This window comes from Gordonia sp. CPCC 205515 (genome assembly GCF_048537925.1).
GTDB lineage: Bacteria > Actinomycetota > Actinomycetes > Mycobacteriales > Mycobacteriaceae > Gordonia.
The window spans coordinates 230,686-461,371 of the sequence record NZ_JBCLVJ010000008.1; the positions used below are offsets into that span (position 1 = coordinate 230,686).

Annotated in this window: 209 protein-coding genes, 1 tRNA gene and 1 pseudogene (2 of these 211 running past the window's edge); 131 read left to right on the top strand and 80 right to left on the bottom strand. The window is 66.7% G+C overall.

Annotated elements, in window-relative coordinates; genetic code table 11:
• Both AAFP30_RS13020 and AAFP30_RS13025 read right to left on the bottom strand, forming a co-directional pair.
• Positions 1–605: the 5' portion of a DEAD/DEAH box helicase gene (locus tag AAFP30_RS13020; RefSeq protein ID WP_419230339.1), read on the bottom strand. It extends 2,296 nt beyond the left edge of the window; only the first 605 of its 2,901 coding nucleotides appear in the window; it begins with the start codon at positions 603–605; the stop codon falls past the left edge of the window.
• Between the two features lie 68 nt (positions 606–673).
• Positions 674–759, bottom strand: a tRNA-Leu gene (locus AAFP30_RS13025).
• Between the two features lie 65 nt (positions 760–824).
• On the opposite strand from AAFP30_RS13025, the gene AAFP30_RS13030 reads away from it, so the two are divergent.
• Together AAFP30_RS13030 and AAFP30_RS13035 are read left to right on the top strand one after the other, a co-directional pair.
• Positions 825–2,171, top strand: coding sequence for a M20/M25/M40 family metallo-hydrolase (locus AAFP30_RS13030; protein ID WP_419230340.1), 1,347 nt, complete (start codon positions 825–827; stop codon positions 2,169–2,171).
• 48 nt (positions 2,172–2,219) lie between these two features.
• Complete coding sequence (locus AAFP30_RS13035) at positions 2,220–2,768, top strand: YbhB/YbcL family Raf kinase inhibitor-like protein (protein WP_419230341.1); 549 nt, start codon at positions 2,220–2,222, stop codon at positions 2,766–2,768.
• Between the two features lie 6 nt (positions 2,769–2,774).
• Here the strand turns inward: AAFP30_RS13035 and AAFP30_RS13040 are convergent, their stop codons facing one another.
• The 3 genes from AAFP30_RS13040 to AAFP30_RS13050 are packed head-to-tail and all read right to left on the bottom strand — an operon-like array spanning position 2,775 to position 5,238.
• The gene (locus tag AAFP30_RS13040; RefSeq protein WP_419230342.1) at positions 2,775–3,884 is read right to left on the bottom strand and encodes a quinone-dependent dihydroorotate dehydrogenase; all 1,110 of its coding nucleotides are present in this window, start codon (positions 3,882–3,884) and stop codon (positions 2,775–2,777) included.
• Positions 3,878–4,150, bottom strand: a complete 273-nt coding sequence (locus AAFP30_RS13045) for a DUF5703 family protein (RefSeq protein ID WP_419230343.1) — start codon at positions 4,148–4,150, stop codon at positions 3,878–3,880. Before AAFP30_RS13045 ends, AAFP30_RS13040 begins: the two co-directional genes overlap by 7 nt.
• 44 nt (positions 4,151–4,194) lie before the next feature.
• Positions 4,195–5,238 carry a YncE family protein gene (locus AAFP30_RS13050; protein WP_419230344.1) on the bottom strand — a complete coding sequence of 348 codons (1,044 nt, stop codon included), beginning with the start codon at positions 5,236–5,238 and terminating at the stop codon, positions 4,195–4,197.
• Between the two features lie 81 nt (positions 5,239–5,319).
• On the opposite strand from AAFP30_RS13050, the gene AAFP30_RS13055 reads away from it, so the two are divergent.
• From AAFP30_RS13055 to AAFP30_RS13070, 4 genes are read left to right on the top strand one after another with little or no spacing between them, the layout of a single operon-like run.
• Positions 5,320–6,162 carry an undecaprenyl-diphosphate phosphatase gene (locus AAFP30_RS13055; RefSeq protein WP_419230345.1) on the top strand — a complete coding sequence of 281 codons (843 nt, stop codon included), beginning with the start codon at positions 5,320–5,322 and terminating at the stop codon, positions 6,160–6,162.
• 40 nt (positions 6,163–6,202) lie between these two features.
• A complete protein-coding gene (locus AAFP30_RS13060; protein ID WP_419230346.1) occupies positions 6,203–6,964 on the top strand; it encodes an MSMEG_4193 family putative phosphomutase in 762 nt (253 codons plus the stop codon).
• A gap of 25 nt (positions 6,965–6,989) precedes the next feature.
• Positions 6,990–7,706: a DUF3090 domain-containing protein gene (locus tag AAFP30_RS13065; protein WP_419230347.1), complete on the top strand. Its 717-nt coding sequence runs from the start codon at positions 6,990–6,992 to the stop codon at positions 7,704–7,706.
• 9 nt (positions 7,707–7,715) lie between these two features.
• On the top strand, positions 7,716–8,576 hold the full coding sequence (locus AAFP30_RS13070; RefSeq protein ID WP_419230724.1) for an SCO1664 family protein: 861 nt from the start codon (positions 7,716–7,718) through the stop codon (positions 8,574–8,576).
• Positions 8,577–8,602: 26 nt separating this feature from the next.
• On the opposite strand, the gene AAFP30_RS13075 is transcribed toward AAFP30_RS13070, so the two are convergent.
• Positions 8,603–9,463 (bottom strand): SMP-30/gluconolactonase/LRE family protein, encoded by an 861-nt coding sequence (locus AAFP30_RS13075; protein ID WP_419230348.1) that lies wholly within the window; start codon positions 9,461–9,463, stop codon positions 8,603–8,605.
• An 85-nt stretch (positions 9,464–9,548) separates the two neighbouring features.
• On the opposite strand from AAFP30_RS13075, the gene mshC reads away from it, so the two are divergent.
• Positions 9,549–10,790, top strand: a complete 1,242-nt coding sequence (mshC, locus tag AAFP30_RS13080) for a cysteine--1-D-myo-inosityl 2-amino-2-deoxy-alpha-D-glucopyranoside ligase (RefSeq protein WP_419230349.1) — start codon at positions 9,549–9,551, stop codon at positions 10,788–10,790.
• 26 nt (positions 10,791–10,816) lie between these two features.
• Complete coding sequence (locus tag AAFP30_RS13085) at positions 10,817–11,125, top strand: hypothetical protein (RefSeq protein ID WP_419230350.1); 309 nt, start codon at positions 10,817–10,819, stop codon at positions 11,123–11,125.
• A gap of 4 nt (positions 11,126–11,129) precedes the next feature.
• Here the strand turns inward: AAFP30_RS13085 and AAFP30_RS13090 are convergent, their stop codons facing one another.
• Positions 11,130–12,050: a PAC2 family protein gene (locus tag AAFP30_RS13090; protein WP_419230351.1), complete on the bottom strand. Its 921-nt coding sequence runs from the start codon at positions 12,048–12,050 to the stop codon at positions 11,130–11,132.
• Between the two features lie 51 nt (positions 12,051–12,101).
• On the opposite strand from AAFP30_RS13090, the gene metH reads away from it, so the two are divergent.
• Both metH and AAFP30_RS13100 read left to right on the top strand, forming a co-directional pair.
• Positions 12,102–15,686, top strand: coding sequence for a methionine synthase (gene metH, locus AAFP30_RS13095; RefSeq protein WP_419230352.1), 3,585 nt, complete (start codon positions 12,102–12,104; stop codon positions 15,684–15,686).
• Positions 15,687–15,724: 38 nt separating this feature from the next.
• The gene (locus AAFP30_RS13100) at positions 15,725–17,140 is read left to right on the top strand and encodes an MFS transporter (RefSeq protein WP_419230725.1); all 1,416 of its coding nucleotides are present in this window, start codon (positions 15,725–15,727) and stop codon (positions 17,138–17,140) included.
• 5 nt (positions 17,141–17,145) lie between these two features.
• On the opposite strand, the gene AAFP30_RS13105 is transcribed toward AAFP30_RS13100, so the two are convergent.
• Positions 17,146–18,075, bottom strand: coding sequence for a manganese-dependent inorganic pyrophosphatase (locus tag AAFP30_RS13105; RefSeq protein ID WP_419230353.1), 930 nt, complete (start codon positions 18,073–18,075; stop codon positions 17,146–17,148).
• 531 nt (positions 18,076–18,606) lie between these two features.
• On the bottom strand, positions 18,607–19,224 hold the full coding sequence (locus tag AAFP30_RS13110) for a class I SAM-dependent methyltransferase (protein WP_419230354.1): 618 nt from the start codon (positions 19,222–19,224) through the stop codon (positions 18,607–18,609).
• A gap of 491 nt (positions 19,225–19,715) precedes the next feature.
• On the opposite strand from AAFP30_RS13110, the gene AAFP30_RS13115 reads away from it, so the two are divergent.
• From AAFP30_RS13115 to AAFP30_RS13130, 4 genes are all read left to right on the top strand, one after another.
• Positions 19,716–20,171, top strand: coding sequence for a MarR family winged helix-turn-helix transcriptional regulator (locus AAFP30_RS13115; protein WP_419230355.1), 456 nt, complete (start codon positions 19,716–19,718; stop codon positions 20,169–20,171).
• The gene (locus AAFP30_RS13120) at positions 20,168–21,631 is read left to right on the top strand and encodes an MFS transporter (protein WP_419230356.1); all 1,464 of its coding nucleotides are present in this window, start codon (positions 20,168–20,170) and stop codon (positions 21,629–21,631) included. The genes AAFP30_RS13115 and AAFP30_RS13120 overlap by 4 nt, the downstream gene beginning before the upstream one ends.
• A 79-nt stretch (positions 21,632–21,710) precedes the next feature.
• Positions 21,711–23,141 (top strand): hypothetical protein, encoded by a 1,431-nt coding sequence (locus tag AAFP30_RS13125; RefSeq protein WP_419230357.1) that lies wholly within the window; start codon positions 21,711–21,713, stop codon positions 23,139–23,141.
• Entirely contained in the window at positions 23,095–23,850 is a 756-nt protein-coding gene (locus AAFP30_RS13130) for an HAD family hydrolase (protein WP_419230358.1), read from the top strand. Before AAFP30_RS13125 ends, AAFP30_RS13130 begins: the two co-directional genes overlap by 47 nt.
• A gap of 20 nt (positions 23,851–23,870) precedes the next feature.
• Here AAFP30_RS13130 and AAFP30_RS13135 read toward each other — a convergent pair whose 3' ends face one another.
• The 5 genes from AAFP30_RS13135 to AAFP30_RS13155 form a co-directional block, all read right to left on the bottom strand.
• Positions 23,871–25,307 (bottom strand): sodium:solute symporter family protein, encoded by a 1,437-nt coding sequence (locus AAFP30_RS13135; protein ID WP_419230359.1) that lies wholly within the window; start codon positions 25,305–25,307, stop codon positions 23,871–23,873.
• Complete coding sequence (locus tag AAFP30_RS13140; protein WP_419230360.1) at positions 25,304–25,549, bottom strand: hypothetical protein; 246 nt, start codon at positions 25,547–25,549, stop codon at positions 25,304–25,306. Before AAFP30_RS13140 ends, AAFP30_RS13135 begins: the two co-directional genes overlap by 4 nt.
• Positions 25,550–25,640: 91 nt before the next feature.
• On the bottom strand, positions 25,641–27,059 hold the full coding sequence (locus AAFP30_RS13145; RefSeq protein WP_419230361.1) for an amidase: 1,419 nt from the start codon (positions 27,057–27,059) through the stop codon (positions 25,641–25,643).
• Between the two features lie 172 nt (positions 27,060–27,231).
• A complete protein-coding gene (locus tag AAFP30_RS13150; RefSeq protein WP_419230362.1) occupies positions 27,232–28,179 on the bottom strand; it encodes an Lrp/AsnC family transcriptional regulator in 948 nt (315 codons plus the stop codon).
• A 79-nt stretch (positions 28,180–28,258) separates the two neighbouring features.
• A complete protein-coding gene (locus tag AAFP30_RS13155) occupies positions 28,259–29,173 on the bottom strand; it encodes a LysR family transcriptional regulator (RefSeq protein WP_419230363.1) in 915 nt (304 codons plus the stop codon).
• A gap of 64 nt (positions 29,174–29,237) precedes the next feature.
• On the opposite strand from AAFP30_RS13155, the gene mdcA reads away from it, so the two are divergent.
• The 10 genes from mdcA (at position 29,238) to hisG (ending at position 38,224) form a co-directional block, all read left to right on the top strand.
• Positions 29,238–30,929 (top strand): malonate decarboxylase subunit alpha, encoded by a 1,692-nt coding sequence (gene mdcA / locus AAFP30_RS13160; protein WP_419230364.1) that lies wholly within the window; start codon positions 29,238–29,240, stop codon positions 30,927–30,929.
• Positions 30,929–31,834, top strand: coding sequence for a triphosphoribosyl-dephospho-CoA synthase (locus tag AAFP30_RS13165; RefSeq protein WP_419230365.1), 906 nt, complete (start codon positions 30,929–30,931; stop codon positions 31,832–31,834). Before mdcA ends, AAFP30_RS13165 begins: the two co-directional genes overlap by 1 nt.
• Before the next feature lie 235 nt (positions 31,835–32,069).
• Positions 32,070–33,308: an IS110 family transposase gene (locus AAFP30_RS13170; RefSeq protein ID WP_419230366.1), complete on the top strand. Its 1,239-nt coding sequence runs from the start codon at positions 32,070–32,072 to the stop codon at positions 33,306–33,308.
• 167 nt (positions 33,309–33,475) lie between these two features.
• Positions 33,476–33,796: a malonate decarboxylase acyl carrier protein gene (gene mdcC, locus AAFP30_RS13175; protein WP_419230367.1), complete on the top strand. Its 321-nt coding sequence runs from the start codon at positions 33,476–33,478 to the stop codon at positions 33,794–33,796.
• Positions 33,793–34,629, top strand: a complete 837-nt coding sequence (locus AAFP30_RS13180) for a biotin-independent malonate decarboxylase subunit beta (protein WP_419230368.1) — start codon at positions 33,793–33,795, stop codon at positions 34,627–34,629. The genes mdcC and AAFP30_RS13180 overlap by 4 nt, the downstream gene beginning before the upstream one ends.
• Positions 34,626–35,456 (top strand): biotin-independent malonate decarboxylase subunit gamma, encoded by an 831-nt coding sequence (mdcE, locus tag AAFP30_RS13185; protein WP_419230369.1) that lies wholly within the window; start codon positions 34,626–34,628, stop codon positions 35,454–35,456. Before AAFP30_RS13180 ends, mdcE begins: the two co-directional genes overlap by 4 nt.
• The gene (locus tag AAFP30_RS13190; RefSeq protein ID WP_419230370.1) at positions 35,453–36,121 is read left to right on the top strand and encodes a malonate decarboxylase holo-ACP synthase; all 669 of its coding nucleotides are present in this window, start codon (positions 35,453–35,455) and stop codon (positions 36,119–36,121) included. Before mdcE ends, AAFP30_RS13190 begins: the two co-directional genes overlap by 4 nt.
• Complete coding sequence (locus AAFP30_RS13195) at positions 36,106–37,017, top strand: ACP S-malonyltransferase (RefSeq protein WP_419230371.1); 912 nt, start codon at positions 36,106–36,108, stop codon at positions 37,015–37,017. The genes AAFP30_RS13190 and AAFP30_RS13195 overlap by 16 nt, the downstream gene beginning before the upstream one ends.
• 23 nt (positions 37,018–37,040) lie before the next feature.
• Positions 37,041–37,304 carry a phosphoribosyl-ATP diphosphatase gene (locus AAFP30_RS13200; RefSeq protein WP_419230372.1) on the top strand — a complete coding sequence of 88 codons (264 nt, stop codon included), beginning with the start codon at positions 37,041–37,043 and terminating at the stop codon, positions 37,302–37,304.
• A 68-nt stretch (positions 37,305–37,372) separates the two neighbouring features.
• Complete coding sequence (hisG, locus tag AAFP30_RS13205; protein ID WP_419230373.1) at positions 37,373–38,224, top strand: ATP phosphoribosyltransferase; 852 nt, start codon at positions 37,373–37,375, stop codon at positions 38,222–38,224.
• Between the two features lie 16 nt (positions 38,225–38,240).
• Here hisG and AAFP30_RS13210 read toward each other — a convergent pair whose 3' ends face one another.
• Together AAFP30_RS13210 and AAFP30_RS13215 are read right to left on the bottom strand one after the other, a co-directional pair.
• Complete coding sequence (locus tag AAFP30_RS13210) at positions 38,241–38,897, bottom strand: response regulator (RefSeq protein WP_419230374.1); 657 nt, start codon at positions 38,895–38,897, stop codon at positions 38,241–38,243.
• On the bottom strand, positions 38,894–40,090 hold the full coding sequence (locus AAFP30_RS13215; protein ID WP_419230375.1) for a sensor histidine kinase: 1,197 nt from the start codon (positions 40,088–40,090) through the stop codon (positions 38,894–38,896). The genes AAFP30_RS13210 and AAFP30_RS13215 overlap by 4 nt, the downstream gene beginning before the upstream one ends.
• Positions 40,091–40,240: 150 nt before the next feature.
• On the opposite strand from AAFP30_RS13215, the gene AAFP30_RS13220 reads away from it, so the two are divergent.
• The gene (locus AAFP30_RS13220) at positions 40,241–40,813 is read left to right on the top strand and encodes a hypothetical protein (RefSeq protein ID WP_419230376.1); all 573 of its coding nucleotides are present in this window, start codon (positions 40,241–40,243) and stop codon (positions 40,811–40,813) included.
• Here the strand turns inward: AAFP30_RS13220 and AAFP30_RS13225 are convergent.
• Together AAFP30_RS13225 and AAFP30_RS13230 are read right to left on the bottom strand one after the other, a co-directional pair.
• Positions 40,753–41,589 carry a thioesterase family protein gene (locus AAFP30_RS13225; protein ID WP_419230377.1) on the bottom strand — a complete coding sequence of 279 codons (837 nt, stop codon included), beginning with the start codon at positions 41,587–41,589 and terminating at the stop codon, positions 40,753–40,755. The genes AAFP30_RS13220 and AAFP30_RS13225 overlap by 61 nt on opposite strands.
• A 21-nt stretch (positions 41,590–41,610) precedes the next feature.
• Positions 41,611–42,486, bottom strand: a complete 876-nt coding sequence (locus AAFP30_RS13230) for a RecB family exonuclease (RefSeq protein WP_419230378.1) — start codon at positions 42,484–42,486, stop codon at positions 41,611–41,613.
• Between the two features lie 118 nt (positions 42,487–42,604).
• Here AAFP30_RS13230 and AAFP30_RS13235 point away from each other — a divergent pair, with 118 nt between their 5' ends.
• The 3 genes from AAFP30_RS13235 (at position 42,605) to AAFP30_RS13245 (ending at position 47,874) form a co-directional block, all read left to right on the top strand.
• Complete coding sequence (locus tag AAFP30_RS13235) at positions 42,605–43,450, top strand: tRNA (adenine-N1)-methyltransferase (RefSeq protein WP_419230379.1); 846 nt, start codon at positions 42,605–42,607, stop codon at positions 43,448–43,450.
• 213 nt (positions 43,451–43,663) lie between these two features.
• On the top strand, positions 43,664–45,460 hold the full coding sequence (gene arc / locus AAFP30_RS13240; RefSeq protein ID WP_419230380.1) for a proteasome ATPase: 1,797 nt from the start codon (positions 43,664–43,666) through the stop codon (positions 45,458–45,460).
• Positions 45,461–45,531: 71 nt separating this feature from the next.
• Positions 45,532–47,874 carry an FHA domain-containing protein gene (locus AAFP30_RS13245; protein WP_419230381.1) on the top strand — a complete coding sequence of 781 codons (2,343 nt, stop codon included), beginning with the start codon at positions 45,532–45,534 and terminating at the stop codon, positions 47,872–47,874.
• Here the strand turns inward: AAFP30_RS13245 and glgP are convergent.
• The gene (gene glgP, locus AAFP30_RS13250) at positions 47,837–50,488 is read right to left on the bottom strand and encodes an alpha-glucan family phosphorylase (protein WP_419230382.1); all 2,652 of its coding nucleotides are present in this window, start codon (positions 50,486–50,488) and stop codon (positions 47,837–47,839) included. The two genes, AAFP30_RS13245 and glgP, sit on opposite strands and share 38 nt — an antisense overlap.
• A 66-nt stretch (positions 50,489–50,554) precedes the next feature.
• Between glgP and dop the strand changes: the two genes are divergently transcribed.
• From dop to AAFP30_RS13305, 11 genes are all read left to right on the top strand, one after another.
• On the top strand, positions 50,555–52,054 hold the full coding sequence (gene dop / locus AAFP30_RS13255) for a depupylase/deamidase Dop (protein WP_419230383.1): 1,500 nt from the start codon (positions 50,555–50,557) through the stop codon (positions 52,052–52,054).
• A 127-nt stretch (positions 52,055–52,181) separates the two neighbouring features.
• The gene (locus tag AAFP30_RS13260) at positions 52,182–52,373 is read left to right on the top strand and encodes a ubiquitin-like protein Pup (RefSeq protein ID WP_419230384.1); all 192 of its coding nucleotides are present in this window, start codon (positions 52,182–52,184) and stop codon (positions 52,371–52,373) included.
• Positions 52,370–53,224, top strand: coding sequence for a proteasome subunit beta (prcB, locus tag AAFP30_RS13265; RefSeq protein WP_419230385.1), 855 nt, complete (start codon positions 52,370–52,372; stop codon positions 53,222–53,224). The genes AAFP30_RS13260 and prcB overlap by 4 nt, the downstream gene beginning before the upstream one ends.
• Positions 53,221–54,027: a proteasome subunit alpha gene (gene prcA / locus AAFP30_RS13270; RefSeq protein WP_419230386.1), complete on the top strand. Its 807-nt coding sequence runs from the start codon at positions 53,221–53,223 to the stop codon at positions 54,025–54,027. Before prcB ends, prcA begins: the two co-directional genes overlap by 4 nt.
• Before the next feature lie 48 nt (positions 54,028–54,075).
• The gene (pafA, locus tag AAFP30_RS13275; RefSeq protein ID WP_419230387.1) at positions 54,076–55,434 is read left to right on the top strand and encodes a Pup--protein ligase; all 1,359 of its coding nucleotides are present in this window, start codon (positions 54,076–54,078) and stop codon (positions 55,432–55,434) included.
• 16 nt (positions 55,435–55,450) lie between these two features.
• On the top strand, positions 55,451–56,452 hold the full coding sequence (locus AAFP30_RS13280) for a helix-turn-helix transcriptional regulator (protein WP_419230388.1): 1,002 nt from the start codon (positions 55,451–55,453) through the stop codon (positions 56,450–56,452).
• A complete protein-coding gene (locus AAFP30_RS13285) occupies positions 56,449–57,411 on the top strand; it encodes a helix-turn-helix transcriptional regulator (RefSeq protein WP_419230389.1) in 963 nt (320 codons plus the stop codon). Before AAFP30_RS13280 ends, AAFP30_RS13285 begins: the two co-directional genes overlap by 4 nt.
• Before the next feature lie 61 nt (positions 57,412–57,472).
• Positions 57,473–57,736 carry a Sec-independent protein translocase subunit TatA gene (tatA, locus tag AAFP30_RS13290; protein ID WP_419230390.1) on the top strand — a complete coding sequence of 88 codons (264 nt, stop codon included), beginning with the start codon at positions 57,473–57,475 and terminating at the stop codon, positions 57,734–57,736.
• Positions 57,737–57,748: 12 nt separating this feature from the next.
• Positions 57,749–58,726, top strand: a complete 978-nt coding sequence (gene tatC / locus AAFP30_RS13295; RefSeq protein WP_419230391.1) for a twin-arginine translocase subunit TatC — start codon at positions 57,749–57,751, stop codon at positions 58,724–58,726.
• Positions 58,723–61,602, top strand: coding sequence for a DEAD/DEAH box helicase (locus AAFP30_RS13300; protein ID WP_419230392.1), 2,880 nt, complete (start codon positions 58,723–58,725; stop codon positions 61,600–61,602). Before tatC ends, AAFP30_RS13300 begins: the two co-directional genes overlap by 4 nt.
• Before the next feature lie 60 nt (positions 61,603–61,662).
• Positions 61,663–62,619, top strand: a complete 957-nt coding sequence (locus tag AAFP30_RS13305; RefSeq protein ID WP_419230393.1) for a DUF4333 domain-containing protein — start codon at positions 61,663–61,665, stop codon at positions 62,617–62,619.
• Between the two features lie 34 nt (positions 62,620–62,653).
• Here the strand turns inward: AAFP30_RS13305 and AAFP30_RS13310 are convergent, their stop codons facing one another.
• Entirely contained in the window at positions 62,654–63,607 is a 954-nt protein-coding gene (locus AAFP30_RS13310) for a 5'-3' exonuclease (RefSeq protein WP_419230726.1), read from the bottom strand.
• 65 nt (positions 63,608–63,672) lie between these two features.
• On the opposite strand from AAFP30_RS13310, the gene AAFP30_RS13315 reads away from it, so the two are divergent.
• Positions 63,673–64,785, top strand: a complete 1,113-nt coding sequence (locus AAFP30_RS13315; protein WP_419230394.1) for a M24 family metallopeptidase — start codon at positions 63,673–63,675, stop codon at positions 64,783–64,785.
• A 22-nt stretch (positions 64,786–64,807) separates the two neighbouring features.
• On the opposite strand, the gene AAFP30_RS13320 is transcribed toward AAFP30_RS13315, so the two are convergent.
• Positions 64,808–65,209, bottom strand: a complete 402-nt coding sequence (locus tag AAFP30_RS13320) for a pyridoxamine 5'-phosphate oxidase family protein (RefSeq protein ID WP_419230395.1) — start codon at positions 65,207–65,209, stop codon at positions 64,808–64,810.
• A gap of 38 nt (positions 65,210–65,247) precedes the next feature.
• Here AAFP30_RS13320 and AAFP30_RS13325 point away from each other — a divergent pair, with 38 nt between their 5' ends.
• Genes AAFP30_RS13325 through AAFP30_RS13340 form a run of 4 tightly spaced genes read left to right on the top strand, consistent with a single transcriptional unit; the run spans position 65,248 to position 68,759 of the window.
• Positions 65,248–66,030 (top strand): SDR family NAD(P)-dependent oxidoreductase, encoded by a 783-nt coding sequence (locus AAFP30_RS13325; RefSeq protein ID WP_419230396.1) that lies wholly within the window; start codon positions 65,248–65,250, stop codon positions 66,028–66,030.
• Positions 66,027–67,220 carry a precorrin-6y C5,15-methyltransferase (decarboxylating) subunit CbiE gene (gene cbiE, locus AAFP30_RS13330; RefSeq protein ID WP_419230397.1) on the top strand — a complete coding sequence of 398 codons (1,194 nt, stop codon included), beginning with the start codon at positions 66,027–66,029 and terminating at the stop codon, positions 67,218–67,220. Before AAFP30_RS13325 ends, cbiE begins: the two co-directional genes overlap by 4 nt.
• The gene (gene cobM / locus AAFP30_RS13335; RefSeq protein WP_419230398.1) at positions 67,217–68,005 is read left to right on the top strand and encodes a precorrin-4 C(11)-methyltransferase; all 789 of its coding nucleotides are present in this window, start codon (positions 67,217–67,219) and stop codon (positions 68,003–68,005) included. Before cbiE ends, cobM begins: the two co-directional genes overlap by 4 nt.
• Entirely contained in the window at positions 67,995–68,759 is a 765-nt protein-coding gene (locus AAFP30_RS13340; RefSeq protein WP_419230399.1) for a cobalt-precorrin-6A reductase, read from the top strand. The genes cobM and AAFP30_RS13340 overlap by 11 nt, the downstream gene beginning before the upstream one ends.
• Here AAFP30_RS13340 and AAFP30_RS13345 read toward each other — a convergent pair.
• Genes AAFP30_RS13345 through AAFP30_RS13355 form a run of 3 tightly spaced genes read right to left on the bottom strand, consistent with a single transcriptional unit; the run spans position 68,732 to position 72,036 of the window.
• On the bottom strand, positions 68,732–70,225 hold the full coding sequence (locus tag AAFP30_RS13345) for a precorrin-2 C(20)-methyltransferase (protein WP_419230400.1): 1,494 nt from the start codon (positions 70,223–70,225) through the stop codon (positions 68,732–68,734). The two genes, AAFP30_RS13340 and AAFP30_RS13345, sit on opposite strands and share 28 nt — an antisense overlap.
• A gap of 17 nt (positions 70,226–70,242) precedes the next feature.
• Positions 70,243–70,866 (bottom strand): precorrin-8X methylmutase, encoded by a 624-nt coding sequence (locus tag AAFP30_RS13350; protein WP_419230401.1) that lies wholly within the window; start codon positions 70,864–70,866, stop codon positions 70,243–70,245.
• 12 nt (positions 70,867–70,878) lie between these two features.
• The gene (locus tag AAFP30_RS13355; protein ID WP_419230402.1) at positions 70,879–72,036 is read right to left on the bottom strand and encodes a precorrin-3B synthase; all 1,158 of its coding nucleotides are present in this window, start codon (positions 72,034–72,036) and stop codon (positions 70,879–70,881) included.
• Positions 72,037–72,194: 158 nt separating this feature from the next.
• Here AAFP30_RS13355 and cobN point away from each other — a divergent pair, with 158 nt between their 5' ends.
• The 5 genes from cobN (at position 72,195) to AAFP30_RS13380 (ending at position 80,605) form a co-directional block, all read left to right on the top strand.
• Complete coding sequence (cobN, locus tag AAFP30_RS13360) at positions 72,195–75,833, top strand: cobaltochelatase subunit CobN (protein ID WP_419230403.1); 3,639 nt, start codon at positions 72,195–72,197, stop codon at positions 75,831–75,833.
• 185 nt (positions 75,834–76,018) lie between these two features.
• Positions 76,019–76,522: an FxsA family protein gene (locus tag AAFP30_RS13365; RefSeq protein ID WP_419230404.1), complete on the top strand. Its 504-nt coding sequence runs from the start codon at positions 76,019–76,021 to the stop codon at positions 76,520–76,522.
• Between the two features lie 36 nt (positions 76,523–76,558).
• A complete protein-coding gene (locus AAFP30_RS13370) occupies positions 76,559–78,187 on the top strand; it encodes an amidohydrolase (RefSeq protein ID WP_419230405.1) in 1,629 nt (542 codons plus the stop codon).
• A 68-nt stretch (positions 78,188–78,255) separates the two neighbouring features.
• Positions 78,256–79,848, top strand: coding sequence for an apolipoprotein N-acyltransferase (lnt, locus tag AAFP30_RS13375; protein ID WP_419230727.1), 1,593 nt, complete (start codon positions 78,256–78,258; stop codon positions 79,846–79,848).
• 10 nt (positions 79,849–79,858) lie between these two features.
• Positions 79,859–80,605 carry a polyprenol monophosphomannose synthase gene (locus AAFP30_RS13380; RefSeq protein WP_419230728.1) on the top strand — a complete coding sequence of 249 codons (747 nt, stop codon included), beginning with the start codon at positions 79,859–79,861 and terminating at the stop codon, positions 80,603–80,605.
• Between the two features lie 170 nt (positions 80,606–80,775).
• Here the strand turns inward: AAFP30_RS13380 and AAFP30_RS13385 are convergent, their stop codons facing one another.
• The gene (locus AAFP30_RS13385; protein WP_419230406.1) at positions 80,776–81,120 is read right to left on the bottom strand and encodes an RNA polymerase-binding protein RbpA; all 345 of its coding nucleotides are present in this window, start codon (positions 81,118–81,120) and stop codon (positions 80,776–80,778) included.
• A gap of 171 nt (positions 81,121–81,291) precedes the next feature.
• Between AAFP30_RS13385 and AAFP30_RS13390 the strand changes: the two genes are divergently transcribed.
• From AAFP30_RS13390 to AAFP30_RS13420, 7 genes are all read left to right on the top strand, one after another.
• Positions 81,292–81,573 carry a hypothetical protein gene (locus AAFP30_RS13390; protein ID WP_419230729.1) on the top strand — a complete coding sequence of 94 codons (282 nt, stop codon included), beginning with the start codon at positions 81,292–81,294 and terminating at the stop codon, positions 81,571–81,573.
• The gene (locus AAFP30_RS13395) at positions 81,570–82,682 is read left to right on the top strand and encodes a DUF475 domain-containing protein (RefSeq protein ID WP_419230407.1); all 1,113 of its coding nucleotides are present in this window, start codon (positions 81,570–81,572) and stop codon (positions 82,680–82,682) included. Before AAFP30_RS13390 ends, AAFP30_RS13395 begins: the two co-directional genes overlap by 4 nt.
• A complete protein-coding gene (locus AAFP30_RS13400) occupies positions 82,679–83,482 on the top strand; it encodes an adenylate/guanylate cyclase domain-containing protein (protein ID WP_419230408.1) in 804 nt (267 codons plus the stop codon). Before AAFP30_RS13395 ends, AAFP30_RS13400 begins: the two co-directional genes overlap by 4 nt.
• A gap of 242 nt (positions 83,483–83,724) precedes the next feature.
• Complete coding sequence (locus tag AAFP30_RS13405; protein ID WP_419230409.1) at positions 83,725–83,946, top strand: DUF3263 domain-containing protein; 222 nt, start codon at positions 83,725–83,727, stop codon at positions 83,944–83,946.
• A gap of 107 nt (positions 83,947–84,053) precedes the next feature.
• Positions 84,054–85,016 carry an oxygenase MpaB family protein gene (locus AAFP30_RS13410; RefSeq protein ID WP_419230410.1) on the top strand — a complete coding sequence of 321 codons (963 nt, stop codon included), beginning with the start codon at positions 84,054–84,056 and terminating at the stop codon, positions 85,014–85,016.
• A gap of 141 nt (positions 85,017–85,157) precedes the next feature.
• Positions 85,158–85,421, top strand: a complete 264-nt coding sequence (locus tag AAFP30_RS13415) for a hypothetical protein (protein ID WP_419230411.1) — start codon at positions 85,158–85,160, stop codon at positions 85,419–85,421.
• Complete coding sequence (locus AAFP30_RS13420; protein ID WP_419230412.1) at positions 85,418–86,101, top strand: VOC family protein; 684 nt, start codon at positions 85,418–85,420, stop codon at positions 86,099–86,101. Before AAFP30_RS13415 ends, AAFP30_RS13420 begins: the two co-directional genes overlap by 4 nt.
• Here the strand turns inward: AAFP30_RS13420 and AAFP30_RS13425 are convergent.
• The gene (locus tag AAFP30_RS13425; protein WP_419230413.1) at positions 86,089–86,889 is read right to left on the bottom strand and encodes a glycoside hydrolase family 16 protein; all 801 of its coding nucleotides are present in this window, start codon (positions 86,887–86,889) and stop codon (positions 86,089–86,091) included. The two genes, AAFP30_RS13420 and AAFP30_RS13425, sit on opposite strands and share 13 nt — an antisense overlap.
• 144 nt (positions 86,890–87,033) lie before the next feature.
• Here AAFP30_RS13425 and AAFP30_RS13430 point away from each other — a divergent pair, with 144 nt between their 5' ends.
• Positions 87,034–88,764 (top strand): FAD-dependent oxidoreductase, encoded by a 1,731-nt coding sequence (locus tag AAFP30_RS13430; RefSeq protein ID WP_419230414.1) that lies wholly within the window; start codon positions 87,034–87,036, stop codon positions 88,762–88,764.
• On the opposite strand, the gene AAFP30_RS13435 is transcribed toward AAFP30_RS13430, so the two are convergent.
• From AAFP30_RS13435 to AAFP30_RS13470, 8 genes are all read right to left on the bottom strand, one after another.
• A complete protein-coding gene (locus tag AAFP30_RS13435; protein WP_419230415.1) occupies positions 88,740–89,864 on the bottom strand; it encodes an FAD-dependent oxidoreductase in 1,125 nt (374 codons plus the stop codon). The two genes, AAFP30_RS13430 and AAFP30_RS13435, sit on opposite strands and share 25 nt — an antisense overlap.
• Complete coding sequence (locus tag AAFP30_RS13440) at positions 89,864–90,727, bottom strand: DUF1295 domain-containing protein (protein WP_419230416.1); 864 nt, start codon at positions 90,725–90,727, stop codon at positions 89,864–89,866. The genes AAFP30_RS13435 and AAFP30_RS13440 overlap by 1 nt, the downstream gene beginning before the upstream one ends.
• A 6-nt stretch (positions 90,728–90,733) precedes the next feature.
• Complete coding sequence (locus tag AAFP30_RS13445; protein WP_419230417.1) at positions 90,734–91,765, bottom strand: LLM class F420-dependent oxidoreductase; 1,032 nt, start codon at positions 91,763–91,765, stop codon at positions 90,734–90,736.
• A gap of 65 nt (positions 91,766–91,830) precedes the next feature.
• Positions 91,831–92,934: an NAD(P)/FAD-dependent oxidoreductase gene (locus tag AAFP30_RS13450; RefSeq protein ID WP_419230730.1), complete on the bottom strand. Its 1,104-nt coding sequence runs from the start codon at positions 92,932–92,934 to the stop codon at positions 91,831–91,833.
• Positions 92,935–92,941: 7 nt separating this feature from the next.
• Entirely contained in the window at positions 92,942–93,532 is a 591-nt protein-coding gene (locus tag AAFP30_RS13455) for a TetR/AcrR family transcriptional regulator (RefSeq protein WP_419230418.1), read from the bottom strand.
• A complete protein-coding gene (locus AAFP30_RS13460) occupies positions 93,529–96,729 on the bottom strand; it encodes a carboxyl transferase domain-containing protein (RefSeq protein ID WP_419230419.1) in 3,201 nt (1,066 codons plus the stop codon). The genes AAFP30_RS13455 and AAFP30_RS13460 overlap by 4 nt, the downstream gene beginning before the upstream one ends.
• On the bottom strand, positions 96,726–98,324 hold the full coding sequence (locus tag AAFP30_RS13465; RefSeq protein WP_419230420.1) for an AMP-binding protein: 1,599 nt from the start codon (positions 98,322–98,324) through the stop codon (positions 96,726–96,728). The genes AAFP30_RS13460 and AAFP30_RS13465 overlap by 4 nt, the downstream gene beginning before the upstream one ends.
• Positions 98,325–98,644: 320 nt before the next feature.
• On the bottom strand, positions 98,645–99,928 hold the full coding sequence (locus tag AAFP30_RS13470; RefSeq protein WP_419230421.1) for a DUF222 domain-containing protein: 1,284 nt from the start codon (positions 99,926–99,928) through the stop codon (positions 98,645–98,647).
• Between the two features lie 282 nt (positions 99,929–100,210).
• On the opposite strand from AAFP30_RS13470, the gene AAFP30_RS13475 reads away from it, so the two are divergent.
• The 3 genes from AAFP30_RS13475 to AAFP30_RS13485 are packed head-to-tail and all read left to right on the top strand — an operon-like array spanning position 100,211 to position 102,968.
• A complete protein-coding gene (locus AAFP30_RS13475; RefSeq protein WP_419230422.1) occupies positions 100,211–100,555 on the top strand; it encodes a nitroreductase/quinone reductase family protein in 345 nt (114 codons plus the stop codon).
• 9 nt (positions 100,556–100,564) lie between these two features.
• Positions 100,565–101,335, top strand: coding sequence for a cyclase family protein (locus tag AAFP30_RS13480; RefSeq protein WP_419230423.1), 771 nt, complete (start codon positions 100,565–100,567; stop codon positions 101,333–101,335).
• 1 nt (position 101,336) lies between these two features.
• The gene (locus tag AAFP30_RS13485; RefSeq protein WP_419230424.1) at positions 101,337–102,968 is read left to right on the top strand and encodes a thiamine pyrophosphate-binding protein; all 1,632 of its coding nucleotides are present in this window, start codon (positions 101,337–101,339) and stop codon (positions 102,966–102,968) included.
• 15 nt (positions 102,969–102,983) lie between these two features.
• Here the strand turns inward: AAFP30_RS13485 and AAFP30_RS13490 are convergent, their stop codons facing one another.
• The gene (locus tag AAFP30_RS13490) at positions 102,984–104,225 is read right to left on the bottom strand and encodes a lipase family alpha/beta hydrolase (protein WP_419230425.1); all 1,242 of its coding nucleotides are present in this window, start codon (positions 104,223–104,225) and stop codon (positions 102,984–102,986) included.
• An 86-nt stretch (positions 104,226–104,311) separates the two neighbouring features.
• Here AAFP30_RS13490 and AAFP30_RS13495 point away from each other — a divergent pair, with 86 nt between their 5' ends.
• From AAFP30_RS13495 to AAFP30_RS13565, 15 genes are all read left to right on the top strand, one after another.
• Positions 104,312–105,217 (top strand): LysR family transcriptional regulator, encoded by a 906-nt coding sequence (locus AAFP30_RS13495; RefSeq protein ID WP_419230426.1) that lies wholly within the window; start codon positions 104,312–104,314, stop codon positions 105,215–105,217.
• A gap of 428 nt (positions 105,218–105,645) precedes the next feature.
• Positions 105,646–107,211, top strand: coding sequence for a 4-hydroxyphenylacetate 3-hydroxylase N-terminal domain-containing protein (locus AAFP30_RS13500; RefSeq protein ID WP_419230427.1), 1,566 nt, complete (start codon positions 105,646–105,648; stop codon positions 107,209–107,211).
• A gap of 29 nt (positions 107,212–107,240) precedes the next feature.
• Entirely contained in the window at positions 107,241–108,176 is a 936-nt protein-coding gene (locus tag AAFP30_RS13505) for a VOC family protein (RefSeq protein ID WP_419230428.1), read from the top strand.
• The gene (locus tag AAFP30_RS13510; protein ID WP_419230429.1) at positions 108,173–108,922 is read left to right on the top strand and encodes a hypothetical protein; all 750 of its coding nucleotides are present in this window, start codon (positions 108,173–108,175) and stop codon (positions 108,920–108,922) included. Before AAFP30_RS13505 ends, AAFP30_RS13510 begins: the two co-directional genes overlap by 4 nt.
• Positions 108,923–108,924: 2 nt before the next feature.
• Positions 108,925–109,347, top strand: coding sequence for a cupin domain-containing protein (locus tag AAFP30_RS13515; RefSeq protein WP_419230430.1), 423 nt, complete (start codon positions 108,925–108,927; stop codon positions 109,345–109,347).
• Positions 109,348–109,393: 46 nt separating this feature from the next.
• Positions 109,394–110,944 (top strand): aldehyde dehydrogenase family protein, encoded by a 1,551-nt coding sequence (locus AAFP30_RS13520; RefSeq protein WP_419230431.1) that lies wholly within the window; start codon positions 109,394–109,396, stop codon positions 110,942–110,944.
• 29 nt (positions 110,945–110,973) lie between these two features.
• Positions 110,974–111,369, top strand: coding sequence for a RidA family protein (locus AAFP30_RS13525; protein ID WP_419230432.1), 396 nt, complete (start codon positions 110,974–110,976; stop codon positions 111,367–111,369).
• Positions 111,370–111,410: 41 nt separating this feature from the next.
• Positions 111,411–112,898: a purine-cytosine permease family protein gene (locus AAFP30_RS13530; RefSeq protein ID WP_419230433.1), complete on the top strand. Its 1,488-nt coding sequence runs from the start codon at positions 111,411–111,413 to the stop codon at positions 112,896–112,898.
• 39 nt (positions 112,899–112,937) lie between these two features.
• Complete coding sequence (locus AAFP30_RS13535; protein WP_419230434.1) at positions 112,938–113,504, top strand: flavin reductase family protein; 567 nt, start codon at positions 112,938–112,940, stop codon at positions 113,502–113,504.
• 22 nt (positions 113,505–113,526) lie between these two features.
• On the top strand, positions 113,527–114,738 hold the full coding sequence (locus tag AAFP30_RS13540) for an acyl-CoA dehydrogenase family protein (protein WP_419230435.1): 1,212 nt from the start codon (positions 113,527–113,529) through the stop codon (positions 114,736–114,738).
• A complete protein-coding gene (locus tag AAFP30_RS13545; RefSeq protein WP_419230436.1) occupies positions 114,735–115,625 on the top strand; it encodes a fumarylacetoacetate hydrolase family protein in 891 nt (296 codons plus the stop codon). The genes AAFP30_RS13540 and AAFP30_RS13545 overlap by 4 nt, the downstream gene beginning before the upstream one ends.
• Positions 115,626–115,634: 9 nt before the next feature.
• Positions 115,635–117,992, top strand: a complete 2,358-nt coding sequence (locus tag AAFP30_RS13550; protein ID WP_419230437.1) for an ATP-binding cassette domain-containing protein — start codon at positions 115,635–115,637, stop codon at positions 117,990–117,992.
• Between the two features lie 251 nt (positions 117,993–118,243).
• Positions 118,244–118,981, top strand: a complete 738-nt coding sequence (locus AAFP30_RS13555; RefSeq protein ID WP_419230438.1) for an alpha/beta hydrolase — start codon at positions 118,244–118,246, stop codon at positions 118,979–118,981.
• Positions 118,982–119,164: 183 nt separating this feature from the next.
• A complete protein-coding gene (locus AAFP30_RS13560) occupies positions 119,165–119,785 on the top strand; it encodes a TIGR03086 family metal-binding protein (RefSeq protein WP_419230439.1) in 621 nt (206 codons plus the stop codon).
• Between the two features lie 121 nt (positions 119,786–119,906).
• Positions 119,907–121,358: a cytochrome P450 gene (locus tag AAFP30_RS13565; RefSeq protein ID WP_419230440.1), complete on the top strand. Its 1,452-nt coding sequence runs from the start codon at positions 119,907–119,909 to the stop codon at positions 121,356–121,358.
• Here the strand turns inward: AAFP30_RS13565 and AAFP30_RS13570 are convergent.
• Positions 121,333–121,926 (bottom strand): FKBP-type peptidyl-prolyl cis-trans isomerase, encoded by a 594-nt coding sequence (locus AAFP30_RS13570; protein ID WP_419230441.1) that lies wholly within the window; start codon positions 121,924–121,926, stop codon positions 121,333–121,335. The two genes, AAFP30_RS13565 and AAFP30_RS13570, sit on opposite strands and share 26 nt — an antisense overlap.
• A gap of 191 nt (positions 121,927–122,117) precedes the next feature.
• Between AAFP30_RS13570 and AAFP30_RS13575 the strand changes: the two are divergent.
• From AAFP30_RS13575 to AAFP30_RS13590, 4 genes and pseudogenes are all read left to right on the top strand, one after another.
• Positions 122,118–122,893 (top strand): annotated as a pseudogene (locus AAFP30_RS13575) (NAD(P)H-dependent flavin oxidoreductase).
• An 85-nt stretch (positions 122,894–122,978) separates the two neighbouring features.
• Positions 122,979–123,749, top strand: a complete 771-nt coding sequence (locus tag AAFP30_RS13580) for an SDR family NAD(P)-dependent oxidoreductase (RefSeq protein WP_419230442.1) — start codon at positions 122,979–122,981, stop codon at positions 123,747–123,749.
• Positions 123,749–125,155, top strand: coding sequence for a glycoside hydrolase family 1 protein (locus AAFP30_RS13585; RefSeq protein WP_419230443.1), 1,407 nt, complete (start codon positions 123,749–123,751; stop codon positions 125,153–125,155). Before AAFP30_RS13580 ends, AAFP30_RS13585 begins: the two co-directional genes overlap by 1 nt.
• 9 nt (positions 125,156–125,164) lie before the next feature.
• Positions 125,165–125,692, top strand: a complete 528-nt coding sequence (locus AAFP30_RS13590) for an META domain-containing protein (protein ID WP_419230444.1) — start codon at positions 125,165–125,167, stop codon at positions 125,690–125,692.
• Positions 125,693–125,700: 8 nt separating this feature from the next.
• On the opposite strand, the gene AAFP30_RS13595 is transcribed toward AAFP30_RS13590, so the two are convergent.
• Complete coding sequence (locus AAFP30_RS13595) at positions 125,701–126,327, bottom strand: protealysin inhibitor emfourin (RefSeq protein WP_419230445.1); 627 nt, start codon at positions 126,325–126,327, stop codon at positions 125,701–125,703.
• Positions 126,328–126,460: 133 nt separating this feature from the next.
• Between AAFP30_RS13595 and AAFP30_RS13600 the strand changes: the two genes are divergently transcribed.
• The 3 genes from AAFP30_RS13600 to AAFP30_RS13610 all read left to right on the top strand — a co-directional run bounded on the left by AAFP30_RS13600 (position 126,461) and on the right by AAFP30_RS13610 (position 128,399).
• Positions 126,461–127,663: a DUF222 domain-containing protein gene (locus tag AAFP30_RS13600; RefSeq protein WP_419230446.1), complete on the top strand. Its 1,203-nt coding sequence runs from the start codon at positions 126,461–126,463 to the stop codon at positions 127,661–127,663.
• Positions 127,660–128,031, top strand: a complete 372-nt coding sequence (locus AAFP30_RS13605; protein WP_419230447.1) for a hypothetical protein — start codon at positions 127,660–127,662, stop codon at positions 128,029–128,031. Before AAFP30_RS13600 ends, AAFP30_RS13605 begins: the two co-directional genes overlap by 4 nt.
• A 152-nt stretch (positions 128,032–128,183) precedes the next feature.
• Positions 128,184–128,399 carry a TOBE domain-containing protein gene (locus AAFP30_RS13610; protein WP_419230448.1) on the top strand — a complete coding sequence of 72 codons (216 nt, stop codon included), beginning with the start codon at positions 128,184–128,186 and terminating at the stop codon, positions 128,397–128,399.
• A 47-nt stretch (positions 128,400–128,446) separates the two neighbouring features.
• Here the strand turns inward: AAFP30_RS13610 and AAFP30_RS13615 are convergent, their stop codons facing one another.
• On the bottom strand, positions 128,447–129,814 hold the full coding sequence (locus AAFP30_RS13615; protein WP_419230449.1) for an NAD(P)/FAD-dependent oxidoreductase: 1,368 nt from the start codon (positions 129,812–129,814) through the stop codon (positions 128,447–128,449).
• Positions 129,815–129,844: 30 nt separating this feature from the next.
• The gene (locus AAFP30_RS13620; protein WP_419230450.1) at positions 129,845–131,275 is read right to left on the bottom strand and encodes an APC family permease; all 1,431 of its coding nucleotides are present in this window, start codon (positions 131,273–131,275) and stop codon (positions 129,845–129,847) included.
• A gap of 190 nt (positions 131,276–131,465) precedes the next feature.
• Between AAFP30_RS13620 and AAFP30_RS13625 the strand changes: the two genes are divergently transcribed.
• A complete protein-coding gene (locus tag AAFP30_RS13625; RefSeq protein WP_419230451.1) occupies positions 131,466–132,044 on the top strand; it encodes a TetR/AcrR family transcriptional regulator in 579 nt (192 codons plus the stop codon).
• Between the two features lie 10 nt (positions 132,045–132,054).
• On the opposite strand, the gene AAFP30_RS13630 is transcribed toward AAFP30_RS13625, so the two are convergent.
• Together AAFP30_RS13630 and AAFP30_RS13635 are read right to left on the bottom strand one after the other, a co-directional pair.
• Complete coding sequence (locus tag AAFP30_RS13630) at positions 132,055–133,509, bottom strand: aldehyde dehydrogenase family protein (RefSeq protein ID WP_419230452.1); 1,455 nt, start codon at positions 133,507–133,509, stop codon at positions 132,055–132,057.
• A gap of 174 nt (positions 133,510–133,683) precedes the next feature.
• The gene (locus AAFP30_RS13635) at positions 133,684–135,174 is read right to left on the bottom strand and encodes a PAS domain S-box protein (protein ID WP_419230453.1); all 1,491 of its coding nucleotides are present in this window, start codon (positions 135,172–135,174) and stop codon (positions 133,684–133,686) included.
• A 165-nt stretch (positions 135,175–135,339) separates the two neighbouring features.
• Between AAFP30_RS13635 and AAFP30_RS13640 the strand changes: the two genes are divergently transcribed.
• Genes AAFP30_RS13640 through AAFP30_RS13665 form a run of 6 tightly spaced genes read left to right on the top strand, consistent with a single transcriptional unit; the run spans position 135,340 to position 140,447 of the window.
• Positions 135,340–136,512, top strand: a complete 1,173-nt coding sequence (locus tag AAFP30_RS13640; RefSeq protein WP_419230454.1) for an acyl-CoA dehydrogenase family protein — start codon at positions 135,340–135,342, stop codon at positions 136,510–136,512.
• Positions 136,513–136,541: 29 nt separating this feature from the next.
• The gene (locus tag AAFP30_RS13645) at positions 136,542–136,898 is read left to right on the top strand and encodes a hypothetical protein (protein ID WP_419230455.1); all 357 of its coding nucleotides are present in this window, start codon (positions 136,542–136,544) and stop codon (positions 136,896–136,898) included.
• Between the two features lie 21 nt (positions 136,899–136,919).
• Entirely contained in the window at positions 136,920–138,209 is a 1,290-nt protein-coding gene (locus AAFP30_RS13650; protein WP_419230456.1) for an aromatic ring-hydroxylating oxygenase subunit alpha, read from the top strand.
• Positions 138,202–138,696 carry an aromatic-ring-hydroxylating dioxygenase subunit beta gene (locus tag AAFP30_RS13655; RefSeq protein WP_419230457.1) on the top strand — a complete coding sequence of 165 codons (495 nt, stop codon included), beginning with the start codon at positions 138,202–138,204 and terminating at the stop codon, positions 138,694–138,696. The genes AAFP30_RS13650 and AAFP30_RS13655 overlap by 8 nt, the downstream gene beginning before the upstream one ends.
• A gap of 11 nt (positions 138,697–138,707) precedes the next feature.
• Positions 138,708–139,463: an SDR family NAD(P)-dependent oxidoreductase gene (locus AAFP30_RS13660; RefSeq protein WP_419230458.1), complete on the top strand. Its 756-nt coding sequence runs from the start codon at positions 138,708–138,710 to the stop codon at positions 139,461–139,463.
• A 33-nt stretch (positions 139,464–139,496) separates the two neighbouring features.
• Positions 139,497–140,447: a PDR/VanB family oxidoreductase gene (locus AAFP30_RS13665; protein WP_419230459.1), complete on the top strand. Its 951-nt coding sequence runs from the start codon at positions 139,497–139,499 to the stop codon at positions 140,445–140,447.
• A 167-nt stretch (positions 140,448–140,614) separates the two neighbouring features.
• Here the strand turns inward: AAFP30_RS13665 and AAFP30_RS13670 are convergent, their stop codons facing one another.
• From AAFP30_RS13670 to AAFP30_RS13680, 3 genes are read right to left on the bottom strand one after another with little or no spacing between them, the layout of a single operon-like run.
• Positions 140,615–141,271, bottom strand: a complete 657-nt coding sequence (locus tag AAFP30_RS13670) for a response regulator transcription factor (RefSeq protein WP_419230460.1) — start codon at positions 141,269–141,271, stop codon at positions 140,615–140,617.
• 11 nt (positions 141,272–141,282) lie between these two features.
• A complete protein-coding gene (locus tag AAFP30_RS13675) occupies positions 141,283–141,576 on the bottom strand; it encodes a hypothetical protein (RefSeq protein WP_419230461.1) in 294 nt (97 codons plus the stop codon).
• 14 nt (positions 141,577–141,590) lie between these two features.
• Complete coding sequence (locus AAFP30_RS13680) at positions 141,591–142,886, bottom strand: amidase (protein ID WP_419230462.1); 1,296 nt, start codon at positions 142,884–142,886, stop codon at positions 141,591–141,593.
• A gap of 146 nt (positions 142,887–143,032) precedes the next feature.
• Here AAFP30_RS13680 and AAFP30_RS13685 point away from each other — a divergent pair, with 146 nt between their 5' ends.
• The 3 genes from AAFP30_RS13685 to AAFP30_RS13695 are packed head-to-tail and all read left to right on the top strand — an operon-like array spanning position 143,033 to position 146,256.
• Entirely contained in the window at positions 143,033–144,463 is a 1,431-nt protein-coding gene (locus AAFP30_RS13685) for an MFS transporter (protein WP_419230463.1), read from the top strand.
• 9 nt (positions 144,464–144,472) lie between these two features.
• The gene (locus tag AAFP30_RS13690) at positions 144,473–145,684 is read left to right on the top strand and encodes a flavin reductase family protein (RefSeq protein WP_419230464.1); all 1,212 of its coding nucleotides are present in this window, start codon (positions 144,473–144,475) and stop codon (positions 145,682–145,684) included.
• Complete coding sequence (locus AAFP30_RS13695) at positions 145,681–146,256, top strand: nuclear transport factor 2 family protein (protein ID WP_419230465.1); 576 nt, start codon at positions 145,681–145,683, stop codon at positions 146,254–146,256. Before AAFP30_RS13690 ends, AAFP30_RS13695 begins: the two co-directional genes overlap by 4 nt.
• A 16-nt stretch (positions 146,257–146,272) precedes the next feature.
• Here AAFP30_RS13695 and solA read toward each other — a convergent pair whose 3' ends face one another.
• From solA to AAFP30_RS13720, 5 genes are read right to left on the bottom strand one after another with little or no spacing between them, the layout of a single operon-like run.
• Complete coding sequence (solA, locus tag AAFP30_RS13700) at positions 146,273–147,397, bottom strand: N-methyl-L-tryptophan oxidase (RefSeq protein WP_419230466.1); 1,125 nt, start codon at positions 147,395–147,397, stop codon at positions 146,273–146,275.
• A gap of 20 nt (positions 147,398–147,417) precedes the next feature.
• Positions 147,418–148,548 carry a tyramine oxidase subunit B gene (locus AAFP30_RS13705; RefSeq protein ID WP_419230467.1) on the bottom strand — a complete coding sequence of 377 codons (1,131 nt, stop codon included), beginning with the start codon at positions 148,546–148,548 and terminating at the stop codon, positions 147,418–147,420.
• Positions 148,545–148,979 carry a hypothetical protein gene (locus tag AAFP30_RS13710; RefSeq protein WP_419230468.1) on the bottom strand — a complete coding sequence of 145 codons (435 nt, stop codon included), beginning with the start codon at positions 148,977–148,979 and terminating at the stop codon, positions 148,545–148,547. Before AAFP30_RS13710 ends, AAFP30_RS13705 begins: the two co-directional genes overlap by 4 nt.
• Before the next feature lie 2 nt (positions 148,980–148,981).
• Positions 148,982–150,460, bottom strand: coding sequence for an APC family permease (locus tag AAFP30_RS13715; RefSeq protein ID WP_419230469.1), 1,479 nt, complete (start codon positions 150,458–150,460; stop codon positions 148,982–148,984).
• Between the two features lie 31 nt (positions 150,461–150,491).
• Entirely contained in the window at positions 150,492–152,414 is a 1,923-nt protein-coding gene (locus AAFP30_RS13720) for a primary-amine oxidase (RefSeq protein ID WP_419230470.1), read from the bottom strand.
• A 174-nt stretch (positions 152,415–152,588) separates the two neighbouring features.
• Here AAFP30_RS13720 and AAFP30_RS13725 point away from each other — a divergent pair, with 174 nt between their 5' ends.
• Entirely contained in the window at positions 152,589–153,194 is a 606-nt protein-coding gene (locus AAFP30_RS13725; RefSeq protein ID WP_419230471.1) for a TetR/AcrR family transcriptional regulator, read from the top strand.
• 155 nt (positions 153,195–153,349) lie between these two features.
• Here the strand turns inward: AAFP30_RS13725 and AAFP30_RS13730 are convergent, their stop codons facing one another.
• The 3 genes from AAFP30_RS13730 to AAFP30_RS13740 all read right to left on the bottom strand — a co-directional run bounded on the left by AAFP30_RS13730 (position 153,350) and on the right by AAFP30_RS13740 (position 155,144).
• Positions 153,350–153,670 carry a DMT family transporter gene (locus AAFP30_RS13730; protein WP_419230472.1) on the bottom strand — a complete coding sequence of 107 codons (321 nt, stop codon included), beginning with the start codon at positions 153,668–153,670 and terminating at the stop codon, positions 153,350–153,352.
• Positions 153,670–154,035, bottom strand: coding sequence for a DMT family transporter (locus AAFP30_RS13735; protein WP_419230473.1), 366 nt, complete (start codon positions 154,033–154,035; stop codon positions 153,670–153,672). The genes AAFP30_RS13730 and AAFP30_RS13735 overlap by 1 nt, the downstream gene beginning before the upstream one ends.
• Positions 154,036–154,178: 143 nt before the next feature.
• A complete protein-coding gene (locus AAFP30_RS13740) occupies positions 154,179–155,144 on the bottom strand; it encodes a LysR family transcriptional regulator (RefSeq protein WP_419230474.1) in 966 nt (321 codons plus the stop codon).
• A gap of 221 nt (positions 155,145–155,365) precedes the next feature.
• On the opposite strand from AAFP30_RS13740, the gene AAFP30_RS13745 reads away from it, so the two are divergent.
• From AAFP30_RS13745 to AAFP30_RS13770, 6 genes are all read left to right on the top strand, one after another.
• A complete protein-coding gene (locus AAFP30_RS13745) occupies positions 155,366–156,082 on the top strand; it encodes an SDR family NAD(P)-dependent oxidoreductase (RefSeq protein WP_419230475.1) in 717 nt (238 codons plus the stop codon).
• A gap of 78 nt (positions 156,083–156,160) precedes the next feature.
• Positions 156,161–157,444, top strand: a complete 1,284-nt coding sequence (locus AAFP30_RS13750; RefSeq protein ID WP_419230476.1) for a flavin-containing monooxygenase — start codon at positions 156,161–156,163, stop codon at positions 157,442–157,444.
• A gap of 72 nt (positions 157,445–157,516) precedes the next feature.
• On the top strand, positions 157,517–159,379 hold the full coding sequence (locus AAFP30_RS13755) for an APC family permease (RefSeq protein ID WP_419230477.1): 1,863 nt from the start codon (positions 157,517–157,519) through the stop codon (positions 159,377–159,379).
• Between the two features lie 49 nt (positions 159,380–159,428).
• Positions 159,429–160,322 (top strand): universal stress protein, encoded by an 894-nt coding sequence (locus AAFP30_RS13760; RefSeq protein WP_419230478.1) that lies wholly within the window; start codon positions 159,429–159,431, stop codon positions 160,320–160,322.
• A gap of 58 nt (positions 160,323–160,380) precedes the next feature.
• Positions 160,381–161,133: an SDR family NAD(P)-dependent oxidoreductase gene (locus AAFP30_RS13765; protein WP_419230479.1), complete on the top strand. Its 753-nt coding sequence runs from the start codon at positions 160,381–160,383 to the stop codon at positions 161,131–161,133.
• 59 nt (positions 161,134–161,192) lie between these two features.
• Complete coding sequence (locus AAFP30_RS13770) at positions 161,193–164,702, top strand: NAD-glutamate dehydrogenase domain-containing protein (protein WP_419230480.1); 3,510 nt, start codon at positions 161,193–161,195, stop codon at positions 164,700–164,702.
• 418 nt (positions 164,703–165,120) lie between these two features.
• Here the strand turns inward: AAFP30_RS13770 and AAFP30_RS13775 are convergent, their stop codons facing one another.
• Together AAFP30_RS13775 and AAFP30_RS13780 are read right to left on the bottom strand one after the other, a co-directional pair.
• Entirely contained in the window at positions 165,121–166,581 is a 1,461-nt protein-coding gene (locus AAFP30_RS13775) for an APC family permease (RefSeq protein WP_419230481.1), read from the bottom strand.
• 29 nt (positions 166,582–166,610) lie between these two features.
• Complete coding sequence (locus AAFP30_RS13780; protein ID WP_419230482.1) at positions 166,611–167,456, bottom strand: MoaF C-terminal domain-containing protein; 846 nt, start codon at positions 167,454–167,456, stop codon at positions 166,611–166,613.
• Positions 167,457–167,642: 186 nt separating this feature from the next.
• Here AAFP30_RS13780 and AAFP30_RS13785 point away from each other — a divergent pair, with 186 nt between their 5' ends.
• Both AAFP30_RS13785 and AAFP30_RS13790 read left to right on the top strand, forming a co-directional pair.
• Entirely contained in the window at positions 167,643–168,227 is a 585-nt protein-coding gene (locus AAFP30_RS13785) for a TetR/AcrR family transcriptional regulator (RefSeq protein WP_419230483.1), read from the top strand.
• An 83-nt stretch (positions 168,228–168,310) separates the two neighbouring features.
• On the top strand, positions 168,311–169,039 hold the full coding sequence (locus AAFP30_RS13790; RefSeq protein ID WP_419230484.1) for a hypothetical protein: 729 nt from the start codon (positions 168,311–168,313) through the stop codon (positions 169,037–169,039).
• Positions 169,040–169,134: 95 nt separating this feature from the next.
• Here AAFP30_RS13790 and AAFP30_RS13795 read toward each other — a convergent pair whose 3' ends face one another.
• Positions 169,135–171,057 carry an FAD-binding monooxygenase gene (locus tag AAFP30_RS13795; protein ID WP_419230485.1) on the bottom strand — a complete coding sequence of 641 codons (1,923 nt, stop codon included), beginning with the start codon at positions 171,055–171,057 and terminating at the stop codon, positions 169,135–169,137.
• A 3-nt stretch (positions 171,058–171,060) separates the two neighbouring features.
• Positions 171,061–172,440, bottom strand: coding sequence for an MFS transporter (locus AAFP30_RS13800; protein ID WP_419230486.1), 1,380 nt, complete (start codon positions 172,438–172,440; stop codon positions 171,061–171,063).
• 196 nt (positions 172,441–172,636) lie between these two features.
• Between AAFP30_RS13800 and AAFP30_RS13805 the strand changes: the two genes are divergently transcribed.
• From AAFP30_RS13805 to AAFP30_RS13835, 7 genes are all read left to right on the top strand, one after another.
• Positions 172,637–174,130 (top strand): fumarylacetoacetate hydrolase family protein, encoded by a 1,494-nt coding sequence (locus tag AAFP30_RS13805; RefSeq protein WP_419230487.1) that lies wholly within the window; start codon positions 172,637–172,639, stop codon positions 174,128–174,130.
• The gene (locus AAFP30_RS13810) at positions 174,112–174,825 is read left to right on the top strand and encodes a GntR family transcriptional regulator (RefSeq protein WP_419230488.1); all 714 of its coding nucleotides are present in this window, start codon (positions 174,112–174,114) and stop codon (positions 174,823–174,825) included. The genes AAFP30_RS13805 and AAFP30_RS13810 overlap by 19 nt, the downstream gene beginning before the upstream one ends.
• Positions 174,826–174,849: 24 nt before the next feature.
• The gene (hpaE, locus tag AAFP30_RS13815) at positions 174,850–176,367 is read left to right on the top strand and encodes a 5-carboxymethyl-2-hydroxymuconate semialdehyde dehydrogenase (protein ID WP_419230489.1); all 1,518 of its coding nucleotides are present in this window, start codon (positions 174,850–174,852) and stop codon (positions 176,365–176,367) included.
• 48 nt (positions 176,368–176,415) lie between these two features.
• Positions 176,416–177,579 carry a 3,4-dihydroxyphenylacetate 2,3-dioxygenase gene (gene hpaD, locus AAFP30_RS13820; RefSeq protein ID WP_419230490.1) on the top strand — a complete coding sequence of 388 codons (1,164 nt, stop codon included), beginning with the start codon at positions 176,416–176,418 and terminating at the stop codon, positions 177,577–177,579.
• Positions 177,580–177,696: 117 nt separating this feature from the next.
• Positions 177,697–178,482 (top strand): 2-oxo-hept-4-ene-1,7-dioate hydratase, encoded by a 786-nt coding sequence (gene hpaH / locus AAFP30_RS13825; RefSeq protein WP_419230491.1) that lies wholly within the window; start codon positions 177,697–177,699, stop codon positions 178,480–178,482.
• Positions 178,467–179,285 carry an HpcH/HpaI aldolase family protein gene (locus tag AAFP30_RS13830; RefSeq protein WP_419230492.1) on the top strand — a complete coding sequence of 273 codons (819 nt, stop codon included), beginning with the start codon at positions 178,467–178,469 and terminating at the stop codon, positions 179,283–179,285. Before hpaH ends, AAFP30_RS13830 begins: the two co-directional genes overlap by 16 nt.
• A 51-nt stretch (positions 179,286–179,336) precedes the next feature.
• Positions 179,337–180,743 carry an aldehyde dehydrogenase family protein gene (locus AAFP30_RS13835; protein WP_419230493.1) on the top strand — a complete coding sequence of 469 codons (1,407 nt, stop codon included), beginning with the start codon at positions 179,337–179,339 and terminating at the stop codon, positions 180,741–180,743.
• A 127-nt stretch (positions 180,744–180,870) separates the two neighbouring features.
• Here AAFP30_RS13835 and AAFP30_RS13840 read toward each other — a convergent pair whose 3' ends face one another.
• From AAFP30_RS13840 to AAFP30_RS13865, 6 genes are all read right to left on the bottom strand, one after another.
• Positions 180,871–181,008, bottom strand: coding sequence for a hypothetical protein (locus AAFP30_RS13840; RefSeq protein ID WP_419230494.1), 138 nt, complete (start codon positions 181,006–181,008; stop codon positions 180,871–180,873).
• Between the two features lie 85 nt (positions 181,009–181,093).
• Positions 181,094–182,485 (bottom strand): amino acid permease, encoded by a 1,392-nt coding sequence (locus AAFP30_RS13845; protein WP_419230495.1) that lies wholly within the window; start codon positions 182,483–182,485, stop codon positions 181,094–181,096.
• Between the two features lie 17 nt (positions 182,486–182,502).
• A complete protein-coding gene (locus AAFP30_RS13850) occupies positions 182,503–183,729 on the bottom strand; it encodes a Glu/Leu/Phe/Val dehydrogenase dimerization domain-containing protein (protein ID WP_419230496.1) in 1,227 nt (408 codons plus the stop codon).
• Between the two features lie 175 nt (positions 183,730–183,904).
• Entirely contained in the window at positions 183,905–184,411 is a 507-nt protein-coding gene (locus AAFP30_RS13855; RefSeq protein WP_419230497.1) for an Lrp/AsnC family transcriptional regulator, read from the bottom strand.
• 160 nt (positions 184,412–184,571) lie between these two features.
• A complete protein-coding gene (locus tag AAFP30_RS13860) occupies positions 184,572–186,242 on the bottom strand; it encodes a thiamine pyrophosphate-dependent enzyme (protein WP_419230498.1) in 1,671 nt (556 codons plus the stop codon).
• A 130-nt stretch (positions 186,243–186,372) separates the two neighbouring features.
• Positions 186,373–187,224 (bottom strand): LLM class flavin-dependent oxidoreductase, encoded by an 852-nt coding sequence (locus tag AAFP30_RS13865; protein WP_419230499.1) that lies wholly within the window; start codon positions 187,222–187,224, stop codon positions 186,373–186,375.
• A gap of 36 nt (positions 187,225–187,260) precedes the next feature.
• On the opposite strand from AAFP30_RS13865, the gene AAFP30_RS13870 reads away from it, so the two are divergent.
• Genes AAFP30_RS13870 through AAFP30_RS13880 form a run of 3 tightly spaced genes read left to right on the top strand, consistent with a single transcriptional unit; the run spans position 187,261 to position 188,216 of the window.
• Complete coding sequence (locus AAFP30_RS13870) at positions 187,261–187,470, top strand: hypothetical protein (RefSeq protein ID WP_419230500.1); 210 nt, start codon at positions 187,261–187,263, stop codon at positions 187,468–187,470.
• Complete coding sequence (locus tag AAFP30_RS13875) at positions 187,410–187,643, top strand: carboxymuconolactone decarboxylase family protein (RefSeq protein WP_419230501.1); 234 nt, start codon at positions 187,410–187,412, stop codon at positions 187,641–187,643. Before AAFP30_RS13870 ends, AAFP30_RS13875 begins: the two co-directional genes overlap by 61 nt.
• Positions 187,644–187,673: 30 nt before the next feature.
• Positions 187,674–188,216, top strand: a complete 543-nt coding sequence (locus tag AAFP30_RS13880) for a hypothetical protein (protein ID WP_419230502.1) — start codon at positions 187,674–187,676, stop codon at positions 188,214–188,216.
• On the opposite strand, the gene phoA is transcribed toward AAFP30_RS13880, so the two are convergent.
• The 4 genes from phoA to AAFP30_RS13900 form a co-directional block, all read right to left on the bottom strand.
• A complete protein-coding gene (phoA, locus tag AAFP30_RS13885; protein ID WP_419230503.1) occupies positions 188,197–189,690 on the bottom strand; it encodes an alkaline phosphatase in 1,494 nt (497 codons plus the stop codon). The genes AAFP30_RS13880 and phoA overlap by 20 nt on opposite strands.
• A gap of 124 nt (positions 189,691–189,814) precedes the next feature.
• The gene (locus AAFP30_RS13890) at positions 189,815–190,930 is read right to left on the bottom strand and encodes an alpha/beta hydrolase (RefSeq protein WP_419230504.1); all 1,116 of its coding nucleotides are present in this window, start codon (positions 190,928–190,930) and stop codon (positions 189,815–189,817) included.
• A gap of 28 nt (positions 190,931–190,958) precedes the next feature.
• Positions 190,959–192,443 carry a cryptochrome/photolyase family protein gene (locus tag AAFP30_RS13895; protein WP_419230505.1) on the bottom strand — a complete coding sequence of 495 codons (1,485 nt, stop codon included), beginning with the start codon at positions 192,441–192,443 and terminating at the stop codon, positions 190,959–190,961.
• Positions 192,444–192,559: 116 nt separating this feature from the next.
• Positions 192,560–193,153 (bottom strand): dihydrofolate reductase family protein, encoded by a 594-nt coding sequence (locus tag AAFP30_RS13900; RefSeq protein ID WP_419230506.1) that lies wholly within the window; start codon positions 193,151–193,153, stop codon positions 192,560–192,562.
• An 83-nt stretch (positions 193,154–193,236) separates the two neighbouring features.
• Here AAFP30_RS13900 and AAFP30_RS13905 point away from each other — a divergent pair, with 83 nt between their 5' ends.
• Positions 193,237–193,551, top strand: a complete 315-nt coding sequence (locus AAFP30_RS13905) for a hypothetical protein (RefSeq protein WP_419230507.1) — start codon at positions 193,237–193,239, stop codon at positions 193,549–193,551.
• Here the strand turns inward: AAFP30_RS13905 and AAFP30_RS13910 are convergent, their stop codons facing one another.
• Positions 193,552–194,088, bottom strand: a complete 537-nt coding sequence (locus tag AAFP30_RS13910) for a YbaK/EbsC family protein (RefSeq protein WP_419230508.1) — start codon at positions 194,086–194,088, stop codon at positions 193,552–193,554.
• A gap of 15 nt (positions 194,089–194,103) precedes the next feature.
• Positions 194,104–194,457, bottom strand: coding sequence for a VOC family protein (locus AAFP30_RS13915; RefSeq protein WP_419230509.1), 354 nt, complete (start codon positions 194,455–194,457; stop codon positions 194,104–194,106).
• 119 nt (positions 194,458–194,576) lie between these two features.
• On the opposite strand from AAFP30_RS13915, the gene AAFP30_RS13920 reads away from it, so the two are divergent.
• On the top strand, positions 194,577–196,268 hold the full coding sequence (locus AAFP30_RS13920) for an AMP-binding protein (protein WP_419230510.1): 1,692 nt from the start codon (positions 194,577–194,579) through the stop codon (positions 196,266–196,268).
• A 4-nt stretch (positions 196,269–196,272) separates the two neighbouring features.
• Here the strand turns inward: AAFP30_RS13920 and AAFP30_RS13925 are convergent, their stop codons facing one another.
• The 6 genes from AAFP30_RS13925 to AAFP30_RS13950 all read right to left on the bottom strand — a co-directional run bounded on the left by AAFP30_RS13925 (position 196,273) and on the right by AAFP30_RS13950 (position 203,411).
• Positions 196,273–197,202: a TAXI family TRAP transporter solute-binding subunit gene (locus tag AAFP30_RS13925; protein WP_419230511.1), complete on the bottom strand. Its 930-nt coding sequence runs from the start codon at positions 197,200–197,202 to the stop codon at positions 196,273–196,275.
• Positions 197,199–198,617, bottom strand: coding sequence for a sensor histidine kinase (locus AAFP30_RS13930; RefSeq protein ID WP_419230512.1), 1,419 nt, complete (start codon positions 198,615–198,617; stop codon positions 197,199–197,201). Before AAFP30_RS13930 ends, AAFP30_RS13925 begins: the two co-directional genes overlap by 4 nt.
• Positions 198,610–199,293 carry a response regulator transcription factor gene (locus tag AAFP30_RS13935; RefSeq protein WP_419230513.1) on the bottom strand — a complete coding sequence of 228 codons (684 nt, stop codon included), beginning with the start codon at positions 199,291–199,293 and terminating at the stop codon, positions 198,610–198,612. Before AAFP30_RS13935 ends, AAFP30_RS13930 begins: the two co-directional genes overlap by 8 nt.
• Before the next feature lie 81 nt (positions 199,294–199,374).
• A complete protein-coding gene (locus AAFP30_RS13940) occupies positions 199,375–200,760 on the bottom strand; it encodes an MFS transporter (protein ID WP_419230514.1) in 1,386 nt (461 codons plus the stop codon).
• A 254-nt stretch (positions 200,761–201,014) separates the two neighbouring features.
• On the bottom strand, positions 201,015–202,226 hold the full coding sequence (locus AAFP30_RS13945; RefSeq protein ID WP_419230515.1) for a CaiB/BaiF CoA transferase family protein: 1,212 nt from the start codon (positions 202,224–202,226) through the stop codon (positions 201,015–201,017).
• 33 nt (positions 202,227–202,259) lie between these two features.
• Positions 202,260–203,411 carry an acyl-CoA dehydrogenase family protein gene (locus AAFP30_RS13950; RefSeq protein WP_419230516.1) on the bottom strand — a complete coding sequence of 384 codons (1,152 nt, stop codon included), beginning with the start codon at positions 203,409–203,411 and terminating at the stop codon, positions 202,260–202,262.
• 257 nt (positions 203,412–203,668) lie between these two features.
• Here AAFP30_RS13950 and AAFP30_RS13955 point away from each other — a divergent pair, with 257 nt between their 5' ends.
• The 3 genes from AAFP30_RS13955 to AAFP30_RS13965 are packed head-to-tail and all read left to right on the top strand — an operon-like array spanning position 203,669 to position 209,297.
• Positions 203,669–205,144 carry a DUF3375 domain-containing protein gene (locus AAFP30_RS13955; RefSeq protein WP_419230517.1) on the top strand — a complete coding sequence of 492 codons (1,476 nt, stop codon included), beginning with the start codon at positions 203,669–203,671 and terminating at the stop codon, positions 205,142–205,144.
• An 11-nt stretch (positions 205,145–205,155) separates the two neighbouring features.
• A complete protein-coding gene (locus AAFP30_RS13960; RefSeq protein WP_419230731.1) occupies positions 205,156–205,953 on the top strand; it encodes a DUF4194 domain-containing protein in 798 nt (265 codons plus the stop codon).
• Entirely contained in the window at positions 205,950–209,297 is a 3,348-nt protein-coding gene (locus tag AAFP30_RS13965) for an ATP-binding protein (protein ID WP_419230518.1), read from the top strand. The genes AAFP30_RS13960 and AAFP30_RS13965 overlap by 4 nt, the downstream gene beginning before the upstream one ends.
• Before the next feature lie 139 nt (positions 209,298–209,436).
• Here the strand turns inward: AAFP30_RS13965 and AAFP30_RS13970 are convergent, their stop codons facing one another.
• Positions 209,437–210,153, bottom strand: coding sequence for a cutinase family protein (locus AAFP30_RS13970; protein ID WP_419230519.1), 717 nt, complete (start codon positions 210,151–210,153; stop codon positions 209,437–209,439).
• Between the two features lie 198 nt (positions 210,154–210,351).
• On the opposite strand from AAFP30_RS13970, the gene AAFP30_RS13975 reads away from it, so the two are divergent.
• From AAFP30_RS13975 to AAFP30_RS14000, 6 genes are all read left to right on the top strand, one after another.
• Complete coding sequence (locus AAFP30_RS13975; protein WP_419230520.1) at positions 210,352–211,335, top strand: phosphotriesterase; 984 nt, start codon at positions 210,352–210,354, stop codon at positions 211,333–211,335.
• A gap of 51 nt (positions 211,336–211,386) precedes the next feature.
• Complete coding sequence (locus AAFP30_RS13980; RefSeq protein WP_419230521.1) at positions 211,387–212,340, top strand: phosphotriesterase family protein; 954 nt, start codon at positions 211,387–211,389, stop codon at positions 212,338–212,340.
• A 216-nt stretch (positions 212,341–212,556) separates the two neighbouring features.
• Entirely contained in the window at positions 212,557–213,669 is a 1,113-nt protein-coding gene (locus AAFP30_RS13985; protein WP_419230522.1) for an FAD-dependent oxidoreductase, read from the top strand.
• 3 nt (positions 213,670–213,672) lie between these two features.
• A complete protein-coding gene (locus AAFP30_RS13990) occupies positions 213,673–214,605 on the top strand; it encodes an alpha/beta hydrolase (protein WP_419230523.1) in 933 nt (310 codons plus the stop codon).
• A complete protein-coding gene (locus AAFP30_RS13995; protein WP_419230524.1) occupies positions 214,602–215,558 on the top strand; it encodes an MBL fold metallo-hydrolase in 957 nt (318 codons plus the stop codon). Before AAFP30_RS13990 ends, AAFP30_RS13995 begins: the two co-directional genes overlap by 4 nt.
• Positions 215,555–217,282: a CocE/NonD family hydrolase gene (locus AAFP30_RS14000; RefSeq protein WP_419230525.1), complete on the top strand. Its 1,728-nt coding sequence runs from the start codon at positions 215,555–215,557 to the stop codon at positions 217,280–217,282. The genes AAFP30_RS13995 and AAFP30_RS14000 overlap by 4 nt, the downstream gene beginning before the upstream one ends.
• Here the strand turns inward: AAFP30_RS14000 and AAFP30_RS14005 are convergent.
• On the bottom strand, positions 217,279–218,115 hold the full coding sequence (locus AAFP30_RS14005) for a hypothetical protein (protein ID WP_419230526.1): 837 nt from the start codon (positions 218,113–218,115) through the stop codon (positions 217,279–217,281). The two genes, AAFP30_RS14000 and AAFP30_RS14005, sit on opposite strands and share 4 nt — an antisense overlap.
• 9 nt (positions 218,116–218,124) lie before the next feature.
• On the opposite strand from AAFP30_RS14005, the gene AAFP30_RS14010 reads away from it, so the two are divergent.
• Positions 218,125–218,301, top strand: a complete 177-nt coding sequence (locus tag AAFP30_RS14010) for a hypothetical protein (RefSeq protein ID WP_419230527.1) — start codon at positions 218,125–218,127, stop codon at positions 218,299–218,301.
• Positions 218,302–218,436: 135 nt separating this feature from the next.
• Here AAFP30_RS14010 and AAFP30_RS14015 read toward each other — a convergent pair whose 3' ends face one another.
• Both AAFP30_RS14015 and AAFP30_RS14020 read right to left on the bottom strand, forming a co-directional pair.
• Positions 218,437–219,171, bottom strand: coding sequence for an SDR family NAD(P)-dependent oxidoreductase (locus AAFP30_RS14015; RefSeq protein WP_419230528.1), 735 nt, complete (start codon positions 219,169–219,171; stop codon positions 218,437–218,439).
• Between the two features lie 98 nt (positions 219,172–219,269).
• On the bottom strand, positions 219,270–220,205 hold the full coding sequence (locus AAFP30_RS14020; RefSeq protein WP_419230529.1) for a LysR family transcriptional regulator: 936 nt from the start codon (positions 220,203–220,205) through the stop codon (positions 219,270–219,272).
• Between the two features lie 103 nt (positions 220,206–220,308).
• Between AAFP30_RS14020 and AAFP30_RS14025 the strand changes: the two genes are divergently transcribed.
• From AAFP30_RS14025 to AAFP30_RS14045, 5 genes are all read left to right on the top strand, one after another.
• Positions 220,309–221,430, top strand: a complete 1,122-nt coding sequence (locus AAFP30_RS14025) for an FAD-dependent oxidoreductase (RefSeq protein ID WP_419230530.1) — start codon at positions 220,309–220,311, stop codon at positions 221,428–221,430.
• A gap of 33 nt (positions 221,431–221,463) precedes the next feature.
• Positions 221,464–222,441 (top strand): VOC family protein, encoded by a 978-nt coding sequence (locus tag AAFP30_RS14030; protein ID WP_419230531.1) that lies wholly within the window; start codon positions 221,464–221,466, stop codon positions 222,439–222,441.
• Positions 222,442–222,488: 47 nt separating this feature from the next.
• Positions 222,489–223,514 carry a fumarylacetoacetate hydrolase family protein gene (locus AAFP30_RS14035; RefSeq protein ID WP_419230532.1) on the top strand — a complete coding sequence of 342 codons (1,026 nt, stop codon included), beginning with the start codon at positions 222,489–222,491 and terminating at the stop codon, positions 223,512–223,514.
• Positions 223,504–224,499 carry a cyclase family protein gene (locus AAFP30_RS14040; protein ID WP_419230533.1) on the top strand — a complete coding sequence of 332 codons (996 nt, stop codon included), beginning with the start codon at positions 223,504–223,506 and terminating at the stop codon, positions 224,497–224,499. Before AAFP30_RS14035 ends, AAFP30_RS14040 begins: the two co-directional genes overlap by 11 nt.
• Positions 224,500–224,563: 64 nt before the next feature.
• Positions 224,564–225,763, top strand: coding sequence for an alpha/beta hydrolase family protein (locus tag AAFP30_RS14045; protein ID WP_419230534.1), 1,200 nt, complete (start codon positions 224,564–224,566; stop codon positions 225,761–225,763).
• A gap of 167 nt (positions 225,764–225,930) precedes the next feature.
• Here AAFP30_RS14045 and AAFP30_RS14050 read toward each other — a convergent pair whose 3' ends face one another.
• Positions 225,931–228,171 carry an NADP-dependent isocitrate dehydrogenase gene (locus AAFP30_RS14050; protein ID WP_419230535.1) on the bottom strand — a complete coding sequence of 747 codons (2,241 nt, stop codon included), beginning with the start codon at positions 228,169–228,171 and terminating at the stop codon, positions 225,931–225,933.
• Positions 228,172–228,413: 242 nt separating this feature from the next.
• On the opposite strand from AAFP30_RS14050, the gene AAFP30_RS14055 reads away from it, so the two are divergent.
• From AAFP30_RS14055 to AAFP30_RS14065, 3 genes are read left to right on the top strand one after another with little or no spacing between them, the layout of a single operon-like run.
• Positions 228,414–228,821 carry a YciI family protein gene (locus AAFP30_RS14055; RefSeq protein WP_419230536.1) on the top strand — a complete coding sequence of 136 codons (408 nt, stop codon included), beginning with the start codon at positions 228,414–228,416 and terminating at the stop codon, positions 228,819–228,821.
• Positions 228,818–229,960, top strand: coding sequence for an RNA polymerase sigma factor (locus AAFP30_RS14060; protein ID WP_419230537.1), 1,143 nt, complete (start codon positions 228,818–228,820; stop codon positions 229,958–229,960). Before AAFP30_RS14055 ends, AAFP30_RS14060 begins: the two co-directional genes overlap by 4 nt.
• A gap of 10 nt (positions 229,961–229,970) precedes the next feature.
• Entirely contained in the window at positions 229,971–230,645 is a 675-nt protein-coding gene (locus AAFP30_RS14065; protein ID WP_419230538.1) for a TetR/AcrR family transcriptional regulator, read from the top strand.
• A gap of 6 nt (positions 230,646–230,651) precedes the next feature.
• Here the strand turns inward: AAFP30_RS14065 and AAFP30_RS14070 are convergent, their stop codons facing one another.
• A protein-coding gene (locus AAFP30_RS14070) for an AMP-binding protein (protein WP_419230539.1) crosses the window boundary here: on the bottom strand, positions 230,652–230,686 show its 3' end. Its footprint extends 1,462 nt past the window's final position; 35 of the gene's 1,497 nt are visible here — the last part of the coding sequence; the start codon falls outside the window, past its right edge; it ends in the stop codon at positions 230,652–230,654.

Below are 230,686 nucleotides of genomic sequence, written 5' to 3' on the forward strand. Positions count from 1 at the left end.
AGCTCGGCATTGAACCAGGCGGCCAGTTCGCCGGCGTTGGAGGCGGTCGCCGACAGTGCGACGATCCGGGTGCGCCGTTGGTCAGAGCGCAGGCGCGCGATCAGCGACTCGAGGGTCGCGCCGCGGTCGACGTCGCCGACCAGATGGACCTCGTCGACGATGAGGCAGCCGATGGTGTCGAGGTGTTCACGCAACGACGACCGCCGGTAGAGCGCCTCGAACTTCTCCGTCGTGGCGACCCACAGCTGGGCGCGTCGGATGTGCGCACTGGACATGTTGGTCTCGCCCGTCAGCTCCAGCGAGGTGATGCCATGCTGTCGCCAGCGGGCGGTCGTCGCGGCGATCTCACCGGCCAGCGCTCGCGCCGGCAACAGCCAGACTGCGGGTTTACGTTCGAGAAGGATCGACCGCAGGGCGGCGACCTCGCCGACGAGGGTCTTGCCGGAACTGGTGGGGGCCACGACCATCAGGTGCCGGTCGGAGCCGAGCACCGCGGGGACGGCCGCGGCCTGCAGCGGATTGAGGGCGTCGAAGCGGTTGAGATAGGGGCGGAGCTCGGCGGGGAGGAGTTGCTCCGCCTTGACCCACTCGCCCCCGTCACTCACTCGCGACAATCTACCGTCGGCCCCGAATGCGAAAGACCCCGACCAATTGGTCGGGGTCTTTCACTCGGTGTCCGAGGGGGGACTTGAACCCCCACGCCCGTTAATAGGGCACTAGCACCTCAAGCTAGCGCGTCTGCCATTCCGCCACTCGGACTCGCTGTAGCGCGCACAACCATAACCGAGGTTGCCCGCGTATCCCAAATCCCGTAGGAGTGGGGGGTGACTTCCCAGCCTCAGGGCCCGCGGGCCGTCGACGAAGTTGTCGATCTCGTCAGCCGATTGATCCAGTTCGACACGAGCAACACCGGCGAACCGGAGACCACCAAGGGCGAGGAGGAGTGCGCCAAATGGGTTGCTCAACTCCTCGAGGAAGTGGGCTACACCACCGCGTACGTCGAATCCGGTCGGGAGGGTCGCGGCAATGTGTTCGCGCGGCTACCCGGCCCACCGGACTCTGACCGCGGCGCACTGCTGCTGCACAGCCACCTCGACGTGGTGCCGGCCGAACCGGCCGACTGGAGTGTCCACCCGTTCTCCGGGTCGGTGGCCGATGGCTACATCTGGGGTCGCGGTGCCGTGGATATGAAGGACATGGTCGGGATGGCGCTGGCCCTGGCCCGGCAGTTCCAGCGCGACGGCACTGTCCCGCCGCGGGAGATCGTGTTCGCCTTCCTCGCCGACGAGGAGGCCGGCGGCACCTGGGGGTCGCACTGGCTGGTGGAGAACCGTCCCGACTTGTTCGAGGGCATCACCGATGCGGTCGGCGAGGTCGGCGGCTTCTCCCTGACCGTCGACCGGCCGGACGGCTCGCAAGGCCGCCTGTATCTCGTGGAGACGGCCGAGAAGGGGCTCTCCTGGATGCGGCTGACTGCCGACGCCACCGCGGGCCACGGCTCGTTCCTGCACAGCGACAACGCCGTCACCGAGGTGGCCGAAGCGGTCGCCCGCATCGGCCGGCACACCTTCCCGTTGGTGATGACCGACTCGGTCGCCGAGTTCCTCGCCGCGGTGTCCGCCGAAACCGGCCTGGACCTGCGGCCGGACGCACCGGACCTCGACACCACGCTGTTCAAACTCGGCAACCTCGCCCGCATCATCGGCGCCACCCTGCGCGACACCGCCAACCCGACGATGCTCAAGGCCGGCTACAAGGCGAACGTGATCCCGCAGAAGGCCGAGGCTGTCATCGACTGCCGGGTGCTGCCCGGGCGACAGGCCGCGTTCGAGAAGGAACTCGACGAACTGATCGGGCCGAACGTCACCCGCGAGTGGATCACCCATCTCGATTCCTACGAGACGACCTTCGACGGTCACCTCGTGGATGCGATGAACGACGCGATCCTCGCCCACGACCCCGACGGTAAGACCGTGCCCTACATGCTCTCCGGCGGCACCGATGCCAAGGCGTTCGCCAAACTGGGCATCCGCTGCTTCGGTTTCGCGCCGCTGCAGCTGCCGCCGGAACTGGACTTCGCGGCGCTGTTCCACGGCGTCGACGAACGTGTTCCGGTGGACGCGGTGTTGTTCGGAACCCGGGTTCTCGAACACTTTCTGTTGCACAGCTAGTTAGATGGTTCTCAAGTCCGCAATCAAGTAGTCGAGAAAGGTGATTCGATGACGTCGTCGTTCAACCCGTACGAACCCCTGCCGACCCTGCCGGGGTTCACCCTGACCTCCGAGAGCGTCAGCGACGGTGCGCCGCTGCGCAATCAGCAGGTCAGCGGCATCATGGGTGCGGGTGGATCCGATCTCTCGCCGCAGCTGAGCTGGTCCGGATTCCCCTCGGAGACCAAGAGTTTCGCGGTCACCGTCTACGACCCCGACGCCCCGACCGCATCCGGATTCTGGCACTGGGCGGTCGCCGACATCCCCGCGGCGACGACCTCACTGGCCGAGGGCGCCGGCGATGACGACGGCAGCGGCCTGCCCGCGGGTGCGGTCACCCTCGCCAACGATGCGTCGCAGAAGCGATTCATCGGTGCCGCCCCGCCGCCCGGACACGGCCCGCACCGGTACTACGTAGTGGTGCATGCCGTCGACGTCGAGTCGCTCGGGTTGCCCGACGGGGCCACCCCGGCCTACCTCGGGTTCAACCTGTTCTCCCACGCCATTGCGCGGGCAACGATCGTCGGTACCTACGAACAGCCGTCGGAGAACGTCTGAATCGACTCAGGGAGCAGAAGAGTTCGCGCTGCCGACTGCCTGGCTGATGCTGGTGTAGCCGGCGGCGCGGACCCGCGCCGCGAGGCCGTCGTGAATCTCCTTGATCCACACGGGTCCGCCGTAGATGAACGGCGTGTAGCCCTGAAGGAGGTTGGCGCCGGCGCAGATTCGTTCCCATGCCTGATCGACGGTCTCGATGCCGCCGACGCTGATCAGCGCGATCTGGCCGCCGACCCGAGAATGTAAGCGGCGCAACACCTCCAGCGACCGTGCGGCAACCGGTGCACCGGACAGGCCGCCGGCCCCCATGGCGGCCACCTCGTCGGCCGGGGTGCGCAGGCCATCCCGGCTGATGGTGGTATTCGTGGCGACGATGCCCGCCAACCCCAATTCCACGGCCAGATCGGCGACGGCGTCGACGTCGTCGTCGGCGAGGTCGGGCGCAATCTTCACCAGCACCGGCACCTTCACCTCGGCCTGCACGGCGGCGAGGATCGGGCGCAATGAGTCGACGGCTTGCAGATCGCGCAGTCCCGGGGTGTTGGGGGAACTGACGTTGACCACCATGAAGTCGCAGAACGGCCCCAAAACCCGTGCGCTGAACCGGTAATCGTCGACGGCGTCGTCGACCGGCACCACCTTGGTCTTGCCGATGTTCGCGCCGATCGGTACCCGGACCGGACCGGGTCGACCGGCGGCGAGATGTTCGGCGGCCACCGTGGCGCCCGGATTGTTGAACCCCATCCGGTTGATCAACGCTCGGTCGGCGGGCAGGCGGAAGAGGCGGGGAGTGGGATTGCCGGGCTGTGGTTGGCCGGTGATGGTGCCGATCTCGGCGTAGCCGAAACCGATTTGGCCCCAAGCGTTCACCGCGGAGGCGGATTTGTCGAAGCCGGCCGCGAGACCCAGGGGTGCCGGGAAGTCGACACCGAAGACGTTCTGCCGCAACACCGGATCGTGGGTCGTGAGCACCTTGGCCGCCAGTTGCCGTGCGCCCGGGGTGTTTCCGGTGAATCGCAGTGCCCCGGCGGCGATCGCGTGGATGCGCTCGGGGGAGAGCCGAAACATCAACTGCAACAGGATCGGATACAGCACGTGGTTGATCCGGCTCAGCATGCGGCAGCTCCTGGTTGTGTGCCCGATTGTAGTGGCGCACCACGGGGCGGTTTCTTGCGACGCAGCAACACTTTCCGGCTGCCGTCGGGGTACAGGCGAACCCGCTTGAGTTCCCACCCGCCGAACTCCGCTTCGATCGCCAGGCGCATCGATGCGGTCACGCGGGTGACGTCGGGTGGCAGGTTGAGCAGCAGGCACTCGTGGGTCTCGGTGCTGACCTCCCAGCCGCGGGGATAACGGGCGCCCAGACGTGAGCTAACGGACATGGTTGATCCGGTCGGCAGCGGCGGCCCGGTCGGTCGGTGGCATCTCAGTCGACCGCAGCGGCCGGCGCGATCTGCAGTCCACCCCGTGCGGAGAGGACGTAGACGGTGCCCGACGCGTCGTCGACGGCGATCCTGTCCGGTTGTGCGACCGCCGGGAACCGATGTCGGGCCACGGGTTCGCCGCCGGACAGGTCATAGGCCACCACCTCGTTGTTCGCGGTTGTCGACACCCACGCCAGGTTGCGGGTGTCGTCGTAGTCTACGGCGTACGGACCCGACGCCACCGGATAGCGGAACCGCATGACCAGCGGTGAGCCGAAGAAACCCAGCAGTTCGCCGTCACGGGTGTTGGCCACCAGCACCCGTCCGTAGCGGTCGACCGTCGAGTTGGTCGCGCCGTTGCCGGCCCGCAGTGCGGGACCGAGCGTGCCGTCGTCGAGGTTCACCGGCGTCACCGACGACTGCGCGCGGTCGAGCACCACCACCTGCTCCGACGGCAGATCGGCGCCCTTGGGGGACACGGTGATGTCGTCGACGCCGACGAAGCCGTCGATCTCGCGGCCCGGCTTGAGGTCGGAGCCGAACACGATCAGATGTCCCTGCGCGGTGCCGACGAGTACCTGTCCGGCCGCCGTGTTGGCGACCGCGGTGGGGTTGTCGATCGTCGTCGCGGTGGTGGTCACCGCACCGGTGCTGTCGATGCGCGCGATGACCTTGGGGCCGACGCCGACGAACGTGCCGTCACCGGCGCCGACAAGGTGCGTCAGGGGCGGTGTGGCCGAGCGCTGCGGCTCCTGATCGGGGGTGGCGGTGGGGTAGCGCAGAACCGTGGTCCCGGCCGGATCGAGGATTGCGATCGTGTCGCCGTCGACCGCCAGATCGCGGCTGTTCGCCGGTGTCGGCACGACGGTGCCGGCGGGTTGCGCGGCCGGGCCGGGTGGCGCGGCAACCGCGGAAGCCGGTGTGACAGTGGGCACATTCGGGGTCGACGACGAATCCGACGAACCGCACCCGGCGAGCAACCCGAGGGCGGTGAGGACACTGACCGCACACGCGGCGGACTTCGGCAGCGAACGCGGGACTGGCATGACCCCATAGTGCGGCACGCCGAGCAGCCGAGGAGATCGGGGTCGAACGGCCGGCCGCATTTCCACGTAGCATCACCCGCCGTGACTGACACCATGACGTGGACCCAAGCGATCGTGCTCGGCGCGCTGCAGGGGATCACCGAGTTCCTGCCCGTTTCGTCGTCCGGGCACCTGCGGATCGCCTCGGAGATCATGTTCGGCGGTGACGCCGGTGCGTCGTTCACCGCCGTCTCCCAGCTCGGGACCGAGGCCGCCGTGCTGGTCTACTTCGCCCGCGACATCGTGCGCATCGTGACTGCCTGGTTCCGTGGCCTGCGCAACCGCGACGAGCGCGGACTCGACTACCGGATCGGCTGGTACGTGATCTTCGCGACCATCCCGATCGGCATCATCGGCTATGTCCTCAAGGATCAGATCCGCACCACCGGCCGCAACCTGTGGCTGGTCGCGACGGTGCTGATCCTGTTCGCCGGGGTGTTCTGGCTGGCCGAGCGATACGGCCGCAAGAACCGTCCGCTCGAACAGCTCACCCTGCGCGACGGTCTGGTGATGGGCGCGGCGCAATGTCTCGCGCTGATCCCCGGCGTCTCCCGGTCCGGTGCCACGGCCAGCGCCGGCCTGTTCCTCGGGCTCGAACGCGAGGCCGCGTTCCGCTTCTCGTTCCTGCTCGCCATCCCGGCGGTCACCGCATCCGGGCTGTTCAGCCTGCCCGACGCCTTCCACCCCAGCGGCGACGGCATGGAGGCCACCGGCGCGCAGCTGTTCGTCGCGACCGCGATCGCCTTCGTCATCGGCTATGCCGCCATCGCCTGGCTGCTGCGCTTCGTCAGCAACCACTCGATGAACTGGTTCGGTGCCTACCGCGTCATCGTCGGCCTGATCCTCATCGGTCTGCTGGCCACCGGCACCATCAGCGCGACGTGACCCGCCCGGCCATGTCCTGGGTGACCACTAAGGTGGTGCCATGACCGTGATCCTGGTGCGCCACGGGCGCTCCGTGGCCAACACATCCGGGGTGCTCGCCGGCCGCACGCCGGGCGTCGCCCTCGACGACAAGGGCCGCGAACAGGCGACGGCGCTGCTCGACCGGCTCGGTTCCTGCTTCGGCGAGATCTCCGCGGTCGCTCGCTCCCCGCTGGAACGCTGCGCCCAGACCGTGGCCCCGCTGCTCGCCGCACTCGACGCCGACCCCGACCGAGAGGTCCCCGAGATCGTCGTCGACGCCCTCGCCGAGGTCGACTACGGCAGCTGGACCAACCGGCCCATCAAGGACCTGGTCAAAGAACCCCTCTGGAAGACCGTGCAGCAGCATCCGTCGGCCGCGGTGTTCCCCGACGGTGAAGGGCTGGCCGCAGTGCAGGCACGCGCCGTCGCCGCGGTCCGCGACCTCGACCGCACCTACGGCGGCCCCGACGGCAGCGGCGTCTGGCTGGCCTGCTCGCACGGTGACGTCATCAAGTCGGTGATCGCCGACGCGATGGGCATGCACCTCGACTCGTTCCAGCGGATCGTCGTCGAGCCGGCGTCGATCAGCGTGATCCGCTACAGCCCGACCCGGCCGTATGTGCACACCGTCAACAGCACCGCGGTGTTGTCGGTGCCGCCGCGTACGAAAGAGAAGGTGGCAGGGGAGACCGGCGACGACGCGGTGGTCGGCGGGTCGACCGGCATCGACGGCACCGAACCCGACCGCAACGCTGCGGCTACCTCGGGGGCGCGCGGATAATGGACAACACGAACAAGGAGGTGTGATGGCTCGCGCGATACATGTGTTCCGCAGCCCGGACCGGTTCATCGCCGGCACCGTCGGTCAGCCCGGCGACCGCACGTTCTACCTCCAGGCGGTGCATGAAACCCGGATCGTCAGCGTGCTGCTGGAAAAGCAGCAGGTGGCGATCCTCGCCGACCGGATCGGCGCGCTGCTCGAGGAGATCAACCGCCGGTTCGGCACGCCGATCCCGCCCGAGGACGATCGGGTCGGCGATCTGAGCCCACTGGTCATGCCCGTCGACGCGGAATTCCGGGTCGGCACCATGGGACTCGGGTGGGACGCCGAAGCACAGTCGGTCGTCGTGGAATTGCTCGCGATCACCGAAGGTGAGTTCGACGAGAGTGTCGTCCTCGACGACACCGACGAGGGACCCGACGCCGTGCGCGTCTTCCTGTCCACCGATGCCGCCCGCGAGTTCGCCGCCCGATCGACCCGGGTCATCTCGGCCGGACGGGCACCCTGCCCGCTGTGCCACGAGCCGCTCGATCCCGACGGCCACCTGTGCGTGCGGACCAACGGCTACAAGCGCGACGCCGAGCTGAGCAAGTCGCTGGATTTCGTCGACCCCGAGGTGTTCCGCAATCTGGCGCTGACCGACGACGCCGGCTATCTGGAGACCGACGAGACCGATGATCCCGCCTCCGACGAACCCGACACCGAGTCCGACGACGACCCGGGGTCGTCGCCGCAGGGCTGACCGGTCGGGATCGTGGTGAGCCAACTACCCGAACGGCCCGTGCCCGACGTCGACGACACCGACGCACTGCGCCTCGGCGAACTCGTCATCATCGGCCGGATCCCGGCGGCCAGCAACGCCACCCTCGTGTGCGATGCGGTCCTCGACGACACCGAGGTGCGGTGCGTCTACAAACCCGTCCGCGGTGAGGTGCCGCTGTGGGACTTCCCACACGGCACCCTTGCCGGGCGGGAAGTGGCGTCGTACCTGATCTCCGACGCGCTGGGCTGGTCGGTGATCCCGACGACCGTCCACCGCGACGGGCCGCTCGGACCGGGCATGGTGCAGCGCTGGGTGGACACCGCCGACAACACCGAATCCCCGGCGACCGAACTCCCGGTGCACCGGCTCGACCTGGTCGATCTGTGTCCCGCCGACACCGTGCCCGACGGCTACCGCGCGATCCTGCGCGCCCTCGACCCGGTCGGTTCGCCGGTGATCCTCGTCCACGCCGACGACCCCCGGCTGCAACGGATGGCCGTGCTCGACGTGGTGCTCAACAACGCCGACCGCAAGGGCGGTCACGTGCTCGAGGGCCTCGACGGCGGCGTATACGGCATCGACCACGGCATCTGCCTGCACTACGACGACAAGCTGCGGACCGTGCTGTGGGGTTGGGCGGGCGAGCAGATCCCGGGCAACCTGCTCGAGGATCTCGCCGACCTCGTCGAGCACCTCGCCGCCGCCGACCATCCGCTGACCACAGAACTCGCCGGGCACATCACCGACGACGAGATCCTCGCGCTCGCCGAACGGGCCGTTGACCTCGTGCAGCGGGAGACGATGCCGCATCCGCCGGGACACCGCCCGATTCCCTGGCCGCCGTTCTGAGACCGCCGTTGCGACACTGCGGCTGCTCAGTTGCCGGGCCAGCCCGACCCTGGACGATCCACCGGCACCGACCACACCGCGCCATCCCAGTCGGTGTCGTCGGACAGGCCCGACGCGCCCGGCCACTGCGCGCCGACGATGAACAGTTCGGGATCCCGAGGTGCGCCGCCGAGGATGCAGGCGAACGCGCCGCGGTCGACGGTGACCCGCTGCTGCACGTCGCCACCCTCGGCGACCCGGACGCACTGACCGTGCGGGACGTCGGCGTACCAGACCGCGCCGTCGGCGTCGACGGTGATGCCGTCGGGCGGATCCTCGCGCAGCTCGGCGAACACACGCCGCTCACCCAGCGTGCCGTCGTCGCGAATATCAAAGGCGCTCAGCCGCTGTCGGTATGATTCGGCGACGATGAGCGTCGCATTGTCGGCGGTGACCGCCATGCCGTTGGGGAAGTCGAGGTCGTCGGCGACGACGGTGACCGCGCCGTCCGGGGTGATCAGCGCGATGCGCCCGGGTGCTGGTTCGTCGGGCGGGCTGGTGGAGCCGAACGGGGCGTTCGGGCTGTTGACGTAGGCGTTGCCGCGGCCGTCGACGACGATGTCGTTGGCGCCCATCGTCGACAGCGGTGTCAGATCGGCGAACCGGATGAGCTGCTCGCCGTCGAAGCGCAGCAACGATTGGGTGGCGGCCGACACGACCAGCAGGGTGCCGTTCGGGGCGAAGTCGAAGCACAGTGGCAGCGACTCATGCTCGACGACCACGCGACTGCTGCGTCGGTCGTCGGCGAGCACGCGGATCTGTCCGGCGGTCCAGTCGGCGAACCACAGCCGGCCGTCGTGCCAGCGGGGCGATTCGAGGAGCCCGAGGCCTCCGATCAGTTTCTGCATGTCGATCCATTCTCTCGAACGAGCAGTGTTCTGCGGGGTAGACGCGATTTCTCCGCGGAAATCATCGGGCCATACAGTGGTGGGCATGCAGTCGTGGCCCGAACCCGCTATCCCGAACGTCCCCGGCACCGGTCCGGCACTTCGCCTCTACGACACCGCCGACGCCGCGGTCCGGCCCGTCTCCCCGGGTGCGACCGCCACCATGTACGTCTGCGGCATCACCCCTTACGACGCCACCCACCTGGGCCACGCCGCCACCTACCTGACCTTCGACCTGGTCAATCGAGTGCTGCGCGACCAGGGCCACGATGTGCACTACGTGCAGAACATCACCGACGTCGACGACCCGCTGTTCGAGCGGGCCGAACGCGATCACGTCGACTGGCGGGACCTCGGTTCCGAGCAGATCCAGTTATTCCGCGACGACATGACCGCCCTGCGGGTGCTGCCGCCGCGCGACTACATCGGCGCGATCGAGTCGGTGAACGAGGTCGTCGAGATGGTCGGCAAGCTGCTCGCCTCGGGGGCGGCCTACGTCGTGGACGACGACGAGTACCCCGACGTCTACTTCCGCGCGGATGCCACCGAACAGTTCGGCTACGAGTCGAACTACGACCGCGCGACCATGGAGAAGTTCTTCGCCGAGCGCGGCGGCGACCCCGATCGCCCGGGCAAGCGGGATCCCCTGGATGCGGTCCTGTGGCGTGCGGCGCGACCGGGCGAGCCGTCGTGGGATTCCCCGCAGGGACCCGGGCGCCCCGGCTGGCACATCGAATGCTCGGCCATCGCCATCAACCGCCTCGGCATCGAGTTCGACGTCCAGGGCGGCGGCAACGACCTGATCTTCCCGCACCACGAGTTCTCCGCCGCGCACGGTGAGGCGCTGTCGGACTCCCGACGCTTCGCCCGTCACTACGTGCACACCGGGATGGTCGGACTCGACGGCGAGAAGATGTCCAAGAGCCGCGGCAACCTCGTCTTCGTCTCCAAGCTCCGGCTCGCCGGCGTCGACCCGGCCGCCATCCGCCTGGCCCTGCTGGCCGATCACTACCGCGGCGACCGCATGTGGACCGACGCAGTCCTCGAGACCGCGCAGGCACGGCTGGCGCGGTGGCGTGCCGCCGCCGCGGCCACCGCAGCTCCGGACGCCGACCCGGTCATCGCCCGCGTCCGGCAGCACCTCGCCGACGACCTCGACAGCCCCAAGGCGCTCGCCGCGATCGACGGCTGGTGCGCGGATGTCGAAGCGGGTATCGGTCAGGACGCCGGCGCGCCGGCCGCGATCGTGCAGGCCGTGGACGCGCTCCTCGGTGTCGGACTCAAGTAGTCGGACCCGGCTAGTACAGTTTTCGCGTGGCACCCAAGCAGGAGATCCAGGCCGACACCACCACCGGTGTGTGGACCGTACAGACCCGAACGTCGACGTACCTCCTGGACTTCGACGAGATGACCCTGCTGCGGGCACCCGGCGTCGGCGGCGACGACAGCGAGGACTGGACGGTCAGCCGGCTGCGGCGTGATTCCGAGGACATTCCGCTGCTCGGGGTGAAGTCCTGTCGCGTCGGCGAATCCGCGCAGTTCTGGGTGCGCGCCGCCGACGATCCCGATGTCCGGACCTGGCGCATCACCACCCCGGTCGTCTCGATCGAACGGATCGGCTGAGCGGTCAGCCGCCGAAGGGCCCCGGTCCGCGGGCGGACCCGCCGGCAGTTCCCGGCCCACCGCCGGGACCGCGACGCTTGAGGTAGCGCTCGAACTCGGCGGCCAGCGCGTCGCCGTCGATCTTCGCCATCACCTCGTCGGTGTCGATCTCGGCGTCGCCGCGTTCCTCGAGCCCGCGGACGTACTCGGCGATCTCCTCGTCGTCCTCGGTCATCTCGGTGACCGCACGCTCCCACTCCTCGGCCTGCTCGGGCAGCGTCCCCAGCGGTACCTCCAGATCGAGGACGTCCTCGACCCGCTGCAGCAGCGACACCGTGGCCTTGGGGTTCGGCGGGGTCGAGACGTAATGCGGCACCGCCGCCCAGAACGACACCGCCGGAAAACCGGCCTGTACGAACAGGTCCTGCAGCACCCCGGTGATCCCGGTCGGCCCCTCGTACCGGCTCTCCGCGAGGTTGAACCGCGCCGCCGCCTCGCTGCTGTAGGCCGACCCGGTGACCGGGACCGGGCGTGTGTGCGGGGTATCGGCAAGCAGCGCGCCGAGCATCACCGAGGTCTCCACCTCGAGTGCCGTCGCCAGGTCCACGATCTCGGCGCAGAACGCCCGCCAGCGCATGTTCGGTTCGATACCGCGAACGAGTACGATGTCACGGTCCGCACCATGGGGGGTGCAGTACGAGATGGATGTGGTGGGCCAGTCGATCCGTCGGGTGACACCGTCGATCTGCTTGACCGTCGGCCGGTTGACCTGGAAGTCGTAGTACTCATCAGCGTCGATATCGACCAGCGGTACCGCGTCCCAGGCCAGCGCCAGATGTTCCACCGCGGCGCTGGCGGCGTCACCGGCATCGTTCCACCCCTCGAATGCGGCCAACAGAATAGGCCTGCGCAGCTGGGGAAGGTTCGACATCTGCTCAGCGTTCACCGAACAAGCCTACGACCGAACCCCGAGAGAGGGCGAACTACGCTGTCAAGCATGCCGACACCCGCCATCGAACCGACCGACTACGACACGACATTCCTGACGGCGATGTCGCGTCGGGTGCTGATCGGCGACGGGGCGATGGGCACCATGTTGCAGGCTGCCGACCTGACCCTCGATGATTTCAACAATCTCGAGGGCTGCAACGAGATCCTCAACGACACGCGCCCGGACGTCCTTGCGAGCATCCACCGCGCCTACTTCGAGGCCGGCGCCGACGCCGTCGAGACCAACACCTTCGGCTGCAACCTCTCCAACCTCGGTGACTACGACATCGCCGACCGGATCCGGGAACTGTCGTACAAAGGGACCGGCATCGCGCGTGGCGTCGCCGACGAGATGGGACCGTCGGCCGACGGTACCGCCCGATTCGTCCTCGGTTCCATCGGTCCCGGCACCAAACTGCCCAGCCTCGGGCACACCACCTTCGAGGTCATCCGCAACGCCTACTACGAGTGCGTCGCCGGCATGCTCGACGGCGGTGCCGACGCCATCCTGATCGAGACGTCGCAGGACCTGCTGCAGGTCAAGGCCGCCGTCGTCGCCGCACGCCGGGCGATGAGCGATCTGGGCCGCAACATCCCGATCATCAGTCACGTCACCGTCGAGACCACCGGCACCATGCTGCTCGGTTCGGAGATCGGTGCCGCACTGGCCGCGATCGAGCCGCTCGGCGTCGACCTCATCGGCCTCAACTGCGCGACCGGCCCGGCCGAGATGAGCGAACACCTGCGCTACCTCTCCCAGCACGCCCGCATCCCGGTATCGGTGATGCCGAACGCCGGTCTGCCGATGCTCGGCCCGAACGGTGCCGAGTACCCGCTGCAACCCGACGAACTGGCGACCGCACTCGGCGATTTCGTCACCGACTACGGCCTGTCGATGGTCGGTGGCTGCTGTGGCACCACCCCCGAGCACATCCGGCAGGTCGCGGAACGGGTTACCGAACTCACCCCGGCCGACCGTCGTCCCGAGCATGTGTCCGAGACGTCGTCGCTCTACACCGCGGTGCCGTTCGATCAGGACGCCAGCATCTTGATGATCGGCGAGCGGACGAACTCCAACGGCTCCAAGGCTTTCCGCGAGGCGATGCTCGCCGAGGACTATCAGAAGTGTCTCGACATCGCCAAGGACCAGACGCGCGACGGCGCGCACATGCTTGACCTCAACGTCGACTACGTCGGACGTGACGGGGCCGCCGACATGACCGCGCTGGCGAGTCGCTTCGCGACGTCGTCGACGCTGCCGATCATGCTGGACTCCACCGAACCCGAGGTGATCCAGGCCGGCCTGGAAGCCCTCGGCGGGCGGTGTGCGGTCAACTCGGTGAACTATGAGGACGGTGACGGTCCCGATTCGCGGTTCGCGCGGATCATGCGGCTGGTCGTCGAACATGGTGCGTCCGTGGTGGCGCTGACCATCGATGAAGAGGGGCAGGCGCGGACCGCCGACTGGAAGGTGCAGGTCGCCGAACGACTGATCGCCGACATCACCGGCAACTGGGGTCTCGCCGAAGAAGACATCATCATCGACACCCTGACCTTCCCGATCTCCACCGGGCAGGAAGAGGTGCGACGCGACGGCATCGAGACCATCGAGGCGATCCGCCGGCTCCACGAGACCCATCCGGACGTGCACTTCACCCTCGGCATCTCCAACATCTCGTTCGGCCTGAATGCGGCTGCGCGACAGGTGCTCAACTCGGTGTTCCTGCACGAATGTGTGCAGGCAGGCCTGGACACCGCGATCGTGCATGCGTCGAAGATCCTGCCGATGAACAAGATTCCCGACGAACAGCGGGAAGTCGCGCTCGACCTGGTCTACGACCGCCGAGCCGAAGGCTATGACCCGCTGCAGCGGCTGATGGAGCTGTTCGAGGGTGTGTCGGCGGCGTCGGCGCGCGAGTCCCGCGCCGCCGAACTGGCGAAACTGCCGCTGTTCGAACGACTCGAGCGGCGCATCGTCGACGGCGAACGCAACGGCCTCGAGGACGACCTCGACGAGGCCATGAAACAGGTTCCGCCACTGCAGATCATCAACGAGACCCTGCTGTCGGGCATGAAGACCGTCGGCGAACTGTTCGGCTCCGGCCAGATGCAGCTGCCATTCGTGCTGCAGTCCGCCGAGGTCATGAAAACCGCAGTGGCCCACCTCGAACCGCATATGGAGTCGACCGGTGAGGACGGGAAGGGTCGGATCGTGCTGGCCACCGTCAAGGGCGACGTCCACGACATCGGCAAGAACCTGGTCGACATCATCTTGTCCAACAACGGATATGAGGTCGTCAACCTCGGCATCAAGCAGCCGATCAACACGATCCTGGAAGTCGCCAACGACAAGAGGGCCGACGTGATCGGCATGTCGGGCCTGTTGGTGAAATCCACGGTGGTGATGAAGGAGAATCTCGAGGAGATCAATTCCCGTGGGGTGGCCGACGCCTACCCGGTGCTGCTCGGTGGTGCGGCGCTGACCCGTGCCTACGTGGAGAACGACCTGACCGAAACCTACGACGGCGACGTGCATTACGCGCGCGACGCCTTCGAGGGGCTGCGGTTGATGGACGAGATCATGGCCACCAAGCGTGGTGAGGGTCCGGCGCCGGACAGCCCGGAGGCGTTGGCGGCCAAGGAGAAAGCCGCCGAGCGCAAGGCCCGCCATGAGCGGTCGAAGCGGATCGCCGAGAAGCGCAAGGCCGCCGAGACCCCGATCGAGATCCCGGCGCGATCGGATGTGGTGAGTGACAACGACATTCCCACACCGCCGTTCTGGGGCACCCGCATCATCAAGGGTGTGCCGATCAACGACTACCTGCAGCTGCTCGACGAACGCGCCCTGTTCCTGGGGCAGTGGGGTCTGCGTGGTGTGCGGGGCGGCGACGGTCCGTCGTATGAGGATCTCGTCGAATCGGAAGGCCGTCCGCGTCTGCGGTATTGGATCGACCGGCTCGCCACCGAGGGCATCCTGCAGCACGCCGCCGTGGTGTACGGCTACTTCCCGGCGGTGAGCGACGGCGATACCGTGCATGTGCTGAGCGAACCGCGCCCGGACGCCGACGTGCGCTACAGCTTCGGCTTCCCGCGCCAGCAGCGACCGCGATTCCTGTGCATCGCCGACTTCATCCGGTCCCGCGAGGACGCGGAGAAGGCCGGCCAGGTCGACGTGTTGCCGTTCCAGCTGGTGACGATGGGGCAGCCGATCGCGGACTTCGCGAACACGCTGTTCGCCGAGGACGCCTACCGCGACTACCTGGAGGTGCACGGTATCGGTGTGCAGCTCACCGAGGCGCTGGCCGAGTACTGGCATCAGCGGGTGCGCAGCGAACTGACCGTTGCCGGCACGTCGTTTGCGGGTGAAGACCCCGAGAACACCCAGGGCTTCTTCGACCTGGAGTACCGCGGTGCGCGCTTCTCCTTCGGTTACGGCGCCTGCCCGGACCTGGACGATCGTGCCAAGATGATGGATCTGCTCGAGCCGGAGCGGATCGGTGTGGTGCTGTCGGAGGAGTTGCAGTTGCATCCGGAGCAGTCGACCGATGCGTTCGTGCTGCATCACCCGGAAGCGAAGTACTTCAACACGTGAGTGCGGGTGAGCGGACGCCGGTGGGGGCCGACGACCAGATGACCGATGCCAAGCGCATGATCATTCTGGCGACCTGCTGCCTGAGTCTGCTCATCGTCGGGATCGACTCGACGGGCCTCAATGTGGCGTTGCCGTCGATCGCGGCGGATCTCGGTGCGTCGACGTCGCAGCTGCAATGGGTGATCGATGCCTACACGTTGGTGCTGGCGAGTTTGCTGATGCTCGGTGGTTCGCTCGGCGACCGGCTCGGGCGCAAGCGCATCTTCCTCACCGGGCTGACCGTGTTCGCGCTGGCGTCGATCGGCGCTTCGCTGGCCACGTCACCGGAGATGCTCATCGGCGCCCGCATGGTGCAGGCCGTCGGCGGATCGATGCTCAATCCGGTCGCCATGGCCATCGTGACCAACACATTCACCGACCCGGCGGCCCGCGCCCGTGCCATCGGTATGTGGGGTGCCGCGTTCGGGCTGAGCATGGCGCTGGGGCCGGTCGTCGGCGGTGCGTTGGTGCACGGATTGGGATGGGAGTCCATCTTCTGGCTGAACGTCCCGATCTGTGCGATCGCGATCCTGCTGACCTTGCGGTACGTGCCGGAGTCCCGGGCGGAACGGCAACGACGACCCGATCCGGCCGCGCAAGTGTTGCTCTTCGTCTTTCTCGCGACCCTGACCTTCGGGATCATCGAGGGCAACGAGTTGGGCTGGGGTTCGGTCGTCACGCTCGGCTCCTTCGTGATCGGGGTGGTGGCCTTCGTCGCGTTCCTGCTCGTCGAGTCGCGCCGGGACGAGCCGCTCATCGATCTGCGGTTCTTCGGGAGCGCCCCGTTCAGCAGTTCGGTGATCGCGGCTCTCATCGCCTTCGCCGCGATGGGCGGGTTCCTGCTGCTCAACACCCTGTACCTGCAAGATGTCCGCGGCCTGAGTCCGTTGCAGGCCGGTCTGATGACCCTGCCGATGGCCGGGGCCATGGCGATCTGCGCACCGCTGTCGGGGCGCATCGTCGCGAGTCGCGGTGCGCGGCTCCCGATGATGATCGCGGGCGTGGCCACGACACTGTCCGGTCTGATGCTGGTCGCCATGTCGGACACCACCAGCTTCTGGTATCTCGGGTTCGCCTACGCCGTTCTCGGTGTCGGAGCCGGACTGGTGAATGCGCCGATCACCAACGCCGCCGTATCCGGGATGCCGAAGGAACAAGCCGGCGTCGCGTCGGGGGTTGCGTCGGTCAGCCGTCAGGTGGGCACGTCACTGGGTGTTGCGGTCTTCGGCGCCATCGCCTTTGCGCAGGTCGACGAATCTGCGACCGACGATCTGCGCACCGGACTCGCCGATGCCTCGCATCCCGCGTGGATGCTGATGGCGGTGCTGGGTGTCGCGCTGGTCGTCGTCGGCTACGCGTCGACCGGGGAGTGGGCGCAGCGCACCGTGGAACGCACCCGCGCGAAATTCCTCTAGCGGGACTACTGGGCCAGCGCCCGGGTCAACTGCGGCACAATCTGCTTCTTACGTGACACCAGACCTTTGGCGAAAGCGTGTCCGTCGCGGATCGTCACAGTGAGGGCGGCATCTACCGCGTCGAGGGGGTCGCCGACCACCAGGACGTCGGAGTCGGTGGTCAACACGTTGGTGATCAGCAGCAGGAACAGGTCGTAGCCCGCATGCTCGGCCTCGGCGCGCATCGCCGCGAGAAACTCGTCGCGGCGGTCGAGGATGTCCGTCGGGTCGACGGTATTCAGTTGCGCGAGGCGGACTTCGGTGCCACTCATGGTGTAGCTCTTGGCGTCTCGGCCGATCAGTGTTGCCGGCTGCGCATCGCCGAGGTCCGTGCCGGCGCGCAGGAGATCGGTGCCGTAGGCGTCGGGGGAGATGTCGGCGATCGACGCCAGATGGGCGAGGGCGTTGCGATCGGCGTCGGTGGTGGTCGGGGAGCGCAGCAGCAGGGTATCGGAGATGATCGCCGACGCCATGATGCCCGCGGTGTCGCCGGGGATGGGGATGTCGTTCTCGTCGTACATCCGGGTCAGGATGGTGCAGGTGCAGCCGACGGGTTCGGCGCGGAAGTACAGCGGCGCAGTCGTTTCGAAGTTGGCGATGCGGTGGTGGTCGATGACCTTGTGCACGGTGAGGTCGGCGATGTCGGCGACGCTCTGCTGGCGTTCGTTGTGGTCGACGAGCATCACGTCGGTGGTCTCCGGCGCCGCGCGTTCGATGACACGCGGCGCTTTTAGTCCGAAATGATCTAGGGCATAACGGGTTTCGGCGTTGGGCTTACCGAGCGCAACGGCCTGTGCGTCCTGCCCCAGGGCCTGCTCGAGGCGGGCGAGTCCGATGGCGGCGCCGATCGCGTCGGTGTCGGGGTTGCGGTGCCCGAACACCAGAATGGTGGACATGGTGTCGAGCCTACGTCGGCTGTTGACGTGGTGGCAGAAGAACCGTGCCGACCGGCGCGCCGAATGGTGGCGACGATTGAGCTGGGCGTTTGACCACGCTCTGAGCACCGATCCAGTCGAGTCCGGTTTCGGATGGGTGGTCGTCGAGCACGTCGCCGAGTCGGGATTGGCGACGGAGCCGGATTCGAGGCTGTTCAATGCGATCGCCGAAACGTGGCTTCACGGCGATAATGAACAAACAGGTCGGAGGAGGTCCTGATGACAACGGATGAGGTCCAGCACGTTCCGAGTGTCAGCGGGGGCCGACACCACGCTCCCAGTGGCCCGCGAAAGAGTCTGTCGTCGTTGTACACCGCTGCTCGGATCGCTGAGTCCACTGGTAAGCGGACGGGTCTCCCGCTGAGTCAGCGAGCGCAGGAGCTGCTCGAGGAGCAGCGGCGCGCCGCCGACGGCGAGAGTTGACACCGAACAGTTGTAGTTCATCAACAGTTGTATGAATCCAACTGTTGATGTGGATGCATGGTGTCAAACCTACGTCTGCTGTGTGAAGTGCGTGGGTTGCTCGTGCTTTCGCGCCACTATCGCCCCATGCGGTCGCGCGCCCGGATCGTGGCGGGACTGCGTGGCGGTGACGGCGAACCCGGCCCGCCTGAGTCGGTGCGAGAGATCGTGTATCGGCCAGAAGTAGGCGGTGGTGACGGCGTGGTCGAAGAGTGCCACGCGGGAGCTCTCGAAAAACCCGATCAGCACCGTGCCGCCCGGCCGCAGGGCTCGCGCGAACTCATCGAAAACGGCGTCAATGTCGTTGGGCGCGAGGTGGATCAGTGAGTACCAGGCGAGGATTCCGCCGACCTCGGCGTCGGATACGTCGAGGTCTTCGGCACTCCCCAGGCGATAGCTCGACCTGGGAAACGCCCGACGTGCGTGGTCCACGAACTCGACGACCGGGTCGATGCCGACGACATCACAGCCGTTGTCGGTGAGCCACGACGTCCAGTGACCGGGGCCGCACCCGACGTCGAGAATCGGTCCGTAAACACCGGCCGCCCAGCTGCCGATGAAATCCCGGTCGAGCGGTGACGTGGCGTTGATGGAGCCGAACAGGTCTATGTACTCGGACGCGCGCGACCCGTACGGTTTGCCGCCCATCTCGGTGTCCACAACCCACAGCCAACCGCATGTTGTGCACAGGTGCCGATCCGACACGAGTCTTGTCGGACGGCGGGATACAGTGTCGTCATCTTCAGCGGGAGTCTCCGAGGTCGGGCAGTCGATGTGCCGAGGCCGACTTCGGAGTCCTCATGCTTACCCATCTTGCACAGTCCCGGTTGGCCACCAGGCCCGACGACGAGTTGTTCCAGAAGGTGGTCGAGCTGTGGCTCGGCGACGATAATGGCACGGTAGAGCCGGGAAGGGGTGCGCCATGACGGCAGAACAGGGCAAGCACGGTCAGCGAGCCGACGGTCTGCAGTTGAGTCAGTCGTCTCAGTACGCCCTCGCTCGCATGGCCGAGCATGCCAGCAAACGGACGGGCCGCCCCTTGAGTAAGCGGGTGCAAGAGCTCCTCGCTGAGCAACGCGCATTGGAAGACGAACGCTAGTTGAGTTGACACAAACCAGTTGTAGTTCTACAACAGTTGTATGAATCCAACTGTTCCGGCGGATGCTGGGTCCTCGGTGCCGACGGCGACCGAAGTGTGGTTCGCGATGAACAGCCTGGTGCGCGATCAGGCGAAGTCGTCGCGCGACCGTATCAGCGCGGTCATCGACATCCCGTTCAGCCGCTTCCGCGCGCTGCGTCGGATCGCGGTACGCGATCTGACCCAGCGGGAGCTCGCCGAGCGGCTCGGTGTCGACGCGCCGGCGGCCAGCGGCATCGTCAACGACCTCGTCGAGCGCGGACTGGCCACGCGCCGGCCACATCCGACGGATGGACGCTGCAAGCTCGTCACGATCACCGAGGAGGGTCGTCGCGCGGTGGCGGCGGTCACCGAGGACCCGGCCACCGCGCCGCCGATGTTCGCCGCACTCGATGCCACGCAACTCCGCACACTGGCCGACCTGCTCGAATCGTTGCGTGTGGCGGCCGACGGATGAGCGTCGCCGCCACGACTCAGGTGGTCGGCGAACTCTCCGCACGGCACCGCAAGATCATCCTCGCGACCTGCTGCCTGAGCCTGTTCATCGTCGGTATCGACGTGTCCGCGGTCAACGTGGCGTTGCCGTCGATCAGCACCGATCTCGGTGCGACGCCGGCGCAGCTGCAGTGGGTCATCGACTCCTACACCCTCGTCATCGCCAGCCTGCTGACCCTCGGCGGGTCGATGGGCGACCGGCTCGGCCGCAAACGTGTCTTCCAGGTCGGACTCGTGGTGTTCGCGGTCGGGTCCATCCTGTGTTCGCTGTCGACGTCGCCGGAGATGCTGATCGGCGCACGCATGCTGCAGGCCGTCGGCGGCTCGATGCTGAATCCCGTGGCGATGTCGATCATCACCAATGTCTTCACCGACCCCAAGGAACGCGCGCACGCAATCGGCATGTGGGCGGCGGCAATCGGCGTGAGCATGGCCCTCGGTCCGGTGGTCGGCGGCGCCCTCGTCGACGGCATCGGCTGGGAGGCGATCTTCTGGCTGAACGTCCCGATCTGTCTGCTGGCGATTGTGCTCACCGCCCGCTTCGTCCCCGAGTCGAAGGCCGAACGTGCGCGTCGGCCCGACCCGCTGGGGCAGGTGCTGATCTTCGCCTTCCTCGCCACCCTCACCTACGGCATCATCGAAGGCCGCGGACTGGGCTGGACGTCGGGCGTGGTGATCGGTTGCTTCGTCGTCGCGATCTGCGCGGTCACCACGTTGATCTGGTACGAAACCCGCCGGACCGAACCGCTGTTGGATCCGCGGTTCTTCCATAGCGCACCGTTCACCAGCGCCATCGGCACCGCGGTGATCCTGTTCGCCGCAACCGGCGGATTCCTGTTCCTCAACACGCTCTACCTCCAGCAGGTGCGCGGTATGTCACCTCTGGAAGCCGGCGCGATGACGCTACCGATGGCGGTCGCCAGCGCTGCCTTTGCGCCACTCGCCGGACGGTTGGTGGCGGCGCGGGGTGCCCGCGTGCCGATGGCGATGGGCGGCCTCGCGATCGTCATCAGCGGCGTCATGTTGATGATGGTGCGCACCGACACGAGCCTCTGGTTCATCGGCGTCGCCTACATGTTCTTCGGCATCGGATCCGGTTTGGTGAACGCCCCGATCACCAACGCCGCCGTCTCCGGCATGCCCAGATCCCAAGCGGGACTGGCATCGTCGATGACCTCGACGGGCCGGCAGGTCGGTACATCGCTGGGTGTGGCGGTGTTCGGCACGCTCGCGTTCTCCGGGGTCGACGGATCGGTCGCCGACGGACTGGCCGCGGCAGCCCGCCCGGCGTGGCTGATCATGGCGCTGGTCGGGATCGCGATCACCATCCTCGCGGTGGTGTCGACGTCACGCTGGGGTGCCGCGACGGCCGCACGCACGCGGGCACTCATCGAGGCCGACACCGGCGAATCGATGGCCTGAACCGGACCCACACGAAACCGGGCTGAACCTGGCAGCGGGCTGCCACCGTCTTCACAGCTTGACCGCCGACAGTGGTGACATGACATCTGCGACCCTGCCTGCGTCCACGCCGTCGGCGGCGCCACCACCCGAGGTGGCCGCCGACCGCACTCCGCGACGGTGGATCCGGTGGCTGGTACTCACGGCGATCGTCGCGGTGGCCATCGGCATCCGGGTTCGCTTCCTGCACATCGAGACGATGGACTACCAGGCGTTCCTCAGCCGGTGGTACAGCACGCTCGACACCCAGGGGTTCGGCGCGTTCAAGGAACGTTTCGCCGACTACAACTATCCCTACCTGTACCTGATCTGGGTGCTCACCGCGCTCAACATCCCGGCGCTGGTCGGGATCAAGGCGCTTTCGATCGGCTTCGACCTGGTCCTGGGCTTCTTCGCCTACCGCATCGTCGCACTGCGGACCGACCGATTCTGGTTGCGCGCGGCGGCCTTCGGGGTCGTGGTGCTGTTGCCGTCGGTGATCGCCAACAGTGCCTACTGGGGGCAGGCCGACGCCATCTACTCGGCGTTCGTGCTCGGCGGGGTCTGCTTCCTGCTGCGCGCCCAGCGGGATCGGCTCGTCTGGAACTCGGTGTGGGCGTGCGTATTCTTCGGCATCGCGGTGTCGTTCAAGCTGCAGGCCATCTTCGTGTTCCCGGTGCTGCTGTGGCTGCTGCTGCGTCGTCGGCTGCCGTGGTACTCACTACTCGCGATCCCGGTTGTGTACCTGCTGTTCGACATCCCGGCCGTGCTGGCCGGCGCGTCCTGGAGTACCGCGCTGTCGGTCTACCTCGACCAGACCGGCTCGTATCAGCAGCTCACGCTCGGCGCCGCCAACCTGTACCAACTGATCCCCATCGCGGGCGACGCCACGTGGCTCGCGCATCTCGGGATCGCTGCGGCGGCGACCGTGATCGCCGCGTTCTTCGCCTGGTCACTGTGGAAGAAGCCCGCGGTGACGCCGACGTCGATCCTCGTGGTCGCGACCGCGTCGGCAGTGATCGTGCCGTTCCTGCTCCCGGCCATGCACGACCGCTACTTCTACACCGCGGAGATCCTCAGCGTGGTGATGGCGTTCTACCTGCCGCTGCGCTTCGTGCTGATCCCCGTCCTCATCCAGGCCGCCGCGATCGGCGTCTATCACTCGTCGCTGACCGGTGACCAGGGACACGGGTTCGGGGGTCAGGGGTTTGGTGGACAGGGGCATGCGCCCGGCGGCGGTCCCGGCTTCGGCGGTGAATCTCATCACGGCGGAACCGGCGGTCCAGGCGGCGGCGCCGGGGGACCGGGTGGCGGCCACCCGGGCGGCGGTGGCCAGTCCGGCGGCGGCCAACACGGCGGGAGCAGCGGTTACACCTCCGGTCGGGGTGACACCGCGTTGACGATCTACGCGTCGATGATGGCGCTCGCGGCACTCGGCATGGTCTATGCCGTCGTCGATACTTTTCGCCGCGCGGCACTTCGGTTGCGATGATGCTGGGGTGAGCACTCCCGCACAGACCGACCTCGCACAGACCGGGCCCGCCGCCGTGCTCTGGGACATGGACGGCACCCTGCTCGACTCCGAACCGCTCTGGGACATCGCGATGGAGGACCTCGCGGTACGTCACGGCATCGTGATGTCCCCGGCGTTGCGCGAGTCGACACTGGGCAACTCGCTGCCCGACGCCATCACCCGTGTGCACGACGCAGCCGACGTGGCGCCGGCCGACCGCGACATCGCCGCCGACAGTCGCTGGATTCTGGACCGCGTCGCGGTCCTGTTCCGGCAGGGTCTGCCGTGGCGACCGGGGGCGGCCGCGGCACTGGATCTGGTGGCGACCGCCGGACTGCCGATGGTGCTGGTGACCAACACGGTTCGCGAACTCGTCGTCGTCGCCTTGGAAACGCTGGGTCCGGCGCGATTCACCGCCACTGTCTGCGGCGACGAAGTCCCCCGGGGTAAACCGGCACCGGACATCTACCAGAAGGCTGCCTCCGCGCTCGGGTTGCGCGCCGATCAGTGCCTGGCCGTGGAGGATTCGCCGACCGGGACCATCGCGTCGACGACAGCCGGATGCCCGACCCTCGTCATCCCGTCGGCGGCGCCGGTACCGTCGGGCACCTTGCGCAGCTTCCGGGAGACGTTGGTCGGGCTCACCGAGCATGATCTGGTCGACGCCTGGACCGGCCAGGTCACCTGAGGCGTCCAGGCGTCGAACCCTCAGACCTCGACGGTCACTTTCGGTGCGGCGGTCGGCTCCGGGGTCGACGTGGTCATCGTCGTCCGACGAATCACCTCGGCCACGGCCACCACGATCACGTTGGGGAGCAACGACACCAGGCCGGTGTCCCAGCTCCCGACGTTGATGTCAGCGAAGGTGAGGACGATGACGGACACGATGCCGGTGATCGCACCGAGCATGATCGGTAGCGCGCCGATCCGGACGCGGACGCCCAGTGCCATCGCGACTGCCGGAATGAGCTGTGCCAATCCGCCATACGTGATGAGCAGCAGCTCGGCGATGTTGGACTGCTTGAGCCCGAAGGCGAGCGCACCCAGGGTGGCGACCACGACGACCGCATGATTGACGCGCAGTGCGGTGCGCGGATTGCCGATGGACAGCACGTTGCGGGTCACCAGAGTGGAGATGCCCATTGCGATGGCTGCCGACGGGACCATCGCGGCCGACGCGCCGGCCACTGCCACGACACCGACAAGCCAAGCCGGCAGCGTTGCGGTTGCGACACCGAACAGGGCGGCGTTGGGCTTGGTGGCCGGGTCGAGGACGAGGATGGCGGCGAAGCCGATGAAGATCGGGAGGAACAGGGCAACCTGGTAGAGCGACAGCCACTTGTAGTTCGACCGCAGGACGTCAGAACTCTTGGCGGCCAACACCGGCGGCCACAGGTGCGGGAAGGTGTTGAAGCCGGCGGCCAGCGTGGTGACGATCACCGACGTCACGAAGAACGTGGTGTCGTAGCCATGGGCACCCAGGGTGAGCATCACCGGATCATGTTGTGCGACTTGACCGAAGACCTCGGGCACGCCACCGATGGAGATGATCACGCCGCCGGCGACGATGAGCAGTGCCACCACCATGAGGACATCCTTGAGGTAGGCGACGCGCGCGATGCCGCGGATGCCCGACCGGGTGACGAACAGCACGACGAGTGCGCTCGCGATGACCATCGAAAGTCCGCGTGCCGCTTCGGATCCGGTGGCGAGCTGCACGATCAGGCCGAGTCCGGTGATCTGGAGTTGCAAGTACGGGATGAGGCTCAACGCACCGACCACTGCGGTCACCCGACCGAGCCACGGTGAGCGATACCGATCGGACAGGAAGTCCGACATTGTCACGTAGCCCTTGTTGACCGCGAGGTCACGGATCCGGGGAGAGATGAAGTAGAGCAGGATCGCCGACAGCGTCAGGTAGGCGACGGCGAAGGTGGCGCTCGCGCCGCCGGCGAACGCGATGCCCGCGAGACCCAGAAAGCTGAACGTGGTCAACGACTCTCCGGCCTGCAGGAACCAGGAGGTCCACCGGGGCATGTTGCGTTCGGCGACCGCCCAGGATTCCACATCGCGGGCCTTCTTGCGGCCGGTCATGCCGAGCACCGCGATCAACACGATGCCGACGGTGACGATGACGGTGATCATCGGGTGACCTCCGTGCCCTCGGTGCCGGCGTCGGAGAGCCGGTCACGCCGGCCGATGTAGTCGACGACATTCAGTGAGGCGACGGTCAGCAGAACCGCGCCGAACGACCACACGAGCACCGACGGCACGCCGAACCACAGCGCGTCGGTGTTCACGAAGGGCAGGAAAGGCATTGCGAGAAAGGCGATTACCGGTATCGCGGCGACGGCCAGCTGGGGCGGGCTGGCGATGGTGTGTTTCATGGTGGTAGCTTTCGGGTTGTCGGTCGATGAGGCGGGACGGGGTTGGCAGACCCCGGACTTGCGAGGAACTCAGGTCGAGGAGCGGGTCATCTCAGACAGGCAGGTGCGGTTCGATCGCCGCGGCGTTGGTCAGTGCTTCCAGCGCCCGGCTGATGGACAGCAGTCTCCTCTCGGTGTGTGCGGCGGTCAGTACCTGGATACCGACCGGCAATCCGGTGTCGGTGAAGCCGACGGGCAGTGACAGCGCCGGAATGCCCAGCGGTGTCAGCAGATAGCAGGCACGCATCCAGTCGAGGTAGGTGTGCTGCGGCACCCCGTCGATCTCGGTGGGGTAGGTTGCGGACGCGTCGAAGGGGAGTACCTGGCAGGTCGGCACGAGCAGCACGTCGTACTGCTCGAAGAAGTCGGCGGCCCGGCAGTGCAGCATCGTCAGATCACGGAACCCGGCGGCGACGTCGGCTGCGCCGAGTTCCTCACCGCAACGGATGTTCCAGGCGAGATCCGGCTTGAACGCCTCCGGCTGCTGTGCCAGTGCATCGGACATCTCCAGGGCGAACTCCGCGGCCCGCAAGGTGCGGAAGACCCGCTCGGCGGCATCGAGATCCGGGCAGGCCGGCTCGACATCGACGCCGTATCCGCCGAGGGAGCCGACGAACGGCTCGAGCACCTTGAGCACCTCGGCCTCCACCGGGATGCGACCGTCGAGCGTCGGAGCCCAGGCTGCCCGCAGTCCGCCCAGCGACGCGACTTCGGCGTCGAGCGTGGGTGCGGGGCGTCCGGTGGTCAGTGGGTCGTGCGGATGTCCGCCGCCCATCACCGACAGCAGCAGCGTGACGTCGTCGACGGTCCGGCCCATCGGACCCAACACACCGAGAGGCGAAAAGCCCATGCCGCCACCGGGACTCGGGACGATGCCGGGGGTCGGGCGCAGGCCGACGACGTTGCAGAACGACGCCGGGTTACGCAGCGATCCACCCATGTCGCTGCCGTCGGCCAGCGGCGTCATCCGGGCAGCGAGTGCGGCGGCCGCACCGCCGGAACTGCCGCCGGCCGAGCGGGTGGTGTCGTACGGATTCACCGTCGTCCCGAATACGGAGTTGAAAGTGTGTGAGCCCGCGGCCATTTCGGGCACGTTGGTCTTGCCCAGGCGGATGGCACCGGCTGCGCCGATTCGTCGGACAGTCTCCGCGTCCTCGGTCGGCACGTTGTCGGCGAACAGCGGCGAGCCCAGCGTGGTGCGCATGCCGGCGGTCGCGTGGGTGTCCTTGAACGTCACCGGCAGGCCGTGCAGCGGGCCCGGCTCGACGCCCGCGGCCAACGCCCGGTCGGCCGCGTCGGCAGCGGCCAGCGCACCGTCGGAGTCCAAGGTCACGATGGCGTTGATCGCGGGGTTCACCGCGTCGATCCGGTCGAGATGCGCGCGGGTGACCTCGCGGGCCGAGAGCTCCTTCGCCGCGATGGCATCGCGCAGGTCGCAGGCGCTCATTCTGACGATGTCGGTCATGGCCATCCAATCGATAGTTGATTCAAGAAACTGGGCTTGCGTGGAGGAATGATTCATCAAATGTGGCAGGCGACACACTTTGTGTCAATAGGTGAGATGAGATTAGCCGCCATCGATCCACCTTGCAGTGCGAAGTGACAAGGAGGAATCGAGGCTAGTGCGAACGGTGCCGAAGCGGTCAGCGAGTGAGAACGCCGCTGCGCTTATAGGAGGCCAGCACCAGCTCGGAGTGCACCGCGGACACCCGCGGCACCCAATCGCTGCCGGTCAGGAGCTGTGCGAGCTCGGTGAATGAGCTCATCGTGATGTTGACGACGAGCGCGTCGCGGCCCATGACCAGCGCGGCGTACCGCACCGACGGCAGCTTGGCGAGCATCTCACCGACCTCGACGGTGACCGCGGGATTCGCCTGGATCCAGAGCAGCGCCTCGACGGGCAGACCGAGGCTCGCCGGCTCGATGACGATCCTCGTGTGCAACCGGCCGGTGGTGAACAGGTGATCCACCCGGCGCCGCGCGGTGCTCTCCGGAATACCGGCTTCCTCGGCGATCGTGGTGAGCGCGATCCGGCCGTCGCGGGCGAGCGCTCGCACGATCGTTGCGTCGGGTTCGTCGAACTCGCCCGAGGGGCCGACATTCTCGGGTGGTGCGTCGAGGTCGAGTGCCTGCACCTCGGCGTCGGTCAGCACGGGCGGTCGCCACCCGGCGACGGTCTGGAAATATCGGAGGACCGGTGCCACGTGAACCGACCGGATTGCCGCGTGGGCGTCGGCGATGTCGCGGGTGAACTGGGCGAGTTCGGATTCCGGCGCGGTGATCTCGGCGACGATGGACGGTGAGCCGCCGAGCCGGTACACGAACACGGCGCGATGATCCGCGGCAAGCGACGACGCCACGTCGTCGATGTCGCCGGGCAGGCAATCCAGATAGACAACATGAGTCGACATGCCCAGGGGCAGGGTCGCGACACGGACCGCGCCGGAGGAAATCAGTGCGTTGCCACGGCGGGTCACCGTGGAGAACGATTCGCCGAGGGCGTCGGCGATACGCCGCCAGGATGCGCGGCCGTTGACCTGCAACGCGCCGACGATCCGTCGGTCGAGATCGTCGAGGTATGCCGCGGCCATATCCGTACCCTAGCGGTGCGTCTCGCCGAGGCCATGTCGGACATGCGGACACCGCGACTCATGCATCAGAGAATGATTCTCAGCCATCGATATCTGCCCAGTTCGGATAGTCCCGGCTGATCTGTCGCGCGTGGTCGAGGAAGGCGCTCAGTCGCGTCGATTCCCGCCCGCCGTCCCAGACGATGCCGAACTCGCGTTCGGCCGTCGCGTCGTCGATCGGGATGGCGACGGTCCGCGGGTGTGGCGCCCCGTCGGCGGGCACCACCGACACGCCCAATCCGGAGCCGACGAAGCCGGCGAGGGTGGCGAGGTTGTCGGCCTCGAGCACCACGCGTGGGCTCACGCCGGCCTGCCGCCACAGCGTGTCCGCGATGCGGCGGGTGTGGAAACGCGTGTCCAGCGCGAGGGCGGGTTCGTCGGCGCACTCGGTCAGTGACACCGAAGCGCGGGTGGCGAGCGGATGCGAACTGTGCACCAGCAGAACAAAACGCTGCCTTCCCAACGGAATCCAGGAGAATCGCCGTGCCGGTCGGGGCGCGGTGACGGCCACCTCGATGGTCTGATCGTCGACGGCGGCCAGGAGCTCGTCGGACGCGCCCTCACGATGGGCCACCCGCACCTCGGGGTGCTCGGCGATGAAGGAGCCGAGTAGTTCGCCGGCCACGGTCGAGTTCAGTGATCGGAGGCATCCGATCCGCAGGATCTCGGTCGCTCCCGGATCGGTTGCCGTCCGCACCGCCGCGCTGAAGGTGTCGAGTGCCTCGCGGGCGGCCGCCGAGAGAGCGATCCCCGCGGCGGTGAGCCGCAGTGCCCGGCCGTCGCGCTCGACCAACGCGACGCCGAGGGCGTGTTCCCAGGTGCGCACCGTCCGGCTCAGCGTCGGCTGGCTGACCCCGCTACGGTCGGCCGCGCTGGTCAACGACTGCTCCGCGTCGAGGGCCACCAGCTGCGCGAGGCCGGAGGCGAAGAGTAGTTCGACCTCATTGACATTCATGAGTGAATGATTCTAACGCGGTCGACCATTGCGGTGGGGCATATCGGCAACGCAGCCTGAGTGGGTGACGACCACGCAGCAACCGAGCAGCGCCGCTCCCGTCTGGAACCGCCGCCGCCAGAGCAAGTCCGAGCGCGTCGAGGCGGGGCGCCGATTCACCGACGGGCGCGTCGTGCCGACCGACGCCGTCGAGGATCTCCTGCACGCCGTGCTGCGGCCGGGGGATCGAGTGGCACTCGAGGGTGACAATCAGAAGCAGGCCGACTTCCTGGCCCGGGCCCTCACCCGGCTCGATCCGGGCCGGGTCAACGAACTGCACCTGGTGATCCCGTCGATCTCGCTGCCCGAACACCTCGACCTATTCGAGCAGGGCATCGCCACCCGCGCGGACTTCGCGTTCGCCGGAGCGCAGTCGGGCCGGATACCCGGACTGATTGCCGACAAGACGCTCACCGTGGGTGCCATCCACACCTACCTCGAGCTCTACGCCCGCATGTTCGTCGACCTGATCCCGGATGTCGCGTTGATCGCGGCGGAGGCCGCGGACTCGGCGGGCAACCTCTACACCGGGCCGAACACCGAGGACACCCCGGCCATCGTGGAGGCCACCGCATTTCGCGACGGCATCGTCATCGCTCAGGTCAACGAGATCGTCGACCACGAGGATCTGCCGCGCACCGACATCCCCGGTGACTGCGTCGACTTCGTCATTCGCGCCGACCGCCCGTTCCACATCGAACCGCTCTTCACCCGCGATCCCCGCCAGATCACCGACCTGCACGTGCTGCTCGGGATGCTCGCGATCCGCGGTGTCTATGAACGCCACGAGGTGACCTCGGTCAACCATGGCATCGGATTCGACACGGCGGCAATCGAATTGCTGCTCCCCACCTACGGTGGCGACCTCGGGTTGAAGGGGCGCATCGCCCGGCATTTCGCGCTCAATCCGCATCCGACGCTGATCCCGGCCATCGAATCGGGCTGGGTCGAGACGATCACCTCGTTCGGCGGGGAACTCGGCATGGAACGCTACGTGGCCGCCCGTCCCGACATCTTCGCCACCGGACGCGACGGCTCGCTGCGCTCGAACCGGATGGTCGCCCAGACCGCCGGTCTGTACGCCACCGACATGTTCATCGGTTCCACCCTGCAGATCGACGCCGACGCCAACTCGTCGACGGTCACCGCCGGCCGGCTCTCCGGCTTCGGCGGAGCCCCGAACCTGGGCAGCGACCCCCGCGGCCGACGGCATTCGACACCCACCTGGTTGGGGATGGCCGAGGAGTTGGGTAGGACCGAGGCGACCGGCACGCTCGGTCCGCTGCGCGGCCGCAAACTCGTCGTGCAGATCGCCGAGTCCTTCGGCACCGGCGGCGTCCCCAAATACGTCGACCGGCTCGACGCGTGGTCGGTCGGGGAGCAGGCCGGCATGCCGGTCGCGCCGGTCATGATCTACGGCGACGACGTCACCCACCTCATCAGCGAAGAAGGCGTCGCTTACCTCTACCGCGCGCACAGCGCCGACGAGCGTCGTGCGGCCGTCGCCGCGCTGGCCGGCGCGGGCCCACTCGGGCAGACCTCGACCGCCGACGAGCGGGCGCAGTTGCGCCGCGACGGCCTCCTCGCGACACCGGAGGATCTCGGGGTCCGGCGCTCGGATGCCAACCGGACGCAACTCGCCGCCCGCAGCATCGGCGACCTGGTGACCTGGTCCGGCGGACTCTATGACCCGCCCGCGAAGTTCCGGAGCTGGTGATGACCCACACTGTGATCACCGACATGCAGACCCCGACCTCGCTACTCGCCGACGCCGCGGTCGCCGCGCTGTGCGCGGAGGCCACCCTCAGCCCGAAACCCGGACTCGTCGACGCCCGCGGTTCCGGCGCCCACACCGACATGGATCTCGACCTGCTCCTGCGGTCCGCGCAGGTGCTGCGACCGACCTTCACCGACCTCGCCGCCGCCGGCTTGGCCGGCGGAACGGATCTGCCCCGACTGCGCGCCGACCTCGCCGGCGTCGGCCGCGTCGGCGAACGCACGATGATGGCGGCGACCGGCGGCGTCAACACCCATCGCGGCGCGATCTGGGCGCTGGGCCTGACAGTGGGTGCCGCCGCGAGTCTCGCACCGGAGAGCGGCGCCGGGTCCGCCGCGGCGATCCTCGACCGGGTCGCGGCGATCGCCGCCCACGATGACCCCGCCGCACCCGCACCGCACACCCCCGGTGCCCGGGCACGTGCCCATTACGCGGTCGGCGGTGCGGTCGGTGCCGCCCGCGCCGGCTTCCCGGCCGCGGTCGCCGCACTGATGTCGATCCGCGGATCCCGGCTCGCGGGCGCGACCGAAGAGCAGGCGCGACTCGACGGACTGCTGGCCGCGATGACCGACCTCGACGACACCTGCGTCCTCGTCCGCGGCGGCCGATCGGCGCTGCACACCGTGCGGTCCGGCGCCCGGCGCGCACTGGCTGTCGGTGGCGCCCGCACGCCTGCCGGTCGCGCGGTCATCACCGAGCTCGACCGTCGACTGTGCGCCACCGGCATCTCACCCGGCGGCAGCGCCGACATGCTCGCCCTCGCGTTGCTCCTCGACGAGCTCGACACCGCCACCCCCCCAGATGGTCGAGTAAGTGACCAGGGCCGCCGCAGGCGGCCAACGTGAGCCGGGAAGAGTTGCCGCTGGTCACCACAGCCGCCGGGGCGGATAGTGGGCAGGGTGAATCGTGGAGAATTCGCTCACGTGCTTTGTGCCAGTGAGCCAGCGAGTAAGTATGAATCGCGGGGCCTGCCACGGGGAATGTGGATTGTTGCTTCGAGCACGCGGATCAGACTCCTAGATCTACCCAGCCCCGCCCACGATTCACCCGTCAATTCCCTTCGACCGTCAGGAATCGGTGATGGAAGTACTCCATGCCCGCTGCGCCGGGCTCGACATATCCAAGAAAGACGCGAAAGTGTGTGTCCGGGTGGCGGGTTCAGGACGCCGCAAGACCGTGGAAACAGTCACGACATGGTCCTCAATGACCCGTGACGTGCTGGCACTGCGTGAACACCTCAGTACCGAGAAGGTCACCTGTGTGGTGATGGAAGCCACCGGCGACTACTGGAAAACGTTCTACTACGTCCTCGAGGACGGACCGTTCGAGCTGATGCTGGTCAACGCTCGCGACGTCAAGAACCTCCCCGGCCGCAAAACCGATGTCTCTGACGCGGCCTGGCTGGCCCAACTCGCCGCACATGGCTTGGTGCGCCCATGCTTCGTGCCACCGCCACCGATCCGGCAGCTACGCGATCTGACCCGTACCCGCACCGCGATCACCCGCGAACGCGGCCGCACCATCCAACGGGTGGAGAAGGTCCTCGAAGACGCCGGTATCAAACTATCGGTGGTGGCCACCGACATCGCCGGGGTATCCGGGCAACGCATCCTGCGCGCGCTGGCCAACGGCGAGCGTAACCCCGAAGTCCTCGCCGACCTCTCCGTACGCCAACTGCGAGCCAAGATCCCGATGCTCACCCAAGCGCTCGAAGGCCGCTTCACCGACCACCACGCCTTCATCATCGACATGCACCTGACCTCGATCGAGGAACACACCACCCACATCGACGCGCTCACCGAGCGGATCGAGCAGCTGATGGCACCCTTTCGTGACATCCGGGAACTGTTATGCACCATCCCCGGAATCGCCGAAGGCACCGCCGATGTGATCATCGCCGAAACCGGCGCCGACATGACCGTGTTCCCCGACGCAGGTCATCTGGCATCGTGGGCCGGGGTATGCCCCGGCCACCACGAGTCGGCCGGCCGCGTCAAGAACGCGGCAACCCGACCCGGCAACCGCTACCTCAAAGGCGCGCTCGGCGCCTCAGCCCTGACCATCGCCCGCAACAAAGGCACCTTTCTGCACACGAAATACGTGCGGCTGTCCAAACAACGCGGTCAGGGCAAAGCGATCGTCGCGATCGAACGCACCCTGATCACCCTCATCTGGACCATGATCACCAACCACACCACCTATACCGAACCCGGTCCTGATTTCTACCAACAACGTAACCCTGAACGCGCCAAAAACCGTGCTCTACAACAACTACGCGACCTCGGATGGGAGGCCACCCTACAACCCGCCAGCGCCTAAACCCACACACCCCACCGAAATCCCGCACCAGGCGCCTACCAGCGTCGGGCACCTCCGCACGCGCCACCCGCGCGTCACGACGCCACCTCACCAAACTCTTCGGATCAGCCCGGCGATGAAGGAGCCGAGCGCATCGAGACCACCGCCCACACACTGAGGAAAGACTCATGGAGACAATCGAATTGACCCTTCCGGCGACGCAGACACTGACTCGCGACGTGCACGTCGGGGTCGTCGCATCCGGCGATCTCGAGGTGCTGCTCACGCCGCATGACCGCACCGATCCCGCCGGAGAGAGCACGGCCGAGATCCGGCTCCGCACCACCGTCGACGGCTACGGCGTGCTGTGGGAACGCGTGCTGCACCGCGCGCTCGCCGACGGCGCCTACGCCGCCCGCTACGAGATCAACGATTCCGGTGCCACGCCCGGCATGGTCACCCTGCGCCTGGCGCAGGCCGCCGAGGCGGCCCGGGGAGGTGCGGCATGACCGTCCTGCCTCTCGCCTACACCGAACTCCGCGCTCGCGACCGCGCGCGGGCGTTGCTCGACGCGGGCAGCTTCCGGGAGATCCTCGACCCGTTCGACCGCATGGAGTCGCCGCATCTGGCCGCGCAGGGCATCGTCGGTCAGAGCGACGACGGCGCCGTCATCGCACGCGGCACCATCGACGACGCGGACGCGGTCATCCTGGCACTCGACGGCGCGTTCCAGGGCGGCGGCATCGGCGAGGTGTCCGGCGCCAAACTGGCGGCCGGTCTGGAACAGGCCATCGCCGATCACCGCGCCGGTATCCCCATCCGCGTCGTGTTGCTGCTGGAGACCGGGGGCATCCGCCTGCAGGAGGCCAACCTCGGGCTCCTGGCGATCGCCGACATCCACGCCGCCATCGTCGAGCTGCGCCAGCTCGCCCCGGTGGTCGGGGTGATCAGCGGGCCGGTCGGCTGCTTCGGCGGCATGGGCATCGCCGCCGGGCTGACCAGCCATCTGGTCATGACCCGCGAAGGGCGTCTCGGTCTCAACGGTCCCGAGGTGATCGAGACCGAGGCCGGCATCGACGAACTCGACTCCGCCGACCGGCCACTCATCTGGTCGATGCTCGGCGGAGTGCAGCGCGTCGGCCAGCATCTCGCGGAGATCCTCGTCGACGACGACACCCACGCGGTCGCCGCCGCGGTCCGGGCGGTGTGGCGCGAACCCGGCACCCCACGACCACGGTCGCAGCGCATCGATGCCGCGACCGGTATCCTCGACCGCCTCGACCCGGCAGCGCACCTGCCCGCCGATATCGCCCGCGACTGGATAAACGGTGACTTCCGATGAGCCCCACATGTTCCCTCGGCCAGATCTGGTTCGACGCCCTCGCCACCACCGACTCCGCCGAGAGCGGGTGCGCTTCGGTCCGGGTCGGCGAGATCACGCTCGACAGCTCGTCCGACTCTGCGCTGGTGATCGCCGTCGTGCCCGATCCCGACTCCCCGTACCCGCGGGTGCGCCACGGCGAGATCGGCCTCCGCGAGGGGTGGTCCGTCGCCGACGCCGTCACCCGGTACACGGCCGCGCAGCAGCACCGACCCCGAGCAGATCGCGCGCCGGTCGTCCTGGTCATCGATACCCCCGGCCAGGCCTACGGCTACCTCGAAGAACTCATCGGCCTGCATCAGGCGCTCGCCGCGGCCGTCGACGCCCTCGCACATGCCCGACTCGCCGGGCATCCGGTGGTGGGGCTGATCGTCGGCAAGGCCATCTCCGGTGGTTTCCTCTCCTTCGGCCTGCAGGCCAATAGGCTTGTCGCCCTGGACCATTCCGACGTCGAGGTGCAGGTCATGTCGCAGAGCGCGACCGCCCGCATCACCCGACGCGACGTCGCCGAACTCGAGCGGATCGCCGCAGTCGCGCCGGCGACCGCCCGCGACGTCGGCAGCTTCGCCTCGCTCGGCGCACTACACGAGCTACTGAAGGTCGAGCAGCCGCACCGGCCGACCGACGCCGACATCGACGCGGTCCGCACCTCGATCGCCGCCGCCATTCGAGCCGCGCGCGAGGCGCCCGCCGACCTGACGTCGCGGCTGACCTCGCCGGAGGCCCGCGCCCGGCGTGCCGCGTCCAACGAGGTGCGACGCCGGGTCGCGCAGGCCTGGCGCGCATGACCGCCTTCGCCGAACCCCCAGCCGAACCCCATGACCTGGTCCGGGTCGCCGACACCGATCTGCTGACGGACACAGCCGGTGCAACGCTGTCCGACGACGCATCCCGCGCGCTGGCGGGACTCGGCGGCGGTTGGGTGGTCGTGCGGCGTGCTGCTGCGCCCACCGGAATGCTGCCCGTCGGCATCCGCGGGCGGCAGCGGTCCGAACGTCACGCCGCCCTGCTGCCCGTCTCGGGCGCGGCCGAACGGGTCCGGCCCTGGCAGATCCGTTCCACCTCGCACGACCCGACCCGGCCCCCGGCCCTGACCGCCTTCCGATTCGTGACGGGCGCACTGGGCCACTCCGACCTGCGTTGGGGCCCGGCCGGCAGCGTCGCCTTCGAACTGGTCACCGGTACGTCCGTCGCCACCGAGACCAGCGATCTCGACCTGATCGTGGATGCGCCGCAACGACTTTCGACCACCGAGATGGCGCTCATCACGGATGCCATCACCAAGGCCACCGACGCGACCGGCACGCGCATCGACGTCCAGCTTGTGACACCGGGCGGCGGCGTCGCCTTCACCGAAGTCGCCCGCGGCGACAGTCAGGTCGCGCTGCGCACCGTCGACGGTCCCATCCTGTGCACCGATCCGTGGGACACGTCGGCATGCGCAGTGCGCTGATCTGCCCGGGGCAGGGCGCTCAGCAGCCCGGCATGCTGGGTGATCTCGCCGCGGCCGGCACCGACGTGCTCGACGAAGCCGCCGCGGTGCTCGGCGAGGACGTCACCACCCTCGACACGGCCGACGCGTTGCGCGACACCCGCGCCGTGCAGCTCGCGCTACTCATCTGCGGCGTCACCCGCGGGCGAGCGTTGCTCGACGCGGGCGCACCCATCGACTATCTGGCCGGACATTCGGTGGGGCAGTGGACCGCCGCGGTGCTCGCCGACGTCGTCGACGTCGCCGACGCGGTGCGCATCGTCGACCTGCGCGCCCACGCGATGGCCGCGGCCGCACCGCCCGACTCGGGGATGATCGCCGTCGAAGGAGTTGGGGCCGGCGTCATCGACGAGTCGGCCGCCCGGCTGCGAGGCGACGGCGAACTGGTCTGGCTGAGCAACATCAACAGCGCGTCCGCCGCGACGGCGTCGGGCACCCATCGCGCCCTTGCGCGGCTGGCCGCCGAACTCACCGACGTCCACGGCGCCCGCATCCGCCCGCTCGAGGTATCCGTGCCCGCGCACACCGAACTGATGGCACCTGCCGGAGCCGCGGTGGCCACCGCCCTCGACGACATCGAACTCCGCAGACCCCGCATCCCGATCGCCGGTAACCGCGACGGTCGCCTCCTGCGCACGCCCGCCCAGCTGCGCACCGACCTGACCGACGGCATCGTCGTCGGCGTGCGGTGGGATCTGTGCGTCGACGTCCTTGCCGGTCACGGCACGCGTGTGTGGCTGCACAATGCTCCCGGCCGGTCCCTCCTGGCCACACTGCCGCCCGATCACCACAGCATCGCGGTCGACGAGGTGTCGACGGATCGGCTGGTGCGGTGGGCGCACGTGCGTCGTCGCTGAGCGGCATGCCAAAATAGAGTCCCGTGAAGACTTTCGAGGAGCTGTTCGCCGAGCTGAGCGACAAGGCACAGAACCGTCCCGCCGGCAGCGGGACCGTCGCCGCCCTCGATTCCGGAGTCCATACGCTGGGCAAGAAGATCATCGAAGAGGCCGGTGAGGTCTGGCTCGCCGCCGAGCACGAGTCCGACGAATCGCTCGGCGAAGAGATCTCCCAACTCGTGTACTGGCTGCAGGTGATGATGATCAAGCGGGGATTGTCCCTCGCCGACGTGTACCGCCATCTGTAGGGCTGCGATCCAGCCCCACATCGGACCCCAGGCCAACATCACGTCTCACCAGTAAGGACCCCACACTCATGTTGCGCGTAGCCGTGCCCAACAAGGGAGCACTTTCCGAATCGGCGGCAGCCGTGCTCGCCGAAGCCGGATATCGGAAGCGATCCGACGCCAAAGACCTCACCGTTCTCGACAACGCCAACGACGTCGAGTTCTTCTTCCTGCGCCCCAAGGACATCGCGATCTACGTCGGCTCGGGCACCCTCGACCTCGGCATCACCGGCCGCGACCTGGCCCGGGATTCGGGCGCCTCGGTCGACGAACAGCTCTCGATGGGCTTCGGGTCCTCGACCTTCCGCTATGCGGCACCCGCCGGCCAGGACTGGACGGTCGCCGACCTCGCGGGCAAACGCGTCGCCACGTCGTACCCGAACCTCGTCCGCGACGACCTCCGTAACCGGGGCATCGAACCGGCCGAGGTCATCCGCCTCGACGGCGCAGTCGAGATCTCCATTCAGCTCGGTGTCGCCGACGTGATCGCCGACGTCGTCGGTTCGGGACGCACCCTGCGGCAGCACGGCCTCGTCGCCTTCGGCGAATCGCTGTGCGACTCCGAGGGCGTGCTCATCTCCCGCAACGGCGGCGGTGACCTCGGCAAGGCCGCCCGCCAGTTCGTGGCCCGCGTGCAGGGCGTGGTCTTCGGTCAGCAGTACGTGATGATCGATTACGACTGCCCACGCACCCTGCTCGAGCAGGCCACCGCCCTCACCCCCGGACTCGAATCGCCCACCGTCGCACCGATGGCCGACCCCGACTGGGCCGCCGTCCGCGCCATGGTGCCGCGCAAGATCCACCAGAGCCTGATGGACGAGCTCTCCGAGCTCGGCGCCAAGGCCATCCTCGCCACCGACATCCGGTCCTGCCGCTTCTGACCTGACGCCCCAGACGCTAACTGCCGAGGCCGTGCTGGAAGGCGAACCGCATCGCCGAACTGCGGTCGCGCAGATCGAGTTTGGTGAAGATGTTGTTGATGTGCGTCTTCACCGTGGAGTCGCTGACGACGAGTCGTCGGGCGATCTCGCGGTTGCTCAGACCCTGCGCGATCAACTCGAGCACCTCGGTCTCGCGTGCGGTCAACACCTCGAGACCGGTGGTCGCCGGCGCTGCGTTCGCGGATGACGGCCCGCCGCCGGCGACCGCCGCGACCAACCGCGCCTGCACCGCCGGATCGAGGACCGACTGGCCGGCGGCGGCCACGCGGATGGCGGTGGCGATCTCGTCGCGTCCGGCCTCCTTGGTCAGGTAGCCGCGGGCACCCGCCTGCAGGGCACTCAGGATCGACGCCTCGTCGTCGTACGTGGTGAGCACGACGACGGCGGTGTCCGGAAACCGTTCGCACACTTCGGCGGTCGCGGCGGCCCCGTCGAGTACCGGCATCCGCAGGTCGGTCAGCAGCACCTGCGGTCCGTGCGTGGCCACCGCATCGACGGCCTCGCGCCCGTTGGCTGCGGTCGCCACCACGTCGAGATCGTCGACAAGGCTCAGCATCACCGCGAGCGCCTCGCGGATGGCGGTCTGATCGTCGGCGACCACCACGGTGATCATGGCTGCTCCTCGTCGTCGATGCCGGTTGTCGGGATACTCAGGTGCACGCGCCAGCCGCCGGGCCACGACGGGTCGTCAGGCGGCAACGGGCCCGCTTCGAGGTGCGCGCCGATCGCCGCGGCGCGTTCCCGCATCCCGACCAGGCCCAATCCGGAGCCTGCCGAGGATGATTCGTGTCCAGCTTTGTTGGTCGCGGTGAACTCGACTGGCGTGGCACCGAATTCGAGCACGCAGTCCAGGCGTGCATCTGGTGCGTGTCGTCGTGCGTTGGTCACCGACTCCTGCGCGATCCGCACCATGGTGTGGACCGTCCGCCCGTCCATCGGGAGCGGTTCTCCCCGAACCGTCAGTGTCTCATGGGGTCCCGTCAGCATGCCGGCGATGGCGATCGCCGGATCGACGGTGTCCCCGCGCAACATCTGCACAGCGCTGCGGGCCTCCTCGAGTCCGGTGACCACCATGGTGCGGGCGTTGCGGACCGCAGCCCGGCCCTCGTCGACACGGTCGGCGTCAAAGAGCGCGTCCGCCAACGACAATTGCATGTTCACCCCGGACAGCGAATGGGCGAGGACGTCGTGGATGTCGCGGGCGATGGCGGCGCGGTCGGCGAGAGCGCGCGATTGCGCCTCGGATTCGGCGGCCTTACGGGTCTGCCGCACCACTTCGTCGGCCGCGGCGAAGGTCTCCTGCCTGGTGTAGCGCGCCATTCCCGGGATGATGCTCAAGAACACCAGCAGGTTCGTCCACCACGGCGTGATATCGGCTGGGCCCCACAGCAATTGCACGCCGATCGCGACCCCGACGTTGAGGGCGATCACCCAGACCGCGACCCGCGGCACAAACCGGATCGCGGCGTGCAGCGCGATCATGTACGAGAACGTCGCCGGCCACCCCTGACCGCCGAGCCCCATCAACACACCGGCCAGTACCGCCGTGATCGACGCCAGGATCAACCGCGTTCGCAGATCGATGATCCGGTCGGGCACGGGCACGGTCAACAGCAGACCGGCGCAGACCACGACCAGCACCAGCTGCAGCGGGGTGCCCCACGGGTGCGACGACGCCGGCAGCGTGAGCACCATCATCGCCGCGAAGAAGATCACCAGCACCGGTTGCAGCACCCGCAACGCCCGATCCCATTCGGTCTCGCGCGGGATGCCGCTGTCGTATGTCTGGATGTCCCACCATCCCATCGGCCCATCGTGTCAGGCGCCGCGACGCCGGCCAACCGCGCCCGGGTGGAGAACCGATCTCCACCCGATCTCCACCCGCACGGCGATGTTTCTGCCGGTGTAGCCACGTTGACTGAAGACATCGCACACACCAACCCGAAGGAGCACGCGATGTCGGACTTCACCCAGGCACTACTCATCAGCGGCGGCATCTTCGCCCTGGTCGTGGCCCGCGGCTATGGCCGTCGTGTCTTCGACCGACGAGCACTGATGCTGCCCGTCGCGGCGGTCGGGGTCTTCGGGGTGATCTATCTCAAGGACGCGCCGATCGGGTCACCGAGGGACTGGCTCGTCTATGCGACGGCTGTCGTCGTCGGGCTCGTCTTCGGGGTCGTCGCCACCGCCGTCACCCGCATCGAACGGGACGACCGTAGCGGTCGGCTGCTGACCATCACCGGTCCCGCCTTCGTCGCGGTGTGGGCGACGGCGGTGGTGGCGCGGCTGACGTTCGTGTGGGCGGTCACCAACAACCCCACACTGCGAAACCACTTTGGCGAGTTCATGATCGGCCATCACCTGGACTTCGCGACCATCGCCCCGTTCTTTCTGCTGTGGGCGTTGACCATGGTCGTCTCCCGGATCGTCCTGCTCAAGATCCGCGAACGTGGCCTACCGCAGAGAGATCAGTTCTCGGCCAGCAACACCGTCTGCGCCGAACGTCCGATGAAGCCGGTCGCGTCGTAGAGGTCGGCGAAGGTGGCGCCGAAACCGTCGCCGCCGCGCAACATGTCGGAGTCGAGCCCGAGCCACGGTCCCCGCGGAATCCGCGTCAGGTGGACCGTGGTGTCGGTGTTCATCCACGTCCACTCGTTGGGATCGAGGGTGGTGCCGACGCCATTGGCGATGTCGAGCACCGTGAAGATCGATTCCAGATCGGTGATCTCCTCGCCGCCGACCAGTGGCAGGGCCGGCCGCAGCCAGAGTGCCATCGTCTCGCCAAGGCGGCCCGGCACGATCGCGGTTTCGCACGTGCCGACGAAACCCAAAGTCCCCCAGGGTATGCCGACGTCCGGATCGGCGCTGATGCCCAACGTCGGTGTCATTTCGTCCGGTCCTGGCGTCAGGCGGGCGGGCATCCGTTCCACCGCCGACGAATCGGCCGTCCGAATCCGCCAGGCCGTCGACCGCGCAGCCACCCGGAACGAGCCGTCGGCCTGCTGCACCTCGAGGTCGCTACTGACCATGCTGATCTGCCGACCCGGGCGCACCACCTGGGCGCGGACCCGGTTGATGCCAAGTCCGACGGGACCGAGGATCTCGGTGGTGACACGGGTGATGTGCTGGGTGGGGTCGGGGGCGCAGCGCTCCAGCGCGCGGACCGTGAGACCGGCCGGCGGCCCACCGTGCTGCATCGTCGGCGCCCAGACGCTCAGCGTCGCGTCGGTGGGCTGGAAGTACTCGTATCCGTCACCGGCCGACGTGGCGGGCGGATCGATGGGCACGTAGTAGCAACTTTCCACTACGCCAGCCTATGCCAACCGTCATAGGAACCCGGGTGGCGGTCCCGGGTAGGGCGGGATCTCGCCACCGAACTCCGGGCAGCGTTCGCGATGCTCGCAGTAGTTGCACATCCGCGACTTGCGCGGCCGGAAGTCGCCGGTACGCACCGCGGCCCGGATCGCCGCCCAGATCGCCTTGAGAGTGCGGCCGAATCGTTCGAGCTCATCGGGGTCCGGGGTGTAGTTGAGTTGCTGCCCGTCCGACAGGTACATCAGCTGCAGCCGATGTGGCACCACGCCGCGGATCCGCCATATCGCCAGCGCGTAGAACTTCATCTGGAACAGCGCCTTGGCCTCGTATGCCTCGCCCGGGCTGCGACCCGTCTTGTAGTCGACCACCCGGATCTCCCCGGTCGGCGCGACGTCGATCCGGTCGATGAAACCGCGCATCAGTACGTCGTCGACGTCGATCTCCACATGTTCCTCGACGGCATCGGCGTCGAACGCCGTCGGATTCTCCATCGTGTAGTAGGTGGCCATCAGCTTCTGTGCCTCGGCGACGAATCGTCCGTTGGCGTCCACGCCGATGACCTGCGACAGTTGCGGGTCTGCCTCACACATCGCCGCCCAGGCGCCCTCGACCAGCAGGTCGGCGGCCTCCGGCGTGCGTTGTTCGGCGGGTATGTCGAACAGATTCTCCAGCGCCGCATGCACCACGGTGCCGCGCGTCTGCGCCTGGGTCGGGGTCTCCGGAAAGCGGTCGATCGCGCGGTAGCGGTAGAGCAGCGGGCACTGCTTGAAGTCGGCCGCCCGGGAAGGGGAGAGGGCCAGCGGGCGGCCCACGAGCCCGCGGGTGCCCGACCCAGTGTCCGGGGAGGTGCCTTGGGTCGCGGACCCGGCGTCGATCGTCGTACTCACATTTGGCAGGGTAGGTCGCGACCCCGACAGAAACTGCGAAACGCGCCGACGTCGCGTTGCGGAGCGATCCACACGTTTCCCTAGATCACTGTTGACCAGCCGGAAGGACACCTCTCAGATGCCGACGACCGGCCCCTTCGCCGTGGGCGATCGAGTGCAACTCACCGACGCCAAAGGCCGGAAGTTCACCGTGCACCTCGAGGAGGACAAGCTCTTCCACACCCATCGCGGTGCCATCGCCCACAACGACCTGATCGGCGCGCCCGAGGGCAGCATCGTCGCGGCCACCAGTGGCACCCAATACCTCGCGTTGCGGCCGCTGCTCACCGATTACGTGCTGTCCATGCCGCGCGGCGCGCAGGTCATCTACCCGAAGGACGCCGCCCAGATCGTGACCGAGGGCGACATCTTCCCCGGCGCGCGGGTGCTGGAGGCCGGTGCCGGTTCCGGCGCGCTGACCTGCTCGTTGCTGCGGGCCGTCGGTGAGCGCGGCACCGTCACCTCCTACGAGGTGCGCGACGACCACGCCGAACACGCCATCCGCAATGTCGATACCTTCTTCGGCGGACGCCCGGAGAATTGGGAGATCCTCGTCGACGACCTGGCCAACCTGGATGCCGCCGCGTTGTCGCCCGAGCAGCATTTCGACCGCATCGTGCTCGACATGCTCGCCCCCTGGGAGCCGCTCGACGTCGTCCGGCAGGCCATCACGCCCGGCGGCGTGCTGATCATCTATGTGGCAACTGTCACACAGCTGTCCCGGGTCGTGGAAAGCCTGCGTGAGCAGGAGTGTTGGACCGAGCCGCGGGCCTGGGAATCGCTGGTCCGCGATTGGAGCGCCGTCGGCCTCGCGGTCCGTCCGGAACACAAAATGCAAGGCCACACCGCATTCCTGATCACCACACGACGGTTGGCCGACGGTGTCACCACATTGCGACCCCAGCGGCGACCGACGCGCGGCTGACCCGTCGGATCGGATTACCCTGCGTTAATCGCTTTACCCGACGAAACATCGCGAATACGTTGCGAATACGCACATTTAACAGACCGACAACGCCGAGAGTTGCGCGGTGTCCGGCGATTTCGCCGCCGCACCGGTAGCGTGGTGATACGGCGCAAACATGCAGCGGGCCAGGGAGTCCGGTGAGAGCGTGTTTGCCGGGGAGAGGAGTCAGCAATGACCGAATCTGACCGTCAGGGCGCCAGTGGCGCCGAACGTCACGGGCCCTCGGGTGCAGACCTGCCCGAAACCGACGAGAACTTCGTCCCCGCGTATTCGCCGATTCCACGGCCCGACGCCACCCAACGGCCGTCCTTCGGCCGGCCTTCGGATGCCGCCGAGCTGCAGGAGCGGGTAGACAACCTCACCGCGCGCAACGCCAAACTGCTCGACACGCTCAAAGAGGCCCGTCAGCAACTCGTCGCGCTCCGCGAAGAGGTCGATCGGCTCGGTCAGCCGCCCAGCGGCTACGGCGTGTTGCTCGAGATCTACCCCGACACCACCGTCGACGTGTTCACCTCCGGCCGCAAGATGCGGCTGACCTGCTCGCCGAACATCGAGGTCGAGACGCTGCACAAGGGCCAGACGCTGCGCCTGAACGAAGCGCTCACCATCGTCGAGGCCTGCGAGTTCGACTCGGTCGGCGAGATCAGCACGCTGCGCGAGATCCTCGGCGACGGCGAACGCGCCCTGGTCGTCGGGCATGCCGACGAGGAACGCGTCGTCTGGTTGGCCGAACCACTCCTGGGCGACGTCGACGGTGAGGACGGGCAGAAGCGCAAGCTGCGTCCGGGTGACTCGCTGCTCATCGACACCAAGGCCGGATTCGCGTTCGAGCGGGTGCCCAAGGCCGAGGTCGAGGACCTCGTTCTGGAAGAGGTGCCCGATGTCGGCTACGAGGACATCGGTGGTCTCGGCCGGCAGATCGAACAGATCCGCGACGCCGTCGAGTTGCCGTTCCTGCACAAGGACCTGTTCCGCGACTACGCACTGCGCCCGCCCAAGGGTGTGCTGCTCTACGGCCCTCCCGGCTGCGGCAAGACGCTCATCGCCAAGGCGGTCGCCAACTCGCTGGCGAAGAAGATCGCACAGGTCCGCGGCGACGACGCGAAGGAAGCCAAGTCGTACTTCCTGAACATCAAGGGCCCGGAGCTGCTCAACAAGTTCGTCGGTGAGACCGAACGCCACATCCGGCTGATCTTCCAGCGGGCGCGGGAGAAGGCGTCCGAGGGCACCCCGGTGATCGTGTTCTTCGACGAGATGGACTCGATCTTCCGGACCCGCGGTTCGGGTGTGTCATCGGACGTGGAGACCACGGTCGTGCCGCAGCTGCTCAGCGAGATCGACGGCGTCGAGGGCCTGGAGAACGTCATCGTGATCGGCGCCTCCAACCGCGAGGACATGATCGACCCCGCGATCCTGCGCCCAGGACGGCTCGACGTGAAGATCAAGATCGAGCGGCCCGACGCCGAATCGGCGATGGATATCTTCTCCAAGTACCTGGTGGAGGGGCTGCCGGTGCACGCCGACGACCTCAGCGAGTTCGGCGGCGACCGCACAGCCACCCTCAACGCGATGATCGAGAAGGTCGTCGAGCGCATGTACGCCGAGAGCGAGGACAACCGGTTCCTCGAGGTCACCTACGCCAACGGCGACAAAGAGGTCATGTACTTCAAGGACTTCAACTCGGGCGCGATGATCCAGAACGTCGTCGACCGGGCCAAGAAGTACGCGATCAAGTCGCAGCTCGACACCGGAACCCCGGGTCTACGGGTGCAGCACCTGTTCGATTCGATCCTCGACGAGTTCGCCGAGAACGAGGATCTGCCGAACACCACGAACCCCGACGACTGGGCACGCATCTCCGGCAAGAAGGGCGAGCGCATCGTCTACATCCGCACGCTGGTCACCGGCAAGAGCGCAGGCGCGAGCCGGGCCATCGACACCGAGACCAACACGGGGCAGTACCTGTAGGACGCATCCGATAGATCAACCGCAGTACACGCGCCCGGGGACCGGGCCACAGGCATTACAGTCATCTCTTGATGAACAGCCCTGTGACCGTCTCCGGGCGCGTGTCTGTCGGCTCGACGACGCGACCGCTGTCGACGGCCCGACGATTCACCGTAGGCCGCACCCCCGACAACGACCTCGACATCAACCATCCGCTCGTCTCGCGACGACACCTCGGCATCGAGTGGCGGGGACGAGCCTGGTATCTGGTCGATCTCGGCAGCACCAACGGTGTGTTCGTCGACGGCCGCCGGATCACCGAACTGCCGATCAGCACGACCACCCGCGTCCTCCTCGGAGATGCAACGACCGGCGCGCCGGTCACCGTGGTACTCGAGCAGGTGCGGCCGGGACCGCCGCCCCGCCCCGTGGTGCCACCGAAGCTGCACGCCGCGCCGCACATGCAGTCGCTCCTCTACAACATCGGTGACGCGGCGCGCCCCGACACGTTTGCGCTGCAGGGCGCGCAGACCATCGGCCGTACCCCGGACAACGACATCGTGGTGGCCGACGTCCTCGCCTCCCGCCACCACGCGCGGGTGATCGCCTCGCCGCAGGGTCTGCTCCTCGAGGACCTCGGCAGCGCAAACGGCACGCACGTCAACGGTCATCGCATCCCGCGTCGCCAACCCGTACCGGTATCCGACGGTGCCGTCATCACCATCGGTAACAGCGATCTGGTCGTCGCCGGCCGCACCCTGACCAAGGGGCGGCCGCCGTCGACCATTTCCGGTGGACTCGACGTGGAAGGGGTCGGGTTCGTCGTCGAGGGCACCAAGAGACTGCTCCACGACATCTCACTCGCCGCCCGTCCCGGCAGCCTGACCGCAGTCATCGGGCCGTCCGGTGCGGGCAAGTCGACGGTGTCGCGCATCATCGCCGGCATCAACGCACCCAGTACCGGCCGAGTCCGGTTCGAGGGCCGCGACATCCACGCCGAGTACGAGACGCTGCGCACCCGCATCGGCATGGTCCCGCAGCGCGACGTGCTGCACCACAAACTCACCCTGCGTCAGGCGCTGCGCTACGCCGCCGAGCTGCGGCTGCCGCCCGACCTCAACGCAGCGGACCGGGACGCGGTCATCGCCGGCGTGCTCGACGAACTCCAGCTCACCGAACACGTCGACACCCGCGTCGAGAAGCTCTCCGGCGGCCAGCAGAAACGTGCCTCGGTCGCGCTCGAGCTGCTGACCGGGCCGTCGCTGCTGATCCTCGACGAACCGACGTCGGGCCTCGACCCGGCCCTGGACCGGCAGGTGATGGCCACCCTCCGACGGCTCGCCGACGCCGGACGTGTGGTCGTCGTGGTCACCCACTCACTGACCCATCTGTCGATGTGTGATCAGGTGCTGCTGCTCGCGCCCGGCGGCAAGACCGCGTTCAGCGGCCCGCCCGGGGACGTCGGGCCGGCGATGGGTACCACCGACTGGGCCGACATCTTCGCCTTCGTCGCCGACCAGCCGGATGCCGCGCACCAGCGACATCTCGCGCGCAGCCGGCCGCGACCACCGGCACCGCCACCCGCGGCACCGCCCGGTGTACCGGAGGCCGTCCCCCAATCGTCGGGCTTCGGGCAGTGCAGCACGATCGCGCGCCGACAGGTGCGACTGATCTTCGCCGATCGCGGCTATCTGATCTTCCTGATGGTGATGCCCGTCGTGCTCGGTCTGCTCACCCTGGTGATCCCCGGCGACTACGGGTTCGCCGTCGACCGTCCACGCGGGACCGGTACCGAGGCGATCATGCTGCTGCTCGTGCTGGTCATCGGCGGTACCTTCATGGGCGCCGCCCTGACCATCCGCGACCTGGTCGGGGAACGCGACATCTTCGAACGCGAACGCGCCGTCGGTCTGCGACCCGGCGCTTACCTCGGTGCCAAGGTGCTGGTGTTCTTCGCGGCCGCCATCGCCCAGTCGGCGATCATGCTCGCCATCACGTACGTGGGCAAGGGGTTACCTGGCTCGGGTGTGGTGCTCCCCGGATCGATCGAACTGTTCTGCGCGGTCGCCGCGCTGGCGTGCGTGAGCACCGTCGTCGGCCTGGCCATCTCGTCCGCGGTCAAGTCCACCGAGCAGACCATGCCGCCGCTGGTCATCGTGATCATCGCCCAGATCGTGTTCTCCGGCGGCCTGTTTCACCTGAGCACGCCGGGGCTGGCGCAGCTCTCCTGGATCTTCCCGTCCTACTGGGGGTACGCGGCCGCGGCCCAGGCGGTCGATCTCAACCGCCTGGCGCCGCAACCGCCGGCCGACCGGGAAGCACTCTGGGACCCGACCATCGCGCACACCGTCATCTGCTACGGCATGCTCGGGGTGCTCACGCTCGTGCTGCTGGCGTTCACGTATTCACGACTGCGGCTGGCGCGCTCCCGATAGTCGTCCGCAGCGCCGGACCGAGATCCTCGGCGGTGCCCACCGGGTACCGGACCAGTCCGAGCTCGGCGTCGTCGGAGAGCTGCGGGTGCCGGGGCAGAACCCGCGCGGTGTACCCGAGCCGACCCGACCGGGACGGCACCAGCGACACCGTGAACAGCGTGCGGCCCGACGGGTCGGTGTCGGACGACGGTGTCATCTCCGCGATGACCGGATCCTCGATGTCGCCGTCGGCGGTGACCGGACCGATCAACGCCTGCACGGTCACCTGATCGGGCGCCAATTCGCCCAGCGCGATGTGCGCGGTCAGGTCGAGGCGCACCGTGCCCGGTCGATCGTCGGCCGACGTGTCGGTGCCGGCCTCGTCGATCCCGGCGACCTGGACCGTCGACCACCCGGTGTTCAGGACTCGCCGATAGGCGGCGAGGTCGCGGGCGGGCGCGTAGCCATCGGCGACGATCGAGCTGTACTGCGTCGCCGCGGGACCGTAGAGCGCGGTCGTGTAGTCGCGCACCATCCGGGAGGCCTGCACCTTCGGTCCCAGCCGACTCAGGGTGTGGCGCACCATCTCCACCCACCGTTCCGGTGTGCCGGTCGCCGACCGGTTGTAGAACAGCGGGATCACCGAGTCTTCCAGCAGTGAGTAGAGCGCCTCGGCCTCGAGGTCGTCGCGGCGGTGATCGTCGTGCACGCCCTCGGCCGACGGGATGGCCCAGCCGTTGTCGCCGTCGGCCATCTCGTCCCACCAGCCGTCCAGGATCGACAGGTTCAGCCCGCCGTTCATCGCCGACTTCATGCCCGAGGTGCCGCACGCCTCCATCGGGCGCACCGGATTGTTGAGCCAGACGTCGCAGCCGGCGTAGATGTCGCGGGCCATCGAGATGTCGTAGTCGGGCAGGAACACGATGCGGTTGCGCAGCTCGGGATCGTCGGAGAAGCGCACCATCTGCTGGATCAGCGCCTTACCGCCGTCGTCGGCGGGATGCGCCTTGCCGCCGATCACCAGCTGTACCGGGCGGTCCGGGTCGGTGAGGATGCGCCGCATCCGCTCCGGATCCCGCAGCATCAAGGTGAGGCGTTTGTAAGTGGCGGCGCGACGGGCGAAGCCGATCGTCAGGGCGTTCGGGTCGAAGATGTCGGCGGTCCAGCCCAACTCCGCGTCGGTGAATCCGCGGTCACGGCCGCTGGCGTGCGCCCGACGACGCACCTCCTCGACGAGTTGCCCGCGCAGGCTCACCCGGATCCGCCAGAGCTCGTCCCCGGACATCCCGGCGATCACCTCGGCCGCGGCGTCCTCGTCGCCCGGCGTCAGGTCCTGCCAGGTGCGGGCGGTCCAGGTGGGGCCGTGCACTCCGTTGGTGACCGCGCCGATCGGTACCTCGTCGGCGTCGAATCCCGGCCACAGGTCGGCGAACATCTTGCGGCTCACCGCACCGTGCAGCTGCGAGACGCCGTTGCTGCGCTGCCCGAGCCGAAAACCCATGTGCGCCATGTTGAACACGCCCGGGTCGGCTTCGTCGCCGAGTTCGAGGACGGTGGCCACCGGCAGGCCCGGCAGCAGCCGGGAGACACCCTGGTCGTCGGGTCCGAGGTAGTAGCGAACCATGTCGAGCGGGAACCGGTCGATGCCGGCCGGTACCGGAGTATGGGTGGTGAAGATATTGGACGCTCGTACCACTGCCTCTGCGGAGTCGAAGTCCAGTCCGGCGTCGCTGGTCAGCTCCCGGACGCGCTCGACACCCAAGAAGCCGGCGTGCCCCTCGTTCATGTGGAACACCGTCGGTTCCGCGTGACCGGACAGGCGGGTGTACTCGCGGACCGCTCGCACCCCGCCGATCCCGAGCAGGATCTCCTGCTTGATGCGGTGATCCTGGTCGCCGCCGTAGAGGCGGTCCGTGACATTGCGCAGTTCTTCGTCGTTGACCGGTAGGTCCGAGTCGAGCAGCAACAGGGGGATGCGGCCGACGGTCGCGACCCAGACGTTGGCGTGCAGGGTCCGCCCGCCCGGCACGGCGATCGTCACGACGACGGGCGTGTCGCCGTCGGCGAGCAACGTCAGCGGCATCGACGTCGGGTCGTTGACCGGATACCGCTCGAGCTGCCAGCCGTCGGCGGACAGGCTCTGGTGGAAGTAGCCCGACCGGTAGAACAGGCCGACGCCGATCAGCGGCAGGCCCAGATCCGACGCCGCCTTGAGATGATCGCCGGCGAGGATGCCGAGACCGCCGGAGTAGATGGGCAGCACCTCGGAGATGCCGAACTCCATCGAAAAGTAGGCAATGCCTTGCGGCGCAACCTTGTTCGTGTCGATCTCGGTGGCGTACGACGCGTCGAACCAGCGCGGTTCGCCGATGTAGCGGGCCAGGTCGTCGCTCTGTTCGCGCAGCCGTGCGAGAAAGGCGGCGTCGTCGGCTAGCTCGGCGACCCGGTCGGGATGCACCTCGGCGAGCAGCCGGAGGGGATCGCCGGTCGCCGCCCACAGGTCGGGGTCGATGGTGGCGAACAGTTCCTGGGTGGGCGCGTGCCACACCCAGCGCAAGTTGTGGGCGAGCGTGGTGAGTTCGGACAACTGGGCTGGGAGCGGCACCCGAACGGTGAACCGGCGGAAGGCTTTCACGGCGCAACCCTACCCAGGTGGCCACACGGGTGCGACCGATGCGGGATGAACATTTACCCTCGTCGTATGCAGCGAATCATCGGCACCGAGGTCGAGTACGGCATTTCCGCGCCGGGGGACCCGACCGCGAACCCGATCATGACGTCCACCCAGGCGGTCCTGGCCTACGCGGCGGCCGCCGGCGTACCGCGCGCCAAGCGCACCCGCTGGGACTACGAGGTGGAATCCCCGCTGCGCGATGCCCGTGGATTCGACCTCGGGCGCGGTGCCGGACCGGCCCCGATCATCGACGCCGACGAGATCGGCGCGGCCAACATGATCCTGACCAATGGAGCCCGCCTCTACGTCGATCACGCCCACCCCGAGTACTCCGCACCCGAGGTGACCGACCCGATGGACGCGGTGATCTGGGACAAGGCGGGGGAGCGGGTCATGGAGGCCGCCGCCCGACACGTCGCGAGTGTGCCCGGTGCGCCGCGCCTGCAGCTCTACAAGAACAACATCGACGGCAAGGGCGCCTCCTACGGCACCCACGAGAACTACCTGATGAACCGGGAGACCCCGTTCACCGCGGTGATCGCCGGACTCACCACCTTCTTCGCGTCGCGGCAGGTCATCACCGGCGCCGGCCGGGTCGGCATCGGTCAGTCCGGGGACGAGGCCGGTTTCCAGCTGTCCCAGCGCTCGGACTACATCGAGGTCGAGGTCGGTCTGGAGACCACCCTCAAGCGCGGCATCATCAACACCCGCGACGAACCGCACGCCGACCCCGAGCGCTATCGCCGGCTGCATGTGATCATCGGCGACGCCAACCTCGCCGAAACCGCCACCTACCTCAAGGTCGGCACCACCGCGTTGGTCCTCGACCTCATCGAGGCCGGCGTCGACTTCTCCGACATCGAACTGGCGCGGCCGGTCTCTGCGGTGCACGCCATCAGCCACGATCCGACGCTGGCCACCACCGTCGCGCTCACCGACGGACGCGAGGTCACCGCGCTCGCCTTGCAGCGTGAATATCTCGAACGCTGCCAGAAGTTCCACGACACCGAACACAGCGACGACACCCGCGCCGCCCACGTACTGCAGACCTGGGCCGACGTCCTCGACCGACTCGAACGCGATCCGCTCGAGTGCGCCGACATCCTCGACTGGCCGGCCAAACTCCGCATCCTGGAGGGCTTCCGGCAGCGGGAGAACCTGGGGTGGTCGGCGCCGCGCCTGCACCTCATCGACCTGCAGTACTCCGATGTGCGCCTGGACAAGGGCCTCTACAACCGGCTGGTGGCGCGTGGCTCGATGAAGCGTCTGGTCAGCGAAGAGGACGTGGTCCGTGCGATCCACGAACCCCCGGAGAACACCCGCGCGTACTTCCGTGGCGAATGCCTGCGCCGCTTCGGCGCCGACGTGGCCGCGGCCAGCTGGGATTCGGTGATCTTCGACCTGGGCGGCGACTCGCTGGTGCGGATCCCGACACTGGAACCGTTGCGCGGCAGCAAGGCGCACGTCGGGAAACTGCTCGATTCCGTTGATTCGGCCGCCGAACTCGTCGACCAGCTCACCACCTGACGGGTTCGGCGAAAAACGGTGCCGGGGCGCGCTTCCACCCGCCGCGGCGTGCGCACCGGTAGGGTGGGAGAACACGATTTCTCCACCCCGGTCGATGGCCGGGGAGGGCACGAGCGGGAGGCAGCAAATGGCGCAGGAACAGACCAAGCGCGGTGGCGGCGACGGCGACGACGAACTCGGCTCGGACGGCAGTGGCGGTCAGGAACGGCGTGAGAAGCTCGCCGAGGACACCGACGACCTGCTCGACGAGATCGACGACGTGCTCGAGGAGAACGCCGAGGACTTCGTCCGCGCCTATGTGCAGAAGGGCGGCCAGTGAGCGATCGGTTCAGTTCACTGCACCCTCAACCCACGTCCCGCCCCGACATCTCGTCGTTCACCGAATACCTGCGCGCGCATGCTCCCGAGCAACTGCCGCAGCATCGGGCTGAGCGGATGAACTTCCCCACGGGAGCCGCCGACGAGATCCCGCACGGCACCACCATCGTGGCGGTGTCCTACGCGGGTGGCGTCGTGCTCGCCGGTGACCGGCGAGCGACGATGGGCAACATGATCGCGACCCGCGACGTGCAGAAGACCTACATCACCGACGACTATTCGGCGGCCGGCATCGCGGGCACCGCGGGCATCGCCATCGAGATGGTGCGACTGTTCGCCGTCGAACTCGAGCACTACGAGAAGATCGAGGGCGTCCCACTCACGTTGGACGGCAAGGTTTCTCGGCTCGCGACGATGGTGCGCGGCAATCTCGGGGCGGCCATGCAGGGGCTCGCCGCGATCCCGTTGCTCGTCGGGTTCGACATCGACCACGAAGACCGGTCCGAACGCGGCCGCATCTTCACCTTCGACGTCGCAGGCGATCGCCACGAGGAACTCGGCGGCTATCACGCCATCGGGTCGGGCTCGGTGTTCGCCAAGTCGTCGCTGAAGAAGCTGTACCGCAACGACCTCGACGAGGCCGGTGCGTTGTCGATCTGTGTCGAGTCGCTCTACGACGCGGCCGACGACGACTCGGCGACCGGTGGTCCCGACCTGATCCGCCGGATCTTCCCGACCGCGGTCGTGGTGTCGGCCGACGGTGCCCGCGAGGTGCCGGCGCCCGAGATCGAGACGACGGCCCGGGCGATCCTCGACCGCCGTGCGGCCGAGCATGAGGGGGAGGCGCGATGACATTCCCGTATTACGCCAGCGCCGAGCAGATCATGCGCGATCGCTCGGAGCTCGCGCGCAAAGGTATCGCTCGTGGCCGCAGCGTTGTCGCGTTGACCTACGCCGACGGGGTGCTGTTCGTGGCGGAGAATCCGTCGAACACGTTGCGCAAGGTCAGCGAGATCTACGACCGCATAGGGTTCGCCGCGGTCGGCAAGTACAACGAGTTCGAGAGCCTGCGCAAGGCCGGGATTCAGCTCGCGGACATGCGCGGATACAGCTACGACCGCGCCGACGTGAGTGGTCTGTCGCTGGCCAACGCGTACGCCAACACCCTGGGCGCGGTGTTCACCGAGCAACCCAAGCCGTACGAGGTCGAGCTCTGCGTCGCCGAGGTCGCCAAGCCGGGCAAGCAGACGCCGTCGCAGCTCTACCGCATCAGCTACGACGGGTCGATCGCCGACGAGACGCGGTTCATCGTGATGGGCGGCGCGACGGAGTCGATCACCGCGACCCTGCGGGACAAGTATCAGCCGGACCTGGATCTCTCGGCAGCGGTGGAGTTGGCGGTGTCCGCGCTGACCACCCCGCCGGACGGTGGCAACGGCTCGTCCTCGGCGTCGACGCCACCACCCGCACCCCGGGTGCTGACCGCCGCGGATCTGGAGGTGGCGGTCCTCGACCGCAACCGTCCGCGTCGCGCGTTCAAGCGTCTGGCGCAGGCCGCGGTCACCGACATGCTCCCGGCGGCGGCCGTTGCCGGTGACGAATCGACCGGGGGAGACCCGTCGGAACCGGGTTCGCCGGCCGACCCCGATTCCTGACCGTGCGTCGCACGGTCACCGGGGGTTTCCGCGGGTAGTGTTTGACTTGTGCAGCGTCGAATCATGGGAATCGAGACCGAGTTCGGTGTCACGTGCACCTTCCACGGTCACCGTCGGCTGAGTCCGGACGAGGTGGCTCGCTACCTCTTCCGGCGGGTCGTGTCGTGGGGTCGGTCGTCGAACGTGTTCCTGCAGAACGGCGCCCGGCTCTACCTCGATGTGGGATCGCATCCGGAGTATGCGACCGCCGAATGCGACAGCCTCATCCAGCTGATCAATCACGACCGGGCCGGTGAGCTCGTGCTGGAGGATCTGCTGGTCGACGCCGAGCAGCGGCTCGCCGACGAGGGCATCGGCGGCGACATCTACCTGTTCAAGAACAACACCGACTCCGCGGGCAACTCGTACGGCTGCCACGAGAACTACCTCGTGGTGCGCGCCGGCGAGTTCTCCCGGATCTCCGATGTGCTGCTGCCGTTCCTGGTGACCCGGCAGCTGATCTGCGGTGCCGGCAAGGTGCTGCAGACCCCGAAGGCCGCCACCTTCTGCCTGTCGCAGCGCGCCGAACACATCTGGGAGGGCGTGTCGTCGGCAACCACCCGGTCGCGGCCGATCATCAACACCCGCGACGAACCGCACGCCGATGCCGAGAAGTACCGGCGCCTGCACGTCATCGTCGGCGACTCCAACATGTCGGAGATGACGACCCTGCTCAAGGTCGGTTCCGCCGCGCTGGTGCTGGAGATGATCGAGGCCGGCGTCGCCTTCCGTGACTTCGCCCTCGACAACCCGATCCGCGCGATCCGCGAGGTCAGCCACGATCCCACCGGCCGACGTCCGGTGCGGCTGGCCGGCGGGCGGCAGGCCAGCGCCATCGACATCCAGCGCGAATATCACGCCCGCGCCGTCGAGCACATGACCAACCGGCGCCCGGACCCGGAGATGGACAAGGTCGTCGACCTGTGGGGACGGATGCTCGACGCGGTGGAGAGCGGCGACTTCTCCGGCGTCGACACCGAGGTCGACTGGGTCATCAAGCGCAAACTGTTCCAGCGGTACCAGGACCGGTACTCGATGGACCTGTCGGACCCCAAGATCGCGCAACTCGACCTCGCCTTCCACGACATCAAACGCGGACGCGGCGTGTTCGACCTACTGTCCCGCAAGGGTCTGGTCACCCGGTTGACCACCGACGAGGCGATCGCGACCGCGGTCAACGAGCCGCCGCAGACCACGCGGGCCAAACTCCGCGGCGATTTCATCTCGGCGGCGCAGAAGGCCGGCCGTGACTTCACCGTCGACTGGGTGCATCTCAAGCTCAACGATCAAGCCCAACGCACCGTCCTGTGTAAAGATCCGTTCCGGTCTGTGGACGAGCGCGTCGATCGCCTGATCGCCTCCATGTAGTGACTAGGCTGGGCCGGTGGCAACCCAGAAAGCCGAACGCCTGCTCAACCTGGTGATCTGCCTGCTGTCGTCCAAGCAGTTCGTGACCGCGGACTACATCCGCCGCAACATCACCGGCTACAACGACGACGCGCAGTCCGATGACGCCTTCAACCGGATGTTCGAGCGCGACAAAAACGAACTCCGCGACCTCGGCATCCCGCTGGTCACCGGCCGCGACCGACTGGCCGCGGGCAGTGATGGCTATCGCATCATGCGCGAGCACTACGACCTGCCCGACATCTCCCTCGACCACGCCGAGGCCGCGATCGTCGCGATGGCCGCCGCCTGGTGGAGCACCCCCGAGGTCTCGACCATCACCCAGACCGCCCTGCTCAAGCTGCGGGCCGCCGGGATCGACGTGCGCGCCGATGACGACGACGAGATCGGGTTCTCCGCGGCGCTGTCCCCACGCTCGGTCGGCTCGGAATCCGCGCTGGCCGCGATGCTCTCGGCGATCGGTGACGCCCAACCGGTGACCTTCGCCTACCGGCCGGGGGCCGCGGCGGCGAGCACCACCCGCACCCTCGAACCGTGGGGTGTGGCCACCTACCGTGGCCGCTGGTACGTCGTCGGACACGACCGCGACCGCGCCGCGACCCGCACCTTCCGGCTGTCCCGCGTCGCCGAGGTCACCCCGATCGACGACCCCGGCGACGTGACCGTGCCCGGCGACATCGACCTGCAGCAGATCGTGTCGTCCGCGGTGGATTCGGCCGCCGGCTCCGACGGCGGTACCGCGCAGATCTGGGTGGCCCGCGACCGGGCCGCCGGTCTACGACGCATCGCGGTCACCACGACCCCCCGCGAGCTCGACGGCGACCAGGGTGACGTGCTGGAGATCGAGATCCGGTCACTGGGCACGCTGACGCGGATGGTGCTCGGCGCGGGTGCCGATGCCGTGGCGCTGGCCCCGGCCGAACTGGTCGGCGAGGTCGTCGCCGGCCTCGACACGCTGGTGGGGGTGAGCATCCGATGACGGCCCGACCCGACCGGTTCAGCCGCCTGCTCGCGCTGGTCCCGTACTTCGCCAGCCGCAGCGGCATCTCCATCAGTACGGCCGCCGACGACCTCGGCATCACCGAGAAACAGCTGACCAAGGATCTCGAACTGCTCTTCGTGTGCGGGCTGCCCGGCTACTTCCCGCACGATCTCATCGACCTGCAGTTCGAGCAGGGCCACGTCGAGGTCGGCTTCACCGCAGGCATGGACCGGCCGCTGCGGCTGACCACCACCGAGGCGAGCACCATGCTGGTCGCGTTGCGGGCGCTGCTGGACATGCCGGGCGCCGTCGACCGGGCCGCCGCGCGTCGGGCGATCGCGAAGATCGAGGAGGCCGTCGGCGCCACGAACACCCCCGTCGCCGCCGGCACCGATGACAACTCCGACGACGACAACCCCACCTACTCCGTGATCCGCGATGCCGTCACCCGCGACCGGGCGCTGCGCCTGCGGTACTACTCGGCCACCCGCGACAGCGTGTCCGAACGCATCGTCGACCCACTGCGTCTACAGACCGTCGACAACAACACCTACCTCGAGGCGTGGTGCCGCAACGCCGAGGGCGTCCGGCTGTTCCGGTTCGACCGGGTGGAGAGCGCCGAGATCCTCGAGGAGCCGGCGGCGCCGCCGGCCGAGGCGGCCGCCCACCCGCAGTCGGCGGTGCTCTCCGACAACCCGGAGTTGCCGTCGGCGACCATCGAGATCGATCCGTCGCAACTGTGGATCCTCGACTACTACCTCATCGACCCGCTCGAACCGGCCGACGATCGTCCCGATCCCGACCTGCCGCTGCGGGCGCAGATGGTCTACGGTTCCGCGGACTGGCTGACCCGGTTCCTGCTGGGCTTCGGCGGGAAGGTGCGCCTGCTGTCCGACCCGGCCATCGCCGAGCGCGTCACGGCGTCGGCCACCGCCGCGCGCGGCCGGTACCAGTGACCATCGGCGAACCGCAATCACTCGGGTAGCATGAACACATCCAATTCGGGAGGTGGATCTCATGGGCGCCATTCAGCCTTGGCACATCATTCTTGTGCTCCTCGTGTTCCTCATCTTGTTCGGTTCCAAGAAGCTCCCCGATGCCGCACGTGGTCTCGGCCGGTCGATGCGCATCTTCAAGAGCGAGGTCAAGGAGATGCAGAACGACGGCAAACCCGACGATGTGACGCCTGCGCCGCCGGTCACCCGGGAACTCCCCACCGGCGAGGTCGTGCAGAATCCGGCGCCGCACACCACCACCGACCCCACGAGGAAGTCCGCGTAGGCACTCGGCACGGTGCGCATCCCCTTCGACCCGAGAACACGTAAGCGCAAACTCAACCCCGACGGCACCATGTCGTTGGTCGAGCACCTCTACGAGTTGCGCACGCGTGTGGTGATCGCGATGATCGCGATCCTGTTCACGACCATCATCGGTTTCCTCTGGTATTCGCACAGCTTCTTCGGCATCGAGTCGCTCGGCGACATGATCAAGGGGCCGTACTGCTCGCTGCCCCCGGAGACCCGTGCGTCGTTGACTCCCGACGATGCCTGCCGACTCCTCGCGACCGGCCCGTTCGACCAGTTCATGCTGCGACTGAAGGTCGCCTTGACCGCGGGTCTTGTCCTGGCCTGCCCGATCTGGCTCTACCAGATCTGGCAGTTCATCACTCCCGGGCTGCTGGCCAAGGAACGCCGCTACGCCGTCGGTTTCGTGACCGCGGCGTCGGTGCTGTTCGTGACCGGTGCCGTCCTCGCGTACCTGGTGGTCGCCAAGGCCTTCCACTTCCTGCTGACTGTCGGCAGCGATGTGCAGGTCACCGCGCTGGCGGGTGACCAGTACTTCAACTTCATGCTGCATCTGCTGGTGATCTTCGGTGTCAGCTTCGAGATGCCGCTGCTGGTCATCGCCCTCAATCTGATCGGCGTGCTGACCTACGAGCGTCTCAAGAAGTGGCGCCGCGGTCTGATCTTCGCCATGTTCGTGTTCGCGGCCATCGTCACGCCCGGCTCCGATCCGTTCACCATGTCCGCACTGGCCATCGCGCTGTCGGTGCTGCTGGAGTTCTCCATCCAGTTCGCCCGCATCAACGACCGGCGCCGTGCCCGCACCGCACCGGCGTGGGCGGCGGTCTCCGATGACGAGGCCAGCCCGCTCGACGGGTCGACCTCGGCACCCGCGTCGTCGTCGATCGGCGCGAGCGCCCCCGTGGCCACGCCGGCCCCGATCCGTACCTCCGCCCGCGACCGCGACACCTTCGACGACGTCCTGTGACCCAACTCGACGAGTTCACCGCGCGGCTCGCCTTCCGCCTCGACGATTTCCAGCAACGGGCGTGCGCCGCACTCGAAGGCGGTCACGGGGTGCTCGTGTGCGCCCCGACCGGCGCAGGCAAGACGATCGTGGGGGAGTTCGCCGTCCACCTCGCGTTGGCCGGCGGTACCAAATGCTTCTACACCACACCGATCAAGGCGCTCTCGAACCAGAAGTACGCCGACCTCGTCGCGATCCACGGCGCCGACAACGTCGGCCTGCTCACCGGCGACAACTCCATCAACTCCAGCGCACCCGTCGTGGTCATGACGACCGAAGTCGTGCGTAACATGATCTACGCGGAATCACCTGCACTGCATGGTCTTTCGCATGTCGTGATGGATGAGGTGCACTTCCTGGCGGACCGCTTCCGCGGAGCGGTGTGGGAGGAGGTCATCCTGCACCTCGAACCGTCGGTACGGGTGGTCAGCCTGTCGGCGACGGTCAGCAACGCCGAGGAGTTCGGCGACTGGATTCAGACCGTCCGCGGCGACACCACCGTCATCGTCGACGAGCACCGCCCGGTGCCGCTGACCCAGCACATGCTGGTCGGCTCACGCATGTTCGACCTCTTCGAACCCACCGCAGACCGTCGGCAGGAGCGCGCGCGGCCGGAGGTCAACCAGGAACTCAAGCGCTACATCCGGCACCAGATGCTGATGGCCGACGACCGCGACACCCGACGCGACCGCGGCGGGGATCATCGGGGGCGCGGCCGGTCCTCACCGGGCGGTGGCGGACGCAGCACCGGACGGTATGGCGGCGGCAACCGCGGCGGTGGACGCCGCACCGGAGGCATGCGCCCCCCGTCGCGCCCCGATCTCGTCGCCCGCCTCGACCGCGAAGGCCTGCTTCCGGCAATCGGCTTCATCTTCTCCCGCGCCGGCTGTGACGGTGCGCTCGCCCAATGCCTGCGCTCGGGCCTGACCCTGCTCACCCCCGAGGAGGCCACCCTCGTCGACGAGGTCGTCGACCGGCACCTCACCGAACTCTCGCCGGCCGACGAGGACGTCCTCGGCGTACCCGAGTGGCGCGCCGGACTGCGGCGAGGATTCGCGGCGCATCACGCCGGGTTACTGCCGACCTTCCGGCACGCCGTCGAGGAACTCTTCACCCAGGGTCTGGTCAAGATGGTGTTCGCCACCGAGACCCTCGCCCTGGGCATCAACATGCCTGCCCGGACCGTCGTGCTGGAACGGCTGATCAAATACAACGGCGAGGCGCACGTCGAACTCACCGCAGGCGAGTACACGCAGCTGACCGGGCGGGCCGGCCGGCGCGGCATCGACGTCGAAGGACATGCGGTCGTCGTCTGGACTCCCGAGGTCAACCCCGACGCGGTCGCCGGGCTCGCCGGTGCCCGCACGTTCCCGCTGCGTAGCTCGTTCGCGCCGGAATACAACATGGCGGTCAACCTCATCGGCCGGCTCGGGCTCGCCGGATCACGTGAACTGCTCAACCGGTCGTTCGCGCAGTTCCAGGCCGACCGTTCGGTCGTCGGGCAGGCCCGCAAGGTCGACGACGCCCGTCGCCGGCTCCGCAAGCTCGACGTCGAGTTGGCCGGGGCGGCCGAACATCGCGGTCTCGACGCCGGGCTGGTGCTCGCCGAGACCGACGAACCCGACTCCGACGATGACGTCGATCCCTTCGTGGACCCGTACGCCGGGTTCCTCGGCTACATGCAGTTGCGGGAGGAGATCCGCCGCCGCGAACGCGATCTGAAGACCCAGAAACGTTGGGAGAACTCCACTTCGACCATCGCCGACCTCGGCGCACTCAAACGCGGTCACGTCATCGGCCTCTACGGCGGTCGGCATCGCGGGCTGGCGGTGGTACTCGAACCGGCGACGGTTGCGGTCGACCCCAAGCCGCTCGTGCTGTCCGAGGACGCCTGGTGCGGTCGGGTCGCCGCACGCGACTTCGTCAACCCGCCGGAGGTGCTCGGGCACATGCGGCTGCCCAAGCACGTCGACCGACGTACCGGCCGCGGTCGCCGCGACCTGGCGTCGGCGTTGCGGTCCACCGGCATCGAGCTGCCGAAGGGACGCTCGAAGAAACGTGCCGCAGCCGCCGACGACCGCGAACTGAACCACCTGCGGTCGGCGCTGCGGGCGCACCCGGCGCACAAACTCGGCGGCGACGACGAACTGTTCCGGCTCGCCGAACGCCGCAACCGACTCGTCCGCGAGATCGTGTCCGCCGAACGGGTGATCGGGGAGCGGACCTCGACGCTGGGCGTGATGTTCGACCAGATCGTCGGCGTGCTCGACGACATGGGCTATCTCGCGATCCGTGGCGGTGCCGGGCAGATCGTCACCCCGGCCGGGCAGCTGCTGAGCCGCATCTACAGCGAGAGCGACCTGCTCGTCGCCGAATGCATCCGGGCCGACACCTGGGACGGACTCGCGCCCCACGAACTGGCCGCGGTCGTCGCGTCGATGGTGTTCGAGGCCCGCCGCGAGAGCTTCTCCGGCGTCGATGCCATGGCCGGGCACACCGCGGTGCGCAGCGCGCTGATCGACACCATCAACGCGTGGCGCGACCTCACCGAGGTGGAGGCCCGGCACCGGGTCAGCCCCACCCGCGAACCGGACACCGGGTTCTCGGTCGCGGTGTCGCTGTGGGCGTCGGGTCGATCGCTGACCGAATCACTGGCCGCCGCGGGCGAACGTGGCCAACTGCTGTCGCCGGGCGACTTCGTCCGCTGGAACCGTCAGGTCGTCGACCTGCTCGAACAGATCCGGCTCGGCGTCGGACCCGAGGCCCGCCTGGCCGTCGCGGCACGCTCGGCGGTGTCGTCGATTCGGCGCGGCGTTGTTGCCGTCGAGCTCGGCTGATGGTGCGGTAACGTTTTTTCGCGGTACCGGTGGCCGTCATCGGGGGAATCGGGAGGACCAATGAGCGAACCGAATGATCCGACGCAGCCGGCGGGCGTGCCACCGCAGGGCGGATCGTCGGCCCCCGACGAGACCACCCGTATCGTGCGGCACAACGAGGGCGCCGACGACGCGACCCAGGTCGTCCACACCGATCCGAACCCTGCCGCCGGTCCCCACCCCGCAGGAGCGCCGCCCACCGTGGCGTCCCCGCAGTATCAGCAACCGCAGTATCCGGCGCCGGACCCGCAGCAGCCGTCGTACCCGGGAGCGCAATACCCGCCGCCGCAGGGTGGATTCGGCAGCCAGGGCCAACCACCGCAGGGCCAACCACCGCAGGGATACGGTCGGCCCGAGCACGGCCGGCAACCTTACGGTCAGCCCGGTTTCGGCCAGCAGCCTTACGGTGCGCCGCAAGGCTCTTACGGTGCGCCACAAGGCTACGGCACGCCGCCGTCGGGGCAGGGGTACCAGCAGCCCGGCTACGACCAGCCTGCGCAGGGCTACCCGCAGCAGGGATACGGCCAACAACCGCAGGGCCACGGCCAGCAGCCCGCCGGCGCCGCGGGCACCCAGCAGTTCGGTGCCCAAGCGCCGTACGGTCAGTACGGCAGCGACGACCAGTTCTCGACCATGACACCCAAAAGCGGCAAGGGATCACGCCGCACCCTGCTCTACATCGGCGGCATCGTAGCGGCGCTGATCGCCGCCATCGTCCTCATCACCGCCTTCGTCGTGCCCGGCTGGGCGCCCAAGACCCTCGACCAGGACGCACTGCAGGACGGCGTCAAGAAGGTCCTCACCGAGGACTACCAGGCCACCGACGTATCCGAGGTCAGCTGCCCGTCCGGGCAGAAAGTCGAGACCGGCGCGACATTCACCTGCACCGCAACGATTTCCGGGCAGGCGCAGACGGTCAAGGTAACCATCCTCGACGACGACGGCAAGTACGAGGTCTCCCGCCCGACCGCGGCCTGACCCCGAGGCCGGTCGAACCCGGAACCGGAAGCGACTAGCCCGTCGGCCAGCCCAGCGCCTTCGCCAGCCGAGCCACCGACCCACCGATGCCGAGTTCGTCGACGAGATCGGCGAGGCCGGCCGGATCGGCGGGCGCGGCCGGCAGCCGATCGTCATCGGTGCTGTCGATGGTCTCGGCGTCGGTACGCACCAGCACCACCGTGCGCGCCGCCACCAGATAATCCGTCTCCGCCCGCAACGCATTGCGGCTGCGGGTGGGGACCGACGACTCGCCCCCGGCGGCCGCTGCCTCCAACGCGTCCAGGCTGCCGAACTCGCTGATCAGTTTCGCCGCCGTCTTCTCGCCGATCCCCGGCACCCCGGGCAGCCCGTCGGACGGATCGCCACGCAGCATCGACATCTCCGCGTAGGCCATCCCCGCCCGATCGACCGGCACACCGTACTTGTCGGCCACCTCATCCGGCCCCATCATCTCCGCCTTCGCCAGACCGCGGCCGACGTAGAGCACCCGCACCGGGACCGGGTCGTCGGTCACCACCTGCAGCAGGTCGCGGTCACCGCTCACCACGATCACCGGATCGGTGGCCTCGGCGAACGCGAGGGTGCCGATCACGTCGTCGGCCTCGCAGCCCAGCGCACCGGAGGTCGCGATGCCGGCGCAGCGCAGGACGTCGAGGATCATGTCGACCTGCGGGGTGAGGGTGTCGGGCACCTCCTCCACGTCGACCGCTTCTGTATTGCCGGTGTGCGGGACCTCTTCGGCGACCCGATGCGCCTTGTACGAGGGAATCAGGTCGGTTCGGAATGCCGGCCGCCAATCCAGGTCCAGACACACCACCAGCCGGGTGGGTTGCTCGCGGGTGACCAGATTCGCGATGGTGTCGACGAACCCCCGCACCGCGTTCACCGGACGACCGTCCGGGGAGGTCATCTTCTCCGGGAGGGCGTAGAAGGAGCGGAACCACAGACTCGCTCCGTCGAGGAGCATCAGGGAAGGCGCCATGGGACAACTCTGTCATCCTCGGGTCGACTCGCGCGCGTAGGCTGCGACACATGGCCTACCGGTTCCCCTCCGACGTCTACCGCACCCGCATCGACCGCGCCGCCGCGCTGACCGCCGACGCCGGACTCGACGCCCTGATCGTCTCCACCGGACCAGATCTCCGCTACCTCACCGGCAGCCGCGCCAACACCTTCGAGCGGCTGACCGCGCTGGTCATCCCCGCCGCCGCCTCGCCCCGACTGGTCGTCGCGAGACTCGAACTCGCCTCCGTCCGCGACTCGGCGATCGACGACCTGGGCATCGAGGTGGCGGCCTGGGTCGACGGCGAGGACCCCTACGGACTCGCGCTCGCCGACCTCGCCTCGGGAGCCAAGGTCGCCGTCTGCGACACCATGCCCGCCCTGCACGTCGTCCCGATCGCCGACCACACGAAAGCCACCCCGGCATTGGCCACCGACGTGTTGCGTGAACTGCGAATGATCAAGGACGACAGCGAGATCGCCGCGTTGCGCGAAGCCGGCGCGGCCATCGATCGGGTCCACGCCCGAATGGGGGAGTTCTTGGCGCCCGGCCGCACCGAACGGGAGGTCGCCGACGACATCCGCGCCGCAATCGTCGAGGAGGGCCACACCGGGGCCGAGTTCATCATCGTCGGTTCCGGACCGCACGGCGCCGACCCGCACCATGAGTTCTCCGACCGGACGATCGAGCGTGACGACGTCGTCGTCATCGACATCGGCGGCCCCGTCGAACCCGGCTACAACTCCGACTCCACCCGCACCTACTGCTTCACCACACCGCCCGCGAAGGTCGCCGACGCATACGCCGCGCTGCAAGCCGCCCAGCAGGCCGCTGTCAGTGCCGTCAAGCCCGGCCTGACCGCCGAACAGGTCGACGCCGTGGCCCGAGACCTGTTGCGCGAGCACGATCTCGCCGACCGGTTCATCCACCGCACCGGCCACGGCATCGGGCTGTCGGTACATGAGGAGCCCTACATCGTCGCCGGCAACTCCATCGAACTGCGGCCCGGGATGGCGTTCTCCATCGAACCCGGCGTCTACTTCGACGGCGACTGGGGCGCCCGCATCGAGGACATCGTCGTCGTCACCGACGACGGCTGCGAGTCGGTGAACAACCAACCGCACGATCTCGTGGTGCTCTGAGCCAAATCAGTCGAGCCCCGGTTCAGTCGAGCAGCGTTCGTGAGCCCAGCACCCGGGTCACCTCGATCTCGATGACCACCCGCTTCGGATTCGGTCGAGGCTCCCGGTAGCGGCGTGCGTAGCGGCGTTCGGCGTCGGCGACCTGCTCCGGCTCGCGACGCACCACCGCCCGGCCCTCCAGCGTGATCCAGCGCGGACCGTCCACATGGGTGACGGCGGCATAACCACCGCGTTCGACGTTGCGCACCTTCTGGTTCCCGTCGGAGGTGATCACCCGCGCCCGGTGCGCCTCGGGGTCCCAGGTGAAACCGACGGCCACCACATGCGGGGTGCCGTCGGCGCGCAACGTGGCCAGCGTCGCGAGATGGCGATCGGTGAGGAATTCGGCTGCGGCGGCGCCCAAGTCGCCGGGGGTGCGGGTCATGCATCCCACGGTAGTGGTCTCCTGCGATACTGCTACCCATGGCAGGCAACGCCGCGGTACCGCAACCGTCGACCGGCACGATCGTGGTGTTCGGCGGACGCAGCGAGATCGGTGTCGCGCTGGCCACCCGACTCGCCGAGAATCGCACCGTGATCCTGGCCGCCCGCCGCCCCGACGACCTCGCCGCACAGACCGCCGAGATTCGCGGCGCCGGCGCCACCGACGTCCACACCGTCGCGTTCGACGCCGACGACACCGACAGCCATCCCGCGCTGATCGACGGCCTCGTCGCCGCGCACGGCCCGATCGACGTGGCGATCGTCGCCTTCGGCATCCTCGGCGACGCCGCCCGCGCCGAAACCGACGTCGCCCACGCATTGGCGATCGCCCACACCGACTACTACGCCCAGATCAGCATCATCACCCTGCTCGCCACCGCGCTGCGGACGCAGCGGTCGGGCACCATCATCGTGTTCTCCTCGGTCGCCGGCGTGCGGGTGCGCCGCGCCAACTACGTCTACGGGTCCACCAAGGCCGGCCTCGACGGCTTCGCCAGCGGCCTCTCGGATGCGTTGCACGGCAGCGGAGTACGGCTGCTGCTGGCCCGTCCCGGATTCGTCATCGGCGCCATGACCCGTGACCTCATGGCCGCCGGCACCAAGCCGGCCCCCTTCTCCGTCGACGCCGATCGGGTCGCCGACGACGTCGCCCGCGCCTATCGCCGCGGCAAGGGTGAGGTGTGGATCCCGGGAATCCTGCGGCCCATGTTCTTCGGGATGCGACTGCTTCCGCGGGCGATCTGGCGGCGGTTACCGCGATGATCGGACGCTTCGTCGTGGTCGGGATCGGCGCCGACGGCTGGGACGGCTTGTCCGGCCGCGCCCGCGACGAACTGTCGGGCGCCCGTGTCATCTACGGATCGCAACGTCAACTCGATTTGCTGCCATCGGGATTCGCTGAACGTCGACCCTGGACCTCGCCGATGTCGGCGCACCTGGCCGAGGTGTTGGCCACCGATCATCGCGGGGACGTGCACCTACTGGCCAGTGGCGATCCGATGTTCCACGGTGTCGGTGCCAGCGTGGTCCGGGCCGTCGGAGCACAACGTGTGCACATCATTCCGACCGTCTCGAGTGTCAGCCTGGCCTGCGCTCGGCTCGGCTGGGATCTCACCGAGGTCACGGTGGTCACCACAGTGACCCGCGATGTCGACAGCGTTCTTGACGCCGCGACCGACGGACGTGACCTACTCATCCTCAGCTGCGACCGCACCACTCCGGCCGCGGTGGCGAAACTGCTGAACGACACCGGTTTCGGCTGGTCGTCGATGGTCGTCGCCGAACAGCTCGGCGGTCCGGCCGAGCGCCTCGTACGTGGTCTCGCTCGCACCTGGGACGAACCCGCCGGCGACGATCTGAACGTCATCGCGGTTTCCTGCGTCGGACCGCGCCGCAGCATCGCGCCCGGCCGCCCCGACGACGACTACGACCACGACGGACAGATCACCAAGGCGCCGATCCGCGCGCTGACCGTCGCCGCCCTCGCGCCCGGACATCGACAACTCCTGTGGGACATCGGTTCCGGGTCCGGAAGCGTCGCCATCGAATGGTTGCGGGCAACCCCCACCGGCTATGCGGTGGCCTTCGAACGCGACACCACCCGCGCCGACCGCCTGACCGCGAACGCGCGGCGGCACGGAGTGGGCCGGCGCCTCACCGTCCGCGGTGCCGCTCCCGAGGCGTGCACCGACGCGCCGGTCCCGGACAGCGTGTTCATCGGCGGTGGTCTCACCGAGACGATGCTGGCGACGGTATGGCATGGGTTGCCCGCCGACGCGCGGCTCGTGGTCAATGCGGTCACCGTCGAGAACCAATCACTACTCGCGGAATGGTATGCGCGGCAGGGGGGTTCGCTCCAGCGACACAGCGTCGAAACGGCCGCGCCCCTCGGGTCGATGACCACGTGGCGGCCCGCGCTACCGATCGTCCAGTGGGCGGTGACGAAAGCATGACCGTCTACGTCATCGGCGCCGGTCCCGGCGCCGCCGACCTGATCACCCTGCGTGGCGCGGCCATCCTCGAACGCTGCCGCACCTGCCTCTACGCCGGGTCACTGGTACCCGCCGAACTACTCGACCGTTGCCCCGAGGACGCCGTCCTCATCGACACCGCACGCATGCCGCTCGACGAGATCATCGAACACATCGTGGTGGCGCACGACGCGGGACACGATGTGGCGCGGCTGCATTCGGGGGATCCGTCGCTGTATTCGGCGATGACCGAACAGCGCCGTGAGCTCGCCGCGCGTGGCATCGGCGTCGAAGTGGTCCCCGGGGTGCCCGCATTCGCCGCTGCTGCAGCGTCATTGGGCACCGAACTGACCGTGCCCGGGGTCGGCCAGAGCCTGCTGATCACCCGGGTGTCCACGCTGTCCACCGACATGCCCGATGGCGAGCACCTCGAGGAACTGGCCGCGACCGGTGTGACGATCGCGCTGCACCTGGCCGCCCATCGGGCCGCCGCCATCGTCGCCGCCCTCACCCCGCACTACGGAACCGACTGTCCCACCGCCACGGTCGCATTCGCCAGTCGGGACAACGAGCAGATCGTGCGCTGCCCGCTCGGGAGGCTGCCGGACGAGTTGACGCGCCACGGCATCACCAAGACCGCCGTCATCTTCGTCGGCCGCGTCCTCGATACAGCGGAGCATCCAACCGTCACCGACAGCTATCTCTACTCCCACGCGCGAATGACCAAGCTGCGCAGCGACTCTGAGCGCCACACTGATGGGCGCTGACCGACCCGTCCTGCTCCTCGGCGGCACCGGGGAGGCCCGGGATCTCGCGGCCCGGTTGGTCGCAGCCGACATCCCCGTCGTCAGCTCACTCGCCGGCCGGGTCGCGCAACCCCGACTGCCGGTGGGCGAGGTGCGGATCGGCGGATTCGGCGGAGTCGACGGCCTGCAGACCTGGTTGCGTGAGCACGATGCCACGGCGATCGTCGACGCCACCCACCCGTTCGCCGCGACCATCACCGAGCACGCCGCGGTCGCCGCCCACGCCACCGACATCCCACTGCTGCGACTCGCCCGCCCACCGTGGATCGCCGGCCCCGACGACCAGTGGCTCACCGTGCCCGACATGGCAGCGGCGGCACGCGAAGTCGGCAGGCGAGGAGGTCGGGTGTTCCTCACCACCGGTCGGCAGGACGTCGGCGTGTTCGCCGGCATCGACTCCGCGTGGTTCCTCATCCGGGTCGTCGACCCGCCAACCGCCGATCTCCCAACGCACCACCAACTCTTACGCTCCCGCGGCCCCTATGACCTGGACAGTGAACGAACACTGCTGTCCGACAACCAGATCGACGTACTGGTCAGCAAGAACAGCGGGGGCGAACTGACCCGCGCCAAACTGGTGGCCGCCGCCGAACTCGGGGTCGACGTGATCATGGTGCAACGACCCGCCGAACCCGGAGTCGGCACCACGGTGCACACCGTCGACGACGCCGAGGACTGGGTGCTGTCTCAGCCCACGTGCCGTCGCGGCGTGTAAACCAGATCACCGCCGGGCCGCGACACCGCGACCGTCGCCGACGACCCGATGATCAGCAGCGTTCGCATGTCCACCGACGCCGGATCCAGCGCGCCCACCGTCGTCGTCGTGAGCTGCTGCTCCGGCCCGCCCACGTCCCGCCCGGCGATCAGCACCCGATCCGGTGAGACCAGTCCCAGCAAAAGCTCTTTCAGTGCCGCCACCTGCCAGCCGCGGCTCGCGGATCCCGGGTTGTAGATGGCCACGACGAGATCGGCGGCCACCGCCTGCCGGATCCGGTCGGCAATGACCTCCCACGGCTTGAGTCGATCCGACAGTGAGATGACCGCATAGTCATGCCCGAGCGGCGCACCCACCGCAGCCGCAACGGCATTGGCCGCGGTGACACCCGGGCACACCCGGACCGCGACCTCCTGCCAGCGCGGTTCGGCCGCCACCTCGGCGACCGCGGTCGCCATCGCGAACACCCCCGGATCTCCCGACGACACGACCGCCACCCGGGCTCCACGCGACGCGAGATCCAGTGCGAACTCCGCCCGTTCGGATTCGACGCGATTGTCGCTGGCATGCACCCGCTGTCCGGGCCGCGGCGTCACGCGCGCCAGGTACGTCTTGTAGCCCACCAGATCGGTGGCGCGGGCGAGTTCGGCGGAGACCTGCGGGGTGGTCGTATCGTCCGCGCCGGGTCCGAGTCCGATAACCACCACTTCACCTGCCGGCGTGCGGGTCTCGTCGACGAACCGTGGATTGTTCCGCCGGCCGGGCACCACGATCATCGAAAAGTACGGCACCTCTTCCGGATTCACCTCGCCAACCGGGAGCACCCGCTGCACCGAGGTCGACGCGCGTTCCACGTAGAAGGCTTCGTCGGCGCGACCGGCCGCGACCAGCGCGTCACGCACCCGGGTGAAGGTGCGGCCCAACTTCATCACGGCGATGGCGTCGGCGGTACGGAACCGGGTGAGAAGCTCGGTGGCCGGCAGCGTACCGGGCACCACCGTCAGTGTCTCGTCGCCCTCCACCAACGGAATCCCCACCGCCGCCGACGACGCGTTCACCGACGTGACACCGGGAATGATCTCCGCGTCGAACTCGTCGGCGAGCCGCTTGTGCATGTGCATGTAGGAACTGAAGAACAGTGGATCGCCCTCGGCCAGCAGCGCGATATCACGGCCCGCCCGCAGATGCACCGCCAGGCGTTCTGCGCTCTCGGCGTAGAAATCGTCGAGCGCACCCTGGTAGCCGCCGGGATGATCGGTCGTCTCGGTGGTCACCGGGTACATCAGGCGTTCTTCGATCTGTCCGTCGGCGAGATAGGGCTGCGCCACCGACCGCGCAATGCTGTTGCCATGGCGCGCACAGTGATACGCGATCACCCCGGACGACGAGATCACCCGCGCGGCCTTCACCGTCACCAGTTCACTGTCGCCGGGTCCCAGACCCACACCCCACAGTTTGCCCGCCATCAGAACTCCTACCGTCGTCACTCGGCCGCGCTGGCCAGCGCGTTGATCGCTGCCGCGGTGATCGCCGAGCCCCCGCGCCGACCGCGCACGGTGATGAACTCCAGATCCGCCCGTTCCGCCAGCGCCGCACAGGATTCCGCAGCGCCGACAAAACCGACCGGCGCGCCCACGATGGCCGCCGGTCGCGGCGCGCCGTCGTCGATCATGTCCAACAATGCGAATAGTGCGGTCGGCGCATTGCCGATCGCCACCACCGCGCCGTTCAGCCGTGGTCGCCAGAACTCCAGCGCAGCAGCGGTTCTCGTCGTTCCCATCTGCTCGGCGAGTTCGGGCAGCGTCGGCTCGGAGAGGTAGCAGCGCACCTCATTGTCGGCGGGCAGGCGTTTGCGCGTGATGCCGGAGGCGACCATCGACGCGTCGCACAGGATCGGCGCTCCGGCCTCCAACGCCGTGCGCGCCGCGGCCACCACCCCGTCGGTGGCGACGACATCGCGGGTGAGGTCGGTCTGCCCGCAGGCGTGGATCATCCGCACCACCACGCCCGCCACGTCGGGAGCAAACGCCGACAGGTCGGACTCGGCACGGATCGTCGCGAAGGACTCGCGGTAGATGGCGGCGCCGTCGCGCAGGTATTCGGTCATGGTCGGGCCAGCCTATCGACGCTGCGTTCGGTATCCGCCCTGGGGATCGGCCTCCACCCGCACATGCGGCTCGCTCGGCGCGCCGCAGCCGCGGTCGCATCCCACCCAATGCTCGCGCGTATCGATCTCGACGCCGCCGTCCACATACTCGAGGAGATCTTCGCGCACCGGCGCATGCGACTTTGCGCAGCCCGGAGCGCCGACACAACAGCTGACGCGCGCCCAGGGGGAGTTCGCGTCGAAGATCAACCCCATCGGTGCGAGCACCCGCACCACCGTCTCCGCAACACCCTCATCGAGGTCGCAGAGGATGATCTCGCGGTCGGGCGTGACGATGATCGGCGCACCGACCGCAGCGACGAACTCGCCGAGCCGCGCCGGCAACCGCCCGAGCTCGACGACCGCACCGAGCAGCACCTGACCGTCGTCCTGGTCGAACCACCCGACGATGGGGTCGCCGGGATCGGGGATGGCGCCGCCGATCACCGGGCCCAGCGTCGCTCGTATCCGGAGCTCGAGGTCGCCGCGCTGCTCATCGGAGAGATCCGCGATCCGCCACGCGCCCGGCGCGATCTCCAGCACCGCGTGGGCGACCTCCAGCAGAGCGGAGACGATCGCGTCGAGGCCTGTCGCCGACCCCAGCGGAGCGCCCCCGACGACGATGTCCGCGCGCAGGGTGTCTCCCTCCCCGTCGTGCAGGAGCGCGCACACATCCGGTCCGCGGCGCAGCACGTCGCCGCGACCGTCGTCGATCCCGAACAGGAATCGCCCCGAGAGCTCGGCGGCCGCGTCGTCGACCCGGAGCCGCTCGTCGAGCCGATCAGCGAGCGGCCAGCCGTCGGCCACCCCGCCGATCCGTCCGGTCAGCGCGCTGACCTCGATGTTGCGGACCATGTCGTGGCTCGAACTCGGCGCGAGCCCGGCCGCCACCACCACCTCGGCGACCGCCTCCACATCGCCGATACCCCGCAGTTGGAGGTTGCCACGGGCGGTCAACTCCAGATAGCCGTCTCCGTGCTCGGCCGCCGCCTGCGCCAGTTTCTCCAGCTGATCCGGCCGGATACGGCCACCCGGTAGACGGATCCGCGCAACCGCGCCGTCGGCCGCGGCGTGTGTGCTGAATACCCCGGGGCACCGATCGGTTCCGGAGCGAGGGGAGGGCTGGCTCACTCTGTCAGCCTACGACGCTAGGCTTGACCCACCGAGAGCAGCAGAAGCCGGTGGAAATCCGGTGCGGTCGCGCCACTGTGAGAGTCAGACCTGCGCTCTGAGGTGATTTGGCCGTACCGACACGAATCCGGGCGCGAACCCCGGCGAGGAGACCGACGATGATCCTGCTGCTCTCGACCTCCGACACCGACCTGATCACCGCGGCGGCGTGCGACGCCCCCTACACCGGCGCCAACCCGTCCCGCATCCTCGTCGACGACCTTCCCGCGCTGGCCGAGGGGGCCGACCTGATCGTCGTGCGCATCCTCGGCGGCGTCCGGGCCTGGGAGGACGGCCTCGACGCCCTGCGCCGACTGGTCGCCGAGTCCGGGACCCCGCTGGTCGTCTGCTCGGGCGAACAGCAACCCGACCCGGACCTGATGGCCCGCTCCACCGTCCCGGCCGGTGTCGTCGCAGACGCACACAATTACCTCGCCGCCGGCGGCATCGACAACTTCGGCAACCTGCACAACTTCCTCTCCGATACCGTCCTCCTCACCGGCCTCGGCTTCGTGGGTCCCCAACAAACCCCCGCCTGGGGAATCCTCGACCGCACAGCGGCCACCCCGGCTGCCCAAGCCCCCACCATCGCCGTCCTCTACTACCGCGCCCAGCATCTCGCCGGCAACACCCGCTACATCGAGGCGCTCTGCGAAGCCATCGAAGCGCGCGGCGGCCGCGCGCTGCCCGTCTTCTGCGCATCGCTGCGCACCGCCCCCGACGACCTGATCGAATTGCTCGGCACCGCCGACGCCCTCGTCGTGACGGTGCTGGCCGCCGGCGGCTCCACCCCGGCCACCGCGTCGGCCGGCGGCGACGACGACGCCTGGAACATCGAACGCCTTGCCGCCCTGGACATCCCGATCCTCCAAGGGCTCTGCCTCACCAGTTCCCGCGCGGATTGGGCGGCCACCGACGACGGACTCTCGCCGCTCGATGTCGCGACCCAGGTCGCAGTGCCCGAGTTCGACGGCCGCATCATCACCGTCCCGTTCTCCTTCAAGGAGTTCGACGACAACGGATTGCCCTGGTACCAACCGGATCCCGAGCGTTGCGCCCGGGTCGCCGGGATCGCGGTCTCCCATGCGCGCCTGCGACACATCGCCCCCGCCGACCGTCGCATCGCGCTGATGCTCTCGGCCTATCCCACCAAGCACGCCCGCATCGGCAACGCGGTCGGCCTCGACACACCCCGCAGCCTGCTGCATCTGCTCGACGCCCTGCGTGCGGCCGGCTACGATATCGGCCCGGCCGAGGGCGACGACGCCATTCCCGGTCTCGCCGAACAGGATTCCGACGCGCTGATCCACGCGATCATCGAGACCGGCGGCCAGGACGCCGACTGGCTGACCGAAGAAACCCTGGCTGCCAACCCGATTCGCGTGTCGGCCGCCGACTACCGTCGCTGGTTCGCCACCCTGCCCGACGACCTGCGCACCTCGGTCGAACAGCACTGGGGGCCTGCGCCGGGTGAACTGTTCGTCGACCGCTCGGCCAATCCGGACGGCGACATCGTCGTTGCCGCCATGCAATTCGGCAACATCGCGCTGATGGTGCAACCGCCTCGCGGCTTCGGCGAGAACCCGGTCGCCATCTATCACGACCCCGACCTCCCGCCGTCGCACCACTACCTCGCGTCCTATCGCTGGCTCGCCGGACGTGGCGAGAAGTCCACGGACATCACCGGTTTCGGCGCCGACGCCATCGTGCACCTCGGGAAGCACGGCAACCTGGAATGGCTACCGGGCAAAACGTTGGGTATGTCCGCCGACTGCGGCACCGACGCCGCCCTCGGCGATGTCCCGCTCATCTACCCGTTCCTGGTCAACGACCCGGGGGAGGGCACCCAGGCCAAACGTCGTGCCCACGCGGTGCTCGTCGACCATCTCATCCCGCCGATGGCGCGCGCCGAATCCTACGGCGACATCGCCCGTCTCGAGCAACTCCTCGACGAACACGCCAACATCTCCACCCTGGACCCGGCGAAACTCCCGGCCATCCGCCAGCAGATCTGGACCTTGCTCACCGCCGCCAAGATGGATCACGACCTCGGCCTCGCCGAACGCCCCGACGAAGAGGTCTTCGACGACATGCTGCTGCACGTCGACGGCTGGCTCTGCGAGATCAAGGACGTCCAGATCCGCGACGGGCTGCACGTCCTCGGGCAGGCGCCCGCCGACGACGCCGAGGTCGACCTGGTCTTGGCGATGCTGCGCGCCAAGCAACTCTGGGGCGGCAGCCAGGCGCTACCCGGCCTGCGGGAGGCGCTCGGTCTGGTCGAAGACGGCACGGCTGCCCGCGATCTCGTCGACGACGTGGAAACCACGGCCCGCGGCCTGATCGCCGCGGCCACCAAGGGGGAGTGGACCAATCAGGCCATCGACGACGCCGCCGCCGGACATCCGGCCGCCGTCGGTGACGTCCTGCGGTTCGCCGCCCGCGAAGTGGTACCCCGCCTGCGGCAGACCAACCGCGAGATCACCCAGGTGTTGCGCGCCCTCGACGGCGGCTTCATCGAAGCCGGGCCCAGCGGTTCTCCGCTGCGCGGCCTCATCAACGTGCTGCCCACCGGCCGCAACTTCTACTCCGTCGACCCCAAGGCCGTGCCGTCGCGGCTCGCCTGGGAAACCGGTCGCGCCCTTGCCGATTCGCTCGTCGAGCGCTACCTCACGGATCACGGTGAGCACCCGGCCTCGGTCGGCCTCTCGGTGTGGGGGACCAGCGCCATGCGCACCTCCGGCGACGACATCGCCGAAGTCCTCGCCCTCCTCGGCGTCATGCCCGTCTGGGACGAGGCCTCCCGCCGCGTCTCCGACCTCGAACTCATCGACCTCGACGAACTCGGCCGCCCCCGCATCGACGTCACCGTCCGCATCTCCGGCTTCTTCCGCGACGCCTTCCCGCATGTGGTGACCATGCTCGACGACGCAGTCGCCCTCGCGGCGCACGCCGACGAACCCGACGAGCAGAACTTCGTCGCCGCCCACTACCGCGCCGCGGTCGCCGAACACGGCGACCAGCGCCGCGCCGCCACCCGCGTCTTCGGGTCCAAACCCGGCACCTACGGCGCGGGCCTGCTGCAGCTGATCGATTCCCGCGAGTGGCGCAGCGACGCCGACCTCGCGCAGGTCTACACCGAGTGGGGCGGCTACGCCTACGGCCGCGACCTCGCCGGGGTACCGGCCGTCGACGACATGCGCGCCGCCTACCGTCGCATCGCGGTCGCCGCGAAGAACACAGACACCCGCGAACACGACATCGCCGACTCCGACGACTACTTCCAGTACCACGGCGGCATGGTCGCCACCGTCCGCGCACTCACCGGCAAGGACCCCGACGCCTACATCGGCGACAGCACCCGCCCCGACGCCGTGCGCACCCGCACCCTGTCGGAGGAGACCAGCCGCGTCTTCCGAGCCCGCGTGGTCAACCCGCGCTGGATCTCCGCGATGCAGCGACACGGCTACAAGGGCGCCTTCGAGATGGCCGCCACCGTCGACTACCTCTTCGGCTACGACGCCACCACCAACGTCGTCGCCGACTGGATGTACGAAAAGCTCACCGAGGCCTACGTCCTCGACGAGGAGAACCAGCGCTTCATGCAGCAGTCCAATCCGTGGGCCCTGCACGGCATCGCCGAACGCCTCCTCGAAGCCGTCGAACGCGACCTCTGGGAGGCCCCACCCGCCGGTATGCTCGACGACCTCCGCCAGGTGTACCTCCAGACCGAGGGCGACATCGAAGCCCGCGGGGAGTAATCACGCACGCTGGTCGTGCCGCACCCGCAACGCTGGTTGAGTAGAGACCGAGGCGCTAGCCGAGGACTCGTCCGTCGAAACCGCAAGCCGAGCCAAACAAACTCCCCAAACCGGGAGAAAACCCTGGCGCTCGTGCGTTGTACGGGCAGAGACTGGTAACACCCGGTCAGAAAGGCGGAGTCGAGATGCGGCTGCTGTATGTGTTTGCCTACCTCGCCATCGAAATCGGCGCGTTCGTCGCCATGGCCCACTTCTTCGGGTTTGCCTGGGCGATCCTCATCACCCTGTTCGCTGTGGGACTCGGATTCGTCCTGCTGCAGGCGCAGGGCAAGAAGGTGTTCGCCGAACTGCAGCGCGCATCGCGCAACGAGGTCGACCCACGTGGCCCCCTCACCGACACCGCATTGCTCGCTGCGGCCACCCTGCTGCTGGTACTGCCCGGCATCGTGTCCACCGTGATCGGACTGGTGCTGCTGATCCCACCGGTGCGCAAACTCCTACGCCCGGCCGTGCAGGCTGCCGGTGCGAAGAGCTTCGCCGCCAGCATGAACCGCGCCGGCCTCTACGCCTCCCGCGGCATGTACATGCGCGGCACGGTCATCGACGGCACCGTCATCGAGCCCGATGGCACCATCGTCGACCCGACGGCGCCACCCACGACGAACCGGACGCTGCCCAGGGGGTACTGAGCACCAGACAGCACGGTCAAGGCACACTGGACGACCGTGACAACCGAACTGCTCTCCGGCGGCATCGTCTATTCTCCGGCCGCGCCGGACGCGACCGCGATGGCCATCACCGACGGCGTCGTCGTATGGGTGGGCAGCGACGACGTCGGACGTGCACTGCACCCGGATGCCCAGGTCACCGACCTGCAGGGGAGGTTTGTCGCACCCGGATTCGTCGACTCCCACGTCCACCTGACCTCGACCGGCCTCGCGCTCGACGGCCTCACCCTCAACGCCGCGACCGGTCGCTCCGACTGCCTGCGTCGCCTGGCGGCCCACGCCGCCGACACCGACCCCGGTGAACTCATCTGGGGCCTCGGCTGGGACGACTCCGCCTGGCAGCACCACGTCGACCCCGACGAACGCCGCTTCCCGACGACCAGCGAGATCGACGCCGTCGTCGGCACCCTGCCCGTCTATCTCGCGCGCATCGACGAGCATTCGGCGGTCGTGTCCACTGCGCTGCGCCGCCTCGTCCCGGACCTCGCCGACACCACCGGCTACGACGCCGAGGAACCGCTCGTCGCCGAAGCACACCATCTTGTCCGCGGCGCCGCCCGACAGCTGGTCACCGCCGCCCACCGCACCCGCGCGCAGCGCCGCGCCCTCGATCATGCCGCCGCCCACGGCGTCGTCGCCGTCCACGAGAACGGCGGCCCCGACATCAGCGGCCTCGACGACTTCCTCGCCCTCGCCGACCTCGACCACCCCGTCGAGATTCGCCGCTACTGGGGCCAAGCCGTCGAAAGCGCCGACCACGCCCGTGAACTGCTCGCCATCAGCCGCGCCGACGGGCTCGCCGGGGACCTGTTCATCGACGGTGCGATCGGCTCGCACACTGCATGGCTGACCGAGCCCTACGCCGACGAACCCGGCCACACCGGCATCAGCTACCTCGACACCGACACCATCGCCACCCACGTCCGTGCCTGCACCGAGCTGGGCATCCAGGCCGGCTTCCATGTCATCGGTGACGCCGCGACCGCCGCCGTCGTCTCGGTGTTCGACGAGATCGCCGCCGAGGTCGGCACCCCGGCACTGGCCAAGTGCACCCACCGCGTCGAGCACGCGGAGATGGTCACCCCGCAGCAGGCCGCGGTCCTCGCCCGGTGCGGCGTCGTGGCCAGCATGCAGCCCGGATTCGACGCCGCCTGGGGCGGACGCGGTGACCTCTACGAACAGCGACTCGGCGCCGAACGCGCCGCCGAACTCAACAACTTCGCCTCCCTCGCCCGCGAGGGCGTGGTGTTGTCGTTCTCCTCCGACGCCCCGGTCACCGACATCGATCCGTGGGCCGCGATCCGTGCCGCGGTTCACCACCACCAGCCCCGTAACGCCATCTCCGCACGCGGCGCGTTCTCTGCGGTCACCCGTGGCGGCTGGCGCGCCGGCGGCATCAACGACGGCCTGCACGGCAACCTCGTCCCGGGAGCCCCCGCGAGCTACGCGGTCTGGGACGTCGACGACCTCGTCGTCGCCGGATCGCATGAGAGCGTGCAGCGCTGGTCCACCGATCCACGATCGCGCGTGCCTGCTCTGCCCGACATCACCCCCGGAACCGACCTGCCGCGCTGTGTACGCACCGTGCATCGCGGCCGAGTGCTGTTCGACGGCGAGCGCGGGTGAGCCTCCTCACCGCCGAGCGCCGCGACTGGTTGCTGCGCACACTCATCGCCGCCGTCGCCGGCGTCGCGATGTGGGGTGCGTTTCCACCGCGCAACCTCTGGTTCCTCGCGGTGGTGTCGCTGGGTCTGCTCGCCGCCCTCCTCGGCGTCGGGCGCCCGCGCGCCCGCACCGGCGCCTGGCTCGGCTTCGTCTTCGGCCTCGGCTTCTTCGTGCCGCTGCTGCCGTGGATCGGCGTATACGTCGGGCCGCTGCCGTGGCTGGCGCTGGCCACCGCGCTCGCCGCCTACCTGGCGGTCTTCGGCGTGGTCGCCACCCTCACCATGCGACTACCGATCCCGCCGATCTGGTTCACCCTGTCGTGGGTGCTCGTCGAGTTCCTCCGATCATCCTTCCCGTTCGGCGGATTTCCCTGGGGGAGAGCAGCATTCAGTCAGGTCGACGGGCCGTTGCTGCCACTGGCCGCGGTACTCGGCGCCCCTGGACTCTCCGCCGCCGTCGCGCTACTCGGCTCCTCGCTCACCTGGATCATCACGCTCCTCGTCGGTGCCATAAGGCGCGGTGACCATCACCGCCCGGGCTTCGTTCGGCTCGGCGTCGCCGCCGTCGTCCTCGCCCTCGTCGGCCCCATCGCGGCCATCGCGCTGACCCCGGGCACCGTCGACCGCAACGTTGCGTCGTCGACCACCCAGGTCGCCGCCATCCAGGGCAACGTCCCGCGCCTCGGCCTCGAGTTCAACGCCCAACGACGTGCCGTCCTCGACAACCACGTTCGCGCCACCCTGAAACTGGCCGACGGGGTACGCGCAGGCACCGCACCGCAGCCGGACTGGGTGGCGTGGCCGGAGAACGCCTCCGACATCTCACCCCTGACCAACATCGACGCCGCCGACGAGATCACTGCGGCGTCGGTCTCGGTCGGCGCACCCATCCTCGTCGGCACGTTGGTGATGAACGACGACGGCCGCCCCACCAACACCGTGCTCGTCTGGGACGGCGAACGCGGCCCTGTCGACCGCTACGACAAACACATCATCCAGCCGTTCGGCGAGTACCTGCCGTGGCGCAACTTCTTCCGGCATTTCTCCTCGTACGCCGATCTCGCCGGCAACTTCCGCCCGGGCACCGGCCGCAACATCCTCACCGTTCCCGGCCGGTCCGGCAACGTCGAGGTGGGCGTGTCGACCTGCTGGGAGGTCGCCTTCGACCGGTCGGCCCGCCAGGCCGTCGAACAAGGTGCGCAGATCCTCTACGTGCCGACCAACAACGCCACCTTTGGCCGCACCCAGATGACCTATCAGCAGTTGGCCATGTCACAGGTCCGGGCCGTCGAACACGGCCGCTCGGTGGTGGTCGCCGCGACCAGCGGGGTCAGCGCGTTGATCGACCCGGACGGAATGATCGTGGCGCAGAGCGGTTTCTTCACCCCGGCGGTCCTGTCCAGCCGCTTGCCGCTGCACGACGACACGACCCTGGCGACCCGCCTCGGTGGGTGGCCCGAGGCCATCGCCTGCCTCATCGCCGCCATCGGTCTTTTGTTCGCACTGGCTCGACATACTAGGTTCTCTCAGAGGCGCCGCACGCCGCTCGACAGCCACGAGCGTGCGAAGGCGCAGACACAGACCTCAGAGAATCAGACTAGGGAGCTCGGTGGCATTGGGTAGTTCGACATCGGTGGTCGGCCCGCAGGGCGAACGCGCGTTGGTGGTCATCCCGACCTTCAACGAGCGGGAGAACCTGCCGACGATCATCACGCGCCTGCACGCCGCACTCCCCGGCGTGCACGTCCTGGTCGTCGACGACTCGAGCCCCGACGGGACCGGTGACGTCGCCGATCAGATCGCCGCCGACGACACCGCCAACCGCATCCACGTGCGGCACCGCACCGAGAAGGACGGACTCGGCAAGGCCTACCTCGCCGGTTTCGCCTGGGGCCTCGAGCGCGAGTACACCGTCATCATCGAGATGGACGCCGACGGCAGCCACGCACCCGAGCAACTCGACCGGCTTCTCGATGCGATCAACGACGGCGCCGATCTGGTGATCGGGTCACGATATGTCCCCGGCGGAAAGCTGGTGAACTGGCCCAAACATCGCGAGTTCCTCTCCCGCGGCGCCAACACCTACGCGCGCCTCGCACTGGGTGCCAAGGTGCACGACATCACCGCAGGCTTCCGCGCCTACCGGCGTGCGGTGCTGGAGAAGATCGAGCTCGACTCGGTCGAGTCGGCCGGCTACTGCTTCCAGATCGACCTGGCCTGGCGTGCCGTGCGCGCCGGATTCGATGTCCGCGAGGTCCCCATCACGTTCACCGAACGCGAGATCGGCGAATCCAAGATGAGCGGCGGCGTGATGACCGAAGCGTTCCTGATGGTCGCGCGCTGGGGAGCGCAGAGCCGCTGGGACCGTATCCGCCGGTAGCGCTTTCCGATCCCTGAGGAGCCCGCCGAGGTACGAGGCGAGTGTTCTTGCGTTCCCTGAGGAGCCCGCCGAGGTACGAGGCGAGCGTCACGAAGGGCCCCGAGACACAACAACGGGCGGGTGAGATCTTGTCTCACCCGGCCGTCGTCGGTTCGGCTACCGACCCACGATCAGCTCGTGACGCCCCTGCGGCGCGGCTTGAGCAACTCGAGGCGCTCGTTGAGCAACACTTCGAGTTCCTCTTCGGACCGGCGCTCGAGCAGCATGTCCCAGTGGGTACGCGGGGGCTTGCCCTTCTTCTCCTCGGGCTCGGCGCCCTCGAGAATCGTGCCCTCCATGCCGTTCTTGCACGGCCACTTCGACGGGACCTCAGCGTCGTCGGCGAACGGGACATCAAAGATCTCGCCGTTGTCCGTGCGGTACTGGACGATCCGTCGTGGCGCGAGGTCGTGATCGCGATCGGTCTCGTAGCTCACCGCACCGAGGCGGCTACCCCGAAGTACTCGATCTGCCATGGACTGTTCCTCTCACGTTTTGACGCTCAACATATTCATTCTACGCGGTGAAACCGCTACGATGTGCCACCCGCCGAGGCGGGCCGACGTCGTGGGTGTCTGCCCGGTACGGTCTTAACCGTGACCGACCCCCGCCACCGCCCGTACGCCTGCGCGTGGTGCGGCCGCAGCATGGTCGATTCCGAGTCCGGCCGCCGCCGCAAGTACTGCAAGCAGTCGTGCCGGCAGCGCGCCTACGAACAAAGAGCGCTCACCGACGGCACTTCTATTCCCGCCGACGCCGTCATCTTGACCGCGGGGGAGGCCGACGCCTTCGCCGACCGTCTGTTCGCCCTGCGCTGCGCTGCCGAGGACCTGGTGACCGCCGTCAGCGAACGGGCCGACGCGTCGACCCTGGGCACCCTCGGCGACGAGTTGCTGAACCTCGCCCGCGAAGCCGAGCGGTTGCGGTGATCGTCCGGATCTTCGGGCTGTCGGCGGTCGTCACCGTCGCGGCCCTCGTCGCGGCGTTTGTGTATCAGGGGTGGACCGGGCTTGCGCTGTGCGCGATCCTCGGCATCCTCGAGGTGTCGCTCTCCTTCGACAACGCGGTCATCAACGCGACCGTGCTGGAACGGATGAGCCTGTTCTGGCAACGGATGTTCCTCACCGTCGGTGTCCTGATCGCGGTGTTCGGCATGCGGCTGCTGTTCCCGCTCGCGATCGTCTGGATCACCTCCGGACTGAGCCCGGGCGAGGCCTTCGACCTCGCCATGAATCCACCGCCCGACGGGGCCGAGCACTTCCCGGACGGCAGCCCCAGCTACGAGACGATCTTGCTCGAGGCGCATCCGCAGATCGCCGCGTTCGGCGGCATGTTCCTGTTGCTGTTGTTCCTCAACTTCGTGTTCAGTAATCGCGACCTCACCTGGCTGTCGTGGATCGAGCGGCCGCTGGGGCGACTGGGTCGACTCGATCAATTGTCGGTGGCCGTTGCGATCATCGTGTTGCTCGCCGACGCGGTGTTCCTCGCACCCGACGATATCCGCGGCACCGTGCTGATCGCGGGACTGCTCGGCATCGTCACCTACCTCATCGTCGACGGCCTCAGCGCACTGTTCCAGCTGCCCGACGACGACGACGCCGACGACGCGCGGAGCAGTGGCCCGAACGCAGTGACGGTGGCCGTCGGCAAGGCCGGCTTCTTCTTGTTCCTCTACCTGGAGATCCTCGACGCGTCGTTCTCGTTCGACGGTGTCATCGGTGCGTTCGCCATCACCCCCGATCCGATCCTCATCGCACTCGGACTCGGCTTCATCGGGGCAATGTTCGTCCGGTCGATCACCATCTACCTCGTTCGGCAGGGGACGCTCGGCCAGTACCGGTACCTTGAGCACGGCGCCCACTGGGCCATCGGGGCGCTGGCCCTGATCCTGCTCATCAGCGTGGAGGTCCACATCAACGAGGTCGTCACCGGTCTGGTCGGCGTCGCCTTCATCGGCGCGTCCCTGGCCAGCAGCATCCGGGCCAATCGCCGCGACGCACACAAGTCCGGCGACCACCACCTGTCGGCCACGTCATGACCAACCACGACGACGAGCCCGACACCCCTGCACCGGGAGCGGGGCGCCGCGCCGCCGACATGATTGCGCGCAGCGATGCCAGCCCGGCTGCGGTCAAGGCCGCGCGCGCCGCCCGCAACCTGATCCCGGACGCCCCCTCGCCCGTCGGTGGCCGCCGCTCCGATCGAGTCGCCGAGCTCATCAACGCGTCGAAACCCGATCAGCCGAGCGTCGTCCGCGAACTCGGACTCGGCGCGGTCGCCGTGTGGCAGGCGCTGATCTCCCGGCGCCCGAAGCGCTCGGATCAGGCGGTACCCGCCACAATCCTGTTCACCGATCTCGTCGGCTTCTCCACCTGGGCACTCGCCGCCGGCGACGACCAGGTCCTGAAACTACTGGCCGAGGTGAATGCCGCCACCGAAACGGTCGTCACCGCGCGTGGGGGCAGCATCGTCAAACATCTCGGCGACGGGACGATGGCCGTCTTCCTCGACGGCACGGAAGCCATCGAGGCCGCCCACGAGGCGATCTGCGCGGTCAGCGCGCTGACCGTCGACGGCTACCGGCCACAGTTGCGGGCCGGCCTGCACACCGGGACGCCGCGGGCGGTCGGCGATGACTTCCTCGGCGTCGACGTCAACATCGCCGCGCGGGTCGCCGACGCCGCCGGGGCAGGCGAATTGCTGGTCAGCGATGAGACGCTGGCGGGCGCCGACGCCGCTCGCTATCACCGGCGACGACGGCGGTTCAAGGCCAAAGGCGTCCCGCGGGAGCTCGAGGTGTTCGCGGTCGTCCCGCGCTACGATGCCGGAACTGTCTGAAGCCGACGTCGATGGTTCAGACGATGTCAGCTGCCGATCATCGGGCCGTCACACCGCGTTGACCTCGACCGTCGAGACTGATGCCGAACCGTTTGCGTGACGCGTCGGAAATCTGCTGTCCTCGGTCGGATCGCGGGTGTACAAAGGACGACATCGGCCCCCGGCGACCGACGCCGGAGAACGACCGGCGATCACCGCTATGGGCACGCATCGGAAGTCAACGGCGACCCCCGGGGTGAGAAATGGATAACAAGCAGCAGCAGATGCTGGATTTCGAGACGAACTGGTACTCCCTCGGGGGCGGCTCCTCGAAGGCCATCGTCGAACAGTTCGGTCTCAATGACCGCGACTTCTTCAGTCAGGTCAACCGCATCGTCGAGGACGAGCCGCCGGCCACCCTCACCAAGTCGGAACTCACCCGTATGCAGAGCGTCATTCGACGACGCCTGTGGATGGCCCGCTGAGCGGTGCTGTTCGCCGGCGCGTAACGCGCAAATCGACGAAATACTCGACGGGGACACTCGCGCACGCTAATCTGACTACAACAGTGATCAGATAGGTGGTGCGCGCAATGACGGTGACCCAGCAGATGCCCGACGAATCGGTGCTCTCCCACGCCGACGACGAGATCGAACTCATCCCGCCGGACTCGATCACCGCCGAACTCGTCGGCCGCTACACATTCCTGCCGGTCAACGGCGCAGCCTTCGTCATGCAGGTCATGCACCCGGTCATCGGCGATATCGTCGGGGAGTACTCGGTGTTCCGCAGCGATCCGCTCGGCCGTGCCACTCGGTCCATCGACTCGGTGTTGCGCTGGGTCTACGGTGGCCAAGAGGCCATCGAGGAGGGCAAGCGGCTGCGGCGGATGCACCAGCCGCTACAGATGCGCAACGCCGCGGGCAAGCACATCAGCGCACTGAATCCCGAAGCGTACCAATGGGTTATCGGCACCGCATTCCCGACGTCGGTCAGTGCCGCCCCGCTGATCATCGGCCGCGAGTTCACTGCCGACGAGCGGGCCGAGGTATTTCGCGACAATCGCCGCATCGCCAGGATCGTCCAGGTGCCGATGAACGGCTTCCCGGAAACCATCGACGAGTTCGAGCACTACTTCGACACCATGCTCGCCGACCGACTCGTCGCGCACCCCGTCGCACTCGAGCTGATCGAGCAGATGCAGTCTGCACCGCGCCTGGACAAATCCGTGCCGCCCGCGTTCCGGCGGATGGCCAACACCGTGGCGCGGTACGCGTCGGTGCCGGTGCAGAAACTGAACTACCTCACCACCGTCGGCGTCATGGACCCGCGTGTCCGCGAGATCCTCGGCCTCACCTGGACGACGGGGGAGCAGCGCGAACTCGAACGCATCCACAAGGGGATCCGCGCCGCCTACCGTGTGCTGCCCGAACGCCTCACCTACTTCCCGCTGGCCTACCACGCCCGCCGGGTGCACGCCGAGATCGAGACGATGAAACGTCGCCAGACCACCGGTGCCGCCTACAAAGTCCCGGCCGACCCCACTGCTGGTTGAGCGGGACGTTTCCCACCGCTGGTTGAGCGGGACGTGCGAGCGAAGCGAGCCCGACCCTGGTCGAAACCACGACCGCCGGCCAAGCGCCAGGCGCAACCACCACCACACCGCGGAACCCGCGCCGCACCTAAACTGACCCACGTGCCCTTCTCCGACGATGACCTCGACGCGTTCTACCGCGACGTCGAAGCCGCAACGGCCGCCAAGCCGGTGCGCCGGGCAAAATCCAAGCCGAAGACGACGGCGCGCGGTTGTCCCACCCCCGAGAAGGACGCGTTTGCCGCGGAGATGCTCGCGCGCGACGGCATCGATCGCATCCGCGCCCGCACCGTCGGCGGCGTCCGGTTGTGGACCTACCGATGTGTCTGCGGCTCTTGGCATATCACCAGTAAGCCGCCGCGATGAGCGGGCGCCTGAATCCGCGCGGGGTCCTCATCGACCTGGTGACGCCGGACCCTGATCGCACCGATTCGGCCTATCGCCGACTCCTCGGTCTCGACGACGATTCCCCGCTCGCCGTCACCAACGGATACCTCCGACCGGGCGCGGGCACGCGATCCCACACCGTCCTCTTCGGCGTCGACGACCTGTCATCGGCCGAGCGCCTACTCACCCGGCGCGGTCTCTCGCCCGACGAACCATTCGGTGTCACCGACGCGCCCCCATCGAGTGGGCAAGCAACCGGCCCCGAGGTCCCCGCCCCCGAGATCACCGCCCTCGATCATTTGGTCATCAGCGCACCCTCCCGCGACCACGCGCTGGCCCTCTTCGGCGCGACCCTGGACCTCGACTTCCGACTCGACCAGGAAATCGGCGGCGGTGTCCGTCAATTGTTCTTCCGGTCCGCCGACGTGGTGGTCGAGGTGATCACCGGCGGCGAGCCGTCCACCGCCGACGCCGACACCTGCACCCTCTGGGGCCTGGCCTGGCGCTCGACCGACATCGATGCCACACATCGTCGTCTCGAGGGTGCCGGCGTCGACGTCAGTGAACTCCGCATCGGACGCAAGCGTGGAACCCGGATCTTCACCGTCCGGGACGCCGACCTGGCGACCCGGACGGCGGTCATCAGTCAGGCCGAGTAGACCCGAATCCAGTCCAGCGTCATGTACGACGGGTTGGGCGTGGTGAGATCCGGTGCGCCCGGCCAGTTTCCGCCGACCGCGAGACTCAGCAGCAGATAGGTCGGCTGGTTGAACACCCACCGCTGTCCCGCCGAGAGCTGTGACGACGTGTACGTACCCACCACCCGATTGTCGAGCGAAATCGTGATCCGATTGCGCGCCTTGGTGACCGAATAGGTGTGGAAGTCCGACGAGAGGTCACTGATCGCGCCGCTGTTCCCGAGTTGCCAGTGGCCCCCCGAGGTCGTCGGCCCGTGAATGGTGTTGGTGTACCGGGTGGTGATCGACGGCGTCTCGATGACGTCGATCTCCCCACAGGCCGGCCACCCGTTGCGGTAGATGTCGGTGCCCATCAGCCAGAAGGCGGGCAGCAGCCCCTGTCCTGCAGGCAATTTGATACGCGCCGACACGGTTCCGTAGGTGAAGGAGATCTTGCCCAGGGTGTTCAGTCGCGCCGAGGTGATGCTGGTACCCGAGGAGCGGGCGGCGATGACGAGACGGCCGTTTCCATCCAGATAGGAGTTCGACCGGGAGTTGGTGTAGGTCTGCCATTCGTTGTTGCCCCACCCGCCGCCACCCGTCTCGTAATTCCACCAACTCGAGGACGGGGCCGACCCGGCAGCCCCGGTGAACTCGTCCGAGGCGATGAGGGTGGCGCCCGACGCCGGGGCGACGGATGTGATGGCAGTCGGTATCGCGAGTGCGACGACGGTCGCGGCGATGGCGAAGCCTCTTCGGATGCTGAACAACGGAACCTCCTCAAACAACAAGCTCTAGTTGATAACTCACAAGATCATATTGTTCGATGTCCGTTTTGTCCGCCGAAAGAAGCGCTGATTTGTGACGAAAACACAGATCCGGTGCGATCGGTGCCACGGTGCAAGACTGGATCCATGACCATTCCGAACCCGGCGCCGATGCCGCCTGCGGACGTGGCGCCGGCGATCGTCGTCGTTGCCCACGACCACACCGATGTCCTACGTGCGGAGTTCGATCGCTATCGGCACGATTACGATGTGTGCTTCGCGGCGTCGGCCATCGAGGCGATCACACTGCTGGGCCGGCTGCGCGGCGAGAACCAACCGGTGGCACTGATCGTCGCGGAGTCCGAACTGGCCGACATGGGTGTGCTCGAGGCGCTCTCGACCTTCCGTAGCATCGTGCCCACCGCCCGACGCGTCGTGGGAATCGGTTGGGACAACTTCGCCGACCACACGGTCACGCTGCGCCCCGCGCTGCAGAAGGGCAAGTTCGACACCTTTCTGCTCATTCCCCGTGGCCCTCGCGACGAAGAATTCCACTACGCCATCACCGAATTACTCTCCGACTGGGGTGCCACGGTTGCCGCGCCCACGGTGGAGGTGATGCGGATCATCAGTGACGACCTCACCCCGCTGACGATGTCGATCCGCGACCTGCTCGACCGGATGGGCATGCCCTACCGCACCTGTGCACCGGACAGTCCAGAGGGGCGACTCGCAGCCGAGCAGGTCGAGGGGGAGTTTCGCCATCCGATAGTGCACTCGCTCAAAGGATCTGGCCGGGTGATCGTACCCGACGCGGCGCGCGACGTGGCGGTGATGATCTACGGTCGCCCCGACGATGTCGAGGTGGACTCCGTGGTCGATCTTGCCGTCGTCGGAGCCGGACCGGCCGGGCTCGCGGCTGCGGTGTATGCGGCGTCTGAGGGGCTGTCCACCGTGGTGCTGGAGGCCGAAGCCGTTGGTGGACAGGCCGGTACGAGCTCGATGATCCGCAACTACCTCGGTTTCCCGCGCGGGATCTCCGGCATGCGGCTGGCGCAACGCGCCCGTACCCAAGCGATCCGGTTCGGCGCCCGCTTCTTCTCCGGATGGGCCGCCGACGACTTGATCATCGACGACGGTCCGTTCTGCGTCGCCACCGGTGGCGGAGACGTGCGGGCCCGTTCGGTGCTGATCAGCACCGGTGTGGCGTACCGACGGCTCGGTGTGTCCGCTCTGGAAGACCTTGTCGGCCTTGGGGTTTACTACGGGGCGGCGATGAGTGCGGCCCGGGAGATGGAGGGGCAGGACGTCATCGTGGTCGGGGGCGGGAACTCGGCGGGGCAAGCCGCGATTCACCTCGCCCGGTATGCGCGATCGGTCACCATCGCGGTACGACGACCCGACCTGACCGCGACGATGTCGCAGTACCTGATCGGTGAGATCGCCTTCCACCCACGCATCACGGTGCACGGATGCTGCGAGGTCATCGACGGCGGCGGCGACGGTCGCCTGGAGTGGGTCACCCTCTGCGACACCAACACCCGAGTCGAACAGCAGTGTCGCATCGGCGGGTTGTTCCTGCTGCTCGGTGCCCAACCGCACTGCGAGTGGCTACCAGATGTGGTGGCGCGGGACGCCAATGGCTACGTGTGTACCGGCCGCGACGTCCCACGGGAACAGTGGATCGACGACGTCCCACCGCCCAACCTGGCCACGAGCGTCCCCGGCGTGTTCGCCGCCGGCGACATCCGTGGCGGTTCGATGAAGCGGGTTGCGTCGGCGAGTGGTGAGGGCGCCAGCGTCGTACCCCAGGTGCACGCCTGGCTGGAGACTCTGCGGACGACGCCCGACGTTCACCCGCGCCGCACACCCCGATAAATTCCCCACCGCACGATCCCCGGCTGCAACACCGAATCGATCGACCACGCCGGAAACCGGAACGGACGCCCGTTGGGTGCGAACACCTCGAGCCCGTCGTCCTGCACCCCGAGCACTGATCCCCACCGCCGGTGGCGAGGCCGGTACTGGCGCAACGGCTTCCCGGCCATCGACGCGCGGATATTGTGGACGAGAAGCCGGTCGGCCCGATTGCGGGCCGAGTTGCGGAGGGGATCGGTGGCCGCGACGTCGCCGACGGCGAAGATCCGCTCCTCGCCGACGACCCGCAGATCGCTTGTCACCTGGACGAATCCGCGATCATCGAGCAGTTCTGTGGGGAGCCACTCGGTGTTCGGGGCGACCGCGCCGATCGCCCAGATCACGGCGTCGGCCGAGATCGTCGACTGACCGGTCGTCCAGTCGACACTGCCCGCGGTGACCTCGGCGGGTACGCCACGGTCGGGCACCTGCGCGCGGTGGCCCGGGTGTAGGCCGACACCGAGTCGTCGAAGTCGGCGTTCGACGTGCCCCCAGACGCGCGGATGATGATGGGGGAGTGCGCGTTCCCCGGGGAAGTACAGGTCGACGACCTTATCCGGCCAGGTCGCCGCGACGTTGACCGCGGCGCTGACCGCGGCCGGTCCACCGCCGATCACCGCCACGCTCTCACCTTTGGCCAGATCCTGATGCACCGCAACGAGATCAGTGTCCACATCGTCGGGCGATTGCAGGTCCGGACGCCGCCAGAACCCGTTGCGCACCCCGGTCGAGATCACCAGTACGTCATAGGGTTCAGTGATCGCGCCCCCGTCGGCACCGTCGACCAGGACAGTTCGCGCGGCGCGGTCGAGGCCGGTCAGCGTGCCATGGACGACGCGCACCCGGTCGAGGCCGCGGAATCTGTCGAACGGAATCCAGTAGTCTCGCGCCCACGCGTCGGGCCGGGTGATGCGCGTGCCGAGTTCCTGCCCGCTGACGAGTCCCGGCTTGACCGACACCCCGACCACGTCGGCGTGCCGCGCCAGCCCGATAGCCGTGAGAATGCCGGTATCGCCCAGTCCGGCAACGACAACCCGTGGCCGAACAGTATGAGAGCTCATCAGCCGACCCGGGAACGGGGCGGTCGCGGCACGAACCGCGGCACGCGGTCGATCACCGACTGATACTCGGGCCGGCGCTCCAGACTGCGCTGCTCCATCATCGGGATGCTCGCGAACTCGAACATGGCGAGCATCGCCAACGCGCCCACCCACATCCACCACGCGTCCGCCGGCACCGCGGCGACCCCGAAGAGGCACATCGACACCCAGAACCCGAACTCGCCGAAGTAATTCGGGTGCCGCGACCACGCCCACAACCCGCGATCCATCGCCTCGCCCGGCTGCCGATCCCGCGCAAACCGCTGCATCTGCAGGTCCGAAACCGTCTCCAGCCCGATCGCCGCCAGCCCCACCACAAACGCCACCACGACCAGCCAACCCGGTCCCTCGGCGGGCTTCGTGAGCGCCACGTAGACCGGCAGCATGGCCAGGAACACCTGCATCGTCGGGATCAGATGGATGGCGAAAAGGTCGGCCGCCCAGGCCCATCGACCCGCATCGTCGCGGATCATGCCGTACCGCCAGTCCTCGTGATGCAGACCGGGGAAGGTCCGAATCCAGTTGACGGTCAACCGGATCGCCCAGACAAACATGACCACCGCCACGGCCCAACTACGCCAATCAGCAAGACCCAAACCGCCCACGGCCCACCAGTAGCACAGCAACAGCGGCGGGATGACACTCCAATAGGCATCGTAGAAGCTGGAATTCGAGTAGCGACGACTGAAGGCGAAGATCACCAGGGTCGCCAGGACGTCGGCGATCAGGGTGTCCAGCCACAGGTGTCCGGTGTCGGGTCCGAGCAGCAGCCAGGCGAGTCCGACAGCGACCGCGATGACGTAGGCGACGATGATCTTCGACATCGGGCGTCAGATCAGCGTCGCGAGGTTGTTGATCTCCTCGACACTGCCCGGCGACACCAGCATCGTGGTCACCCCGGCCGCCTCCCACACCTTGATCTGCTCGCGCACATGATCGGCATCGCCGACGATCGCCGAATCCTCCACCACCTCATCGGGAATGATCTTGGCGGCCTCGTCCTTACGGTCGCTGCGGAACAAGGCGGTGACCTCGTCGACGACCTCGCCATAACCCATCCGCCGGTAGACCTCGGCGTGGAAGTTGGTGTCCTCGCTGCCCATTCCGCCCATGTACAGCGCCAGGAACGGTTTGATCGCCTCGAATGTCGCGGCACGGTCATCGGTGATGACGATCTGTGCCGTCGCGCAGATCTCGAAGTCCTCGCGGCTACGACGCGCACCCGGGCGGGCAAAGCCCTCGTCGAGCCACTCGTTGTAGGTGTCGGCCATCCGCGGGGTGTAGAACAGCGGCAGCCAGCCGTCGGCGATCTCGGCGGCCAGCGCGATGTTCTTCGGTCCCTCCGCGCCCAGCATGACCGGGATGTCGGCGCGCAGCGGATGGGTGATCGGCTTGAGCGGCTTGCCCAGCCCGGTGGTGCCCTCCCCGGACAGTGGCAGCGGGTAGTGCGGGCCTGCGCTCGTCACGACCGATTCCCGCGCCCACACCTGCCGCATGATGTCGATGTACTCGCGGGTGCGGCCCAGCGGCTTCGCGAACCGCTGACCGTACCAACCCTCGACGACCTGCGGACCCGACACACCGAGGCCGACGATGTGTCGGCCGCCGGACAAGTGGTCGAGGGTCAACGCAGCCATCGCGCACGCGGTGGGTGTGCGCGCCGACAGCTGCAGCACCGACGTACCCAGCCGCACCCGCTCGGTCGCCGAGCCCCACCACGCGAGCGGCGTGTAGGCGTCCGAACCCCAGGCCTCGGCGGTGAAGATGCTGTCGAATCCGGCGGCCTCGGCGGCGGCGACCAGCTCCGCATGGTTCGTCGCCGGCTTCGCACCCCAATACCCCAGCTGTAGACCAAGTTTCATCGCGTTCCTGACACCTTCCCTCGTTACCGGGACCACGTCCCTCTGTCCTCACACTAGAACATGTTCTATTCGCTGAGTAGCCCGTCGACCATCTGGGCCAGCACCAGGCACGACGTCAGACCCGGCGACTCGATGCCGAACAGGTTGATGAGCCCGGCGAAACCGTGGTCCGTCGGCCCCGAGATGACGAAATCGCCCGCCGACTCGCCCGGCCCGGTGACCTTTGGTCGGATGCCGGCGTAGTCGGGATGCAGCGAGTCGTCGGGCAGCTCCGGCCAGTAGCGGCGGATCTCCGAGTAGAAGCTGTCCGCGCGGGCCGGGTCGACGGTGTAGTCGATCTCGTCGAGCCACTCTACGTCCGGCCCGAACCGCGCGGTGCCACCCAGATCGAGCGTCAGATGCACGCCGAGCCCCCCGTCGACCGGCACCGGGTAGATGAGTCGGGAGAACGGCGCGGAACCGGCCGCGAGCGCGTAGTAGTTCCCCTTCGCCAGATGTCGTGGCGGAATCTGCTCGGCCGGAAATCCCTGCAGCCCACGGGCCACCTCCCAGGCGCGCAGCCCGGCACTGTTGATCAGCGTGCGGCAGGCCACCGGACCTGACTCGCCGACCTCGACAACCAGGGTGCCGTCGTCGGCCACCCGGCCGCCGGTGACCGGGTTGCGCAGCGCCACCACCGCACCGGCGTCCTCCGCGTCGCGGCGCAGCGACCGCATGAGTTCGTGGGAGTCGATGATGCCGGTGGAGGGGGACAGCAATGCGCCGACCGCGTGCAGCGCAGGCTCGAGGTCACCGAGTTCGTCGGCGCCGACGAGGCGCAGGTCGGTGACTCCGTTGGCCTGTGCCTTGTCCTGAATCCCGTCCAGTTTCGGCAGCTGATCGGCGGAGGTGGCGACAATCAGCTTGCCGATCCGCCGGTGCGGCACCCCGTGTTCGGCGCAGTAGCGGTACAGCTGTTCGCGTCCGGCGACGCAGGCCCGAGCCTTACGGCTGCCCTGCGGGTAATAGATGCCGGCGTGGATCACCTCCGAGTTGCGTGAACTGGTCTGCGTCCCAACGGCATCCTCGGATTCCAGGACGATCACCTCACGGCCGGAGCGGCTCAGTTCCCGTGCGATGGCGAGGCCGACCACCCCGGCCCCGACCACGACCGCGTCCACCGTCTCCATCGCCATCTCACTCCATCCCGGCCAGCCGCCAGTACGCCTCGACCAACGCCTCGGTGAGTTCAGTCTGCCGGGCGGGGTCGGCGGCCGCCAGATCGGCGAACCGCATCGTCATCCCGGTGACGATCTCGGCCAGCATCGCCGGAGCCACCGGCGGATCGGCGACCCCCGCCGCCACCAGCCGCTCGATGTAGCGGGTGTGCCGCCGGTTCGCGCGGTCGTAGATCTCCTCCTGCAGTGACCGGATCGACGGATCCACCAGCGCCTGATGCGCGATCACCGTGACCATCCCGTGGTGGCGGACATAGGCGTTCAGGCTCTCGGTCAGGGTGCCCCGCAACGTGTCCCGCGGCGAGGTGACATCCGCCCGCTCCTGCAGATCGAGGAGCTCGGCGCGAACTCGTTGCGCAAGAGCACGAAACACCTCGTCCTTCGACGGGTAATACGCGTAGATCGTCGGGCGGGTGACGCCCGCCTCGGCGGCCAGCGCGGCCATCGTCGTACCGGCATACCCGGCACGGCAGAACACGCGTTCGGCGGAATCGAGCAACAGTTCGCGTTTGTCGTCGACCGGCAGGCCGCGGTGGCCGATCGCATTCATCGGGGCGGGATCGTGCCGTGGTTGGTGAGGCAACCGACGATGACGTCGCGGGTCTCGGCGGGATCGATCACCGCGTCGAGCTCGAACACGCTGGCCACGTTGAGTGCTTTGCCGCGTTCGTAATACTGTGCGACGAGTTCGTCGTAGCGCTGCTGCCGCGCGGCCGGATCCTCGATGGCCTCGAGCTGATCGCGGTAGCCGAGCCGCACCGCCCCTTCGAGTCCCATGCCGCCGAACTCGCCGGTCGGCCAGGACACGGTGGCCACCGGCGCGTGCAGGTCGCCGCCGGCCATCGCCATCGCCCCGAGCCCGTACGACTTACGCAGTACCACCATCACCACCGGTACGGCAAGGTTGGCGCCCGCGCGGAACATGTCGCTGAAGCGCCGCACCGTCGCGGTGCGTTCGGCATCCGGTCCGACCATGAATCCCGGGGTGTCACACAGCGATACCATCGGCAACCCTCGGGCGTCGCACATCTGCAGGAAGCGGACGGCCTTGTCGGCGGCGTCCCCGTCGATGGCGCCGCCAAGGTGCTGCGGATTGTTGGCGATGACCCCGACCGGAGTTCCGTCGATGCGTGCCAAGGCCGTGACGATCCCCGCCCCGAAGTCTGCGCGTAGTTCCAGCACCGACCCGGTGTCGAACAGGGCGTCGATCACCGGGCGGATAGCGTAGGCGCGCAATCGATTCTCCGGCACCAGATGTCGCAATTCCCGCTGGTCGACGGTGTCGATCACCGCGTCGTCGGGCGTGGCACCCAGGTAGGAGAGATAGCGGCGGGCGTCGGCGATGGCGGTGGCATCGTCGGCGACGACGCGGTCGACGACGCCGTTGGCCGACTGAACGTCCATCGGTCCGACATCACCCGGGGCGACCCGCCCGAGGCCCCCGCCCTCGATCATCGCCGGGCCGCCCATCCCCAGACTGGAGCCCTCGGTCCCGATGATCACATCGCAACTCCCGGCCAGCGCCGCGTTGCCGGCGAAGCAGTAGCCGGACACGATGGCCACTGTCGGGACCTTGCCGCTCAGTTGGGCCATCAGCCGAAACGTCGTCACGTCGAGTTGCGCGACCGCCGACGTATCGGTGTCGCCGGGGCGACCGCCACCGCCTTCGGCGAAGAGGACCAGCGGAAGATGCTGGCGGTGGGCCAGTTCCAGGAGTCGATCGGTCTTCTTGTGGTTGTGCAGGCCCTGCGTGCCGGCGAGCACCGTGTAGTCGTAGGCCAGCACCGCGACGGGCAGACCGCCGACCCGCCCGGTGCCGGTCAGCAGACCGTCGGCGGGGGTGCGCACGATCAGATCGTCGAGCTCGCGCCGCTGGCGTTGCGCGGCGATGGTCAGCGCGCCGTATTCGACGAAGCTGCCCGGATCGAGCAGAGCCGCAAGCCCTTCACGCGCCGTCATCCGGCCCTGGCCGTGACGCTTGGCCATCACCGTCGGTCGTCCCTCGTCCAGGGTGTTGTGGCGCCGAGTGAGGAGTTCCGCGAGTTCTGGCCGAATCCGATCGAGATCCACCTCGTCGGCGGCATCATCGGCATCGTGATCGGTGTCACTCTCGACGAGGAACAGCAGCGGATCGCCGGGTTCCACCGCATCACCGATATCGACGGCGATCGCTGCCACCGAACCCGTTGTCGGACTGGAGACCACGTGCTCCATCTTCATCGACTCGACGATCAGCACGTCCGAACGCGGACCCACCGTGTCACCCACGGCGACCGGCACGGCCACCACCACACCGCGCAGAGGACTGGGCAGCGGCACCGAGCCGGATGGTCCCTGCGGTGCCGGACGTCGTCGTGTCGCCGTCGAATCCTGCAGTGTCGCAACGATGTCGGCCGGTGCCGCGGCGATCAGCTCCGCCATCCGCGCATCCACGAACCCGGTATCCAGTGTCCCGGACGCGAGTTCCGGACGACGCAGGATCGACTGCAGGACAGCTATGTTCACTGGCACACCGGCGATGTCGAACTCGCCGAGTGCACGGGCAGTATGTTCGGCGACCGCCTCATGATCGGGTCCGGACACAATCACCTTCGCCAGCAACGAGTCGTAGCGCGGCCCGATCTCGTAGCCGACGTAGCCGTGCGTGTCGACACGTACCCCACGACCGGTCGGTGGCGTAAACTGCTCCAGCCGGCCGACACCAGGGGTGAGCTCGCCGTTCGCCGATACCGTCTCGGTGTTGACCCGCGCCTGGATCGCGACCCCGCGCGACGTCGGCGCGTCGGCGATACCCAGGTCGGCCAGCGTGGTGCCGTCGGCGATGCGCAGACCGATGTCGACGAGGTCGAGTCCGGTGACCTCCTCGGTCACAGTGTGCTCCACCTGAATACGGGGATTGACCTCGAGGAACACGAAGTCGTCGCCCGACACGAGGAATTCGACGGTCGCCAATCCCCGGTAGCCGTCGGTGAGTCGTCGCGCCGCGTCGAACAGGCGGTCGCGCACCGTCTCGCCGAGTGCGGGGGCCGGCGCGATCTCGACCAACTTCTGCCGCCGCCGCTGCGCCGAGCAATCCCGATCGCCCAGCGCGGTCACGGTGCTTCCATCGCCGACGATCTGCACCTCGATGTGCCGCGCATTGCCCACCGCGGCTTCGAGATAGACCGACCCGTCACCGAACGCTGCGCTTGCCTCTGACGCACACCGGTCCAGCGCGGGCTCCAGTTCCCCCGCCGAAGTCACCAATCGCATGCCCCGGCCACCGCCCCCGGCGACGGCCTTGACCATCACTGCCGCCTCCGGCCCGAGTTCATCCCAGAACTTCCGTGCTGCAGCGTGATCGGTGGGCGCGGTCGTTGCGGCGCTGACCGGAACACCGAGTGCCGCCGCATGGTCACGAGCAGTCGTCTTGTCGCCGAAGAGTTCCAGGTGCTCCGGTGACGGGCCGACGAAGGTGATGCCTGCGTCCGCGCAGGCACGCGCCAACGCCGGATTCTCCGACAGGAACCCGTATCCCGGGTGAATCATCGTGGCGCCCACGTTCTGGGCGGCCTTGATCACCTGCTCGACGTCGAGATAGGCTGCGGCCCCGGCACCCTCGAGTTGCACCGCCTCGTCGGCACGTGCCACATGAGCGCACGCCGCATCGTCGGCCGGATACACCGCTACGGTCGGAATCCGCATCGTCACCGCCGTGGAGAAAATGCGCACCGCGATCTCCGCGCGATTGGCCACCAACAGTTTCATCGACGTCCCCTCCGTACTGTGATTCCCGCAGCTTCCCGATCCCACACGCCCGGTCCGATCCCGGTGTCGCGCAATCGGTTCTTCTGAATCTTCTGCGTGGGTGTCTTGGGCAGCGCCGCGCTGACCTCGATGTAGCGCGGCACCATGAAGTAGGGGAGTTGCTCGATCAGGAACTCGGTCAGCTCCCGCGGGTCGATCTCGAGTCCGCTGCGCGGCACCACCACCGCCTTGATGTCATCCTCACTCAGCTCCGAGGGAACCGCGACCACCGCACTCTCGAACACCGACTGATGCTGGTTGATCACCCGCTCGACCTCGAAACTCGACACATTCTCGCCGCGACGGCGCAGCGCGTCCTTCATGCGGTCCGAGAAGTAGAATCGGCCGTCCTCATCGCGGCGGAACGCATCGCCGGTGTGCACCCAGCCGTCGACGATCGACTCGGCGGTTTTGTCCGGCAGGTTGTGGTAACCGCGCATGACCAGGCGCGGATCGTCGGGCTTGACCCACAGCTCGCCGACCTCCCCGGGCACGACCTCGCGCCCGTCGTCCATCAATCGAAGAGTGAATTCGTCGCGGGCAAAGCCGCATTCACCACCCAACACGGTCTCCGGAGGTCCGTTCAGCACGGCGCCGATCTCGCTCATCCCGTAGACGGCAGCCAAGTCGATCCCGAAGCGTCGCCGGAAGCCGTCGATGTCGCTGGCCAGCGGCGCCATGATCGCCAGTTCGAGCGGGTTGTCGGCGTCGTCGGACCGCGGTTCGGACTGTTGGAGCAATTCGGCCATCGCGCCGAGCATCACCGTGACGGTGATGCCGTGTTCGCGGACCGTGGACCAGAACCGCGACACCGAGAATCCCGGCTCGATGACGCACGGAACTCGGTGGATGAGCGCCTGATACGCCCCATACCACTGACCGGCGAGGTGAAAAAGGGGGAGTGACACCAGAATGCGGTCGCTGGTGGTCGGTCGGTCCTGGTCTTCCCGCGAGGCGTACGTGTACGCCTGGGCGTGCGGGATCAGCACCCCCTTGGAGAGTCCGGTGGTGCCGGAGGTGTACATGAATGCCATCAGGTCGTCGGCGGCGAGCGGGCGTCGGGCGGCAGGCGAGGCCTCGGTAAGATCTCCAAACGAACTGATCCGTAACCGGTTTCGCAAACTCTCGGCAGATGCTGCATCGCCGCGCACGATCAGGTCGGTCAGTTGCGGCAGGTCGTCGACGACGCTCGCGACGCGGTCGACATAGACGTCGTCACACACCAGGATGCGAGCACCCGAGTCATTGAGGATATGCGAGAGGAACTGCCCCTTGTAGGCAGTGTTGATCGGCACCTCGGCCATCGCGCCGAGCGCGGTTCCGGTCCACGCATGCACCGCGTCCACCGAATTGTCCATCAACAGCGCCACCGGTTCCTGTCGCTGCGCGCCCAGATCGGTCAGTCCCTGCGCGATGGACATCGACCGTTGGTGACTCTGGGCAACCGTGTACGTGCCGTCGGCGCCGATGTGCGCCACCTGATCCGGCACTTCCGTCAGAGCCCGGTCGTACGCATATCGCAGCGTCCGATCCTGCACCGGTGGCAATCCCGTCATCCCAGCCTCCTCGTCCGACGACAAAACCGGACTTTACATGAGTGTCAAATATAGGTCCAGGGTTGAGTGCCGCGGGTGGCTGCCTGCCGGACCGGCGATGGCCCGGCAGGCAACCCGCAGGTGGCCGTTCACGCTATGAAGTTCTCAAAGGTCGTGCGCGGTTCCGATGGATGTCGGATGCGCTGAAATGTGCTGAGCCATACGCTGGTTGAGCCGTCCCGAGCCGCTGGGCGAGGGGCGTGTCGAAACGTTTCGTCACGGTGGACTTCTGCCCACCGCTGGTTGAGTAGCCCCGACGAAGGAGGGGCGTATCGACACCATCATGCGGCGACCCGATCGTCGAGCGTCATGGTGCGCCTGTTGTAGGCGGGCAACGGTTTTCGCGCGGGATCGATCGTGGTCGGTGGGATCAGCCATGGGTGCCGGTCGACGCCCATGACTATCTCCCAATCCGAGGCGTGGATCTGGGCATGACACGAGGCGCACAACAGGCACCCGTTGTCCAAATCGGTTGGGCCACCATGACTCCAGTAGGCGATATGGTGACACTCACCCATCCAGGACGGCGCCCCACACTTGACGCAACAGGTGTCGCGGATCAAGATCGCCTTGCGGAGGTGGTGCGGAAACCGGCGTTTCTTCTCACCCATTTTCAGCGGTACACCTTCTCCGTCAAGGACGATTTCGGTGACTTTGCTGTCGCAGGCCAGCAGTTCAGCGGTCGCCTGGGTCAGCGCGGAGGTCCATTGCAGAGTGGCCGGCGCGGGAGTGTTGGCCGAGACCGTCACGTTCAGATCGGTGTGCGGGGCGGCGACGAACGGGGTCGGGTTATTCGCGGCCGCCTCGAGAACCAGGTTGAGCGCATCGGCGCGCTGCTGCCCTGGGGTACGAGCGTCCTTCGAGCCATCGGGTTGCGGGCGAGGGTCGACCAGCGATTCGATCGCGGTCTGCAGCCTGGTGCCGGTGACGATGTCGAGATCGCCCCGCACCGCGATCCGACCGTCGGAGGTTTCAGTGACGCTGAACTCGTTGATACTGCGGTCCTCGGCCGCCGGCAAGCCACCGGTCTCAGCAGCGAAGGTGTTACCCAGTTCGCGAGCCTTGGTGCTGATCTGTTTCGGCGTCGCCCCCGACATCGCTTGGGCGATCAACTCCACCTCCACCTCGCGACGTTCCTCGTCGCACAACCCGTCCAACGCCCGCCGCGCCACGTGCGCCACCCCGGAAACAATCGCGTCGAGATGCTCGGCCGGAAGGACACCGTCCTCGGCATACCCCGCCAACAGCTGCATCCGCGGCATGCCCAACCCGATCCGCAGGGTCCGCTCGGCCACCGACGGCGCCAACCCCATCGTGATCAACAAGGCTTTGGTCTTGCCGTTGTCCCGCTGCTTGGCCACGCCGAGCCGGTCCATGTGGGCCGCGCACACCGCCAGCTGGTAGCACAAGGCGCTGACCGCAGTGATCATCACCTTCGTCGTCTCAAAGGCCTCCCGGCCGGAGGTGATCCGGCCGAGGTCGAGGTCATAGACCGCGGACAGCAGCGCGCTGACTGCGCTGGTGGTGTTCGGCGGGGCGGTGGGGGTGGCGACTGGTTCGGGCATGCCTCCACTGTACTCGCACACATGTGCGAGTCAATAGAATTACAAGAACTAATTCGACTGTGTACCAAAGCTATTCGACGAAATAGGTCACTAGAACCTCTCAGTTTATCGCGGCACTACGACAAGTTCGGACGGTCGATCGTCGTGGAACCTCCGACCACGACCACGCGTAGTTCTCAACGAGTTGGTCAGCCGTGGCAGCAGAACGCTTACCCAACCTGCGACGTCCAGCACAGATGCCAGGCACCATGGACTCATGCCAACACTCGGAAAGGGGCCTCGATGAAGGTGATCCAGAGCTCCGCCTCGATCATCAACAAAGCGGTGATCCCGTTCCTCGGACTCCCTGGCGTCAAGTCTCTGACGAAGGGCTCGTTCACCGTCCTCCGTTACACCGGTCGCAAGTCGGGCACGCAGATCGAGCTGCCCGTGCAGTACCGGCGAAGCGGCAACACCGTCATCGTCGGCGTGGGAGCAGCCGGTCACAAGACCTGGTGGCGCAACTTCACCGGGGACGGCGCACCGATCGAACTGACGCTGGACGGCACGTGGTGGTCGGGTCACGCCGTCAGCAGTCGCAACGCAAAAGGTCAGGTCCAGGTTCGGATCACTCTCGCCCAGTCATAGGGTGACACCATGACCGCCATCACCACGCTCCTGTCCGGCCTCACCGACGGCTCGGTGACCATCGTCGACCTCACCGCGCCGCTGAGCCCGCAGACCCCGGTGCTGCAACTACCGGAGCCGTTCGCGAATACCATCTCGCTCTCGCTGGAGAAGGTCAGCGACTTCGACGACGACGGACCGTTCTGGGCCTGGAACAACATTCACACCGGCGAGCACACCGGCACCCATCTCGACGCCCCAACCCACTGGGGCACCGGCCGGGACGGCACCTCGGTCGACCAGATCCCACCGGAGCGGCTCATTGGTCCTGCGGTGATCCTCGACTTCACCGAGCAGGTGGCCGGCAGCCCGGATTTCCTTCTGGAACCCGATCACTTCGAGTCCTACGTCGCGGAGAACGGCCCCCTGCCCGAGGGCGCGTGGCTGCTGTTCAAGACGGGGTGGAGTCGCTTCAACACCGACGCCGAGGCCTTCCTCAACGCCGACGAGAACGGACCACACAGTCCGGGTCTGTCAGTCGCGGGCGCGGAATGGCTGGCCCAGTCCGCGATCACCGGATACGGCGTGGAGACCGTCGGCATCGACGCCGGTCAGGCCGGCGGTATGGACCCGGCATTCCCTGCGCACTATCACCTGCTCGGCGCCGACAAGTACGGCCTGACCCAGCTGCAGAACCTCGATGCACTTCCGGCCACCGGCGCGCTGCTGGTGGTGTCCCCGTTGCCGATCGTCGGGGGCACCGGATCGCCCGCCCGCGTCTTCGCCTTCGTCCCGGCCTGAGATGAGCACGGTTGCGGAGCTGGTCGGGAAGACCCTCGCCGAGCTCGGCGTGGGGGTGGCCTTCGGGGTCGTCGGCAGTGGCAATTTTGCGGTGACGAATGCGTTGCGCGCCAACGGTGTTCGGTTCGTTGCGACCCGGCACGAGGGCGGCGCCGCGTCGATGGCCGATGCCTATGGCCGACTGGCTGACGTACCGGCCATCGTCTCGGTGCATCAGGGTTGCGGGTTGACCAACGCGATGACCGGCATCGCCGAAGCCGCCAAGAGTCGCACCCCGATGATCGTGCTCGCCGCCGACACCGCGGGTGCAGCGGTCCTGTCGAACTTCCGGGTCGATCAGGACGGACTCGCGCGCAGCGTGGGCGCGGTGTCCGAGCGCGTCCACAGTGCGGCCACCGCCGTCGACGACGTGCTGCGCGCCTACCGCACCGCGGTCCACGGCCGACGAACCGTGGTGCTGAACCTGCCGCTGGATGTGCAGGCCCAGGCAGTCGACGAGCGGAACCCCGCGACCGCGCCGCAGGCTCCCGAACCGGTCCGTCCTGCGGTCGCCGCGGTAGCCGAACTGTGTCGGCTGATCGAGAACGCCGACCGCCCCGTCTTCGTCGCCGGCCGCGGCGCTCGCCACGCCGGACCCGCGATCGCCGACCTCGCCGCCCACGTCGGCGCCCTGGTCGCCACCTCCGCGGTGGCCAACGGTCTCTTTCGCGCGGACGACTTCGACCTCGGCATCTCCGGCGGCTTCTCCAGTCCGCTGACCGCCGAACTCATCGCGGACGCCGACCTGATCGTCGGTTGGGGATGCGCGCTGAACATGTGGACCATGCGGCAGGGTTCGCTCATCGGTTCCGACACCGCAGTCGTCCAGATCGACGACGACCTCGCCGCCCTCGGCAAACACCGCTCCGTCACGTTGGGTGTCCACGGCGATTGCGGCGCAACGGCTCTCGATGTCCGTGACGCCGTCGTATCACCGAGGTCGGGGTATCGCACCCCCGAGGTCGCGACTCGACTTGGCGCCGACCGGTGGTGGAACGACGTCGCCACCACCGACCTGTCGACCGACGACCACATCGATCCGCGGGTGTTCAGCACCCTGCTCGACGACGCCCTGCCCGCCGACCGGGTGGTCGCCGTCGACTCCGGCAACTTCTTGGGCTATCCGAGTGCCTACCTGCGCGTACCCGACGAGAACGGCTTCGTCTTCACCCAGGCCTTTCAATCCATCGGCCTCGGTCTCGCGAGTGGGATCGGTGCGATGCTCGCCCAACCGGATCGGCTGGCAGTGGTCGGTGTCGGCGACGGCGGCTTCTTGATGAGCATCAGCGAACTGGAAACCGCGGTGCGGCTGGGCAACCCGCTGGTGATCGCGGTCTACAACGACGCCGCCTACGGAGCCGAGGTCCACCACTTCGGCGCGGACGCCGACCTCGGCGCGGTCACCTTCGGCGACACCGACATCGCCGCGATCGCCCGCGGTTACGGCGCCACCGGCATCACCGTGCGCAATCGCAAGGACATGGCCGCGGTGGCCGACTGGGCGTCCGCACCCGACGGGATTCTCGTCATCGACGCGAAGATCGCCTCCGATGGCGGATCCTGGTGGCTTGCCGAGGCTTTCAAGGGCCACTGATCGTCATAACGGAAATTACGCCGCCGGCAACATCTTCCGCGGTCGCAGCTGCTCAACCAGCCACGCATAAATCGCGTCACTATTCAGCAGGGTGAAGTGGTTGGCACCCCCGATGTGGAAGCCGTCCTCGGTCCGGAAACCGATTCGCACCGAACGGCTTTGACCGCGCCCGCTGCCGTCGAGCACCATGCCGTCACCGATGATGCGGCCCAGCGGATGCCGCGGATCGCGGGTGAGGCTTGCGGTGACGAACAGGTGCCGCGCCCCGGGAATCAGTTCCAGATCGGCGGCACGTTTTTGGCGCAACGCATCAGGCTCATTGGCCAACCACCCGTCGTCGGTCAGCGTGCCGTGGAACAGATCTCGGACGCCGGCGCTGCGTCGCCCGAGGAGATTGCCCAGGGGTCGGGTCGCCGGTGTCGTCCGTAGCACCGTGGTCGCGGCGTGCACACCCTTGGCCAGTGGGGCGCCAAGGTGCGGTGTGCCGAGACTGACGGTGTGACGGACCAGGCTCAGCCAGTAGGGATCGTCGGCGGCGGCGTGGCATGCGCTGCGGATGATCAGTCCGCCCATCGAGTGCCCGACGAGGGTCACCTCGGTGACCGGAACCGGCCACAGCAGTACGAGTTTCGTCAGTAACGCCGACAGCTCACGTCCGTTGTCGCTGATGTGCCGGCCGGTGTTGTAGCGGATCTGGATTTCGGTGGCGCCGAAGTCGTCCGCGAACCGCGCGCCATAGGTGGGTTTGCCGCCACCGGACCATGCGTACTCGGCCTCCATGAGGCCGTGCAGGAAGACCACCAGATGCGACGATGCGTGCGGATAGGCGTCGGTGAGTTCGGCCGGTTCGATCTCGATCGACACACCACGGACGCGGATCGACATCTCCGGAGCGAGGGGTGACCCGCTCCCGGCCAGTTCGTCGCCGATCAGCCCGTTCAGGATGGCCAGACCTGTGGCTCCCCGCGACGAGTGGGAGGGGACACCGCCAGTTGTTTCCGCGGCGATCTCCGCCAGTCGGCCGGCTGTGGCGACTGTCGCCGCCACGGCACCGTAGGTGCCGGTGCTGACCGTGTCATGGATCGCGCGGGCCGATTCGACACTGTCACCCAGTACGCACCGCAGCCCCGAGAACACCGAGTCGGCGACCGTGGCGTGCATCTTGCTGATCCCGACCAGGGCGCGGCCCAGCTCGCGGGAACCCAGCCGCGTCATCGCGACAACCTCGGTTCGGCGGTCGGCGGTCTCACTACACATCAGCTCAGTGTACAGCTGTGCACCGAGCATGTCGCGCGGTCTGCGTAGAGTTCTGACATCGACACCGCCGCCCGGAGAGAAGCACCATGGACTTCCGTCAGCTCGAGTACTTCAAGGCCGTCATCGAGGCCGGTTCGGTGTCCCAGGCCGCCAAGAACCTGAACATGACCCAACCGCCGGTCAGTCTGGCGATCGCCAAACTCGAACGTGAACTCGGGGTGCGACTACTCGAGCGGACCGCCAAGGGCGTACACCCGACCAATGCGGGCCTCTTCCTGCTGGCCAACGGTGGCCGACTGCTCGCCGACCGCGACCGACTTGCCGAGACGCTGGCACTGATGGGGGACGCGGTCGTCGGTGACCTCCGCATCGGCGTCGAGCCGATGGTCATCCACGAGATCGTCGCGGATGTGCTCGCCGACTTCCTCGATCAGGCGCCGGGGGTCCGCGTGATGCTCAACGATGTGGTCCCCGACGCGATCCTGCACGGCATCCGCACCGGCGACCTGGACCTCGGTTGCGTGCCGTTCAGCCCCGACGGATTCGCGGAGTTCGTCGGCGACATCTGCGAGTCCAGGCCGATCGTCGAGATCGACCTCAAGATCGCGGTGCCGCAGGGCCGGGAAGAGGAAAGCCACCCGGACGGACGTGGCTGGGGGAGATGGATTCTTCCCTATCGGATACCTGCATTCCCGGGAATGCCTGAAGTCGTGGAGGCGGCATTGGCCGACGATCACACATTCGAGGTTCTCGAGGTGTCGACACCACAAACCGCGCTCCCTTTTGTGGCCGCAGGATTGGGCGTGGCGCCGACCACTGAACGCGTGGCCGAGCATTTTCGTGGCATTCAACTCATCGATGCACCGCGTTGGCTCGGTCCGATGGAAGCGACATTGATCTGGCGCCGAGGCGCCGAACTCACGCCGGTGATGCAGCGCTGGATCGAGGTTGCCGAGGCCATCGGCCGACGCCGGGAATCCCTCGATTGGTGAGAGCCATATAAAAGACTATGTACCCCTGCGAACAACCGTGGATACCATAAGCTCGCCCAACACAAGCCATATCCCACTATCTGAGACAGCAAATAAGTGAAGTAGGCCACTCGCTGGCCCGCAGTGTGATCACCATCGTCGTGTTTCGGGTCGGTAAACGCCCTTATGGGAGCGCATCTTTCGCCGTTCGCGCGTTCGCCTGACGCACCCTCCGACGCGACGGTGAGTCGCTCCGCCCGCCGATCGCATCGTCGCGACCCTGTTGCCGAGATGCCGCGGGTGCCATTCTGAAATCACCGCAAAGGGCGACGGAACAACAGGCGAGAAAGAGGCCACAACAACCGGCCTCCGGCCGAAAAGCCCTCGAAGTCCACGATTTCTGCCGTGGTTGGAACGCGCCAGAAATCGTGTCAAGAAAGGAAACGAACATGACCGCGATCATCGATTCTCCGAATGCCACGGATTCGATTCCCAAGGAATACCAGCCATTCACCGGCGACGAATATCTGGCCAGCCTGAATGATGGCCGCGAGGTGTGGATCTACGGCGAGAAGGTCGAGAACATTGTCGAACATCCGGCGTTCCGCAACTCCGCTCGCATGATCGCGCGGATGTACGACGCGCTGCACGACCCGGCTCGCAAGGACATCCTCACCACCCCCACCGAATGGGGCGGCTTCACCCATCGCTTCTATCGCGCGCCGGAGAACGTCGCCGAGCAGGTCGCCTCCCGCGACGCTATCGCCGAATGGCAGAAGATCGCCTGGGGCTGGATGGGACGTTCCCCCGACTACAAGGGCTGCTTCCTCGGCACCCTCGGCGCCAACGCCGAGTTCTACCGCGGCTACGAGGACAACGCCCGCAACTGGTACCGCAAGGCGCAGGAAAAGACCTGGTACGTCAACCACGCCATCATGAACCCGCCTGTCGACCGTGGCGCCGGACCTGACGCCGGCAAGGACGTCTTCGTCCACGTCACCAAGGAGACCAAGGACGGCATCTATGTCTCCGGCGCCAAGGTCGTCGCGACCGGATCGGCACTGACCCACTACACCTTCGTCGGCCACGTCGGTCAGGTCGCCATCCAGGACCCCGCCTACTCACCGGTGTTCATCATGCCGACCAACGCGCCGGGCGTGAAGCTGTTGTGCCGCACATCTAACGAGTACCGCGCCGCGGTGCTGGGCAGCCCGTTCGATTACCCACTGTCGAGCCGCCTCGACGAGAACGACGCAATCCTGGTGCTGGACAACGTCTTCATCCCGTGGTCGGACGTGTTCATCTACAACGATCTGGATCAGGCCAACAAGTACAACATCCATTCGGGGTACCTCGAGCGTGCCTCGCTCCACGGGTGCACCCGCTTCGCCGTGAAGCTCGACTTCTTGGTCGGACTGCTCGCCAAGGCTCTCGACATCACCGGCTCGGGACAGTTCCACGGTGTGATGAGCCAACTCGGCGAGGTCATCGCCTGGCGCAACACCTTCTGGGCGCTGTCGGATGCGATGGCCAAGAGCGAGGTGCCGTGGAAGGGCGGAATGATCCAGCCTGATCCGCAGCACGCCGGCGCCTACCGCGTGATGAATCAACTGGCCATGCCGAAGATCAAGAACATCATCGAGCAGGTCGTCGCCAGCGGACTGATCTACCTCAACTCCCACGCCAACGACTTCAAGACACCGGAGATCCGCGGCTACCTCGACACCTACCTGCGCGGCAGCAACGGCATCGACGCCGAAGAACGCGTCAAGGTGATGAAGATGCTGTGGGACGCCATCGGCACCGAGTTCGGCGGACGCCACGAGCTCTACGAGATCAACTACATCGGCAGCAACGACGTCACCCGTCAGACCAACCTGTTCAGCGCCCGCGGACGCGGACTGCTCGACGAATGGAAAGCGTTCGCGCAGTCGGCAATGGACGAATACGACCTCGACGGCTGGACCGCGCCCGACCTCATCGGCCCCGGCGACGTCAGCGTCCTGCCGTACTGAACCACCAACCAACACAGGAAGGAGTCACCATGGCGACCGCCATCGACGCGGCACAGGTCACCTACCAGGTACCCGACCTCGACGTCGCGGAACGCTTCCTCACCGACTTCGGCATGACCACCGTCGACGGGAGCGACGAGAACACACTCTACATGCGCGGCACCGGAACCCAGCATCACATCTACGTCGCCCGCAAGGGAGACAAGCAGAAGTTCATCGGCGCCTCGATCGAGGTCCGCTCTCGCGACGACCTCGACGAGCTTGCCGCACTACCGGACTCGTCGCCGGTGCACGAATCCACCGAACCGGGCGGCGGCCTGCAGGTCGTCATGCACATGCCCGACGGATTCGAGATCCGCGCGATCTGGGGACGCACGCAGGCCCAGCCAATCGATGACCGTGATCCGTTCCTGTTCAACAACATTCGAGACAAGAACCGGGTCAACGGGAACGTCCGGCAGGGTACCGCACCATGCACCATCGCACGCTTGGGACACTTCGTCCTGCACGTGTCGAGCCACGACGACTCGATGAAATGGCTCGAGGAGCGATTCAACTTCCTGCACTCGGACTACTTCGTGCCACCGGGCACCGACGGTCCCGTGATCGGCACCTTCGTCCGGCTGGATCTCGGCGAGCAGTTGGTTGATCACCACTTCATGCTCATCCTGCAGTCGGATTGGGTTGGGGTGCATCACAGTTCCTTCGAGGTCACCGACCTCGATGCGGTGATGACCGCCCACGACTATCTCCTGCAGCAAGGTCACCAGCTCGACATCGGTGTCGGCCGGCACGTCCTGGGCAGTCAGATCTTCGACTACTGGAAGGACCCGTTCGGCTTCCGGATCGAGCATTACACCGACGGCGACGTCGTCGATGCGAGCCATCAGCCCACCATCTTCAACGGCACCGCCAGCGAAACCACCCAGTGGGGCAACCGACCACCTTTGGAGTTCTTCGAATGACCACCATGGCACCGGCTCCCGTCCAGGAGCTCGACGAGCAGATCCGCGCCAAACTGCTGCGGGTGGGATCGGCAAACGTCGCAAACGTGTTGTTGGCCCGTGGTTTCCGCAATGTGATGATGCTTGGCCTGGCACCGCTGGCCGACAGCCAGGAACAGCTGGTCGGACCCGCCTACACTCTGCGGTTCATCCCGGCCCGCGAGGACCTCGACAGCATGGCCAACTACGGCCGCGACGACAACAAGCACCGACGCGCGATCGAGGAGTGCCCGTCAGGGGCGGTGCTGGTCATCGACGCCGGCGGCTCGACCGCCGCGTCGTCGATGGGCGACATGATGGCCACGCGGCTCCGGTATCGCGGGGTCTCCGGCGTCGTGACCGACGGCGGGTACCGCGACTCCGCGGCCATCGCCGAGACCGGACTGCCGTGCTACCAGCAGCGCAACGCGCCGCCCGCCACACCGATTGCGTTGCACCCCATCGCCCTCGACGAACCCGTCGGCTGCGCCGGCGTGGCGGTCTACCCGGGCGACGTACTGGTGGGGGACCGGGACGGGGTCGTGGTGATCCCGCGCGATCTCGTCGCCGAGGTCGCCGACGCTGCGCTCGACGCCGTCGAATACGAGGAGTTCGCCGCCGGCCACATCGCCCGCGGCCGATCGATCCTCGGTCTCTTCCCGGCCACGCCGGACAGCCGAACCGAATACGACGAGTGGGTGGCCGCGGGCCGCCCGGAAATGGAATGACGATGAGCATCAACGCCGACACCTTCGCCAGCCTCGAGGTCCTGCTACATCAGACCGATCTCGTCGAGGACAACTGGATCGACTACCCGGACTACGGATTCCGCCAGTACTTCCTCCACAAGAACCCCGAAACCGGTGCCAGCATCGCGCTGCTCGAATACGAGCAGGGCGGGACCATCCCGACCAAACACACGCACGCCTCCAACCAGTTCATGTACTGCCTCGAAGGTGACTACGAATACTCCGACTCGGGCCTGCGTCTGAAGCCCGGCTCGTTCTACATGAATCCGAAGGATCATCCGCACGGTCCCACCATCGCCCACGAACGCAGCGTCCTCATCGAGATCTACGACGGCCCGCACTACTACGAGAAGCCCGAGTACCACACCGACGACACCATCGGCGAGTTCCTCGCCCAGGACTGACATCTGTCCGACCCCACCCACCACCCACCAACGATTGAGAGAAGCCATGTTGGACACCAAGAACGCGCTCTTCGACACCACAAACGCACTGACCGCCTTCGGCCTCGACACCGTCGCTTCTGGCACCTACTGCGACGCCCTCGGCTGGGCCGAGGTCGACGGACGTGACCTGATCACGGCCAGCTGCCCGGCCGACGGCACCGACATCGCCCAGGTCGCCGCCGCCACCGCCGACGACGCCGAAAACCTCATCGTCGCCGCCGTCGAAGCGCAGAAGCGCTGGCAGTCCGTGCCGGCCCCCCGGCGAGGTGAATTCGTCCGCCGCATTGGCCAATTGGTCGAGGAGAGCCTCGACTCATTGGTCGCCATCGTCTCCCTCGACACCGGCAAATCCACCATGGAAGCGCGCGGCGAACTGCGCGAGGTCATCGACATGTCGACGCTGGCCGCCGGCCAGGCCCGCATGATGTACGGCTTCACCCAGCAGTCCCAGCGCGTCGACCACCGCATGTACGACCAGTGGCTGCCGCTCGGCGTCGTCGGCATCATCAGCGCCTACAACTTCCCGGCCGCGGTGTGGGCTCAGAACGGATTCCTCTCCGTCATCGCCGGCAACACCGTCATCTGGAAGCCCAGCCCCAAGGTGCCGCTGACCGCCATCGCCATCCAGCAGTTGGTCAACCAAGCCGCCGCCGAACTCAGTTGCGAAGGCGTGTTCTCCCTGCTGATCCCGGGTGAGGACGCCGTGGCCGACCGGATCATCACCGACAAGCGCGTCGCGATGGTGTCGTTCACCGGCTCCACCCGCGTCGGCAAGCACGTCGCCGACGTCGTCGGCTCCACCCTCGGCCGCCGGTATCAGCTCGAATGCTCGGGCAACAACGGCTGCATCGTCGACGAGACCGCCGACCTGCCGCTGGCCGCCAAGGCACTGGCCTTCGGTGCCCTGGGGACCACCGGGCAGCGCTGCACCAGCACGCGACGCGTCATCGCCCACGTCAGCATCGTCGACGAACTCGTCGACCTGATGGGCAAGGCCTTCGACCAGATCACTATCGGCGATCCGCGCGACACCGACACCGTCATCGGGCCGCTGATCGACGCACCCGCCGTCGACGACTACCGCATGGCCCTCGACTCGGCCCGAGCCCAGGGCGCCACCGTCGTCTACGGCGGCACCGTGATCGACCGTCCCGGCCTCTACGTCGAACCGGCCATCGTGACCGGAGTGCAGCCGCACTTCGAGATCGCCCAGGAGGAGACCTTCGCGCCGATCGTCTCCGTGCTCACCTACGACACCCTCGACGAGGCCATCGCGATCCACAACGACGTCGCTCAGGGACTCGCGTCAGGCATCCACAGCACCAACCTCACCAACATCGAGACCTTCCTGTCCGCCCGCGGCAGCGACTGCGGCATCGTCCGCGTCAACATGGGCACCACCGGCGCCGACGTCGGCTCCGCCTTCGGCGGAGAGAAGGAGACCGGTGGCGGCCGTACCGCCGGCTCGGACGCCTGGAAGGGCTTCATGCGCCGCCAGAGCGTGTGTGTCAACTGGGGCGGAAAGTCACCCTGGGACAACCTGATCCAGCTCTGAACACCAGATCCTCTGAAAGGGAACAGACAATGCTCAAAGAACGCATCCGCTCCACCGACGTCCGCGAACCCGCCGACGGACTCTGGTCCAACTGCCTGCGCATCGGCGACCTGGTGATGGTGTCGGGCATGACCGCCCGCGCCGACGACGGCGAAACCGTCGTCGGCGGTGACTACGACCAGGCGATGGTCGTCTTCGGCAAGATCAAGAACCTGGTCGAGGCCGCGGGCGGGGTCATGGACGACGTCGTCAAGATGACCATCTACGTCACCGAGATCGGCAACAACACCGAGGTGTGGAAGGCCCGCCAGGAGTTCTTCACCGGCGACTTCCCGGCCTGCACTCTCGTCGAGGTGTCCTCTCTTGCCAAGCCGGAGATCCGGCTCGAGATCGAGGCGACCGCTGTCGTCGGTTGCAGTTCCTGACCCCTCTTCCCATTCCCTTTGACCCCAAGGATGTCCCCATCATGGCAATCTCCGTCGGCAGATCCGGTAAGACCGTCGCTGCCATCCCCGCCGAATCCTCCATCGACTCCTCGCTCGCCGCGGCCGCCGAAGACCACGCGCTGGTCAGCGTTCCAGCGAGCGACCGTAAGAGCGGCCTGCACCTTTCGCTGAGTCCCGTCAGCGTCGCCACCGCCCTGGTCATCTTCGCCATCGCCGGTTTCACCGTCGTGCTCGCCGGATTTGTCATCGGCCTCACCGCCGGTGTGCTCGTCGCCATCCTCGCCGTGGTTCTCGGAAAGTCGTTGGGGCACATGTCCTTCACCACCGGCATGTCGAGCACCATCACCAGCCGGTTCTTCGGCTTCGGTGTGCGTGGCTCGTCCATCGGGTCGCTGATCTTCTCGGTGATGATCCTGGGCTTCCTGGCCGTCGAATCGGCCCTGCTCTACGAGGGCACGTTGTTGATGTTCTCCTGGCAGGACACGTGGCTCACCAAGATCGTGATCTACGGTCTGATGAGCGTCGCGTGGATCGCCCTGGCCATCTTCGGCCTCAAGTTCGCCTTGCGCGCAACAGGAGTGCTCATCGTGGTCACGTTGGTGGTGACCGTGTGGATGATCGTCAAGATCTACCTCATTGATGGCGCCGACCCGATGACCGTGTTCACCTACGCCGGCGTCGTACCGGGTGGCAACTGGACCAAGCTGGAAGCGGCGATCGGCGTCATGGGCGCGACGGCAGGCACCATCGCACTGGTCACCGCCGACTTCGCCCGCTATTGCCGCACCCGTCGTGACGTCACCGTGCTGGCCACCTCCGGCCCCCTGGTCCAGAACGTCCTGATGACCATCCTCGGTTCGCTCGTCGTCATCGGCGGCATGCCGACGGTCATCGACTACATCGTGTCGCACAACCCGGGCATGACCCCCCAGGCCGCGGGCGAAGCGGGTAGCGCATTCGTCATGGGCAACACCGGCGCGTTCTTCGTCATCTTCGCCGGCTGGATCGGTTTCATCACCATCTACGCCGCCCAGGCGAAGGCCCAGGCCATCAACTCCTACTCCGGTTCGCTGTCGCTGGTGAACCTGGTCAACTCGTTGACCGGCCGCAAGCCACCGCGTGCGGTCATGGTGGTCGTCGCCAACATCATCGCGCTGCTGATGATCGCGGCCGGCATCCTCAACTCGTTCACCACCTATCTCGCCTACCTCGGGTGTATGACGCTGGCGATGTGCGGCGTGATGATTGCCGACTACTACATCACCCGGCGCCGTCAGTTCGACAGCGCCACCCACAAGATCGAGAACTGGAACTGGGCCGGTGTGCTCACCCTGATCATCGCTGCCGCCATCGGCATCGTGCTCATGGCCACGCACACCTTCGCGCTCGGATTCCTGGTCTCCCTGGTCGCCGCCATCATCGGTTACCCGCTGGCGCGCAGGCTGCTTCCCGAAGGCACCGCGACCTCCTACGTCGACGAGGACCAAACCCTCGTCGAAGCGCTCTAACCGCATCCATCGATCACCCACTCATCTGGAGAACACATCATGACCGAACTCATGTGGAACTCGGAGATCTACGAGAATGCCGCCGACGCCCGGACGCTGGGTTCGGCCGTGGCGACTCCCGCTCCGCACGCCGACCCCCGACAGTTGCGAAACACGTTGGGCAACTTCGCTACCGGCGTCACCGTGCTGACCTACGAGTCCGGCGACACCTACCACGGCGTCACCGTCAACTCGTTCACCTCGGTATCGCTCGACCCGCCGCTGGTCCTGGTCTCGATGATGCGGACCTCCCGCGCGCTGACCTATCTGCTCGAACGTCCGTTCGCGATCAACATCATGGGCGACGATCAGCTGACCACCGCGCTGCAGTTCGCCGGCAAACCCGATGCGGGGGCACCGATCGAGTGGGTCATCGATGATGGGGCACCACGGATCAACGGTTCACTGGCCTACTTCCAGTGCACCCCGTGGGCCGGCTACGACGGCGGCGACCACGTCCTGCTGCTCGGCAAGGTCGCCTCCTACGGACAGCAAGACGACACCCGACCGCTGCTCTTCTACCGCGGAACCTGGGGCGCCCTCGCCGACGGCTCCGACAACCGCTGACGAGAACGAAAGAGAGACGACAATGACCACCACCCTGACCCGAAGTGAGTCCATCTCCGACGTGCTCGCCCGCATCGACGACATGTACCCACTGCTCCAACTCGAGGCCGACGACAGCGAACGCCTGCGTCGACCCACACCCGCCGTCCAGAGCGCCCTGCGTGACAGCGGCGTGTTCGGCCTCATGGTCCCTGCCGAACTCGGCGGCCTGGACGCCACACCCCTGCAGGTGATGGCCGTGATCGAGAAGCTTTCGCACGCCGACGCCTCACTTGGGTGGCTGGTACGCACCGTCGCCGGCGAGACCGCCACCGCGGCAGCCTATCTCGGCGACACTGCGGTCGACGAGCTGTTCGGCGACGGCCGCTGCGCACTGGTCGCCGGCCAGAGCGCCGGGTACTCGGGCTACGCCGTGGCCGTCGACGGCGGCTACCAGGTCACCGGAACCTGGAAGTTCGCCCCCGGCGTCTCGATGGCCACCCACCTCAACCTTGCGGTCACCGACGCCGACACCGGCGCCGAGATCGTTTGCGTAGTACCGCGATCCGCGCTGCGCATCATCGACAACTGGGATATGCTCGGGCTGCGGGCCACCGCCAGCCTCGACTATGCCGCCGACGACGTCTTCGTCGCCGACGACTACACCTTCGACATCGGCCGTGACACCATCCGTCGCGGCGGTGTCACCAACCGGCTCAGCCCCGCCCTACTCGCCGGCCTCGGCCAGGCATCGTGGTCACAGGGCGTCGGTCGACGGATGCTCGACGAGCTCCGCGAACTTGCTCAACGCAAGTCCGATTCCCCGGACTCACCGGTGACCACCGCGGAGTTCTTCTCCGAGTTCGCCCGCCATTACTCGCATGTCCGGGGCACCATGGCGCTGCTGCGCGAGACGTCGTCGGAGCACGAGGCCGCATTGATGTCGGGGGCGGCCTTGAGTACCGATCAGGAGACGATGACGCGTCTCGCGTCGAATCTGGCGACCCGCACGGCGCTGGAGATCAGCCAGCTGGTGCACCGCTTCGCCGGGGCGCAGGTGATGCGAAACAGTGCGCTACAACGGTTCTTCCGGGACAGTCATGCCGGCACCCAGCACCGCGGCACGTCGCACATCGTCACCGAACAGTGCGGCCGGGTGCTCACCGGCACCTTGCCGGCCGACACCCACTGGGGCTTCTTCGACCTCGTGGTACCGAACGACTCCCGCGAACTCACCGAAGGGCAACCCTCATGAAGCTCGGCACCGTGCGCCTCGCCGACCGTACCGCCGCCGCCCGACTCGACGGGGACACCTACATCGAGATCGACGGCTACGACGACGTCGGCACTCTGCTCGCCGAACCCCACTGGCGCGATATCTCCGCCGCCGCCGATGGCCCTCGACACGACGCCGTCGCCGCATCCGTGGCCTTGTTGGTGCCGCAGCCGTCGAAGATCCTCTGTGTCGGACTGAACTATCGCAGTCACATCGAGGAGATGGGGCGTCCACTGCCGGAGTATCCGACGGTGTTCGCCAAGTTCGCCGACACCGTCACCGGACCCTACGACGACATCACCGCGGTAGCCGACGATCCCGAACTCGACTGGGAGGGGGAACTCGCCGTCGTCATCGGCGCCACTACCTACCGGGTGACCGAGCACGAAGCCGCCGCATCGATCGCCGGGTACACCGTGGCCAACGACATCTCCATGCGTGGCTGGCAGTACCGGTCGCAGGAGTGGCTGCAGGGCAAGATATGGGCGCGATCCACGCCGATCGGACCGGTACTCACCACCGCCGACGAGTTCGACCCGACCACCGCCCGCCTTACGACCACGGTGAACGGGGAAGTGATGCAGGATCATCCGATCGCCGACCTGTTGTTCACCCCGGCCCATCTCGTCGCGTACCTATCGCAGATCCTGCCGCTCCGTGCCGGCGACGTAATCCTCACGGGCACCCCCGGAGGTGTTGGACACGCCCGCGACCCCAAACGCCACCTCGCCGCCGGCGACGTCGTCGAAGTGACTATCGACCAGCTCGGGTCGGTCAGCAACCGGATCGTTGAGGACGATCGGCCGACGGTGCCGATCCGACCGGCCGACTCGAGACCGGGAGTCATCTCGGGTGTCGGTGTCTAGCATGTGGGAATGGCCACCGCCCACCCCGCCGACACCCACGACCTGATCCGCGTCCACGGCGCCCGGGTCAACAACCTCAAAGACGTCAGCGTCGAGATCCCGAAACGCCGGCTGACCGTGTTCACCGGCGTCTCCGGCTCGGGCAAGAGTTCGCTGGTCTTCGGCACCATCGCCGCCGAATCCCAGCGACTGATCAACGAGACCTACAGCGCCTTCGTCCAGGGATTCATGCCGACACTGGCCCGCCCCGATGTGGATATCCTCGACGGCCTCACCACCGCGATCCTCGTCGACCAGGAACGCATGGGCGCCAACTCGCGCTCGACCGTCGGCACCGTCACCGACACCAACGCCGTGCTCCGAATCCTGTTCAGCCGGCTGGGTAAACCGCACATCGGCTCCCCGCAGGCATATTCGTTCAACGTGGCGTCGGTCAGCGGAGCCGGCGCGGTCACCATCGAGAAGCGTGGCCAGACCACCAAGGAACGACGCAGCTTCTCGGTGACCGGCGGCATGTGTCCGCGATGCGATGGCATGGGCCGGGTCAATGACTTCAACTTCGCCGCCCTCTACGACGAGACGAAATCGCTCAACGACGGCGCGATCACCATCCCCGGCTACTCGATGGAGGGGTGGTACGGCCGCATCTTCCGCGGCTGCGGCTACTTCGACCCGGACAAGCCGATCAACAAGTTCACCAAGAAGCAGATGCACGACCTGCTCTACCGCGAACCCACCCGGATCAAGGTCGAGGGCATCAACCTCACCTACTCCGGTCTGATCCCGCAGATCGAGAAGTCGTTCCTGTCCAAGGACGTCGACGCCATGCAGCCGCACATCCGGGCGTTCGTGGAACGCGCGGTGATCTTCACGGTCTGCCCCGAATGCGACGGCACCCGGCTCAGCGAAGGCGCACGGTCGTCGAAGATCAACGGCATCAGCATCGCCGAAGCCTGCGCTATGCAGATCAGCGACCTCGCCGAGTGGGTCAAGGGCGTCGATGACAAGTCCGTCGCCCCGCTGATCGAAGCGCTCGGTGAAACCCTCGACTCCTTCGTCGACATCGGCCTCGGCTACCTGAGCCTGGACCGCTCGTCGGGCACCCTCTCTGGCGGAGAGGCGCAGCGCACCAAAATGATTCGACACCTCGGATCGTCACTCACCGACGTCACCTACGTGTTCGACGAACCCACCATCGGGCTGCACCCGCATGACATCGCGCGCATGAACGAACTCCTGATCCAGTTGCGCGACAAGGGAAACACCGTCCTCGTCGTCGAACACAAACCCGAGGCCATCGTCATCGCCGACCGCGTCATCGACCTCGGACCGAAAGCCGGCAGCGACGGCGGGGAAGTGGTGTTCGAGGGGACCGTCGCGCAGTTGCGAAAAGCGAAGACCCTCACTGGACAGCACCTCGACGATCGGGTGTCGCTCAAGGACGACGTACGCGAATCCACTGGTGCACTGGAGGTCCGCGGCGCCGACAACCACAACCTGCAGAATGTCGACGTCGACATCCCGCTCGGCGTGCTCGTGGTTCTGACCGGCGTCGCCGGGTCCGGCAAGAGTTCCCTGATCGATGGCTCCGTCGCCGACCGTGACGGTGTCGTCTCCATCGACCAGGGCGCGATCCGCGGGTCCCGCCGCAGCAATCCGGCCACCTACACCGGTCTCCTGCATCCGATCCGCAAGGCGTTCGCCAAGGCCAACGGCGTCAAACCTGGTTTGTTCAGCGCGAATTCGGACGGTGCTTGTCCCAATTGCAATGGCGCCGGCGTGATCTACTCCGATCTGGCGATGATGGCCGGCGTCGCCACGCCGTGTGAAGTGTGTGAGGGCAAGCGGTTTCAGCCGGAGGTCCTCGATTACACCTTCGGTGACAAGAATATCAGCGATGTCCTCACCATGTCGGTGGCCGAGGCCGAGGCCTTCTTCGCCGACGGCGACGCCAAACTCCCGGCGGCCCATAAGATCCTGCAACGCCTCGCCGACGTCGGCCTCGGCTATCTGAAGGTCGGGCAGCCGTTGACCACGCTGTCCGGCGGTGAACGGCAACGCCTCAAGCTCGCCACGCACATGGGGGAGAAGGGTGACGTCTACATCCTCGACGAGCCGACCACCGGGCTGCACCTCGCCGACGTGAACCAACTCCTCGGCCTGCTCGACCGGCTCGTCGACTCCGGCAAGTCAGTGATCGTCATCGAACACCATCAGGCCGTGATGGCGCACGCCGACTGGATCATCGACCTCGGTCCCGGTGCCGGCCACGACGGCGGGCAGATCGTCTTCGAGGGCACCCCCGCCGACATCGTCGCCGACGCCTCCACGCTCACCGGGCAGCACCTGGCCGAGTACGTGGGGTAACGGGACATCCCCTGGTGCCTGAGGCGCGAGGCGCCAGCCGAGCCACGAAGGCCCTGGTGACCCGGCACCGAGAAACCATTGGACGCCACACCACCGCACTTGCTACCGTCACCACCGACCGCAACACCGCTCGAGGAGGTGAGACCCATGAACGCAGAAACCATGTGGGTGCTCCCACTCGTGTCCGCGGTCGGGCGACTGTCCTAGGTGTCGCCGGGAGCGCCTGAACAGCACTCCCGAAAGGCACCATCATGCACTTCACCTCTGAGGCATCGTCGAACGGTGTCCTCGAACGCACCTTCACTCTCGGTGACATCACCGGCGTCCTCTGGTCGCCCGACTCCGTAAACAGCGGCGGGCCGCTCCTGCTCTCCGGGCACTCCGGCGGCATGCACAAGAAGGCTCCGGGCCTCGTCGCCGGGGCACTCCACCACGTGACCGCCCACGGCTTCACCGTCGCGGCCATCGACGCACCCGGCCACGGTGACCGGCCGCGCAGCACCCAGGATGAACAGGCCGTCGATGCGATCCGTCACGCGCGAGCATCGGGGGAGTCCATCGCCCCGCTCGTCGTCGAGTACAACCTGTCGGTGGCGCAACGTGCGGTACCCGAATGGCAGGCAACTCTCGACGCCCTGCAGGCGCTTCCCGAGATCGGCACCACTGCACGGGTCGGCTACGGCGGCATGAACCTCGGCGTCGTCACCGGCATCCTGCTGGCGCCGGTCGAGTCCCGCATCGCGGCACTGAGTCTCGGCGGCGTCTTTGTCGACGACGCACTCCTCGCGGCAGCCGGAAAGGTCACCGTCCCGGTGCACTACCGGATTCCCTGGGACGACGACCATCTCGACCGCAACGCGGGGATCGCCCTGTTCGACGCCTTCGGTGCGACCGACAAGACACTGCATGCCCACTCTGGCAGCCTCCACCAGGTGCCGGACCACGAGCGTGACTGTGCCGCCCGCTTCTTCGTCGAGCACCTGCGGTGAGCCGCCACTGATTGAACTCTCATGGAGCTGAGACGGTTTCGTGACGGGTCCAGTCAGTCCATGCCACAATCGGTGTGTTGAGCCGCCTTTGCGGGGCAACGCTGTGCGAGCGCCAAGCGGTTGCTGAGTCGATTCGAGTCGCAGTAGGGATTAGGTGATGATCACGGAGGCGAGCTACCGGGTGTGGCGATAGCGCATGGGGTGGACGGGAGCACGCGGCCTCCTGCAATCGAGCTGTCGGATGCGTTGGACGCTTTTGTCGATGTGATCGCTCATGTCGATGCCGCGGATTGGGCGCGACAGTCGATGTGTGCTGAATGGTCCGTGGCAGAGGTTGTTCTGCACACGATCTCGATCACGGACAAGTTCTCGGCGTTTGCGCGGGGCGAAACCGACGCCCCGCGCGGACGAGACCTGCGGGGCATTGCGGTTGACGACATTTCCGCGCAGCTCGCCCGCGCTGTGCGCGAGAGTCACGATGCCTGGTCCGCGGTCGATCTCGCCCGGTATTGCGCGCTCCCGTTCGGGCGCTTCAGCACAGTCGACGCCGAAGCAATCAACATCATGGACCTGTTGGTTCATGGCTGGGACATCGCCCACGCGCTCGGCAGGGACTATCGCATGCCTGCCGCACCCACGACCCGCGCTGTAGCGATGGCGCAACGTCTCGTCACACCGGAAAGCGTGACCGACGGGCAGTTCGCGTCGAGGATCGGCCCACGGGCCGATAAGCGCGGACAGGAACTGCTGCTCTGGCTGACCGGCCGGACACCAGTCACGGCAAACCCGACCGGGCCTCGTTGACGCAACCTCGACCAAGTTGCAGACAAGAGTCCGCTGTCGTCGTACACTCAGCTCAATGACACAGAATGGCCATTTCGTACCAAGAAGCGAGTGAGCTGCCTGTGACACCGGAGGGAAGTCGATGAGCAGCACAAAGAAGTCGTTGCAGGTCAAAGTCGGGCAGTTATCCGCCAAATACCCGAGCCCGACGCAACCGCTGGCCGAGCCACCGGCCGGGTCGGGTCTCAAGCCGGTGATGGGCGATCAAGGCATGCCGCTGCTCGGCCATACGCTGGAGAGCCTGGTCGATCCGCTCGCGGTCACCATGAAACGCTTCGAGAAATATGGACCGGTCTCGTGGTCGGGTTCGGTCGCCGGCATGAAGATCGTCACCCTCGTCGGTCCCGAGGCGATCGAGGCGGCGTGGATGAACCGCGACAAGGCCTTCTCCAGCGAGCAGGGCTGGGAACCGATGATCGGACCGTTCTTCCACCGCGGCATCATGCTCCTCGACTTCGACGAGCACATGCACCATAGGCGCATCCTGCAGCAGGCATTCACCCGCCCGCGACTGCTCGCCTACCTCGACATGATCAACCCGCACATCGCCAGCACGTTGTCGGGTTGGCAAGTTGGACAAGGGTTCCGGATGTACTCCGAGACCAAGGACATGCTGCTGTCGCTGGCCACCGAGGTCTTCATGGGCGGCACGCTCAACCCGGGCGAGTCGGCCGAACTCGAGGACGCCTTCGAGGCCGCCGTCCGCGGTGGGCAGGCGATCATCCGCAAAGACGTCGGCAAGTGGACGTGGGCACGGGGGCTGCGTGGCCGCGAACGCCTGCAGGAGTATTTCCGGACCGAGATGGCCGGGCGGCGAGCGGGTGAGGGCAACGACCTGTTCAGCGTGCTGTGCCGCGCGGAAAGCGATGAGGGCCAGACCTTCAGCGACGAGGACATCGTCAACCACATGATCTTCGCGATGATGGCGGCACACGACACCAGCACCATCGCACTCTCGATGATGACCTACTTCCTCGGCCGCAACCCCGAATGGCAGGAGCGGCTACGCGCCGAATCGCTCGCCCTCGGCAAACCCATGCTCGACTACGACGACCTCGACGCCCTGCCGAGCATGGATCTCGCTTTCAAGGAGACCCTGCGCATCAACGCGCCGGTCGGCATGCTGTTCCGGAAAGCCCTGCGTGACACCGAGATTCTCGGTTACCACATTCCTGCGGGTACCGAGGTGATGATCCATCCGTGGGCGTCGATGCTGCGGGAGGAATGGTGGCCGAACCCACAGAAGTGGGACCCCGAGCGGTTCTCGCCGGAACGCCGCGAGGACAAGGTGCACCGGTTCGCGTGGGCGCCGTTCGGCGGCGGTGCGCACAAGTGCATCGGCCTGTACTTCGGCGGCATGGAAGTCAAGGCCGCCTTGCATCAGATGCTGCTGCGGTTCGAATGGTCGGTGCCGTCGGACTATCGCCTCAGCCTCACCTACGGCACCGGACCGGCCCCGGCCGACGGCCTGCCCATCGACATGCGTCGACGGGCAACCGTCGACGACGTCAGCCCTGTGCCGACAGGATCTTGAGCGAGAACACCAGGGTGTCACCCTTCTGGATGCCGGCATCGGGCATTCCGTCCGGGTAGCCGTCGGCCGACGTCATGGCGACACCCACCGTCGACCCGACCTTCTGGCCGGCGATCGCCTTCTTGAATCCGACGACGACGCCGTCGAGCGGGAAGGAGGCCGGCTCGCCGCGCTGGTAGGCACTGTCGAAGACCTTGCCGTCGCGACCGTCGACACCCTCGTAACAGACCGAGACGGTGGCGGCCTCGGACACAACGGCCCCGTCGCCTTCGGTCAGCGTCTTGACCTGCGTCTCGGTCACGCTGAACGGAGTGGTGATGGTGATCTTCGGGGCCGCGGTGTCGGTGGAGCCGGTCATCTCCATGCTGCCGGTGGCGCCCTGCAGCGTCCACTGCGGTTGCACGTCGGCGGCCGGTGCCGCGGTCGGGCAGGAGGTCGCCGCGGCGGCGGAGGTCTCCGTCGCGACGCTCGTCGGGGCATTGGTCGAGGTGTTGTCGTCCGACCCGCACGCGGCGAGCGCCATCGCCAGTGCCGCTGCCGGAATGAGTGCTGCGTGTTTGATTCTCATTCCGGCAACGCTACCCAACGACCATCAGATCCCGGTCACATCGCGGCCGAGGGCGGGTGCGCAGACCAGATCCATGCCGCGTCGGAAAGACCGGTCCCAACGAAAGACATTCGAACAGAGGAGCATTCACTGTCATTTCCACTCGGTTCACCGAGACCTTCGGAGTTCGGCATCCCATCGTGCAGGGAGGTATGCAGTGGGTCGGGCGGGCCGAACTGGTCGCCGCAGTCGCCAACGCCGGTGCCCTCGGCTTCATCACCGCACTGACCCAGCCCACCCCGGAGGATCTTGACCGTGAGATCGCCCGGTGCCGGGAGTTGACCGATCAGCCCTTCGGCGTGAATCTGACGATCCTGCGATCCATCACGCCGCCGCCCTATGACGAGTACCGACAGGTGATCGTCGGGGGTGAAGATCGTGGAGACCACCGGGTCCAATCCCGGTCCGCACCTACCGATGTTCCACGACGCAGGCGTCAAGGTCCTGCACAAGTGCACCACCGTGCGTCACGCAGTGAAAGCCCAAGAACTCGGTGTGGACGGGATCAGCATCGACGGATTCGAATGCGCCGGTCACCCCGGTGAGGACGACATCCCCGGCCTCATCCCGGCCGCCGCCGCCAAGATCACCATCCCGATGATCGCCTCCGGTGGGTTCGCCGACGCCCGTGGCCTGGTCGCGGCGTTGGCGGGTGGCCAGCAACACCGTCAGCCGGGAAGTGGTCGAGATTCTCGACCGCGGTGGACAATTCGAGGACGTGCGGGAGCAGGTCGCCGGCGCACGGGGTCGCAAGGTGTTCGAGCTCGGTGACCCGCAGGCGGGGATCTGGAGTGCCGGCACCTCGCAAGGCCTCATCCACGACATCCCGACCGTCGGGGAGCTGGTGCGCCGCATCGTCGCCGACGCTGAAGACCTAATCACCGATCGGCTCGACAGCATGATCGGTGACGTTCCCGCCACGAGGTGACAGACAGCGGACACCGCGCATCGTAGGGTCAGGGAGAGCGCACCTGAACGAGCGTGCACGGTAACTCGACGAGAGGACTTCCTCAGTGACCACAACTCCCTTCGATCTCCGCGGCCAGGTCGCTGTCATCTCCGGAGGTAACTCCGGCATCGGTCTTGCCATGGCCGATGCACTGGGGGCGGCGGGTGCCGACGTGTGCGTGTGGGGGCGTAACACCGAACGCAACGCCGCCGCCCAGGAGCGACTTGCCCGCCACGGTGGCAAAGCAGCGGCCAAGACCGTTGATGTGACGGACCGCGATGCCATCGACCGCGCTGTACAAGAGACGGTCGACGAATTCGGTCGTGTGGACTCGTTTTTCGCCAACGCCGGCACCGACACTGGATATGTGCCGTTCGTGGACAGGGACATCGACGACTTCCGTGCCCTTATGGCGATCAACGTCGACGGCGTGGTGATGTCGTTGCAGGCGGCTGCGCGACAGATGCTCGCGCAGGGGACCGGTGGGAGTCTGGTCGCTACTGCCAGCGTCGCGGCGATTCACGGCTCGCCCGGCCGCCAGCCGTACGCGGCGAGCAAGGCCGCCCTGTGCGCGATCACGCGTTCGCTGGCCGTCGAGTACGGGAAGAAGGGGATCCGGGCAAACTCGATTCTGCCGGGGTGGACAGAAACCGCGCTGACCGAGGAGGGACTCTCCACCGACGCGGCCAAAGAAAAGATGTTGCCGCGTGTCCCCGTCCGGCGATGGGGCGCACCAGAGGATTTCGGCGGAATTGCCGTCTATCTGGCGAGCCCGGCCAGCGCTTACCACACTGGCGACACGATCGTCATCGACGGCGGTTACTCGGTGTTCTGATGGCGACCTCGTTTCCCGACGGTTTCCTTTGGGGCGGCGCCACCGCCGCCAACCAGATCGAAGGCGCCTACGACGCCGACGGCAAAGGCCTATCCATCCAGGACGTGATGCCCCGGGGGATCACCACACCGCCGAGCGAGTCGCCGACGCCGGACAACCTCAAGCTCGAGGCGATCGACTTCTACCACCGCTACGCCGAGGACATCGCCCTCTTCGCCGACCTCGGCTTCACCGTGTTCCGCTTCTCCATCGCCTGGAGTCGCATCTTCCCTCTCGGCGACGAGACCGAACCCAACGAAGCCGGACTCGCGTTCTACGACCGGGTGCTCGACGAACTCGAGCGCCACGGCATCGAACCGCTGGTCACCATCAGCCACTACGAGACGCCGCTGCATCTGGCGCGCACATATGACGGCTGGACCAATCGCGAACTCATCGGCTTCTACGAACGGTATTGCCGCGTCCTCTTCGAGCGGTTCGGCCATCGCGTCAAATACTGGTTGACCTTCAACGAGATCAATTCCGTGCTGCACGAACCCTTTCTGTCGGGCGGCATTGCTACTCCGAAAGAGCAACTCACGCAACAGGATCTACATCAGGCCATCCACCACGAGCTGGTCGCCTCGGCGCGGGCCACCAGGCTGGCGCACGAACTGGTGCCGGACGCCAAGATCGGCTGCATGATTCTCGCGGTCCCGATCTACCCGCTGACCCCGAACCCCGACGACGTGGTCGCGGCCATGCACACCGCCCACGCCAACTACGCGTTCGGCGACATCCACTGCCGCGGCGAGTATCCCGGCTACCACCTACGACGACTCCGCGAAGCCGGCGTCGAACTCGACATCACCGACTCCGATCGCGACGATCTGCGCTACACCGTCGACTTCGTCTCGTTCAGCTACTACGTGAGCGTCTGCGAGACCGCCGACAAAGCCGGACCCGCCGACGGCCGAGACCTGTTCGGCGGTGTCCCGAATCCCACCCTGCCGCAATCGGAATGGGGATGGCAGATCGATCCGCAAGGTCTTCGCGTGGCCCTCAACGACTATTGGGACCGCTGGCAGAAACCACTGTTCATCGTGGAGAACGGTCTCGGCGCCGTCGACGAACTCGTCGAGATCGACGGCGAGCCAACGGTCCTCGACGACTACCGCATCGCCTTTCACCGCGATCACCTCGTCCAGGTGGGCGAGGCCCTCACCGACGGTGTGCGCCTCCTGGGCTACACCACCTGGGGCTGCATCGATCTCGTCAGCGCATCCACCGCACAGATGAGCAAGCGCTACGGCTTCATCTACGTCGACCGCAACGACGACGGATCCGGAACATTGCAGCGGTATCGCAAGAAATCGTTCGAGTGGTATCGGAGTGTGATCGCCTCCAATGGCGCCGCTCTGAGTTAGGTTGACGGCATGGGAACTGCCCGTGAGCGTTTCGGTGACGGCCACTGCGTCGGCCTGTGGCTGATTACTGGGTTGACGTGTATCGCCGCTGTAACAGGCTGCGGCGCCGATGAATCCACGGCGACGGCACCCACACCGTCGGCGACGACGACACTTGCGACGGAGACCAATGCCATGGCAAACGAATTGGCGGGCAAGTCATTCAGCTCCACCGAGGTCAAGGGCACCGAAATCCCGGGCGGCGGACCGCTGGTCATCACTTTCCCCGACGCGGGCCGGGTCAGTCTCACCGCAGGCTGCAACCGGCACATCGGCTCGATCACCGTCGACGGAGACACCATGACGTTCCATCAACTCGCGTCGACCATGATGGCCTGCCCACCGCCGCGCGACGGCGCCGACAAGTGGGTCGCCGAGTTCACGAAGCAACCGGTCACCTGGGCGGTCCACGACGATCACCTCGAACTCAGCCGCGGCGACCAACAGGTCGCCCTGGTGGAGGTTCCGCCGGCGTCAATGCCGCCCGCCACCAGCTGAGCGGCGCTCTATGACCCATTGTCAAACGGCGGTATGTGTTCTCGCAGCGTCTTACCGACGAGCACGATCCCACGCCCGCCGCCGGTCAGCTCATCGAGATCTGCCGCTATCGTCCACGCACTGACGACCTGTGGCGAGAAGTGACCTGGCGTGACCCCGAGGACGTCCACCTCCCGGTAACCGTCGGCGCCGATGTCCGGGTGCGGACTGAAGCGAACCGTCATCGGCACGGGGGAGGTGCCCTCGACGGTCAAGTGAAATCCTCCCGCAAACTTGATGGCTACATGAGTTCGCGTCCAATCCAGCGGTGTGCCTTCGCGTCTCCAATTGATGAACCGTCCACCTGCGGCTTCACAGGCGCCGACAATGGCGGCCAGCGCGCTGCGATGTGACTCGGCGGTTGAGGAATCCCAGGAGACGGTATGGAATCGGGTGCCGTCGGTGATGTGCGCGGTGAAGACGAAGTCATCGGACACCGCGCCGCCTCCGATATCGGTGGGAAGGCGGAAGAAGTTTGCGTGATGGACGGCGTGCCGGATCTTCCGGGCGTCGTGGTCGAGGTCCGAGGTATCGAGTGGACCCAACTCCTCGGCGATGCCGGCAATTCCGCCGGTCTTGTGAATGTTGATGATCATGGTCGACGACGGTATTTGTGCGCCAGCGATAGCACACGCGTAGTCAGCTACCTCAGTATTCTGGCCCTTGCCCTCGCTGCCTCACCGGCGTAGACTTTCGAACATCAGTTCGACACCTTGGGGGTGAGGCTCGATGACCAGCACCAACGTCGGTGAGACAGCGGTCTCGCTCTACGGTGAACTCGACGAGCTTCTGGATCGGATCGCCGCCCACAACGCGACCGCCGACTCCTATCAGGACACCATCGCCGCGGCCGAAGCCCACGAACGCAGTGCCCGACGCATGAGTTACCTCGGGTTACAGCGGGTGATGGAATGCAACGACCGCGGCGTGGCCGGCTTGGAGGGCTACCGCTCGATCAACGACTTCATGGCGTTTGCCCTACGCATCACCGACCCCGGACGCCGCCGCAAACTCATGTTCCACTTGATGCCGATGTACTCGTTGACCGGGGAACTACTGGCACCGAAGTGCCCGAACCTGGCCGCCGCATTAGCCGACGGGGCGATCGGCCCCGATCACGCGATCACCGTCATCGACATCCTCACCAAGATCCCCGCCGCGGTGGACCCCGAGGTACGTGCGGCGGCCGAGGCCGAGATGGCCGAGCATGCCCGCTCGTTCATGCCGCAAGAACTCAAGGTGCTCGGCGCCGACTTGTTGGCGCGCATCGATCCCGGTGGCACCCTGACCGACGACAAAGACCGACGACGACAACGCTCGCTGTACCTGTCCAAGCAGGACACCCAGTTGATGGCCACCCTCGAAGGCCACCTCGACCCCGCCACCACCGCCCTGCTGCGACTGGTCCTTGATGCGTGGGCCGCCCCCGGGATGAATGTGCCCGACGATCCCGACTCGCCGCGCGGCAACCACAATGACGCCGACCCCGAAGCGCTCAAGGCTGCGGCCCGACGCGACCGGCGTACCCAGGCCCAACGCAATCATGATGCGCTGCACGCCTTGTTGAAGGCCGTGGCCGACGGGGGCCTGCTCGGGAAATCTCACCGGGGTTTGCCGCCGCATCTGATCGTCACCATCAGCGAAACCGCGTTGCGGGAGCGGGCCGGGGTCGCGACGACCGCGGGTGGGGACCTGCTACCGATCTCCGAGGTCATCGAGTTGGCCGCCGACGCCCACCCGCACCTCGCGGTCTTCACCGGCCACAGCGCAGAGCCACTGTATCTGGGAGACGGTCACCGGTTGGCCAATCAAGCCCAGCGGATGATGCTGCTGGCCCGCGATGGGGCGGTGTGCACGTGTCCGGGGTGTAGTCAGCCGTTCACCCACCTTGAGGTCCATCATGCGGAAAAGATTGGGCCGATGGCGGGTTGACCGACATCATCGACCTCGCCGGCGCGTGCCCGAAACACAATCGGATGGTCGGGGATCAACCCGGCCAATGGTCGACCCACATCATCAAAGACGGACCCGACGCCGGGCGCCCCGCCTGGGCCCGCAACGGCCGTAATGGGCCGGGCCCGGCGCGGGTCAACCGCACCGGCATCGTCGCCCACGACTTCGCCCGCAGCCTCGCCGCGCGACGAACCAACACCCCCACACACCAGAACCGGTCGAGCACAACCGAACCCAAAGTGCCGACCGGACCACCATCCACACCGGAGGAGCGACGTCGCGTCCCACGGCTGATCGCCTCGGGATGGTCGGTCACCACGGTCGACCTGGCCTCTCCCGCTCCCTGAGCTGTCCCGCTCGCCACCCCGCCACCACACCCGGTGGCGGGGCATACGCGCATGTCCGAAACCGCCGCATCCACACGATGGCCGTGAACCACGCTTCGGTCGGGTCGGTGCGTGATTAGCTGTCAGGACAATCGACGACCGAAGGACGCCTCATGAAACTCTCGATCCGCAACCAACTCGCCGGCGAGGTCATCTCGGTCACGCTCGGCGCCGTGAACGCCACCGTGAAGATCCGGATCGAGGGCGGCGATCAAGTCATCACGTCGTCGATCACCAAGGAAGCCGCGGAGGAACTCGGGCTGGCCGAAGGCAAGCGCGTCGTCGCACTCGTCAAGGCCTCCGAGGTGAGCGTCGGCGTGCCCGACTGACCCGACACAGTTGGTCCCACTCGAAATCGCGGGGGAGGAACGTCGGACTAGCCGGCAGACCCAGCCGACGCCGGGGCGCGCAGCTCAGCGATCAACTTTCGTGCATTGACGATGCCGGACTCGATCGCACCATCGACGACGACCCCGTTCCAGCCCTTGGCGTAGTCGGCCCCGGCGAACCGCAGACGGGTATCCGTGGTGTGGAAGTTGCTCCAGCCGTTGAAGAATTGACCTGACTTCAGCGTCGCCCACGTCTGGCCGGACCAGGTGTCGGCGACCCAGTCGTGGCCACCGCAGTCGATGACCGTGAGGTCGCCGCCCCACACATCGACGGCCTGCTGCGCGGACTCGATGCTCTCGAGGTCGATGGCGGTGTGATCGGATCCGAAGCCGACGAGGATGGTGGCGTCCTCGTCGTCGAGGAACTTCTCACTGCGCAGCAACGAGATCGGGAACTGACCGGGCGCGCCGGCGATGACCGAGTGACGCCCGCGCACTTTGATCCAGATCTTGAAGCCCACCGAGTTGGTGCCGTCGGCGATCACATTCTGCTGCGCGGCGGGCAGTTCCGGCGAGAACTCGATGTTCCGCAACGCACCGATCGGAGCGGTGAGGATGACCGCATCCGCCCGCTCGACACTGCCATCGGCAAGCGTCACCGAAACACCGCTGGGGGAGTGCTCGATTCGCGACACCGCGGTATTCAACCGAATGTCACCGCGGACGTCGGCGGCGATCGACTCGTAGAGTCCGCGCATCCCCTTGGTCAGCTTGAACCGCAGGGTCTGCTCGTCCATCAGAGAGCTACGGTGATCGCTCAGTGCCGCCCAGTGTTTGGCCATCAGTGGTGAGGCGGTGGCAGTCGGACCTTGATAGCCCGCCGACCAGTACGAGTCCGCGAGATCGATCTCCTCCTGGGTGAACTCGCCGGTCCGCAGGCAATCCAGCACGCTGCCCTCGTCGGCCTTGAGGAACCGCTTGACCAGTTCCGGGTCGGTGGTCGGGTCGTCGAGGATTGCCATCGGGTTGTGCGGGTACGGGAAGAACTCGCGCGATCCCTCGAAGATGGTCTCCTGCAGGCGACTCAGTGCTGCGTCGAGGTCATGTTCGGTGCCGTGTCGGACGACACCCTCGCTGATCCAGTAGGCGTCGTCGATGTCCGGGCTGGGGTAGATCTCCTGCCCGTAACGGGTGATCTCGGTCCACACGAACGGCTGCATCCAGTGCACCCAGGTGGCGCCCATCTCCAGCGCGTGACCGCCGAGACGCTCATCGGTCCAGGCGCGGCCGCCGATGCGGTCACGCGCCTCGACGATGCGTACGTCGATGCCGGCGGCCTCGAGTTCGCGGGCCGCGATGAGACCCGAGAAGCCTGCGCCGACGATGAGTACTGACGGTGTTGTGTTCTTCGACATGGTTGTACGTCCTTGGCTGTAGGAAAGAGGTCAGAGCGTCGGTGCGCCGGTGGTGCGGTCACCCAGTACCCGCCCGGCGACGAACCCGCCGAGGAAGACTGCGGCGATGACCACCAGGAACACGTTGGCCAGCACCGAGGAGCCGCCGATGAGCGTGGTGAAGTTGGCAATGACGAGTGCGGTGATGGCGATGAGTCCGAGCGAGCCGAGGACCGGGGCGATCTTGGTGTGCCACAACCGGCTGTCGGTGCCGGACCGGCGGAAGTAGGCGATGATGGCCAGGCTCGTCAGCACCATCAGGACGAGGATCGCGACGATCGCGACGCCCGACATCCAGGTGAACAGTTGCAGCACGGGATCGGCGCCGGCGAGGGCAAAGACGCCCACGAGGATGGCGGCGGTGATGGTCTGCAGGATCGAACCAGCATGCGGGGAGCCGTGTTTCGCGTGCACGGCCATGAAGCGCTTGGGGCCGAAGCCGGCCCGGGCCAACGCGAACGTGTAGCGGGCGATGGCGTTGTGGAACGCGAGCAGCGCGGCGAACAGGCTCGTCACGAGCATGACCATCATGATGTCCGAGGCAGTTCCGCCGAGGTAGGTGGCCGCCGCGTTGAACACCAGGTTCGCCGTGTCGGCCTGAGCCGCGGCCTGGACGTTGTCGCTGCCGAAGGCGAGGACCACGGCCCAGCTGGCGACGGCATAGAGGACGCCGATGGTGATGACGGCGACGTAGGTGGCGATCGGCACGGTCCGCTTGGGGTTCTTGGCCTCCTCACCGTAGATGGCGGTGGCCTCGAAGCCGACGAAGGAGGCGATGGCGAACATCAGCGCGATACCGGGGGACCCGGAGAAGAAGGCCGACGGGGTGAAGGAGACGAAGTCGATACCGTGCGCGCCACCCTTGGCGAGTACGCCGACCGACAGTGCGACGATGATCGCGATCTCGGCGAGCAGCAGGACACCGAGGACTTTCGCACCGAGGTCGATACTGCGGTAGCCGAGCACCGCGACGAGCGCCATCAGTGCGAACGCCCAGAACCACCAGGGCAGGTCCGGTCCGCCGAACTTGACGACGACGCTCTGCAGGGTCGAGGCGGCCAGGCCGTAGATGGCGGCCTGGATCGTGGTGTACGCAAGCAGCGCGAGTCCGGCGGCGCCCAGGCCCGAAGGTCGGCCGAGGCCCTTGGTGACGTAGGCGTAGAACGCGCCGGTGTCGGTGACCGAGCTGCTCATGGCGGCGTAGCCGACGCTGAAGACCAGGAGGACGGCGGCGGCGACGATGTAGGCCATCGGGGCGCCCGCGCCGTTGCCGATGGCGATCATCACCGGCAGGGAGCCGGCGACGGCGGTCAGCGGCGCGGCGGCGGCGATGACCAGGAAGACGATGCCCGCGACACCGATGGAGCCGCGGAGCGCGGATCCCGTCGCGGGCGTGGCGGAGGTGGTGGGGGATTCGATCATGATGGGCCTTTTCTGTCAGACGCCTGGCACCGGCGTCTCACGATCTCGGGCTGGAACCATGGCTATAGTTCAACGTATGTAGAACCATGGTGTGTGATGCACGCTACAGACCGGCGGAGCGTCGTCGCTATGGGGAATACCTTTACCGGCGGACACACGGACGCCGAGGAGCAACCGAACAGGGGTAAAGATGCCCAGACTGGTCGACCACGACGAACGCCGTCGCGCGATCATCGACGCAGCGTGGCGCCTCATCGCCGCGCGCGGGATCGACGGCATCAACATGCGCGACCTGGCGTCTGAGGCCGGCTACACCAACGGCGCGCTGAGCCACTATTTCGCGGGCAAGGACGAGATCCTGCGGTCGGCATTCGAGCACGTCATCACCGAAACCAACCGCCGCGTCGACGCATCGATCGGCCGGTCACGCGGCCGGGTCGCGCTCCGCAAGCTCTGCTTCGAGTTGATGCCACTGACCGACGAAGCCCGCCTCGAGGCACGCATCGCGGTGTCGCTGTGGCAGCGGGCGTTGACCGATCCGGTGATGGAGTCGGTGAACAACGCCGCGGTTGGCGCATGGAAATCACGCATGAACGACCTCTGGGCGGAAGCCATTGCGATGCAACAGCTTCCGCCCAGAGATCTGGATGTCGGTGTGGAGTTGTTGATGACCACGATCGTCGGGCTGCAGGTCACCGCGGTGTTGGATGCGGCAAGCACGCAGCGGCAGGCTCAGATCGCGTTGATCGACACCATCATCGGTGCATGACTGCGTGGCGTCACAGCACGACGGCGACCGTCTTGGGTTCGGTATAGGCGAGGATGCCCTCGTACCCGAGTTCACGGCCGACACCGCTGGCCTTCACGCCGCCCCACGGCAGCTGCGGTGCGAGCGGTGACCACCCGTTGACACCGATCGCTCCGGCCTCGACCCGCGCCGACACCGTATGCGCCCGAGACACATCGGAGGTCCAGACGGTGGCCGACAGACCGTACTGGTTGTCGTTGGCCAGCGCGATCGCCTCGTCGTCGGAGTCGAAGGGGATGACGATGCCGACCGGACCGAAGATCTCCTCGCGGGCCACGGTCATGTCGTTGCGGCCGGCGAGCACCGTCGGCTCGACAAAGAAGCCCGGTCCCTCGGGTGCCGATCCACCGGCGACCACATCGGCGCCCTCATTGGCGCCCTTCTTCATGTAGTCGACGACGCGGTCGCGCTGACGTGCGTTGACCAGGGGACCCATGGTGGTGGCCGGATCGAACGGGTCGCCGATCACCTGGGCCTGCGCCGCGCCCTTGAGTCCGTCGAGGACGGCGTCGTAGACGCTGCGGTGCGCGAGCACGCGGGTGCCTGCGGCACACACCTCACCCTGGTTGAAGAACAGCCCCATCGCGCAACCTTGCACTGCGGCTTCGAGATTGGCGTCGTCGAAGATGATCTGCGGTGCCTTGCCGCCGAGTTCCAAGGCCGTGCGCTTGAAGTTGACCGCCGAGTTGCGCAGGATCGCGCGACCGGTCTCGGTGGAGCCGGTGAAGGATATCTTCTTGATCCCCGGGTGCAGCGACATGGCCTCGCCGGCGACCTTCCCGACGCCGGGCAGCACGTTGACGGTGCCTGCGGGGAAGCCGGCTTCGTCGACGAGTTCGGCGAAGCGCAGGATGGCCAGCGACGCGTCCTCGGCCGGCTTGATGATGACCGTGTTGCCGCAGGCCAGGGCCGGGCCGATCTTCCAACCCAGAATCATCAGCGGCGCGTTCCACGGAATGATCGCGCCGACCACTCCGAGCGCCTCGCGGCGGGTGTAGGCGTGCACGGGCTGCGGGCTGCCCATATATCCGTCGTTGCCGATCAGATCGCCGTTGATCTTGTCGGCCCAGCCGGCGTAGTAACGCAGCGTGCCGATGAGGTTCGGGATCATCAGTGCGGCACTGGCACCCACCGGACGGCCCATGTCGAGCGACTCCAGCGCGGCGAGCTGCTCGATGTCACGCTCGACGAGATCGGCGAGCTTGTTGAGCAGCAATCCTTTTCGCGACGGCTGCAGCGCACCCCACTCGCCACGGAACGCCGCGGTGGCGGCATCGACCGCTGCGTCCACGTCGTTCTCGGAGGCTGCCGCGAGGTCGGCGAGCGGTTGGCCGGTGGCGGGGTTGAGGGTGGTGAACGTGTCGCGAGCGTCGCGCCATTCGCCACCGATGAACAGACCGGTGTGCAGGTGGGAGATGTCGATCATGAGTGCTGGCTCCTTTGGTGATCATGAGATCGCAGCCGCTCCCTGATTCGGTGTCCGCTCCCTCGATCGAAGGAGCGGAAACGGATTGGGGGAGCGGATCTGGGTCACCTCAACGCTATTGAGACGGGTCAGCGCTGGCTACTGGTGCTTACCAACGCGTCGATAGGGGAATCTTTACTTCATGGCCCCTGATGACGCCGTGGCCAGCGGGAACGACACCGACACCGCAGTACCATTCGGTTCGTTCGGCAGATACTCGATGGTGCCCTCATGCCGTTCGACGATGTGCTCGGAGATGATCAGCCCGATGCCCGAACCGTCCTGCTTGGCGGAGAACGCCCCAGACGCCAGACGGTCGGCCGGCGCCTCCAACATCCCGCGGCCCTGATCGCGGATCACCACGAACGCCCGGCCGTCGTGTTCCCCGGTCTCCACGGTCAATTCCTTGACCTCGGTGGTGGGCCGCGCGATCTCGTCGATCGCATTGACGCACAGATTGATGATCACCTGCCCGATCAGCACACTCTCACCCTGGATGGACAGCGTGCGCTCGGGGATGTCGGCGAACACCCGAACCCCATGCTCCGCGGCGCGCAACCGGACGAAATACAAGCTCTCCGCGACGGTTTCATTCAGATCCATCAGGGTGGTGGTGCTCTCGATGCGTCGCACATACCGTTTCACCGAGGCCACGATGTCGTTGGCGCGGCGCAGTTGTTTCTCGATCTGGTCGATCCCGTACGCGAGGCTGCGGGCGTCGACGGTCTCCGCGTCCAGACGGGCCTTCAGACCGCTCAGGTAGTTGGTCGATGCGGCGAGCGGCTGGCCGAGTTCGTGGGCGAGGATCATCGCCATGTCGCCCATGGCGTTGTAGCGGCTGAGGTATTGGAGGTTGGCCTCCTGATAGGCATTTCGCTGTTCCCAGGCGACGCGGTCGGTGACATCGCGGACGATGAGCACGCGCGTGCGGATGCCGTCGTGGGAGACGCTCTCGAGTTCGCCGGCCAGCCACACCGTCGTCTCCTCGTCCTTGACGACCTCCAGCTGGATCTTCACCGAGCCGATGCCGCTGGAGAGACGTTCGACGACAAGGGGATTGGAGAGCCGCGGTTCGCACCGTCCCAGATCCTCGAGGTACACACCCATCAGTTGGGCGGGGGTACGGCCGAATAGCTTCGCCGCCAGTGGCGAGATGTCGTCGATGCAGTTCTCGTCGTCGAGTACGACGATGCCCGCGGACGTGTGGGTCATGATGCGCTGCAACGAGTCCGACACCCAGTTGAGTTCTTCCTTGAGTTCGACCTCTTCGGAGATGTTGCGGAACTCGACCATCACCACGGGTCCGTCCTCGCAGTGCACGAGGGTGGCGCGGGCGTCGGCAAGGAACTCGGTGCCGTCCTTGGCGCGGTATTTCCACTGCTTGCGGCTCGACCCGTGGACCACGGCATCCTGGAGCCAGGCGACCCCGAGTTCGCGCCGGTACTGGCGCTCCTGCGCACTCATGTGGTGGGCCTTGAGCGGCTTGAGTTCCTCGAGGGTGAATCCGAAGGTTCGGCAGGCCGACGGGTTGGCCCACAGGATGTTCTTCGAACTCGCCTCGTGGATCAGGATCCCGGTGGTGGCATGCAGCGACATCTGCTCAAAGTCGCGTCGTGTGGGGAACATTCGCCTCACCTCACCTTGGTCACCCGTCAGCGTTGACGCCCAGGCTGCCGGGCGCAAGTAAGTGATTTCCTTAGTCGTCCCGCAAGGAAATCCCGATACCGCTCGGCCTCACCCGTCCATAGTGTAGCCGTCAGATCCACTACCGAATCTGAACGGAGACTTCCGATGAGCACCGATGCCATCACTGATCGGGTGGTCGCCGAACCCGCCGGCCCGGCCCGCGAAGCGGCACTCGAACATGCCCTCGACGTGCTCGCCGACCGCCGCGACGAGTTCAACGCGCAACGCTTCGTCCCCCGCGACTTCATCGCACTGCTGAAGAAGACCGGCATGTACCGCGCCTCGACGCCGGCGGAGTTCGGTGGCGAACCCATGGCGCCCTCGACGTTCATGGCGATGGTCGAACGCATCTCCGCGGTCGACCCGGCCACCGGCTGGGTGTCGAGCTTCGGCTCCTCCCTCGTCTACTTCGCCGCCCTGCCGGTCGAGACGCAGCGCAAGATCTACGCGGCCGGCCCCGACGTCGCCTACGCCGGGGGCCTGTTCCCTATGCAGGAGGCGCAGAAGGTCGACGGCGGTTTCGTCTGCTCCGGTGTCTGGCAGTTCGCCAGCGGCTGCCGCGGCGCCGACATCATCGGCATCGGCCTGGCCGGCGGACCGGAAACCGACGGCAAACCGCTGACCGCCCTCGTCGACCCCGCCGACGTCGAGATCGTCGACAATTGGGACGTCGCCGGCATGAAGGCCACCGGCTCGCACGCCGTTCGCGCCGACGGACTCTTCGTCCCCGAGGAGATGACCTTCGTCCGCGGCGGCGCCCCGCAGATCGACGAACCGCTGACCCGCTACCCGTCACTGGCCTACGCCGCCCAGGTGCTCGCCGTGGTCACCCTCGGCGCCGCCCGCGGCGCCCTCGACTACGCCCTCGAGGTCGGAGCTGCCCGCACCTCCATCACCGGCGGCGCCAGCAAGGGCAACCGCCCGGCGTACAAGACCGGACTGGCCCAGGCCGAAGCCCAATTGCGTTCCGCGCGTGCGTTCTTCTACGAGGCCACCGACACCGTGTGGGCCAAGGCTGTTTCCGGGGAACATATCTCGGTCGACGACCAGGCGTTGCTGCGGTTGTCCGCCACCCACGCCGCCCATGTCGGCCGCGATGTGGTCCTGCAGGCCTTCGATCTCGCCGGTACCGGCGCCATCTACGAAACCCATCCGCTGCAACGGTTCCTGCAGGACGCCCTGGTACCCGCTCAGCACGCGATGCTGCAGACCAACACCTACGAGGCGGCCGGCGCACTCCTGCTCGGCCTCGACGCCGGCATCCCCAGCTTCCCCTGATCCAGCCCCACAAACGAGGAGCACACCCCATGGCCACCGAGCCGCTACGCACCCTGTTCTGCGTCGGGAACAACCAGAACTTCTTCGACCTGCCCAAATCCGAGATCAAACCGGTGTGGGAAGCCACGATGGAGTTCCTGACGACCCTCAAGCGGATGGACGGTGTCGACATCATCGGCACGTTCGACGACGACGCACACATGGTGGGGCCGTCGACCGGATGGCCGTGGACGTTCTACGTGCTGGCCGATGTGCGTGACCAGCCGACGGTCAAGGAAGCGTGCAATCTGTTGCGCACCATCATGGTCGGCGAGTACGCCCTCTGGCGCTACTTCACCATCGAAGCCCGCATGGGCCGCGAACTGACCATCCGCGACGACGTCTGATACCCCGGAGAAAGCAGAACCATGACGACCATCGAACGTCCCACCGAACAGCCGACCCGAGGCTTCGCCGCGCTGGCCGAAAAGGATCGCGTCGCCGGAGCGCTCTACACCGATCCGGCGATCTACGCCGAGGAGATGCGCAAGATCTTCTATCGCACCTGGGTGTGGGTGGCGCACGAGAGCGAGGTCCCCGAGGCCGGTTCGTTCAAGACCACCCAGGTTGGTGACCAGCCGGTCATCGTGACGCGAGATCGCAAGGGCAAGTTCAACACCCTGCTCAACCGCTGCCGCCATCGCGGCGCCACGGTCTGTGATCAGCGCAGCGGCAAGGCAAATGGCTTCACCTGCCCGTATCACAACTGGTCCTACACCCTCGACGGTCGCCTGCGGGGCATCCCGTACCCCGACGGGTACGAGGGTGTCGTCGACAAGAACGACTACCCGCTGCAGACGTTGCGCACCGAGAGCTACCTCGGCATGATCTTCGCGACGTTCAACGCCGACGCCGAGCCGCTCGAGGACTTCCTGGGTGACGCGAAGATCTGGATGGATCGGTTCCTCAAGCAGTCCAACGGCTTTCCGACGAAGGTCCTCGGCATGCACAAGTTCCGTTTTCAGGGCAACTGGAAGATCCAGTTGGAGAACACCACCGACGGTTACCACTTCCCGATGGTGCACAAGTCCTGGATGGCGTCGGTCGACGCCGAAACCGCCACGATGATGTCGTTCATGGACGATCCGAACGCCGTCACCCACGTCCTCGGCAACGGTCACAGCGTCGCGATCATGGCGGCTGACCACGCCGACCTCGACGTCGACGACGGCCACGAGGAAGTGCAGCCGCGCTTCCAGCACCTGGTCGACGAGTTGACCGAGGCGGGGGAGAGCCCCGAGCGGATTCGCCGCTACATGCGGTCGATGCACGGCTGCGGCTTCAACCTCAACATGTTCCCGAACATCGCGATGTCGTCGTCGTTCTTCCGCGTGCTCATCCCGATCAGCGTCGACGTCACCGAGGTGTGGCACATGGCGATCGGAATGGACGGCGGACCGGAGAGCATCAACCGCGAACGACTGCGCATCCACGAACACTTCCAGGGCCCCTTCGGTTTCGGTAGCCCCGACGACGCCGAAGGCTGGGATCGGGTGCAGATCGGTGCCGGCGGCAACCCGACCATGCCGATCCTGGTGAACCGCGGCGAGAACCGCGAGTACATCTCCGAAGAAGGCTGGCCCACATCGCATGTCACCGACGAGTCCGGCATGCGCGAGTCCTACCACATGTGGAAGAAGATGATGACCGATGACTGAGATGCTCACCTTCACCGACACCCGAGTGATGCGCGCGATCCAGCTGATCTGGAAAGAAGCCGCCATCCTCGACGCCAAGGACTACCCGGCGTGGGAAGAGATGTTCACCGACGACGGCCTCTACGTCATCCCCATCGACCCCGACACCGACGACTTCGCCGCGTCGCTGAACATGATCTACGACGACAAGCGGATGCGGCAGCTGCGTGTGCAACGCATGATGCAGGGCTACGCACCGTCGGCGGTGGCCGCCGCCCGCACCGTGCGGATCGTCTCGCGCTTCACCGTGGAGGAGATCAGCGACGAGGCCGTGGTCATCAAGTCCGCACAGATCCTGAACGCGTTCAAGCGCAACAACTTCTCGACCATCGGCGCCGAGATGACCCACCGCATCGAGTTCACGGATGACGGGGACAAGATCGCCTTGAAGGTGGCCCGACTCATCGACAGCGAAGACGCCGTCAGCGCGTCCGGCTACCTGCTCTGAGAGGATCGACGATGACCACCACAACCACTGCAGGTATCGCGGTAGTCACCGGCGCCGCGGGCGGCATGGGCAGCCACATCGCTCGCCGACTGCACGACGACGGTCACCGCGTAATCCTCGCCGACATCGCCGTCGAGGACGCCACCACCATCGCCAAGGAACTGTCCCCGGACGGATCCACCGCACGCGCCGTCGAACTCGATGTGTCCCACAAGCACAACTTCGAGGCAGCCCTCGACGAGGTCCAGAAGCTCTGGGGCACACCGACCATCATGGTCAACAACGCCGCCCGCACCCAGGCCGCCGACCTGATGACGTTGGGGGAGGACGAGTTCAACGACGTCCTCAACACCAACGTCAACAGCATCTTCTTCGGCTGCCAGGTCTTCGGTGCGGCGATGGCCGCGCAGGGCTACGGTCGCATCGTCAACATGGCGTCGCTGGCCGGGCAGAACGGCGGCACCGCGACCGGTGCGCATTACGCCGCATCCAAGGGCGCGATCCTCACCACCACGAAGATCTTCGCCCGGGAACTGGCGGGGAGCGGTGTCACGGTCAACGCCATCGCCCCTGGCCCGCATGACCTTCCGGTGGTCAAGGCCACAGTCCCGCCGGACCGCCTCGACGCGGTGATCGCCGGCATCCCGGTCGGCCGGCTCGGCAGCCCCGCGTTCATCGCCGACATGGTCGGCCTGCTCACCGCGGAGAACGCGTTCTTCGTCACCGGCGCCTGCTGGGACGTCAACGGCGGACTGTACGTGCGCTGACCCCTACTTCACAGCCCTACCAGGAGTATTCCCATGACCCTCATCGACGTGATCGTGTCGGACATCGTCCAGGAGACACCGACGATCAAGACGCTCTACCTGTCGAAGCCCGATGGCACGTCGGTGGGGTCGTATTCCCCAGGCGCGCATATCGATATCCTCGGACCTACCGCCCTGACCCGGCAGTACTCGCTGTGCAGCCGACCCGACGGCCGCGAGTCGTTCGCGGTTGCGATCAAGCGAGAAGCCAACTCTCGCGGCGGCTCCGTTGCCCTGCACGAACTGCAGGTGGGCGACACCCTGCAGATCAGCGAGCCGCGCAACCTCCTCGGAATCTTCGACGACGCACAGCATCACGTTCTTGTCGCGGCCGGGATCGGCATCACCCCGATGCTGAGCATGGCCCGGTACATGGATGTGCACGACATCAGCTTCGAGCTGCATTACTTTGCCCGCACCGCCGAGGAAGCCGCTTTCCTGCCGATCCTGCAGGATCGCTGCCCGGAGAAACTGCACGCCCACCTCGGGGTGACCCGGGACGAGCAGGAGGTGCTACTCAAGGCCGCGTTTGCGGGGATCGACCCGAACACCCACGTCTACGTCTGCGGCCCTGACGGATTCATGACCAAGGTCGTCGCCCTGGCCGAACAGTACGTGCCCGCCGACGCCGTCCACTTCGAGGCCTTCCACGCCGGTGAACAGCCGGGCACCGACGCCAACACCGGCTTCGAGGTCGAACTCGACGGCGAAACCTACCAGGTTCCCGCCGACAAGAGCATCGTCGAGGTGCTGGAGGAGAACGGCTGTGACGTCGACACCTCCTGCCAAGAAGGCATCTGCGGTACCTGCATCATGCAAGTCCTGCAAGGAGATCCCGAGCACCGCGACAACGTCCTCACCAAGGCCGAACGCGAGTCCGGCGAAGTGATGGCCGTCTGCGTCTCCCGCACCAAGGGCCCCAAGCTGGTGCTGGACTACTACTGACCCCGGCGCCCTGTGCTGGTTGAGCGCTTCCATCTGCTGGTCGGTCGCTTCCATCGCTGGTTAAGCGCGACGAGCGAGCGCAGCGAGCCCGACGCTGGTCGAAACCACACGTTCGATGACCGGGTGGTTTCGACTCGCGTCGGGCTCGCAAGCTCGCTCGTCGCTGCTCAACCAGCGGTGTCCGTCGGAACCTCGACGTCAAACCGCAGAACATCGCGCACCAAGGTGCTGATACTGTCCGCATCGGTCTTGCTCTTGATCCGTGCGCGATGCACGTCAACGGTTTTCACGCTCATCCCGAGCTTGCGGGCAATGTTCTGGCTGGGCAGGCCCTCGACGACGAGCGCCAAGATCTCCCGTTCCCGCGGCGTCAGCAACGACACCTTCGCCTGGATGGTCTGCTTGAGTTGGTAGGCGCGGAACCGTTCGGTCGCCTTCTCCATCCCTGCCTGCACGGTGTCGAGCAAACGTTGTGGATCGTAGGGCTTTTCGAGGAAGTCGAGGGCGCCGGCCTGCAGCGTGGACACCGACATACGGATGTCCCCGTGCGCGGACACGAAGATGATCGCGACATGCGGGGCGAACTCGTTGATGCGTTCCTGCAGGCGCGTACCGCTCATCTGCGGCATGCGGACATCCAGGACGATGCAGGCCGGATGGCTGCCGTCGTACGCGGTGAGGAACTCGTCTGCGCTGTGACAGATCTCGGGCTTGATCCCGATACTGCCCAGCAACCAGTCGACGGACTCGCACAACTCGGGGTCGTCGTCGACGACATACACCGTCGCCGGCGGCGCGGTGTCCTCGTCCGTGTGGTCAGCCATCATCGATGAGTCTAGCCGTCCGCCTCGTCGTTCCAGGCGGCATCGGCGGTCCAGTAGTTCATGCCGACGGCGCTGACCTTGTGTTCCCACGTCGAGGTGCGTTCGAGCCAGGGCTCTTCGCTGCGAACCGAGGCGTCGGCGGCTTCCGGCCCGTCGGCTTCGACGGTCCAGTGCACCCAGTTCACCTCGCGCCCGTGCTCGTCGTGCACGAACAGGTCGACATGATGCCACCCGTAATTGAAGGTGTCCTCGTAGCAGGTGAGGAACATCCGATGGTGGGTGATCGGCCGGGGTGTGATGGCCATGATGGTGCGCCTTTCTACGCCGGAATAGCCGGCAGATCGTGCAGCAGTGGCTCGAGTCGGCCTGCCGCCTCGAACAGGTTCGCTTCGTCGCCGGGCATACCGATGACCTGCAGGCCCAACGGAAGTCCGTCGGTGGTCCGTGCGCCGGGCACCACCACAACCGGCAGACCCAGGAGCTGCCAGGGACGGCTGAGGATCGGAGAGCCGGTGGCGTCCAGTCCCTTTGGGGCCGGACCCAGCGCCGCCGGACCAACGACGACGGTGGCGTCGCCCAGCATTTCGCGCAGCAGTGCACGTGAGCGATCACGGCGGATCAACGCGCCCGCCGAGGCGGGAGCGGGAACATCACGGCCGCTGTCGATCAACGCGCACAACTGCGGGCTCAGCGCGTCTCGCGATGCCTTCTCGACCTCGTCGAGCGTGGCCGCCGCTTCATGCGACATCACGGTGACATGATCGTCCGCGAGCGTGCGGATGTGGTCGTCCCAATCCAGATCCTGGGCCTCAATGCCGGCCTGTGCCAGCAGATCCGGGAGTAGATCCAGTAGCTGGCGCATCGACGGCTCCACCGTGTCGAGGTCGCTGCCACGCCACACCAGCGCCGACGAGACACGACGACGGTCCGGGTCGCGCTGGGGCCGTCCGGTGAATGCCGAGTACACGTAGGCCATGTCGTCGACCGTGCGGGTCAGGATGCCCAGGGAATCCAGCGATTCGCTCAGTCCGGTGACACCGGCCAGGCTGGTCGTGCCTTGGGCGAGCACCATGCCCACCGCGCCGCAGTACGACGCCGGTCGCGTCAACGAACCCGCGGTCTGCGTACCGAGGGCGATCGGGATGACACCGGCACCCACGGCCGCGGCGGATCCGCTCGACGACCCTCCCGGAGTGTGGTCGGAGGCAGCCGGATTGCGGGTGGGACCGGGGGAGAAGTAACCGAATTCCGTGGTGACGGTCTTGCCCTGTATCACGGCACCGAGTTCACGGAAGCGCGCAACACAGTCGGCGTCCTTGACGGCTGGTTCCGCTGAGGTCACCGTCGACCCGGCACGAGTGGGGAGCCCGGCCACGTCGATGAGATCCTTGACGCCGATCGAGATGCCGCGCAACGGACGACGACCACCGGTCTCGTCCTCGAGACGAGCGTCATCGATCACATGGTCCGAGAGTGCCACCCACGCCGCGAGATCTGATTCGGCGCGAGTGACTTCCGCACGGGTCTGTCCGACAAGTGTTTCCGCAGTCACGACACCTTCGTGTATCGCGGTTGCCTGGTCACTGACGGGCTGGTTCCAGTAGGCCGAGCTCACCGTTCCTCCTTCAATCCGATGTCATCAGTCTGCCTGCTTCGCGGCGTCGGCAACAGTAAAGAAATCCCTCCTACCGCTGTAGGTCGATTCGGACATAGCTTCATCGGCATCCGACGATCCCAGCCCCCACGACGGAGGAAACACCGATGTCCACCAGCACAACCGAGCAACTCACCGATGGTCCACCCACCCGGCGCACCATCGAATTCAGTCGCATGTCCCGACGTGCCTGGCTGGTCACCGGACTGCTGGTGCTCTTCCAGATCGTGGCCTTCGCCGACAAAGCGGTCCTCGGTCTCGTCTCCGCCGACGCCATCCCCGAACTCGGCTTGACGACAGTACAGTTCGGATTCATCGGCAGCGCATTCTTCTTCCTGTACGCCATCGTCTCCGTCATCACCGGCATTCTTGCGTCGAAGTTCTCGGTCAAATGGATCCTCGTCGCGATGGGGATCACCTGGGCGGTGCTGCAGTTCCCGATGCTGCTCGGCGGTGGTGCCGCGATCCTGCTGGTCACGCGCATCCTGCTCGGCGGCGCCGAAGGGCCGGCGACCGCGATGTCGCTGACCTCCGCGCACACCTGGTTCTCCCCGGTGAAACGCGCCCTGCCGTCGAACCTCATCGCTGCCGGTTCGGCACTCGGCCCGGTCATCGCCGCGCCGGTGCTCGTGTGGGTGATCGGCGCCTGGGGATGGCGTTGGGCGTTCGGTGTGCTCGGAATCATCGGACTCGTCTGGACGATCACTTGGTTCCTCCTCGGTGCCGACGGCCCCTTCCGTGATCGTCGTGACGCCACCGTCAAGACTGCCGTAGATGAGGCCGCAGCCGTCGATACCGACGCGGCCGAGATCGAGACCTCGGCGGTCGACGACCAACAGCCGGTGGCGATCTGGCGTGCACTGCTGAGCCTCACCTTCCTCGCCGCGGTGATCGGCGGCGCCTCCAACTTCTTCGTGCAGGGCTTTCTCACCACCTGGCTGCCCCAGTACCTCGGCACGGTCGCCGGCCTGTCGCGGACCTCGGTCGGGTCGGTCACCACGGTGCCGTGGGTGATCGGAGCGCTCGTCCTGCTCGCGCTCGGCGCCCTCGGTCACCGACTGCTCAAACGCGGCCACACCGCCCACCAGGCCATCGCAGTGCCGTTCGGTTGCGCGGCCATCGTCGCCGGCGTCTGCTTCGTGGCGATCCAGGCGACTTCGGGTACCGTCGCCGTGGCACTGCTGTGCGTCGCCGCCGGCTGCAGCCTCGCCTACCCGATGACCGCAGCCGCGATCGGCTACGCGGTCGGCGCCCGGCAACGCCCGATCATGATGGCCACGCTCGGCGGCCTCGCATCCTTCGGTGCGGTCATCTCACCGATCCTGGTGGGCTGGTTGATGTCCCACGCGGGCTACGTGTCGCCGCCCAAGGGTGTCAAGCCGAGCCCCGAGATGGCCGACCGCATGGCCATCGGCGTCCACCAGGCGTTCACCATCACCGGTCTGGTCCTGCTCGTCGGCGGCGCGCTGTGTATCGCGTTCCTGCGCCCCGAGCGACTCGGCCGCACCCTCCAACAACGATTCGTCAAGGCCGGATAGGAGCATCCGATGGCCACCCAGACCCTCACCCCGGTCGATCCGCAACTGTTCCGAGAAGTATTGGGCCACTATCCCACCGGCGTCGTGGTGGTGACCGGCCGCGACCCCGACGGCGGCATCCTTGCCATGGTGGTCGGCACCTTCAACTCGGTGTCCCTGGAACCGGCACTCGTGTCGTTCATGCCGATGAAGACCTCCCGCACCTTCGAGCAGATGCGGCACTGTGAATCGTTGTGCATCAACATCGTCGGCGGTGAACAAGAAGACGTCGTGATGACCATCGCCCGGCGGTGGGAGAACAAGCTCGACGGCGTCGACTGGTTCGAATCGCCCTCCGGTGACCCGGTTCTCGCCGATTCGGTGGCCTGGATCGACACCCGCCTGTGGAATACCGTCGACGCCGGCGATCACTGGATCGTGCTGTGCGAGGTCGCCGACATGGCGGTCACGAACCCGGTGTCGCCGTTGATCTTCTTTCAGGGCGGCTACGGCAGCTTCGTGTGCAGCTCGCTGATGGCGCGGATGGATCACGAGATCCTCCCGGCCATTCACGCCGCCCACGGCGCCCGCCCCCAAGTCGAGGAGTTGGCGTCGAGCATCGGCTGCGAGGTGTCGGTACTCACCGCGGTCAGCTGCGACGAGATGGCGGTGGCGTTGTCGGCAACCGGCGACGACGTCGACCGCGCCCACGGCCTCGCCCGCCGGGTCCCCATGGTGCCGCCCATCGGCGACAGCTACGTCTTCGACCAACCCCGCGAGGCGCAGGAACGCTGGATCGGCAAACTCAAGCACGCCGACGACACGATCCAGCAGATCCACCGCGACCGTCTGGCATTCATGCGCGACAACGGTTTCGCCATGTCGTTCCTGCCCGCCGAGGGCGACGCCGCCTATGTCAGCATGCGTGATGCCACCCGCCGCTACGAGAACGGCCGACTCACCCCCGCCGACGAACGCAGCATCCGCGAATCGATCGCCAACTGCGCCGTCGACTACCAGGTGCGCGATATCCACGCCGACCAGACCTACGACATCGGGTCCCTCGTCCTACCGATCCGCGACCCCAACGGCGGGTATTCGATGACCCTGCGGCTCGCGCAACTGCCGCAGCAGGCCACCGGAACGCAGGTCCACGAGTGGATCGAACAGGCCCGAGGTGTTGTCGCCGCACTCGAGAACACCACCCCCGCAAGCACTGTCACCGAGGAGCAGGCCCGATGAGTTCATCGATCACCGAGAACACCGCAGAAGCCATCGCTGCGCTGACCGCACGGATCAACGTCCTGGAAGCCGAGGCCGACATCCGTCGCATCCAGGCGCGTTACATGTTCCTCTGCGACACCCCCTGCCCGGAGTTCGGGATTGCCGACGACGCGCAGCGCATCGAGAAGATTCTCGACCTCTACACCGACGACGCGGTCTGGGAGGGCGTGGGGGAGTACTACACCGGACAGTTCGGTCGCGCCGAAGGAAAAGCAGCGATCCGCAAGCACTTCCAGGGCTTCTGGGGCGAAAAGCAGGACCCCGCCCTGCTGTTGAACGCCCACTATCTGACCTCGGAGCAGATTCACGTCACCGGCGACGAGGCGACCGGCCAGTGGATTCACATGCAGCCGTGGCTGTTCTCCGACGGCCGCAGCCTGCTGCGCTCGAGCCGGCTCAACAACGCCTTCCGCAAGGAGAACGGCCGCTGGCTCATCACCCGCACCCGCACCGAGAACGTCTTCATCGCCGACCTGCCCACCAACTTCGCCTCCGACTATCCGTCGGAGTCGGTGCTGCTCAAGGACTGACCGCGAACGAACACGCTCATCGGTGCTGCGCACCCAACGAGAACTCAGTGGTGTAGTGCGGGTTCGGCTTTCCGGTAATCAGGTCGGCCGCGAGTTCACCGTAGGCCGGCGCGAACTTGAAGCCCCGACCCGACAGCGCGGTCAGCAACAGCATGCCGGTGTCCTCGTCGAGATCGATCAACGGTAGGCCGCTGGGTGTGCATAGTTCGTGGTGCATCGAATAGCGCACCGGTTCCGGGTTGAGGTCCGGGATGAAGTCGACGGCCCAGCCGCTGATCTTGCGGAGGTCGTCGCGACTGAACGCGGGGACGTCGGAAGGGGAGGAGATCGCGCTCCACAGCGGTTCGGTCGCCACCTTGACGCTGTATGAGTCGTGACTCGGGGTGCCGTAGAGATGCACACCATCGGCGTCGCGGATGAACGCGGGAAAGCGATCCGGCCCGAACATCTCCGGCTGCCGCGGCATGAACCACGTCAGCGACAGCGGGATGATCGACAGGAACCCCTTCAGGTCCGGCCGCAGTTTCAGTGACCAGGAGCCGGTCGCGACGACGACCTTGTCGCAGGCGACCCGGCCCTCCGACGTGACGATTTCCAGACGACCACCGTTCTCGTCGAAGTCGAGCACCTCGGTGTTCGTCAACACCTGTGCGCCAAATGCTTTCGCAGACTCCACGGCGGCCAGCACACTCGCCTCCGGGAACAGGCTGCCGGCGCGATGATCGAGGACCGCCATCGTGTTCTCGTCGTCGACCCGATGCTGCGGGAACCGGGCGCGCAGCGCCGCCGCGTCGAGGATCTCGTGCGGCAGATCGAACTGCTCGGCCGACTCGATCGACTTGAGCAACGGCCCCGATCCCGAATCACCGATCTGCAGCGCACCGCACTCGTCGTACAGCCGTCGACCGCTGTCCCGTTCGAGTTCCCGCCACAACTCACGTGACCGAGCCAGCATCGGCACGAACCGCGGTCCCTCGTGTACGGCAGAACGGAACAGACGTGAGTCACCCGCATACGATCCGCGGGCGTGCCCGATTCCGAACTGCTCGATCCCGACGACCCGCACTCCGCGTTTCGCCAACTGCCACAGGGCCATCGAGCCGGAGCTACCGAGTCCGATGACGACGACGTCCGTGTCCATGGTGGACTGTCCTTTCCCGTTCACGCGAGTTCCGGTGTCTGCCAGAGGTTCAGGGTGGTGCCGATATTCTTCGCGACCGCGTTGCGGTACACGACGGTCCCCCACGCGACGTCCTCGACCGGCATGCCGCCGACCGAGAACACGATGACCTCGTCGTCGCTGCGGCGGCCGACCGCGTCACCGGCCGCGACCGCACCGAGATCGACGAGATCCTCGACAGCCAGATCACCGTCGTGGATCATGTCCATGAACTTGCAGCCGATGATCGGAATCGTCTGGTGCGACGGATATCCCGTCTCCTCGGACCACGCCTCGTAGAGGCGGACGTTGTCGACGACCTTGCGTACGTCGGCGGCGTGCATGGACTCGTCCATGTTGCACATCGCCGGCATGCTCAGGAACGCACCGGGTTTGATGATGTCGCGGGTCAGTGTCGGGTAGGTCGACGGATCGCCGGGCACCCCGGTGGTGCAGAAGGTGACGATGTCCGAGTCGCGGACCGCGTCCTCGATCGTGTCGACCTCGGTCACCGAGATCCGTGGGTACTCGGCGGCCACCCACGCGGTGAACGCATCCATGCTCGCCCGGCCGCGGCCCTTGATCTTGACGGTGTCGATGTCCGGTCGCGCGGCGACGAAGGCGGCCAACGACGTTCGGGCCATCACGCCGGGCCCGACGATCCCGACGACCCGCGCGTCTTCGCGGGCGAGGAACCGTGCACCGACCCCGGGGACCGCGCCGGTGCGGTACGCCGACAGCAGATTGGCCGACATGAGCGCCAACGGTGCACCCGTGTCGGTGTCGCTGAGCATGAACATGAGGATCGACCGCGGTAACCCCTTGTCGCGGTTGGCGATATTCGATCCGTACCACTTCACGCCCGTGGTGCCGAACCCGCCGCCGAGGTAGGCGGGCATCGCCATGAACCGGCGGTCGGCGGTGTTGTGCGGCATGCCGGGGAACGGGGATTCGTCAGGGAAGGTGATCATCGCGCCGTGCGAGTCGCTGTTGGGGCCGGCCATCCGGTAGTCGCCCTTGTGCAGCAACACGAATGTCTCCTGCATGGCGTCGACGCAGGCGCCCATGTCGGTAACGCCGGCGGCGATCATGTCGGGTTCGGACAGGTACCGAAAGTCGATGGTGGTGTTCATGAAAGTGCCTCGGAGAGATGGGCGGGAATAACGGGGCGGCTGTGTGCGGTACTTGTCCAGAGCATGATCGTCGCGAAGGCAACTTCGATGGCGGCGACTGCGATCGTCAGGCCGGCGGATCCCGACATCGCCGACACCGATCCGGTGTGCGTGCTGACCGCCATCGAGTGGTGGGACATGGGCATGGTCATCGCGGCGAGATGGATGGCGATCATGGCCGAGGACATCCCGACCAGCATCGCCCAGCTCCGCGGCGACGGTGTGCGCAGTAGGTGCACACCGCAGCCGAGGCATCCGACGACCATGACCAGCGTGAGCACCGCGCCCACCGGACCAAGATGTCCGAGACCGGCCACATGCAGCGCCGCGGAGAGCATCGCGAGTCCCAGGGCGACTCCGCCACCCACACGGGGAACGACGTTGTGGCTCATCATCACTCCCGGTGGCGACCCATCTCGGCGTACCGCTCGGGCGAGCGAGAACGAAGGACGGCAGCGGCGATCACACCAAGGACGGCGGCGACCAGCAGTAGCGCCGGCAGGAGCCACACCAGGACGCCACCGGTTCCGATCAGCAGGTCGAAGTTGGCGACCCCGACGATCAGCACAGCGATCAACGCGATGCCCGCGACGAGCGGTGCCACGAAGGTGCGTAATCGATTCGGATCGAGATCGCCGTGGCGGGCGAAGAAGGCCACCACCGCGAACGACGACGTGGCCATGAGTGCGATGACCCCGAGGGTGCCGAGGTTGCACAGCCAGGTGAACAGCGCGAGGACCGGGTCCTGCTTGGTGATCGCGAAGACCGCGACGACGACGAGCGCCAGCACCGACTGGGCGACCGATCCGACATGCGGACTCTGGTGCACGGTGTGGGTGCGACCGGCATGGTCGGGCAGCAGCCCCTCGCGACCGAGAGCGTACGTGTAGCGGGCAACGGCGTTGTGAAACGCGAGAACCGCGGCAAACACACTGGTGATGAACAGGATTCGCATGATCGTCGTGTACCAGGGACCGATGTAGCCGTTGGACAGTTCGAACAGGAAGGTCGTCGGGTCGGCGAGTTTGGCGATGAAGTCGGGGATGTTGCCGACGCCGGCGCCGTTGACCATCAAGAAGGTCACCACCGTGTAGACGACGCCGATGGTGATCACCGACAGGAACGTCGCGCGAGCCACCGTGCGTTTCGGATCTTTGGCCTCCTCGCTGTAGATCGCCGTGGCCTCGAAACCGACGAAGGAGGCGAAGCAGAACAGCAGACCGATCGGCAGTGATCCCGAAGTCAGTGCGTGCGGTGTCAGGGGGGTGATGCTCAGTGACGTCGTGCCAAAGTCACCGCCTTTGACGGCGATGACGACCGCCAGAATGAGTACGACGAGGAACTCGAGTCCGACGAGGACCGAGAGCACCTTCACCGACATGTCGATCTGCCGATAGCCGAGCACCGCGACAGTGGCGATACCGACGAGCGCGAACACCCACCAGTCGATCGAGACGCCGAACTCGTCGGTGACGAACGCTGCGGTGGCGGCACCGAACAGTCCCCAGAGACCGATCTGCATGCAGTTGTAACTGAACAACGCGAGATATGCTGCGGCACCACCGCATTGCTGCCGCAATCCGCGGGTGATGTAGGAGTAGAAGGCTCCGGTGCTGGTGTGGAACCGGGACATGGCGGTGTAACCGACCGAGAACACCAGCAGTGTGACCATGGTCAGGATGTACGCGGCGGGCACGCCCGGGCCGTTGCCGAGCAACATGGCGACGGGTGCGCCGCCGGCCATCGCCGTCAGAGGCGCGGCGGCCGAGATCACGAAGAACGTGACGCCCAGCGTGCCGAGGGTGCCTCGGCGTAGTGAATGTTCTTGTCGCGCCGGCGTTGCGGTAGTCGGCGCTGCGGGATCGGTGGTCATAAGACGCTCCGGAGGAGAGAAGGGTGAGAGGTCAGCAGTGGCAGGCGGATTCGCCGCTGCCGGCGGATGCCGGAACGTCGAGGGTGGGGTTGCGGTCGAAGAAGCCGACGGGCTTGAGGGTGAACCCGGTGTAGTCGACGGGCATGATCGGCCAGTCCTCGGGCCGCGGGTAGTGGGTCAGGCCGAAGGTGTGCCAGACGACGATGTCCTCGTTGTCGACGCTCCGATTGTTGGCGACATAGGCGGGCAGGCCCGAATCACCCGGATGCTGATTCACGAAATCGCCTGCGGCGTAGAGTTCGTCGTCGGCGTGCTGGGTCACCCAGAGGTGTTTGGTGGCGAACGCGGCGCGCTTGGCCACCGACGACTGCGGGTCGGCCAGCAGCGTCTGCTTGCCCTCGGGGAACAGGCCGTAGGCGACCGGGTGGCCGAGCCGGTTGGTCACATTCGGGTTGGTGATGTGCCAGACCCGGCCGACGGCGTTGTCGGCGTCGCGCTGCGCCTCGGATTCGGTGCGCAACACCGTCTTCGACAGGGTGAAGGCGTTGCCGTGCGGATTGCCCTCACCCATCGGGACGCGGACGCTGTCGATTTCCTCGATGCTGTTGCGGGCGCCGTCGATCATCATGTCCAGGCGGGCGCTGAACAGGTGCTGGTGATACGGCGCGCCGAGGCCGGGGGCGATCTCCGAGGCGTACGCGTAGTCGTTGCCCGGGTAAGCCGAGGTGAAGACGATTCCCGTTGCCTTGACCTCGAATTCGATGGTGCCGTCGAGGTAGAGGTACCAGAAGAAGCCGTAGTCGTAGTTGCCGATGGTGGTGAAGAAGGAGATCACCAGACGACGCTGCCGGCGGGTCTCGTGCGAGCCGGCCCACAGGTCGGTGTGCTTCCACAGGATGCCGAAGTCCTCTTCGTGCATGCAGATCGCGTTGCGCAGGGTGTGCGGGGCGCCGTGTTCGTCGGCGACGACGGCGTCGAAGTAGGTGATGTCACCGACACAGTCGCAGCCGAGTTCCAGCGCGTTGGCGTAGCGGCCGACGAGGTATTCGCCGGTGTCGAAGTAGTTCTGCCAGGAGCGGACCGGCGAGGGGTCGCCGTAGGGGACCACCATCTCGGCGATGGATGCGCGGTGGATGACCGGGCGGGTGCGGCCGCCGTCGTCGAAGCCGAGCTGATGCAGGACGAGGCCTTCGCGGGCGTCGAACCCGACGCGCAGGCTCCACTTCTCCCATTCGACGAGGTTGCCGGTGACGGTGAAGCTCGGGCCCTCGGGCTGGGTGATCTCGATCGGCTTCTGCGTCGTGCGGGTCGGGCCGGCGATTTCGGGATCGGTGAAGTTGCCCGACTCCTGCGGGATCGGCACGGGGCCGAGGTCGAGGACCTGCAGGACCTCGCGTGCGGTGACGTCGACGAAGGCGACGAGCCCGTCGATGGGGTGCGCCCACGGGTGGTCGGTGGGCTCGGGCTGCAGGAAGGCCAGGCCACGCAGGATGCGGCGACCTTCTTCGCCGGGGTAGTCGAACACGCCGGCCGACAGGGGAGCGACCCGCACCTTGGCGACATCCAGGTCACGAGCGGCCAGCGCAGCGAGCCACCGCTCGTCCTTCGCGAGCACCTCCTCGACGAGCCCGAACTCCTCGTCGAGCACCGGCACCTGACCGTCGACCGCGGTGTCGAGCACGCGGTGGGAGACGACCTTGCGGTCGGTGACCGACACGACCGCGTCGATGGACTCGGGCTTGGTCGGGTCGAGCAGCATCACGCGGAAACGTCGGTCCGAGGGGAGGTCGGTGCCGTACAGCACGGATTTCTCCGGCTCGACGAGCCCGACGTAGACGAAGCGCGATGTGTCGGTGGCGAGGCCGGCTTCGGTGAGGATTGCGCGGGCGTCGTCGATCTCGCTTGCGATCGGCAAGGACAGCGGGTGGTCGACGGTGTCGGGTGTGATGGCCATCAGAGTCTCCGTTTCGAGTGGTGTGGAACACAGTAGCATCTATTTCCTACGAACGTAGGAAATAGTTCCGAAAAGTTGTTTCCGGTGTGTGCGGAGCGTGTTACGTAGTGTGTAACTCACCGATGGGCGGGAAAACAGTGACTGTTGAGGTTCGCGAGGGAGGTGAGGTGCATCGTGCCGAAGGTTGTCGATCACGATGAGCGGCGCCGCGAGATCATCGCGGTCGTGTGGCGGTTGGTCGCCACCCGCGGGATCGAGGCGATGAGTATGCGCACCATCGCTCAGGAGGCGGGCTACGCCAACGGTGTGCTGTCGTACTACTTCGCGAACAAGGACGACGTCATCCGGCAGGCGTACGACTACGTCTACACCGCCACCAACAACCGGATCGCCGGACTCATCGGTGACTCGCGCGGATTGGCCGCGCTGCGGATCTTCTGCGGCGAGGTCATGCCCCGTACCCCGGAGGCGCTACTCGAGGCGCGAATCGCCACGACGCTCTGGGACCGCGCCATGTACGACCCCGTCATCAACCGCACCAACGTCGAGGCCATGCAGACCTGGCGCGACGAGATCGTCGGTTTTCTCGACGACGCGGTATCCGACGGCGAGATAGCCCCCACCGACACCATCCTCGCGGCCGATTCCTGGCTGTCGTCGATGATGGGCATGCAGATCATGGCGGTGCTGACACCCGACCTCATGCCTGCAATGCGGCAGGACGAGTTGCTCGAAAGTTTCATCGCGGGTTTGTACGGTCCGACGGCCGCGTCGCGTTGATCGCGTCCTACCGCTGATCGAGTAAGGCTCCGAGCTTGCGAGGAAACGCATCGAGATCGACTGTCGCCCAGGGGTTGTGGCCTCGATGCGCTCCCTCGCTGGCGCTCGGTCGCTTGCTCGACCAACGAGGGAGGACCAACGGTAGATCCGCACGGTCAGTGCGCCGCACCCAACTCTACGAGGAGTACGCCACCGATGATGAGCAGGATCCCGCTGATCATCCGTCGATTGAGGGCCTCGCCGAAGAGATACTTCGACGCGATCGCGGTGAGCGCGACCCCGGACGCGGCCCACACCCCGTATGCGACACCGAGCGGCATGTCGGCGCGCAACGTCAGCAGCAGGAAGCAGAACGCTGCCAGGTAGCCGGCGGCGACGGCCAGATACCACCACCTGCTCGAGGTCACGGCGAGTCGCAACGAGAGCGTGCCCGCAACCTCGCAGAGGATCGCGCCGATGAGGAAGAGATACATCATCAGCGGGTCATGCTTTCGTCGTATTCTGTTGTTTCAGAATGTGATTGATGAGACTTGGAGCCGGTCTCGACCAGCAACACCCCACCGACGATCAAGATCAGCCCGATCCCCATGAGCGGGGTGAACGCCTCGTCGAACAACAGCGTGGAGAACAGCGCGGTCAACGCGACGCCCATGGCACCCCAGATGCCGTACGCCGCACCGAGCGGCATGCCCAGTTTGAGCACCAGCGCCAGACATCCGAAGGCCACGAGATACCCGACCGCGACGACCACATAGAGCCAAGGGTGGTTCTCGGAGCCCTTCAGCGACAACGACGCTGCTACTTCGTAGACGATCGCACCGGCAAGAATCAGCCACTTCATACCGACGAGTATTCCAGTTGGCCCACGGGGCAACGATAAGAGTTCTTCCCCCCCCACTTCCCGTTCCTCTTGACCTTGCAAGGTGCCGAAGAACCAGGAGCGGGGGGAAGAACTGACCCAGGTGGCGGGATCCAGGCGGCTGGCTAATCGAGAAACGTGGTCAAGACCGGTTCGTCGGTGTGCGCGGTCAGGCTGCGTCTGCGCAGCAGCGCCATGTGACGTGCGGTAAGGCGCATGAATCGTCGGGTGGCCGGCGACATTCCACCGCCGGCGCGGGTGATGAAGGCGAAGCGTTCCTCGTAGGGCGGGTCCAGGGATGTCCAGTTGACCCGGTTGGCTCCGGCGTAGCTGCGGACGGTGAGATAGGACGCCAGGGTTTCGCCGGTGCCGTGCGCGGCGAGTTCGAGTGCGGCGGATTGAAACTCGACCTCGATCGCGGGCTGGATCTTCACACCGGCCGCGGCTGCCCGCTCGGCCAACCCGCGCCGTAACGGATCCTCACTGCGCCAGTGCGCTTCGGAGAGGATGAGCGTGCATTCAGCCAGATCGCGGATGGTTTTGGGGGTCGCGGTGCGACTGGGGTCGGAACTGACGAACACGACTTCATCGACAAGCACGGGCTTGCTGACGGTGAGGTTGTGCTCGTCGACGGGCAGCTGTACCAGCCCCGCCTCGAGGTCTCCGGACCGCACGTTGTCGGCGACCTCTGAGGAGTTCAAACCGACGATGCGCACCCGCACCTGCGGGTGCATCGACCGGAAATCGGTGATCAGAGGTGCCAGCAGATAGCGGTGGGCGGTACTGAACGTCCCGAACGACACCTCTCCGCCGGCGAGGGTGCGCGCGTCACGCGCGGCCGATGCGAGATCGTCGGCGGAGCGCACGGTCTGTTCGGCGAGCGGAACGATGAGCCGCCCGACGTCGGTCAGCTGCAGGTTTCGGTTCGTTCGGGTGAACAACTGCGACCCGATATTGCGTTCGAGTCGTCGGATCTGGTCTGACAGGCTGGGCTGGGCGACGTATTCGGCCGCGGCGGCCGCCGAGAACGACCCGGTCTCGACGGCGCGCAGGAAGTAGCGAAGCTGCCGCAGCGTCGGCCCCTCACTCATCGCCCGGACTCTCCATGACATCTCACCGATTCACGGGTCACACCGTAGAAACATCTCGGCATCGCGGCAGCCATAAAACCACCCATCTATAGCCTCATCCTTGATCTGGTACTCGAAGTATGACGTAGACGACAGTCTTTGCGCGACTCATGATTGAAAACATCAGTTCAGAACGACCCGGTTCTGAAGAGTCTCAGATCACACAAAGGGGTTTGACCACAATGGTTGCCAACAACGCAAACACCGCAGTGGTGACCGGCGCCGCCAGCGGTATGGGTTGCGCGACGGCCGCGGCGCTGGCCGCCGACGGATGGAACGTCCTGGCCCTCGACCGTGTCGCGACCACCGTCGAAGCCAACGGGCAACACTTCACCACCACCGAGGTCGACGTCACCAAGCGTGACCAGGTGAGTGCGGCCATAGCCGCCCATTGCGCCGATTCGTCTGATCCGGTGGGACTGGTGGCCAACATCGCCGGGATCTATCCGCCCAGCACGCTCGACGATTTCACCGAGGACTTGTACCGCAAGGTTTTCGACGTCAACGTCCTCGGCGTTCTGAACGTGACCGCCGCTGCCGTCGAGCACATGACCGCCGGCGGCTCGATCGTCAACTTCGCCTCCGTCGATGCCTTCACGGTCTCCCGCGGACAGTTGCTGTACGGCGCGTCCAAAGCAGCCGTAGTGATGCTCACCAAAGAGCTTGCCCTCGAACTCGCGCCCCGCGGAATCCGCGTCAACGCCATCGCACCCGGGTGGGTGAACACCCCGGGCAACGCGGCCACCGGACGCATGGACGCCGCCGCGGCAAGCATTCCACTCGGCCGCGTCGGACAGCCCGACGAAATCGCCCGCTGGGTGTCCATCCTCGGCAGCCCCGACGCCGGATACATGACCGGAGAGACGATCGTCCTCTCCGGCGGCGACGTCATCCGCTGACACCGAATACAGCTGAAAATGCCAGGCCCACAAGTCAATAGCCACATCACGTTTGCCACCAGAAGGGAACACCAACCAATGAAGTACTGCGTCATCGGCGCCGGCGCGGCCGGTCTGTCCGCACTCAACATGCTCACCGAACAGGGCTACGAGGTCGACTGCTTCGAGAAGAGCGACGTCGTCGGCGGTCACTGGAACACTGACTACGACGCCCTGCATCTGATCACCTCGCGCAATCAGACTGTCTTCGAAGACTTCCCGATGCCCGAGCACTACCCGCACTTCCCGCGGCGCGACCAGGTGACCGAGTACATCCACTCCTTCGCCGCCGAACGCGGCCACGACAAGCGGATCACGTTCAACACCGAAGTGCTCTCGGTGACCCCGGTCGAGACCGCCGGACCCGTCGGATCGGCCGGCTGGGTCGTCACCACCTCCGCCGGCGCCGACACCTACAACGGTGTCCTGGTGGCCAACGGTCACCTCTGGGACAAGAAGATCCCCAACGTTCCCGGCACCTTCGCAGGACCGCAGATCCATTCCAGCGAGTACCGCAACACCGACGACATCGTGGGCAAGCGAGTCCTCGTCGTCGGCGCCGGCAACTCCGGATGCGACCTGGCCGTCGACGCCGCGCAGCACCGTTTCGAGGTCGACATCGTGATTCGCCACGGCGCCTACTTCCAGCCGAAAATGTACTTCGGCCGCCCGCGCGCCGAACTGGGGTTCATGGCCGAGTTCTCGCCGTCCGAACAGGACCTGATCTCCCGACTGCTGGCACGGGTGTCGATCGGTGAGAACGCCGACTATCCGGGATTGCCGGTGCCGCACCATCGGGCGATCGCCGAGGGACCCGCCGTGGTCAACGACCTGCTGCTCTACTGGATCCACCACGGCCGGGTCGGCGTCGTCGGACACGGCATCGAACGATTCGATGGCAACACCGTGCACTTCACCGACGGCACCGCCCGCGACTACGACACCATCCTCTACGCCACCGGCTTCCACCCGTCGTTGCCGTTCCTCGACGACTCGCTCGTGCCGCGCAGCAACGGCGTGCCGCTGCGTCATGCCGGCGGCATCATCCCGCAGGGCTTGGAGAAGCTGTACTACATCGGTCTGACCTCGCCGCGCGGCCCGCAGATCCCGGTCTACGGTGTGCAGGCGAAAATCGTGGCCCGCATGCTGGCCATGCACGACAGTGCCGGGGATGAGGGCACGCGCGTCGCCCACTATCTCGGTCAGCTGCAGGAGGCCGACGATCGCATCGACATTCCGCGCGACATCTGGAATGACCAGCTCGCCGACACCCACCGGCTGCTCGACGCCTTCGAAGCAAACCTGCACGCCAGCAACGCATAAGAAGAACCCCTACCAAGCTCCGGCGCATCATCGGGGGATGCGTGCGGCCGCCCTGATCGCAAGGAAATCGTCATGTCGAGACCATCATCCGACGCCCAGCCCCCCATAGCCGATGACGGCGCAACCACCACGTTGAGTATGAAGCGGACGATCGGACTCACGTCCCTGATCGGTCTGTCCATCAGCATCACCATCGGGTCGGGGTGGCTGCTGGCGACCCTGCTGGCCGCCACGAAAGCCGGACCGGCATCCATCCTGTCCTGGTTTGTCGCGGCGTTCATCTTCTCGATCATCGGAGTCAGTTGGCTCGAACTCGGCACCATGCTGCCCTGTTCGGGCGGTAGCGTCCGCTATCCGCGACTCAGCCACGGAGCGTTCGCCTCCTGGTTCAACGGATTCGCCTACCTCCTGGCCTGCATCGCACTTCCGGTGATCGAAGCGCAGGCGGTGGTCACCTACCTCGGTGGGCGATGGCCCGAACTGGGCCTGGTCGCCCACCAATCCGGCACCACGATATTGACGTGGCCGGCCGGTATCCTCGTCGGTTTCGCGTTGTTGGCAGTGTTCTTCGTGTTGAACATCTTCGGCGCGGCGTTGATGGCCGAGTCGAACAAGTGGGTGACGATCTGGAAGTGCGTCATTCCGGTGGCCACGTTCCTGCTGATGATGACCGCCATGAACACCGAGAACTTCTCTGCCTACGGTGGGTTCGCTCCGATGGGTTGGGCCGCGGTACTGGGTGCGGTCTCGGGTGGCGGAATCGTGTTCGCGTTCAACGGTGTTCGACTGATCGCCGAGTTCGGCGGCGAGGCCATCAACCCGCGGCGAAGTCTTCCGATCGCGATGATCGTCGGCGGCATCGCTTTCCCGCTGGTGGTGTATGTGGGTTTGCAGATCGGTTTCATCGGTGCCATCGATTGGACGGATGCCGGTGTGGCGCCGGGTGATTGGGCGGGCTTGATCACCAGCAACTGGTCGGCATCACCGCTGCTCGATGCGGTGATGGCCGCCGGATTCACCTGGTTCTCCTACCTCCTGCTCACTGATGCGTTGCTTTCACCGGCTGCGAGTGGCTGGGTGTGGCTGGGCCTGGGCTCACGCGTCACCTACTCGATGTCGGCCAACGGAGAATTGCCTCGCGGTCTGCAGCGCCTCAACCGGCGCGGCTCACCCTGGGTGGCGTTGGTGGTCGTCACCGGAATCGGGTTCCTGTTCTTCCTCCCGGTGCCGAGTTGGTACGTGTTCGTCGGCATGGTGGCCACCGCGATGATGTTCAACTACGTCATCGCAGCTCCGTCAGTGCAGGTGTTCCGCCGGCTGGCGCCTCAGCTACCCCGACCCATCAGAATCCCCGCGGTCACGTTCTTCGGGCTCGCCGGATTCATCTTGAGTATGTTCACCATCTATTGGGCCGGCTGGGCCACCATGATCAACGTGCTGACCGTCACCATGCTTGGCCTGCCGATCTACGCCTCGTACTCGAGCGTGAAAAACGGGTGGAGCCGAAGCACGCAGAGCGGAGTGCTGTCGATCGTGTTCACCGCGGCCTGGGTGATCATCGCCCATCAGGGTGGTTGGATGTTCTCCGGCGGGAAGCAGGTCACCGGACACTGGTCCATCGGAACCTATCTCGCCGCATTCGTCGTGGCCGCCGTCGCGTTCGTTGTGGCGCTGTGGGTGATCAGCAACGGTGAAGGCCGCCAACATCTCAAGGCCGGAATCTGGGTGTTGCCCACCTTCATCTTCGTCACGTTTCTGTCCTACTGGGATGTCAACGGTCCCGGCCACGTGATCTCCGGGCTCACGAGTTCGTTGATTCTGGTCGTGTTCTCCGCCGGCATGTACTTCTGGGCCGTGCGCAGCGGATTCCTCACGAAAGAGCTCGCCGATATCACCCACGAGTACGACGAGACAAAAACTGTCGCACTGGCTTGATCACAGCATGTGCTGTGTCGTGACGCCGTAGCAGAAAGGCCGCAGAACCATGACCATCGTCGTTGGATATCCCACTAATCGTCGAGCAAAGGCCGTCCTCAGCCTGGCCGGCATGATCGCCCGATCGACCGGCGAGGACATCGTGGTGTGCACCACGATCCGTGACCCCCGAATCCCGGGAATCGCACCAGATCATCCCGAAGTCCGCAGCTACGTGGACGAACTCGCCGACAAGGCACTAGAACTCGCCCGCGAGGACATGCCCACCGACATTCGGGCGCACTATGTTCGAGTCAATGCCGAGTCGGTCGCGCGAGGACTCATCGGCGCGGCAGGGGAGTACCAGGCGAGCATGATCGTGGTGGGTTCGGCGACCGGCCGCGTCGAGCAGGTGACCATCGGCAGCATCGCCGACCGGGTGCTGCACAGTGCACCCGTGCCGGTGGCTGTCGCCACCCGGGGATTCCGCGCGAATTACGGCAAGGTCACCCGAGTAAACCTCGCGTTCAAAGGCGGCACACTTGGCCCGGTGCACGTCGCTGCGGCCGAAGAACTGGCTGGCCGACTCGGTGCGCAACTGCGCCTGGTGTCGTTCGCGGTGCACCTCTCACCACCGGCAGCAATGCGTGTCCCGTTCGAAGGGCCATCGGTCTTCGAGTCCTGGCACAAGGCCATCCACCACGACGTCACCGCTGCCATCGACGCCGACGCCGCAACCGCACACCGCAAGCCGGAGTTCGTCATCGGTGAGGGCCGGGACTGGCAGGATGCGCTCGACAGTGTCACCTGGGATGACGGTGACCTCCTGGTCGTCGGATCCAGCGACGCGGGTCCGGTCGCACGAGTATTTGTCGGATCCCACGCCTCGAAAATCATTCGCCACTCACCGGTCCCGGTGATCGCGATACCGCGTGCCAGCGCTGCCGAACTCGCCGCCGACTAACGACGACCACATTGCGCGAAACACAGTTATTGACAACCGATTTGAAGGGAAACATCTCATGACCGACGTGTCCGCAACCCGCCTGTCCAACCGCATCGCGCTCATCACCGGCGGAGCCCGCGGCCAAGGAGCCGCGCACGGCTTACGCCTGGGCAGCGAGGGAGCCATCGTCTACCTCGCCGACGTCCTCGACGAGGACGGCGAGACCACCGCCGCCGAACTGCGTGCCAAAGGACTCGACGCCACCTACCTGCACCTCGACGTGTCCAGCGCCGATGACTGGCAGGCCGTCCGTGACCGCATCCAGAACGACCACGGTCGCCTCGACATCCTGGTCAACAACGCAGGCATCGTGAAAGTCACGACCATCGAAGAAGAGACCCTCGAGGCCTGGAACCGGACGATCGGCATCAACCTCACCGGCGCATTCCTCGGTCTGCACACCATGATTCCGTTGCTACGCGTCGGCAGCAACAGCGCGGTGGTCAACACCTCCTCGATCTTCGGCCCGTCTGGCGCCGTCGGCTACGCCGCCTACGGATCGAGCAAGTCGGGCATGCTGGGACTGACCCGCACCGCGGCTCTCGAACTCGCCGACGACGGGATCCGCGTCAATGCTCTCGTCCCCGGCGGCGTGGCCACACCCATCAACGCCAACGAGAAGAGTGGTGGCGTCATCCCGGAAACCCCGCTGGGACGCCGCGCCGACGTCTCCGAACTCGCTGCCGCAGTCGCCTTCCTCGTCAGCGACGACGCCAGCTTCATCACCGGCACCGAACTCGTCGTCGACGGCGGCTTCCGCACTCGCTGACCGCACAAACCCCAAGCACCACAACCAGGATCCGGCGTAACAACCCCATGAAACAGGACATGACATCAACGGCACCGGCCCCCAGTTCGTCGAACGCACCGCAGAAGGCGGCAACCGCCCTCATGGCCATCACCGACAGCTGGGACGACGAATTCGCGCGACTCGCTGAGCCGGACAGCGAGGCGCGCCGGTACGCAACACGTCTGCCGGTCGCCTACAAGGATGACTTCTCGCCGCGACGCGCGATCGAGGACCGCCGCCGGATCGAGTCGTTGGAGCCCGGGCAGATCGACGTTCGCCTGACCGGGCACCCCACCGAGCCTGCCGTCGAGCATTGCCTCACCATCTACAGCCTCGGCGAGCGCACCCTCCTGAGCGACATCCTGCCCATCTTCGGCAGCCTCGGCATGGGCGTCGTCGATGAGCGGCCACACCATCTGACGCGAACAGATGGTCGCCGAGTCTGGGTGTACGACTTCGGTATCGAGTCGGTGCCCCGGGCACAGCACGCCGCCGCCGGACACGCTGAACCTTCGCCGAGGCCCGACCTCGACGGAGACATCGGTGCTCGGGTGTGCGACGCGTTCGCTGCCGCGTGGACCGGACGCGCCGACATCGACCCGTTCAACGCGCTGGTCCTCACCGCCGGTCTCACCTGGCGGCAGGCCGAACTCCTACGCGCCTACGCCAAATATCTCCGCCAGGCCGGCTTCTCGCACGGTCACAGCAGACTTGCCAAGGTACTGAACACCCACCCGGGGATGGCCGCGAGCCTGTGGGAATTGTTCCGCACCCGGCTGTCTCCCGCGGCGTCGGCGACCGACGCCGGCGTCGACGCATTGCACAGTGAGCTCACGACGTACATCGACGCGGTGCCCAACCTGGAGGAAGACACCATCCTCCGTGCCTACCTCACACTGGTCACCGCGACGACACGGACCAACTACTTCCGATCAGACACCGACGGCACGCTGCGATCACCGGCCCTGTCACTGAAGTTCGATACACGCTCGCTCGACGAGCTGATCCCCGAACCACGCCCGGCCCATGAGGTTTTCGTTTTCTCGCCGCGTGTCGAGGGAGTCCACCTCCGCTTCGGTCGGGTGGCCCGCGGTGGCTTGCGGTGGTCGGATCGACTCGACGACTATCGCACCGAGATCCTCGGGCTGGTCAAAGCCCAAGCAGTCAAGAACGCCGTCATCGTGCCGGTCGGTGCCAAAGGCGGATTCGTCGTCAAGGCACCGCATCGTGGCGGCGGCACCGACACCGACCGCGACGCGCGGATGCGGACCGTCACCAACTGCTACCGCGAGTTCATCGCCGCACTGCTCGACATCACCGACAACATCGACGCGGCAACGGGAACGCCACGCAGCACCACCGGTGTCCGGGCACTCGACGACCCTGACTCCTATCTGGTGGTCGCCGCGGACAAGGGCACCGCGGCGTTCTCCGACATCGCCAACGATGTCGCCGCCGACTACGGCTTCTGGCTCGGCGACGCCTTCGCGTCGGGCGGTTCGGTCGGCTACGACCACAAGGCCATCGGCATCACCGCCAAAGGCGCCTGGGAAAGCGTCAAACGGCACTTCGCCGAGATGAACGTCGACACCCAGACGCAGGACTTCCGCGTGGTCGGCATCGGCGACATGAGCGGCGACGTGTTCGGCAACGGCATGCTGCTGAGCCGACACATCACACTCATCGGCGCCTTCGACCACCGACACATCTTCCTCGACCCCACCCCCGACCCGACACGCTCCTGGCAGGAACGCAAGCGACTGTTCGACCTCCCGAGATCCTCGTGGGCCGACTACGACCCAACGCTGATCAGCACCGGCGGCGGCGTCTTCGATCGCGCAGCCAAATCAATCGACCTCACCGACACGATCCGTACTGCTCTGGACCTCGCGCCGACCTTGCGTGCATTGACTCCGAACGAGCTGATCAAGGCCATTCTCTGCGCACCCGTCGACCTGCTCTGGAACGGCGGCATCGGCACCTACGTCAAGGCGGCAACGCAAACCCACCGCGATGTCGGCGACAAAGCCAATGACGCTGTGCGCGTTGATGCCACGCAGATTCGTGCGGCGGTCATCGGGGAAGGCGGCAACCTGGGTGTCACCACCGCCGGCCGCATCGAGTACGCCCGTGCGGCTGGCCGGATCAACACCGACGCCCTCGACAACGCTGCCGGTGTCGACTGCTCCGACCACGAGGTCAACATCAAGATCCTGCTCGATGATCTGGTCACCACCAACGCAATCGACCCTGACCGTCGAGATGATCTGCTGCGGCAGATGACCGACGACGTCGAACGCCTCGTCCTGGCCTCCAACATCAGCCAGAACCAGCTGATGGGCAGCCTTCGGGAACACGCCGCCGACCGCCTACTCGTCCACGCCCGGCAGATCGATGCCCTGGTCACCGACCACAATCTCAATCGTGAGCTCGAAGGGCTGCCGTCGGCGGAGGAGATCGACCTCCGCGCCACGCACGGGCAGGGACTGACGTCGCCGGAGCTGGCCACCCTCACGGCACACATCAAACTGAACCTCAAGGCACAGATCCTGGCCAGTGATGTCATCGACGGCGAGTCCTGCAACGGCAGGCTTCTCGGATACTTTCCGCGGCGACTGCAAACCGAGTATCGCGAGGCGATTCTCCATCACTCGCTGCGCCGGGAGATCACCGCAACGGTGCTGACCAACGAAATCGTGGACACAGCAGGCATTTCCTATGTGTTCCGGCTCTGTGAGGACACCGGAATCACCGTCGCCGACGCGGTACGGGCGTTCATCGCTGCCAGCGCCATCGCCGACATCTCCTCGCTGGCCACGACGAGCACGTCTGGAACGACGAATGCGCGGGCCACGAACACCTCCCGGATGCTGGTTCGGCAGTTATTGGACCGACTCAGCCGATGGTTACTCTCCAATCGCCCCCAGCCGCTGGCCATCAACGCCGAGATCCGCCGCTACGGCAACGCCTACAAACAACTCCTGCCGCAACTGCCTGCGTGGCTGCACGGTGACCAACGTGCCGAATTGGTCAGCACCGCCGCCAAACTCGAGGCCGAAGGCATCAATCCCCATCTGGCGACGGAACTGGCCGCTCTCCCATACAGTTTCGACACACTCGACATCGTCGACGTCGCGGACTCGGAGAACCGCGATGTGCTTGAGGTGGCCGAGCTCTACTACGCGCTGAGCGACCATTTGTCGGTACATCGCGCTCACGCTGCACTCGACTCCATCGACGATACCGACAGGTGGGGCGGTCTGGCCCAACAAACGCTGCACGCCAGCGTGCACACCACCATGAAGCTGATCACCGCCGACGTCCTGCACGGATCCATCGACAGCGACTCCACGGACACGAAAGTGGCTGAGTGGGAACACATCAACCAGTCCCGACTGCACCGCACGCGCGCCATCCTCGACCAGATCTTCGGTGCAGCGCGCCGTGATCTACCCGCCCTGCTCGTAGCCACCGACCAACTCCGCGCCATGGCCGGACTCGTTGACCGGACAGTGACAGCGCCTGCACCCCACGACACCGACAGCTGACCCCATGCGAAACACACTCTCTCACCCACACCCCCAAGCATCGCGTCAAGCCGCGTGGCCGACTCCGGCTCACGACATCTTGCGATTTGCCATCGCCTGGGCGCACTTCGGCGGCGGGAGCCGAGAAGACATCTGGCTTCTCTTCGGCCTCAGCGAGTCTGAGTACTTCCGCCGAGTTCGCCACCTGCTCGAGTCACACGACGATCAGATCGGTGAGCGTCTCAGCGAACCCATGCGCACCACGTTGACCTCGGTCAGCGCGATCCGAATCGCAGCCGCGGTTCGCGGACGCACCTCATCGTCCAACCATCGGGTCCGCCTGTATCGGTAAGAGTTCTTACCCCCACTTCCCGTTCCTCTTGACCTTGCAAGGTGCCGAAGAACCAGGAGCGGGGGGAAGAACTGAGCCTGGCGTGGCTTACACGAGTTCCGCTTGATAGTTGATGTGCCGCCGCACACTCGGCCACGCGAACCCGGCGATAGCAAAAGCGGGGATCAGCAGCAGCAACCACTCCGCGGTGGCGCCGTCTCCGCCCAGCAGCGCGTCGTAGTTGGTCAGCGCCAGGTAGATGACCAATCCGAATCCGAGGGTTGCGATCGACGGCGCGATAAGGGTTGTCCAAGTCTTGGTTTCGAGCTTGGTGCGGGCGAAGAAGGTGATGATGGAGATCGACGTGAGGATGAGGATCACAATCAGGCTCACGGTACCCAACGACAGCAGCCAGCTGAAGGTCACAGTGATCGGATCGGCGCCGGCGAGTTCGAACACGGCCAGGATGACTGCCAGGGCGATGCCGATCGATGCCGCGGCGACGGCGGGCGTTGCGCGGACCGGATGTGCGTGTCCAAGCTGTCGTGGCAGGACGCCGGCACGACCCAGTGCAAAGAGGTAGCGCGCGAACATGTTCTGGAACCCGATGAGCATGGCGAGGAAGCTCGTCACCACCAGCACCTGCATGGTGGTGGTCAGCCATGGTCCGACTTCTGCGGTGGCGATGGCGAAGACGAATCCGGCCGGGTCGTTGGTCGCGGCGGCCTGGACATTGTCGGCGCCGACGGAGTTGCCGAGCGCCCACGTGGTCAGTGCGTAGAAGATTCCGATGAAGGCGATGGATCCGTAGACCGCGCGCGGGATGGTGCGTCGCGGGTTCTTTGCTTCTTCGGAGAAGACGACGGTGGCCTCGAAACCGGTGAAGCAGGTGATACAGAACAGGAATGCGACGCCCAGACCGGGGCCGGCCAGATCCGTGGGGTTGAATCCGGCGAGCGAATTACCGTCGGCGCCGCCGCTACTGATGATGATCGCAATGTCCAAGACGACGAATGCCGCGATCTCCAGAGCGACCAGCGCACCGAGGACGCGGAGACTGACATCCACGCCGATCACGGTCAGAGCGGTGACGACGGCGAGGCAACCGAACATGAGGATCCAGCGGGGGACGTCCACGCCAAGCTTGTCGGAGAGCAATTGTTGTGCAAAGACCGAGAATTGGGACCACAGCGCAGCCTGCAGTGCGGTGTAGGCGAGGATGGCCAGTCCTGCGGCAGCCGTCGCCGCACGCACGCCGAGTCCGCGGGCGATGTACGCGACGAATCCGCCGGCGTTGGTGATGTGTCGGCTCATGGCGACGTAGCCGACAGAGAACACCGCGAACAGCAGGGCGGCCAGAAGATACACCAGGGGAGCAGTGACACCGTTGGCGGAGAACACGATTGGCGATGCACCGACGATGGCCGCCATGGGCGCGACGGCCGCCACGACGAAGAAGATGATGGCGATGGCGCCAAGGCGTCCCGGACGCAAGCCGCCGCGGGCGGACTCGTGCGTCGTCGACTGCTGCGCGGCATCACCGGGGGAGTGGGTGGGCGAACTGGACATGGGAACTCCAAGAGGGGAATTGACGGGGGTCAGCTGACGGCGGGTCCGGGTCGCACCTCGTCGACGCCGCCGGCCCGACCGAATTCATGGGCGTGCGACCCCATGGTGATGTTGACCAGTTCGCCGCTCTGCTGGTCGAGGCCGAACTGGATGCCGACGGTGCGATGCGCATTGAGGTCGATCAGGACCATGCCCTCGACGCCAACGTTCTTCTCCAGCCAGGAGAACAGGTAGGTGTTCTCGCGCAGCTTCCAGTACGTGCACGCGTCGGTGTCACCGACACCGAGTTCGGCTCCGCCCAGACATAACCAGGTGAAGAGATTGCTGTTGAGGTAGATGTGGTCGTAGACGTCGTCGCTGCTGTACGCGTAGCGGACCCGACGACCGATCAGTTCTTCGGTGCGTTGATGCATCGCCGCCCCGTGCCGTGCTGCGCCACCACGGATACTGCCGCGGAACCACCGCTGTCGCGCGAGATGGGGATCTGGCTCGATCCCGAGTTCGCCGATCGCGCCGGTGACCAGACCGGCGGTTGTGTCGATGGCCGCACTGACCACCACCGGATGGTCCGCCGAATTGCGGCGATAGTGCAGGTAGTACAGCCCGGACTGCATCTCGAACAGTTCATAGGTATCCCCGTCACCGTTCTGCCGGGAGTCATCGGTCGCGAACGACCACTCGACAGCGCTGTCGGTGAACGAGTGGGTGATCACGACCGCCTCGTCGGTGTCGTCGTAAATGGCGTCGACGACGATGGCCTGCCCCGCCAGCGCGGTGCTGTGGGGCGGCCGGTACTCGTCGAATCCATCAGCCATGTCGGTCAGGGACGCCCAATCGTCCTTGTTCCAGCTGAATGTGGGGGCTGCAGTGGTCATGGGGATCCTTCGTGGTCGTTCCGTCGAATCGGGTCACAGGGCAGCATCGCGAGAAACTGAACATTTGGTCGATTGTGACCGTCGACACTAGAATGGACCAAATGGTCAATTTAGTCAAGGCATGGAACAGTGTTTGGGGATCGGTAATGTTGCGGAGGACTGAAGTGCCTGGTGAGGAGACCGTAGATGTCAACGTCGGCTGATGAGGTGACGCGGCGGCGCTATGGCGAGGGACGTGACGCCCTACTCGACGCGGCGGTGCGCGTCGTCGCTAATAGTGGGTTGCGGCGCTTGACGTATCGTGCCGTTGCCCGCGAGGCAGGCGTCGGCCACACCCTCGTAGCGCACCACTTCGGTTCGCTGGATGCGCTGATCGAGGCGGCGCTGGAACGCTCGCTGACGCTGAGCATGGAATCAGTCACCAGCCGTCCGGGATCGGGCGACCTCGACGCGCTGTTCGAGGGTCTGGCAGGTCTGGCCACGGCCAAAGCAGCCGGCGAGGCATTCCAGTTCGAGGTCATCCTCGAATCGCGCCGACGCCCCGAGTTACGCCAGCACGTCGAAACCATCTACGACGCGTACATCGACGCGATCCACTCCGAGTTGACGCTGGCCGGATTGACGCCCGATCGCGACTTCACGCACCTGGTCTACGTTGCGGCCGAGGGGTTGGTGTTCAATCAGATCACGCACGGCAGCGCCGAGCAGACCACTCGGTCGCTCGCTCACCTGCGGACATTGCTCGACCACGCCCGGAAGGCCTCACGCTAGGCGCACTGCCCCTGTCTGTCGGTTCGTTCCCCCGCTGCTGGTTCGCCCATCCCCTGTCGCAAAAGAGCGGGCAGGGGCGCGTCGTGAGCCACACGTCGGCCGCTGTGCTGCACGGCATTCCGATGCTGCGTCCCGACCTGTCGACCGTGCATTTCACCGCAGCCACGGCCGGCAAACGGTCGGCACACGGGATCACACATCAGGCGGAGCTAGAAGACTCCGAAGTGATTGTTCTGAACGACATGCGAGCCACAGCGCCGGCTCGCACGGTGTGCGACCATGCCCGGCTCGGAACTCTGGAGCAGGCGGTGTGTGTGATCGACTCGGACCTCCACCTGGGAATCGAGCGGTGTGAGATCGACCAGCAGGTCACACGCTTGCGCCGCCATCATGGTGCGCCGACCCTGCGTGCGGCGCTCGCTCTCGCCGACGGACGCGCCGAGAGCATCGGCGAAACGGTGAGCAGGCTGGTGCTCGCCGACGATCCACTCATCCCCGAGCCCGAACTCCAGGTCCCGATCTGGATCGACCTTGACGGGGGCAGGCAGGTGTACGGCGACTTCGGGTGGCGTGACGAATCGGGCACCCTCCGACTGGTCGGGGAGTTCGACGGACGGGTCAAGTATCACCGATCCAGCCCGTTCAGCGATCAACTACCCGAGGACGTCCTCTTTGCCGAGAAACTCCGAGAGGACGCGATTCGCGCGACGGGCCCCCACGTTGTCCGCTGGATCTGGGCGGACTCGATGCGCCCCAAGATTCTCCACGCCAAGCTGGAGTCCGCGCTACGGTACGTCGGCCTACTTCGGTAGCAGTTCTTCCCCCCGCTTCACGTTCCTCTTGACCTTGCAAGGTGCCGAAGAACCAGGAGCGGGAGGAAGAACTCACCTCCACGCATGGGGAACCGTCAGACGCGGGCGGATGCGTTCTGCGGCAACAGATTCTGCGCGAAGAACGCACTGAGTTCGGCGGTCGCCGACAGCGGCAGCACGTCGGCGACGTACTGATCCGGCCGCACCACTACGACGGCCCCGCGCCGATCGATCCCACGTTCGGCGAAGATGTCGACCTCTGGGTCCGTCGCATAGACCTTCTCGTGGTCGGTCAGGGCGAACGGGCCGACCTTCGGCAGGAAGATCGCCGGCACCGTGCCGAGGTCGACGCGGGTGTGGTCGTGCTGGTAGATCACCTTGACGTCGATGATCGAGTCGACGTCGGCGCCTTCCGGGGTGTGCCGCACCACCGGTGACTCGGGTGAGGTGGTCAGCCAGCTCGCGAAGTCGTCGAGCGTCGAGGCGTCGATGGCCGCGTTGTTCACCGCTGCGTTGGCGTCGGGTGCGAAAACGTAGACACGCCAACGGCCGTCGGCCCGATGGTGATGGCCGAGCTGGACCGGGTTGGCGTCGCATACCCGGACCGCCGGCGCCGACTTGAACCGCTTGCCGACAGGGAAACCGGTGGCGAGGTTCTGGTGGTTCGCCGCACCGATGATCATCGACGGCTGGTACTGGGTCATGAAACCGGCCGGGAATTCGGCGGTCTTGACGTAGAAGTCCTCGAGTTCGGACGGGGAGTCGAACTCTTCGGGCCGTTTGGCCATCATCGTCGACCATTCGCGGTCGAAGTCGATGAGGTTCTGCGCGATGACCTGCCGCTCGGCCGAATACGTCGCCAGCAGGCTCTCCGGGGCCCGGCCTTCGAGCACGTGTCCAAGCTTCCAACCGATGTTGAAGCCGTCCTGCATGGAGACGTTCATGCCCTGTCCGGCCTTGGCGCTGTGGGTGTGGCAGGCGTCGCCGGTGATGAACACTCGCGGGGTGCGGGAGCCGATCTCGTCGGTCGGCACATCGTCAAAGCGGTCGGTGACACGATGGCCGACCTCATAGACGCTATGCCAGGCAACGTTTTTCACATCCAGGGTGTAGGGATGCAGGATCTCGTTGGCCTGCTTGATGATGTCGTCGATGCTGGTCTTGCGGATGCTGCCGTTGTCGTTCTCGGGCACGACGCCGAGGTCGACGTACATGCGGAACAGGTAGCCACCCTCACGCGGGATGAGCAGGATGCTGCCGCCGGAGCCCGATTGGATGGCGCACTTGGTACGGATGTCGGGGAAGTCGGTGTTGGCGAGCACGTCCATGACGCCCCACGCGTGATTGGCCTTGTCGCCGTACGGGGTACAGCCGATGGAGTCGCGCACCCGGCTGTGCGCGCCGTCGGCGCCCACGACGTACTTGGCGCGCACGGTGCGGGTGGCTCCCTCATTCGGGCCGGCGGTGTGCTCGAGAGTCACGGTCACCGGGTACTCGCCGTCGCCGATCTCCAGGCCGCGGAAGACATACCCGTAGTCGGGGCGCATGCGGGTGGGGGAGTTGGCCATGAACTCGGCGAAGTAGTCGAGCACGCGTGCCTGGTTCACGATGAGGTGCGGAAACTCGCTGATCCCGGTGGGATCGTCCGCGGTACGTGCGGCCCGCACGATCTTCGACGAATCGTTGGGGTCCGGCTTCCAGAACGCCATCTCGGTGATCCGGTAGGCCTCGGCGATGATCCGCTCGGCAAACCCGAAGGCCTGGAACGTTTCCACACTCCGCGCCTGGATGCCGTCGGCCTGCCCGATGGCGAGCCGGCCGGGACGACGCTCGACGATGCGGGTGGTGACGTTCGGGAATTGCGAGAGCTGCGCGGCGGTGACGATGCCCGCCGGGCCTGTGCCGACGATGAGGACATCGATCTCATCGGGGAGCTCGTCGGGACGGTTGACGCCGACGCCTGCGGCCGGCTCGACCCGGGGGTCGCTGGAGACGTATCCGTGGTGATGGAACTGCATTGTTCAGACCCTCGTCATTCCTCTGATCGGACTTACTGCTTGTTCTGCTTCGTGGTCGGGACCCAGGGCGATGCCACTGCGATCACGCAGGACCAGGGTCGCGACGAGACTGATGAGCACCATGCCGCCGAGATAGAGCACGACGCTGGTGGTGGTACCGGTGGTGCGGACGAGCGCCGCGGCGATCATCGGGGCGAACGCTCCGCCGAGGATGGCGCCGATGGCATACGAGATCGACACGCCGGAGAAGCGGATCGAGGCCGGGAAGAGTTCGGAGTAGAGCGCCGCCTGCGGTCCGTAGGTGAAGCCGAGGCCGACGGTCAGCAGCGCCAGCCCGATGAACAAGAACCAGATGTTTCCGGTGTTGACCAGCGGGAACAGGGGTAGCAGGCCGACCAGTAGCAGGAGCCAGCCGATGAGATAGGTGGTGCGGCGGCCGATGCGGTCGCTGACCGCGGCACCGAAGGCGGTGAAGAGAAGCCACGTGACCGCGGACCCGGCGACGGCCCACAGCACCGGTCCGCGCGCGAGGCCGAGTGGACCGTCGGCGGCGGTCGCGTAGTTCTGGATGTACCCGCCGGTGGCCATGTACCCGACGGCGCTGTTGCCGGCGAACATCAACGCCGCGATCAGCACCAGCACGCCGTGGCGACGGAACAGTTCGACGATGGGGGTCTTGGTCTGTTCCTTACGTTCGGCGATCTCCAGGAACACCGGGCTCTCCTCGACGCTTCGGCGGATGAAATGGCCGACGAGGATGAGCACGATCGAGAACAGGAACGGCACGCGCCAACCCCAGGACAGGAAGGCGTCGCCGGGGGCGATGACGGTCATCAGCGCCATCATTCCGGAGGACAGCAGGAGGCCGAGGGGGACGCCGATCTGCGGCGATGCGCCGAAGATGCCGCGCTTGCGGTCGGGTGCGTGCTCGACGGCCATGAGCACGGCGCCGCCCCATTCGCCGCCGGCGGAGATGCCCTGCAGGATGCGCAGCGTGATGAGCAGGATCGGTGCGGCGATGCCGATGGCGTCGTAGGTCGGCAGCACGCCGACCAGGGTCGTCGCCACACCCATCATGACCAGAGTGACCATCAGGATCACCCGGCGGCCGTAGATGTCACCGAAGTGCCCGGCGAGGAACGCACCGAGTGGTCGGAACAGGAAGCTGATGCCGACGACGAGGAACGACAGAATCGTCGCGATGCCCTCGCCGGCGGGCTTGAAGAACAGATCGCCGAAGATCAGGCCGGCGGCCGCAGCGTAGATGAAGAAGTCGTACCACTCGATGGTGGTGCCGACAATGGTGGCGAAAACGACTCGGCGACGGTCGGTTTCGGTGGCGACCGGGGTGGTGTGCGGTCGCGGTGGGAGAGGTGTGGTCATCGGGGGTGAACTCCTTGTGTGTCCGGCCTGCCGGTGCGGGGTGGCAGGCATCGGGCCTGGTGGTGTTGTGAGCCACGTCGTGAAAACTGTGCGATCTGGGTCACTTGCCATCCGTGGGACCAAACATATACGATCTCGTATACCCGTTGCAAGATACGTTTTCGTATACGACCTGAATTGCCTAGGAAGGGCGGTCATGACGACGAAGTCCGAACCGACATCCACTCCGGGGTCGACGCTGCCGACCGGCAGGCCCGGCAAGATCGTCGCCATCCATCTGAGCTACGCCTCGCGCGCCGATCAGCGTGGCCGTCGTCCGGCGCACCCGTCGTACTTCTTCAAGCCTTCGAGCTCGGTCGCCGCGAGTGGGGGAGTCATCGAGCGTCCGGAGGGCACCGAACTGCTGGCCTTCGAAGGCGAGGTCGCATTAATCATCGGCGCCCCCGCCCGCCGCGTGTCGCAGGCCGAGGCGTGGGAGCACGTCGCCTCGGTCACCGCAGGCAACGACTTCGGCCTCTACGACCTGCGCGCCAACGACAAGGGCTCCAACGTCCGCTCCAAGGGCGGCGATGGATTCACCCCCCTCGGTCCCGAGCTGATCGATGCGCGGATCGTCGACCCCACCGCACTGCGCCTGCGGACCTGGGTGAATGGCACTCTGGCGCAGGACGATACGACCGGCGGCATGATCTTCCCGCTGGCCCAGCTGGTCGCCGACCTGTCCCAGCACTTCACCCTCGAGACCGGCGACGTCATCCTCACCGGCACCCCGGCCGGCTCGTCGGTTGTTGTGCCCGGCGATGTTGTCGAGGTCGAGGTCGACGCGCCCACCGCTTCCGGTGCCCCGACCTCGGGCCGGCTGAGCACCACCGTCGTCGCCGGAACGCACGGCTTCGATGCCGACCTGGGCTCACTGCCCGCCGTCGACGATAAACAGCGCGCTGAGGCCTGGGGCTCGGCCGAGGCCGCCGGCCTCGCCGAGCCGGCGCCCAAGGGTCTGAGTGATGAACTGCGCGAGAAGCTTTCGCAGATTCCCGTGGCGGCCATCTCCGGACAACTCCGCAAGCGTGGCCTCAACAACGTCTCCATCGACGGTGTGCGCGCCCAGGTGCCGGGCACCCGACTCGTTGGCACCGCCCGCACCCTGCGGTTCGTGCCGAACCGCGAAGACCTGTTCGACTCGCACGGTGGCGGCTTCAACGCCCAGAAGCAGGTGTTCGACGCTGTCGGAGCCGGCGAGGTCATCGTGATCGAAGCCCGCGGTGAAACCGGGTCCGGCACCCTCGGCGACATCCTCGCCATCCGCGCGAAGGCCCGCGGCGCGGCCGGCATCGTGACCGACGGCGGTGTCCGCGACTACGACGCCGTCGCCGAGATCGGCGTCCCGGTGTTCACCGCCGGACCGCATCCCGCCGTCCTCGGCCGCAAGCACGTGCCGTGGGACTCCGACCTCACCATCGCCTGCGGCGGCGCGACCGTCCAGCCGGGCGACATCATCGTCGGCGACGGCGACGGTGTGGTCGTCATCCCGCCGGCCATCGCCGACGAGGTCGCCGACGCCGCACTCGCACAAGAGCAGCAGGACGGCTGGGTGGCCGAGCAGGTCGCCGCCGGACATCCCGTGGACGGACTGTTTCCCCCGAACGCCGAGTGGAAGGCGAGGTACGCGCAATGGCTCAAGACGCAGTGAAACCTGCTGAGATGAAAGCCGCGCCGACACAGAGTAAGTCGCAGGTCGCCTACCACTGGATCAAGGAACGCATTGCCCGCCAGACCTTCACCCCGGGCTATCGGCTGGTGCTGAGTTCACTGGCCAAGGACCTCGACATGAGCGTTGTGCCGGTTCGCGAGGCGATCCGCCAACTCGAGGCCGAGGGCCTGGTGACCTTTGAGAAGAACATCGGCGCCCAGGTGTCGATGGTCGACGATTCGCAGTACCGCCACAGCATGCAGGCGTTGAGCATCCTGGAAGGCGCCGCGACCGCGCTCGCCGCCCGGCGGCTGACGGAAGACGATCTGCGGCACGCACGGTCGGTCAACGAGCGGATGATCGAGTCGCTCGACCACTTCGACCCGAGCCTGTTCACCGCGCTGAACCAGGAGTTCCACGCGGTGCTCTTCGCCAAGTGCGTGAACCCGCGCATGGTGACCTTGGTCGAAGCCGAATGGGCACGCCTCGGTCACCTGCGGTCCTCGACCTTCTCCTTCGTGCCCGGCCGGGCGCAAGAATCCGTCCGCGAACACGAGAACATCGTGCGGCTCATCGAGATCGGCGCCCCGCTCGGCGAGATCGAAAAGGTCGCCCGACGCCACCGCGCAGCCACCCTCGACGCCTACATGGTCCACGAACACCCCGACGAAACCCTCGGCCTCCCGGCCTACTGAAACCCCGCAGGAATTGGAGCAAGCATGACCAACACGGTGAGCACCCCAGCCGCACAGCAGATCCCGGAAGATCTGCCCACCCGCATCCAGCACTACATCGGCGGCAAGTTCGTCGACTCCGTCGACGGCGACACCTTCGACGTCCTCGATCCCGTCTCCAACGAGACCTACGTGCAGGCCGCCGCAGGCAAGAAGGCCGACATCGACCTCGCCGTCGCCGCCGCCCAGAAGGCCTTCACCGAGGGCCCGTGGCCGAAGATGTTGCCGCGGGAGCGTTCCCGCATTCTGCACCGTATCGCCGACATCGTCGAATCCCGCGATGCCCGACTCGCCGAACTCGAGTCCTTCGACTCGGGCCTGCCCATCACCCAAGCCCTCGGCCAGGCGCGTCGCGCCGCGGAGAACTTCCGGTTCTTCGCCGACCTGATCGTCGCCCAGGCCGACGACACCTACAAGGTGCCCGGCCGCCAAGTCAACTACGTCAACCGCAAGCCGATCGGCGTCGCCGGCCTGATCACCCCGTGGAACACCCCGTTCATGCTGGAGTCCTGGAAGCTCGGCCCGGCACTGGCCACCGGAAACACCGTGGTACTCAAGCCCGCCGAGTTCACCCCGCTCTCGGCATCGTTGTGGGCGGGCATCTTCGAGGAGGCCGGACTGCCCGAAGGCGTGTTCAACCTCGTCAACGGCCTCGGCGAGGACGCCGGCGACGCACTGGTGAAACACCCTGACGTGCCGCTGATCTCGTTCACCGGCGAGTCCAGCACCGGTCAGCTGATCTTCGGCAACGCCGCACCGTTCCTCAAGGGTCTGTCGATGGAACTCGGCGGCAAGAGCCCCGCCGTGGTGTTCGCCGACGCCGACCTCGACGCCGCCATCGACGCCACCATCTTCGGCGTGTTCTCCCTCAACGGCGAACGCTGCACCGCCGGCAGCCGCATCCTCGTCGAACGTCCCGTCTACGACGAGTTCGTGGAACGCTATGCGGCACAGGCCAAGCGCGTGAAGGTCGGCTACCCGCACGACCCGGCCACCGAGGTCGGTGCGCTGGTCCACCCCGAGCACTACGACAAGGTCATGAGCTACGTCGAAATCGGCAAGTCCGAGGGACGTCTCGTGGCCGGCGGTGGCCGTCCCGAGGGCTTCGAGAACGGAAACTTCGTCGCCCCAACGGTCTTCGCCGACGTCAAGCCCGACGCCCGCATCTTCCAGGAGGAGATCTTCGGCCCGGTCGTCGCGATCACCCCGTTCGACACCGAAGAAGAAGCCCTGGCCATGGCCAACGGCGTCAAATACGGTCTGGCCGCCTACATCTGGACCAACGACCTCAAGCGGGCCCACAACTTCTCGCAGGCCGTCGAAGCCGGCATGGTGTGGCTCAACTCCAACAACGTCCGCGATCTGCGCACCCCGTTCGGTGGCGTGAAGGCTTCGGGTCTCGGACACGAGGGCGGCTACCGCTCGATCGACTTCTACACCGATCAGCAGGCCGTGCACATCACCCTCGGCAAGGTGCACAACCCAACCTTCGGCAAGCAGTAACCCCAACCCACCCACCCCGCACCACTTTTCATCACCAAGGACGCTGATATGACCAACCGCGAAGAGATGACCCTGACCTCGTCGGGCTACTACGTCTCCCAGGAAGCACCCATCCACGCCGACAACCCCGTCACCACTCCCAAGTCCTCACCGCCCGACGTGCTGCGGTGCGCCTACATGGAGATCGTGGTCACCGACCTCGCGGCGTCGCGCGAGTTCTACGTCGACGTGCTGGGTCTCTACGTCACCGAAGAGGACGACGAGGCCATCTACCTGCGCTCGACCGAGGAGTTCATCCACCACAACCTCGTGCTGCGCAAGGGCCCGGTCGCCGCCGTGGCCGTGTTCTCCTACCGCGTGCGCAGCCCCGAGGACCTCGACAAGGCCGTCGCTTTCTACACCGAAATCGGTTGCCGCGTCGAGCGTCGCGCGGAGGGCTTCGTGAAGGGCATCGGCGACTCGGTGCGCGTCGAGGACCCGCTGGGCTTCCCGTACGAGTTCTTCTACCAGACCGATCACGTCGAGCGGCTGTCGTGGCGCTACGACCTGCACACCCCGGGCGAGCTGGTGCGCCTCGACCACTTCAACCAGGTCACCCCCGACGTGCCGCGCGCGGTCCGCCACTACCAGGACCTCGGATTCCGCGTCACCGAGGACATCCAGGACGAGCACGGCACCGTCTACGCCGCGTGGATGCGCCGCAAGCCCACCGTGCACGACACCGCCACCACCGGCGGCGACGGCCCGCGCATGCACCACGTCGCGTTCGCCACGCATGAGAAGCACAACATCCTCGCCATCTGCGACAAGCTCGGTGCGCTGCGCCGCTCGGACTCCATCGAGCGCGGCCCAGGCCGCCACGGCGTCTCCAACGCCTTCTACCTCTACCTGCGCGACCCGGACGGTCACCGCGTCGAGATCTACACGCAGGACTACTACACCGGCGACCCCGACAACCCGGTCGTCACCTGGGACGTCCACGACAACCAGCGTCGCGACTGGTGGGGCACCCCCGTCGTGCCGAGCTGGTACACCGACGCCTCCCTTGTGCTCGACCTCGACGGTAACCCCCAGCCGGTCGTCGCCCGCACCGACGACTCTGAAATGGCCGTCACCATCGGCGCCGACGGTTTCTCCTACACCCGCAAGACCGACGACGAGGAGATGCCGGACTGGAAGAAGGGCGAATACAAGCTCGGCGCGCAGCTGTAGGACGCGACCACCCAGCGGTGAGGTGACTCCCAACCGCTGGTTGAGCAGCTTCCGAGGCGCCAGCCGAGGCAGCGTCCGTCGAAACCAGCAGCCACACACCCACGAACAGGAGGACCCTTGCTCCCCGCAGACACGATCACCGCGATCGCCGACGAACTCGCGGCCGCGGAGCGTGACCGCACCATGATCCCGCTCCTCACCGCGCGCTACCCCGACATGACCGTCGAGGACTCCTACGCCGTGCAGAACGAATGGCGCAGGCGCGGAATCGAATCCGGTCGTCGGCTGGTCGGTCGCAAGATCGGCCTGACGAGCAAGGTGATGCAGGCGGCGACCGGCATCACCGAACCCGACTACGGCGCCATCTTCGACGACATGGTCTTCGACAACGGCTCGGTCATCGAGCACGGCCGCTACTCGAACGTGCGCATCGAGGTGGAGCTGGCGTTCGTCCTCGGCACCCCGCTCGAGGGCCCGAACGCCACGGTGTTCGACGCGATGCGTGCCACCGAGTACGTGGTGCCGGCGCTGGAGATCCTCAGTTCGCGGATCGAGATGGCGGGACGCACCATCGTCGACACCATCAGCGACAACGCTGCGATGGGCGGAATGGTGTACGGCGGCAACCCCACCGCCCCCGGCGACATCGATCTGCGGTGGGTGTCGGCGTTGCTCTACCGCAACGAGACGATCGAGGAGTCCGGGGTCGCCGCGGCAGTGCTCAACCACCCGGCAACCGGCGTGGCGTGGCTGGCGAACAAGCTCGCCCAGCATGGCGATCGCCTCGAGGCGGGGGAGATCGTGCTCGCCGGATCGTTCACCCGGCCGATGTGGGTACATCAGGGTGACACGGTGCTCGCCGACTACGGACCGATGGGAACCATCTCATGCCGCTTCGTCTGAATCCCACGCTGCGCGACGCACTTGCCGACTCCGACCGCCCGCTGTTTGGCGGCTGGAGTTGCCTCGGATCACCGACATCGGCCGAGATCATGGCCGGCGCCGGACTCGACTGGATCCTCATCGACATGGAACACGCCCCGAACGGTCTGGAATCCGTTCTCGCGCAACTGCATGCGGTGTCCGGCTACGAAACGGTGCCGGTTGTGCGGGTGCCGGTCGGCGATTCGGTGATCATCAAACAGGTCCTGGATCTCGGCGCCCAGACTATTCTGGTGCCGATGATCTCGACCGCCGAGGAAGCCCGGGCCGTTGCCGAAGCGGCGCAATACCCACCCGTCGGAAAGCGCGGCGTCGGGAGTGCGCTGGCCCGGTCGGCGCGCTGGAACCGCGTCGACGGCTACCTGCAGAACGCCGCCGACCACGTATCGGTGTTCGTTCAGATCGAGACCGCCGAGGGCGTGGAGAATGCCCAGGCGATCGCCGACACGCCTGGCATCGACGGCGTGTTCGTCGGGCCCAGCGACCTCGCCGCGTCCATGGGTCTGCTCGGACAGCAGACGCACCCCGAGGTCGTCGCAGGCGTCGAAAAGGCGTTCGCCGGGGTCCGGGCAGCCGGAAAACCGGTGGGTGTCAACGCGTTCGTCCCCGATCAGGCCGACAGCTACGCGGCGGGCGGCGCCACCTTCCTGCTCGTAGGTGCCGACGTCGCGTTGCTCGCGCGCGGCTCCGAGGCGCTGACCGCCCGATTCGTCGCCTCTCGTTCCGACACCGACCGGCCCGACGCCGGCCGCAGCAGTTACTGAATCCCAGACGTTTCCGGCAATGAGGCCGGACCGATATCGAAGGAATACACCATGAGCGTCACCTACGACTCACTCCTCGCCGACATCACCGCCGCCGACGGGCGGGAGATCACCGACCCGGCCACCGACGAGGTGGTCGGCAAGGTTGCATTCCAGTCCGTCGACGAACTCGATGACGCGATCGCCCGTGCTCGCGCCGCGCAGTCGGCGTGGGCCGCGCGCAGCGATTCCGACCGCGTCGACATCCTGATGAAGGTCGCCGACGCCATCGACGCCGCAGCCGAACCGCTGGCCGAACTGCTGTCCCGGGAGCAGGGCAAACCGCTCAACGGACCCAACGCGCGTTTCGAGGTCGGTGGCTGCTCGGCATGGCTGCGCGCCACCGCCGCCACGCCGCTGCCCGGGCAGACCGTCGTCGACGACGAGGAGACCCACGCCGAACTGCACTACCGCCCGGTCGGTGTGGTCGGTGCGATCGGCCCGTGGAATTGGCCGATGATGATCACCATCTGGCAGGTCGCCCCGGCGCTGCGGATGGGCAACACCGCCGTAGTCAAGCCGTCGGAGTTCACCCCGCTGTCCGTACTCGCGCTCATCACCGTGATGAACAGCGTGCTGCCGGCCGACGTGCTGATCCCCGTCGTCGGTGACCGCGAGGTCGGCGCGCGGCTCTCCAGCCACCCCGACATCGACAAGGTCATGTTCACCGGCTCCACCAAGACCGGTCAGGCGATCATCAAGAGCTCCGCCGACACCATCAAGCGCCTCACCCTGGAACTCGGCGGCAACGACGCCGGCATCGTCCTTCCCGATGTCGACCCGAAAGCCATTGCGCAGGACCTGTTCTGGGGCGCCTTCATCAACACCGGCCAGACCTGTGCGGCGATGAAGCGGCTGTATGTGCACACCGACGTGTATGACCAGGTGTGCGACGCCCTGCTCGAGGTCGCCGGCACCATGCCGATGGGTCGCGGGCTCGAGGAGGAGAATGTGCTCGGACCGCTGCAGAACAAGCAGCAGTTCGACATCGTCGCGCGGTTGGTCGAGGCGGCCAAGGAGTCCGGCGCGAAGATCCTCACCGGCGGTGACCCGGATACCGCCGCGCCCGGCAACTTCTACCCGACGACCCTGGTCGCCGACATCGACAACGACAACCCACTCGTAGCGGAAGAGCAGTTCGGCCCCGCCCTGCCGATCATCCGCTACACCGACCTCGACGAGGTTGTCGGACTTGCCAATGCGCTCGACGTCGGTCTGGGCGCGTCGGTGTGGAGCAGCGACCGCGATAAGGCCCGCGACGTCGCCGCCCGTCTCGAGGCCGGCACCGTGTGGATCAACAAGCACGGCGGCGTGCACCCGATGATCCCATTCGGCGGCGTCAAGAAGTCCGGCTACGGTCTGGAGTTCGGCGTCGAAGGACTCAAGGGCGTTTCCGTCCCGCAGATCATCAACGGCTGAGTCACCAGCTCACCAACCCGTTCTCCGTTGGTCGAGTAAGTGAGCGAGCGCTAGCGAGTGAGCGCATCGAGACCACATGCCCTGTGCAGCAGGTGATCTCGATGCGCTCGTCGCTAGCGCTCCTCGCTTACTCGATCAGCGGAAACGACAGCACCCCCACAGCAACCACTTTCGCGCCGACAGCAACCACTTTCCCGCCCACAGCAACCAGAATCTCGCCCACAGCAACCAATTTCCCGCCGACAGCAACCAGAATCTCGCCCACAGCAACCACTTTCCCGCGGACAGCAACCAGAATGCCGCCGACAGCAACCAGCGTTTGGTTGCTGTCGCCGGAGAACTGGTTGCTGTCAGCGGGAAAGTGGTTGCTGTCGGCGCAGGGCCAACCAGCTGAGCCCCGCGATGGCGGCGGTCAACCCGACGGTCGCCAGCAGCTGGTTGCGGGCAGCGGTGTCGAACATGGCCAGCACGACGATGCCGGAGAGCAGTGCCACCGCGAGGTAGGACAGGTACGGGAAGCACCACATCTTGAGCGGCAGCTGGTCTTCGGTGCCGTTCCGTCGGGCACGGAACCGCAACCGGATCTGGGAGATGGCGACGAAGAACCACAGCACCAGGATCGTCGAGCCGACCACGTTCAGCAGTATCGGCAGCACCTTGTCAGGAGCGACGAAATTGATCAGCACGGTGATGAAACCGAAAGCGACAGACGCGAGTACCGCATTGCGTGGTACTGAATCCCGGCCGAGAACCGAGAACATCTTCGGTGCCGCACCACGCTCGGACAGCGAGAAGATCATCCGGGACGCGCTGAACAGCATCGCGTTGAGCGACGACAGCAGCGCGATCACGATGACCAAGCCCATCAGCGCTGCTGCACCCGGAATCCGTGCGACACTGAGCACCTCGACGAACGGCCCGGTCGCCAGCGCAGGTGTCTCCCACGGCACGATCGACACGATGATCATCACCGCACCGACGTAGAACACCAGGATGCGCCAGACGATGGTGCGCACCGCACGGGCCACGTTGCGTTCCGGATCGGTGGTCTCGGCCGCCGCAATGGCGACCACCTCGGTGCCACCGAACGCGAAGATGACGATCAGCAGCCCGGCGGCGATGCCGGTGATCCCGGCAGGCGCGAAACCACCGTGCATGGTGAGGTTCTCGAAACCGGGGGATTGCACGCCGGGCAACCAGCCCATCAGGAGTGCGAGTCCGATCCCGAGGAACGCCACCACCGCGGCGATCTTCACCGCCGCGAACCAGTACTCGAAGGCGCCGAACTTCGCGACCCCGGCGAGATTGACGACGGTGAACAGCGTCATGAAGGCCAGTGCCGCAGCCCATTGCGGGATCCAAGGGACCGCGGAACTGGTGATCGCGGCGGCCGCGGTGGCTTCCGCCGCGACGACGGCCACCACCTGCACCCAGTACAGCCAGCCGATGGTGCGGCCGGCGACGGGCCCCATCGCGTTCTCGGCGTGCACCGAGAACGCTCCGCTCGACGGATTCGCCGCAACGAGTTCACCCATCATCCGCATCACGAGCACGACGATCAGCCCGGCGAGCAAAAAGGAGATGGCGATCGCCGGTCCGGCGACACCGACGGCCGCGCCGGAGCCGACGAAGAGCCCGGTGCCGATGGCGCCGCCGAGACTGATCATCACGAGCTGACGCGGCTTCATCGATTGCCGCAGCGACGGCGTATCCGTCGTCGTCGTTGGTGTTGTGAGAGTCATGATGTCGTCGGTTCCTCTCACACCAGCTGATCGAGGGCGATCTCGAACGCGGTGGCGGCCAGCAGCGTCGGCTGCGACGACCGCGCATGGCAGCGCTCAAGGGCTTCGCCGATGGTGGTCGACACGTCGCCGAAGATGGCGTCGTCGGTGATCTGCGCGGCGTCGTCCATGAGCAGCGCAAAGGCCCGCGCCATACCGCAATTCGCGATGAAGTCGGGGATGACCGCGACGTTCTGATCGGCGTATTCGTAGATCGGGCCGTAGAAGATCTCCGGGTCGGCGAAGGGGACGTTCGCGCCGCTGCCGACAACTTCGAGTCCGCCGGCGATCATGGCGTCGACCTGGGCGCGTGTCACCAATCGGGAAGCGGCGCAGGGCAGGAAGAGCTCGGCGCCCATCGACCAGATCTGGTCGTTGACGTCGTCGAACGGCAGCTTCTGCGGGGTGGAGAGCTGGTTGCCGTTCTTGTTCAGGAACAGGTCGGTGACCTCGGCGGTCGTCAGGCCGTCGGTGCGCAGCAGCCCGCCGTCGCGGTCGAGGATTCCGACGATCCGGGCACCGGCCACCGCCAGGTAGTACGCGGCTGCCGCGCCGACGTTACCCCAGCCCTGCACGATGACCCGCTTGCCCTCGAGGGCGCCGCCGTAGACGCGGTAGTAGTGCCGAACCGATTCCGCCACACCCCAGCCCGTGATCAGGTCGGCGACTGTGTGGCGGCCCGTGTCGTCGGGCGCGAACCGTGGATCGGTGACGTTCTTGACGACGCCGTGGCGGAGCTGATCGACGCGCTGCGCGTTGTCACCCGCCGCAGAACCATAGTGTCCGTTGACGACTCCCATCATGGGGTGCTCCACACCGTGGCTGGCGGTCATCGGCAGAACTTCGGAGCCCTGGTCGACGTTGAGGTCGCCGCCGGTGCCGTAGTACGTCTTGAGCAGCGGGGTGACGGCCTTGAACCAGCGGCGCAGGACCTCGTCCTTGCGGGGATCGGCGGGGTCGAAGTCGATGCCCGACTTGGCCCCACCGATCGCGGGTCCGGCGACGGTGAACTTGACTTCCATTGTCTTGGCAAGAGATTCGACCTCACGGCGATCCAGGCCGGCACGCATCCGGGTACCACCGCCGGCCGCTCCACCGCGCAGTGAGTTGATGACGGTCCAGCCGCGGGCCGAGGTCTCGGTGTCGTGCCACTCGAACACGACCTCGGGGGTCTTGGACTCGAAACGGTTCAGCAGTTGCTTCATGTGGTTTCCCAATCGTGATGAGCTGCAGGCGATTACCTGCGGTGAACTGATGTGAACACGATCATCGTGCGCGATGAACGTGATGTGGACAACACTTGACTATCAAGTCGCACACTATGCGTATAGATGGCCGACAAATATGGCTGCTAAATGTGCAACCTGTATAGCAAGATAGTCAGCGATACTCCGGCGAGCGCACCGGACGATCGTCCTTGTCGAGGGTTCGCAACAACGGCATCGCGCGAAACTTAACGATCTCCGACAACACCACGATGCTGATGGATCGCGTGATCAGCGGGGAACGACCGATTTGCACCAGGGTGGCCTGCAGATCCTGATGCGACGCCGCTGCCACCCGGCACAGCACGTCGCTGGCCCCGGTGGTCGCAAACGCTTCCAGCACACCGGGAATCGCAGCGAGCTCGTCGGCCACCTGCGCCAGCTCACCTTGCGCGGTCTCCAACTGCACAAAGCACTGGACGGCGAAACCCGCTGCGCCCAAATCGATATGCGGGTGATAGCCGACGATGACCCCGGCCGCCTCGAGCTTCTTCAGTCGAGCCTGGACGGTCGCTCGTGCGACCCGGATCCGACGGGAGGTCTCGAGTACGCCGATCTGCGGATCCCGGTGCAGGGAATCGAGCAGCGCGAAGTCGATCGCGTCGAGTTTCACCGGGTCCATCGTCGGATCACCCTTCTAGGCAGTGTGTCCAGTTGGTCTCGGTTATTGTGTACACAGATTGACGCGTTTTGCTGGCTTCTGGTGAATCTTGCGTAGCCCTTCGTGGCTCGGCTGGCGCCTCGCACCTCAGGGATCGAGGGCCAGGGATAGGGGCCAGTCGTCAGCGACCGGCTTCGGGGGTCAGGTACCGCCACGGCGACACTTCGGTGCTCAGCGGCATGGGCACCACGAGCACGGTCGGAAGGTCACGCCCGATGGCGTCGCGCACCGCGCGTTCGAGTCCGTCCGAGGTGGTCACGGAGTCCGCGTGGGCGCCGTAGGCGCGGGCCAGCGCAACGAAATCGGGGTTGTGCAAGGTGGATCCGACGGTGTTGTCGTAGGTGAGGGTTTGATCGGCCTTGACGTTGCCGTAGGCGCCGTTGTCGAACACCACCACGACGACACCGAGCCGGTGCTGCACCGCAGTCGCCAATTCCTGGATGCCGAACTGGAATCCACCATCGCCGGTGACCGACACGACGTCCGAATCCCGATGTGCCGCTTTGACACCGAGCGCCGTCGGGAAGCCGTAGCCGAGGTTGCCCTGGTGGCCGCAGGTGATGAATTGGCGGGGTTCGTCGACGGGGAAGGAGAAGTACGACGAGAACCCGATCTGCGAGACCTCGTCAACGAAGAAGCCGTCACGCGGGAGGGCGCGCCGGATGGCGGCGAGGTGGTCGCGGTGCGGCTGCAGCCAGGCATCCATCTCGGTCTGCTTCTCCCGCTTGATGCGAGTGAACTCAGATTCCCGGCACACGGTCTCCACAGGTGCCACAGTCAGCTGCCGCACCAGCGCGTCGACCGCGTCGCGGCTGTCGGCGGTGATCGCGACCGTGGAGTGCACCCGCGCATGGGCCGTCGGGTCGATGTCGATGCTGATCGCGGCGACCCCGGGCTTGGCGGGCCACCGGAACCACAGCAGTTCGGCGCGGGTGCCGATGGTGATGATCAGGTCGGTGTCGGCCCAGAGGTCGTAGCCGTCGGCGCAGTTGAATCCGAACGGGGAGTCCTCGGCGACAATGCCCTTGCCGCTGCGGTTGGTCACGACGGGCGCCTGCAGCGCGGCAGCCAGCGTCCGGATCTCCGTTGACGCGTGCCGTGCGCCACCGCCGACGAGGATGAGCGGATTGCGGGCACTCCGGATCAGCGCGATCGCGTCGTCGACGACGGCGAGGTCGACATCGGGGCGGCGCACCGAGATCGGTGCGACCGGGGTGACCGGCGCATCCTGGGTCAGCACATCCCACGGGGTGGCCACGGCGGTTGGTCCGGGCCGGCCGGCGAATGCGTCGTGGATTGCTTGCGCCAGAGCCGGTTTCGCGTCTGCAGGGTGCAGCACGTTGGTGGCGGACTTGACGATTGTGCGCAGGGTGGCGAGCTGGTCGGGCATCTCGTGGAGATGGCCGAAGTCCTTGCCCATGAAGGCGGTGGGGATCTCGCTGGTCAGGCAGAGCACGGGAGTGCTGGTGCCGCGGGCGGTCAGCAACCCCGACGACGCATTGAGTACGCCCGGGCCGGGCACCACGGTGCACACGCCGAGCCGTCCGGTCGACTGCGCGTAACCGAGTGCCATGTAGGCGCAGGCCTGCTCGTGCCGCGCACCAATGAGCTCGATGCGGTCGGACGCTTGGCCGAGCGCCTCGAACAACTCGTAGGTCTGGACGCCGGGAATGCCGAAGACGGTGTCCACACCGTGATCGAGCAGCCCGTCGACGAGGGCCTCACCCGCGGTGTGGCGCAGGGGCTGGTCGAGTGTCACGTCCGGATCGGTGACTCCGGTGGTGAGTGTCATCGCTGTTCCTCTCGCTCGGCTTGTGTGAGCCAGGCAACAGGGGGTCGCGAGACCTGTCAACAAGTGCAGAACAGACTGACAGTCCTGTACACCGAGGACGCTCAGCGGCAACGAAAGCTATACAGATTGCTCAGTGCCGAAGCCGCGTCGCGACCTCTTCGAGCACGCTCATCGACGCCCGATACGGATCGGTCTCCCGCGGCCAGTGCGCCACAACATCGGTGAAGCCGAGTTCGTCGGCCCGCCCCACGAGGTCGTCGAACAACCCCACGCTCGCCAACGAATTGCGCGGCCCCGCATCCAGGCTGAGAAACCGGTCGACGCGCCGCCCCTCGGCGGCACATACCTCGTCGACGACGGCAACACTCCGCGCGATCCCGGCGAACCACTCGTCCACCGTCTCCCCGCCAGAACCGGTGGTGACCCATCCGTCGCCGGTGCGGGCCGCGAAACGGACTGAGCGAGGCCCGTTTCCGGCGACGAGCAGCGGCACCCGGGAGCGCACCGACCCACCGACCAACCGCATGTTGCGGGTCGAGAAGTACTCGCCATCGACGGTCACCCGATCGTCCGAGAGTGTCCGGTCCAGCAGACGCGTGAACTCCTGGAAGCGGTCGACCCGCTGCCGCGTGGTCACTTCCGCCTGGCCAAGGATGAGGTCGTCGGGCGTGCCACCGGCACCGAGTCCGACGAGGAGCCGGTCACCGCTGATGTCGATCACCGTCTGGATCTCCCGGGCGAGTGCCGCGGGGTGCCGGAAGTTGGGGGAGATGACGAAGGTACCGAGCTTGATCGTCGTGGTGACGCCGGCCGCGGCGGTCAGTGTCGGGATGGAGGAGAACCATTGGGAGTCGGGGAGTCCGCCCCAGACGAGGTGGTCGTAGGTCCAGGCGTGGTCGAAGCCCATGTCCTCGGCGCGTTGCCATAGAGGGCACGACTCGCGCCATGGCTGATCGGGAAGAATACAAATGCCGTACCGCATGCCGTGACCCTACCGACCCCAACCTGAGGAGTGCCGATGGACAACAACGACCGCTATGACACCGGGATGGGAATCCGCCGCGCGACGATGGGTGACGAGTACGTTGACGCCGCCCTCGACCGCACCGCCGGTACTGAGTCGGCACGGATTCAGGAGGCGGTCACCGAACTCGTGTGTGGGGCGGCGTGTGGAGCCGACCCGGACTGGACCGCAAGACCCGTAGCCTGCTCACCGTCGCGCTGCTGACCGCGTTGCGCGCCCACGGCGAGCTCGCCGGCCATGTACGTGGCGCGCTGAACAACGGCGCGAGCGTCGACGAGATCACCGAGACCATCATCCACGCCGTGGGCTACGTCGGTGCCCCGGCCGGGATGTCGGCGATGACAGTGGCGCAGAAGGTTTTCGACGAACAGCGCTGACGCGGGCGGTGCCGGCCCTACCCTCGGCGTATGAGCGCACCAACTCACATCCCGGCCCGGGTCCAGCCCGCCGACCTACGGCTACCGCGATGGGTCGTCATCTGGTTCGTCATCACCGCGGCGATCCAGACGTACGACGCCTGTTACGTGCTGCTGGGCTCCCTCTCGCACAAGGGCGGGTCGATGGCGTTCCTGTGGCCGGGGCACGTCTTCTACTCGTCGTTCGATCACCGTTACGCCGGCTTCGACGCCTTCGGCAGCGCCCAGAGTTGGGCGAATCTGCTGGAGGTGATCGCCCTCATTTGGGTGCTGTTCCATCGCGAACGGTGGTCGGCGGTGATCGTCGGCCTGATGGTCACCGTCGCGACATTCTGGAAGACGGTGATCTACTTCCTCGTCGAAGCGTCGAGCGGCCTGGCGATGACCAAGCAATCCCTCGACGACGGCAACATCGGCGGCTTCCTGATGGTCGCGGTGCTGCCGAACCTCGTGTGGATCGTCGTGCCGGCGGTGGTGCTCGTCGTGCTGGCCCGGCAGGTCTATCGGGTGGGGCTCAGTTGTCTGACTCGGTGAGTCCCAACGCGCGAGAGATGGTGAAGAACAGATCCGTCTGGTCGGTGAGTCCGACGACGTTGGCCGCGCTCGGTCCGTAGGCGGCGATCCGCAGCTGGGTTCCGGTGTGGCCCTGGTCCATCGCGTCGAGGTTGTCGGACGTGCCGTAGGAGACGGTCAGGTCCTGGCCGTCCTTGGTGCGCAGCACCCGGGTCAGGCCGGGGTAGATCGAGTTCTTCACCGCGTCGAACGGCAGCTTCGCGTCCGCGGCCGCGTCCTGCACGTCGGCGGTGGTCATGGTCTCGACGATCTGGCTGCTGTGGGCGTGATCCGCGGTCACGATGACCAGCGTGTCCTTGTTCTGCTTGGCGAAGTCGAGGGCAACCGTAGTGGCCTCGTCGAGGTCGACGGTCTCGCCGATCTGCCCGCACGGGTTGGCGGCGTGATCCTGCTTGTCGATCGACGCGCCCTCCACCTGCAGGAAGAAACCGTTCTCGTTGCCCTTGAGTAGGTCGATGGACTTGCTGGTCATGGCCGCGAGCTTCGGCACCGACGCACCGCGTTCCGGGTTGTCGGTGCAGGTGGCGGCGGGCTCGAGGTAGCCGCCCTTGGTGGCCACGGGTCCGTTCCATCGGACGGGCATGTTGCCGTCGGCGAAGAGTCCGAGCAGCGGCCGGTCCTGATTGGCCGCGGTGACTGCGGACAGGTCGTCGGCGGTGCGGGCGATCTGGTAGCCGCGTTCCTTGGCCTGCACCTCGAGGGTCTTGCCCTGGTACTCACCGGCTTTGGCGACCTGCGCGAAACTCTCCGCACCTCCACCCAACACCAGATCGGGTCGGGTGGTGAGGAACTGTTCGGTGATCGACCCCTTGCCGCCGTTCTCCAGTGCGTTGGTGGGACACTTCTCGGAGGTCTCGTCCGGCCCATAACATTTGCGGTTGGTGACGTGTGCGGCCTCGACTGCCGGTGTGGCGTCCTGGATTTCGGCGGTCGTCACGTCACCGGTGGCTTTGCCGGCGGCTTTCGCGAGCTGCAGCAGCGTCGTCTGGTCCTTGCCTCCGATATCCACCGAGATGGCACCGTTATAGGTCTTGGTTCCCGTCGACCACGCCGAACCGCTTGCGGCGGAATCGGTCACGTAGGTGGGCTTGCCGTCCTTGTCAATCGAATAGTGCGTGTACTGTCCCGTCAGCGGGAGCCCGTCGAGGCCGGGGAATGCGCCGCCGGCACCCTGCGCGTAGTCGCGGGCGACGGTGATCTCCGAGTCGCCCATGCCATCGCCGATCAGCAGGATCACGTTCTTGGCGCCGCTGTTGCGGATCGAGTCGGCGATCAGCGAGCTGCGGTCATCACCGGCTCGGGTGGCTCCACCGTGCACCGAAAGATCACCGCTGGCAGCGGGATTCAGCGTCGGTAGCGACGACGAGGCATCGTCGTCCCCACTACTGCAGGCGCCGGCCGCCAACACCGTCGCACAGGCCGCCGCAACCGCCACATACCGTCCCCGCTGATTCCGCACTCGTCGTCCCCTCGTGTTCGCGTCTGGGCCGCATGGCCACTCAGCATCGTCGGGGGTACGGGTGAATCGACTCTGACGCCACGGTGAGCGTCAGGGAACGTCAGTGTGTCTGTTCGGCCTCGAGGTCCGGGGTGACGTGGTCGGCGGCGAGGTCATGCAGCGCCCGGAACACACGCTTCGACGACTCGGCCCACGGCATGAGGATCGGGAAGACATGGAACATGCCGTGTTCCTCCATTGCGTAGGTCCGGACGTCGGACTTCTCCAGCCGGAGCGCGAACTCCCGGATGCCGTCGCGGAAGATCTCGGCGCTGCCCCAGCAGACAAACGTCGGGGGAAACCACTCCGGATCCGGTTCCGCGTACACCGCCGACACCCGTTGGTCGTTGGGCTGCACACCCTGCAGATAGGGCGTGACCGGGATCGTCCAGGGCAGGATGTCGTACGGGGCGTTCTCGGTGATCGACGGCCGGTCGAGATCCAGGTCGATCTCGGGGGAGAACAGCGCAAGCGCGGCCGGCGGCGGCATGTCCTTGGCGTGCAGATACGAGATCAGCGACGTGGCCAGTCCACCGCCGCCCGAGTCGCCCGCGACGACGATGTGCTGGGACCCGACCCCACGCTCGAGCAGTCCGCGATAGACGTCGGCGGCGTCGAGAACACCTGCCGGGAACGGGAATTCGGGGGCCATCCGGTAGTCGGCGATGAATACCTCGTACCCGGTGGCCCGGACGAGCGATGCAGCGAAGGCGGAGTACATGATCGGCGACGTACCGATGTAGCCGCCACCGTGCAGGTAGAGCATGGTGGCGCGGATGGTCTGCTTGTCATCGGCGTCGTCGACGTAGGCATCGGAACTGGCCTTGGCGCGGCACCACAGTCCGGGGACGCCTCCGATGGTGTCGCTGGTGATCTCCACCCCGTCGAACAGCCCGACGAACGGTGGCATCACCACCTTGCAGATGTCGTCGAGGATCTTCTCCATCGACCGGAATTCCTCGATCGGCAGGCTGACCGAGAAGCCCATGAACGACCGGATGACCTGGCGGGTGACCGACTGACCGAGGTTGTCGAGCAGGCCGCCCGGCCCCTCCCACGGACGCCGAAATGGTACGCGCGCAAGGCCGTTGAGCAGGCATTCGCCTAAGCCGAACACGGTCAACGCCGTCACCGGGCCTGAGGCGGTCTGCACTTCCGGACGATCTGCCATCACCATGGTGCACAAGTCTAGTCGTGAGCGGGGCTCAGAACCGGGTGCGATGGTTCTCCTGCTCCACGACAGCGTCGATGTCGTCGAGCCGCGTCATCGACGCCACCGACCGTGCGGTGCGCTGATTGGCTCGCAATTTCTTGCTGTTGCGGTGGGTGAACGTCCAGTACCCGGCGGTGAATGGGCAGGCGGACTCACCGAGGCGGGTGCGCGGGTCATACTCGCAGTCCCGGCAGTAGTCCGACATCTTGGTGATGTAGGCACCGCCGGACGTGTAGGGCTTGGTCGCCATCAGACCGCCGTCGGCGTGCTGGCTCATGCCGATGACGTTGACCGGCATCACCCAATCGAAGCCGTCGACGAAGTTCGCCCGGAACCACTCGGTGAGCTCCGCCGGGTCGTAACCCTGTTGCAGCGCATGGCTTCCCAGCACCATCAGGCGGGGGATGTGATGTACCCAGCCGTGGTCGCGGACCCCGGCCAGCGCGTCGGAGAGGCAGTGCGCGGTCACCGCATCCGCGTCGAGGTCGCGGAACCAGTCGGGGAGTGGGGTGTGTGCGTCGTATTCGTTGTGGCTCAGGTACTCCGGACCGAAGTGCCAGTACAGGTGCCACACGTACTCACGCCACCCCAGGATCTGCCGGATGAATCCCTCGGCCGCAGCCAAGCCGACCGACCCGTCACGTGCCGCGGATTCCGCGGCGTGCACCGCGTCGAGTGGGTCGAGCAGCGACAGATTGAGCGGCACCGAGAGCAACGAGTGCGCCATCGTCCAGTCCTTGGAGAGCATCGCGTCCTCCCACTTGCCGAAGGTCGGCAGACGTTGGTCGATGAAGGTGGTCAGCGCCGACTGCGCCTCCTCGTGGGTGACGGCGAACAGGCGCGGTCCGTCGGCGCCGGTGAACTCGACGTCCATCGCGTCCAGGTCGGCGCGTACTTGCTCGTCGATGTCGTCCTCGGTGGGCCACCACGGGTCGTCGATGCGCAGCGTCGATCGTTTGGGTGGCGGTTCGCGGTTGTCGTGGTCGTAGTTCCAGCGGCCGCCGGCGGGTTCGTCGCCGTTCATCAGTACGTCGAAGCGGCGGCGCTGGGACCGGTAGAAATCCTCGAGCCGGAAATGCTTCTTGCCGCCGGCCCACTCTTGGAAGTCGATGCGGGACAGCGCAAACGACGGATTGGGGAGCACCTCAGAGACCAGGCCTTCGTCGGCGAGTCGATGCACGAACCGCGACGCGGCCCACGAGGTCGGTTCGTAAACGACGACCGGCCGGCCCAGGTCGATCAGTGCCTCGCGGTAGCCTGCGGCCCGCTGATAGTGGGCGCGGTCGCCGAGTTCGGCGGCAAGGTGCCGCATCCCGGACAGCAGCAGGTGCGCCTTCTGTCGATGCCCGCCGCGACGCGTGAACGCCGACTGCGATTCGACGAGGATGATGTCACGCTCCTCATGATCTCCTCTCGACCAGATATGTGGCCCGAGCTGATCGCCGAAGAGCCAGAGAGGGTCCTGCTCTTCTTCCATCGGTGAACCTCCCAGGCGAATCGCAGTCGACATCTTCGACGGTAAGAGGCGAATCGCCAGGGCTGCCGCGGGCGGCGGTGATCGCGACCCAGTCGACACCGTGGATCACCGCGAGGTCACGACGCGCGGTGGTAGTGGGCGATGATCACGCCCGTCGTCGTGGTCACCGCCTCGGTCAGATCGAACTCGATGAGCGGTGCCGGCCCGTCGAACAGCCGGGCGCCGCTGCCCAGTGTCAGGGGGTGGATGAGCAGTGTGTACCGGTCGATGAGTCGGGCCGCGTGCAGACTCCGGACGAGCGCTCCGCTCCCGAGGATCGACAGGTCCGGTCCGGGTGCGGCCTTGAGTTCGGTGACGGTGTCGACGGCGTCCCCGCGTAACAGCACCGAGTTCTGCCAGGCGTCGGCGCTGTTCAGATCGCGTGACACGACGTATTTGGTGGCCGCGTTCATGAGGGTGCTGTACGGGTTGTCGTCGGCCGCCTGCCCCCACTGCACGGCGAAGTCGTCCCAGGTGCGACGCCCCAGCAGCAGGTCGCCGCCGCGGGCCATGCCCTTGCCGAGTTCGCGTCCCATCACGTCGTCGTTGTAGCGCGGTCCCCATCCGCCGTGCGTGAATCCGCCGCGCGTGTCCTCGTCGGGGCGGCCGAGACCTTGGATGACACCATCGAGGGTGAGGAACTCGGTCGCGGTGATCGTTCGCGTACTCATGGTGGGTCTGACCGCGGGTCTGTCCGCAATTCATCGCGACTGGCACCATTTCGAACAGGTGTGCGAAACTGTTCGGTGTGGGTATGCAGTGGATTGGCGGCGACAGCGGTCAGCCACGTCGACCGGCATTCGTGCGGGTCGGCCACAAGGCGGTGCTCATCGACCTCAACGCCCTGTACCCGAACGCCCCGCACTACGACGGCGAGTACCAACCCGACGGACTGCAGATCCGATCGATCCATCTCGGCGTGCTCACCGAGTGGGGTCGCGACGAATGGGGCGCCTGGTACGGCAAGGTCACCTACACGATCTCCGCGAAGGATCGGCAGGAGAAGGTGACGCACTGGGTACCCGGGTGGGCGCTGCGGCCGGCCGAACCGCCGGCGCGGCCCCGCTGATCAGTCGAGCGTCAGAGCGAGGACCTCCGCACTCGGTAGTGTCGCGAGTTCAACTCCGGGCACCAGGATCTTCGATCCGCGGACACCACCGCCGATGACCACCGGACCGGCGTCGACGACGTGTTGGTCGACGAGGATCGGCCACTCCTCGGGGAGTCCGACCGGCGTGATGCCGCCGGATTCCATCCCGGCGGCGGCTTCGGTGTCCTCGTGCGCGGCGAAGGTGATCTTGCGGGCACCGAGGTGTTTGCGGACCGTCTTGTTGATGTCGGCGCGATCGGTGGCCAGCACCAGCACTGCGGCGACCGTCGTCGTCTCACCGCGGCGCGCTTGCACCACAATGCAGTTCGCCGACGACTCGAGTGCCACGTCGTACGCGGCGCAGAACGCTTCGGTGTCGGCGAGGGTGGCGTCGATCGGCGCGACCCGTGCGCTGGGCAGCGCCCCCGCCCGGGCCGCTTCGGCGATCGACGGTGCGACGAGATCGAGAGCGTCGAGCAAGGGGCGCCAGGGGAGGGTTCCTTCAGGAGTGGGCATGCCGGGCTGCGGAGCTCACTTCTTGAGCGGGCTGTAGAACACCAGCCCGTTGCCCTTGTTGTCGTAGACCACCGCTCGGCGTTCGTGTGCGTCGTCGTAGGGCGCCTGCACGATCCCGCCGCCGCTCTCTTCGATCGCCTTGGCTGCGGCGTCGACGTCGGCAGTCTTGATGCCGACGACGACCTGCCCATGGATCGGATGGTCCACCTTGGTGGCCAGCGCCAGGGTGACCGCGCCGCCATCGAGCGCCGCGAAATGCGCGCCGTCGCGGAACTTCAGCCCGAATCCCAGGGTCTCGCTGTAGAACTCGATCGACTCGTCCAGGTTGTCGGTGGACAGAACGATCATCTTGACTTCGTAGTCACTCACCAGTTGCCTCCTTTGGCCAGAACGGTTCCAGGCTATCGGACGAGCTTCGATGGGCCAGAGCATTTCGGCCCCCTCTTCAGGGGGTGTTGGGATCGCAGTGTGACGCGCATCATAGCCAGATGAGCACCAACACCGACCTCTACCGCAGCAGCCGGGACCAGATGATCGCGCTGATCGGCGACTACGACAAAGCGGTCCGCGAGTTCCGCTGGCCCGAGCTGACCGGGAAGTTCAACTGGGCCATCGACTGGTTCGACTCGTTCGCCCGCGGCAACGACGGCATCGCGTTGTGGATCACCGAACAGGACGGCAGCGAACAGCAGGTCACCTTCGACGAGATGGCCACCCGCTCCGACCGCGTCGCGACCTGGCTGCAGCAACTCGGGATCGGGAAGGGCGATCGGGTCATCCTGATGCTGGGCAACCAGGTCGAACTGTGGGAGGCGATGCTCGCGGTCCTCAAGCTGGGTGCGATCGTCATGCCGACCACCGGCGCGCTCGGGCCGGAGGATCTGCGCGACCGAATCGATCGCGGTGCCGCCCGCTGTGTCATCACCAACGTCGGCGACACCGGAAAGTTCACGACGCTCGACGGTGACTACCTGCGCATCGTGGTCGGCGGTAGCGCAGATGGGTGGTACGCGTATTCCGCTGCTGCCGAGACGGAATCGGCCGGTCCGTTCACTACCGACACCGACGTCGACGATCCGATGCTCATCTACTTCACCTCCGGCACCACCAGCCGACCCAAGCTCGTCGAGCACTCGCAAACCAGTTATGCCGTCGGCCATTTCACGACCATGGCGTGGATCGGGCAGCAGCCGGGTGACGTGCATCTGGCGATCAGCTCACCCGGCTGGGCCAAGCACGCCTGGAGTTGCTTCTTCGCGCCGTGGATCGCCGAGGCGACGATTTTCGTCTACAACTACTCCCGTTTCGATGCTGCCGCCCTGCTGGGCCAGTTGCGCCGCGCCAACGTCAACACCTTCTGCGCGCCGCCGACGGTGTGGCGCATGCTGATTCAGGCCGACCTCGGTGCACGACCGGAGGGGCTGCGGGAACTGCTCGGTGCCGGGGAACCACTGAACCCGGATGTGATCCGGCAGGTCGAGGAGGCGTGGGGTCTGACCATTCGTGACGGCTTCGGGCAGACCGAAACGACGCTGCAGATCGGCAACACGCCCGGCCAGCCGGTCAAGGCCGGCTCGATGGGGCGCCCGATGCCCGGAGTGCCGGTGGTGCTGGTCGATCCGGTCACCGGCGTCGAATCCGACGAAGGCGAGATCTGTCTGGATCTCTCACGGCATCCGGCCAATCTGATGACCGGCTACCTCGGTGACCCCGAGCGCAACGAGCAGGTCATGGCCGGCGGGCACTATCACACCGGCGACGTCGCGCAGCGGGATGCGGACGGCTACATCACCTACATCGGCCGCACCGACGACGTCTTCAAGTCGTCGGACTACAAGGTGTCGCCGTTCGAGTTGGAGAGTGTGCTGATCGAACATCCGGCGGTCGTCGAAGCAGCCGTGGTGCCGCAGCCCGACACCACCCGCCTGGCCGTCCCCAAGGCCTACATCGCCCTCGCCGACGGCTGGGAACCCAACGCGGACACCGCGAAAGCGATCCTCGAGTACTCCCGTGACCACCTCGCGCCGTATCTCAAGGTGCGTCGCGTCGAGTTCTTCGAGCTACCCAAGACGATCTCCGGCAAGATCCGTCGCGTCGAACTCAAACAGCGCGAGGACGTCGCCCACGGCGCGAGCACCCCGATCGCCACCGAATACCGCTACGAGGATCTGATCGGGTAGCCCCTCACCCATGATGCCGCCGATACGCTTCGGCAGCGGCCGGGTGCAGCGGCAACCCGTACACCTGGATCAGCGACTGGGTGTCGAGGAACTGCACCCCGACGGTGCCGGGCGGAATCAGTTCCGCGGCGCGGTCGATCATCACATCGACGACCGCCGACACCGCATCGCCGTCGGTGCCCGGGGTGGTGAGCAGCATCGACGGCACCCCGATGGTTGCGGTCTCCGCGTGCGCGCCGTACATGTCGGCGGGAACCGACACCGGTTCGTACAAGGGGCCGAACGTTTTTCGGAGTACGGCGAGTTCGGCGGAGAGGTCGAGGAGCCGGATGCCCGACGGCGGTCCGTACCCGGGCCGCGGGATGGCCGACGGGGTGGGCACGCCGCCGGCCCACATGGCGGCGGCGACGGTCCCGTCCGCCAGCGACCGCAACACATCGGTGAGCGATACCGGAGTCACCAGGATGTCGTCGGTGGTCATCCCGGCCGCCTCGAGGACACGATGGCCGGTGAACTCGGTGCCCGATCCGCGCGCGCCGAGGCTGACACGTTGTCCCCGTAGGTCGCTGAACGTCTCGACGGTGCTGTCGCCGGGCACCGCGAACTGCACATAGTTCTCGTAGACACGACCCACCGCGGCCAGACCGGCTGGTCGGGCTACCGCGACGTCGCCCAGCGACAGCCCGAAGGACACCTGCCCACTGGTCAACAGCCCCATGTTCTCGATCGACCCGCGCGTGTTCCGTTGGGTCAGCCGGATGGGACCCGAGGACATCGCCGCGGCAAGCAGATTCGCGAACTCGGACTGGAAGCCACCGCGTTCGCCGGAGGCGATCACGTGGGTTGCCGGTGATGACACCCCACACGACGCCAGCAGCGGCGTGGCCAGCGCACCGCCGAGCGCGGCCAGAAAAGTCCGTCGATCGAGGCTCATGTGGTGACCTCCGCAGCCGCCACCTGCACATCGACGCGCAAACCGCCGCGGTCACCGCGGGAGAACGCCAGTCGCCCGCCGGCGGCCCGCACGATGACGTCGACGATCGACAAGCCGAGTCCCGTACCGGATTCGGTGTCGCGGGTGAAGAACCGGTCGGTCAGATGCGCGAGATCTTCGTCGGCGACGCCTGGTCCGTCATCGGAGACCTCGAGATCGATGGAGCCATCGGCGGAATCGCCGATTCGGATGAGGATGTCGGGGTGCTCACCGCCGTGCCGGGTCGCGTTGTCCACCAACACATCGAGAACCTGCGACAGCTCGCTCTCACTGAGTGCCACCTGCTGTTCCGGATCCGCCAACTCGTCGACGAATCGCAGTGTGGCACCACGTTCCCGGATCGGGACCGACCAGAAGTCCACCCGATCGGCGACCACCGCATGCGCGGTGCAGCGCGCAGACACGGGCCGCCCCAGGGTTTCCGGGGTTTCCGCGTTCGCCAGTGCCAGCAGTCCATCGAGGATCTCGTGCAGGCGTTCGGCTTCCGCGGAGATGAGTCGGTACTCTTCGAGCGTCTCGGGCGGAATCTCGGATTCGAGGACGTCGAGCCGGAACTGCAATGCGGCCAACGGATTGCGCAACTGATGGGAGGCGTCGGCAACCAGCCGACGCTGGGATTCGATAGAGCGCAGTACGGTTCCTACCAGGCCGTCGAACGTCGTTGACAGTTCTCGGATCTCCGGTGGACCCGTGGCCGCGGAGGCGGTTTCGGTGCGCGTCGCAGTGGTGTCACCGGGGACGACGGGGAGTTCGCCGGCCAGATCCCGCATCGCCGACGACAGGTTCGACAGCGGACGCAGCACCCATCGACTCAACCCCAGAGCGACTGCACCGAAGGCGGCCAACGCAGCGATCGTACCCGCCACGATGATCAGCCACGCCTGCGAAATATCATGGCGCGCGGCAGTTGTCGCGGACCGCAGCACCACCACGCCGTTGACCTGAGCTCCGGTGCCAACCGGCTGCACGAACAACGCCGAATCTGCACCCCACGGGGTCAGTCGGACGAGTTCGGTGCCGCCCTGGTTGCGTAGTCCACGCGTGATGGCGTCGGCCACACCAGGATCGTCCCGGGTCAACCCGACGGCACGGTCGGGGAATCCGCGCGTGGATACGATGAGCACCCCGTCGCCGTAGACCGAGTGATAGGCGTCGACCTCCTCGCTCACGCGATCGGGGTTGCCGGTGCGCACATACTCGTCGGCGAGTACCGCGAACCGTTTGACGTCGCTGTTGCGCTGCTGCACGAACTCTCGCGTGCGGGCCTCCGAGGTGACCTGGATCAGCGGCACCGCGAAAGCGGCCACGGCGATCGCCCCGATGATCGCCAGCACGATCAGCAGGCGTTTACGCATCGGTGGTCGCCTCGCCGTCCCAGCGATAGCCGAATCCGCGGATCGTGACGATCAGGCCGGGTCTGCCGAGTTTGCTGCGCAGGCCGGTCATGTGGACGTCCAGCGATCGGGAGACCGCCACGAACGCGTCGCCCCACACCTCGTCCATCAGCTGCTGACGGCTCACGGCCGCACCGGGATTACGCAGGAGAACCGCGAGGATCTCGAACTCCTTGGCGGTCAACGTCACGTCGACGCTGCCGACGGTGACGGTGTGGGCGTCGAGATCCACCTCGACGTCGCCGGACACGATCGTCGAGTCCGATTCCTCGGCGGCGTTCACGGCACCGGCGCGTCGTCGGACGACCTCGATCCGCGCGAGGAGCTCACCGAACCGGGCCGGCTTCACCAGATAGTCGTCGGCGCCCATCCGAAGACCGCGGACCACCGACCGTTCGTCGCCGCGTGCGGTCAGGATGATCACCGGCACCGAGGAGACCTGCCGCAGTTGGCGCAGGACGTCGAGGCCGTCCTGGTCGGGGAGGCCCAGATCGAGAAGCACGAAATCGACTTCGCTGTGGTGCAGCAGGAGGTCAGCACCCTTGGTGAAGCGGACCGGGTCGTGTTCGTATCGCGTGAGTCCGGTGGCGATTGCGGCTCCGACACCCTCGTCGTCCTCGACCACCGCAATGCGCATGGCCCCCATTATCCCAACCTGCCGTGCGGCGGAAGGGAAAATGGGGGCCATGCGCGGAGCATGTTCATGCCGGGAGTGCGGTCATGCGCGGGTGCGCTCCGCAGTGTTGTCGGCGGCGACGGCGGCCTCGAACTCACCGGTGGTCGACGCGTCCGGGGATGCCGGGTCCAGGGTCGACGCTCCGCGGGTCTCCTTCATCTTGAAGGCCGCGATCCAGGTCAGGGCCGCGCAGCCGGCGACGTAGTAGAAGAACGTCGATTCCATGCCGGCCTGCTTGAGTGCCAGGGCGATGGGCTCGGCGGTGCCGCCGAACACCGCGGTGACCAGGGCGTGGGGGAGACCGACGCCCAGTGCGCGGACCTTGGTGGGGAACTGCTCGGCCTTGACGATCGGGCTGAGCGCGCTGTATGCGGTGACGATCGTCAGGCCGGCCAGCATCAGGCCGAAGGCGGCGAATGCGTTCGAGGTGTGGCCGAGGAGAGTCATGATCGGGACGGTCATCAGGGTGGCACCGGCACCGAAGAACAGCATCACCTTGCGTCGCCCGATCCGGTCCGACAGCGCGCCGGCGGCCGGCTGCATGCACATGTAGACGATCAGCGCCGCGAAGTTGATCCAGGCGACGGTGTGCTTGTCCATGCCGGAGGTGTTGATCATGTACTTCTGCATGTAGGTCGTATAGGTGTAGTAGGCCACGGTGCCGCCGATCGCGAGACCGAACACCAGCGCGAACTGCTTCCAGTACCGCGCGAGCGTGCGCAGCGACCCCTCGGCCTTGACCGCGTTCGCGCCCTGCGCCGCAGCCTTCGCCTTTTCGGCGAGGTAGTACTCGGACTCGTCCATACCGCGACGGATGACCATCACGACGACGGCGGCGATCGCGCCGATGACGAACGGCACGCGCCAGCCCCAGGAACTCATCTGTTCGGTGGTCAGCACCTGCAGCAGGATCAGCTGCACGGCGAGCGCGCAGATCTGGCCGAGGACGATCGAGACGTACTGGAAGCTGGAGAAGAATCCGCGACGTCCGGGGGTCGCGACCTCCGACAGGTAGGTGGCACTCGAACCGAACTCACCACCGACCGACAGGCCTTGCAGTAGTCGGGCGAGCACCAGGATGATCGGTGCGGCCAATCCGATCGCCGCGTACGACGGCGTGGCCGCGATCAGCAGCGAGCCGGCGGCCATCAAGATCACCGACAGGGTAAGTGCGTTCTTGCGGCCGTACCGGTCGGCGAAGCGACCGAGGATGTAGCCGCCGATCGGCCGCATGAGGAAGCCGACGGCGAACACGACGGCTGCCGAGAGCAGTTGCGCGGTCTGGCTTTCGCTGGGGAAGAAGACGGGGGCGAAGAATACCGCGAACGCCGCGTAGACGAACCAGTCGTACCATTCGATCAGGTTGCCGATGCAACCACGCACGACGTTGCCCACGACGCGCTTGTTGATGGGTGGTGCTGAGCTCACCGGAACCTCCTGGTGTGAGTTGAACTTTGGGGATGAACCCACAGTGGCAGCCATCACAACGCAGGAAAAGGGTTTGGGCCCAGACCTAACAGTCCCTTTAGAAAGTCGTTCCCCCTTCGCTGGTCGAGTAAGGGAGGAGCTTGCGACGACCGCATCGAGACCGACGCGCACATGATCTCGATCGGCGGGTGGGGAGACCAAAATCCCCGGCGTCGACTCCGTTGTCGACGCCGGGGATTCGGCTTGCTGTAGAACTACTTCGCGGCCACCGGAACGTCCGCTGACGACCCCTGCAACACACCGTCTGCCAGCATCTGGGCCACGGTCTCCTCGCCGAGACCGAGTTCGGCGGCGATGGCGGCACTGTGCGCACCAAGGGCGGGCACCGCATCCATGCGGGGCTCCGCGCCGAGCTGGATCGGCGGCAGCAGGGCCCGAATCGACCCGCGTTCGGTCTCCACGGTTCGCCACCGGTCGCGCCCTTCGAGCACGGGATGTTCGAGGAACTCGCTGACCGTGTTGACGCCGGCGAAGGCGATACGGGCGCGGGTCAGTCGTTCGCTGAGCTCCTCTGTGCTCAGCCGCCCGAAGTGCGCCGACACGCGTTCATTGAGCGCCGCACGGTTCTCCACCCGTAGCGTGTTCGACGTGAACCGCGGATCCGTGGCCAGTCCGAGATCGTCAAAGACGATGTCACACAGTCGTTGCCACTCGGGCTCGTTCTGAATGGCCAGCAGCACAACATGGTCGTCGGACGCGGTGAACGGTCCATACGGCGCGATGGTGGCGTGCTGCGCCCCGAATCGTCCGGGCTGTCGACCCGCGCCGGCGGTGAAATGCATGGGCTGCCCGATCCATTCGGCCAACGCCTCGAACAACGACACCTCCAGGGTGGCGCCCTCGCCGGTGACCTGACGCTGATACAGCGCGGCCAGCACACCGGAGAAGCCGTACATGCCGGCGGCGATGTCGGCGACCGACACACCCGCCTTGGCCACTTCGTCGGGGGTTCCGGTCAACGAGACCAGACCGGATTCACATTGCACGAGAAGGTCATACGCCTTGCGGTCGGCCCACGGCCCGGTGGAACCCCACCCGGTGATGGACAGCACGATCTTGCGGGGATCCTTGGCCCGGATCTCGTCGGCACCGAGTCCGAGGCGGGCGGCCGCACCGGGTCCGAGGTTCTGCACGATGACGTCGGCCCGGTCGGCCAGCTCGTGCAGTACCCGTTGTCCCTCTTCACTTTTGACGTCGAGGGCAATCGACTCCTTGGACCGGTTGAGCCACACGAAGTAGCTCGCCAGACCGTCGACCGATTCGTCGTAGGCGCGGGCGAAATCCCCCGAACCGGGACGTTCCACCTTGATCACGCGGGCACCGAGGTCGGCGAGTTGCCGGGTGGCGAACGGCGCGGCGACGGCATGTTCGAGTGACAGCACGGTCACTCCACTCAACGGGAGCACAAGTCCTCCAAGACTATTGGTGCGAAGTGGCGGTCAGATGCCGCCGCGCTTGACCAGCTGCGCGGCGATGACGTTGCGTTGGATCTCGTTGGTGCCTTCGCCGACGATCATCAGCGGGGCGTCGCGGAAGTAGCGCTCGACGTCGAACTCGGTGGAGTAGCCGTAGCCGCCGTGGATGCGGACCGCGTTCAGGGCGATTTCCATCGCCACTTCCGAGGCGTACAACTTGGCCATGCCGGCTTCCATGTCGCAGCGCTCGCCGCGGTCGTACTGGTCGGCGGCGTGCCAGGTGAGCTGGCGGGCGGCGGTCAGTTTGGTGGCCATGTCGGCGAGATAGTTGCCGATGGACTGGTGCTTCCAGATCGGCTGGCCGAACGATTCGCGTTCCTGGGCGTACTGCAGCGAATCCTCGAGGGCCGCGGTCGCGACGCCGAGGGCGCGGCACGCAACCTGGATGCGTCCGGTCTCCAGGCCCTTCATCATCTGGCCAAAGCCCTGGCCCGGTTCGGTGCCGAGGATCGCCGACTTGGGCACCCGGTAGCCGTCGAAGGACAGTTCACAGGTCTCGACGCCCTTGTAGCCGAGCTTGGGCAGATCCCGGGACACGTTCAGGCCCGGGCCGTGTTCGGCGAGCACGATCGAGATGCCCTTGTGCCGCGGTTCGGCCTTCGGGTCGGTCTTACACAGCAGGGCGATCAGCCCTGAACGACGAGCGTTCGAGATCCACGTCTTGGAACCGGAGATGACCAGATCGTCGCCGTCTTCCTTGGCAACGGTGCCCATGTTCTGCAGGTCCGATCCGCCGCCCGGTTCGGTCAGCGCCATCGTCGCGCGCATCTCGCCGGTGGCCAGCTTCGGCAGATAGTGCTGCTTCTGCTCCTCGGTACCGAACAGCACCAGCAGCTTGGCGACGACGGTGTGTCCGCCCATCGCGCCGGCCAGGCTCATCCAGCCGCGGGCCAGCTCCTGGGTGACCTGTGCGTAACAGGGCATCGACACCGGCATGCCGCCGTACTCCTCGGGCACGGCGAGCCCGTAGATGCCGATCTGCTTCATCTGCTCGATCCACTTCTCCGGGTACTCGTTCGCGTGCTCGACCTCCTGCACGGTCGGCTTCACATCACGATCGATGAACTCCCGCACCGTCTTGACCAGGAAAGCCTCTTCGTCGTTCAGCGTGCTCATCAGATTCCCATCGTGTTGGTGGCTGGAGATCCGGATATGTACGGATCATTTATGATTTGTACGGCCATTATTCGCAGCCGACTCGCCGAGTGTCAACCCCTCAGACGTCGAGGCGACGAAAAGCCCAGGAGCTGTGGACAGATTTGGCCGTACATTGCGGTGCCGCTCGGGGTGCGGTGCTCACGTCGCGGTCATGTCCGAGCGGCATGGGACACTACGTCGGTCCCGAAGTCCGACACCCAACCCGTGAGGCGGCCATGGCAACAGCGGCACCGGAAACTGCGCAGCAGCCCACGCTGGCCGCGGCCCTGGACGCCAATCGGTCGATTCAGAAGTCGGCGGCGGTCCGGCTGTTCGCGGCCACCAACTCTGCGCTGTACGTGACACTGATGGAAAGGCACCTCGACTTTGGCGCCCGGCTGGCCGAAACCGAACTCGCCATCCGGCTCGAACGCGACCTGGCCGACCTCGGCGACGGCGACCAACCCAACGGCCTCGACCTGGTCAAACTGTGGGCCAAACAGGGCTGGCTGCACCGCGTGACCGACACCAGCGGCGCCACCGCACAGAACATCTGCCATCTGACACCGGAGGCGCGCTCGGTCCTGGACTTCACCCGGCGGTTGCGGCGCGAGGACAGTGTCGCCACCGGCGGCTCGATCAATCAGATCGCGGCCGGCCTGCGCCGGGTTGCCGGTCAGGTCGCGGGAGACCCCGACCAGATCCGCGAGGAGATCGAGCACCAGATCGAGGAACTCGACGCCGAACTGGCCGACCTCGATGCCGGCGTCCGACCCGAACCGGATTTCCGGACCGCCGAGGACGAAGCCCGCGCCATCGCCTACCAGATGGAACAGGTGATCACCGACATCGGCCAGTACGGGTCCATGCTCGATCGCATCACCACCGCACTGATCGACGACCCGAACGACTCCGACCTCGCCTACCGCGACCGGCAACGGCAGATGTTCGACGACTACGAGGCGCTGCTCGAGTCGTCGCAGAGCGCGTCGTACCACGCGTTCAGTCAGATGATCCAGGATCCGATCCAGCGGGCGAAGCTCGTCGCCGACATCGAGACCGTCACCGACCAGCTGCCGGGCATCGATCACGGTCTGCGGTCGGTGATGGACAACTTCTTCGGTCTGGTCAGCCAGCAGATGGGGGAGGTCGGACGCACCCGGCAGCGGTGCGCGCGACGCATCCGCCGATTCGTCGCGTCGGGCACCCTCGAGCAGAGTCGCGGCATCGCCCGGCAGCTCAACGACGCGCTGGCCACCGCAAACGACCTCCTCAAGACCTCGCTCACCGACCGCCGACTCGGCTACGAATTGCCCCTGGCCACACCGACACTCACCTCCATCGGGCGGGTGGGCTTCGAGATCCGGGATCCGGCGCCACCGGCGCCCGCGCTGCCCGCCGATGCCGACGCCGATCTGGCCTCCTTCGCGTCGCTGGCCGGGCAGGTCGACACCGTCGAACTCACCGAGACCGTGAACGCGGCCATCGGGGCCGGCCCGATTCCCCTCTCGGAGGCGATCGAGCGGCTCCCCGATCCCTACCTCGCGCACGTCATCGTGCTCTGGTCGTGGGCACTCAAACAGCCGTCGGGCGCCGCAGGCGAGACGACCACCGTCCGGTTCCGCTCCCTGGAGGGCGAAGACCACGTCATCGAGGTGCCCGCACTCATGTTCACCGAACCGATTCCGACCGCGGAGGTCGACGCACTATGAGCACCGACAGCATGAGCACCGAGAGCGAGACCGCAGGCACGCCAAGCGGGCCCCCCGTTCCCGACGAGTTCGCCGGCTACGACGACCTGCCCGCCGTGCCGCTGACCGCCGCCGACATCGGGCCCGGCGCACCCCGCTTCGACGGCGACGTCAGCGAGATGCCCGACCGTGCGTGCTGGGCGCTGCAGAACCTGGTCACCCGTCGCTACATCAGCGGTGACCGGCACCCGCAACTGTGGGCGTGGGTCGCCCAGTACCAGGACGTGCTGCGGGTGCGGCTGTCCGAACTGGATCTGCGGCTGCGGATCATCGACGAGATGCAAGTCGCCTTCGCCGAGCAGTCCGGATACGACTCACGATGGGGGAGAAGGCTTCTCAAGCGGGAAACGGTCAACACCTACGACGCCATACTGGCGCTGCACCTGGCCAAATACGTCCGAGCCTCCCGCGACGAGCCGGTCCTCATCACCCGCGAGGACATCCACGAACTGTTCGCCGGCGTCACCAACACCATCGATCGCGACATGGCGGCCTTCGACAAACGCATCGAACGCGCCATCGACAAACTCGACGAACTCGAACTGCTCCGCAAACACCGCGACGACCCCGACACCTACACGGTGAGCCCGGTCATCTCGGCGGTGATGACCGCATCGGTGATCACCGACCTCCAACGGCAATTCGACCAGTTCATCGGCTCCGGCGACGCAGGTGACGACGAAGCCGACACCGCGGCACCGGCTTCCGACGCCGCGGCGAACCTCGACCGCACCGACGACGACGACTTCGACGAAGGAGACGACTGGTGAGCCAGGCTCCCGACCAGTACCGCCTGTCCCGGCTGCAGCTGATCAACTGGGGCGTCTTCGATGGCTACCACTCGATCCCGTTCAGCGAGGGCGGCGCCCTGATCACCGGCTCCTCGGGTAGCGGCAAATCGTCGCTGCTGGACGCGATTTCGCTGGCGTTCCTGCCCGATCACCGACGCAACTTCAACGCATCGGGTGATGCCACCGCAGCCGGGTCGTCGAGCGGTAAACGCACCGTCGGCAAGTATGTACGCGGCGCGTGGGGCGAACGTCGCGAGGGCACCAGCGCCGCCCGCGAGATCATGTACCTGCGCGGCACGGGTCCGGCGTGGGCGGCCATCGCGGTCACCTACACGTCGTCGTCGGGTACTGCCATCACCGGGCTGGTGCTCAAGTGGCTGGCCGCGGGCAAGATGACCGACGCCCACAGCTCGTACTTCATCTACGACGGCGACGCCGACATCGTCGACGTCTGCAACGACTGGGCGCGCAACAACTACAACACCTCGGCGTTCCGTGAGCGCGGCTGGCGCGGCGGACCCGGCGAGGGCAAGTACCTGGCAACCTTGTACTCGCTGATCGGTATCCGCGGATCCGAAGCGGCGCAACAGCTTCTCGGCAAGGCCAAGTCGCTGAAGAGCGTCGGCGGGCTCGGGCAGTTTGTCCGGGAGTTCATGCTCGACGAACCGACGAGCATCGTCGGCATCAAAGACGCACTCGAGCAGATCGATCCGCTGGTCGAGGCCCGCGAGCTCCTCGATGTGTCGCGCCGCAAACGCACCATCCTCGGCAACATCGAGGCACTGCACGAACGGTATGCGACGGAGTCGGCGACGTTCAGCGTCCTCGACACCATCGACACCGACACGGTGCGCGCCTACGTCAGCAATCTGCGGCGGCGTAACGCCGAACCGGAGATCGCCGACCTCGACGACCAGATCGCTCGGCTCGACGGCGATCTCGCCGCGCTGACCGCCCAGCACGACCAGCTGCGCCAAGACCACAGCCACCTGTTGTCGCGGATCGCCACGTCCACCACCGATCTCGCGCCGCTGCAGGAACAGCTGGCGGCCGCGCAGAAGGTGAGCACCGAGGTATCAGCGCGTCGAGACAGTTACGAGGACAAGATCTCCGCGCTCGGCTTCTCCGCGCCCGACGACGCCGAGGACTTCTGGTCGCTGCGGGAGAGCCTGATGGAGGAGGCCACCCGCATCGACGGCCAACTCGAGGCCGGCAAGGGACATTTCGCCGAGGCGCTCGCCCGCGAGGTCGCCGCACGCACCCAACGCGATGCCGCCCACGACGAGTTGCAGCGTGTGCAGCAGGCCGGATCGGCGTTGCCCCGCACCGAACACGAGATGCGTCGCGCGTTGGCTGCCGGACTGCAGATCGACGAATCCGAGTTGCGGTATGTGGCCGAACTGGTCGAGTTGCATCCCGACGAGGAACGCTGGCGAGTGGCGACGGAGAAGGTGCTGCGCAACGCCGGTCTGCGACTGCTGGTGCCGGACAAGCATTTCCGTGCTGCCCTACGGTACGTGAACAGCCACGACATGCGTGGCCGTATCCAGTTGCACCACGCCGAGACCCGACCGATGCCGACCCCCGAGGACGGCACCCTCGGCGCCAAGCTGCGGTCGGTCGACCCGCATCATCCGTGTGCGGCCGAGGCGCTGACCGTCATCTCCCGGCTGGGCAACTACGTGTGCGTCGACTCGACGGACGACTTCGGCGAACACTACAAAGCGGTGACCGACCAAGGGCTGCGCAAGGATTCGGCGAAACTCGCCATCAAGGACGACCGCCAGACGCTGCGTCCGTCCCAGTACGTCTTCGTCGGCAACGGAGAAGCCAAGATCGCCGCCCTGCAGGAGGAACTCGACCACGAGCAGCAGGCCTACGAGACCGCCCGCGAGGCCAGCGCCACGCTCGATCGGGAGCGCACCGAGAAGCAGCATCGTCGTGACGCGTACCGCAGGGTGTGCGAACAGTTCACCCAGTGGAATCAGCTCGACACTGACACCGCCGACGACCGCGTCGACGCCCTCACCGAGCAGCACGAACTGCTGATGGAGGAGCACCCGGACATCGAGGCTCTGCAACGCAAGGCCGAGGACATCTGGGAACAGGTGCGCAGCGCGATATCCCAGGCCGCGCTGGTGCGCGACAAGATCGCCACCCACGACCACCGGCGCACCCAACTGCTCGACCTGATGGACCGTCTCAAGCTCGAAGAGGTTGCGTCACAGGCGGAGACGACGCTTGACGGATTCCGTGAGGAATCCGCCGCCACGCTCGACGTGCTGTCGCCCGAGTCTTACCGGCAGGAGCTGGTCAAGGCGGTCGCCAAGGATCGCGACCGGATGCGTGCCGACGCCCGCCGGTCGCGCGACGAGATCGCCCGCATCCTCGACTCCTACGACGAGGAGTTTCCCGACGCCATCCCCAACGACAGCGACGACTTCGACGAACGCATCCACGACTACGTCGCCCTGTGTCGTCGGATCGACGAGCGTGAACTGCCGGCCGCCTACGAGCGGATGCGCCGGCTGATCACCGAGCAGGCGCCGGGTGCGATCCTGAGTCTGCACATGGCCGCCGACGCCGAGGAACGACGCATCGTCGAACAGATCGAACGCGTCAACACCGGCCTGGGGTCGGTGGCGTTCAACAGCGGCACCCGACTGCGACTGCAGCCGGGCCGCAAGCACCTCACGGCGGTGGCCGAACTCACCGAGAAGGCGCGGCTGATCTCCCAGCGCACCACAGCGGTCAGCTTCGGCGACGACCAGGCGATCCTGGAGCAGTACTCCGACATCCTGGTGCTGCGCGAACGGCTGGCCGGCAACACCCCCGAGGACCGGCAGTGGACGCGCGACGCGCTCGACGTGCGCAACCGCTTCGACTTCTACTGCGAAGAGCACGACGCGGAGACCGGCGAGATCATCCGCACCTACAGCAACGCCGGCGACAACTCTGGTGGCGAGCAGGAGAAGCTGATGGCGTTCTGCCTCGCCGGTGCGCTGAGCTTCAACCTCGCGAGTCCGCACGGCAACGACAACCGGCCGATCTTCGCCCAGCTCATGCTCGACGAGGCGTTCAGCAAGTCCGATCCGCAGTTCGCGCAGCAGGCGCTCGCTGCGTTCCGCAAGTTCGGTTTCCAGCTGATCATTGTGGCGACGGTGCAGAACACCAGCACCATCCAGCCCTACATCGACAACGTCATCATGGTGTCGAAGACCGAGAGCCGCACAGATCAGCGGCCCACGGCCAACGCCCTGTCCACCTCGATCCGGGCGTTCTCCGACCTGCGCCGCTCCAGCGGCTCACGGTTGCCGGTGTGACGCCACCTGCTCCCTGAGGAGCCCGCGACGAAGGAGCTAGCGTCCGTGATTGCTCCCTGAGGAGCCCGCGACGAAGGAGCGAGCGTCACGAAGGGCCGCCCCGCGAGCACCCTTCGTGGCTCGGCTAACGCCTCGCTCCTCAGGGAGCGGTGTGCGCCACCACAAAGCGCGCGGCGTCGAGGGTCATCCCGTTGACCGAGTAGAGGACATGCAGCCCATTGGGTTGTCCGGCGGGCGCGCCGTCGCAGATGGTGTCACCCGGAATGCAGTACCGCACAGTGCGATTGGCCAGCCGCGGGTTGGTCCGCACCGGCGGTGCACCCACGTCGGCCATGAAGCGATCCGACGGCGGGGCGAACAGGACGAGCGCGGTGATGCGGTCGAGGACCTTGGTCGGCAACGGTTTCGGCACCCGGGACGCGTACTGGCGATAACGCTCGGGGACGACGACGCCGGGACTGACCGTGTACCCGGCGACAACCGCGCCCTGCGAATATCCGCCCAGCACGATCTTGGTGCGCGAGCACGCCGCCGCCACCGCGGTGATGTGGCGCTGCGCGTCGTCGACGCCGGTCACGACCGTCTGCGCAAACTTCAACCGATTGCTGAAATCACCGCTGGCGGGGTAGTTGACGCCGTGGTCGGCGACCGACTTTCCCGGTAGCTGAGACCGCAGCGCCGTCACGAACGACAGCCCGGTGAGCCCGAGCGGTGGCGCGGGTTCGACTGTGCCACGGGCGAATACGACGTCGACATCCGGACAGGCCGGAGCCGCGGAGGCCATCGGTGTAGCGAGCAGGGTGCCACCACACACCATGGCCAGGCCGGACAGGATCACGAGCAATCGCGCAAGCACGTATCTCAACCTACGTGATCCGCATCACATCCGCACGCATCCCCGCTCTCAAATGTCTCGTCATGTCACTTGACACCATGTATATTGATGTGACACCGTTCACCTTGTTGGTCGTGACGACGCCCATGCCGGAGACATCTCTTGCCCAGCGGCCAGAACCACGCCACGTGACGCACATCGAAGAAAGGAAGTGCCCCGATGACGGGAGCCACCACCATGAACACCGTGAACACGGTGCTCGGTCCCGTTTCCGCGGACGACCTCGGCATCGTGGCGGTCCACGAAGCGTTGCTGTCGGTCCTGCCGGGCGCGCAGTACGCGTTCGACATCACCATCGACCGCGCCGAGATCTTCGAGATCCTGTCCGCCAAGCTCGTCGACTTCCGTGATCGCGGCGGGAAGACGATCGTCGACGTCACCGGTATGTTCGGGGGCCGCGACCTGCCCCTTCTCGAGGCGCTGTCGCGTTCGACGGGCGTCCATATCGTCGCCTCCACCGGACTCGGACCGGAGAAGATGCTGGGCGGTTATTTCCTGACCCCGCAGACGAATCCACCGACCCCGTGGCCGGCGGAGAAGTTCGCCGACCTGTTCGCCAGGGAGGTCACCGACGGCATGGTCGTGCCGCGGGTCGAACGTCGCGCCACCGCGGGCATCGTGGCCACCGCAGCCGCCCGAGAGGGCATGACCGCCACCGAGGAGAGCCTCTTCCAGGGGGCGGCCCGCGCCGCAGCGACGACCGGAGCGCCCGTCACGATCTGCTTCGGCGCCGACGCCGTCGCCGATCTCGATGTCCTCCTCAAGGAGTCTCTGCCGGCTGATCGCGTGGTTGTCGGCGGCCTCGATCGGCGGGATGCGGTGGCGGCCGGTGCGCCGGCCGTGGTCGCCGCGCGCGGCGCTTTCGTGGGGATCGATCACATCGGCGTCGACGACGACGAACACCTCACCGACACCGAACGCGCCGCCCTGGTCGCCGAGCTCGTCAAGGCCGGACATGTCGACCGAATCCTATTGTCCAGCAATGCTATCGGCGTCGCCAAGGGACTGCCCGAGCGTGACCTGCCGTTCAGCTACATCCTGACCGACTTCGTCGGCCTGCTGACCGCGGCGGGTGTCACTGAGGACGACGTGCGGCACATCCTCATAGACAATCCGCGCGACCTGCTCACCGTGCGACGCTGAGCGCCAATCTCACAGACCATCAACGTATTTCGACGTCAGAAGGTGAATGTTATGTCGAAAGTGAACACCGTCCTGGGAGCCATCCCGGCAGAGATGCTGGGCATCGTGGCCATCCACGAACACATCGGATACGGCATGCCCGGTTCCGAACTGGACAGCCAGTGGTGGAAGACCCCGGAGCAGCGCTACGCCGAGACCGTGCCGAAGCTGCGCCAGTTCCATGACTACGGCGGCGGTGCGTTTGTGGACGTCACCGGCATCTGCAATGGCCGCGACATCGACTACTACAAGTCGCTGTCGGCCAAGACGGGCGTGCACATCATCGCCTGTACGGGCTTCGTCGGCGGCGATACCGCGCTCCCGTTCTTCGCCCAGGCCACCGTCGAGTACCTCGCTGCCCACTTCGTCCACGAGATCACCGTCGGCATCGGTGACACCGGCAGCAAGGCGGGCGTCATCAAGGTCGGCGTCAGCCGCGGCGGACGCATGACCGACCTGGACAAGAAGATCTACCGCGCCGCTGCACGGGCCGCCAAGGAAACCGGCGTGCCGATCCTGACCCACCTCGCGATCGACGCAGAGAACGCGATCGCCATCTTCACCGAGGAGGGACTGCCGCTGGATCGCGTGCTCTTCGGGCATGCCGACGACGGCGTCAACGCCTCCAAGACCCGCGACCAATGGATCGCCTCGCAGGGTGGACGCGTCGGATTCGACACATTCGGCTACGAAACCGAACTCCCGGACCCGCCGTTCTGGGCCCGGCCCCGCAAGGATCGACTCGCACACTTCCTCGGCTTCATCGAAGCCGGCTACCTCGAGCAGGCACTCGCCGGGGTCGACGCCAACTGCAGCCCCCTCGGCTGGCCAGGGGTCAACGGCCACACAGTGAACTACCTCTTCGAAGACCTGATCCCGGATCTCCGCGAGGCCGGCGTAGACGAAGCCGTCATCACCAAGCTCTTCGTCGAGAGCCCCGCCGACTTCCTGTCCATCCAGAACTGAGCGCGACCCACCCTCCGTGGCTCGGCTAGCGCCTCGCACCTCAGGGATCGGTGGTAACCACCCGCTGGCTGAGGAGCGACGAGCTCCCCACGGATCGGCGTACCACCCGCTGGCTGAGGAGCGACGAGCGAGCGCAGCGAGCGCGACGCGTCACGAAGCCCGCCCACCGCACAGCGCCTCCGGACCCACCCCACCCCACCCAGAAAGCAGAATCCCATGCAGCCCTCCGAATTGCAGGACTTGACCATCGCCATCATCGGCGGCGGCTACGGCGGCGCGTCCGCGGCACAGGCGTTGAGCCAACTCGGCGCGACGGTCACCGTGTACGAGCAGGCAAGCCAGATCCGCGAGGTCGGCGCCGGCATCGGACTGCGCCCGAGCAGCATGGACCGGTTCCGCGAGTGGGGCATCTTTGACGCGATCGCCGCGGTCAGCTCGCCGAGCGATTTCTTCGAAATCCTCAGCGCCACGAACGAACCGATCATGAAAGACAGCTGGCCCGAGCACAACGGCCTGACCCAGACCTACCTGATCCACCGCGGCGACTTCATCGACGCCCTGATCGGGGTGCTCCCCGAGGGCATGGTGAAGGTCGGCTTCAAGGTCGAAACCATCACCGACAAGGGCGACCACGCCGAACTGACCTTCGCCAACGGCGACACCGCCACCGCCGACCTGGTGATCGGTGCCGACGGCATCAAGTCGGTCGTCCGCAAACAGCTCTTCAGCGACAACGAGCCGCGGTTCTCCGGCGAACGTGCCTACCGTGCAGTGATTTCGGTCGACGACGCCGAAGGCATGGTCGTCGACGACAACCTCCGGATGTACATCGGCAAGGGCACCAAGATCTACCTGCTGCCGCTGCGCCACCGCAACGGCGTCTCCTTCGACATCACCGCCTTGTGCCCGGACGCCACCTGGTCGCCGGTCGTGTCCAAGGACGAGATGTTGCGGACCGTCGAGGGATTCGACGAGCGCCTGATCGAGATCACCCGCAACCTCGACATGGACACCGTCAACATCCGCGCCGTCTACGACATCGATCCGGTGGCCGACTGGCACTCGGATTGCGTTGCGCTGATGGGCGATGCGGCACACTCTATGCTGCATCACCAGGGGCAGGGCGCCAACTCGGCGATCCTGGACGCCGGTGCACTCGCCGACGCGCTGCGCGACGCCGACTCCGTACCTGCCGCGCTGGCGCAGTATCAGGCGGTGCGCAAGCCGGTCACCGATGAACTGCAACGTATCTCGCGATCCGGATGGAGCGAGGACGAGCTCAACGACGTGTTCCCCGGCCAGAAGCCGGCCGCACCGGTCGAGGCCTGAGACATGGCCCTGCACCCCGAGATCGCCAAGGTACTGGCCTCGCTTCCGGCACCGCCCGACGGCGCGCTCAATCCCGTCGCCATGCGCGCCGGCGAGGAAGCCGAGGTTCCGCCCGTGGACGAACGACTCCCGCTGTTCGCCGTCGAGGACACCACCGTTCCGACACCGACCGGAGACGTTCCGGTGCGGATCTACACGCCGGTGGACGCGGACTCCTACGGTCTGATCGTCTACTTCCACGGCGGCGCCTTCTTCCTCGGCAGCCTCAACACCCACGACCACGTCGCGCGGTCGCTCGCCAAGGAGACCGGCTGCAAGGTCATCTCCGTCGGCTACCGTCGCGCCCCAGAGGCACCGTTCCCCGCCGGACTCCAGGACTGCTACGGCGTGGTGCGCTGGGCGGCCGACCACGCCGACGAGCTCGTGTGGGACGGAACGACATTCGCCATCGTCGGCGACAGCTCCGGCGGCACGTTCGTCGCGGCGGTCGCCGCCATGGCCCTCGACGACGGTGTCGACGCCATCACCCATCAGGTGCTCTTCTATCCATCGCTCGACCTGGATTTCGACATCGACCGATATGCGTCGTTGCGGGAGAACGCCGTCGGTTACGGGATGGAGACCGCGGGCCTGAAACCGTTCAACGCGTTCTACCTCGACACCGCCGCCGATCCGGCAGATCCGTTGGTCTCACCGATCAAGCGCGCCGACCTCACCGGACTGCCGCCGGCTCTGATCATCACCGGCCAGTACGACCCGCTGCGCGACGAGGGTGAACTCTACGGGGAGAAGCTCCGCGCGGCCGGCGTCGACGTCACCGTGAGCCGCTACGACGGTGCCGGACATGGTTTCGTGCAGCACTTCTCGTGGATTCCCGAGTACCATCGGGCCTACGAGGAGACCGCGGCCTTCCTCGAGGGACGGACGAACTCATGAGCCGGCACGCGGCGGTCCATCCGCTCGTCTCGCCGTGGGGTCGGTTCGGGCTGTACAGCTTCTACATCGACGCGCCTGAGCCGGCAATTGTCGACACCGGTATCGCATCGTCGCCGGCCGAGGGCATGAAACCCGCCCTCGAGGCACTCGGCCAGGACATCGCCGACGTCCGCTGGATCCTGTTGACCCACGGCCACATCGATCATATCGGCGGCGCATACGCCCTGTGGGAGATGACCGGTCGCAAGGCGCAGGTCGTGATCGGCGCGGCCGATGCACCGATGCTGCGGTCGCGCCGTGCGCACGTCAACGAGTACCTCGGTGCCCGTGGCCATTACCTCGACGATCCGGAAGGCGAGGCCAAACAGATTGCCGCGACCAACGCGGTCATCTCCGGCGAGATGGAACCCACAGTGCTCGTCACCGGGGGAGAGACCATCTCCCTCGGCGGCGAGGTCACCGTGTCGGTGCGGGCGATCCCCGGCCACACCGCGGGTTCGGTCGCCTACATCATCGACGGCCAGAACGACGTCTTCGTCGGCGATGCCGTGCAGGTGCACGGTGCGGCCAATGGCTTTCCCGGGTACGTGGATCCGGTGGCCTACCGGACCAGCGTGCAGTACCTCCTCGACGAGGTCCATCCGCAGCACCTCTACCTCGGGCATCCGTATCGACGGATCGATGGCACACCGTACGGCGTCGAACTCGACGCCGCCGAGGCGCGTGAAGCATTGGAGCAAAGCCTCGAGGTGGAATCCCGCGTCGAGGAGGCCGCCCAGCACTGCCTGTGCCACGGGCTGGCGGAGACCGATTCGGTGTACTCACCGTTCGCACCGGTCGCCGAGAAGCTCGACTACCAGGGCGATCCCACCCTCGAACCCTCGCCGTTCTTCACCTCGATGCACGGCTACCGGACGCAGTTCGAGCACGCCACAGAACAGGAAACACCATGACCGACATCCGAACCCTCGAGGCGGGCGGCGAGAAGATCACCGTCCGCAAGGATCTGCGCATCCCGATGCGCGACGGCATCGAACTCGTCGCCGACGCCTACGCCGGCACCGACGACGCCCCACGCCCCGCGCTGGTCGCGCTCAGCCCGTACGGCAAAGAGCTGCAGGCACTCTCGCTGACCATGCCGCCGCAGCGGCGTCCCAGCCCGATGTGGGACGGCTGCATCGAAGCCGGCGACATCGCGCGGGTGGTCTCCGAGGGTTACGTCCACGTCATCGGCGACCTCCGTGGTTCCGGCGGTTCCGAGGGCGAGCACATCGGCAACTACAACGCGGGAGGCGTGTCGCTGGGGCAGGACGCGTACGACTTCATCGAGTGGGTCGCCGAACAGCCCTGGTGCGACGGCAATGTCGGCATGATCGGCATCTCCTACTTCGGGACGATGCAACTTCTTGCGGCGGCCGAACGACCCCCGCATCTCAAGGCCATCTTCATCAGCGGCGGCCACTTCGACTTCTACGAGACCACCTATCACGGCGGCATCATGTGGTTCATGCCGCGGGCCGCCCGCGAAGGCCGGGGCGGCGACTCGGGGTGGGCATTCACCGATCGCATCAAATCCCGTATGCTCGAGACTTTTTCAGACGCGGAGATCGCCGAACGCGTCGCCACGCGGCTCGCGGACCCCGACGTCGCGGCATGGCCGAACCTCGTCCACACCTTGCACTACCCGGTCCACCACGAGGCCTGGTTTGACATCATAACCAACGAGGTCGACGGCCCGTGGTACGAGGAGCGCAACCCGATCACGTTGGCGCCCACCATCGACATCCCCGTCTGGCTGCAGATCGACCAGGGTCGCGGCTGGACCATCGACGGCACCATCGAGGTGTTCAACGAACTCCAGGGCCCGAAGAAGCTCGACATCGGCGCTTACCCTCCGATGCAGTCGCGGCCGTGGATCGAAGAGTACGACAAGATGTTCCGCTGGTACGACCACTGGATCAAGGGCATCGACAACGGCGTGATGGACGAGGATCCGGTGACGGTGTTCGTCGAGGGCTCCCGCGAGTTCGCGACCGGCGATCAGTGGCCACCGAAGCCTGTCCAGTACCGGCCGCTCTACCTACGGCCCCGCGGGAAGCTGTCGTACGAGCCCGAACCGATGAGCGTGGAATACGCTGCGCCCGAGGGGTTCTATCAGGCCCCGCTGACTGTCACCGGCAAGGTGGAGATGCTCAAGTGGAGCACCGCACCGTTCGAGGAGCCGACCGAGATCATCGGCACCGGCGCGGCACACCTGTTCGTCGAGATCGACCAGCCCGACACCAACTTCATCCTGCGGATGTGGGATGAGGCGCCGAATGGCAAGCGCCAGTTGATCACCACCGCCTACCTCAAGGCGTCGCATCGGGAACTCGACGACCGCACCACCGAAGGCAACCCGTACCACCCGCATACCCGGGCGGTGCCGGTCGAGCCGGGTGTCGTCGACGAGTATGTGCTGCGGGTCTATCCGTTCGCTGCGTCGTTCCAGCCGGGACACCGGTTGACCGTCGAATTGTCCAACAACGAACCCCTGGTCGACGACCACAATTCGCTGCTGCCGCCGGACGCCTTCCACCTGCCGGTGGGACGTGCCGTCACGCACAAGGTGTATCGTGACGCCGCCCATCAGTCCCGTCTGGTGTTGCCCTTCACCGTGTCGGCACCAGGACGTTAGCCGACCTCGATACCGGGGACGGCGCCGGCGGCTTCCCGGTCGAGCACGTCGGACATCGTCACGACTCGACCGGGCCCCGCCTCGTGCAGCGCGATCGCGGCTGCAGCCGTGAGCCGACCGGTCGCCACGGATTGCCCCTCTCCCTGCGCCGAGATCGACACACCGGTCCGACGGCTCAGCGCCGTCAGGCTCCAGCGCGCGTCACCCCAGTGCGGGGCGTATCGGATCAATCCCGCGGCCGCGGGCACCCAGCCGACTGCGGCCAACGCGGCGGTCGTGACGGCACCGCCGGTGGCGAGGTACGTCCGTACCGAAATCCCGTCCGGACGGCCCACCAGAAAGTGATCCGGGAAGTCGGCACGCAGGTGACGTCGTCGGCCGGTCGGTGACGGCAGCCGGCGAAACTCGCGGTAGTTGCGAATTGCGGTACCTTCCGGCGGGTCATGCAGTGTGCGGCCGGCGAGCGACGCGGTCCACGCAACCGCCTGCGCACCATGCTCTTCGCCCGAACCCAGGACGACGGCAAGATCCACGTCATCGCCGGGCTCGGTGGGGAGTGCACGCACGAGAATCGTCGACAGCCCAGGCACGAGGCCCGCACCAAGGAGAACCCCGGTGCCCGCCGGTGTCCGTTCGGACAACTCGGCGAGATAGGCGGCAGTGGCAGAGATCTCCACCAGTGCAGCCGGGCCGAGGGTCTCGACGATGCGCGGCTCCTCGATACCCGACGCATTGACCACGACGTCGTGGCCGTCGGTGTGACGACGCAACTCCTCGAGGCCCTCCGGCCGGGTCAGATCGATGCCGCTACCTGGTTCGGATCGACCAGCCACGGTGGCTTCGTGACCAGCTCGTCGGAGTTCGTCGACGACGACGCGGCCGACCGCGCCTCGGCCACCGAGGACCAGCGTCCTCATCGACGAAGCGTGCTCTCGGGAGGATTCGCCATTCGGACCGCAGTGGTTGTCATGTCCCGAGGCTATCCGGCGACCGATCCGGCTCGACAACGCATCGGCTGAAACCACCCAGCAATGCCGCCCACCACAACGCTTCCTTCGACGTATTTGCGATGGCCTCCCGCACTGGGGTGGGTTTGCGCAAAGGGTGGTTTGGTGGGGCGGTTTTGGTGGCGATTGCCGGCGGCTGCTCAGGCGTCAGCGCAAACCGACCGGAAACAATGCATCCGCAATCGATTTCACCCCGCCGTGGGACGTCGCGCCGCCGTCGACGGTGATCTCGGCTCCGGTGGTGTAGCTCGACGCCGGACCGAGAAGGTACTCGACGGTGCCCGCGACCTCTTCTGGGTTACCTGCCCGGCCCAACGCGCTCTCGGCGATCGACGCGTCCCGGAAAACCGTCGGCGCCGACGCGGTCATCGGAGTGTCGATGAACCCCGGATGCACGATATTGACACGGATTCCGCTGTCGCCCAGCGCAAGGGCGGCGGTGTGGGTCAGACCGCGCAGCGCCCATTTGCTGGTGGTGTAGGCGACAGGGTAATGGGCGGTCAGCGCCGCGATCGACCCGATGTTGACGATCGATCCGCCCGGCGGCATCAGCGGCGCGAGCGCCTGGATCGCCAGCGTGGGGCCGATGACGTTGACGGCGTAAGCGGCGGCCATGTCGTCGGCAGACACCGTATCGATGCGTGCACGTCGGGTGATGCCCGCACAGTTGACGAGCCCATGCACCCCGTCGTCGGCGAGTTCGAAAGCAAGGCCGGACCACTGGGCGGGGTCGGTGACGTCGAAGGCCCGAACGCCGTCACCAGCGGTTCGATCGAGACCGACGACCCGGGCGTCCGCCCCAATGAGTCGTCGCACGATGGCCGCACCGATGCCGCCGCCGGCTCCGGTCACCACGATTGTCTGGCCCGCCAGTTCCGACATCGACTACCTCCTCGTATCAGTCCACCAGGGTGACCCGATCGGACGGCACAAGGGAATCCCGAAGTACCGATACCGGCTATCGAGCGCACGGATACCCGTTACGACAGCGGTTCGACACCAGCGATCTCGGCGATGATTTCGCGCAGCCAGATGTGCCCCGGATCGGCGTCATGGATCGGGTCCCACCAGAAGGCGTCGCGCAACGGGGCAACGTCACCCGGGCAGGGGAGCACCCGCAGGTCGGCGACCGGTCGCAACCGTTCGGCCAGCGATCGTTGCAGCAGCGCGATGCGGCGGGTGCCGGTGACGAGGAACGGCACCGCCAGAAACGATTCCATCACCACCTCGATGTTCGGTTCGACACCCAGCGTCTGCAGTTGCCGGAGCGCGGGGGTGAACGCGGTGGGCCCGTGGAAGGTCACCACCCACGGCGAGCGGCGGAGGTCGTCGAGGGTCAATTCGTCGCCCATATCGGGGTTGTCGGCCGCACAAACGCAGACCCAGTCGTCGGGCGGGAACTCGATGTACGAAGCGCGTGAGATGAATCCGTAGGGGATCACGATCCCGTCGATGGTGCGGAGTGTGTCCTCGGCCGCATCGACCACCGACGGCGTGTTCTGCTCCAGGCGTAGCTGCACCCCCGGTGCGCGGTCATGCAGCACCCGAGCCAGCGGCTCGCCGATCCGCAGCACGGCATAGTCGCTGACCACGATGGTGAACGTCCGATCCGCAGTGGCCGGATCAAAGGTCGGCGCCGCGTCGAACACCCTCCGCACGGTGACGAGAGCGGTGGCGGTGAGTGGTCGCAGATTCGCCGCCAGCGGCGTGAGTTCGTATCGATTTCCGTTGCGCCGCAGCAACGGATCGTTGAAGTGCCGTCGCAGACGTGCCAGTGCGGCACTCGCGCTGGGTTGCGCCACGCCCAATCGCTCCGCCGCCCGCGACACGTTGCGCTCGTCGAGCAGGGCATCCAGCGCGACCAGCAGATTGAGGTCGAGGTTGCGCAGTTGCCGCGGAGTTTTCATGGTCGCCATGAGTATTGATGATAGCTATACCGAATATCCAAAACTTCGCCTTCCCAAATAGTGACCGCGGACGCATTGTGGTTGGGACCACAGCCAACAGGAGTTCCCCACCATGTCACCATTGAACGCACTCGTCATCGGCGCGGGTGTCGCCGGGACGGCCACCGCGATCCTGCTCGCCGAGCAGGGCGCCACCGTCGACCTGATCGACATCAAACCTGACGTCTCCGCACTCGGCTCCGGAATCACCCTGCAGGGCAACGCCTTGCGCGTACTCCGTGAACTCGGCGTCTGGGATGAAGTCCGCGGCCACGGATACGCCTTCGACACGCTCGGCATCCGCACACCCGGCGGCGATCTGGTGGCCGAACTCCTCGATGCCCGCACCGGCGGCGAGGACCTCCCGGCGACCTTGGGCATGTACCGACCCACGCTCGCGAAGATCCTCATCGAACGCGCCGCCGAAGCCGGCGTCAAAGCCCGATTCGGCACCACCGTCACCGCGCTCGAGCAGGACGACGACGGCGTCAGCGTGACCTTCGCCGATCAGACCAGCGGACGCTACGACCTCGTCGTCGGCGCCGACGGTCTGCGCTCGTGGACCCGCCGCCATCTCGGTATCGAGGCGGACCCGCAGGGGACCGGGATGAGCATCTGGCGGGTATTCGCGCCGCGCCCGGAGTCGGTCACCCGCACCGAACTCACGTACGGCGGTGCGTGCTACATCGCCGGCTTCTGCCCGACCGGCGAAGACTCGCTCTACGCCTACCTCGTCGAAGACTCCCAGGATCGCAGCGCGCTGGCCCCCGAGGAGTCGCTCGCGACGATGCGCGCCCTGGCCGAGCAGTATCACGGACCGTGGGACGACATCCGCGCCGGCATGACCGACCCGTCTCGCATCAACTACACGCGCTTCGAAACCCATGTGGTGGACGGGCCGTGGCACCGCGGCCGAGTCGTACTGCTCGGCGACGCCGCCCACAGCTGCCCACCCACCCTGGCGCAGGGCGCCGCACAGGCACTCGAGGATGCCTCGGTCCTCGCCGACGTCCTCGTCACCCACTCCGACATCGACGACGCGATGTGGGCCGAGTTCACCCAGCGACGCCTCGCCCGCGCGACGGCCGTCGTCGACGCCTCGGTCCAACTCGGCCGCTGGATGCTCGACCACGAGCAGGGCGACGTCCCCGGCCTGATGGGCCGGATCGCCGCCCTGCTGACCACCCCCGCCTGACACATTCACCGCCCCAACACTTTGGAGTCACCGATGACCACGGACACCATTCACGAACCCGTCGCCGACGCACCCGCCGATTACGCCTTCACCCACCTACGCCACATCGGCATCGCCGTTCCGGACTACCAGAAGCAGATCGAGTTCTACACCGGCAACTGGGGATTGACCGAGGTCGGCACCGACGGCGACGTCACCTACCTCGCCGCCGAGGGATCCCCCGAGAAGTATGTGGTGCGCGTACGCAAGTCGACCGACAAACGACTCGACCTCATCTCCTTCGGCGCCGCCGACCGCCAGGCCGTCGACGACCTGGCCCTGCGCCTCGGCCGCGACGGCGTGAGCCTCATCGCCGAACCCGGCACCCTCCAGACACCCGGCGCCGGTTACGGATTCCGGTTCTTCGACGGCGACGGCCGCACCATCGAGATCTCCGCCGACGTCGACATCCGAACCCACCGCAAGATCGAGGAAGGCGAGTCCGTCCCGGTCAAACTGTCGCACGTCGTGATCAACAGCCCCGATCCGGAAGCGACGGTGGCATTCTATGAGCGGCACTTCGGTTTTCGGGTGTCCGACATCCTCATGCACCCGCGCATGGGTCGAATGATGTGGTTCATGCGAACCAACACCGCCCACCACTCGATCGCCATCGCCCGCGGACCGCACGTCGCCCTGCACCACGCCTCGTTCGAACTGCGCGGCCTCGACGAGTACATGCGCGGCACCGGACGACTGCTGCGCACGGGCGCCGAAAAGATCTGGGGCCCCGGCCGACACATGGCCGGCAACAACACCTTCTCCTACTTCCTCGACCCCAACGGCAACACCATGGAGTACACCACCGAACTCGAGGTGCTCGACGAGGACACGTGGCATCCGCACCTCTACGACTTCTCCGATCCCGAGGTCACCGACCAGTGGGGCACCGCCAACGCGATGAACGAGTTCGTGGCGAGCCAGTCGTTCAACGATCCGGACAAGGGCCTGTTCGTCGCCCCGCCGGTCTGATTCTGATATCTCACTCGACCTCAGCCACAGAAAGAAAGGTTCACGCGATGAAGTTCGCCACCGTCACCGTCGACGGAACTCAGCGCGCTGCGGTGCTCACCGACTCCGGCGCGCACCTCCTGGCGCCCGGTCGCACCATGGTCGACGTCATCGGCACCGGACTCGATGCCGCCCTGCGCGAAGGTGCCCGTGCCGTCGAGACCGGCGAGACCCGACCGCTCGACGAGGCCAGGCTCGACGCACCCCTGCAACCGCCCACCATCCGCGACTTCGTCACCTTCGCCGAGCACGTCGAGGGTGTCCGGCAGTCGATCGAAGGGCAGGCCGGAGTGCCCGACGCCTGGTGCGACGCACCGCATTTCTACTTCACCAACCCACACACCGTCGTCGGCCCGGAGGCCGTGGTGCGCCCACCCGGCGGATCGGCGAAGCTCGACCTGGAGCTCGAGGTCGCCGCCGTCGTCGGCGGAACCGGCACGGACGTACCGATCGAGGAGGCCGATGACCTTATCTTCGGCTACACCATCCTCAACGATTGGTCGGCCCGCGACCTGCAGGGCCGCGAGATGCAGGTTGGACTCGGGCCGGCCAAGGGCAAGGACTTCGCCAACTCGCTCGGACCGGTCATCGTCACCGCCGACGAGTTCACCGATCGCGTCGACGCCGACGGCTTCCTCGACCTCGCCTGCACCGTCCGTATCAACGGTGAGGTCATCGGGCACGACGTCACCGCCAACATGGGCTGGACGTTCGCCACCATGATCGCGTTCGCCTCCCGCAACAGCGTCGTCAAACCCGGCGACGTCCTGGGCTCGGGCACCGTCGGCAACGGTGGCTGCCTCGCCGAATTGTGGGGTCGCCGCGGCACTCTCGACCCGGCGCCACTGACCGAGGGGGACGTGGTGGAACTGACCGTCGAGGGCATCGGCACACTACGCAACGTCGTCGGTGCTCCACGCCCCGCCCATCCGCCGATTCCCGCCCCACGCATGACCGATCAACACCGCCGCCGCGACGAGCAACCTTCGCCCGACCTCGCCGCAACCACCGCAGGGAGTACCCGTGAGCACTGACACCACCACTTCGCCGATCACCCTCGACCGGACCGACCCCGAGGGCGCCATCGCTGCCGCCGTCGCCCGCTGCTCCAACTGGGGCCGCTGGGGCGACGACGACGTGCACGGCACCCTCAACAACATCACCGCCGCCGACCGGGCCTACGCCGCCACCCTGGTGCGCTCCGGACGGCCGTTCAGCCTGGCCCTCCCGTTCGACAACGACGGCCCCCAAAAGGGCTGGCGCCGACGCAGTAACCCGGTCCACACCATGCTCGACACCGGCACCGACGCCGAAGCCGGCGTGCAGGGCTTCCCGCACGGACTCGGCGGCGCCGACGACGTCATCTCGATGCCGTTGCAGTGCAGCACCCAGTGGGACGGCCTCGGCCACATCTTCGATCACGGCCGCGCCTGGAACGGCCGACGCGCCGGACAGGTCGTCACCTCCGACGGCGACCGCGTCACCGGCATCGAGACCGCCGCCGACCGCATGGTCGGTCGCGGAGTGCTCCTCGACGTCGGGCGCACGTTCGGCACCGATGGTGAATTGCCCGACGGATTCGCCATCACGACAGCACATCTCGAGCAGACCATCGAAGCGCAGGGGAGTACCGCAGCGGTTGGGCGTGGCGACTTCGTGCTGGTCCGCACCGGACAACTCACGCGCGCACTGCGCGACGGCTGGGGCGACTACGCCGGCGGCGCCGCCCCGGGCCTCTCGTTTACCACCGCGGATTGGCTGCGGCAGACCGACATCGCCGGCATCGTCACCGACACCTGGGGATTCGAGGTGCGGCCCAACGAGTTCGACGTCGCCTTCCAGCCGCTGCACCAAGTGGCCATCCCCAACATGGGCCTGTTCATCGGCGAGATGTGGCACCTCGACGACCTCGCCACCGCCTGCACCGCCGACGGCCGCTACGAGTTCCTCCTCACCGCCGCACCCCTGCCGGTCACCGGAGCAGTCGGCGCGCCGGTCAATCCGATTGCGCTGCGATGACTCTCATCGCAGTGACCACCCTCCGCGAAAACCACTGACCACCAACACAATTTGGAGAAATGACATGTTCGAATACTTCCAGGGCAACAAATACGTCTGGAATTTCGCCGTCAACGGCGCCCTCAACAGCGGCGGCCGCATCGACGAGATCGACCGCGCCTGCCGCCCACTGCGCGACGTCGCCTCGACCAACGAGGACGTCGGCACCGAGGACTTCCTGCGCAGCTGGACGACACTCGTCGACCAACTCGAGGAGCAGGCCGAGGAGAACGTGCGTAGGGGTCATCTGCGTACCGCGGGCCAGACCTACGCACGGGCCGCCAACTACCTGATCACCGCCGAACGCATGCAGCAGGCCGGCACCCCCGAACGCAACGCCACTTACGGCCGCTGCCTGCGGTTGATGGAACGTTCCTTCGAACTCGCCGATCCGCTGACCCGCCGCGTCGAGATCCCGTTCCGCGACACCACACTGCCCGCGTACTACACCAAGCCGATCACCACCGGCGGTGCCCCGACCCCGGCGATGATCCAGTGGAACGGCCTCGATAGCACCAAGGAACACATGTACGTGTCCGAGCACAGTCGCGAGCTCGCCGCCCGCGGCATCGCGACGCTCATGGTCGACACCCCCGGATCCGGTGAGGCACTGCGCAAGCAGGGACTGACCGCCCAGATCGACACCGAGGAATGGGCCGCCGCCTGCGTCGACTTCCTGGAGAGCGACCCGACCATCGACTCGAGCCGCATCGGCATCGTCGGCTGGTCGCTCGGCGGCTACTACGCACCCCGCGCGGCGGCGTTCGAGAAGCGCCTCGCACTGTGCGTGGCGTGGGGCGCCAACCACGACTGGGGCAAGGTGCAGCGTCGTCGTGTCGAGAAGGAGGGTGAGCGTCCGGTGCCGCACTACTGGGACCACGTCCTGTGGGTCTGGGGCGAGACCGACCTCGACCAATTCCTCGACATGGCCGACAACGTCAACCTCGACGGTGTCGTCGAACAGATCACCGTCCCGTTCCTCGTCGCGCACGGCGAAGGTGACCGTCAGATCCCGGTCGAGCTCGCGTACCGGTCCTACGACCAGGCCGTCAACAGTCCCAAGCGGGAACTGCGCGTGTTCACCGCCGACGAGGGGGCCACCGAACACATCGGTCTCGACAACTTCGGTCACGTCAGCAGCTTCATCGCCGACTGGGTTGCCGACACCTTCGCCGAACTGGCTGCCACCCGCACGTCGGCCCCGGAAGTGGCCGCCGTCCGCTGAGCCGTCCCCAACCCGTCGTAGGCCGCTACGGTTCCCGAAACAACCACAAACGCTCAGGTTCCTACCGTCCGCTCACCTTGCACAGTGAGCGTTTGGTAGGAACCTGAGCGTTTGCCCTTCGACAGGCTCAGGGAGCGGTGGGACGGCTCAGGGAACGGTGGGGCGGCTCAGCCGCGCGCCGACTCCAGCACCTCGTTGAACGTCTTGCTCGGACGCATCACCGCGGCAGCCTTCTCCGGGTCCGGGTAGTAGTAGCCACCGAGATCGGCCTCGTTCCCCTGCACCTCGTTGAGCTCCTTGACGATGGTGTCCTCGTTCTTCGCCAAGGTGTCGGCCAGTCCGGCGAACTGCTTGGCGAGTTCGGGGTCCTCGGTCTGCTTGGCCAGCTCCTGTGCCCAGTACATGGCGAGGTAGAACTGGCTGCCGCGGTTGTCGAGTTCACCGGTGCTGCGCGAGGGCCCCTTGTCGTTCTCGAGCAGCTGCCCGGTCGCGGCGTCGAGCGCGTTGGCCAGGAGCGTGGCGCGCTTGTCGTCGAACTTCTTGCCCAGCTCCTCGAGGCTGACCGCGAGCGCGAGGAACTCGCCGAGCGAATCCCAGCGGAGGTGGTTCTCCTCGACGAGCTGCTTGACGTGCTTGGGGGCCGAGCCGCCCGCACCGGTCTCGTAGAGACCGCCACCGGCCATCAGCGGCACGATCGACAGCATCTTGGCGCTGGTACCCAACTCGAGGATGGGGAACAGGTCGGTGAGGTAGTCGCGCAGGATGTTGCCGGTCGCGGAGATGGTGTCCAGCCCGCGGATCAGTCGCTCCATGGTGTACCGGATGGCACGCACCTGCGACATGATCTGGATGTCGAGGCCTTCGGTGTCGTGATCGGGCAGGTACTTGCGGACCTTCGCGATGAGCTCGTTCTCGTGCGGACGGTACGGATCGAGCCAGAAGACGACCGGCATGCCCGAGTCCCGCGACCGCGTCACGGCCAGCTTGATCCAGTCCTGGATCGGCGCGTCCTTGACAATGCACAGACGCCAGATGTCGCCCTCCTCGACCTCCTGGGTCAGCAGCACCTCACCGGTTTTGAGGTCAGTGATGTTGGCGGTACCGGCCTGCGCGATCTCGAAGGTCTTGTCGTGCGAGCCGTACTCCTCGGCCTTCTGCGCCATCAGACCGACGTTGGGCACCGTACCCATGGTGGTGGGATCGAACGCACCGTTGGTCTTACAGAAGTTGATCATCTCCTGATAGATGCGGGCGAAGGTCGACTCCGGGTTGACCGCCTTGGTGTCCTTGAGTCGACCGTCGGCGCCGTACATCTTGCCGCCGGCCCGGATCATCGCAGGCATCGACGCATCGACGATGACATCGCTCGGGGAGTGGAAGTTCGAGATACCGCGGGCCGAGTCGACCATGGCCAGCTCGGGACGATGCTCGTGGCACTTGTGCAGGTCGTCGATGATCTCCTCGCGCTGCGCACTCGGCAGGGATTCGATCTTGCTGTACAGGTCCGACAGACCGTTGTTGACGTTCACACCGAGTTCGTCGAACAGCTCACCGTGCTTGGCGAAGGCGTCCTTGTAGAAGACCTTCACCGCGTGACCGAACACGATGGGGTGCGACACACGCATCATGGTGGCCTTGACGTGCAGCGAGAACATGACGCCGGTCTCGTAGGCGTCGTCGATCTGCTTCTCGTAGAAGTCGACGAGCGCCTTCTTGCTCATGAACATGCTGTCGATGACGTCGCCGTCGTTCAGCGTGACCTTGGGCTTGAGGACGACTGTCTCGCCGCCGCCGTGCGGGATCAGCTCCATCTTGATCTCGCGGTCGCCGTCGACGGTCATCGACTTCTCACCGTGGTAGAAGTCGCCCTCGGTCATGTGCGCGACGTGGGTCCGCGACGCCATGGACCACTTGCCCATGCTGTGCGGATGCTTCTTCGCGTACCCCTTGACCGCCTGCGGCGCACGCCGATCCGAGTTTCCTTCGCGCAGAACAGGGTTCACCGCACTGCCGAGGCACTTGGTGTAGCGATCGCGGATCTCTTTTTCCTCATCGGTCTTCGGGTTGCCGGGGAAGTCGGGGATCGCGTAGCCCTTGGCCTGCAGTTCCTTGATGGTTGCCTGCAGCTGGGGGACCGATGCGCTGATGTTGGGCAGCTTGATGATGTTGGTCTCCGACAGTTGGGTCAGACGGCCGAGCTCACCGAGATTGTCGGGAACCTTCTGCTCGTCGGTCAGGTAATCGGGGAATTCGGCGAGGACGCGGGCGGCAACCGAGATGTCGCTGGTCTCGACGTTGATGTCGGCGGCGTCGGCGAACGTTCGTATCACCGGAAGAAAGGCGTACGTCGCCAGCATCGGCGCCTCGTCGGTCAGCGTGTAAATGATGGTCGGCTTATCCGCGGTCATGTTCCTCTTTCGCCTCCATTGTCGGGCACGCGACTTGTGGTCCGTGCGTCTCGCTGTACCAGTATCGCGGTTGGTGTCAGATGGCGCGCACGGATGGGGTAGGTGATGTGTGGATCACGTCACGCCGGGCCAGAATCGGGTGGACGGAAAAAAGTTGTCGCGATGATGTCGAGAACGGGGCGTCGGCACCGTCCCAGGGATACGAGCGGCCCACCGGTCGCACGACGACAAAGGAGATTGCCATGAAGTATCTGCTGCTCAAGCACTATCAGGGTGGCCCGACGCCGCACAAGGATCTCGCTCCCATCGACCAGTGGGCACCCGACGAGATCGACGCCCACATCCAGTTCATGCGTGACTTCGCGACGAAGCTCGAGGGGTCGGGCGAGTTCGTCGACGCCCAGGCGTTGGCTCCCGAGGGCACATTCGTGCGCTACGACGGTGACGGCCGGGCACCGGTCACCGACGGTCCGTTCGCCGAGACCAAGGACCTGATCGCCGGGTGGATGGTCATCGACGTCGACACCTACGACCGGGCCCTGGAGTTGGCGGGCGAACTGTCGGCCGCGCCGGGACCCCGTGGCGAACCGATCTACGAATGGCTCGAGGTGCGGCCGTTCATGTCGGAGCATCCACGCGAGACCGAGTGAACGAGTCGCTGCTGCGCGAGTTGGTGCCGTCGGTGATCGGTGTGCTGGTCCACCGCGGCGCCGACTTCGCGTCGGCCGAGGACGCTGTCCAGGAGGCGTTGATCCGCGCGCTGCAGACGTGGCCCGACGACCCGCCGCGCAACGAGAAGGCGTGGCTGGTGTCGGTGGCCTGGCATCGGTTCATCGATCTCGCCCGGGCCGACTCCGCGCGCCGCGGACGCGAACTCGTCGTCGACGCCGAACCTCCGCCGGGTTCGGCGTCGGAGGTCGACGACACCCTCGCGCTCTACTTCCTCTGCGCGCATCCCACGCTGTCATCGAGTTCGGCGGCGGCGCTGACGCTGCGCGCGGTGGGCGGTCTCACCACTCGGCAAATCGCGGCGGCCTACCTTGTGCCCGAGGCAACGATGGCGCAGCGGATCAGTCGGGCCAAGCGCAAGCTCAACGGTCTGTCGCTCGATCAGCCTGGTGATCTGTCGACCGTGCTACGTGTGTTGTACCTGGTCTTCAACGAGGGCTACACCGGCGACGTCGACCTCGCCGCGGAAGCCATCCGGCTCGCTCGGCAACTCGCGTCGGCGACCGACGAACCCGAGGTCTCCGGACTGTTGGCACTGATGCTGCTGCACCACGCCCGACGGGTCTCGCGCACCGGACCGGGCGGACGACTGGTGCCCCTGGCCGATCAGGACCGCACCCGATGGGACACGACGCTGATCGCCGAGGGTGTCGACATCCTGCAGACCGCACTGGCCCGCGACCGGTTGGGGGAGTATCAGGCGCAGGCGGCGATCGCCGCGCTGCACGCCGATGCCCCGACCGCCGCCGACACCGACTGGGTCCAGATCGTGGAGTGGTACGACGAACTGCTCGGCCTCACCGGCAGTCCGGTGGTCCGTCTCAACCGGGCGGTTGCGGTCGGCGAAGCCGACGGGCCGCAGGCCGGGCTGGCGGCGCTGGCCGGGGTGGATCCCGGAGTGCCGCGTCATACCGCAGTCGCCGCCTATCTCCACGAGCGGGCCGGCGACACCGAGCGTGCGGCGGCGCTGTACGCCGAGGCCGCACACGCTGCGACGTCGGTGCCCGAACGCGACCACCTCACCCGCGAGGCCGCGCGCCTCCGGCAGTCGCTGCTATAGCGTTGTGCCCATGGGTGAATCCGCCGACGAGGACGCATCGGCCCCGCCGACGACGAACTGGGCCGTGCTGCGCGAACCGCCATCGACGCAGCGCGGAATCCGCACCCGGGCCTCGCTGATCACCGCGGCCCGAATCGTGTTCGAGCGCACCGGATATCTACAGACCCGGCTCATCGACATCACCAGCGAGGCAAAGTGTTCGTCGGGCACGTTCTACACCTATTTCGCCACCAAGGAGGAGATCCTTGCCGCAGTGCTCGAAATGGCGCAGGAGGACATGCTCCATCCCGGTCTGCCGCACGTGGCCGGCGACGGTGATGCGGTGGCGGTTATCGAGGCCAGCAATCGGGCGTATTTCGAGGCTTACCAACGCAATGCGCAGCTGATGGGGGTCCTCGAGGAGGTCGCCAACATCGATCCCGGGTTCCGCCGGTTCCGCCACGAACGTGCGCAGGCCTTCATCCGACGCAACGCTCGCAGCATCGAGGCGCTGCAACGCCGCGGACTTGTCGACGACCGCTTGGATCCGATGCTCGCGGCACGCGCGCTGTCGGGCATGATCAGCCGACTCGCGTTCTCGGTGTTCGTCGTCGAACCGGCGCTCGACGAGGACCCGGTCGACGCCGAAATCCTCATCGAGACCAGCACGACGTTGTGGGTCAACGCATTGGGATTGACCCGCTGATCGGGCTCAGGCCCGAGCCGCCTGCAACTCCGATCGATCGA

Excerpts from the sequence above, each read along its gene's own strand:
- AAFP30_RS13035 (WP_419230341.1), top strand. The coding sequence starts at position 2,220 with ATGACGTCGTCGTTCAACCCGTACGAACCCCTGCCGACCCTGCCGGGG.
- AAFP30_RS13040 (WP_419230342.1), bottom strand. The coding sequence starts at position 3,884 with ATGCTGAGCCGGATCAACCACGTGCTGTATCCGATCCTGTTGCAGTTG.
- AAFP30_RS13045 (WP_419230343.1), bottom strand. The coding sequence starts at position 4,150 with ATGTCCGTTAGCTCACGTCTGGGCGCCCGTTATCCCCGCGGCTGGGAG.
- AAFP30_RS13050 (WP_419230344.1), bottom strand. The coding sequence starts at position 5,238 with ATGCCAGTCCCGCGTTCGCTGCCGAAGTCCGCCGCGTGTGCGGTCAGT.
- AAFP30_RS13060 (WP_419230346.1), top strand. The coding sequence starts at position 6,203 with ATGACCGTGATCCTGGTGCGCCACGGGCGCTCCGTGGCCAACACATCC.
- AAFP30_RS13065 (WP_419230347.1), top strand. The coding sequence starts at position 6,990 with ATGGCTCGCGCGATACATGTGTTCCGCAGCCCGGACCGGTTCATCGCC.
- AAFP30_RS13075 (WP_419230348.1), bottom strand. The coding sequence starts at position 9,463 with ATGCAGAAACTGATCGGAGGCCTCGGGCTCCTCGAATCGCCCCGCTGG.
- mshC (WP_419230349.1), top strand. The coding sequence starts at position 9,549 with ATGCAGTCGTGGCCCGAACCCGCTATCCCGAACGTCCCCGGCACCGGT.
- metH (WP_419230352.1), top strand. The coding sequence starts at position 12,102 with ATGCCGACACCCGCCATCGAACCGACCGACTACGACACGACATTCCTG.
- AAFP30_RS13100 (WP_419230725.1), top strand. The coding sequence starts at position 15,725 with ATGACCGATGCCAAGCGCATGATCATTCTGGCGACCTGCTGCCTGAGT.
- AAFP30_RS13105 (WP_419230353.1), bottom strand. The coding sequence starts at position 18,075 with ATGTCCACCATTCTGGTGTTCGGGCACCGCAACCCCGACACCGACGCG.
- AAFP30_RS13110 (WP_419230354.1), bottom strand. The coding sequence starts at position 19,224 with ATGGGCGGCAAACCGTACGGGTCGCGCGCGTCCGAGTACATAGACCTG.
- AAFP30_RS13115 (WP_419230355.1), top strand. The coding sequence starts at position 19,716 with ATGAATCCAACTGTTCCGGCGGATGCTGGGTCCTCGGTGCCGACGGCG.
- AAFP30_RS13120 (WP_419230356.1), top strand. The coding sequence starts at position 20,168 with ATGAGCGTCGCCGCCACGACTCAGGTGGTCGGCGAACTCTCCGCACGG.
- AAFP30_RS13125 (WP_419230357.1), top strand. The coding sequence starts at position 21,711 with ATGACATCTGCGACCCTGCCTGCGTCCACGCCGTCGGCGGCGCCACCA.
- AAFP30_RS13130 (WP_419230358.1), top strand. The coding sequence starts at position 23,095 with ATGCCGTCGTCGATACTTTTCGCCGCGCGGCACTTCGGTTGCGATGAT.
- AAFP30_RS13135 (WP_419230359.1), bottom strand. The coding sequence starts at position 25,307 with ATGATCACCGTCATCGTCACCGTCGGCATCGTGTTGATCGCGGTGCTC.
- AAFP30_RS13140 (WP_419230360.1), bottom strand. The coding sequence starts at position 25,549 with ATGAAACACACCATCGCCAGCCCGCCCCAGCTGGCCGTCGCCGCGATA.
- AAFP30_RS13145 (WP_419230361.1), bottom strand. The coding sequence starts at position 27,059 with ATGGCCATGACCGACATCGTCAGAATGAGCGCCTGCGACCTGCGCGAT.
- AAFP30_RS13150 (WP_419230362.1), bottom strand. The coding sequence starts at position 28,179 with ATGGCCGCGGCATACCTCGACGATCTCGACCGACGGATCGTCGGCGCG.
- AAFP30_RS13155 (WP_419230363.1), bottom strand. The coding sequence starts at position 29,173 with ATGAATGTCAATGAGGTCGAACTACTCTTCGCCTCCGGCCTCGCGCAG.
- AAFP30_RS13165 (WP_419230365.1), top strand. The coding sequence starts at position 30,929 with ATGACCCACACTGTGATCACCGACATGCAGACCCCGACCTCGCTACTC.
- AAFP30_RS13170 (WP_419230366.1), top strand. The coding sequence starts at position 32,070 with ATGGAAGTACTCCATGCCCGCTGCGCCGGGCTCGACATATCCAAGAAA.
- mdcC (WP_419230367.1), top strand. The coding sequence starts at position 33,476 with ATGGAGACAATCGAATTGACCCTTCCGGCGACGCAGACACTGACTCGC.
- AAFP30_RS13180 (WP_419230368.1), top strand. The coding sequence starts at position 33,793 with ATGACCGTCCTGCCTCTCGCCTACACCGAACTCCGCGCTCGCGACCGC.
- mdcE (WP_419230369.1), top strand. The coding sequence starts at position 34,626 with ATGAGCCCCACATGTTCCCTCGGCCAGATCTGGTTCGACGCCCTCGCC.
- AAFP30_RS13190 (WP_419230370.1), top strand. The coding sequence starts at position 35,453 with ATGACCGCCTTCGCCGAACCCCCAGCCGAACCCCATGACCTGGTCCGG.
- AAFP30_RS13195 (WP_419230371.1), top strand. The coding sequence starts at position 36,106 with ATGCGCAGTGCGCTGATCTGCCCGGGGCAGGGCGCTCAGCAGCCCGGC.
- hisG (WP_419230373.1), top strand. The coding sequence starts at position 37,373 with ATGTTGCGCGTAGCCGTGCCCAACAAGGGAGCACTTTCCGAATCGGCG.
- AAFP30_RS13210 (WP_419230374.1), bottom strand. The coding sequence starts at position 38,897 with ATGATCACCGTGGTGGTCGCCGACGATCAGACCGCCATCCGCGAGGCG.
- AAFP30_RS13215 (WP_419230375.1), bottom strand. The coding sequence starts at position 40,090 with ATGGGATGGTGGGACATCCAGACATACGACAGCGGCATCCCGCGCGAG.
- AAFP30_RS13220 (WP_419230376.1), top strand. The coding sequence starts at position 40,241 with ATGTCGGACTTCACCCAGGCACTACTCATCAGCGGCGGCATCTTCGCC.
- AAFP30_RS13235 (WP_419230379.1), top strand. The coding sequence starts at position 42,605 with ATGCCGACGACCGGCCCCTTCGCCGTGGGCGATCGAGTGCAACTCACC.
- arc (WP_419230380.1), top strand. The coding sequence starts at position 43,664 with ATGACCGAATCTGACCGTCAGGGCGCCAGTGGCGCCGAACGTCACGGG.
- AAFP30_RS13245 (WP_419230381.1), top strand. The coding sequence starts at position 45,532 with ATGAACAGCCCTGTGACCGTCTCCGGGCGCGTGTCTGTCGGCTCGACG.
- dop (WP_419230383.1), top strand. The coding sequence starts at position 50,555 with ATGCAGCGAATCATCGGCACCGAGGTCGAGTACGGCATTTCCGCGCCG.
- AAFP30_RS13260 (WP_419230384.1), top strand. The coding sequence starts at position 52,182 with ATGGCGCAGGAACAGACCAAGCGCGGTGGCGGCGACGGCGACGACGAA.
- prcA (WP_419230386.1), top strand. The coding sequence starts at position 53,221 with ATGACATTCCCGTATTACGCCAGCGCCGAGCAGATCATGCGCGATCGC.
- AAFP30_RS13285 (WP_419230389.1), top strand. The coding sequence starts at position 56,449 with ATGACGGCCCGACCCGACCGGTTCAGCCGCCTGCTCGCGCTGGTCCCG.
- tatA (WP_419230390.1), top strand. The coding sequence starts at position 57,473 with ATGGGCGCCATTCAGCCTTGGCACATCATTCTTGTGCTCCTCGTGTTC.
- AAFP30_RS13305 (WP_419230393.1), top strand. The coding sequence starts at position 61,663 with ATGAGCGAACCGAATGATCCGACGCAGCCGGCGGGCGTGCCACCGCAG.
- AAFP30_RS13310 (WP_419230726.1), bottom strand. The coding sequence starts at position 63,607 with ATGCTCCTCGACGGAGCGAGTCTGTGGTTCCGCTCCTTCTACGCCCTC.
- AAFP30_RS13315 (WP_419230394.1), top strand. The coding sequence starts at position 63,673 with ATGGCCTACCGGTTCCCCTCCGACGTCTACCGCACCCGCATCGACCGC.
- AAFP30_RS13320 (WP_419230395.1), bottom strand. The coding sequence starts at position 65,209 with ATGACCCGCACCCCCGGCGACTTGGGCGCCGCCGCAGCCGAATTCCTC.
- AAFP30_RS13325 (WP_419230396.1), top strand. The coding sequence starts at position 65,248 with ATGGCAGGCAACGCCGCGGTACCGCAACCGTCGACCGGCACGATCGTG.
- cbiE (WP_419230397.1), top strand. The coding sequence starts at position 66,027 with ATGATCGGACGCTTCGTCGTGGTCGGGATCGGCGCCGACGGCTGGGAC.
- cobM (WP_419230398.1), top strand. The coding sequence starts at position 67,217 with ATGACCGTCTACGTCATCGGCGCCGGTCCCGGCGCCGCCGACCTGATC.
- AAFP30_RS13340 (WP_419230399.1), top strand. The coding sequence starts at position 67,995 with ATGGGCGCTGACCGACCCGTCCTGCTCCTCGGCGGCACCGGGGAGGCC.
- AAFP30_RS13345 (WP_419230400.1), bottom strand. The coding sequence starts at position 70,225 with ATGGCGGGCAAACTGTGGGGTGTGGGTCTGGGACCCGGCGACAGTGAA.
- AAFP30_RS13350 (WP_419230401.1), bottom strand. The coding sequence starts at position 70,866 with ATGACCGAATACCTGCGCGACGGCGCCGCCATCTACCGCGAGTCCTTC.
- cobN (WP_419230403.1), top strand. The coding sequence starts at position 72,195 with ATGATCCTGCTGCTCTCGACCTCCGACACCGACCTGATCACCGCGGCG.
- AAFP30_RS13365 (WP_419230404.1), top strand. The coding sequence starts at position 76,019 with ATGCGGCTGCTGTATGTGTTTGCCTACCTCGCCATCGAAATCGGCGCG.
- lnt (WP_419230727.1), top strand. The coding sequence starts at position 78,256 with ATGTGGGGTGCGTTTCCACCGCGCAACCTCTGGTTCCTCGCGGTGGTG.
- AAFP30_RS13385 (WP_419230406.1), bottom strand. The coding sequence starts at position 81,120 with ATGGCAGATCGAGTACTTCGGGGTAGCCGCCTCGGTGCGGTGAGCTAC.
- AAFP30_RS13390 (WP_419230729.1), top strand. The coding sequence starts at position 81,292 with ATGGTCGATTCCGAGTCCGGCCGCCGCCGCAAGTACTGCAAGCAGTCG.
- AAFP30_RS13400 (WP_419230408.1), top strand. The coding sequence starts at position 82,679 with ATGACCAACCACGACGACGAGCCCGACACCCCTGCACCGGGAGCGGGG.
- AAFP30_RS13405 (WP_419230409.1), top strand. The coding sequence starts at position 83,725 with ATGGATAACAAGCAGCAGCAGATGCTGGATTTCGAGACGAACTGGTAC.
- AAFP30_RS13410 (WP_419230410.1), top strand. The coding sequence starts at position 84,054 with ATGACGGTGACCCAGCAGATGCCCGACGAATCGGTGCTCTCCCACGCC.
- AAFP30_RS13420 (WP_419230412.1), top strand. The coding sequence starts at position 85,418 with ATGAGCGGGCGCCTGAATCCGCGCGGGGTCCTCATCGACCTGGTGACG.
- AAFP30_RS13430 (WP_419230414.1), top strand. The coding sequence starts at position 87,034 with ATGACCATTCCGAACCCGGCGCCGATGCCGCCTGCGGACGTGGCGCCG.
- AAFP30_RS13435 (WP_419230415.1), bottom strand. The coding sequence starts at position 89,864 with ATGAGCTCTCATACTGTTCGGCCACGGGTTGTCGTTGCCGGACTGGGC.
- AAFP30_RS13440 (WP_419230416.1), bottom strand. The coding sequence starts at position 90,727 with ATGTCGAAGATCATCGTCGCCTACGTCATCGCGGTCGCTGTCGGACTC.
- AAFP30_RS13445 (WP_419230417.1), bottom strand. The coding sequence starts at position 91,765 with ATGAAACTTGGTCTACAGCTGGGGTATTGGGGTGCGAAGCCGGCGACG.
- AAFP30_RS13450 (WP_419230730.1), bottom strand. The coding sequence starts at position 92,934 with ATGGAGACGGTGGACGCGGTCGTGGTCGGGGCCGGGGTGGTCGGCCTC.
- AAFP30_RS13455 (WP_419230418.1), bottom strand. The coding sequence starts at position 93,532 with ATGAATGCGATCGGCCACCGCGGCCTGCCGGTCGACGACAAACGCGAA.
- AAFP30_RS13460 (WP_419230419.1), bottom strand. The coding sequence starts at position 96,729 with ATGAAACTGTTGGTGGCCAATCGCGCGGAGATCGCGGTGCGCATTTTC.
- AAFP30_RS13465 (WP_419230420.1), bottom strand. The coding sequence starts at position 98,324 with ATGACGGGATTGCCACCGGTGCAGGATCGGACGCTGCGATATGCGTAC.
- AAFP30_RS13470 (WP_419230421.1), bottom strand. The coding sequence starts at position 99,928 with ATGCCCGAACCAGTCGCCACCCCCACCGCCCCGCCGAACACCACCAGC.
- AAFP30_RS13475 (WP_419230422.1), top strand. The coding sequence starts at position 100,211 with ATGAAGGTGATCCAGAGCTCCGCCTCGATCATCAACAAAGCGGTGATC.
- AAFP30_RS13480 (WP_419230423.1), top strand. The coding sequence starts at position 100,565 with ATGACCGCCATCACCACGCTCCTGTCCGGCCTCACCGACGGCTCGGTG.
- AAFP30_RS13485 (WP_419230424.1), top strand. The coding sequence starts at position 101,337 with ATGAGCACGGTTGCGGAGCTGGTCGGGAAGACCCTCGCCGAGCTCGGC.
- AAFP30_RS13490 (WP_419230425.1), bottom strand. The coding sequence starts at position 104,225 with ATGTGTAGTGAGACCGCCGACCGCCGAACCGAGGTTGTCGCGATGACG.
- AAFP30_RS13495 (WP_419230426.1), top strand. The coding sequence starts at position 104,312 with ATGGACTTCCGTCAGCTCGAGTACTTCAAGGCCGTCATCGAGGCCGGT.
- AAFP30_RS13500 (WP_419230427.1), top strand. The coding sequence starts at position 105,646 with ATGACCGCGATCATCGATTCTCCGAATGCCACGGATTCGATTCCCAAG.
- AAFP30_RS13505 (WP_419230428.1), top strand. The coding sequence starts at position 107,241 with ATGGCGACCGCCATCGACGCGGCACAGGTCACCTACCAGGTACCCGAC.
- AAFP30_RS13510 (WP_419230429.1), top strand. The coding sequence starts at position 108,173 with ATGACCACCATGGCACCGGCTCCCGTCCAGGAGCTCGACGAGCAGATC.
- AAFP30_RS13515 (WP_419230430.1), top strand. The coding sequence starts at position 108,925 with ATGAGCATCAACGCCGACACCTTCGCCAGCCTCGAGGTCCTGCTACAT.
- AAFP30_RS13520 (WP_419230431.1), top strand. The coding sequence starts at position 109,394 with ATGTTGGACACCAAGAACGCGCTCTTCGACACCACAAACGCACTGACC.
- AAFP30_RS13525 (WP_419230432.1), top strand. The coding sequence starts at position 110,974 with ATGCTCAAAGAACGCATCCGCTCCACCGACGTCCGCGAACCCGCCGAC.
- AAFP30_RS13530 (WP_419230433.1), top strand. The coding sequence starts at position 111,411 with ATGGCAATCTCCGTCGGCAGATCCGGTAAGACCGTCGCTGCCATCCCC.
- AAFP30_RS13535 (WP_419230434.1), top strand. The coding sequence starts at position 112,938 with ATGACCGAACTCATGTGGAACTCGGAGATCTACGAGAATGCCGCCGAC.
- AAFP30_RS13540 (WP_419230435.1), top strand. The coding sequence starts at position 113,527 with ATGACCACCACCCTGACCCGAAGTGAGTCCATCTCCGACGTGCTCGCC.
- AAFP30_RS13545 (WP_419230436.1), top strand. The coding sequence starts at position 114,735 with ATGAAGCTCGGCACCGTGCGCCTCGCCGACCGTACCGCCGCCGCCCGA.
- AAFP30_RS13550 (WP_419230437.1), top strand. The coding sequence starts at position 115,635 with ATGGCCACCGCCCACCCCGCCGACACCCACGACCTGATCCGCGTCCAC.
- AAFP30_RS13555 (WP_419230438.1), top strand. The coding sequence starts at position 118,244 with ATGCACTTCACCTCTGAGGCATCGTCGAACGGTGTCCTCGAACGCACC.
- AAFP30_RS13565 (WP_419230440.1), top strand. The coding sequence starts at position 119,907 with ATGAGCAGCACAAAGAAGTCGTTGCAGGTCAAAGTCGGGCAGTTATCC.
- AAFP30_RS13570 (WP_419230441.1), bottom strand. The coding sequence starts at position 121,926 with ATGAGAATCAAACACGCAGCACTCATTCCGGCAGCGGCACTGGCGATG.
- AAFP30_RS13585 (WP_419230443.1), top strand. The coding sequence starts at position 123,749 with ATGGCGACCTCGTTTCCCGACGGTTTCCTTTGGGGCGGCGCCACCGCC.
- AAFP30_RS13590 (WP_419230444.1), top strand. The coding sequence starts at position 125,165 with ATGGGAACTGCCCGTGAGCGTTTCGGTGACGGCCACTGCGTCGGCCTG.
- AAFP30_RS13595 (WP_419230445.1), bottom strand. The coding sequence starts at position 126,327 with ATGATCATCAACATTCACAAGACCGGCGGAATTGCCGGCATCGCCGAG.
- AAFP30_RS13600 (WP_419230446.1), top strand. The coding sequence starts at position 126,461 with ATGACCAGCACCAACGTCGGTGAGACAGCGGTCTCGCTCTACGGTGAA.
- AAFP30_RS13610 (WP_419230448.1), top strand. The coding sequence starts at position 128,184 with ATGAAACTCTCGATCCGCAACCAACTCGCCGGCGAGGTCATCTCGGTC.
- AAFP30_RS13615 (WP_419230449.1), bottom strand. The coding sequence starts at position 129,814 with ATGTCGAAGAACACAACACCGTCAGTACTCATCGTCGGCGCAGGCTTC.
- AAFP30_RS13620 (WP_419230450.1), bottom strand. The coding sequence starts at position 131,275 with ATGATCGAATCCCCCACCACCTCCGCCACGCCCGCGACGGGATCCGCG.
- AAFP30_RS13625 (WP_419230451.1), top strand. The coding sequence starts at position 131,466 with ATGCCCAGACTGGTCGACCACGACGAACGCCGTCGCGCGATCATCGAC.
- AAFP30_RS13630 (WP_419230452.1), bottom strand. The coding sequence starts at position 133,509 with ATGATCGACATCTCCCACCTGCACACCGGTCTGTTCATCGGTGGCGAA.
- AAFP30_RS13635 (WP_419230453.1), bottom strand. The coding sequence starts at position 135,174 with ATGTTCCCCACACGACGCGACTTTGAGCAGATGTCGCTGCATGCCACC.
- AAFP30_RS13640 (WP_419230454.1), top strand. The coding sequence starts at position 135,340 with ATGAGCACCGATGCCATCACTGATCGGGTGGTCGCCGAACCCGCCGGC.
- AAFP30_RS13645 (WP_419230455.1), top strand. The coding sequence starts at position 136,542 with ATGGCCACCGAGCCGCTACGCACCCTGTTCTGCGTCGGGAACAACCAG.
- AAFP30_RS13650 (WP_419230456.1), top strand. The coding sequence starts at position 136,920 with ATGACGACCATCGAACGTCCCACCGAACAGCCGACCCGAGGCTTCGCC.
- AAFP30_RS13655 (WP_419230457.1), top strand. The coding sequence starts at position 138,202 with ATGACTGAGATGCTCACCTTCACCGACACCCGAGTGATGCGCGCGATC.
- AAFP30_RS13660 (WP_419230458.1), top strand. The coding sequence starts at position 138,708 with ATGACCACCACAACCACTGCAGGTATCGCGGTAGTCACCGGCGCCGCG.
- AAFP30_RS13665 (WP_419230459.1), top strand. The coding sequence starts at position 139,497 with ATGACCCTCATCGACGTGATCGTGTCGGACATCGTCCAGGAGACACCG.
- AAFP30_RS13670 (WP_419230460.1), bottom strand. The coding sequence starts at position 141,271 with ATGGCTGACCACACGGACGAGGACACCGCGCCGCCGGCGACGGTGTAT.
- AAFP30_RS13675 (WP_419230461.1), bottom strand. The coding sequence starts at position 141,576 with ATGGCCATCACACCCCGGCCGATCACCCACCATCGGATGTTCCTCACC.
- AAFP30_RS13685 (WP_419230463.1), top strand. The coding sequence starts at position 143,033 with ATGTCCACCAGCACAACCGAGCAACTCACCGATGGTCCACCCACCCGG.
- AAFP30_RS13690 (WP_419230464.1), top strand. The coding sequence starts at position 144,473 with ATGGCCACCCAGACCCTCACCCCGGTCGATCCGCAACTGTTCCGAGAA.
- AAFP30_RS13695 (WP_419230465.1), top strand. The coding sequence starts at position 145,681 with ATGAGTTCATCGATCACCGAGAACACCGCAGAAGCCATCGCTGCGCTG.
- solA (WP_419230466.1), bottom strand. The coding sequence starts at position 147,397 with ATGGACACGGACGTCGTCGTCATCGGACTCGGTAGCTCCGGCTCGATG.
- AAFP30_RS13705 (WP_419230467.1), bottom strand. The coding sequence starts at position 148,548 with ATGAACACCACCATCGACTTTCGGTACCTGTCCGAACCCGACATGATC.
- AAFP30_RS13710 (WP_419230468.1), bottom strand. The coding sequence starts at position 148,979 with ATGAGCCACAACGTCGTTCCCCGTGTGGGTGGCGGAGTCGCCCTGGGA.
- AAFP30_RS13715 (WP_419230469.1), bottom strand. The coding sequence starts at position 150,460 with ATGACCACCGATCCCGCAGCGCCGACTACCGCAACGCCGGCGCGACAA.
- AAFP30_RS13720 (WP_419230470.1), bottom strand. The coding sequence starts at position 152,414 with ATGGCCATCACACCCGACACCGTCGACCACCCGCTGTCCTTGCCGATC.
- AAFP30_RS13730 (WP_419230472.1), bottom strand. The coding sequence starts at position 153,670 with ATGATGTATCTCTTCCTCATCGGCGCGATCCTCTGCGAGGTTGCGGGC.
- AAFP30_RS13735 (WP_419230473.1), bottom strand. The coding sequence starts at position 154,035 with ATGAAGTGGCTGATTCTTGCCGGTGCGATCGTCTACGAAGTAGCAGCG.
- AAFP30_RS13740 (WP_419230474.1), bottom strand. The coding sequence starts at position 155,144 with ATGAGTGAGGGGCCGACGCTGCGGCAGCTTCGCTACTTCCTGCGCGCC.
- AAFP30_RS13745 (WP_419230475.1), top strand. The coding sequence starts at position 155,366 with ATGGTTGCCAACAACGCAAACACCGCAGTGGTGACCGGCGCCGCCAGC.
- AAFP30_RS13750 (WP_419230476.1), top strand. The coding sequence starts at position 156,161 with ATGAAGTACTGCGTCATCGGCGCCGGCGCGGCCGGTCTGTCCGCACTC.
- AAFP30_RS13755 (WP_419230477.1), top strand. The coding sequence starts at position 157,517 with ATGTCGAGACCATCATCCGACGCCCAGCCCCCCATAGCCGATGACGGC.
- AAFP30_RS13760 (WP_419230478.1), top strand. The coding sequence starts at position 159,429 with ATGACCATCGTCGTTGGATATCCCACTAATCGTCGAGCAAAGGCCGTC.
- AAFP30_RS13765 (WP_419230479.1), top strand. The coding sequence starts at position 160,381 with ATGACCGACGTGTCCGCAACCCGCCTGTCCAACCGCATCGCGCTCATC.
- AAFP30_RS13770 (WP_419230480.1), top strand. The coding sequence starts at position 161,193 with ATGACATCAACGGCACCGGCCCCCAGTTCGTCGAACGCACCGCAGAAG.
- AAFP30_RS13775 (WP_419230481.1), bottom strand. The coding sequence starts at position 166,581 with ATGTCCAGTTCGCCCACCCACTCCCCCGGTGATGCCGCGCAGCAGTCG.
- AAFP30_RS13780 (WP_419230482.1), bottom strand. The coding sequence starts at position 167,456 with ATGACCACTGCAGCCCCCACATTCAGCTGGAACAAGGACGATTGGGCG.
- AAFP30_RS13785 (WP_419230483.1), top strand. The coding sequence starts at position 167,643 with ATGTCAACGTCGGCTGATGAGGTGACGCGGCGGCGCTATGGCGAGGGA.
- AAFP30_RS13795 (WP_419230485.1), bottom strand. The coding sequence starts at position 171,057 with ATGCAGTTCCATCACCACGGATACGTCTCCAGCGACCCCCGGGTCGAG.
- AAFP30_RS13800 (WP_419230486.1), bottom strand. The coding sequence starts at position 172,440 with ATGACCACACCTCTCCCACCGCGACCGCACACCACCCCGGTCGCCACC.
- AAFP30_RS13805 (WP_419230487.1), top strand. The coding sequence starts at position 172,637 with ATGACGACGAAGTCCGAACCGACATCCACTCCGGGGTCGACGCTGCCG.
- AAFP30_RS13810 (WP_419230488.1), top strand. The coding sequence starts at position 174,112 with ATGGCTCAAGACGCAGTGAAACCTGCTGAGATGAAAGCCGCGCCGACA.
- hpaE (WP_419230489.1), top strand. The coding sequence starts at position 174,850 with ATGACCAACACGGTGAGCACCCCAGCCGCACAGCAGATCCCGGAAGAT.
- hpaD (WP_419230490.1), top strand. The coding sequence starts at position 176,416 with ATGACCAACCGCGAAGAGATGACCCTGACCTCGTCGGGCTACTACGTC.
- AAFP30_RS13830 (WP_419230492.1), top strand. The coding sequence starts at position 178,467 with ATGCCGCTTCGTCTGAATCCCACGCTGCGCGACGCACTTGCCGACTCC.
- AAFP30_RS13835 (WP_419230493.1), top strand. The coding sequence starts at position 179,337 with ATGAGCGTCACCTACGACTCACTCCTCGCCGACATCACCGCCGCCGAC.
- AAFP30_RS13845 (WP_419230495.1), bottom strand. The coding sequence starts at position 182,485 with ATGACTCTCACAACACCAACGACGACGACGGATACGCCGTCGCTGCGG.
- AAFP30_RS13850 (WP_419230496.1), bottom strand. The coding sequence starts at position 183,729 with ATGAAGCAACTGCTGAACCGTTTCGAGTCCAAGACCCCCGAGGTCGTG.
- AAFP30_RS13855 (WP_419230497.1), bottom strand. The coding sequence starts at position 184,411 with ATGGACCCGGTGAAACTCGACGCGATCGACTTCGCGCTGCTCGATTCC.
- AAFP30_RS13860 (WP_419230498.1), bottom strand. The coding sequence starts at position 186,242 with ATGACACTCACCACCGGAGTCACCGATCCGGACGTGACACTCGACCAG.
- AAFP30_RS13865 (WP_419230499.1), bottom strand. The coding sequence starts at position 187,224 with ATGCGGTACGGCATTTGTATTCTTCCCGATCAGCCATGGCGCGAGTCG.
- AAFP30_RS13870 (WP_419230500.1), top strand. The coding sequence starts at position 187,261 with ATGGACAACAACGACCGCTATGACACCGGGATGGGAATCCGCCGCGCG.
- AAFP30_RS13880 (WP_419230502.1), top strand. The coding sequence starts at position 187,674 with ATGAGCGCACCAACTCACATCCCGGCCCGGGTCCAGCCCGCCGACCTA.
- AAFP30_RS13890 (WP_419230504.1), bottom strand. The coding sequence starts at position 190,930 with ATGGTGATGGCAGATCGTCCGGAAGTGCAGACCGCCTCAGGCCCGGTG.
- AAFP30_RS13895 (WP_419230505.1), bottom strand. The coding sequence starts at position 192,443 with ATGGAAGAAGAGCAGGACCCTCTCTGGCTCTTCGGCGATCAGCTCGGG.
- AAFP30_RS13900 (WP_419230506.1), bottom strand. The coding sequence starts at position 193,153 with ATGAGTACGCGAACGATCACCGCGACCGAGTTCCTCACCCTCGATGGT.
- AAFP30_RS13905 (WP_419230507.1), top strand. The coding sequence starts at position 193,237 with ATGCAGTGGATTGGCGGCGACAGCGGTCAGCCACGTCGACCGGCATTC.
- AAFP30_RS13910 (WP_419230508.1), bottom strand. The coding sequence starts at position 194,088 with ATGCCCACTCCTGAAGGAACCCTCCCCTGGCGCCCCTTGCTCGACGCT.
- AAFP30_RS13920 (WP_419230510.1), top strand. The coding sequence starts at position 194,577 with ATGAGCACCAACACCGACCTCTACCGCAGCAGCCGGGACCAGATGATC.
- AAFP30_RS13925 (WP_419230511.1), bottom strand. The coding sequence starts at position 197,202 with ATGAGCCTCGATCGACGGACTTTTCTGGCCGCGCTCGGCGGTGCGCTG.
- AAFP30_RS13930 (WP_419230512.1), bottom strand. The coding sequence starts at position 198,617 with ATGCGTAAACGCCTGCTGATCGTGCTGGCGATCATCGGGGCGATCGCC.
- AAFP30_RS13935 (WP_419230513.1), bottom strand. The coding sequence starts at position 199,293 with ATGCGCATTGCGGTGGTCGAGGACGACGAGGGTGTCGGAGCCGCAATC.
- AAFP30_RS13950 (WP_419230516.1), bottom strand. The coding sequence starts at position 203,411 with ATGAGCACGCTGAACGACGAAGAGGCTTTCCTGGTCAAGACGGTGCGG.
- AAFP30_RS13955 (WP_419230517.1), top strand. The coding sequence starts at position 203,669 with ATGGCAACAGCGGCACCGGAAACTGCGCAGCAGCCCACGCTGGCCGCG.
- AAFP30_RS13960 (WP_419230731.1), top strand. The coding sequence starts at position 205,156 with ATGAGCACCGAGAGCGAGACCGCAGGCACGCCAAGCGGGCCCCCCGTT.
- AAFP30_RS13975 (WP_419230520.1), top strand. The coding sequence starts at position 210,352 with ATGACGGGAGCCACCACCATGAACACCGTGAACACGGTGCTCGGTCCC.
- AAFP30_RS13980 (WP_419230521.1), top strand. The coding sequence starts at position 211,387 with ATGTCGAAAGTGAACACCGTCCTGGGAGCCATCCCGGCAGAGATGCTG.
- AAFP30_RS13985 (WP_419230522.1), top strand. The coding sequence starts at position 212,557 with ATGCAGCCCTCCGAATTGCAGGACTTGACCATCGCCATCATCGGCGGC.
- AAFP30_RS13990 (WP_419230523.1), top strand. The coding sequence starts at position 213,673 with ATGGCCCTGCACCCCGAGATCGCCAAGGTACTGGCCTCGCTTCCGGCA.
- AAFP30_RS13995 (WP_419230524.1), top strand. The coding sequence starts at position 214,602 with ATGAGCCGGCACGCGGCGGTCCATCCGCTCGTCTCGCCGTGGGGTCGG.
- AAFP30_RS14000 (WP_419230525.1), top strand. The coding sequence starts at position 215,555 with ATGACCGACATCCGAACCCTCGAGGCGGGCGGCGAGAAGATCACCGTC.
- AAFP30_RS14015 (WP_419230528.1), bottom strand. The coding sequence starts at position 219,171 with ATGTCGGAACTGGCGGGCCAGACAATCGTGGTGACCGGAGCCGGCGGC.
- AAFP30_RS14020 (WP_419230529.1), bottom strand. The coding sequence starts at position 220,205 with ATGGCGACCATGAAAACTCCGCGGCAACTGCGCAACCTCGACCTCAAT.
- AAFP30_RS14025 (WP_419230530.1), top strand. The coding sequence starts at position 220,309 with ATGTCACCATTGAACGCACTCGTCATCGGCGCGGGTGTCGCCGGGACG.
- AAFP30_RS14030 (WP_419230531.1), top strand. The coding sequence starts at position 221,464 with ATGACCACGGACACCATTCACGAACCCGTCGCCGACGCACCCGCCGAT.
- AAFP30_RS14035 (WP_419230532.1), top strand. The coding sequence starts at position 222,489 with ATGAAGTTCGCCACCGTCACCGTCGACGGAACTCAGCGCGCTGCGGTG.
- AAFP30_RS14045 (WP_419230534.1), top strand. The coding sequence starts at position 224,564 with ATGTTCGAATACTTCCAGGGCAACAAATACGTCTGGAATTTCGCCGTC.
- AAFP30_RS14050 (WP_419230535.1), bottom strand. The coding sequence starts at position 228,171 with ATGACCGCGGATAAGCCGACCATCATTTACACGCTGACCGACGAGGCG.
- AAFP30_RS14055 (WP_419230536.1), top strand. The coding sequence starts at position 228,414 with ATGAAGTATCTGCTGCTCAAGCACTATCAGGGTGGCCCGACGCCGCAC.
- AAFP30_RS14065 (WP_419230538.1), top strand. The coding sequence starts at position 229,971 with ATGGGTGAATCCGCCGACGAGGACGCATCGGCCCCGCCGACGACGAAC.